Raw genomic sequence first — 222,491 nt, forward strand, 5'->3', positions numbered from 1 at the left:
GCGGCAACGGCGGCCTGCTGCAGCGTCGCGGCATAGAGCGGCAGCGCCAACGGGGCGCGCTCGCTCAGCGCCAGCAGCGTCTCGAACGCGGCGCGCGCGTCGCCCTGGCGCAGTTGCAGGTTGGCGATGTCGATGGCCGGGCGCGGTGCGTCGGGCGCCGTCGCGCTGGCCTGGCGCAGCAGCGCCTCGGCAGCCGAGGCGTCTCCCTTGCCGAGCTGTTCGGCCGCCTGCTCGCACAGATGGTGCGCACGTCGCGTCGCGTAGCTGGCCTGCTCGGCGTCGTCGAGCTTGCCCGCCACGTCGGCCGCCTGCGCCCATTCGCGCGAGCGTTCGTAGATGGCGAGCAGTGCCAGGCGCGCCTCGTTCTGGTAGCGCGTGCCCTCCAGCTTCTGCAGGGCGGCCTCGGCCCGGTCGAGCAGGCCTGCGCGCAGGAAGTCCTGCGCCAGCGCATGCTGCGCCCGCTCGCGGTCGACGCGCGACAGGTCGCCGCGTCCCAGCAGGTGTTCATGCACGCGGACGGCACGCTGGTATTCGCCGCGACGGCGGAACAGGTTGCCCAGCGCGAAGTGCAGTTCCTGCGTGTCGGGGTCGTTCTGCACGGCCTCGATGAACGCGTCGATGGCCTGGTCCTGCTGCTCGTTGAGCAGGAAGTTGAGGCCGCGGAAGTAGGCCTTCGGCGCCTGTCGGTTCTCCAGCTTCAATTGCCGGATGTCGAAGCGCGAGGCAAGCCAGCCCAGCACGAAGGCGACGGGCAGGCTCAGCAGCAGCCAGCTGAAATCAAAGTCCATGTTGACGCACGGCGGGGAGGTCGGTCGGCAGGGTGTTCGACACCGGCGGCGCCGTCGCGACCGGCATCATGGGCTGCGCTTCGGCCGGGCGCTGCTGTGCGGCGGCCCGGTGCTTCCACCAGCCTGGCAGCATGCCGAGCGCACCGACCACCAGTCCGCCCGCGAAGGCGGCCAGCACCACGATCACCAGGGGCGCGCGCCACGAGGTGCCGAAGAAGAAGTAGACGGTCGCGTCGTGCTGGTTGTTCAGCGCGAAGGCGAAGAGGGTAAAAAAAATGGCTGCCTTGAGCAGCCACAGGAGGTATTTCATCAGCGTCCCCTTGGGCTCGCCGATTCTACGGTTGCGCTCACGGCGCGGACGGCTTGCGTTCGGCCGCGTCCATTTCCGCGGTGCGCGCATCCACCGCTTCGCGCAGGGCCTTGCCTGGCTTGAAGTGCGGCACGCGCTTCTCCGGGATCTGCACGCTCTCGCCCGAACGCGGGTTGCGTCCGATGCGCGGCGGCCGGCGGTTGACCGAGAAACTGCCGAAGCCGCGGATCTCGATGCGGTGCCCGCGCACCAAGGCGTCGCTCATCGCGTCGAGGATCGTCTTGACGGCGTACTCGGCATCGCGGTGCGTCAGCTGCGAAAAGCGGGCCGCGAGTTCTTCAACAAGGTCTGAGCGTGTCATGGGCCGTACAAAACGGAGGCGAAAAAAAAGACAGAGCGACCTTGCGGTCGTCTCTGTCTTGCGGGCGCAGCTTACTTGCTGTCGTTGTTGTCGAGCTTGGCGCGCAGCAGGGCGCCCAGGCTCGTCGTGCCCGCGTTCTCGCGTGCAGACTGCTGGCTCAGGTTGGCCATGGCGCCTTGCTCGTCGACCATGTCCTTCTGCTTGATCGACAGCTGGATGTTGCGGGTCTTGCGATCCACGTTCACCACCACGGCCGTGACTTCGTCGCCTTCCTTGAGCACGTTGCGGGCATCTTCGACGCGGTCGCGCGAGATTTCCGAAGCACGCAGGTAGCCGATGATGTCTTCGCCGAGGTCGATTTCAGCACCGCGGGCGTCCACGGTCTTGACCTTGCCGGTCACGATCTGGCCCTTGTCGTTCACCGTGGTGAACGTCGTGAACGGATCGCTGTCGAGCTGCTTGATGCCCAGGCTGATGCGTTCGCGGTCGACGTCGACTGCCAGCACCAGCGCCTCGACTTCCTGGCCCTTCTTGAAGTTGCGCACGGCGGCTTCGCCGGTTTCGTTCCACGACAGGTCCGACAGGTGAACCAGGCCGTCGATGCCGGCAGCCAGACCCACGAACACGCCGAAGTCGGTGATCGACTTGATCGGGCCCTTGACGCGGTCGCCGCGCTTGGTGTTCTGCGCGAACTCTTGCCACGGGTTGGCCTTGCACTGCTTCATGCCCAGGCTGATGCGGCGCTTGTCTTCGTCGATTTCCAGAACCATGACTTCGACTTCGTCGCCGAGCGAAACGATCTTGTTCGGCGCGATGTTCTTGTTGGTCCAGTCCATTTCGGAGACGTGCACCAGGCCTTCGATGCCGGGTTCGAGTTCGACGAACGCGCCGTAGTCGGCGATGTTCGTGACCTTGCCGAACAGGCGGGTCGATTGCGGGTAGCGGCGCGACACGCCCATCCACGGATCGTCACCCATTTGCTTGAGACCCAGCGAGACACGGTTCTTTTCGGTGTCGAACTTGAGGATCTTGGCAGTGATTTCCTGGCCGGCCTGAACGACTTCGCTCGGGTGGCGAACACGGCGCCACGCCATGTCGGTGATGTGCAGCAGGCCGTCGATGCCGCCGAGGTCGACGAACGCACCGTATTCGGTGATGTTCTTGACCACGCCACGGACAACGGCGCCTTCCTTCAGGGTTTCCATCAGCTTGGCGCGTTCTTCGCCCATGCTGGCTTCGACCACGGCACGGCGCGACAGCACGACGTTGTTGCGCTTGCGGTCGAGCTTGATGACCTTGAATTCCAGGGTCTTGTTCTCGTACGGGGTCAGGTCCTTGATCGGACGCGTGTCGATCAGCGAACCCGGCAGGAAGGCGCGGATGCCGTTGACCAGGACGGTGAGACCGCCCTTGACCTTGCCGCTGGTGGTGCCGGTGACGAAGTCGCCGGATTCCAGGGCCTTCTCCAGGGCGAGCCACGAAGCCAGACGCTTGGCGGTGTCGCGCGAGAGGATGGTGTCGCCGTAGCCGTTTTCGACGGAGCCGATGGCCACGGAAACGAAATCGCCGGCCTGGACTTCGAGTTCGCCCTTGTCGTTCTTGAACTCCTCGATCGGCACGTACGCTTCGGACTTCAGTCCGGCGTTCACGACGACGTGGTTGTGTTCGACACGCACGACTTCAGCGGTGATGACTTCACCGGTGCGCATTTCGGAACGCTTCAGGGACTCTTCGAATAGGTCGGCAAAAGATTCGGACATTGATTTTTCCTTCCGTCACGCAGGGTTCGCAGCTGCACCATTGCAACTGGCTTGGATCTGGAGACGGCGGTTGTGGGCTTGGGGCCCGGTTGGGTTACGAAAACCGGCAAGCCGATGCGCTGTCGCGCGGCGGGGGCCTGCCGGACTGAAACACCGATCAAGAGGACTTGAAAGGCTGTGTTTCCTGCCACCAGCTCAACACCTGCTCGACCGATTGCGCGATCGAGAGTTGGGAGTTGTCCAGGCGGCGGGCGTCTTGCGCTGGTTTCAGAGGGGCGACGCTGCGGGATGAGTCCCGTGCGTCGCGAGCTTCCAGGTCGGCGCGAAGACTGTCGAGTGTAGTCGAAATCCCCTTTGAAATCAACTGCTTATGCCGCCGTTCGGCGCGCTGGGCGGCGCTGGCCGTCAGGAAGACCTTGAGCGAGGCCTCCGGGAAGATCACGGTGCCCATGTCCCGGCCGTCGGCGACCAGCCCCGGCAGGCGGCGGAAGCGCTTTTGCAGCGACAGCAGCGCCGCGCGCACGGCGGGCAGGGCGGACACGCGCGAGGCGTCCATGCCGGCGGCTTCGGTGCGGATCGCATCGCTCACGTCCTCGCCGTCGAGCAGCACCTTGCCCTTGACGAACTGCAGGGGCAGCGTCTCGGCCAGTATGGCGATCTCGGCCTCGTGTACCGCCTCGGGCTCGAGGCCCGCGCGGCGGGTGGCCAGGCCGGTCACGCGGTAGAGCGAGCCGGAATCGAGGTAGTGATAGCCCAATTCGTGAGCGATCTCGACCGCCAGCGTGCCCTTGCCGGACGCGGTCGGCCCATCGATGCAGATGACAGGCACGGCGGGCACGTCGATGACGGTGAACAGCGTCTCGAAGTAGTCAGGAAAGGTCTTGGCGACGCAGTGCGGCTCGAGGATGCGCACCGGCAGGCCGGCCGGGTTGAAGGCGGCGAGCGAGAAGCACATCGCCACGCGATGGTCGTCGTAGGTCTTGATGCGGGCGGCGCGCCAGTCGGCGGCGGCGAGCGGATGTACGCGTATGAAATCGGGCCCGTCCTCGACCGTGGCGCCGAGTTTGCGCAGCTCGGCGGCCATCGCATCGATGCGGTCGGTTTCCTTGACGCGCCAGCTGGCGATGTTGCGCAGCGTGCTGGGGCCGTCGGCATGGAGCGCCATCACGGCCAGCGTCATGGCTGCATCCGGGATGTGGTTGGCGTCGAGGTCGATGGCCTTCAGCGGCCAAGCGCCGCGCGCCACCTGCAGCCAGTTGGGGCCGCTCTCGACCGTCGCGCCCATCTGGCGCGCGGCCTCGATGAAGCGGATGTCGCCCTGGATCGACGCGGCCCCCACGCCCTCGATGCGCAGTGCGCTGCCAGTAGCTGCCAGCGCGCCGAGCGCGATGAAATAGCTGGCCGACGAGGCATCGGCTTCCACATGAATCTCGCCCGGCGAGCGGTAGCGGCTGCCCGCCGGAATCGTGAAGCGCTGCCAGCCGTCGCGCTGCACGACGATGCCGAAGCGCGCCAGCAGGTTGAGCGTGATCTCGATGTAAGGCTTGGAGATCAGTTCGCCAACGACGTCGATCGTGATGTCGCGCTCGGCCACCAGTGGCAGGGCCAGCAGCAGCGCGGTGAGGAACTGGCTCGACACGTCGCCGCGCACGCGGATCGGCGCGTCGAGCGTCAGGTTCGCGGGTGCGACCGGGTGGATGCGCAGCGGCGGATAGCCTGGGTTGCCAAGGTAGTCGATCTGGCAGCCGAGCTGCGTGAGTGCGTCGACCAGATCGCCGATCGGTCGCTCGTGCATGCGCGGCACGCCGCTGAGTTCGAAATCGCCACCCAGCAGCGACAGCGCCGCCGTCAGGGGGCGCATGGCGGTGCCCGCATTGCCCAGGAAGAGCGTGGCCTGCGGCGTGTGCAGCGTGCCGTTCAGCCCGTGGATGCGCACCGTGCTGCCCGACAGATCGACGCCGCAGCCCAGCGCGCGCAGCGCATCGAGCATGACGCGCGTGTCGTCGGAATCCAGCAGGTCGTGGACGGTGGTCGTGCCTTCGGCCAGCGCGGCCAGCAGCAGCACGCGGTTGGAAATGCTCTTGGAGCCCGGCAGGCGCACGGTACCGGCAGCGGCGACGAAAGGGGGGAGGTCGAGAAAGGCGGTCGAGAACATGGGGTCAGCCGCGCCACTGCGAGCGGGTGCGGCGCGCCGCGTCAATCGCTTCTTCGAGGGCCTGCGCATCGCCGGCGGCGAGCAGCGCCTCGAGTTGCATCAGCGTCTTGCGGAAGGCCTGCGATTGCAGCAGCACCTGCTCGCGGTTGGCCAGCAGGATGTCGCGCCACACGGCGGGATCGCTGGCGGCGATGCGGCTGAAGTCGCGAAAGCCGGAGCCACCGCGCTCGAGCATGCGTGTGCCGTCGGGCTGTTCGGCGATGCCGTTGATGAAGGCGAAGGCCAGCAGGTGTGGCAGGTGGCTCACGGCGGCGAAGGCGCTGTCGTGCTCCTGCGGCGTCATGGTGAGCACCTGGGCGCCGACGGCGGTCCAGAGTTGCGTGGCGCGCTGCACGTTGGAGCGCAGCGTGGTCTTGGTTGGCGTCAGGATCACCTGGCGGCCGTCGAACAGCGAGGCTTCGGCGTGCTCCACGCCCGCCACTTCCTTGCCGGCGATCGGATGCGCCGGCACGAAGCTGGCGAACTGCGTCTGCAGGCCGCGGCGGGCCGCTTCGATGACATCGCCCTTGGTCGAGCCCACGTCCATCACCAGCGTGTCGGCCGACACACCGTGGCGGATCGCCTTGAAGGTCGCTTCCGACGCGGCCACCGGCACGGCGACCAGCACCAGGTCAGCGCCCGACACCGCCAGCAGCGCCGAGGGCGCCGCCACGTCGATCACGCCCAGCTGGCGCGCGCGTTCCGTGGTGGAGGGGGACTTGCTGTAGCCGACGACGCGCTTGACCAGCTTGGCGCGCTTGAGCGCCAGCGCAAACGAACCGCCCATGAGGCCGCAGCCGATCAGACCGAGTTGCTCGAACATCCGCGAGCCTCAGGATGTGACCGGGTAGGCGCCCAGCACCTTGTAGAAGGCGCACAGGCCGCGCAGTTCCTCCAGGGCCGCGGCCACGTTGGGCTGCGAAGGGTGGCCGTCGAGGTCGATGTAGAAGTAGTACTCCCACTGGCCGGTGCGGGCCGGGCGCGATTCGAAGCGCGTCATCGACACCTTGTTGGCCTTCAGCGGCATCAGCAGGTCGTGCACCGCGCCCGGCCGGTTCGGCACCGACACGATGAGGCTGGTGCAGTCGCGGCCCGTGGCCGGCGGCATCGCCAGCGTTTGCGGCAGGCAGATGACGGCAAAACGTGTGCGGTTGTACGAATCGTCCTGGACCGCGTGCGCGACGATGTGCAATCCGAAACGGGTGGCGGCGCGCTCGCCCGCCAGCGCGGCCCAGGCGGGGTTTTCGGCGGCCAGGCGGGCGCCTTCGGCATTGCTCGAGACGGCGCGCCGTTCGGCGTGGGGCAGGTGCTTGGACAGCCAGGTCTGGCATTGGGCCAGCGCCTGCGGATGCGCCAGCACGGCCTCGATGCCGCCCAGCGCGTTCTCCTTGCGCAGCAGGTGGTGGCGAACCAGCAGGCTCACTTCGCCGACGACATGGGTGGGGGAATGCAGGAAGAGGTCGAGCGATCGCGTGACGACGCCTTCGGTCGAGTTCTCGACGCCCACTACGCCGTACTGGGCGCTGCCGGCGGCGGTGGCGTGGAAGACTTCGTCGAAGCTCGCGCAATAGACCAGGTCGGCGGCACCGCCGAAATACTCGACGGCTGCCGCCTCGCAGAAGGTGCCCTCAGGACCGAGCACGGCCACACGCTGGGGCGATTCGAGCGCCAGGCAGGCCGACATGATCTCGCGCCAGATGGCCGCAACGTGCAGGCTCTTGAGCGGGCCAGGGTTGCTGCCCTGCATCTTCTCGATCACCTGCGCCACGCGGTCGGGGCGGAAGAAGGGCGTGCCTTCGCGCTTCTTGACCTCGCCGACCTGTTCGGCGACATGGGCGCGCTGGTTCAGCAGGTCGAGCAGGCGCTGGTCGAGCGCGTCGATTCGCACGCGCAGATCGGCGAGGCTGGCAGAGTTGTCGGGTGCCGCGGGCGAGGAGGGGGTCTGGGACATCGTGCGAGAAGAAAACGGGCAGGCCTCAGGCCTGCGACCGCTCGAATTCTCGCATGTAGGCCACCAGCGCCTGAACCCCCTCGATCGGCATGGCGTTGTAGATGCTGGCACGCATACCGCCCACGGACTTGTGGCCCTTGAGTTGCAGCAGCCCGGCATCGCGTGCCCCGGTCAGGAAGGCCTCGTTGCGGCTCTCATCGCGCAGAAAGAACGGCACGTTCATCCGCGAACGGCAGGCCGGGTCGATGCGGTTCTCGTAGAAGGCCGAACTGTCGATGAAGCCATAGAGCAAGCCCGCCTTCGCGATGTTGCGTTGCTCCATCGCGGCCACCCCGGTCAGTTCGCCCTCGCGCTGCTGCAGCAGCCAGTCGAAGGTCAGGCCGGCCACGTAGATGCCCCAGGTCGGCGGCGTGTTGTACATCGACTGGTTGTCGGCGACCGTCTTGTAGTTGAAGGCGCTCGGGCAGATCTCGAGGGCGTGGCCCAGGAGGTCGTCGCGCACCACCACGATGGTCAGACCTGCGGGGCCGAGGTTCTTCTGCGCGCCGCCGAAGGCCAGGCCGACACGGCGCCAGTCCACGGACCGCGACGCGACGTGGGAGGAGAAGTCGATCACCAGCGGCGCATCGCTGCCCAGTGCCGCCAGATCGGGCAGTTCCTGGAACTCGATACCGTTGATCGTCTCGTTGGTGCACAGGTGCACGTACGAGGCGCCGTGTGTCAGCTGCCAGGTCGACGGATCCGGCAGCCGCGTGTGCTGGCCGTCCGCATTGCTCGCGACGATGCGCGCATCGCAATAGCGTTGCGCTTCCTTCTGCGACTTGATGCTCCAGCTGCCGGTGACGACGAAGTCCGCGACTGTGCCGCGCGACAGGTTCATCGGCACGATGGCGTTTTCGCCCAGGCCGCCACCCTGCATGAACAGGATGTGTAAATTGGCGGGAATGGCGAGCAGTGCGCGCAGGTCGGCTTCGGCCTTCGTCGCGATGGCACCGAACTCCTTGCCGCGGTGGCTCATCTCCATCACACCCATGCCGCTGCCATGCCAGTCGAGCATTTCGGCGGCCGCGCGCCGAAGCACGGCTTCGGGCATGGCGGCGGGGCCGGCGGAAAAGTTGTACGGGCGGGCGCCCACCGCCGCGTCCGTCACTTCTTGGCGGGCGCCTTGGCCGCGGGCTTGGCGGGCTGCTGCGCCGCCGGCTGGCCGTTGGTCGGTGCGCCAAGGGCCTTGGCCACGCTCACGTTGAGCGCCTGGAGCTTGGGGTCGATCGTGGGACGCACATCGGCCACCAGCTTTTGAGTGAGCGCATTGCCCAGTTGCGGGTTCAGGTCCGAGAACTTCTTGTTCAGCGGCGAACCAAGCCAGGCGACCAGCTGCTTGAGCTCGTCTTCGTTGAAGTTCTGTTCGAGCAGCGGGCCGACCGTGGTCGGTGCCAGCTGGACCGCCTTGTCGCGCACGATCGGGAAAGCTTCCTGGACGTATTTCTGCACTTCAGCTTCGGCAGCCTTGCCGAGCGCTTCGCGCTTTTCGGCCGGCACCTGGGTCTGCAGGTATTCGCTGCCGGCCTGGAGGATGGGGGCCACCGAGTCGTTCACCAGCAGGCGCGCCATGCCTTCGACGGCCGGACGCTGGACTTCGAGCAATTGCTTGATGAGCGTGGCCTTGTCTTGGGCCATTGCGATCGAACTGGTGGCCAGTGCGACCGTCAGGACCGCAAGCTTGTATTTGTTCACTGAGGATTCTCCGTTGAAGATGTGGAAGTGTCGTCGCTGCCGGCGTCGATCTCGACGTTGGCATCGTTCTCGACGATGCGCTGCAGTCCGCTGAGCTTGGCGCCTTCGTCGAGACCGATGAGCGTCACGCCTTGCGTGGCGCGGCCCAGCTCGCGAATTTCGGCGACCCGGGTGCGCACCAGCACGCCCTTGTCGGTGATCAGCATGATCTCGTCATCGGCATGCACCAGGGTCGCTGCGACGACCTTGCCGTTGCGCTCACTCTGTTGAATGGCAATCATGCCTTTGGTTCCCCGGCCGTGACGGGTGTACTCGGTAATGCTTGTGCGCTTTCCGTAACCGTTTTCTGTGGCGGTCAGGACGCTCTGTTGCTCGTCTTCGGCCACCAGCATGGCGATCACACCCTGACCGGGGTCGAGCGACATGCCGCGCACGCCGCGGGCGTTGCGGCCCAGCGGCCGCACGTCTTCTTCGTCGAAACGCACCGCCTTGCCGCCGTCGCTGAACAGCATCACGTCGTGCTTGCCGTCGGTCAGCGCCGCGCCGATGAGGTAGTCGCCGTCGTCGAGATTGACCGCGATGATGCCGCCCTTGCGCGGGTTGTTGAATTCGTCGAGCGCGGTCTTCTTGACCGTGCCCATGGACGTCGCCATGAAGATGTACTGGTCGGAAGGGAAGGTGCGCTTGTCACCGGTGAGCGCGAGCACGACGTTGATCTTTTCGCCTTCCTGCAGCGGGAACATGTTGACGATCGGCCGCCCGCGCGAACCGCGCGAACCGGCGGGTACTTCCCACACCTTGAGCCAGTAGAGCCGGCCACGGTTCGAGAAGCACAGGATGTAGTCGTGCGTGTTCGCGATGAAGAGCTGGTCGATCCAGTCGTCTTCCTTCGTGGCCGTGGCCTGCTTGCCCCGCCCGCCGCGCTTCTGCGCCCGGTATTCGCCCAGCGGCTGGCTCTTGATGTAGCCGCTGTGCGAGAGCGTCACCACCATGTCGGTCGGCGTGATCAGGTCTTCGGTCGACAGGTCGAAGGCGCTGTGCTCGACCTGGCTGCGGCGTGCGCCCAGCTTGGTCTGACCGAATTCCTGCTTGATGACGGTGAGTTCGTCACCGATGATGGTCGACACGCGCTCCGGTCGAGCCAGGATGTCGAGCAGGTCGTCGATCTCGGCCATCACTTCCTTGTACTCGGCGACGATCTTGTCCTGCTCGAGGCCCGTCAGGCGCTGCAAGCGCATCTGCAGGATTTCCTGGGCCTGCGTTTCCGACAGGCGATAGAGCCCGTCGCCGCCCATGCCGAAGTCCTTTTCCAGACCATCGGGCCGGTAGTCGTCGGCATTCACCACGCCGCCGTCGGCGCGAGTGCGGGTGAGCATTTCGCGCACCAGCTTGCTGTCCCAGGGCTTGCTCATCAGCTCGGCCTTGGCCACCGGCGGCGTCGGCGCATTGCGGATGATCGCGATGAAGTCGTCGATGTTGGCCAGTGCCACGGCCAGGCCTTCGAGCACGTGGCCGCGTTCGCGCGCCTTGCGCAGCGTGAACACGGTGCGGCGGGTGACGACTTCGCGCCGGTGTTGCAGGAAGACCTGGATCAGGTCCTTCAGGTTGCACAGTTTCGGTTGGCCGTCGATCAGCGCCACCATGTTGATGCCGAAGGTGTCCTGCAGCTGGGTCTGCTTGTACAGGTTGTTGAGCACCACCTCCGGCACTTCGCCGCGCTTGAGTTCGATCACGAGACGCATGCCCGACTTGTCGGACTCGTCCTGGATGTGGCTGATGCCCTCGATTTTCTTCTCGTGCACCAGCTCGGCCATCCGTTCCTGCAGCGTCTTCTTGTTGACCTGGTAGGGGAGCTCGTCGACGATGATCGCCTGGCGCTGGCCTCGGTCGATGTCCTCGAAGTGGCACTTGGCCCGCATCACGACCTTGCCGCGCCCGGTTCGGTAGCCGTCCTTGATACCGTTGATGCCGTAGATGATGCCAGCGGTGGGGAAGTCTGGCGCCGGGATGATCTCCATCAGCTCGTCGATGCTGGCGTCCGGGGTCCGCAGCAGGTGGAGACAGGCATCGACCACTTCGTTGAGGTTGTGCGGCGGGATGTTGGTGGCCATGCCGACGGCGATACCGCCCGAGCCATTGACCAGCAAATTGGGCAATTTGCTGGGCAGCACGGCGGGCTCTTTTTCGGAGCCGTCGTAATTGTCTTGAAAGTCGACGGTCTCCTTGTCGATATCGCCCAGCATTTCGTGCGCGATTTTCGACAGTCGAATTTCGGTATAGCGCATCGCCGCCGCCATATCGCCGTCGACCGAGCCGAAATTGCCCTGGCCGTCGACCAGCATGTGGCGCATCGAGAAGTTCTGCGCCAGCCGCACGATCGTGTCGTACACCGACTGGTCGCCGTGCGGGTGGTACTTGCCGATGACGTCGCCGACGATACGGGCAGACTTCTTGTACGGACGGTTCCAGTCGTTGTTGAGTTCGTGCATCGCGAACAGCACGCGGCGATGCACTGGCTTGAGGCCGTCTCGGGCGTCGGGGAGCGCGCGGCCGACGATCACGCTCATGGCGTAGTCGAGATAGCTGCGACGCATTTCCTCTTCGAGGCTGATGGGGAGGGTTTCTTTGGCGAACGAGGTCATGGGCAGCAGGCGGACGGCGAGAAGCGGAATTTTACGCCGCTGGCGGTGTCGTACCGCAGCAACACAAGCGCCGTATTCCGCCGCCGTCCTACGCTTCGTTCGCCTGCGCCGGACTGTTTGTCAAAGACCCTATGGCACAATCGCCTCAACGTTTTGGGTGGTGGTCACTTAAAGCGTCCTTGATTCGCAGCGCGGCTGCGGCTTTTTCCCCAAGAGGAGAACCATGAAGAAACTGAATAAAGTGGCGATGATGTTTGCAGTCGCTGCGCTCGCCACTGCCGCCGGCGCGCAGACCCGTGTCACCGCAGCAAATGGCGGTCCCGTCATTGACAACTGGCAGAACGGCACCGGCGAACTCGTCTGGAAGAACGGCACGAACGAACTGTGCTGGCGCGATGCCAACTGGACGCCCGCAACGGCTGCCAAGGGTTGCGACGGCGCCCTGGTGCCTGCTGCACCCGCCACCCCGGTCGCTACGCCTGGCGCCCCGGTCGCTCCGGTCGCACCGCCGGCACCGCCTGCTGCTTCGAAGGTCACCTTCGCCGCTGACGCTTTCTTCGACTTCGACAAGTCGGTTCTGAAGCCTGAAGGCCGCGCCAAGCTCGACGACCTCGTGTCGAAGATCCGTGGTGTGAACCTCGAAGTCATCATCGCCGTCGGTCACACCGACTCGGTGGGTTCGGATGCTTACAACCAGCGCCTGTCGGTTCGCCGTGCAGAAGCCGTCAAGGCTTACTTGGTGACCAAGGGTATCGAACGCAACCGCGTCTACACCGAAGGCAAGGGCGAGAAGCAACCTGTCGCGGACAACAAGACGGCTGAAGGCCGCGCCAAGAACCGCCGCGTGGAAATCGAAGTGGTCGGTACCCGCGCCAACCGCTGATTCGCAAGAATCTTCGATAAAACCCCGCCCCGGCGGGGTTTTTTCATGGCTCTCCCCGCTTCGGCGGGGTTTTTTTATGGGCTCTTTCATAATGACTTCCATGACAGAACACGTGAACGCGGATCCGGCGGAGCTCGCCAAGTTTTCGGAACTGGCCCATCGCTGGTGGGACCTCGACAGCGAATTCAGGCCGCTGCACGAGATCAATCCGCTTCGTCTGGAGTGGATCGACGGCTTGGCGCCGCTGACCGGCTTGCGTGCCCTCGATGTCGGGTGCGGCGGCGGCATCCTGGCAGATGCCATGGCGCGCAAGGGCGCCGACGTCCTGGGGATCGATCTGGCGGACAAGGCGCTGAAGGTGGCGCAATTGCACGCCCTCGAGGCGTCCACCCCGAACGTGACGTACCGCAAAGTCAGTGTCGAGGCGCTGGCGGCAGAGCAGCCAGCGAGTTTCGACGTCGTGACCTGCATGGAAATGCTCGAACACGTTCCCGCGCCTGCGTCGGTCGTCAAGGCCTGCGCCGACCTGGTCAAGCCGGGGGGGTGGGTGTTCTTCTCCACCATCAATCGAAATGCCAAGGCCTTCCTGCTGGCCATCGTCGGTGCGGAATACGTGCTCGGCCTGCTTCCCCGCGGGACGCACGAGTACCAGAAGCTGATCCGGCCCAGCGAACTCGCCGCCTACTGTCGTACCGCCGATCTCACGCTGCTCCACACGCGCGGTCTGGAGCACAACCCGTTGACCCGCCGCTACTGGCTGAGCGCCGACACCAGCGTCAACTACATGTTTGCGACCAGGAAGCCCGGCTGATGGCGGCCTCTTCCATTCACGCGGTGCTGTTCGATCTCGACGGCACCTTGGTCGACAGTGCGCCCGAGCTGGGCGCGGCGGCCGACAAGATGCGTGTCGATCGGGGCTTGCCCTCCTTGCCGTTGGCGCAGTACCGTCCGATGGCGGGCGCCGGTGCGCGCGGCATGCTCGGCATTGCTTTCGGCATCACGCCCGACATGCCTGACTTCGCCATGCTGCGCGAAGAGTTCTTTCGCAACTATGAAGCGCGCATGTTGCTGAACACGCATGTCTTCGAGGGTGTGGCCGACTTGATCGGATCCCTGCGGACCCAGCAGCTGGCGTGGGGCATCGTGACCAACAAGTCGAAGCGATTCACAGAGCCCCTGGTGCAGTCGATCGACGTTTTCTCAAGTGCCGGCGCGGTGGTCAGCGGCGACACCACGCCGTTTTCCAAGCCGCACCCCGAACCCTTGTTCGAAGCGGCCCGCCGCCTCGGCCTAGACCCTGCGCGTTGCATCTACGTCGGCGACGACGAGCGCGACATCGTCGCGGGCCGCGCCGCGGGCATGCGCACCATCGCAGCCACCTATGGCTACATGGGTGCACAGGCCGACGTGACCCTCTGGGAGGCCGATGGTGCGATTGATTCTCCGATGGCGCTCTTGCAATGGCTGAATGAGGCCTAAAATAGTCGGCTTGGGGCTGCACTGGTTTCGACGTGGGTTCGGAATCGCAGCGGTGCATGTCGAGCTGAATGCGCTCGTAAAACAGATTCAAACAAACTAACTGCAAACGACGAACGTTTCGCACTCGCTGCTTAATTGCCAGTGAGCCTTGCAACAGTTGGCCGATGGGCTGGGCAAGGGGGTGAAGGAGCAATCTGACACCTCCCGGCTGCAAGGATAATTACATGGGCTGGTTTCGATCCGGGTGCCTTGGATCGGGACGAGAAAATAGGGCACTGGCGTCCGGTTTAGCGTGCGACTGCGCGACTCCGGAAGCGAGATCCAAATCAGACCGCTAAACATGTAGATCTGTGCGACGAAGGCTTGCGGACGGGGGTTCAAATCCCCCCAGCTCCACCATCTGACCTGAAAAGGCCGGCCCCTGCGGGCTGGCCTTTTCCCTTTGGAGGCGGCACGGCTATAGTCCGGTCACAAGACTGATCAGGGAATGACATGCCGGACACGCTGACCTCTGCGTTGACCCGTTACTACGACGCGGTCCCCTACGACTCCCACCCCTTTCCGCAGACGGCGATGGAGCACCTGGAGGCGCTGGCCTTCTTGTTCGGCCTCGATGCGCCACTTCCGTCAACGGCACGCGTGCTGGAATTAGGATGCGCGTCCGGCGGCAATCTCATCCCCTTCGCTGCGCGCCACCCCCGGGCCCGTGCGTTGGGGTTGGACCTGTCGCCCGTGCAGATTGCGCAGGGTCATGCCCACATCGCACAGGTCGGGCTGGAAAACGTCGAGCTGCGTGCCTTCGACATCGCCTCGATCGACGCGTCGTTCGGCGAGTTCGACTACATCGTCTGCCACGGTGTCTACAGCTGGGTGCCGGGCGCCGTGCAGGATGCGATCCTGCGGGTTTGCTCGGAGCATCTTGCGCCGAACGGGGTGGCCTACGTGAGCTACAACACCTACCCGGGGTGGAAGGCGCGCGAGATCGTGCGGGACGCGATGATCCTGCGTGGCGGGCCACGCGATACGCCTGCAGAAAAGCTCGCTTATGCCCGCGGCATGCTCGAATTCCTGGACCAGTCGGCGCGCGCCGACAGCGTGCTCAAGAAGACGCTCGAAGAGACGCTGCCGATCGTGCGCGACGGCAACAGCGCCTACCTGCTGCACGAATTTCTCGAGCCGTGCAACGCGCCGTGCTACTTCAAGGAATTCGTGGAGCGTGCGCAAGCGCATGGTCTCGCTTACCTCGCCGATGCCGAGCCCGCCACCATGTTCGTCCAGAACTATGGCGACAAAGTGCGAGAGCCGCTGCTGCGCGAATGTGGCGGGAGTCAGGTGCTGATGGAGCAATACCTGGATTTCCTCGTGAACCGAACCTTTCGGCAGACGCTGTTGGTCAAGGCCGCGCGTGTTGCAGACATTCGCTATCGCCTCGACGCGTCGCGCCTGCGCGCGCTCGAATTCGCGGGCGTCTTCTCGCCCACGGACGGCGGTGCCATTCGTCTGGATGGCCCCGCCCAGCCGTGCACGGCGATGCGAGATCTGAAAGTGGTGTTGCAACACCGTTGGCAGCGTGCCGTGGCGCAGGTGCTCGACGCCCGTTACCCGGCGAGCGTGCCGTTCGACGACATGGTGGCCGCGGCGTCCGCCCATGCGGACGGCCTTCGCGATGGCATTGAAGCGAATGTGCTGGCCATGCTCGAGGAACTGCTCATCATGGGCGCTGTGCGCATCCGCCGCAGTCCGCCGGAGCTTGCGTCGCAGGTCTCCTCGGCGCCACGCGCTTCCGCTGCGCTGCGGCGCTCACCGGGCTTGGCGCTGGAGGCAGGACACGACGCCGCGGTCTGCAATGCCTGGCATGAACGCACCCCCCTGTCGGTGCTCGAACGCTGCCTGCTCCCATGGCTGGACGGCGAACATGACCACGATGCATTGCTGGCGCGCCTGTCGACGCTCGTGCGCGATGGAACCTTGCACTTGTTGAGGGACGGGGCGCCGTTGGCGCAAGACAGCCCCGACGCCGCGGCGATGTTGCGACAGCAGCTGCAGGACGCGTTGCGCGATCTCCAACGCAAGGGTTTGCTGATCGCTTGACCGACGCAGCAGTGTTTGACAACTCCACAAGGAACCGGACCATGGTGATCAATCGATGGGCGATGCGTTGGTCGTTCGCCTTGGGGGCGTTGGTGATGGCGGCATCGCCTGCCGTTCGCGCTGCGTCGCAGGCGCCCGTGGCCGCACAGAACGGGATGGTCGTCAGTGCGCAGCATCTGGCCACCCGGATTGGCGTCGACGTGCTCAAGCGCGGCGGCAATGCCGTCGATGCGGCGGTCGCGGTCGGCTACGCGCTCGCGGTGGTGTACCCGGCCGCGGGCAACCTGGGCGGCGGCGGCTTCATGACGGTGCAACTGGCCGATGGCCGCAAGACCTTTCTCGACTTCCGTGAGAAGGCCCCGCTGGCAGCCACGGCGAACATGTACCTCGACAAGGACGGCAACGTCATCAAGGGGCTCAGCACCAACGGCCACCTCGCCGTCGGCGTGCCGGGCACCGTGTCGGGCATGGAGTACGCGCGCACCAAGTACGGCACGATGCAGCGGGCGGCGCTCATCGCCCCGTCCATCGCGCTGGCCGAGCAAGGCTTCGCGCTGGCGCAGGGCGACGTCGACATGTTGCTCACGGCCACCAGCGACTTCAAGAAGGACGGCGTGTCGGGCGCCATCTTCCTCAACAAGGGCGAGCCGTTCGCGGTCGGTCAGAAGCTGGTGCAGAAGGACCTGGCCAAGACGCTGCGCGCCATCAGCCAGCACGGGGCCGACGGCTTCTACAAGGGCTGGGTCGGCCAGGCGATCGTCGCGTCCAGTCAGGCCGGCCAGGGCCTCATCACGCAGGCCGACCTCGACCAGTACAGTACGCGCGAACTGGCGCCGATCGAATGCGACTACCGCGGCTACCGCATCGTGTCCGCGCCACCGCCCAGCTCGGGCGGCGTGATCATCTGCGAGATGCTCAACATCCTGGAGGGCTACCCCCTGAAGGACCTGGGCTTCCGCTCCGCGCAGGCGGTGCACTACCAGATCGAGGCCATGCGCCATGCCTACGTCGACCGCAACAGCTACCTGGGCGACCCGGACTTCGTGAAGAACCCGCTCGACCGCCTGCTGGACAAGGGCTATGCCGAGAAGATCCGCGGCGTGATCGACCCGGCCAGGGCGGGCGTGTCGAAGGACATCAAGCCCGGCGTCGCGCCCCATGAGGGCAGCAACACCACGCACTACTCGATCACCGACCAGTGGGGCAACGCGGTGTCCGTCACCTACACCCTCAACGACTGGTTCGGCGCCAAGGTCACGGCGGCCAGGACGGGCGTGCTGCTCAATAACGAGATGGACGACTTCACCGCCAAGGTCGGCGTGCCCAACCTGTACGGCCTGGTGCAGGGCGAAGCCAACGCCATCGCCCCGGGTAAGCGACCGCTGAGTTCGATGAGCCCGACCATCGTCAGCAAGGACGGCAAGCCGGTCTTCGTGGTCGGCACGCCGGGCGGCAGCCGCATCATCACGGCGGTGCTGCACACCATCCTGAACGTGGTCGACTACGGCATGAACGTGCAGGAAGCCGTCGATGCGCCGCGCTTCCACCAGCAGTGGCTGCCGGACGTGACCAACGTCGAGGCCTACGCCATCTCTCCCGACACCCGCAAGCTGCTCATCGACATGGGCCACAACCTCGGCGTGCCGCAGCCGGCGAACCACATGGCGGCGATCATCGTCGGCGCGCCGTCGCTGGGTGGCAAGCCGGTGGGCAACAATCGCTTCTACGGCGCGAACGACCCGCGGCGCAACACCGGGCTCGCGCTCGGCTTTTGACCCACGCTTTACCCGCGGCTGGCGAGCCGGCCGCCGACCCCTTTCGATGCAACTCCAGGACATTCTCTACACCCAGGGCTTCGGCACGCGCCGCGTCTGCGCCGGGCTCTCGCAGCAGGGCTTCGTGACGATCGACGGCGTGGCCATGACGGACCCCGCCACCGACGTGCCGGTCGCCGACGGTCTGCGCTTCACCGTGCAAGGCACCGCGTGGGAGTACCACGACAAGGCTTACGTGCTGCTGCACAAGCCGGCGGGCACCGAGTGCTCCCAAAAGCCATCGACCTGGCCCAGTATCTACACGCTGTTGCCGTCGGCGCTGCGGCTGCGGCCCAACAAGGGCGCGGTGCAGGGCGTGCAGGCCATCGGCCGGCTGGACCAGGACACGACCGGGCTGCTGCTGCTCACCGACGACGGCCAGTTCATCCATCGCATGGGCTCGCCCAAGCACCACGTGCCCAAGGTGTACGAGGTGACGGTCAAGCATCCGCTGGACGACGCCCAGGTGCAGAAGCTTCTCGCGGGCGTGGTGCTGGACGACGACCCGAAGCCGGTGCGCGCGGCCGCGTGCGAGGCGGTCGCACCGCTGCACCTGCGGCTCACGCTGACCGAGGGCAAGTACCACCAGGTCAAGCGCATGGTGGCGGCGGTCGGCAACCGGGTCGAGGCGCTGCACCGGTCGCAGATCGGCACGCTGGTGCTGCCGGCCGAGCTGGCGCCCGGGCAGTGGCGCTGGCTTACCGCGTTGGAGGTGGAAGCGCTGCGCAGTGCGCGCTGACGTGTGGCTTTGCGGGCGAATTTGCACGCGTGGCACGCAGAAGGTCAGCCGCCGCTAAGGCTTGCACGTTAAGGTTCGACCTGCTCACCCGGAAGCCTCCCTTGCGATTTCTTGCCACCGCCCATGGCCGCCTCGCGGCCTTCTTCTTCGCCTGCGCCCTGCACGCGTTGCCCGCCCTGGCCGCTGAAGCGCCGCCGCTCTTCGTGCTCAATTCGCTCGACGCCACCGTCAGCGTGATCGACCCGACGACCTGGACGGAGAAGACGCGTATTCCGACCGGCAAGGAGCCGCACCACATCTACATGACGCCGGACGAGCGCTCGGTCATCGTGGCCAATTCGGCCGGCGATTCGCTGACCTTCCTGAATCCGCGCACGGGCGACGTGCAGCGCGTGGTCTACGGCATCATCGACCCGTACCAGCTGCAGTTCTCGCGCGACATGAAGTGGTTCGTGACCGCGGCCAACCGCCTGAACCACGTCGACATCTACCGCTGGGATGGCAAGGACCTGACGCTGGCCAAGCGCATCGCCACCGGCAAGACGCCCAGCCACATCTGGATCGACGCGACCAGCACCGTGGCCTACGTCACGATGCAGGACAGCGACGAACTCATCGCCGTCGACCTGGCCACCCAGACCATCCGCTGGCGCATCGCCACCGGTCCGATGCCGGCCGACGTCTTCGGCGTGCACGGCGACCGCACCCTGTTGGTCGGCCTGACCGGCAGCGACGGCGTGCAGGTGTTCGACGTGGCGGGCCCGCAGCCCAAGGCGGTCGGCAAGATCGTCACCGGCAAGGGCGCGCACGCGTTCCGTTCGGCAGGTGACGGGCAGAGCGTGTTCCTGAGCAACCGCGTGGCCAACACCATCAGCCGCATCGACCTCAAGACACTGCAGGTGATCGAGACCTACGCTGTGCCGGGCGGCCCCGACTGCATGGACCTGTCGGCCGACGGCAAGACCTTGTACGTGACCTCGCGCTGGGCCAAGAAGCTCAGCGTGATCGACCTGGCCAGCCGCAAGGTGGTGCGCCAGGTGAACGTCGGGCGCTCACCGCATGGCGTGTGGACCCTGGACCATGCCAAGCGCTGAACGGCCGGCGCGCCGCCGCCTCGTCGTCGGTCTGCTCGCTTTCTGCCTCGCGGGCAGCGCGATGGCGCAGGCGAAGTGCGAGAAGCCTCTGTACCTGACCTTCGACACCGGCCACATGGGTGTCGCGCCGCTGATCGCCGAGGTGCTCAAGCGCCAGGACGTGCGCGTGACCTTCTTCGGCGCGGCCGAGCGAACGTTGACCGACGGCGACAGCCTGGACAACCACTGGGCCCCGTGGTGGAAGGCGAGGGCGGCCGAGGGCCACGAGTTCGCCTCGCACACCTACGACCATGTCTACTGGCGCGGCGACGTGAAGGGCATCGAACCGCAGTTCCGCGTGCGGCCCTCGGCCGGCGGCCTGGCCGGCCGGGAGTTCACCTGGAGCGCGGCCAAGTACTGCGAGAACCTCCAGAAGGCCAGCGACCGCATCGGTCACGTCACCGGCAAGAAGCCGCTGCCGTTGTTCCGCGCGCCGGGCGGCAAGACCTCGCCCAAGCTGCTGGCGGCCGCCAAGGCCTGCGGCTTCGCGCATGTCGGCTGGGCGCCCGCGGGTTTCCTGGGCGACGAGCTGCCCAGCGAGACCTTCCCCAACGACAAGCTGCTGCAACAGGCACTCGACCGGATCCAACCGGGCGACATCCTGCTGGCTCATCTGGGCATCTGGTCACGCAAGGACCCCTGGGCACCGGCCGTGCTCGAGCCGCTGATCGTCGGGCTGAAGGCCAAGGGCTTCTGCTTCGAGACGCTGCGGGCGCACCCCGCCTACCGCGACTGGATCGCGGCGCACCCCTGAGCACCGAGGCGGCGCAGCGATGGAATGGTTCACCGATCTCTTCTCGAACTGCCAGCAGTGGCTGTTCGAGGCGGTCGTGCAACCGCTGGTCTATGGCATCGGCTTGGGGGGGTATGTCGAAGACGCTTTCAACGCCACCGGCTGGCTGCTGGTCGGCCTGATCCAGATCGCGGTGCTGCTGGCCGTGATCGGCCCGCTGCAGCGCTGGCGGCCGGCCGAGCCGGTGGTCGACCGGCGCGCGATCCGCACCGACGTTCTCTACACGCTGATCCACCGCCTGGGCCTGTTCCGCCTGGGCATGTTCTTTTTGCTGCAGCCTCTCTTCGACGACGGGCTCGGCCTGCTGCGCGGCGCCGGCTGGGGCACGCTGCACCTCGACGAGCTGTGGCCCGGCGTGACCGACGTGCCCTGGGTGGCCCTGGTGATGTATCTCATCGTGCTCGACTTCGTCGAGTACCTGATCCATCGCGGCCAGCACCGCTTCGACTGGTGGTGGGGCCTGCATTCGCTGCACCATTCGCAGCGCCAGATGACGATGTGGAGCGACAACCGCAACCACCTGCTCGACGACATCCTCCACGACACGATCATCGTGCTTGTCGCGCAGTTCATCGGCGTCGCGCCGGGGCAGTTCATCGCCATCGTCGCGTTCACGCAGCTCAGCGAAAGCCTGCAGCATGCGAACCTGCGCGTCGGCTTCGGCGCGATCGGCGAGCGGTTGTGGGTCAGCCCGCGCTTTCATCGGGTGCACCATGCCATCGGCATCGGGCATGAATCCGCCGGCCCATCGACCCTGGGTGGGCACAACTTCGGCGTGCTGCTGCCGTGGTGGGACATGATTTTCCGCACCGTGAATTTCGAGCCGCGTTACGCTGCCACCGGCATCCGCGACCAGGTAGAACCCGACGCGCAGGGCCGCGTGCGCGACTACGGGCGCGGCTTCTGGTCGCAGCAGTGGCGCGGGCTGCGCCGGATGGTCGGGCGCGGCTGAGGCTTTCGGCCACCTGCATCGCGGCGTCTTCACGGCGCGGCGTTATCCTCGGCACCCCATGCGCCTTCTTCTCGATTCCTTCTGGCGAGCCGCCGCCTACTGCATGCGCCCCCGGGTGATCGTGCTGTCGCTGGCGCCGTTGCTCGTGATCGCCGTGCTGGCGGCGGGCTTCGGCTATTTCTACTGGGCATCGAGCGTGGCCTGGATGCGCCAGACGCTCGACGCCTGGCCGCTGCTGTCGAGCTTCTGGAGCTGGATCGGCGGCCTGTTCTCCAGCGACGTGCCGTCGCTGCTCGCGCCGCTGGTGGTGGTGTTCGCCGCGACGCCGGTGATCGTGCTCGTGTCGCTGGTCGTGGTGGCCGGGCTGATGTCGCCGGCGCTCACGCGGCTCGTCGGCGAGCGGCGCTTTCCCGCGCTGGTGCAAAAGAAGGGTGCTTCCTTCGCGGGCAGCCTTCTGCGCTCGCTCGGGCTCACGCTGCTGGCGCTGGTCGCCATTCTGGTGTCGATGCCGCTCTGGCTGATCCCCCCACTGGTGCTGGTGTTGCCGCCGCTGATCTGGGGTTGGCTGACCTACCGCGTGATGAGCTTCGATGCGCTGGCTGAGCATGCCGACGCCGAGGAACGCGCCGCCGTGCTGCGCCAGCATCGCCTGCCGCTGCTGGCCATCGGCGTGCTGTGCGGCTACCTGGGCGCGGCGCCGAGCATCGTGTGGGCCTCGGGCCTGCTGTTCGCGGCGGCCTTCTTCGTGCTGGTGCCGCTGGCCATCTGGATCTACACGCTGGTCTTCGCCTTCTCGGCGCTCTGGTTCGCGCATTACTGCCTCGATGCGCTCGGGCAACTGCGTCTGCAGCGCGCAGAGGCGTCGGCGCCCCTCGTCATTTCTCCTCTGGAATCCCCATGACCCGTGCATTCGGCCTGATCATCGTCGGTGACGAAATCCTCTCCGGCAAGCGCCTCGACAAGCACATGCCCAAGGTCATCGAGCTGCTCGCGGCACGCGGGCTGCAGTTGGGCTGGGCCGAGTACGTCGGCGACGTGCCGACGCGCATCACGGCCGCACTGACCCGGGCCTTCGCGTCGGGCGACATCGTGTTCTCCACCGGCGGCATCGGCGCCACGCCCGACGACCACACGCGTCAGTGCGCGGCCAAGGCGCTGCGTCGCCCGCTGGTGCTGCATCCGGAGGCCGAGGTGCTCATTCGCGAGCGCATGCAGGACACCGCGCGCGAGCAGGGCGTCTCCTACGAACCCGACCGACCCGACAACATCCATCGGCTCAACATGGGCGTGTTCCCCGAAGGGGCGGAAATCATCCGCAACCCCTACAACAAGATCCCCGGGTTCAGCGTCGACCATGTGCATTTCGTGCCGGGCTTTCCGGTGATGGCCTGGCCGATGATCGAATCGGTGCTCGACAGCCGCTATACCGCGTTGTTCACCCAGGGTCAGTCCAGTGAGAAGTCGGTGATCGTCTTCGGTGCCATGGAAGCCACCCTCACCCCCTTGATGGAGGCCATCGAGGCGACGCATGCCGGCGTCAAGGTGTTCAGCCTCCCCAGCGTGGACCACCCCGAGTACGGGCGTCATATCGAGCTCGGCGTGAAGGGTGCGCCGGCGCTTCTGGATTCCGCGTACGCGCAGTTGCTGGCCGGGTTGCGCACCTTCAATGCGCGGTTGGGTCCCGAACTGGTGCGCTAGTTCGAGATGCACCAAAGTGGGCATTCGATGCCTTCCTTTGGTGATCTGGCAGGATGGCGGTGCCCGGGGGACGCCGACCTGCCAATGGCACAGAAACTGCATTCCCTCATCGTTGTATTTCCAACCACTCATCCAACCAGGAGAAATTGATGGCAAAGACCGTCGCCGATGTACTGAAGCTCGTCAAGGAAAACGAGGTCAAGTTCGTCGACTTCCGCTTCACCGACACCCGCGGTAAAGAACAGCACGTGACCGTGCCGGTGTCTGCTTTCGACGAAAGCAAGTTCACCGACGGCCATGCCTTCGACGGTTCTTCCATCGCTGGCTGGAAGGGCATCGAAGCCTCGGACATGCAGCTCATGCCCGACCCGAACACCGCCAACATCGACCCCTTCTTCGAAGAGACGACGCTGATCCTGACCTGCGACGTGATCGACCCGGCCGACGGCAAAGCCTACGAGCGCGACCCGCGTTCGCTGGCCAAGCGCGCCGAGGCGTACATGAAGGCCTCCGGCCTGGGCGACACCGCCTACTTCGGGCCGGAACCCGAATTCTTCGTGTTCGACAGCGTCCGCTGGAAGAACGACATGTCGGGTTGCTTCGTCAAGATCGACTCCGAAGAAGCCTCGTGGAACACCGACAAGGAATACGAGCACGGCAACACGGGCCACCGCCCGGCGGTCAAGGGCGGCTACTTCCCGGTGCCCCCGGTCGACAGCTTCCAGGACATGCGCTCGGAAATGTGCCTGGTGCTCGAAGCCCTGGGCATCCCGGTCGAAGTGCATCACCACGAAGTGGCCAACGCCGGCCAGATGGAACTGGGCACCAAGTTCAGCACGCTGATCCAGCGCGCCGACTGGGTCCAACTGCAGAAGTACGTGATCCACAACGTGGCCCACGCCTACGGCAAGACCGCCACCTTCATGCCCAAGCCCATCGTCGGCGACAACGGCTCCGGCATGCACGTGCACCAGTCGGTCTGGAAGGACGGCAAGAACCTGTTCGCCGGCGACGGCTACGCCGGTCTGTCGGAATTCGCGCTGCACTACATCGGCGGCATCATCAAGCACGCCCGGGCCCTGAACGCCATCACGAACCCCGGCACCAACAGCTACAAGCGCCTGGTGCCCGGCTTCGAAGCCCCGGTGAAGCTGGCTTACTCGGCCAAGAACCGCTCGGCCTCGATCCGCATCCCGTTCGTGGCCAACCCCAAGGGCCGTCGCGTCGAAGCGCGCTTCCCCGATCCGCTGATGAACCCGTACCTCGGTTTCGCCGCGCTGCTGATGGCCGGCCTCGACGGCGTCGAGAACAAGATCGATCCGGGCGAAGCCGCGACGAAGGACCTGTACCACCTCCCGCCGGAAGAAGACGCGCTGATCCCGACCGTGTGCCACAGCCTCGACCAGGCGCTGGAGCATCTGGACAAGGACCGCGCCTTCCTGACCAAGGGTGGCGTGTTCACCGATTCGTACATCGATGCGTACATCGAGCTGAAGATGCAGGAAGTCACGCGCATGCGCATGGCGGCGCACCCGGTCGAATTCGACATGTACTACTCGCTGTGATCGCAGGCCTTCGGGCCTTCGGCGCAGTGCGAAAAAGGACGGCTCCGGCCGTCCTTTTTCTTTGGCGGGGAACGGCGCGCCGGAACGCCGCTCGAATTGCATGAGAATCCGCTGTCTGCGTACATCTCCTCACAGGACCATGAAGACTTCATCCCTTGTCGTGTCCCTCATCGCCTCGTTGGCTTCGCTGGCCTCGCTGCCGGCGCATGCGCAAGAGCGCGTCTGGCGTTGTGGCAACGAATACACCAACAACGCGGCCGACGCGCAGAAGCGTGGCTGCAAGGTGATGGAGGGTGGCAATGTCACGGTGGTCCAGACGCCGCGCCCCGCGGGTTCAGGCGGTAGCGTGTCGAGCGGCGGCGGCAGTGGGGGTGGCAGCGCCGCGCGCGCGCCGGCTGGTAGCCCCCGCGTCGAGGGCGCCGACCAGCGCGCACGCGACGGCGAGGCGCGCTCAGTGCTGCAATCGGAACTTCGCAAGGCGGAAGCCCGCCAGGCCGAGCTGCTCAAGGACTACAACAACGGCGAGCCGGAGAAGCAGGGCGCCGAGTCGCGCAACTACCAGAAGTACCTCGACCGCGTGAGCGAGATGAAGGCGGAAATCGCTCGCAACGAAAGCGACATTGCCGGCATCCGCCGTGAGCTGGGTCGCCTGCCACCGTCGAATCCTTGACATGGCCTTCGGCAAGACCAATTCTTCCCCCAAGCGCTTCCAGCCCTTCGACCTTCTCGCCACGCTCATCGCGGTGGTCAAGTCCGACGGGGCCGTGCTGTTCGCCAACGCCGCCCTTGAAGACGTGCTCGGCACCTCGCGGCGCACGCTCGAGGGCTCGCAGTTCGGCGCCTGCTTCCATGAGCCGCACGTCTTGCGCACAGCCATCGACGGGGCGCGCAGCAACGACTTCGCCACGCTGCGCTACGAGGCGATGCTCCGGCGCGTCAACCACGACCTGATGCCGGTGCAGGTCACGCTTGCGCAGAGCGACAAGGTGGGCGAACTCATCGTCGAGATGTCGCCGCTCGAGCAGCAGGTGCGGCAGGATCGCGAAGAGCGCTTGCTCGACCAGGCGCAGGCCAACAAGGAACTGATCCGCAACCTCGCGCACGAGATCAAGAACCCGCTGGGTGGCATCCGCGGTGCGGCGCAGCTGCTGCAGATGGAGGTCGAGTCGCGCGATCTCATCGAGTACACCCAGGTCATCATCCACGAGGCCGACCGCTTGCAGACGCTGGTCGATCGCCTGCTGGCGCCGCACCGCCGCCCACATGTGGTGGGCGATGTGAACATCCACGAGGTCTGCGAGCGGGTGCGTTCGGTCATCCTCGCGGAGTTTCCACGCGACCTGCACATCGACCGCGACTTCGATCCGTCGATTCCCGAGTTCCGGGGCGACCGTGAACAGCTCATCCAGGCCACGCTCAACATCGCACACAACGCCGCGCAAGCCCTGGCCGAGCGCCGCGCAGCTGGCGATGCGCGCATCATCTTCAAGACGCGCATTGCCCGCCAGGTGATCTTCAACAAGCAGTGGTATCGACTGGCACTGGAATTGCATGTCATCGACAACGGACCGGGCGTGCCCGACACCATCAAGGACCGCATCTTCTACCCGCTCGTGTCGGGCAGAGATGGCGGGACCGGCCTGGGGCTGACGCTGGCGCAAACCTTCGTACAACAGCACCACGGCGTGATCGAGTGCGACAGCGTGCCGGGCCGGACCGATTTCAAGATACTGATACCGCTGCCATAGCAGCAAGGCGACAAGGAGCTGCATGAAGCCGATCTGGATAGTAGACGACGACCAATCCATCCGCTTCGTGCTGGAAAAGGCGTTGCTGCGTGAAGACCTGCCCACACGCAGCTTCACCAACACGCGCGAAGTCCTGGCGGCGCTGGAAGTCGCTGCCGACGACGACCAGCAAGGCCCGCAGGTGCTGGTCAGCGACATCCGCATGCCGGGCGGCTCCGGCCTCGACCTGCTCGACAAGATCAAGGCCAAGCACCCCGGCCTGCCCGTCATCATCATGACGGCCTTCTCCGACCTGGACAGCGCCGTGTCGGCCTTCCAGGGCGGTGCCTTCGAATACCTGCCCAAGCCCTTCGACCTGCCGCGCGCCGTCGAGCTCATCCGCCGCGCCGTGGACGAAAGCCAGCGCGAGGAAGTGGCCGAAGAACGCATGCAGGCGGCCCCCGAAATGCTCGGCCAGGCCCCGGCGATGCAGGACGTCTTCCGCGCCATCGGCCGGCTCTCGCAGAGCAACGTCACGGTGCTGATCACCGGCGAATCGGGCTCGGGCAAGGAACTGGTCGCGCGCGCGCTGCACAAGCATTCGCCGCGCGCCAACGGCCCCTTCGTGGCGATCAACACAGCGGCGATCCCCAAGGACCTGCTGGAGAGCGAACTCTTCGGCCACGAGCGCGGTGCCTTCACCGGCGCGCAGACCATGCGCCGCGGCCGCTTCGAACAGGCGGAAGCCGGCACGCTCTTCCTCGACGAGATTGGCGACATGCCGTTCGATCTGCAGACGCGCCTATTGCGGGTGCTGAGCGACGGCCATTTCTATCGCGTGGGCGGGCACAACTCGGTCAAGTCGAACGTGCGCGTCATCGCCGCCACCCACCAGGACCTGGAGCAGCGCGTCAAGGTCGGCGGCTTCCGCGAGGACTTGTTCCACCGCCTCAACGTGATCCGGCTGCGCCTGCCGGCGCTGCGCGAGCGCGGCGAAGACGTTCCCGCGCTCACGCGCCACTTCCTGCAGCAAAGCGCCAAGCAGCTGGGCGTCGAACCCAAGCGCATCTCCGACGCGGCGCTCACACAGCTGGCCACCTTCGCCTTCCCGGGCAACGTGCGTCAACTCGAGAACATCTGCCACTGGCTCACCGTGATGGCGCCGGCGCAGCTGATCGAAGCCAAGGACCTGCCGCCCGAGGTGATGGCCGCGCCGACGGGTGAGGTGTCCTCGCCCGTGGCACCCGCACCGGCACCGGCCGCAGTGCCCGTGACGCCGGCCCTGCAGGAGTCCGAGTCGCCCGCCGCCGCGTCCATGGCGGCGCCCGTGGCCGCCGCGCCCGCGACGACCGTCGAGGGCGTTGCTTCGTCGGCCTGGGAAAGCGGGCTCGAGCTCGAAGCGCAGAGCCTGCTGGCCGCCGGCCGCACCGACGTGTGGGACGCGCTGTCGCGCCGCTTTGAGTCGCGCCTCATCCTCACCGCCCTGGCCAACACGCGTGGTCGCCGCATCGAGGCGGCGCAGAAACTCGGCATTGGGCGCAACACCATCACCCGCAAGATCCAGGAACTCGGACTGGAGTGAGGGGCCGCGCGGTGGGCGACTACCGGCTGCGCTGGCCGAGCGTGCGCGAATCCAGCTGGAAGGTGCCGCTCTTGTCCCACAGCCACGTGTCGACATAGGTGTGCGCGCCCAGGCGCCCCGGGCTGGGCAGTGGCGATGCTTTTCGGATCAGCTCGGCGATCATGGGCGGCACCTCGGGCGCGTGGCTCGGCGTGCGGCTGAAGCCCACGTTCACCACCTTGCCGGTCGCGTCGATGTCAGTTTCGACCACCACCACGGCATACACCAGCGGCGGAATCTTCCCCTTGTGGATGCGGGTCGGGTAGGCCTTGTAGATCGCACCCGAGCCGGTCTTTCGATAGGCGCGCACTGCGGGTGTCTGCGCGGTGATCAGCCGGACTTCGGCCACGTCGCTGCGGGCGGGGGCTTCTTCGGCCGCCGTCTTCTCGTCGGAGGATGCTGCGGCCTCGGCCGGTGCGCCAGACCGGGTCGAGGTGCAGGCCGCCAGCGTGGCCAGCAGCGCCGAAAGCAGCAGCGCACGCGTTCTGGTCGATGCCATCATGCGCATGCCCTCAGGCCAACGCGGCCAGTTCGAGCGTGACGGGCGCATGGTCGCTGGGCTTTTCCCATTTGCGCGGCACGCGGTCGATGGTGCAGGCCACCGCACGCGGCACCAGCGGGTCGCTCACGAGGATGTGGTCGATGCGCAGGCCGCGGTTCTTCTGGTAGCCCAGCATGCGGTAGTCCCACCACGAGAAGCTCTTCTCGGGCTGATCGAAAAGCCGGAAGGCGTCCGTCAGACCCAGGCCCAGCAGCGCCTTGAAGTGCTCGCGCTCCTCGGTCGTGTGATGAATGGTGTCGCGCAGCCCTTCGGGGTCGAAACTGTCGCGGTCCTCGGGCGCGACGTTGAAGTCGCCTAGCAGCACGAGGTTCGGATGCGCCGCCTTCTCGGCTCGCAGCCAGTCGCGCAGGGCCTCGAGCCAGCGCATCTTGTAGGCGAACTTGTCGCTGCCCGGTGCCTGCCCATTGACGAAGTAACCGTTGACGATGCGCAGCGGCCCAGCGGCCGTGTCGACCGTCGCGCTGATCACGCGCGAATGCTCGTCGCTGAAACCGCCGATGTTCTTCGCCACGTCGCGCATCGGCGCACGGCTCAGAATCGCCACGCCGTTGTAGGTCTTCTGACCGAACACCGCGGCCTCGTAGCCGGCCGACTTGAGCACCTCGAGCGGGAACTTGTCGTCGCTCATCTTCAGCTCCTGAAGGCAGAGCACGTCGACCGGGTTGGTGGTGAGCCAGTCCAGCACATGCTGCAGACGGGCGGTGAGGGAGTTGACGTTCCAGGTGGTGATTTTCATAGGCAGACAGGGCAGGGCGTCGTCGGGGCCCGATCCCTCTTCACGATGAACGGCGGGCGATGGGGTCACGCCCGGCAATGTACCCAATCCGGGGTGCCCTCAGTCCGCCCAGAACTTCCACCAGGGCCGAACATGGCGCATCGGCACTGGCCGTGTGTCGAGGCTGGCGGGCGAGGTCTGCGCGAAGCTGCCTGCGCCGCGCCGACGCAGCTCGGTTTCCAACGCATGCGCCACGCCGCGCGCCGAGCGGTCGCCGCGAAGCGCCCGCTGGCGCCATTCCTGCGCGTGGTGCGTCAGGTCCTCATCACTCAAATCACCGATCGCTGTCATGGGGCGATTGTGCCGTTCTCGGGAACTTTTCCGGCAGGGATCGCCCTGATGCTGCCCCGATAATCTTTCACAACGCCTTCCCTCGAGGCTGCCTTCCGGCAGTGCTTTCGAGGGGTCCACCGGGCCCCTGGCCCGCACTGTTTCTGTTCCACGTTGCCATGACGCTTCGAGTCTTTCTGATCGAAGACAACCCCACCATTCGCGACTTGCTGGTGGGGCTGCTCGAAGATTCCACCACCTGCGAAGTCATCGCCATGGCCGAGTCCCAGGACGAGGCGCTGCGATGGCTCGCGCGCAACGGCGACGGATGGGATCTGGTGGTGGCCGACCTGTTTCTCGTCGAAGGCTCCGGCATGGAGGTCGTCAAGGCCTGCGCCCGCCGGCTGCCGCACCAGCGCGTCGTCGTGCTGACCAACTACGCCGATGCCGCCAACGACCGGGCCTTGTCGCAAGGGGCGGACATGGTCTTCGACAAGACCGGGCAGTTCGAGGATTTTCTCGCCTATGCCGGCGAGCGCGCCGAAGCCGTTGCGCCGCCGCGCCGGTAAGGGCGTCTCGTTGCGCATACGCCGGTTCAGGACACCTGCCGATTGAGCGGCACGCGGTTGTCGAAGGGCGGGCCCTCGTCATCGTCCTCTTCGTGCGCACCGAAGGCGCCGGCGATCAGGCCCGTCAGGTCGGACGTGCGGAAGGCGAGCGACAGCACCGTGGCCAGCGACAGCAGCTTCCAGGGCTTCACCACCATGAGCAATGCGCCGGTGCCGACGCCATAGGCCATCAGCCGGCCCGGTTGTCGTTCCGCCATGTTTTCGAGGAATGGACGCCCCAGGTCGACCGCGCTGTTGAGCGGATGCCGCGACCACCACCGGGCCAGCACGCCACGACGGGTGGTCGGCGCCGGCGCCGGCACGCCGCTGCGGGGTTCGCGGGCGGAGACCAGTTGCGGTGCGACCGCATCGCTCGGCGCGATGTCGTGGTAGCCCATGGCTTCGAGCAGTTCGGCGCGCGAGAGCGCGAGCTTCTGCTTGGGCGTCAACGGGAGCAACGTCTTATCCACGGCGGGCCTCCTTCACGGTACGCAGGACGGCGAAGTCCGCTTCGAGCTCATCCTTGACTTCTTGCAGGTCGTCGCGCACCGATGCCTTCATCGCGACCACGGCCCCGATCACCGTGAGCAACCAGGCGGCACCCGGTACGGCCACGAGTGCCCAGTGGTAGCCCTGCAGCGCGCCGAGCATCAGAGAGATGCCGGTGAGCCCCAGCGCCAGCAGCAACGCGACCAGCGCCACGATGGCACCCGCGGCCTTGTAGACGATGGAGCGCCCGGCATCGCCCAGCTCTTTCTTCACCAGCTCGACATGGTTGCGCAGGTGCGCCGCGACCAGATCGGGGCGCCGCAGCGCCGTCATGTAGATGGGATGGATCATCGGATCAGCTCCTGCGCCCGCGCACCGCCGACATCAGCAGGCCCGTGAGCAGTGCCCCGGTGGCAACCGCGATCAACGTGGACTTGACCGGCTCCTGCGCGATGTAGCGCGTGCAGCACTCCTGGGCGGCGGTCACCTTGTCTTGCCACACACCGAGCTTGCGGCCGGCCGCATCGACCGCGTCGCGCGCGTAGACCTTGCCCGTCGCGGACGCGTCGTGGGCGATGTCCCTGGCGTCCGCGGCGACGCCTTTGGCCGTGTCGAGGGCCTCGGCGGCCTGCCAGTGCATGGCTTGCGCCGCTTCTTGACCGCGCTGACGCGCCTCCGCGGCGATGTCGGAAGGGGTCTTTACGTATTCGTTCGCCATGGCAGCACCTTTATGGATTTCGAGGTGGCCCTGCGCCACCCGTGATCTAGTGTGCGCAGACCGGGCTTCGATGCGTGTCGGCGACGGAACGCCTTGCGCGTAGGCGAATTGCCGCGGCGATGCCCGCAGCTCAGCGCCGGGCTGTCGAGGCGGCGAGGTCGCGCGTGAGCTGCGCTGCCGGGATGGCGCGGCAGCCGGTGGCATTCTGGCCCGACCACAGTGTGGAGAAATCGTCGCGCCCCAGCGTCTCCGCAGCCGCCTTCAGCGGCGCCAGTGCAGCGGTTGCCAGCGGAAAGGCGGGCGGTGCGTCGCTCAGCGGACCGAGCTCGTCGAGCAGGCGGGTGCGCATGCCGCGTGCAGGGCGACCGGTGATCAGGTTGGTGAGCACCGTGTGCTCGGCACGCGGGCTGCTCAGCGCGGCGCGATGGAGCGGCGTGGTGGTCGCCTCCGGGCACAACAGGTAGCTGGTGCCGACCTGCACGCCGGCCGCGCCGAGCCCCATGGCGGCGGCGACGCCCTGCGCGTCGGCAATGCCGCCCGCGGCGATCACCGGCAGCCGCACCGCACGCACGAGCTGCGGCAGGAGGGCCATGGTGCCGACCTGCGTCGTGAGGTCGTCGCTCAGGAAGATGCCGCGGTGGCCACCGGCTTCGAGCCCCTGGGCGATGACCGCATCGGCGCCATGCGCTTCGAGCCAGCGAGCCTCTTCGACCGTGGTGGCCGACGCCAGCACCTTGGCACCCCAGCCCTTCACGCGCGCCAGCAGCGCGGGGGAGGGCAGGCCGAAATGGAAGCTCACCACCGGCGGTCTGAAGGCTTCGAGCAGATCGGCCGCCTCGGCGCTGAAGGGGGCGCGTCCTGCACCCGCTGCGACGCCGGTCGGGTCGATGCCGAACTCGGCGTAGTACGGCGCCAGCACAGCGCGCCATGCGGCCTCGCGCGCCGCGTCCGGCGCGGGCGGCGTGTGGCAGAAGAAATTGACGTTGTACGGGCGCGTGGTCTGCGCGGTGATGGCCTGCAACTCGCTGCGCAGCGCATCTGGCGTGAGCATGGCGCACGGCAACGAGCCCAGGCCGCCCGCGTTCGACACCGCGACAGCCATCGCGCTGCCTTGCACGCCGGCCATCGGCGCCTGGATGATCGGCAGGTCGATGCCGAAAAGTTCGCGGATGGTCATGGGGCCTCCCGTCGGACATAGGTGACGAAGTCGAAGGGCAGGCCGTCGGCGGCGACGTGCGTTGTGCGCGCCGTCTCTGCCCAGCCGGCGTCCAGCGACGGTGCGTAGGCATCGCCCTCGAAGTCGCGGCCGATCTCGGTGACGACGGCACGGTGCGCGAGCGGCGCCGCTTCGGCATAGATCTGTGCACCCCCGATGACCCAGACCTCGGCGGTATCGGCGCACAGGGCCATCGCCTCGGCCAGCCCGGCGGCGCGCTCGCCGCCTTCGGCCTGCCAGCTGGTCTGGCGCGTCACCACGATGTTGCGCCGGCCCGGCAGCGGCCGAAATTTCGGTGGCAGCGAATCCCAGGTCTTGCGGCCCATGACGACCGGGCAGCCCGCCGTCATGCGCTTGAAGTGCGCCATGTCTTCCGGCAGGTGCCAGGGCAAGGCGTCGTTCTTGCCGATCACGCCGTTGGCGGCGCGGGCGTAGATCAAATTCACACGCGGGGTCATGGGCGATCGGTCTTCATGGGGAATCCAGACTGTGGGGAGCGCCTGCAATTCTAGGGAGCTTGCCCACGGGCATCGGACAGCCGAGCGCCGAGGCCGCCTTCACCGCCGCATCGTGTCGCGCGCCGTCACCGCGGGCGCGTCGTTGCCCCAGGCGCTGCGCACGTAGGTCAGCACGTCGGCGATCTCGTTGTCGTCGAGCACATGGCCGAAGGGCGGCATGCCGAAGGGGCGCGGGTTGCCGGCGGTCGCGGGCAGGTAACCGCCGTGGCGCACCATCTGGATGAGGTTGACCGGCGTTTCCAGGTTCACCGCACGGTTGCCCGCGAGCGGTGGGTGGACGCCGGGCACGCCCTGGCCCGCGTCGCCATGGCAGTAGGCGCATCGCTGGTCGTAGATGCGGGCGCCGCGGTCCAAGCTACCGGCATCGCGGCGCTGCGGCGGCGTCTCCGTCGGGGCCGGTGTCCGATCGGGCAGCTTCTTCAGGTACACGGCCATCGCTGTCAGGTCAGCTTCGCTCAGGTGCTGCGTGCTGCGGAACACCACGTCGGCCATCGGGCCCGACACCGACGCGCCGGGGGCCGTGCCGTCTTTCAGCAGCGCGACGATGTGGCGTGTCTCCCAGTCGGCCATCGAGGCTTCGCGCTTCGACGTGAGCGAAGGGGCGTACCAGTTCTCGCTGGCGATCAGCCCGCCCGAGAGGCCGCGCTGGTCCAGCGTGGCGCCCAGCACGTTGCGCGCGCCGTGGCAGGCGATGCAGTGGCCGAGGCCTTCGACCAGGTACGCGCCGCGGTTCCACTCGCTCGACTGCGCGTCGTTGGCGACGAAGGTGGTGGGCGCGAACGAGAGGGCGCGCCACACGGCCAGTGCGGCTTGCGTGTCGTACGGGAAGCGCAGGCGATGCGGCGTGTTCGGCGTCGCCGCGGCCGGCACGCTGCGCAGGTAGGCGTAAAGCGCGTCGGAATCCTCGCGCGTGATGCGCGTGAAGCTGGGGTAGGGGAAGGCTGGGTAGAGCAGGCGGCCGTCCTTCGAACGGCCGTTGTGCATTGCACGCCAGAAGTGCGCGGCGCTCCAGCTGCCGATGCCGTGGGTGCGGTCCGGCGTGAGGTTGCCCGCGTAGACGGTGCCGAAGGGCGTGCCGATGCCCAGGCCGCCGGCATACGCTGCGCCGCCGCGCACGGTGTGGCAACCTGCGCAGTTGCCGGCCAGCGCGAGGTAGCGGCCACGTTCGATCTGCATCGGCGTGGCGGCAAAAGGCGCCTCCGTATCCGGCGGCAGCGGGGCTTCATCGCGCAGGTTGAGGGCGACCACCGTGGCGGCGCCGAGCAGCAGCGTGGCGATCAGGCCGATGAAGATGAAGCCAAGGCGTCGACGCATCGTCATGCTCACTTCACGGCCGTCGTCGGCATCGCGCTGCAGGGCATCGGCAGCGGGCCAGGCAGTGCGGCAACGGGCTTGGCGCGGTCGGGCACCGGCTGCACGGCCAGCCAGCTCGCGACGGCGTTCACGTCGTCGGTCGTGAGCCGGCGGCCCACGTCCGCCATGCAGTCGGGCGCCAGCGCGTGGCGGTCGTCGGTCAGCCAGGCGCCCAGTTGCGACGACAGGTACAGCCGCGGCAGCCCGACCAGCGGTGGAATGCCAGGCAGCACGCCGGTGAGCGCCGCGCCGTGGCATTGGGTACAGGCCGGAATGCCGCGTGCGGCGTCGCCCTGCAGCGCCAGCGCCTTGCCGCGCGCCAGCGTCTCGGCCGATGCATCGCTGATGGACGACACCGGTGGGTAGGGCAGGTCGAGCGCCGCGAAGTAGGTGGCCATCTCGCGCAGGTAGTCGTCCGACAGGTGCTGCACCAGATGGACCATGTCAGCGTTGAAGCGCCGGCCGTCGCGGAAGCTCAGGAGCTGGTTGTAGAGGTAGCCCGCCGGCTTGCCCGCCAGACGCGGGAAGAAGGCGGCGCTGCCGCTCGCGCCCTCGCGGCCATGGCAGGCGATGCAGGCGGCCACGCGTGGCGCAATGCCGCCCGGTGCAGCGGCGGGCGCGACCTCTGCTGCGCTCGCGAGCGACGACAGCGCGCAGAACGCCAGCATCCACACGCCGCACAGCAGGCGGCGGCCGATGAGGGCGGAGGGCAGGAGGCGGCGCAGAGGGCTCAAGACGGACAAGCTCGGTGGGGACATCTGCCGCCGTTCGTGTGCGGCGGTCGGGAGGCCATTGTCCGCTTCGCGCCTTCCCGGGGTACAGCATCAGTTGCGTCGCGTTCGACCCGAGCAGTTGGGTCGCGCGGAGACAATGCGGCGGGCAGGCCCCGCAGGGCCGCGGAAAGATCGAAACCGATGAAGCGTTACGAGGCCCTGGCGGCCGATGTCGAGGAGTCCATCCGAACCGGCGTGCTGCGCCCCGGCGACCGCGTGCCGTCGGTGCGCCACACCAGCGCCAGCCGCGGCGTCAGCGCGTCGACGGTCTTCCAGGCCTACTACCTGCTCGAGGCGCGCGGCCTGATCCGTGCCCGCGAGCGCTCGGGCTACTACGTGGCCGATCGCGGCGACGACGCGATCCGTCTGCCGCCAGAGCCCGACCTGAGTTCGCAGCCCGCCGATGCGTCGATCGCCGTTGACGTGAGCGACCGTGTGTTCGAGATCCTCGACGCCAGCAAGACGCGCGAGGTGGTGCCGCTCGGTTCGGCCTTTCCCAGCCCGCTGCTGTTTCCGCTGGCGCGGCTGGGTCAGTCGCTGGCGACGAGTGCGAAGTCGCTCGACCCCTGGAGCACGGTCGCCGACCTGACGCCCGGCAATGCGGAGCTGCGCCGGCAGATCGCGCAGCGCTACCTGGCCGACGGCCTGCAGGTGCACACCGACGACATCGTCATCACCGACGGCGCGCTGGAGGCGCTCAACCTCTGCCTGGGCGCGGTCACCCGGCCGGGCGACTCGGTCATCGTCGAATCACCGACGTTCTACGGGGCGCTGCAGGCTCTGGAGCGCCTGGGCCTGCAGGCCATCGAGGTGCCGACGCATCCGCGCGAGGGCGTCGACCTGGCGGCGCTGGCGCACGCGATCGAGCAGCATGCGCCGGCCGCCTGTTGGCTCATGACCACTTTTCAGAACCCGCTCGGCAGCCTGATGCCGGCGCCGAAGAAGCAGGCGCTGGTCGCCCTGCTGGCGCAGCACGGCATTCCACTGATCGAAGACGACGTCTATGCCGAGCTGTACTTCGGCGACAAGCGGCCATTGCCGGCCAAGGCCTTCGACACGCAAGGGCTCGTGATGCACTGCTCATCCTTTACGAAATGCCTGGCCCCGGGCTACCGCATCGGCTGGGCGGTGTCGGGCCGCTACGCCAAGGCCGTGGCGCGATCGAAGCTGACCAGCACGCTCGGCGCCTCGGCCCCGGTGCAGGCGGCCCTGGCGCACTACCTCGAGCGCGGCGGCTTCGACAAGCACCTGCGCCGGCTGCGGCTCACGCTGGCGGCGCAGCAGGCGCAGATGGTGCAGGCGGTGGCGCGGCATTTCCCGGCGGGCACGCGCGCCACGCGGCCGGAAGGCGGGTATTTCCTCTGGGTCGAGCTGCCCGGGCATGTCGATGCGCTCGCCTTGCACCGCACGGCGCTCGCCCACGGCATCAGCGTGGCGCCGGGCCCGATCTTCTCGGCGAGCCAGGCCTTCGCCAACTGCCTGCGCCTGAACTACGGCCACGCCTGGGACGCACGCACCGAAGCGGCCGTCGCCACGCTCGGGCGCCTGGCCGGCGGCGCGGGTTGAGGGCGGATCTACAGTCGGCCCATGCACAAATACCTGACGGAAGCCGCCGGCCTGCAGCGGCTCGGCTACGGCGCCATCGCCGGCGTAGCCTTCTGGTTCATGCCGTGGCCGCTCGGCGGCATCGCGCGCGGCCTGGCCGCCTGGAGCTTCGGCACGGCCGTGTACCTCGCGCTGGCGTGGTGGCTGGCCCAGACCTTCGACGCCCAGCGCACCCGGGCGCGTTCGCAGTCGCTCGATCAGCCGAACGTGCTGATCCTGGTCGTGATGCTCACGGCGGTCGGCGCCTGCGTGGCGGCGATCACGATGCTGCTCCAGCAGGTCAAGGGCCTGGCGGGCGCCGAGCGCGCCGGCCACATCGCGCTCGGGGTGCTGGCGCTCGCGACCTCGTGGCTGCTGATCCACACGATCTACGCCTTTCACTACGCGCACCGCTACTACCAGACCGAGATGCAGAAGACGGTGGCCGGGCCGGGCCTCGACTTCCCCGGCGCGCTCGACCCCGACTACTTCGACTTTCTCTATTTCTCCTTCGTGATCGGCATGACCTCGCAGGTGTCCGACGTGCAGGTCACCTCGCGCGACATGCGGCGCATCACGCTCGTGCACGGCGTGCTGGCCTTCGCCTTCAACATGCTCGTGCTGGCGCTGTCGATCAACGTGGTGGCCGGCGTCATGTGACCCGTCAGGCGCGGGCGTTCTTTCGCGCGCCCAAGGTCACGAGGCCCGTCGACAAGGCGACGCCGCAGACGATCACTGCCGCGCAGCCCAGCATCCACCCGGTCACCTGTTCGCCGAGGAACACGGTGCCGTAGAACACCGCGAAGACCGGCACCAGGAAGGTCACGGTCAGCGCACGCGCCGGGCCGGCGCGTGCAATCAGCCGGAAGAACAGGATGTAGGCCAGGCCGGTGCAGGCCACGCCCAGCACCAGCATCGCCAGCCACGCGCGCAGGCTCGGCATCTGCGCCGGCCAGAACCACAGCGCGGGCAACGCGAGAAAGAGCGTGGCCCCGAGCTGGCTGCCGGTGGCGGTGGCCAGCGGCGGCACACCGCCGAGGTGGCGTCGCGTCGCGCTGGCAGACACGCCGTAGCACAGGCACGCTGCCAGGCAGGCAAGCACCGCCCACAGCGCGGCGTGGTCGCCGGCGGTGCCGGTGTGCAGGCCGGTGCTTCGGCTCGCCAGCATCGCGACGCCGGCAAAGCCGATCACCAGGCCGGCCATGCGCGAGCCGCTGGGCCGTTCGCGAAACCACGCCCAGGCGATCAGCGCGCCGAACATCGGCACGGTGGCGTTGATCACGGCCGCCAGGCCGGTGTTGATGGTGAGCAGCGCGAAGCAGAAGAAGGCGAAGGGCAGGCCCGAGTTCAGCACGCCGATGAGCAGCGTCGGCTTCCAGTGCTGCGCCAGGGCCGCGCCGTGCCCGCGCAGCAGCATCAGCGGCAGCAGGAAGGCCGCGGCGATGCCCACGCGCAGGGCGGCTGCGGGCAGCGCGCCGAACTCCGGCGCGGCGATGCGCATGAAAAGGAAGGACCCTCCCCACAGCGCGCCGAGCAGGACCAGGTCCAGCAGCCAGGGTTTCGGCCGGCCGGCCGCGGCGCTTGCCGCGCCCGGCGGATGGTTCACGCTGCTCACAAAGCGCCTTCCAGCGTGAGCAGCGCGGTCTTGCGGTCGATGCCGCCCGCGTAGCCGGTGAGCGAGCCGTCGGCACCGAGCACGCGGTGGCAGGGCACGATGACACTGATCGGGTTGCGCCCGACCGCGGCGCCGACGGCGCGCACCGCCGCGGGCTTGCCCACGCGCTGGCTCAGCGCACCGTAGCTGGTGGTCGCGCCAGCAGGAATCGCGAGCAGCGCCTGCCACACGGCCTGCTGGAACGCGGTGCCGTGCGAAAGATCGAGCGGCAGCTCGAAGTGGTCGCGCCTGCCAGCGAAGTAGTCCTTCAGTTGTGCTGCGGCGGCGATCAGCACCGGGTGCGTGTCGTCGGCCTGCCAGCCGCGCATGTCGGGCAGGTGGCGTTGCAGATCGAACCACAGGCCGGCGAGGCCCTCGTCGGTGGCCGCGAGCGTGACGCCGCCGAGGGGGCTATCGCCGCGCAGCGTGCGGAGCACGGAGGTCTTGAATTTCATGGGGTGTTCCTGGTCTCCGGAATCTCGGTGTCGAGGGTCGGTGCCGCCACGGGCGGCGAGTGCCAGGCCCGCAGCACCGCGTAACTGCGCCAGGGGCGCCACGCCTGCGAGGCCTCGGCGGCGGCGCGGGCCGAACCCACGCCCAGCGCCTTCTGCAAGGCGATATCGCCCGAGGGAAAGGCGTCGGGCCAGCGCATGGCGCGCATCGCGATGTACTGCGCCGTCCAGTCGCCGATGCCGGGCAAGGCTTGCAGGGACGCGAGTGTCGACGGCACGTCGGCGCCCGCGTGCAGCGCCAGCCGGCCCGAGGCGACCTCGTGGGCCAGCGCGTGCAACGCGGCCTGACGTTGCCGCACGATGCCCAGCTGGCCGAGGGCGTCGCCGCTCGCTGCCGCGATGGCGGCCGGTGTCGGAAACAGGCGATCGAGGCCATCGACCGGCGTGTCGATCGCCTCGCCGAAAGCGGCCACCAGGCGCGAGCCCATCGTGCGCGCCGCGGCCACGGTGATCTGCTGCCCCAGCACCGCGCGCACCGCCAGCTCGAAGCCGTCGACCGTGCCCGGCACGCGCAGGCCGTCGCCCTGGGGGAAGGCGTCGTGCAGCAGCGCGTTGATCGCCATCGGCTCGGCGTCGAGGTCGAGCATCGCGCGCACCCGGCTGATGACGACCGGCAACACGGGGGCGAGCGAATCGCTCACCGACAGGTGCAGCCGCTCGCGCGCCAGGTCGAAGCGCATCTGCAGCCAGCCGGCGTGCGTGCTGCCCGCGTGCTGCACGCGGAGCGTGCGCGCGAAGCGCTGCCCACTGGCATCGAAAGCCTCGATGCCCTGCAGCGTGCGGCGTGCGAAGAAGGCCAGCACCGCCTCCACGTCATAAGGGGGGCGGAAGCCCAGGCGCACCTCGATCGCGCGGCCACCGCGTTCTTCATCCGCGCCACCCGCCCGCCGCAGCGCGCTGGGGTTCAGCCCGTAGTGCGCGACGAAAGCCGCGTTGAAGCGGCGCACGCTCGCGAAGCCGCTGGCCAGCGCGACCTGCGCCATCGGCAGCGTGGTGTCGGCGATGAGTTGCTTGGCCGCGAGCAGCCGCCGCGTCTGCAGGTATTGCAGGGGCGAGACGCCGAATTGCGCCTCGAAGATGCGGCGCAGGTGGCGGTCGCTCACGCCCAGCCGGGCGGCGATCTGCGCGGCGCCGGGGCCCTCGTCGTTCCACGCGTCCGGCTCGTCGATCAATCGCGCTGCTTGAAGCGCAAGGATGCGCGACGCGTCTTCCGTCGACCAGCTCGCCGCGCGCGGTGCCAGCTCCGGCCGGCAGCGCAGGCAGGGCCGGAAGCCTGCGGCCTCGGCTTGCGCGGCATGGCGGAAGAAGCGGCAGTTCTCGCGCCGCGGCAGCTTCACGCGGCAGACCGGGCGGCAGTAGATGCCGGTGGAGGTCACGGCGGTGAAGAAGCGGCCGTCGAAGCGGGCGTCGTGCGTCTTCATCGCGAGATAGCAGGCATCGCCCTCCAGCCCCGTCGCGGCGGGGCCGATGTCGAGCGGGCGATCGGGCGAATCCATGCGATCGATCATACGTTTCGGGGGGCTCCCAATTAGCCATTTCCGGACATCTGGGCGCCGGAGGCCATGCCTACAATGGCTCACCGTTTTTGAGAACTTTCAGGGCACAGCCATGCAACTCAGCGCATCGATCTTCAAGGCCTACGACATCCGGGGCATCGTGCCCAGCACGCTTGACGCGGCCGTGGCCGAAGCGCTCGGCAAGGCCTTCGGCAGCGCGGCGCGCGCAGCCGGTGAAAAATCCGTGGCCGTGGGCCGCGACGGGCGCCTGTCGGGCCCCTCGCTGGTCGAGGCGCTCGTCCGCGGCCTGGTGGCCACGGGCGTCGAAGTCATCGATGTCGGCGCGGTCACCACGCCCATGCTGTATTTCGCGGCCAACACGCTCGCCACCAGCGGCATCCAGGTCACGGGCAGCCACAACCCCAAGGACTACAACGGCTTCAAGATGGTGCTGGCCGGCCGTGCGATCTACGGCGACGAGATTCAAGGCCTGCGCCGCGTGATGGAAGCCGACAGCGCCACGCTCGCCTCCGGTGGCAGCGTGCGCCAGGTCGACGTGACCGAGGCTTACACGCAGCGCATCGTCGGCGACATCAAGCTCGCGCGCCCGATGAAGATCGTGGTCGATTCAGGCAACGGCATCGCCGGCGCCACCGCTCCGGCCATCCTGCGTGCCATCGGCTGCGAGGTGACCGAGCTGTTCAGTGAGGTCGACGGCAACTTCCCCAATCACCATCCCGACCCGAGCAAGCCCGAGAACCTGAAGGACCTGATCGCCGCACTGGCGGCCGGTGACGCCGAACTGGGCTTGGCCTTCGACGGCGACGGGGACCGCCTGGGCATCGTGACCAAGGAAGGCAACAACATCTACCCGGACCGCCAGATGATGCTGTTCGCGCAGGACGTGCTCTCGCGCGTGCCGGGCGGCACCATCGTCTACGACGTGAAGTGCTCGCAGCGCCTCGGCCCGGCCATCGAAGCCGCCGGTGGCGTGCCGATGATCTACAAGACCGGCCACTCGCTCATCAAGGCGAAGATGAAGGAAATCGACTCGCCGCTGGGTGGCGAGATGAGCGGCCACATCTTCTTCAAGGAACGCTGGTTCGGTTTCGACGACGGCACTTACGCCGGCTGCCGCCTGCTCGAGATCTTGAGCAAGAGCCCCAACGCCAGCGCCGTGCTCGACGGGCTGCCCACCAGCTTCTCCACGCCCGAACTCAACGTGAAGTGCGCCGAGGGCGAGCCGCATGTGCTGGTCGACCAGCTCATCAAGACGGCCAGGTTCGACGCGCCCGCGAAGATCTCCACCATCGACGGCGTGCGGGTGGACTGGCCCGACGGCTTCGGCCTGATCCGCGCGTCGAACACCACGCCGGTGCTGGTGATGCGCTTTGAAGGCCAGACCGAGGCTGCGCTGCACCGCATCCAGGACGCCATGCTGGCCTTGCTGAAGACCGTCAAGCCCGACGCGCAGCTCGCCGAAGCGTCGCACTGACCCGGTCGAGCGTGCGTTCCTTGTCGTTGCGCCTGTACGGCGCGTTCACGTTTCTCGCCCAGCCGCTGGTGCGGCGCAAGCTCAAGCGGCGCGCCGAGGCCGAGCCCGGCTATGCGGTCGCCGTCGAAGAGCGCTTCGGCCGCTACGACGAGGCGGCGGTCGGTGTCGGCTGGTGCTGGGTGCATGCGGTGTCGCTGGGCGAATCGCGCGCGGCCGGCATCCTGATTGCCGAGCTGCGGCGCCAGCATCCGGGCATCCCGATCCTGCTGACCCATGGCACGGCCACCGGCCGGGAAGAGGGCGCCAAGCTGCTCGAGCCGGGCGACCTGCAGGTCTGGCAGCCCTGGGACACGCCCTCGGCCGTGGCCCGCTTTCTCGACCGCTTCGCGCCGCGCATCGGCGTGCTGATGGAAACCGAGGTCTGGCCCGAGATGGTCGCCGCCTGCCGCGAGCGCCGCATCCCGCTGGTGCTGGCCAATGCGCGGCTCAACGAGAAATCGCTGGCCTCGGCCGAGCGGCTCAGCTGGCTCGCGCGGCCCGCGTATTCGGGGCTCACCGCCGTGTGGGCGCAGACCGAGGCCGACTCGCACCGGCTGGTATCGCTGGGCGGCAAGGTGGCCGGCGTCTACGGCAACCTCAAGTTCGACGCCACGCCCGACGCGCGACAGCTCGCGGTGGCCGCCAAGTTCAAGGGTCAGTTGCCGCGCCCGCTGGTCGTGCTGGCGAGTTCGCGCGAGGGCGAAGAGCAGATGCTGCTCGACGTGCTCAAGCGCTTCGGCGCCACCAGCCCGCTGCCGCCCGAGCAGCCCGGTGTCGATTCGATCGCGCGCCAGGTCGCGGCGGTGCAGTGGATGGTCGTGCCGCGCCACCCGCAGCGCTTCGACGAAGTGGCCGCGCTGATCGAATCCAACGGCTTCGGCGTGGCCCGCCGCAGCGCGGCCGGTGCACCGACCGCGGCTGAGATCTGGCTGGGCGACTCGCTCGGCGAGATGGCGCTGTATTACGGGCTGGCCGATGCGGCCCTGCTGGGCGGCAGCTTCGAGGCGCTGGGTGGCCAGAACCTGATCGAGGCCGCGGCCTGCGGTTGCCCGGTCGTGCTCGGTCCCTCGACCTTCAATTTCGCCGAGGTCGCGGACCTCGCGGTCGCGGCCGGTGCTGCGCTGCGTGTGCAGACCATGGAGCAGGCGGTACGCGCCGCGCTGTCGCTGGTCGGCGATGCGGTGCGGCGCGAGGCGATGGTGCAGTCGGCGCACGGCTTCGCGGCGTCGAACCGCGGGGCGGCCGAACGCACGGCGGCGGCGGTGCTGGCCATCGCGGAAGGTGCTTCGCCGATGCCCGTGCGTGCCGCGGCATCGCCCGCCGTTGCGCCCGAAGAGCGCGCCGAGCCGACCCTCGACTGATCAGCGCAGCGGTGGGGGCGTGGTGCTCAACGCGGCGTTGACCGGCTGCAGGTCGGTCGGCACCAGCGTGCCGTTGGCCTGGCGCAGCTTCAGGTTCCCCAGCAGCACGTTGTAGCGCGCCAGCGCCAGGTCGCGCCGGGTCTGGAACAGCTGGCTCTGCGCGTTGAGCACGTCGATGTTGATGCGCACGCCCACCTGGTAGCCAAGCTGGTTGGCCTCGAGCGCGCTCTGGCTCGACGCCTCGGCCGCTTCCAGCGCCTTCACCTGGCCCGCCCCCGAGATCAGCCCGAGGTAGGCCGCGCGCGTGGCCTGCGTCACGTTGCGGCGCGTCGATTCGAGCGTGGCGCGCGACTGCTCTTCGAGCGAGAGCGTCTCGCGGATGCGGTTCTCGGTGGCGAAGCCGGCGAACAGCGGCATGTTGAACACCACGCCGATGCTCGGGCCGCGGGCGTAGGTGCCGACGGTCGTCGTGGCGTTGCCCTGCGGATAACGCGTGAGGTTGTAGCCCACCTGAGCATCGATCGTCGGCTTGTGGCCGGCCTCGGCCTTCTGCACTTCGAGCCCCGCCACGTCGAGGCCCAGGCGGGCCTGGCGGATCGCCGGATGCACGGCTTCGGCCTGTGCCACCCAGGCGTTCATGTCGGTGGGCGACGGGGCGGGCAGCGTGGCGGCGGTGGCCAGCGGCAGCGGCGCGCTGCCGGTGCGGCCCACCACCTGGTCGAGCGCGAGGCGCTTGACCTGCAGGTCGTTCTCGGCGGCGATCTCCTGCGCCACGACCAGGTCGTAGCGCGCCTGCGCCTCGCGCGAATCGGTGATGGTCGATGTGCCGACCTCGAAGTTGCGCTTGGCGAAGGCGAGCTGTTCGTCCACGGCGGCCTTCTGCGCGCGCACCAGCCGGAGCGTGTCCTGCGCGGCGAGCACGTCGAAGTAGGCGTGGCTCACACGCACGATCAGGTCCTGCTCGGCGGTCGTGAGCACGGTTTCGGCGATCTCGGCCTGGCGCTTGCCCTGTTCGTAGGCGGCCCAGGCGGCCGGCCGGTACAGCGGCTGCGTGGCGTTCACGCCCACCGTTTGCGTGGTGTAGTCGCGCGGCGCCGAGCCTTGCGGCGCACCCGAGATCACGTCGATGTCGAGGTTGGTGCGCGCCACGTTGCCTTGCAACCCCACCTGCGGCAACACGCCTGCCTTGGCCTGGGCTGCCCGTGCCAGGCTCGCGTCGTACTGCGCGCGCGCGCCCTGGTAGGTGGCGTCGTAGCCGCGTGCCGATTCGTAGAGGGTGAGCAGGCTCTGGGCGCCCGCGGGGGCGGCGAACGCGGTGGCCAGCAAGGCTGCCGTCGCGGCTGCAGAGGGGAGAAGCCGGGGCAGGGGCATGCGGTCCTTGGGGACGTTCAGTAGCGCGGCACGCTGGCGTCGCGGGTGGCCGACCAGGCGTCGATGCCGCCAGCCACGTTCGCCACGTCGCCGAAGCCGTTCTGGCTCAGGAAGACCGCCACGCGCTGGCTGCGCGCACCGTGGTGGCACAGGCAGGCGATGCGCGCTGCGGGGTCGAGTTCGGCCAAGCGTGCGGGAATCTCGTTCATCGGGATGACCACCAGCGCGAAGCCCTGCGGCGCGACGCTGGCCGTCTGCAGTTCCCAGGGCTCGCGCACGTCGAGCAGCACGGGCACGGCGGCGGCGTCCTGGGCGAACCAGGCATCCAGATCGGTGGGGCGAAGCTGATCGACCATCAGAAATGGAACGGCGAAGGTTCGGGGAAGTTCAAGAGGCGCGGCGCGATGGTGTCCCACGGCTGCGTGGTTTCCCACTTGCCTTCGCTCACGCGGGTCACGAAATGGGCGCGCATCATGGGCTCGCCGCCGACGATGGCGACCAGCCGGCCACCGATGTTGAGCGAGCCCAGCAGGTTCTGCGGCACGCGGGCCACCGAGCCGCTGAGCACGATCACGTCGAAGGTCGGGCCGCTCGGCAGCGGCTTGGCACCGTCGGCGTGGCGCACTTCGACGTTGGTCACGCCGTTGCGGCGCAGCGTCTCGGTGGCGCGTGCGGCCAGCGTGGCGTCGATCTCCAGCGTCAGCACCTTGGCGGCGCAGTGGGCCAGCAGGGCGGCCATGAAGCCCGACCCCGTGCCGATCTCCAGCACCGACTCGTGCTTCTGCACGTGCAGGTCGTTCAGCATGCGCGCTTCGATCTTCGGCGCCAGCATCGTCTGGCCCGGCTCGGTGGCGTCGGCCAGCGGCAGTTCCATGTCGAAGAAGGCCATGGCGCGGTGCGCGGCCGGGACGTAGTCTTCGCGGCGGATCTCGGCCAGCAGCGCGAGGACTTGCGGGTCATGCACGTCCCAGGGGCGGATCTGCTGCTCGATCATGTTGAAGCGCAGGCGCTCCTGCGAGGCGGGGGTGTTCATGGGTTTTCTCGTTTCCTTGTGGGCTCGGGCCAGCCCACGATTTTAGGTGGCGTGCGGCGGTGTCGACGGTGGGACGGACAGCCCGCGGATGACGAGCTCGGTCTGCGTCGCGATGTAGGTCTGCGGATCGAGCGTGCGGGCTTCCTCGGCCCAGAGGGTGTTGTGCCGCACGAGGAACAGAAAGATCATCGGCGCGAGCACCGCATGGATGGCGTAGTCGACGTCGATCGGTGTGAATTCGCCGCGTGCGATGCCGCGCTGCAGAATGCGCCGGATCAGCGCCTGGCCAGGCACCACGACCTCACGCTGGTAGAAGGCTGCGAGCTCGGGAAAGTTATTGCCCTCGGCGAGCATCAGCTTGGTCAGGCCCGACACCGGCGTGGCCCCCACGCGGTCCCACCACACCTGTGTGCAGTGGCGCAGCATGTCCGCCGTGCTTCCCTCGAAAGCCTCGAATTCCTCGTTCCACGCCGGAAAGCGGCCGGCCAGGTTTTCGGTGATCACGGCGCGCAGCAGGTCGTCCTTGCTCTGGAAGTAGAGGAAGAGCGTGCCCTTGGACACGCCGGCCCGGGCCGCCACTTCTTCGGCGCGCGTGGCGGCGAAGCCTTTTTCGACGAACAGCTCGAGCGCGGCCTGGATCAGTTCGCCAGGACGTGCCTCTTTCCGGCGTTCGCGCTTGGCGCGGACCGGGCAGTGCTTGTCGTTGAGAAAGCGGGGCATCGGCGTTAATGACTGGCGGGTTAGTAATGTAGTGAGCCCCACCCGGTGCGTCAAGCCGCGACAATAGCGGGCTTCGCGTTTTGGAATCGACCATGACAACCACCCCCAGCCCCGCACCCACCACCGACACCATCGTGCTCGGCGGTGGCTGCTTCTGGTGCACCGAGGCCGTGTTCGACCGGGTGCGCGGCATCGTCGATGTGGAGTCGGGTTATTCCAACGGCGAGACGATCAACCCCAGCTACGAACAGGTCTGCACCGGCCGCACCGGGCACAACGAAGTCGTCAAGCTGGTGTTCGACCCGGCGCAGATCACGCTGCGCGAGATCCTCGAGATCTTCTTCGTCGTGCACGACCCGACCTCGCTCAACCGCCAGGGCAACGACGTCGGCACGCAGTACCGCAGCGGCATCTACTACCTGAACGACGACCAGAAGCAGGTGGCCGACGCCGTGATCCGCGAGATCGCCGACAGCGGCACCTACCGTGCGCCGGTGGTGACCGAGGTGCAGCCGTTGGTGAACTACTCGACGGCCGAGGCCTACCACCAGGACTACTTCCTGAACCACCCCAACCAGGGCTACTGCGCCTTCGTGGTGGGCCCGAAGGTCGAGAAGTTTCAGAAGACTTTCGCCGCGCGCGTCAAGAACTGAACCCTGCCCGATGCAACTTGCCCGCACCGCCGTGTACCGCGCGCCATTGCTGATCGCCCTGGCGGTCTCGCTGTGGCTCGCGTCCACGCTCGGGCTGATGCACCGGGTGGTGCACCAGCCGACCGTGCCGGCGATGGCGCACCTGCACGACGCACCCGCGCTGTCGGTCGCTTCGTCGCCGAGCATCAACCAGGGCCATGACCACGGCGGCCTGCTCGCCCTCTTCGGCGTGCACGCCGACGCGGACTGCCGGCTGTACGACCAGCTCGCCGGAGGCGCCGCGGCGCTGTCCGTGCCCCTCGTGGTGCTGCCCATCGCCTTGCCGATGGCGCGGTTTCACTACTTCCTGGGCGAAGCACTCGCCCGCTGGGTCTCGCTCTTCGATGCGCGCGGCCCCCCGCTGACTCGCTGAATCTCTCTGGTTTTTCGTCTGGCTGCGCCCTGTGAGGGGCGGCGGCTGGCCTTCCATTGCTTCAACGAGTCCGCATCCCATGATTTCCAATTTCAGCCGGCACGCCGTCGGCGCCGCCGTTTCCTCCTTGATCGCCCTGAGCGCGCATGCACAGACCGCTAACCCCGCCGGCACTGCCGCACCGGCCCCGAGCCTCAAGGAGGTCACCGTCACTGGCAACCCGCTCGGCGCGTCCGAGCTGATCGCCCCCACCGAGATGCTGCAGGGCGACACGCTGATGCTGCGCTCGCGCTCCACGCTGGGCGAGACGCTCGACGGCGTGCCGGGCGTGAGCAGCAGCTACTTCGGCCCCAACGCGAGCCGGCCGATCATCCGCGGCCAGGACGGCGACCGCATCCGCATCCTGCAGAACGGCGGCAGCGCGCCCGATGCGTCGGCGCTGAGCTACGACCACGCGGTGCCGGTCGACGCGCTCGTCACCGACCGCATCGAGGTGCTGCGCGGCCCGTCGGCGCTGCAGTACGGCGGCAGCGCCGTGGGCGGCGTGGTCAACGTGATCGACAACCGCATTCCGACCGAGCCGATCAACGGCTTCGGCGGGCGTGCCGACCTCGGCTACGCCACCGGCAGCCAGGAACGCAGTGGCGGCGTGGTGCTCGAAGGCGGCAACGACCGCTACGCGCTGCACGTCGATGCCTTCGACCGCAAGTCGGACGACGTGCGCGTGCCCATCGATCTCGCGTGCGAGAAGCCCGGCTCGCCAGGCTTGGCACGCCGCATCTGCAATTCGCAGAACAGCGCGCGCGGCGGCGCGGTCGGCGGCACGCTGTTCTTCGACCGCGGCTGGATCGGTGCGTCGGCCAGCAGCTACCGCAGCGACTACGGCACGGTGGCCGAGGACGAGGTGACGATCGGCATGAAGTCCGACCGCTACGCGCTGGAAGGCGAATGGCGGCCCGGTGGCTTCTTCACCAGCATCCGCACCAAGTTCGGCCACACCGACTACCGCCACACCGAGTTCGAGGGCAGCGAGGTCGGCACCACTTTCGCCAATAAGAGCAACGACCTGCGCGTCGAGGCGCGCCACCGGAAGATCGGCGGCGTCGAAGGCATGATCGGCTTCACCAGCGAAAGCGGTCGCTTCTCGGCCGACGGCGAGGAGGCCTTCGCACCGCACAGCCGCACGCGCGCCAATGCGCTGTTCCTGCACGAGGAACTGGCCACGTCGTGGGGACGCCTGAGTTTCGGCGCGCGCACCGAGCAGGTGAAGGTCGAGTCGCTCGGCTACCCCGACGACCTGTCGATCACGCGGTTCACGACGGGCGAACGCAGCTTCAACCCGCACAGCGCGGCCCTCGGCGCGCTGGTCAACCTCACGCCGCAATGGCAGCTCACCTCGAACCTCGCGTACACCGAGCGGGCACCGAAGGACTACGAGCTGTTCGCCAACGGCCCGCACGTCGCGACCGCGGCCTGGGAGGTGGGCGATGTGTCGCTCGAGAAGGAGCGCTCGATCGGCTTCGACCTGGGCGCGCAATGGAAGAACGGCCCGAACAACGCGCGCGTCAACGCTTACGTCACGCGCTTTCGCAACTACATCGGCCTGAACGCCACCGGCGTCCAGCGTGATGGCGAAGGCGAGGTCGTGACCGACCCGGCCGCCGAGGACACGCTGGCCGAGTACGCCTACGGCGGCGTGCGCGCCCGCTTCACCGGCATCGAAGCGAGCGGCAACCTGCGGCTGCTGGGCAACGAGGCCTTCGCCGCGATGGAACGCAGCGGCACGCTCGACCTGCAGTGGCGCGGCGACCTGGTGCGCGCCACCAACACCGACACCGGTGAGCCGCTGCCGCGCATCTCGCCGGTGCGTGTCGGCGCCGCGCTGGCCTACGGCGACGGCCCGTGGACCGCGCGCTTCGGCTTCGACCGCTATTCGGCGCAGCACCGCGTGCCGGCCGACGGCACGCGCGAGACCGCGGGGTACACGCTGTGGAACGCCGCGTTGGCCTATCGGATGAAAGTGACCGGCGCGACGCTGACCTGGTACGCACGGCTAGACAACATCACCAACAAGCTGGCCTACAGCGCGACGTCGATCCTGACCACGACGGTGTACCCGGCGGCACCGCTGCCAGGGCGCTCCCTCAAGGTCGGCCTGCGCGCAAGCTTCTAGCGCTCGACGGACCTCACCGCGGCGAGCCGCTATGCTCGCCGCGGTGAATTCGCCCGTCCTCTCCGCGCTGCTCCCCGTCGTTCTTCTCATCGCCGCGGGTTACTTCGCCGGGCGCCGCCGCTGGGTCGGTGCCCATGCGGTGAAGGACCTGTCGAACCTGGTGTTCCTGCTGCTGGCGCCGGCGCTGCTGTTCCGCGCCATGAGCACGGTCCATGTGGAAACGCTGAGCCTGCGGCCGGTCGCCGCCTACTTCATCGGGGCCGGCGTCATCTTCGTGGGCATGCTGGCCTTTCTCGGCCTCACCCGCAGCGCGGCGGTGCTGGCCATCGCTGCCACCTTCAGCAACACCGTGATCATCGGCGTGGCCCTGGTCGACCTGGCCTACGGGCCGGCCGGGCTGGTCGTGCTGCTGACGCTGGTGTCGCTGCACTCGCTGGTGCTGATCGGCGCCGCGACGCTGCTGATCGAACTCATCGTGGCGCGCGAGCATGCCGCGGCGAGCGGCGCTGTGCGGCAGCCGATCGTCCGGACCGTGGCGCGCGCCGTGCGCAACTCGGTGCTGCATCCGGTGCCGCTGCCGATCATTGTGGGCCTGCTGTTCGCACAGACCGGCCTGACGCTGCCCGCGGCCGTCGACAAACCGCTGATGCTGCTTGGCCAGGCCTTCAGCCCGGTGGCACTGGTGCTGGTCGGCATCACGCTGGCGCTCACGCGCGTCGGCACGCATCTGCGCGGCGCGCTCGCGCTGGCCGTGGTGAAGAACGTGGTGCACCCGCTGCTGGTGGCCGGCGTCGGCTGGCTGCTGGGCGTGCGCGGCCTGCCGCTCACGGTGATGGTGGTGGCCGCCGCGATGCCCATCGGCGCCAACGCCTTCCTGTTCTCGCAGCGCTACAAGGTGGTCGAAGAGCAGGTCACCGCGGCGGTGGTGGTGTCGACGGTGCTGGCACTGGCCACGCTGTCGGCCGCGATGGCGCTCGCTGCGAACCTCTAGGCGCGCGGGATTAAGCCGTGGCGGCCGGCGTGCACTGCCGGATCCAGTCGGGGATCTCGTCGCCCGCCATCGGCCGCCCGAACAGGTAGCCCTGCAGTTCATCGCAGTGCGCGGCCTGCAGCATCGCCGCTTCCTCGGCACTTTCGACGCCTTCAGCCACCACGCGCAGGCCCAGTGTGTGGCCCAGGCCGACGATGGCGCGCACGATCGCCAGGTCGGTCGGGTCGTCGAGCATGTCGTGCACGAAGGACCGGTCGATCTTCAGCTTGTCGATCGGGAAGCGGTTGAGGTAGTTCAGGCTCGAGTAGCCGGTGCCGAAGTCGTCGATCGACAGCTGCACGCCGAGCGCCTTCAGTGCACGCAACTGCGCGAGCGACTGTTCGGCCGAGTCCATCAGCGTCGACTCGGTGATCTCGATCTCGATGGACGACGGCAGCACGTCGTGCGACGACATCGCGTCGCGCAGCACGCCGGTGAGCTCGCCGTCGCGCAGCTGCAGGGCCGACACGTTGATCGACACGGGCAGCGTGCCCAGCCCCTGGTCGCGCCAGGCCGCCTGTTGCGCGCAGGCGCGTGCGATGACCCAGGCGCCGATGGCGACGATCTGCCCGCTCTCTTCGGCGATCGGAATGAATTCGGCGGGCGAGACGTCGCCCATCTCGTGGTTGCGCCAGCGCAGCAGTGCCTCCACCCCGAGCAAACTGCCGCTGAGCGCCTGCACGCGCGGTTGGAACAGCAGGCTCAGCTCGTTTCGCTCGATGGCGCGGCGCAGGTGCGATTCGAGCTGCAGCCGCTTCTGGGCGCGCTCGTCCATGTCGGGCATGAAGAAGTGCACCATGCTGCGGCCGCCGGACTTGCTCTGGTACATCGCGACGTCGGCCTGCCGCATGAGCGAGTCGATGTCCTGTGCATCGTCGGGGTACATCGCCATGCCGACGCTGCAGGTGACGTGCAACTCGGCGCTATGCAGCGTGTACGGCTCGCGGATCGCCGGCACCAGGCGCTTCTCGACGATGCGTTCGACCTCGTCCGCGTCGGACACATCCGCCAGCACGATCACGAACTCGTCGCCGCCCAGGCGACTGACGGTGTCGCCCGGTCGTACCGCGTCGACCATGCGCCGGGAGACCGTGCGCAACAGCGCATCGCCGACATGGTGGCCCAGCGAGTCGTTGATGTTCTTGAAGCGGTCGAGGTCGATGAACACCACGCCTACGCGCCGGCCGTCCTTGCGGGCCTGCTGCATGGCGGTACCCAACCGTTCGATGCACAGCGAGCGGTTCGGGAGTTCGGTCAGCACGTCGTGCAGCGCCAGGAAGCGGATGCGCTCCTCGCTGCGCTTCCGTTCGGTGATGTCGATGGACGTGAAGATGTAGTGCGAGATGCGCTCGGGCCCGTCGCGCACCACGCTGGCGACCAGCCATGCCGGGTAGTGGCTGCCGTTGCGGCGACGCACCAGCACCTCGCCCTGCCATGCGCCGCGCTGGTCGAGCTGCGGCCAGAAGTCGACGAAGGCATTGCCTTGGCCAAGCACCAGCCGTTCCGGCTGTTCGCCTTCGAGCTCGCGCGCGTCGTAGCCGGTGAACCGACCCAGCGCGCGGTTGAGCGTGATGATGCGGCGATCGGCATCGATGATCATGATGCCCTCGGTGGAGGCCTCGAACACCTTCGACCACAGCTCCAGCCGCTGCTCCATCACCTTGAGCTGGCTGATGGGTGTGAAGGCGGTGAGCAGGGCGTCCTGTCCCTGGTAGAGGATCCGCCGGGCCGACAGCACGGCCCACGACGAGACGCCCGTGCCGCCACCGCGCCAGCACACCTCGAACTCGTCGACATGGCCGCGGTCGGCCAGCCCCTGGAAGAACCGGCTGCGCACGCCCGGATCGAGCCCGACGGCCCAGGGGTCGACGGTGCGGCCGCCCAGCCACTCCTGCGCCGGCGGGTTCGCGCTGAGCACTTCGTGCCCTGGGATGGCCGTCACCATCAGCGGGATCGGGATGGCGGCGACCAGGTCGCGCTGTGCGTCCGACGCCCGTGCCGACGCGGCCAGCTCCTGCTGGGTGCGACGCTCGTGGTCGAGTTGCGCCAGCATGTCGTTGAAGCCCAGCACCAGCCGGCCGATCTCGTCGCCGGCGTCCCAGCGGGCCCGCAGGCTGTGGTCGCCGGTGCGGCGCACCGTGTCGACCACCAGTGAAAGCCCGCGCAGCGGCCGCGAGATCTGCCGCGCCACGTAGAACACCGCGCTCAGGATCAGCAGCAGCAGGAAGAGCGCCGTGCCCAGGTGCATCCACATGCGCTGGAAGAAGCCGCGCTCGCGCGCCTCCAGCAGCGCATCGAGCGCCACGATGGCGCTGCCCCAGGCACCGTCGAGGCTGGCGAACAGCGCCTGCTGCGCCGCGTCGAAGGTCGCGAGCGAGCCGCTGTCCTGGTTCATGGCGCTGCGGGCGGCAGAGCGGAAGCGGTCGATGCTCGCCAGCAGTCGGGTGCGAGAGCCGTCGAGTTGCGACTGCAGCGGGCCGGTCGCTGCGGCGAAGGCTTCGCCGTAGTCGGTAGTGATGGCGGCGGTGATGGCATCCACGCGGCCTTCCAGGATGAAGTATTTGGTGCGCGATTCGGTCGCGTCCAGTTCACCTGCACCGTGGGAGTGCAGCCGTGCGCGCATTTCCGAGCTCAGCTCGAGCAGCTCGGGAAAGCGCAGCAGGATCAGCGACATCGTGTAGTAGCTGTCGAGGTCCGGGTCGAGGATCAGGTTCGACTGGTTGCCCACGCGCGTGACCAGCGCGCGGCCCGCCTCGAGCGCCGCGCGTGCCGTGGTGTTGCCGGGCATCGCGGCCAGTGTCTCCAGGGCATGACGGAAGCGTTCGTTCGCCTGGCCACTCCGCATGCCGGCGCCCAGGGTCTGTTCGATGCCGGCCAGCATCTGCGGCGGGGCGACAGTGGCCTCGCGCCAGCCCGCCACTGCCATCAGCGTCGGGCGGATCTGTTCGATGTACGCCGCGCCGGTCTTCTCCTTGCGGCCGAAGTCGATGGCGATGAATTTCTCGTTGATGAGGATGCCGCTGATGAAGATGACGGCCGTCAGGTCCAGCAGGTAGATCAGGAGAAGCTTGCGGCCGACGCTCAGTCGGCCCAACCGTCGGGAGAGAAATTGCAGCATAGGTGTGTCAGTCTCATCCTACGCAATCTGCATGCCGTGACCACGACCCACGGCGAAAAATGAAGCGCGTCTCAGCTCGCGTGCGACGCGTGGCCCGCCGGCGCAACCCGCAGGCGTTGCCCGCGACGCCGTCGGGCGCCCGCATAGCGGTCGAGCGACAGGCCTTCGGTGTCGATCTCGGGGCGCTGCCCTAGCACCAGGTCGGCCAGCAGCTTGCCGGAGCCGCAGGCCATGGTCCAGCCCAGCGTGCCGTGGCCGGTGTTCAGGAACAGGTTCGGGAACTGGCGCGTCGCGCCGATGATGGGCGTGCCGTCGGGCGTCATCGGGCGCAGGCCGGTCCAGAAGGTGGCCGCTTCGAGGTCGCCGCCGGGGAACAGGTCGCGCGTGACCATCTCCAGCGTGGCACGTCGTTGCGGCTTCAGGCCGAGGTCGAAGCCCGACAGCTCTGCCATCCCGCCGATGCGGATGCGGTCGTCGAAGCGCGTGATGGCGATCTTGTAGGTCTCGTCGAGCACGGTCGACACCGGCGCCAGCGAGGCATCGACGATCGGCGCGGTGAGCGAGTAGCCCTTGACCGGATAGACCGGCAGGTCGAGGCCGAGCGGCAGCAGCAGGTCGCGCGAATAGCTGCCGAGTGCGAGCACGTAACGATCGGCCGTGACGGTCTCGCCGTCGACCTCGATGCCGCGGATGCGCTGGCCATCGTGCAGCACGCGCGTGGCCGTCGTGCCGAAGCGGAAGGTGGCGCCCGCCGCCTCGGCCAGCGCGACCAGCGCGGTCGTGAAGCGCTGGCAGTCACCGGTCTCGTCGCCCGGCAGGCGCAGGCCACCCGCGAGGCGGCCGCGGGCCTGCGCGAGCGCGGGCTCGGCTTCGACGATGCCGTCGACGTCGAGCAGTTCGTAGGCGACACCGCACTCTTCGAGCACGGCGGTGTCGCGCTTCACCGCTGCGAGCTGCTCGGCTTTGCGGAAGAGCTGCAGCGTGCCGCCGGTGCGGTGCTCGTAGGCGATGCCGGTGTCCGCGCGCAGCGTGCGCAGGCAGTCGCGGCTGTATTCCGCGATGCGCATCATGCGTTCCTTGTTCACCGTGTAGCGCGCGTCGGTGCAGTTCCTCAACATCGCGGCAATCCAGCGCAGCTGAAAGAGGGTGCCGTCGGGCTTCACCGCCAGCGGTGCATGCTTCTGGAACATCCACTTCAGCGCCTTGAGCGGAATGCCAGGCGCGGCCCAGGGCGTGGAATAGCCGGGCGACACCTGGCCGGCATTGCCGAAGCTCGTCTCCAGCGCCGCTCCGGGCTGGCGGTCGAGCACCGTCACGTCGGCGCCCGCGCGGGCCAGGTAGTACGCAGTGGTGGCGCCAACGACGCCCGAGCCCAGGACAACGACTTTCACGGTGGTTCCAGCGGAGAAAGAGAAAACACGAATTTAGGGGGTGTTCCGCCGCAGCTTTCACGGATGTGCCGGCGCATCGGCGTGAAAATCACTGTCTTCAAGTCGCCTGGCTCCGTGCCGCCGAAGAATGACCGACCTCGACCGAATCGACCGAAAAATCCTGGATTCGCTGCAGCGCAACGGCCGCATCTCCAATGCCGAACTGGCCGAGCAGATCGGCCTGTCGGCGTCGGCCTGCTCCGAGCGCGTGCGCCGCCTGGAGCGCGAGCGCGTCATCACCGGCTACCACGCCCGCGTGGCGCCGGCGGCAGTCGGCCGCACGCTGCTGGTCTTCGTCGAAATCAAGCTCTCGGCCAAGTCCGACGACCTGTTCGAGCAGACCCGCCGCGAACTGATCCACATGCCGGAGCTGATGGAGTACCACCTGGTGTCCGGCAGCTTCGACTACCTGCTCAAGTTCCGCATCAAGGGCATGGAGCAGTACCGGCAGTTGCTCGGCGGCATCCTGAAGCGGCTGCCGGTGTCGGCGCAGTCGAACAGCTATGTGGTGATGGAGGAGCTGAAGGAGGACACGTATTTGGTAGTCGATCCGTGAAACATAACGTGTCTCGAGAACTGACTGTGGTTGGTGAGGGCGCGAGCGAGTTCAATCTCACCAGGCAGTTCTTCAACCAGTCGAATTGCGATGTCACCTAGCCGCCAAATAGAGCCATGAAGCAAAACAACGTCATCTACGCGATTGGCGATGAGCCGTATTGCCTATGGGAGTCGGACATAGACGAAGCTAGGGCATCGTTCCTCAAGGCGATTGATCACGAGTACTTCGAGTGCGTGGTGAGGCGATCCGAACCCGACCTTGAAGATCCAGAGCTCAGCATGCGAGCGGCGGCAGGTATGCGGCTTGCGCTATTCCACGGCTCCGAGACCATGTTTCTTCTGATGGGTGCGTTGTTGCAAGGTGAGCGCTGCCCTCACGCATGGGTGGGATCTTGCTCGACTGGTGAACTTCGCCTTGTGCTGGATCGGATTGGCAGCGGAGGCGATCTTCTTTTGCTGAACCGCCGAATAAGAAGACTGTCATGGCTGGACATCTCGCGTGAGGTTCTTCCGTTTCGCGGACTGCCGGATGTCGATGCCGCCGTGAAATCGTTCGCAAAGCTGTGGGAACTGCTTGCGCTCAACCATACTGACCAGAACTACATCGATGAGTACAACAGTCTGAAGCACGGATTCCGTGTCGCGCATGGAGGCTTCCAGGTGGACATCGGCCAAACAGGCGGCAGCGGTCCATTTGCAAGCAACGGGATGGTCTCACTTGGTTCGAGCAAATGGGGGTCTGCGTTTCGTGTCATCCGGAAGTTTGATGCAGAGCAAAAGGGTGGGCGCAGTCGAAAATCCGTCGAGTCCGCAGTTAACTGGGATGCTAAAGCGGTCGCTGCATCGCTCAAGCTCGTCTCGGCTTCGATCGGGAACATCGTGTCGCGCCTGCAGACCTACGATGGCGTAAGGGCAAATTTCACCATCCCGGACGCCTGCGACTTCGAGCCGGCTTATGTTCGTATCTCTCTCCTGTCGATGGGCTTGCAGAGGACGCTCTACGCTGACGCAACGACAAAAGATCAACTGCTCAAGCAGCTTAAGAAGAACATGGCGAGAAGGCTGGCAGATTCGCTGAGGAGGATCATCCTTTCACGAGCTGTGCCTCTAAGCGAATAGCAGCCAGCGCCAAGTCAGCGCATAGTCTCATTGGCATTCGAGGGCTACCGACTCAGAGCGCGTATACGTTTTTAGTGTTTAGGTCGATCACTCAGTAGTCACCCTCTTCGAGTTGTAGTTCTGCTTGATCTGGAACCGACTCATTTGCCGGATGCGAGAAACGAAGCTGGGGTTCGTATGTTGTGTCGAGTATGCCCTGCAGAATTTCGCCTCTGCGCAAGCGGTTGCCCCGGTCGATAGCTGCTCGAATAGTCGACTTGTAGTACGTTGTAGCAAGGTTCGATGTCGGCACGCCAAGAGCGGCCGTCTCGACCTCATCGAAGAACTCTAGCAGGCGCTTGGAGACGTTTGCTGCATCGAGGGAGAGCTTTCTCTTGAACAGTGCGCGATGAATCTCGACGAGCAGGGAAAATAGGTCAGTCTTTCGAAATGCCCTTGAGGTGGCGGGCAAATGCATGTCGCTAACAAAAAGGAAACTCGCGTCGATCTCGGTGCGAAGCCGTTCGCCCTCCGCGAAGTCGTCGTTGTACTTTTCAAGGTACTCTTCAATGTTGTCGTCACGGTTTGCGTACGTGGATAGCATGGTTGTCACCAGTACGAGGCAGTACCTCAAGTCCTGCATCCGACGTATGTCAGTTCGCTTGAAAATCTTCCAGTCCCTGAACTCTTGACGATCCGCTACGGCTTCGCAGAACTTTTTGAAAGCGCCCGCGTAGCGCGCGTTCTTGATCTCAATAGTGTTTAGTGCGTAGTTGGCTGAGTTGATCAGCTCAAAAATCTCGCGGATCTGCTCAAGCGGCTGTTTGCCGAGGTCGCGCACGACAACCTCGTACTCCAAGAATGCAACCTTTTCTTCCGGGCTGAGATCGACATAAGGCTTGAACGACCCCAGTCGCAGGCTGCCGTGTCCCTTGAAGTATTGATGCAGCGTTGTGACGCGTTGCTGTCCGTCGACGAGGTACTCGGTTGCAGCGCCAGTTTCTGAATTTAAGCTACCTGCACACACGTAGATTTCAGGGAACGGCAGGCCCTTCAGTACGGTTCGTATGAACGAGACCTTGTCGTCGTTGGTCCATACGAGACGACGTTGAAAGTCTGGACGAGGGTTTAGCTTGTCCTCATTGATCGCAGTGAGCAGTTGATGGATACGCCGATTCGTAGCTGAAGTCTTCATCGCTGTACCTTAGAAAGTTCTTCGCGAAGGCTCGTGAGGGCAGATAGTTGGTATTGGCGTAGGAAGTATTCGTCGTAGTACAAACCGCCCGCGATCTGCATTCGCATGAAGTCTTCACGTCCTGATAGTTCTCGGAAGAAGTCCCACCATCCTTTGCACGTCTGGTACTCGCTCTTTTTGGGCATCTTGTCAGGGCGTATCCAGCCACGAAAGTGGTAGTGCTTGAACTTGTCAAAATCGAAGTACACCTGTGCCAGCTCCATCTGGTGTACTTCTTGCCAGATTTGGACAAACAGTTCTTTCGAGACGATCGCCACATCGATGTCTGAGTTGTCCGAAAAGGGCTTGAAGTACTGACCAGGCTTTGGGCTGAATCCAAGCTTCGCGGAGCCGACGATGTAGATCGACGCAGCGTCGACTTGAAAGTGGCGGCCTACTGCGGTGCGTACGCCTTGCTCCAAATCACGCCCAACTATTGAGCAATCGTGCTGCAAGATGTGGGTGGCGAGGGCGTGTTCAATGCCCTGGGTCATCACGCAAGCCTTGAAGACTTCAATCCGCTCCGTGATCTGCTCAGCGATGGTCATCGAGCGGAACCCTATTTCGAAAAGCCAAAGAAAAAGCCCCTACAAGAGGGGCTTTGTTCTACCTCAGAACAACCGCTGTCATCAAAAATGACATCAGCGAACTGAGGTTGGTGGGTACTTCTGTGAAATACCGCATCAATTGGTGCCGGAGAGATGAATCGAACACCCGACCTTCTCATTACGAATGAGCTGCTCTACCGACTGAGCTACACCGGCGAAGCCTGCGATTATAGCGGGTCGTGGTAGCGGGTCACGCGCTCGACCTCATTTTTTGATCCGAGGATCACACTGACGCGTTCGTGCAACTTGCCCGGCTCGATGTCGAGGATGCGTTCGCGGCCGGTGGTGGCCAGGCCGCCGGCCTGTTCGACCAGCCAGCCCATCGGGTTGGCTTCGTACATCAGGCGCAGCTTGCCGGGCTTGCCCGGCTCGCGCTTGTCCCAGGGGTACAGGAAGATGCCGCCGCGCATCAGGATGCGATGCACGTCGGTCACCATGCTGGCGATCCAGCGCATGTTGAAGTCCTTGCCGCGCGGGCCTTCGCTGCCGGCCAGGCATTCGTCGATGTAGCGCTTCACCGGCGCATCCCAGTGCCGCATGTTGCTCATGTTGATCGCGAATTCCTTGGTGTCGGCCGGGATCTGAATGTTCTCCTTGGTCAGCACGAACGAGCCCTGCTCGCGGTCGAGCGTGAACATCGCGACGCCGTCGCCCACGGTCAGCACCAGCGTGGTCTGCGGGCCGTAGATGCAATAGCCGGCGGCCACCTGCTTGGCGCCGGCCTGCAGGAAGTCGGATTCCTGCACCCCCGGGTGGCCTTCGGGCTTCTTCAGCACGCTGAAGATGGTGCCGATGCTCACGTTCACGTCGATGTTGCTGGAGCCGTCGAGCGGGTCGAACAGCAGCAGGTATTCGCCCTGGGGGTAACGGTTGGGCACCACGTAGATGCTGTCCATCTCCTCGCTGGCCATGGCGGCGAGGTGGCCGCCCCATTCGTTGGCTTCGATGAGCACTTCGTTGGCGATGATGTCCAGCTTCTTCTGGACTTCGCCCTGCACGTTCTCGCTGTCGGCGGTGCCGAGCACGCCGCCCAGGTCGCCCTTGTTGACAGCCTGGCTGATGCTCTTGCAGGCGCGTGCCACCACTTCGAGCAGCAGGCGCAATTGGCCGGGGATGTGGCCGTCGGCGCGTTGCTGCTCGACCAGGTAGCGGGTGAGTGAAATCTTTTGTTGAGCCATGGAGGTTCCTCGGTCAGTCGGCCAAAGCGCGGTTCACCACTTCCTGGGTGTCCTTGCTCAGATCGGGTTTGGCGGCGACGCGTGCGATGGCTTCGCGTGCGGCGCTGCGGTAGGGTTCGGCCAGTTTGCTCCAGCGGTCGAGCGAGCGGGCCAGGCGGGCCGCCACCTGCGGGTTGATGGCGTCGAGCTCGCACACGCGCTCGGACCAGAACACGTAGCCGGCGGCGTCCGGGCGGTGAAAGGCACCGGGGTTCGCGCTGCAGTAGCTGAAGATCACGCTGCGCGCGCGGTTCGGGTTCTTCAGCGAGAAGTCCGGATGCTTCATCAGCTGCTTGACCAATGGCAGCACGTCGCCGCCGCGGTCGGTCGAACCGGCCTGCAGCGAGAACCACTTGTCGATGACCAGCGCCTCGTCCTTGAAGATCGCGTGGAAGCGTGCCAGCGCGGGGGCGGCCAGCGAATGGCCCGACGACACCAGGGCCGACAGCGCGTTGAAGCGGTCGGTCATGTTGCCGGCGTCCTTGAAGCGCTGCAGCGTCTTGCCCGGCCACACGCTGTCGCCCGACGAACGCGCCGCCAGACACAGGTTCGTGAGCGCCATGCCCGCGAGGGCGCGGCGGCCGGCCGAGCGCGCGTCCGGTGTGTAGGCGCCGGTGTCGTGGTTCGCGTCGTACGCGGCTTCCCATTGGGAGAAGAGGGCGGTGGCCAGCTGTGCGCGCATGGCTTCGCGCACTGCGTGGATGCGCTGCGGGTCGACCACCGGCAACTGCTCGGCGATGTAGGTTTCCGACGGCAGCGTGAGCACCAGTTCCTTGAAGGCGGCGTCGAGTGCAGGGTCCTGCAGCACCGACGCCATGGCGTCGATGTACGCGGCGTCGAGCACGGGTGCGCCGGGCGTGGCGCCATCGTCGATGGCCTTGAGCGCGCTGCGCAGCGCCAGGCGCTGCCCGGCTTCCCAGCGGTTGAACGGATCGGGGTCGTTCGCCAGCAGCGTGAGCAGCTGGGTGTCGCTGTACTCGAAGTCGAGGATCACCGGCGCGCTGAAGCCGCGCAGGATCGACGGCACGGGCTCGGCATCGACACCGACGAAGGTGAACTGCTGGGCCGATTCCGTCAGCACCAGCGTGTGCGTGCCGCGCACCACGTCGGCCGCGCCGTCGAGCTGCAGCGGGAGTTCGCGGCCGCTGGCGTCGAGCAGGCCCACGTTCACCGGGATGACGAAGGGCAGCTTGAGCGGCTGGCCCGGTGTGGGCGCACAGGTCTGCTCGAAGCGCAGCGTGTAGGTGCGCGCGTCGGCGTCGTAGTGGCCGCGCGCCGCCAGGCGCGGCGTGCCGGCCTGGCTGTACCAGCGCTTGAACTGCGGCAGCAGGCGCGAGAGTTCGGAGTCGAGGTTGGCATCGGCAATCGCCTGCGCGAAGTCGTCGCAGGTCACCGCCTGGCCGTCGTGGCGCTTGAAGTACAGCGTGATGCCGGCCTCGAAGCCCTTGCGGCCGACCAGCGTCTGCATCATGCGCACCACCTCCGCACCCTTCTCGTAGATGGTGACGGTGTAGAAGTTGCTGATTTCGATGTAGCTGTCGGGCCGCACCGGGTGGGCCATCGGGCCGGCGTCCTCGGGGAACTGGGCGGTGCGCAGCACGCGCACGTCCTCGATGCGCTTGACCGCGCGCGCCGACGCATCGGCGCACAGGTCCATGCTGAACTCCTGGTCACGGAAGACGGTGAGGCCTTCCTTGAGCGAGAGCTGGAACCAGTCGCGGCAGGTCACGCGGTCGCCCGACCAGTTGTGAAAGTACTCGTGGCCGACCACGCTCTCGATGTTGCCGTAGTCGGCATCGGTGGCGGTCGCCTGGTTGGCCAGAACGTACTTCGTGTTGAAGATGTTCAGGCCCTTGTTCTCCATCGCGCCCATGTTGAAGTCGCTGGTGGCGACGATCATGAAGCGGTCCAGGTCCAGCGGCAGGCCGAAGCGCGCCTCGTCCCACAGCACCGAGTTGATCAGCGAGTTCATCGCATGCTCGGTCTTGTCGAGGTCACCGGCGCGCACGTACACCTGCAGCAGGTGGTCGCGGCCGGCGCGCGTGCGAATGCGCTGCTCGCGTGCCACCAGCTTGCCCGCGACCAGCGCGAACAGGTAGCTCGGCTTGCGGAAGGGGTCGACCCATTTCGCGAAGTGGCGGCCTTCGGGCAGGTCGCCGCTGTCCACCAGGTTGCCGTTCGACAGCAGCACCGGGTAGGCGGCCTTGTCGGCGCGCAGCGTGACGGTGTAGTTCGCCATCACGTCCGGGCGGTCCAGGAAGTAGGTGATTCGGCGGAAGCCCTCGGCCTCGCACTGCGTGAAGAAGGTGTTCTCGCTCACGAACAGGCCCATGAGCTTGGTGTTCTTCACCGGGCAGCAGGTGGTGAAGATCTCCAGCTCGAAACTCTCGGGCAGGTTGTCGATCACCAGCTGGCCCGCCTCCATGCGAAACGAGGCGCCCTGGCCGTCGACCAGCACGCGCGCCAGGTTCAGCTCGTCGCCGTCCAGGCGCAGCGGGCCGCCGACGCTGTCGGGGTTGCGACGCAGGCGCATGCGGTTGAGCACGCGGGTCTTGGCGGGGTCCAGGTCGAAGGTCAGCTCGACGGTGTCGATCCACCAGGCGGGCGCGACATAGTCTTCGCGGCGGATCGCCAGCGGCTGTTCTTGTCCATCACGCAGTTGCAGCATCGAGGGTCTCCAGAAAATTCGTGGGGGCGAGTTCGCCGTGGTCGCGCGCCATCAGACGCCTTGCTTCAGCGAGGCTTCGATGAAGGCATCCAGATCGCCGTCGAGCACCTTCTGCGTGGCCGAGATCTCGACGTTGGTGCGCAGGTCCTTGATGCGGCTGTTGTCCAGCACGTAGCTGCGGATCTGGTGGCCCCAGCCCACGTCGGTCTTGTTGTCTTCCAGCTTCTGCTGTGCTTCCTGCTGCTTGCGCAGCTCGAAGTCGTACAGGCGCGAGCGCAGCCGCTTCCACGCCACGTCGCGGTTGCTGTGCTGGCTGCGGCCGTCCTGGCACTGCACCACGATGCCGGTCGGGATGTGCGTGAGCCGCACGGCCGAGTCGGTCTTGTTGATGTGCTGGCCGCCGGCGCCGGATGCGCGGAAGGTGTCGGTGCGCACGTCCGACGGGTTGATGTTGATCTCGATCGAGTCGTCGATTTCCGGGTACACGAAGATCGAGGCGAAGCTGGTGTGGCGCCCGCCCGAGGAGTCGAAGGGCGACTTGCGCACCAGGCGGTGCACGCCGGTTTCGGTGCGCAGCAGGCCGAAGGCGTAGTCGCCCTCGACCTTGATGGTCGCGCCCTTGATGCCGGCGGTGTCGCCCGGCGTCTCGTCCTCGATCTGCGTCTTGAAGCCCTTGCGCTCGGCGTACTTCAGGTACTGGCGCAGCAGCATGCTGGCCCAGTCGCAGGCTTCGGTGCCGCCGGCGCCGGCCTGGATGTCGACGAAGGCGTTGAGCGGGTCGGCCGGGTTGTTGAACATCCGGCGGAACTCGAGCTGCTTGATGTCGGCTTCGAGCAGGGCAGCGTCATCGGCGATGGCCTTGAGGCCGTCCATGTCGCCGTCTGCCTTCGACATCTCGAAGAGCTCGGTGTTGTCCGACAGGCCGCTGGTGAGCCGGTCGAGGGTGACGACCACGTCGTCGAGCGACTTCTTCTCGCGACCCAGTTCCTGCGCCTTCTTCGGGTCGTTCCAGACGTTGGGGTCTTCGAGCGAGGCGTTGACTGTCCTCAGGCGTTCGGCTTTGGCATCGTAGTCAAAGATACCCCCGTAACTCGAGGGTGCGGGCGCTCAGGTCTGCCAGCAGTGCGCCGATTTGGTTGATTTGTTCTGCGTCCATGGGGAGATCCTCGAAAAGTAGGGTGGCCCGGCGCGGGCCGGGGAGCAACCGGTGATTTTCTCATGCCGGCCAAGACCCACGGCGTTCGAGGGCGGGAGCGGCTCAGGCCTCGTCCGGCGGCGCGTGCAACGGCAGCGCCACGCGGAAGAGGGCGCCTTCGCCGGGCGCGCTTTCCACGGTGATCTCGCCGCCATGCGCGCGCACGATTTCGCGGGTGATGTAGAGCCCCAGGCCCAGGCCAGCGGCATGCTTGCGGCTGTCGTCGGTGCGCTCGAACTGCTCGAAGATCCGGCCCTGGTCTTCCGGTGCGATGCCGATGCCCTGGTCGCGCACCGCCATCACCGCCTGATCGCCCACGCGCAACGCCACGACGGTCACCGGGCTGCCGCGGCCGTAGCGCAGCGCGTTGGTGATCAGATTGGTCAGCACCTGCTCGATGCGGAATTCGTCCCACACGCCGTCGATGGGTTGCGGCGCGTCGACGTCGAGCGTCGAACCGGTGGCTTCGGCCTGATTGACCAGACTTTCGACCACGCGCTTGGCCATGGCCGACAGGTCGAAGGGCTTGGGCCGGATCGACAGCGAGCCGCTGCGCAGGCGCGACACGTCGAGCATGTCGTCGATCAGCCGCACCATGTTCTGGATCTGGCGCTGGTCGCGCTCGATCATGGCTGGCAGCTTGTCGGGCGAGAAGGGCGACAGGTTGCCCTTGTTCAGGTGCAGCTTGCGCACCTGCGTTTCGAGGTAGAGCGTGTTGAGCGGCGTGCGCAGCTCGTGCGACACCATCGACATGAAGTCGTCGCGCATGCGCACCGCGCGCTCCAGGTCGGCCTGCGCCACCTGCAGCTTCTCGACCAGCGCGGCCTGCTCGCCGTGGGCGGCGGCCAGGGCCTCCATCTCGTGCTTGAGCGCCTTGCGGTGGCGGTGCAGGTCGACGAAGACGTTGACCTTGCTGGCGACCACGTGCGGGTCCAGCGGCTTCTGCAGGAAGTCGACCGCGCCGCTCTCGTAACCCTTGAAGGCGTAGTTCATCTCGCGGCCGGCGGCGCTTACGAAGATGATCGGGATGTGGCGTGTGCGTTCGGTGCCGCGCATCAGCTCGGCCAGCTCGAAGCCGTTCATGCCGGGCATCTGCACGTCGAGGATGGCGAGCGCGAACTCGTGCTCCAGCATCAGCGCCAGGGCCAGCTCGGCGGAGGTCGCCTGAAACACCGGGCGCGCAGGCCCGCGCAGGAGCGCCTGCAGGGCCAGCAGGTTCTCGGGAAGGTCATCGACGATGAGCAGCTTGCTTTCGACGTCAATCGGCATGGAGCGCATTCAAATCCATCAAAAGGGTACGCAGTGCACGCAGCGGCAGCACGCGGTCGGGGTGGTGAAGCGCCAGCGCGGCACGGGGCATGGTAGCGACCTGGGCCTCGGTCGGGTCCTGCACGGCGGTCAGGCCCCCGGCGTGGTGAATGTCGCACAGGCCCCGCGCACCGTCGGGGTTGGCCCCGGTGAGCAGCAGGCCGGCCACCAGCGGCCCGTAGGCGTCGGCGGCCGACGTCATCAGCAAGTCGATCGAGGGGCGCGACCACATCACTGGCGGCTCGCAGCTCAGCGAAAACTCACGGCTGCGCTCGATCGACAGGTGGTAGCTCGGCGGCGCGAAGTACAGCGTGCCGCCGCTCACTGGCGCCTTGTCCTCGGCTTCGCGCACGGGGATCGACAGGCGGTGGGCAAACACCTCGGTCAATCTGCTCTCGCGCCGCTCGGGCATGTGGATGACGGCGACCAGCGGCAGGCGCCAGGGCGTCGGCAGGTCGGCCAGCAACGTGGCGAGCGCATCGACCCCGCCCGCCGAGGTGCCGATGACGGCGGCCTCGACCCGATGCAGCGGAGTCAGCAGGGGCGGCGCGGCCGTCACGATGCCTTGCGGTAGATGCGATCGGCCCGCGCGATCGTGTCGAAACGGGTGGCGAAGGACGAGAAGTCGATGCTTTCCTTGGCGCCCAGGCCGAGAAAGCCGCGGTGGCACAGCGACTCGTGGAACAGGCCGAGCGCGCGGTCCTGCAGCGCGCGGTTGAAATAGATCAGCACGTTGCGGCACGACACCAGCTGGGTTTCGGCGAACACGGTGTCGGTGGCGAGGCTGTGGTCGGCGAACACCGCGTTGGCGCACAGCGACGGGTCGAAGCGCGCGGCATCGTAGGCGGCGGTGTAGTAGTCGGAAAAGGCGCGCTTGCCGCCGGCGCGCTGGTAGTTCGCGGTGTAGTTGCGCACGGCGTCCATCGGGAAGATGCCCTGGCGCGCCTTGTCGAGCGACGTCGGGTTGATGTCGGTCGCGTAGATCTGGGTGCGGTCGAGCAGGCCTTCCTCGCGCAGCAGGATGGCCAGCGACCAGGCTTCCTCGCCGGTGCTGCAACCGGCCACCCAGACCTTGACGGAAGGGTAAGTGTGCAACACGGGCACCACCTGCTGGCGCAGCGTGAGGAAGTAGCTCGGGTCGCGGAACATCTCGCTCACGGGGATCGTCAGGTACTGCAGCAGTTGCGCAAACACCGTGGGGTCGTGCAGCACGCGTTCCTGCAGCGCCGAGACGTTCGGCAGCCGCAGCTGCTCCAGCGCATAGCGAACGCGTCGCTTCTGCGAGGCGCCGGTGTAGTTGCGGAAGTCGTAGCTGTACTTCAGGAAGATCGCTTCCATCAGGAGCGTCAGCTCGATGTCGATGTCGCTCGGCGGCTCGATGGGGCTCAGCGACCCGGTGTCGTCATCGGTCACAGGCGCTCCATCTTGGGCATCCACACGCGCAACAGCGAGAACAGGCGGTCCAGGTCGACCGGCTTGGCGAGGTAGTCGCTGGCGCCGGCGGCCAGGCACTGTTCCTGGTCGTCCTTCGTGGCCTTGGCCGTGACGGTGATGACCGGGAGCTTCTCGAAGCGCGGGTCCTGGCGCAGACGGCGCGTGGCCTCCAGGCCGTCCATCTCCGGCATCATCACGTCCATCAGCACGAGGTCGATGTCGGCCACGCGGTCGAGCTTCTCGAGTGCCTCGCGGCCGTTGCGGCCGATCTCGACGATGGCGCCGCGCTGCTCCAGCGCGCTGGTGAGCGCGAAGATGTTGCGCACGTCGTCGTCCACCAGCAGGATGCGGCGGCCTTCGAAGACGCGGTCGCGCCCGCGCGCGGCCTTGAGCATGTTGCGGCGTTCGGTCGAGAGGTCGGCCTCGACCTTGTGCAGGAACAGCGTCACCTCGTCGAGCAGGCGCTCCGGCGAGCGCGCGCCCTTGATGATGATCGAGCGCGAGTAGCGCAGCAGTTCGGCTTCTTCATCGCGCGTCAGGTTGCGGCCGGTGTAGACGATGACCGGCGGGAACGAGCAGATCTCTTCCGTCGCCATCTTCTTGAGCAGCTCGCTGCCTTGCATGTCGGGCAGGCGCAGGTCGGTCACCATGCAGTCGAAGACGCGGGTGCGCAAGAGCTCCAGCGCTTCCTCGCCGGTGCCCACGGCCGTGATGGCCACGTCGTCGTCGCCGATCAACCTCACCACCGCGTCGCGCTGCACGGCGTCGTCTTCCACCAGCAGCACGGTCTTGACCTTTTGCGTGAGCTTGTCTTCCAGCTTCTGGAACACCTGCTTGAGCTGCTCGCGCGAGGCGGGCTTGAGCGCGTAGCCGATGGCGCCCATGTGCATGGCGGTTTCGGTGTGGTCCATGGCCGAGACGATGTGCACCGGGATGTGGCGCGTCTGCGGTTGGTCCTTGAGCTTCTGCAGCACGTTCAGGCCCGGTGCGTCGGGCAGCCGCATGTCGAGCAGGATCGCGTCGGGCAGCAGCTGGGTGGCCAGGTCGAAGCCGTCGCCGGCGCCGTGCGCCACGATGCACTGGTAACCCAGCTCATGAGCCAGGTCGTACAGGATGTGGGCGAACTGCGGTTCGTCCTCGATCACCAACACCCGCCGCGACGCATTGCGCGGCTGGGCGCGGTCATCGGCGAACTGCGGAATCACCGGCGCCGGAATGGTGGGCGAGGCGGTCGGCATCGCCACCGCGGGCGTCGAGTAGAGGCGGGCCGGTGTGGCGGCCGTCGCGGGCGCCTGCATGCGTGCCTGCAGCGGCGCCCGCGCCGGCATGGTGAGCGTGAAGGTGCTGCCCTGGCCCGGCGTGCTGTCGACCGTGAGCGTGCCGCCCAGCAGTTGGGTGAGGTCGCGCGAGATCGACAAGCCCAGCCCGGTGCCGCCGTAGCGCCGGCTGGTGGTGCCGTCGGCCTGACGGAAGGCCTCGAAGATCACTTCCTGCTGGTCGGGCGAGATGCCGATGCCCGAGTCGCGCACCGCGAATCGGGCGCCGCCATCGGGGCCGCCCGAGATGGTGAGGCCGACCCGGCCGCGGTCGGTGAACTTGAGCGCGTTCGACAGCAGGTTCTTGAGCACCTGCTCCAGGCGCTGGCGGTCGGTCACCAGCAGCGCCGGGGCATCGGGCTCGACGGCCACCCGGAAGTCCAGCTGCTTCTGGCCGGCCAGCGGCGTGAAGGTCATCGCCAGGCTGTCGGCCAGGCGGGCGAGCGGTACTTCTTCGGCCACCAGCTCGAGCTTGCCGGCCTCGACCTTCGCGATGTCGAGGATGTCGTTGATGAGCACCAGCAGGTCGTTGCCCGAGGAGTAGATCGACTCGGCGAACTTCACCTGCTCAGCCGTGAGGTTGCCCTGCGGGTTGTCGCCCAGCAGCTTGGCCAGGATGAGCGCGCTGTTGAGCGGCGTGCGCAGTTCGTGCGACATGTTCGCCAGGAACTCCGACTTGTAGCGGCTGGCGCGCTGCAACTCCTGCGCGCGGTCCTCCAGGTCAGCCTGCACCCGGCGCAGCGCTGCGTTGCGCAGGTCGAGCGCCTCGGTGCGTTCCGACAGCTGGCTGTTGGTCTGCTCAAGCTCGGCCTGCTGGTTCTCCAGCGTGGCTTGCGAGGCGCGCAGCGCGCGCGATTGCTCTTCCAGCTCTTCGTTGGCGGTGCGCAGCTCTTCCTGCTGCACCTGCAGCTCTTCGTTGAGCTGTTGCGTTTCGGCCAGCGCGTCCTGCAACTGCTCGCGGTAGCGCACAGCGGCCACCGAGCTGCCGATGTTGCCGGCGATGAGCTCGAACAGCTCCTTGGCGCGCTCGTCCGGCGCGTGCAGCAGGCCCAGTTCGATGACGCCGTTGACCCGGCCGTCGTGCATCACCGGCAGCAACACGGCCGCGCGTGGCGCCATGTCGCCCAGGCCGGTGTTGACGCGCAGGTAGTCCGCCGTGACCGGCTCGATCACCATCACCCGCTTCTCGTTCGCGGCCTGGGCGACCAGGCCTTGCGTCGGGGCCAGCACCTGCGGCGTGGCTTCGGCCTCGGCCGAGAAGCCATAGCTGGCCACGCGGCGCAACTGGCCCGAGCGCTCGCGCACGTACATCGCGCCCACGCTGCTGCCGACGTGGCTCGCGAAGAAGTCGAGCACCTTGCGGCCCATCTCCGGCGCGCTGAGTTCGCCGACGAGTTCGCCGGTCAGGTCGGTCTGGGCGCCGCGCAGCCAGGCCTGCCGCTGCAGCACTTCGCTGTGGGTCGCCTGGCGTTGCAGCACGGCGTCGTAGCCGGTCGACAGCGCCACCAGTTGACGGCGTCCGAAAAAAGCGAGCAGGCCGGCCAGCGAGAGTGTGAAGAAGAGGAAGAGGCCGACCACGGCAAGCGCCGTGTTGTTCGCTTCGTTGTTGCGCTGGAAGCGCAGCGTCTGCTCCACGTTGATGAAGTTGCCATAGCCGGTGCGCATGTCGTCGGACAGGCGCTTGCCGCGTCCGGACCGGATCACCTGCTGGTAGTCGCCGCCCGCGCGGCGCAGCGCGATCATCTCGGTGGCGAACTGGTTCCAGGCGGTCTGCAGCGTGGTGATGCGGTCGACTCGGTCGGCCTGCGACTGGTTGTCCGCCACCAGAACGCGCAGGCCCGCGAGGCCCGTCATGAGGCGGGGCTGCGCGCTTTCGTAAGGCTGCAGAAAAGCTTCGTCGCCCGTGATCAGGAAGCCGCGCATGCCGGTTTCGAGGTCGACGCTCAGCCGTTGCAGCTCGCTGGCCTCCCGGGTCACGCGGTCGGTGTGTTCGACCCACGAGATGACGGAGAGCAGATAGAAGATCAGGCCGACGAAAACCACCGCGCCGATCAACCCGCCGATCAGTGGCAGCTTGACATTGCGGCTGAGCACACGCTGAAACTCTTTGGGGTCGATGGCGTTGACGGCGGTATGGGGCATGGCTGCGCGCAGAGTGAGCAAAACCCGCCGAGTCTGCCCGTGATTTGTGTCTGTGTGTGTCGGAGAAGGCCGCGAACGGCCGGTCAGCCTCAGCGCAGGAAGTCTTCGATCTGCGCCGCCAGGCGTTCGGGCTGGTCGTGATGCAGCATGTGGCCGCAGTCCGGCAATCGCACGCTGCGAATGTCGCGCACGGCCTTCAGCCGCTCATGGAAGTCGGCCAGGGTGTAGTCCCCGGCCCAGCGCGCCAGGCTGTCGTCGCTGGCCTCCACCGACAGCACCGGTGCGGTGATGGCAGCGTAGAGGGCCAGTGCCTCGTCCAGGCGGTAGATGTGGGCGTTGACGACCTTGTGCGCCGCGTCCCCCAGGATGGTCCAGCGCGTCTCGCCGTCGGCCTGCGTCTGCTCGGCGGCCCAGTGCCGCGCCAGCCAGTCGGCCTTGTCCTGCGGCAGGCGTGGGTTGGTCTTCATCAGGCGGCGTGCCACGCCGTCGGGCGACGGGTAGCCCTGCATCGCCATCTCGCCGCGGTGCAGTTTCTTGAGCTGGTCGATCCACTGCCCGTAGCGCGCAGGCGCTTCTTCGGGCTGGCGCGCGGGCATGCCGAAGCCCTCGAGGTTGACCAGCCGCCGCACGCGCTGCGGCCGCACACCGGCGTACTGCATGGCGATGTTGCCGCCCATGCTGTGGCCGACCAGGTCGACCGGCGTGTCGAGCGCGACATGGTCGAGCAGCCCCTCGAGGTCGGCCAGGTAGTCGGGCAGCCAGTAGTTGTCGACCGCGCCGCCCTCGGTCAGGCCGAAGCCGCGCCAGTCGGGTGCGACGACGAAGCGGTCTTCGGTCATCGCATCGACCACGAACTGCCACGAGGCCGACACGTCCATCCAGCCGTGCAGCAGCATGAGGGGCGGGCGCACGGCCGAGGGCGTGCCCCAGGTGCGCAGGTGGTAGCGCAGGGTGCGCACCGGCACGTGCTCGCTGCGGGAGGGGCGTCGGGGAGCGTACATGGCGGTCGATCATACGAAGCCGCCTTGCGGCGGCCGTCGCGCATCGGACATGCGGCCGGCTGCGCTGCAGCATTGCGCGGCGCGCGGTAGAGTTTCGGGCTTTTCCTTCTCCGATCCGCGCGATCCACCCCATGCAACGCATCCGACTCGGGCAGAGTGATCTGCACGTCACCCCCATCTGCCTCGGCACCATGACCTTCGGCGAGCAGGTCGATTTGCCGACCGCCCATGCCATCCTCGATCGCTCGCTGGCGCGCGGCGTCGACTTCCTCGACACGGCCGAGATGTACGCCGTGCCGGCGCGGCGCGAAACCTTCGGCGCCACCGAGACCATCCTGGGCGACTGGTTCGCCAAGCGCCCCGGCGCGCGCCAGAAGGTCACGCTGGCCACCAAGGTCGCGGGCCCGTCGCGCGGCATGGACTGGGTACGCAAAGGGCAGGGCATGACGGCTGCGGACATCGTGGCGTCGTGCGATGCCAGCCTGAAGCGCCTGCAGACCGACGTGATCGACCTCTACCAGATCCACTGGCCGGAGCGCCATGTGCCGGCCTTCGGCCAGCTGTACTACGACCCGGCGAAGGAGACGTCGGAGACGTCCATCCACGACCAGCTCGCGGCACTCGGCAGCCTGGTCAAGGCCGGCAAGGTGCGCCACATCGGCCTGTCGAACGAGACGCCGTACGGCGTGCACGAGTTCGTGCGCCTGGCCGAGCAGCACGGGCTGCCACGTGTGGCCTCGGTGCAGAACGTGTACTGCCTCGTCGGCCGTGCGCTCGAGAACGGACTGGACGAGACGATGCATCGGCTGGACGTCTCCCTGCTGGCCTATTCGCCGCTGGGCTTCGGCCTGCTCACGGGCAAGTACGACCAAAGCGGCATCGAGGGCCCCGACGCGCCCCAGGGCGCCCGCATCGCCCGTTACGAGTCGGTGCGCAAACAGCGCTGGGGTCGCGCCGATGTGTTTCGTGCGGCGCGCCGCTACAACCAGCTCGCGCGCGACCACGGCATGACGCCCACGCGCATGGCGCTGGCCTTCTGCTACACCAAGTGGCAGGTGGCGAGCACCATCATCGGCGTGACCTCGGTGGCCCAGCTGGACGAGGACATCGACGCCTGGGGCACCCGGCTGTCGCCGGAGGTGCTGGCCGAGATCGACAAGATTCGCTGGGACATCCGCGACCCTGCGAACTGAGGTCGGCGCGTCATGGCGCGAAAGCCGCACGTCAGCGAAACGCCAGCGACACAGCTGCTGCGCGCTCGCGGCGTCGTCTTCACCGAGCATCCGTACGAGTACCTCGCGCACGGCGGCGCGCAGCACAGCGCGGCGGTGCTCGGCTTCGACCCGTTCACGGTGGTCAAGACGCTGGTCATGCAAGACCAGGACGCCAAACCGCTGCTGGTGCTGATGCACGGCAACCGCACCGTGTCGACCAAGAACCTGGCGCGGCAGATCGGCACCAAGTCGGTCGAGCCCTGCAAGCCAGAGGTCGCGAACCGGCACAGCGGCTACCTGGTGGGTGGCACCTCGCCCTTCGGCACCCGGCGTGACATGCCGGTCTACATCGAGTCGACCATCCTCGACCTGCCGAAGATCGCCATCAACGGCGGGCGCCGCGGCTACCTGGTCGGCATCGACCCGCAGGTGTGCGTGACGCTGCTCGGCGCGCAGCCGGTGCAGTGCGCGCTGGCAGAATAGCCAGCCCCACGGAGTCCCCCTTTGAGCTTTCATCTCCCCTCGTTCATCGCGATCGTCCTGTCATACCTGCTGGGCTCGCTCTCCTTCGCGGTGATCGTGAGCAAGTCGCTCGGCATGGCCGACCCGCGCAGCTACGGCAGCGGCAACCCGGGTGCCACCAACGTGCTGCGCTCGGGCAACAAGGGCGCGGCGCTGGCCACGCTCGTGCTCGACGCGCTCAAGGGCTGGCTGCCGGTGTTCGTCATCGGCCTGGTCGGGCCCGACCTCGGCATGGGGATGGGCACCGCGGCGCTGGCCGGGCTGGCCGCCTTCATCGGCCACCTGTACCCCGTGTTCTTCGGCTTCAAGGGTGGCAAGGGCGTGGCCACGGCGGCAGGCGTGCTGGTCGGCATCGACTGGATGCTGGGGCTCGCCACCGGCATGAGCTGGCTCATCATCGCCTTCTTCTTCCGCTATTCGTCGCTGGCGTCGCTGGTGGCGGCCTTCTTCGCGCCGTCGTTTTATCTCATCGGTGGCGGCATCGCCTGGCCGCTGAACCGGACGGTGCTCCTCACCCTCATCGCCATCAGCCTGTTGCTGGTCTGGCGGCATCGCGAAAACATCCGCCGACTGGCGGCCGGCACCGAGTCGAAGCTCGGTGCCAAGAAGAAAAAGGAATGACCATGGCAGAGATCGAACGCTTTCACGTGGGCGCGCGCCTGAGCGAGATGGCCGTGCACAACGGCACCGTCTACCTCGCAGGCCAAGTGCCCGACGACACCACGGCCGACATCCGCGGCCAGACCGCGCAGGTGCTCGCCATGATCGACAAGCTGCTGGCCGAGGCCGGCAGCGACAAGACCTGCATCCTGATGACGCAGATCTTCCTCACCGACATCGCCGAGATCGGCGCGATGAATGAGGTGTGGGACGCCTGGGTACCGCCCGGCCACACGCCGCCGCGCGCGACCGTGCAGGCGGCGCTGGCGAACAAGGGCTACAAGATCGAAGTCGTGATCACTGCGGCCCAGCGCTGAAGGCTGCGCAGCAACGGGCTCAGAAGCGGCGTTCGAGCACCATCTGCTCGGCGTCGCGCCGCATCGAGAAGCGGTTGATGAAGCTGTTGCCCAGCAGCACGAAGGGCATGGGCTGCTGCGAGACGATGGCGTCGATGTCGCGCACTTCGACGTCGCCCACCCGCACCGAATCGAGCCGCATCCGGTAGCCCTGGGCCACGCCGTTGGCGGTGTTCATGCGCACCGGCGTGCCCTTCTGGTAGTCGAGCCCGATGCGCGTCGCATCGGCCACCGACATGGCCACCGTGGTGGCGCCGGTGTCGAGCATGAAGCTCACGCCGCTGCGGCCGTTGATGGCGCCGCTGGCCATGAAGTGGCCGCGGCTGTCGGCATTGAGCACGATGCGCGAACCGCTTGCGGCGTTGCCACCGCCGCCACCGACACTCACCGGCGAATCCATCCGCAGCGTGATGCGCTGGCCGGCGGATTCGACGACCGCCTGGCCGTCCTGCAGCGACAACAGGCGCACGTTCTGCACCTTTTCACCGATGGCCACCGTCTTCGGTGCACCGCCGTTGACCACCAGGATCGCGCGGTTGCCGATGGTGCCGGTGAGCATCACCGAATCGGCGTGCGCACCGGCAGCGGCGAGGCCCAGCCACAGGGCGAGCAGCGGGGCTTTCATGGGGCGGGGCTCAGTCGCGGAAATTGTTGAAGGACAGCGGCATGTCCGGCAGATCCTTCTTGATGAGCGCCATGGCCGCCTGCAGGTCGTCGCGCTTGGCGCCGGTGACCCGCACCGCATCGCCCTGGATGGCGGCCTGCACCTTCATCTTGCTGTCCTTGAGCAGGCGGGTGATCTTCTTGGCGTCTTCGGTCTCGATGCCGCTCTTGACCTTGATGACCTGCTTGACCTTGTCGCCGCCGATCTTCTGGACGTCGCCCTTGTCGAGAAAGCGCACGTCGACGCTGCGCTTGGTCAGCTTGGCGCGCAGGATGTCTTCGACCTGCACGAGCTGGAACTCGGCGTCGCCGATCATGGTGATTTCCTTCTCCTTCAGCTCGACGGCGGCAGCCGTTCCCTTGAAGTCGAAGCGGGTCGCGATTTCCTTGGCCGTGTTTTCCACGGCGTTCTTGACTTCGGGAAGGTTGGGTTCGCAGACGGTGTCGAAAGACGGCATGAGGGCTCCTCTGTAGCGCAGCGTGAATGCGACAATTCTCCCATGATCGTCGAGTCCAACGTCGCGCTGCAGCCCTTCAACAGCTTCGGCATCGTCGCGCGCGCACAGCACCTGGCACGCATCGCGAGCGAGGCCGACGTGGCCGCGCTGCGGGCCGACGCCCAGTGGCGCGACGTGCCCAAGTTCGTGCTCGGCGGCGGCAGCAACATCGTGCTCACCGGCGACGTCAAACCGCTGGTGCTCAAGGTCGAGATCAAAGGCCTGCGCCTGGTCGAAGACGGCGCCCGCGCCTGGATCGTGGAGGCCGGTGCCGGCGAGAACTGGCACGACACCGTGCAGTGGACGGTGGAGAACGGGTTCCCCGGCCTGGAGAACCTGGCGATGATCCCCGGCACCGTCGGTGGTGCGCCGGTGCAGAACATCGGCGCCTACGGCATCGAACTGCAGGACCGCTTCGACTCGCTCGACGCGATCGATCTGGTCACCGGCCGCGCGTTTACGCTCGATGCCGCCCAATGCGCCTTCGGCTACCGCGATTCGGTGTTCAAGCACGCGGCGACCGGCGACAACGACTTCGGCCTGGCCGGCCGCGCGCTGATCACCCGGGTGCGCTTTCGCCTGCCCAAGCCGTGGAAAGCCGTGGTCGGCTACCTCGACCTCGAACGCAAGATGGAAGAGACCGGCAACTTCACGCCGGATGCGAAAGACATCTTCGACTGGGTCTGCGCTGTCCGCCGCGCCAAGCTGCCCGACTGGCGCGTGCTCGGCAACGCCGGCAGCTTCTTCAAGAACCCGACCGTGACGCCCGAGCAGTGCGCCGACATCATCGCGCGCGACCCGAAGATCGTGCACTACCCGATGGCCGACGGCAGCATCAAGCTGGCGGCCGGCTGGCTCATCGACGCCTGCGGCTGGAAAGGCAAGACCGTCGGCAACGCCGGCGTGTACGAGAAGCAGGCGCTGGTGCTCGTCAACCGCGGCGGCCGCGAAGACCCTGTCACCGGTGGCGAGGTCATGACGCTGGCCAAGGCGATCCAGACGAGTGTGTACGAGCGCTTCGGCATCCGGCTGGAGCCGGAACCGGTGGTGGTGTGACGGCGCTGTCGTCGCTCACCTTCCGCAAGCGCATCACGGCGCTGCAATGGGCGCGCCGGCTGGTCTGGTACGTGGCCATTGCGGCTGCGGCGGCCATGCAGAACGTCGGTGTGCTGGTGCTCGGTCTGGTGATCGCCGCAGTTTTGAACGGTGCGCTCAAGGCCTGGCAGGAGAGTGCGCGTCGGCAGTTCGTCCGCGAGGCGCGCCTGCCGCCCTTTCTGCTCGACAAGCTGCGCGACCTCTACCCGCAACTCCAGCCACGCGACACCGAGCTCGTCGTGCGCGGCCTGCGGCAGTTCTTCATGGCGCACCTGCGCAGCAAGCGGCAGTTTGTCGGCATGCCGTCCAAGGTGGTCGACTCCGCCTGGCATGAATTCATCCTCCACACCCAGGCCTACCAACAGTGGTGCCGCTACGCCTTCGGCGGCATGCTGCACCACACGCCGGCCGAGGTCCTCGGGCGCAGCGCCAAGCGCAACGACGGCCTGCGGCGCACCTGGTACTGGGCGTGCAAGGAGGAGAGCATCGACCCGCGCCAACCCAGCCGGGTGCCCTTGCTCTTCGCGCTCGACGCCAAGTTCGCCATCGCGGGTGGCTTCAGCTACGTGCCCGATTGCAGTGCCATCGACCGCGCCGCGGGTTCGGGAGCGCACTGCGGCAGCAGCTTCGGCGACACCAGCTCGGATTCCGGCTTGGGCGATTCAGGCGGCTTCGGTGGCAGCGAACCGAGCAGTGGCGACGGCGGATCGAGTGACAGCAGCAGCGGAAGCGATGGGGGATCGGGCTGCGGCGGTGGGGGGTGTGGCGGCGGTGGAGGTGGCGATTGAGCATGCCTCTCTATGCGACGCTCATGGGCGCTGCGTTCAGCGAACTGTCTCCGGCCGTGCACGAATTCCACAGCAGCATGGGGCGCGTCGCCTTTGACGGTTGGGCTGAAACCGCCGCGCCGCAGACACGCGCAGCACGTTGGATCGCGCGACGGCTGGGCACGCCGCAGCAACAGGGCCGACACGCGATTCGCTTCGAACTCGACGCGCGCCCGGACGCCGAAAGCTGGACCCGTTACTTTCCAGGCCGGACGATGCGCTCCCGCATGGGCTTGCATGGTGGCGATCTGGTGGAACAACTCGGTCCGCTGCGCCTGCACTTCACCCTGACCGCGGAAGCGGGCGCGTTGGTGATGCGGCTGCGGCGCGTTTGCTGCTTCGGCGTGCCGTGCCCGCGCTGGCTGATGCCGCGCGTGCATGCAGTCGAGACGGGCGTCGCGCATGAGCTGCATTTCGACGTGCGGGGCGGCCTGCCCGGTATCGGCACCGTGGCAGCCTATCGCGGCCACCTCGACCTGTCGACGGCGAGGCCCTGGTCGTGATCGTCGTGTTCGATGCGCAATGCCTGCTGTGCGATGGCTGGGTTCGATTCCTGCTGCGCCACGATCGCCGGCGCGTTCTGCGTTTCGCATCGATCCAGGGTGTGAATGGACAGGCGCTGCTGGCCCGTGCTGGATTGCAGGTTCAGGACCTGCAGACCCTGTTGCTCGTCGACGGCGATCGCAGCTGGCAGCACACAGCAGCCATCTTGCGGGTACTGCATGCGCTGGGCTGGCCTTGGCGCCTGGCGTGGGCTGCGTGGCTGGTTCCGGCACTGTTGCGCGATGCGCTCTATCGATGGCTTGCGCGCAACCGGTATCGATGGTTCGGCCGGAGCGAAACCTGTCTGATGCCGCCGACCGATCACGCGCAACGTTTTCTAGACTGAAAGGTCGCCCGAGGGCGCCACCGTCGGCAAACCCCGGCAGGCATTCTTTTGTTGGAACTTGTGCGCGTGCCGCAAAGCTGATCTGGATCAGGTTCTCGTCGCCGACACGGATGCCCAATGGCACCGAGGCAGATTTCGCCTCGCCACCAGGAGTCCGAGCATGACAAGAAACACGGGAACCGTCGACCGCGCACTGCGCATCGTCGTGGGGCTGGCACTGATTGCCCTGGCCGCAACTGGCACGGTGGGGTATTGGGGCTACATCGGTGTGGTGCCGCTGTTGACGGGGCTCTTCAGCTTCTGCCCGCTGTACACGTTGCTTGGTATCAACACCTGCGGCATCCCACGCTAGGCGCTGGGCGCCGAAACGAAAAAGGCCTGGGAGTCATCGACGCCCAGGCCTCAGAGAAGAAGCGCTCAGCCGCTCAGTTTTCGCCGTCGTTCGACAGGCGCGGCACGGAAGCGCCGTCGCCCAGCGACAGCAATCCAGTCTTCGTATAGATCGCCAGCTTGTCGCGCGTGTCGATGATGTCGAGGTTGCGCATCGTCAGCTGGCCGATGCGGTCCAGCGGCGTGAAGGCGCCTTCGACCTTTTCCATGCTCAGGCGCTCGGGCTTGTAGGTGAGGTTGGCCGACTCGGTGTTGAGCAGCGAGTAGTCGTTGCCGCGGCGCAGTTCGACCGTCACTTCGCCGGTGATGGCGCGCGCCACCCAGCGCTGGGCGGTCTCGCGCAGCATGATGGCTTGCGGGTCGAACCAGCGGCCCTGGTAGAGCAGGCGGCCGAGCTTGCGGCCGTTGTCGCGGTACTGCTCGATCGTGTCTTCGTTGTGGATGCCGGTCACCAGGCGCTCGTAGGCGATGAACAGCAGCGCCAGGCCGGGGGCCTCGTAGATGCCGCGGCTCTTGGCTTCGATGATGCGGTTCTCGATCTGGTCGCTCATGCCCAGGCCATGGCGGCCGCCGATGCGGTTGGCTTCCAGGATCAGTTCGACCAGGTCGGGGTATTCCTTGCCGTTGAGGGCGACCGGGCGGCCTTCCTCGAAGCGCACGGTGACTTCCTCACGCTTGACTTCGACCTCGTCCTTCCAGAACGCGACGCCCATGATCGGGTTCACGATCTTGATGCCGCTGTTGAGGTGCTCCAGGTCCTTCGCCTCATGCGTGGCGCCGAGCATGTTGGAGTCGGTGGAGTAGGCCTTCTCGGCCGACATCTTGTAGCCGAAGCCGGCGGCTGTCATGAAGGCCGACATCTCGGCGCGGCCACCGAGCTCGTCGATGAACAGCTGGTCGAGCCAGGGCTTGTAGATCTTCAGCGCCGGATTGGTGAGCAGGCCGTAGCGGTAGAAGCGCTCGATGTCGTTGCCCTTGTAGGTGCTGCCGTCGCCCCAGATGTGGACGTCGTCTTCCTTCATGGCGCTCACCAGCATCGTGCCGGTCACGGCACGGCCCAGCGGCGTGGTGTTGAAGTAGGTGACGCCGGCCGTGGTCACGTGGAAGGCACCGGCCTGCAGGGCAGCGAGGCCTTCGGCCGCGAGCTGGCTGCGGCAGTCGATCAGGCGGGCCTTCTCGGCGCCGTACTGCATCGCCTTGCGCGGGATCTCTTCGTAATCCGGCTCGTCGGGCTGGCCAAGGTTGGCGGTGTAGGCGTAGGGAATCGCGCCCTTCTGCTTCATCCAGTGCAAAGCGGCGCTGGTGTCGAGGCCGCCGGAGAAGGCGATGCCGACCTTCTGGCCGGCGGGAACGTTTTGGAGGATGGTCGACATGGCGTGGGCGTCCGGTTCAGCCGAAGTGGCAGATGTAGCTGTAGGGTTCGCCGCTCACGCGGATCTGGAAGCTCGAGTTGCCCGGCACGCTGAATTTTTCGCCAGCGCTCGACGACACCCATTCGCTGCTGCCCGTGAGCAGGTATTCGCAGCGGCCCGACACGCCTTCCATGATCTCCGGCGCGCCGGTGCTGAAGGTCAGCGTGGCCGGCAGGATCACGCCCACCGATTTCTTCGTGCCGTCGGCCAGCGTGAGGTTGTGGCTCACGCACTTGCCATCGAAATAGACATTGGCCTTGGTCGCGACCGCGGTGCAGGCGAGGGTTTCGTTGATCGTCATGGAAGGGGAAGGGCGCGGGTGCGCTGAAGAGAAAGCCGCAAAGCCCGCGATTTTAGGGCTTGCCGCCGCCCCCGTGCCGCCCTCAGCGCCAGTGGCCGCGATGACCGCCCCAACCGCGCGAGTAGCCCAGATTCAGCGACAGCCCGACGGGCGGGTAGGCGTAGGCCGGCGCATAGCCATACCCGTAGCCATAGGCCGGCGCGACGTAGACCGGTCGCGGCGCCATGTACACCGGCGCCGGATAGCTCGGCGCGGCGTAGTAGGCCGGGGCGGGCGGGCGGGCCGACGACACCACCACGCCCCGCTCGGGCACCACGCCTTCCCAGGGTGCACGGCCATTGCCGTTCTCGGCGATGGGTTCGCCGTTCAGCGACGACTGCGGCGCCACCGGGGCGGTGATCACGCCATAGGCGCTCACGTCGACCGGGATCGTGCTACCGGGGTGGTTGTCGGTGAAGGTGTTGTATTCGCGGCCTTGGTACTCGTAGGTCACGTTGTAGCCGGTGCGGCCGTTCGGCTCGGTGGCGTAGGTGGCCGAGACCACGCGGGCCTGGACCTGTTGCTGGGCCAGGGCGCTGCCGGTGGCCAGGGTGCCCAGCAGGGCGAAGCCGAGAGCGGCGGTGTACATCTTGTTGTGCATGTCGAACTCCTTGGTTTGAGCGGCGGGGGGCTCGTGTCAGGAAGATTGGATGCGATTCGGCGTGCCGGGTTCAACCGGACGGCTCAGATCCGCCCGGACCACTCGGCCACATCGAACCCTGTTGTAACGTCCGGGCGGCCGCTCCAGTGGACGACCGGGCGCTTGATCAGGCTGGGGTGGGCCAGCAGCACCGCGCGGGCGGCGCCGGCGTCGACCACGGTGGCGCGGGTCGCGTCGTCCAGCTTGCGCCAGGTGGCGCCACGCCGGTTGACCAGCGCCTCCCAGCCCGGCGCCTTCAGCCAGCGGTCCAGTTCGGCCTCGGGCACGCCTTCCTTCTTGAAATCGTGGAAGCGGTAGGCGATGCCGTGGTCATCGAGCCAGGCGCGGGCGCGCTTGACGGTGTCGCAGTTCGGGATGCCGTAAAGGGTTGTTGTCATCCGGGAATCATGCCGTCCTGGCCGGTCGGCGACAATGCCGGCCTCCATGAAAACCCTAGCCGACTGGCTCGCGCACGCCGAGCGACAGCATCCCAAGACCATCGAACTCGGCCTGGAGCGCACCCGCACCGTGGCCCAGCGCCTGGGCCTGGCCTTCGACTGTCCGGTGATCACGGTCGCCGGCACCAACGGCAAGGGCTCGACCTGCGCGATGCTGGAGTCGATCCTCGGGCACGCCGGCTATCGCACAGCCGTCTTCACGTCGCCCCACCTGGTGAATTTCGAGGAGCGATTGCGCCTGAAGGGCGAGGCGGTCGACGGCGCGCTGCTGGTGCCGCATTTCGAGGCCGTCGACGCGGCCCGTGCCGAGATCCCACTGACCTACTTCGAGCTCACCACGCTGGCCATCCTGCGCTGCATGGCCGAGGCGAAGCCCGACGTGGCGATCCTCGAGGTCGGCCTGGGCGGGCGGCTCGACGCGGTCAACATCATCGACGCCGACTGTTCGGTGATCACCAGCATCGACCTCGACCACATGGCCTTCCTCGGCCCGGACCGCGAGAGCATCGGCCGAGAAAAGGCCGGCATCCTGCGCACTGGCCGGGCGGCCATCGTGAGCGACCCGATGCCGCCACAAAGCGTGCTCGACCATGCCCGCGAGATCGGTGCCGACCTGTGGCGATTCGGGCACGACTTCAACGTGTCGGGCGACAAGCAGCAGTGGGGCTGGAGCGGACGCGGGCGGCGCTACAGCGGCCTGGCATATCCGGCGCTGCGCGGGGCGAACCAGTTGCTGAACGCCGCCGGCGTGCTGGCCGCCCTCGAGGCGCTGCGACAAACCCTGCCGATCACCGCACAGGCGATCCGCACCGGGCTCGCGATGGTCGAGTTGCCGGGTCGCTTCCAGATCCTCCCTGGCCAGCCCACGCTGGTGCTCGACGTCGCGCACAACGGCCATGCCGTGGCGGCACTGGCCGAGAACCTCGATGCGATGGGTTTCTACCCGACCACGCATGCCGTGTTCGGTGTGATGGCGGACAAGGACTTGACCCCCATCCTGTCGCGCATCGGGCCGCTGATCGACCGCTGGTACTTCACCGATCTGCCGACGCCGCGTGCGGCGACTGGTGCGGCCGTCCAGGCGCAGTGGGCGGCTCAGAACACACGCAAGGACGTGGCGTCGAGCATGCATGCCGACCCGATGTCGGCGCTCCGTGCGGCCATCGAGGCGGCGGACCCCGCTGATAGAATCGTTGTCTTCGGATCGTTCTTCACGGTGGGCGGCGTGCTCGCGCACGGAACGCCCCGTCTGCAGGGCAAACACCTGCTGTCAGGCGCCTGATCGGCGGGTGTCCGGCCCCTCGCAAACACACCGCGCTGCACTCAATCAGGGAAACGAATTCATGGCGTTCTTCAAGTTCCGCTCGCGTGGCCAGCCGGCCAATGAAAGCCGCAACACCCCGGTGTCGGCGGCCCCGGCGGAAAGCGTCGAAACCATGCGCCGGCGCGCACGCCATCGGCTACTCGGCGCGGCGGTGCTGGTGCTGGTCGGCGTGATCGGCTTCCCGCTGCTCTTCGACACCCAGCCGCGACCGGTGGCTGTCGACATCCCCATCGAGATCCCTGATCGCAACAAGGTCGCGCCCTTGCCGGCTCCGGTTGCCCAGACGCCCGCGCCGACACCGGCCGCGCCGCCCGCCGGGGACCGCCCGCGTGCGGGCGCCAGCGCGCCGGCGAACGGCGTCATCACCGAGACGGCCGACGGTCGGGAAGTGATGTCCGACCGACCCGTCGCGTCGGCGCCGCCAGCCGAGACGCCGCCCACGCCGAAGCCCGAGCCCAAGCCCGAGGCCAAGCCAGAACCCAAGCCCGAGCCGAAGCCAGACTCCAAACCCGCGACCGCCACGGCGGCCAAGCCGGCCGACGATGGCGCCCGTGCCCGAGCGCTGCTCGATGGCAAGACTGCGGCCGCCGCTGCCGCTGCGGCCACCAAGCCGGCGGCTGCGTCGGACGATGCCGGTCGCTTCGTGGTGCAGGTCGGTGCTTTCGCCGAAGCCGACAAGGCGCGCGAGGTGCGGCAGAAGCTCGAGAAATCCGGTCTGAAGACCTACACCAACGTGGCCAAGACGCCCGACGGTGATCGCACGCGTGTGCGTGTCGGCCCGTTCGCGTCGCGCGCCGAGGCGGACAAGGCGGCGGCCAAGGTCAAGGGCTTGTCTTTGCCCGCGGCCGTCCTCAGCTTGTAGGCATCGCGCATCCACGTGGCCCTGCTCGACTGGATCGCCGTCGTGCTGCTGGCGGTGTCGCTGGTGCTGGGGCTGGTGCGCGGCCTGGTGTTCGAGGTGATTTCGCTGGCCGGGTGGGTCGTGGCTTTTTTCAGTGCGCAGTGGTTCGCGGGCGATGTGGCGGCGTGGCTGCCCATCAGCGGCGACCCGGAGGCTTCGTGGCGCTATGCGCTGGCCTTCGTGCTGATCTTCATCGCCGTGGCCTTCGGCGTCGGGCTGATCGCCGCGCTGACGCGCAAGCTGATCGCCGCCGTCGGGCTGCGGCCGGTCGACCGGATGCTCGGTGCGGTGTTCGGCCTGGCGCGCGGCGCGGTCGCGCTGCTGGCCGTGGCGGTGGTTGTGCATTTGCTGTCGTTGAGCGAGAGCGCCTGGTGGCGCGAATCGCACAGCGCGCTTGTTCTGGATGCGGCATTGCAGGGCCTGAAGCCTGCATTGCCAGAGAAGTTGGCCAGTTACCTGCCCTGAGAGGAAAGTCCCATGTGTGGAATCGTCGGCGTTGTCAGCAGCGCGCCCGTCAATCAATTGCTCTACGACGCCTTGCTGCTCCTGCAGCACCGCGGTCAGGACGCCGCCGGCATCGTCACGCTGCTGGAACGCAAGTTCTTCATGCACAAGGCCAAGGGCATGGTGCGCGACGTGTTCCGCACCCGCAACATGCGCGCGCTGCCGGGTGACGTGGGCCTGGGCCAGGTGCGCTACCCGACCGCCGGCAATGCCTACAGCGAGGAAGAGGCGCAGCCCTTCTACGTGAACGCGCCCTACGGCATCGTGCTGGTGCACAACGGCAACCTGACCAACGCGCATGCGCTGCGTGCCGAGCTGTTCTCGACCGACCACCGTCACACCAACACCGAGAGCGATTCGGAAGTGCTGCTGAACGTGCTGGCGCACGAGATCGAGCGCTCGACCCGCGGCGGCATGCTCAACTCGACCACCGTGTTCGAAGCGGTGCGCGCCGTGCATCGCCGTCTGCGCGGCTCCTACGCGGTGGTAGCGCTGATCGCCGGCCACGGCCTGGTGGCCTTCCGCGACCCGTACGGCATCCGTCCGCTGGCCATGGGCCGCGGCGCCGACGGTACCGTGATGGTGGCGAGCGAGTCGGTCGCGCTCGAAGGCTCGGGCCATGTGTTCGAGCGCAACATCGCGCCGGGCGAAGCGGTCTTCATCGACCTGCAGGGCCAGGTGCATGCCGAGCAGTGCGCCGACGCGCCGACGCTCAACCCCTGCATGTTCGAGTTCGTCTACCTGGCGCGGCCCGATTCGGTGATGGACGGCATCTCGGTCTACCAGGCCCGCCTGAACCTGGGCGAGACGCTGGCCAAGCGCGTGGTGTCGACCGTACCGCCGAGCGAAATCGACGTGATCATCCCGATCCCCGAATCGAGCCGCCCAAGCGCGACGCAACTGGCGCACCTGCTGGGCATTCCATACCGCGAAGGCTTCGTGAAGAACCGCTACGTCGGCCGCACCTTCATCATGCCGGGGCAGGGCGTTCGCAAGAAGTCGGTCCGCCAAAAGCTCAACGTGATCGCGAGCGAGTTCAAGGGCCGCAACGTGCTGCTGGTGGACGACTCGATCGTGCGCGGCACCACCAGCCGCGAGATCGTGCAGATGGCGCGCGACGCCGGCGCGAACAAGGTGTACCTGGCGAGCGCTGCGCCGCCGGTGCGCTACCCCAACGTCTACGGCATCGACATGCCGACCAAGGGCGAACTGGTCGCGCACGACCGCACCATCGAAGAGATTCGCGAGCTGATCGGCTGCGACGCACTGATCTATCAGGACGTCGAAGGCATGAAGCGCGCCGTGATGAAGGCGTCGCCGACCACGCCCGGTGCCCCAAAGCTCGACGGCTTCGACTCGTCGTGCTTCGACGGCATCTACGTGACCGGCGACATCGACAGCGATGCCATCCTGCGCATGAACGGCAGCCGGCCGCGCATCGAGGAGACGGAAGAAGACTCGTCTCGCCTGGCGTTGCCCAACCACGCTGAATGAACCCGGAGACCCTGTGACCGAACGAACATTGCCGCCCGGCCTGCATCGCGACACGCTGGCCGTGCGCGCGGCCGGTGAGCGCAGCCAGTACGGCGAGAACTCCGAGGCGCTCTATCTGACCAGCGGCTTCGTGCAGCCCGACGCCGAAACATCGGCACGCCGCTTCGCCGGCACCGAGGAGGGCTTCACCTATTCGCGTACCGCCAACCCGACGGTGGCGAGCTTCGAGCAGCGGCTGGCCGCGCTCGAAGGCACCGAAGCGGCGATCGCCGCCTCGAGCGGCATGGGCGCCATCTTGATGATGTGCATGGGGCTGCTGAAGGCGGGTGACCATGTGATCTGCTCGCGTTCGGTCTTTGGCTCCACGCTCAACCTGTTCGGCAAGGAGTTCGCGAAATTCGGCGTCGAGACGACCTTCGTCTCGCAGACCGACGTGACCGAATGGCGCGCGGCGATGCGCCCGACCACCAAACTGTTGTTCGCCGAGACGCCGACCAATCCGCTGACCGAGGTGTGCGACATCCGCGCGCTGGCCGACCTGGCGCACGATGCGGGCGCCTTGCTGGCGGTCGACAACTGCTTCTGTTCGCCAGCGCTGCAACGGCCGACCGAGTTCGGTGCCGACCTCGTGATTCATTCGGGCACCAAGTACCTCGACGGGCAGGGCCGCGTGATGGCCGGCGCCATCTGCGGTCCGTCGCGCCTGATCGTCGACGTGTTCGGCACCGTCGTGCGCACCGCCGGCATGGTGCTCGCACCGTTCAATGCCTGGGTCGTGCTCAAGGGCATGGAAACGCTGGGCATCCGCATGCAGGCGCAGTCGGCCAACGCGCTGGCCGTGGCGCAGTGGCTCGAAGGCCACCCGATGGTGTCGCGCGTGCATTACCCGGGGCTCGCGTCGCATCCGCAGCATGAACTGGCGATGCGCCAGCAGTCGGGGCAGGGCGGGGCGGTGGTGTCCTTCGACGTGCGCGGCGACGACCCGGCCACGGCGCGCAAGAACGCTTTTCATGTGATCGACAGCACCCGCGTCGTGAGCATCGCGACCAACCTGGGCGACACCAAGACCATCATCACGCACCCGGGCACCACGTCGCACGGGCGCCTGACCGAAGCACAGCGGCAAGCAGCCGGCATCGGCCAGAGCCTGATCCGCCTCGCCGTCGGCCTGGACCATCTCGAAGATATCAAGACCGACCTGCTGCGCGGTCTGGACTCGCTCCCCCAATGACTCAACACGTAAGAACGCGCATCGCGCCATCGCCCACCGGCTTCCTGCACCTGGGCACCGCCCGCACGGCGCTCTATTCGTGGGCCTATGCGAAGCACCATGGCGGCCAGTTCGTGCTGCGCATCGAAGACACCGACGTCGCGCGCTCCACGCAGGACGCGGTTGACCAGATCCTCGCGTCGATGAAGTGGCTCGGCCTGGACTACGACGAAGGCCCGATCTACCAGATGCAGCGGCTCGACCGCTACCAAGCCGTGGTTGCGCAGATGCTCGAGGCCGGCACGGCGTACCACTGCTACTGCACGCCCGAAGAGCTCGAGGCGACGCGAGAGGCACAGCGTGCCCGCGGCGAGAAGACGCTGTACGACCGCCGCTGGCGCCCGGAACCCGGCAAGGTGCTGCCACCCGTGCCCGAGGGCGTGCCGCCGGTGGTGCGTTTCTGCAACCCGGTCGAGGGAGATGTGACCTGGAACGATCTGGTGAAGGGCGACATCACCATCAACAACCGCGAGATCGACGACCTGATCATCGTGCGGCCGGACGGTGTGCCGACCTACAACTTCGCGGTGGTGGTCGACGATTGGGACATGGCGATCACGCACGTTTTCCGTGGCGACGAGCACATCAACAACACGCCGTGGCAGATCAACATCTTCCGCGCACTGGGCGCACCGCTGCCGGCCTTCGGCCACCTGCCGGTGATCCTGGGCGACGACGGCCAGAAGCTGTCGAAACGCCGCGGCGCGGTGAGCGTCACGGCCTATGAAGAGAACGGCTACCTGCCCGAGGCGATGCTGAACTACCTGGCGCGCCTGGGCTGGAGCCATGGCGACGACGAACTCTTCACGCGCGAGCAGATGGTTGGCTGGTTCGACGGCTCGCACCTGTCGAAGAGCCCGGCGCAATGGGATGCGGCCAAGCTCGCGTGGGTCAACGGTCAGTACATCAAGGCCAAGGCCGACGATGAACTCGCGCCCCTGGTCGCAGCGCAACTGCACAAGCGCGGCATCAGAGCCGATGCACGCTTGACCGCCATCTGCGCGCTTTTCAAGGATCGCTGCGAAACCACGGTGGCGCTGGCCGACTGGGCTGCCGCCTTCTACGCCGACGTGATGCCGAGTGACGCGGACCGTGCACAGCATGTGACCGATGCCGTGCGCCCGGCCTTGGACACGCTGGCCGACAAGCTCGCCGCCATCGCCGTGTGGGACAAGCCGTCGATCGCTGCAGCGATCAAGGAAGTGCTCGCCGCACACGCCATGAAGATGCCCGCCCTGGCAATGCCGGTGCGCGTTCTGGTGATGGGCACACCGCAGACGCCGTCGCTCGATGCGGTGCTCGCGATCTTTTCTAAAGAAAAAGTGATCGAGCGTTTGAAGGGCTGATTTTTTCAGTCTATAATCTGAGGCTCGACACCCAAGGGGGTATAGCTCAGCTGGGAGAGCGCTTGCATGGCATGCAAGAGGTCATCGGTTCGATCCCGTTTACCTCCACCATTGGTTTGTCGAGTAGAAGAAACAAGCGCTGATCGCAGCGCGGTTCCAAGGTTTTGACCCTATCGTCTAGAGGCCTAGGACACCACCCTTTCACGGTGGCTACCGGGGTTCGAATCCCCGTAGGGTCGCCAGTTTCACGCAAGTGAAGCCGGCAACAAGTGGTCAACACTTGGCTTCGCAAGAAGCGAACGTTGTCTACCAGGAGTGGTAGTTCAGTTGGTTAGAATACCGGCCTGTCACGCCGGGGGTCGCGGGTTCGAGTCCCGTCCACTCCGCCAGTTTTTTCAGAGATAGGCAAGCCCCTGTCGCAGTTTCTGCGACAGGGGCTTTTCGTTTTGCGGGCCCCTCGGCCGAACGAGGCTTGGTCGTTGCCTTGCCTTCCTTTTGCGCTTTACGCCGCGTTTACGGTGCAAGCGGGTTGCCAGCTACGATGCCGGGCTCTACTCGCGGCTGACCTGAGCCGCCTCTCGATCCCATGGACCACCCCACCCCTGCCGCCCCGACCCCTGCCGAATCTCCGCGCACACCGGCGCCGCCCCCCTCGCGTCGGCGCCGCTGGATCGGGACCCTGATCGCACTGCTGGTCGTCGCGCTCCTGGCAGGAGGCAGTTGGTATCTGATCAAGCGACCCCCGGCCGCGGGGGCCGGTGGCTTCGGCGGACCGGGCGGTCCTGGTGCCTTCGGCGCTGGCATGGTCACAGTGGGCCACGCCGCCGCGCGCCAGGCCGAGTTGCCGATCACGCTGGACGCCCTCGGCACGGTGACGCCGCTGGCGACCATCACCCTCAAGGCGCAGGTCGGTGGCGTGCTGACCGACGTGCTGTTCACCGAAGGGCAGACGGTGAAGAAGGGGCAACTGCTCGCACGCATCGACGCGCGCCCGTATGAGCAGGCGTTGATGCAGGCGCAAGGCACGCGGGTGCGCGACGAGGCGCAGCTCGAGGCGGCGCGCGTCACGCTGTCGCGCTACCGCACGCTGCTGGGCCAGGACTCGATCGCCCGTCAGGATGTCGACACCCAGGCCGCTCTCGTCAAGCAGCTCGAAGGCACCGTCATCACCGACAAAGCCTCGGAAGCCGCGGCCCGCGTGAACGTCGAGTTCACCCGCATCACGGCGCCCATCACCGGCCGCATCGGGCTGCGCGGCGTCGATCAGGGCAACACGGTGACGGCCAATTCGACCACCGGCATCGCCGTCATCACGCAGATGAACCCCATCGACGTGCAGTTCTCGGTGCCGCAGGACCGCGTTCCGGAAATTCAGCAGCAGCTCGCGCAGGGCAAGCCGCTGGCGGTGGCCGCCTTCGACCGCACCCGCAGCACCACGCTCGACCTCGGCACCTTCTCCACGCTGGACAACGTGGTCGACACCACCACCGGCACGGTCCGGGCCAAGGCGCGTTTCGAGAATGTCGCTGCAACGCTCTTTCCTAACCAGTTCGTCAATGTGCGGCTCACGCTGCGCACGCTCGATTCGATCGTGGTGCCGGTGACGGCGGTGCGAACCGGCCCGAAGGGCCCCTATGTCTACGTGATCGGCGAAGACCGTACGGTGCAGATGCGCACGGTGAAGCGTGGTGAGTCAACGGTCGATGTGGTGGCCATCACCGAAGGACTGAAGGCCGGCGAGCTGGTCGTGACCGAGGGTGGCGACCGGCTGAGCGAAGGCTCGCGCGTGCAACTGCAGGGCGAGCGCCCGGCCGCTGGCCCACGCGCCGGAGCATCGGGCCCGCGTCGCGCCGGCTCCGGCCCGCAGGGCGAGCGCCGCCGCCGCGAAGGCGGCGGGCCGCCCCCCTGACCGGAGGCGCCACGCGTGAGCCCGTCCCGTCCCTTCATCGAGCGCCCGGTCGCCACCGGGCTGCTGATGCTCGCCATCGTGCTGGCCGGCCTGGTCGGCCTGCGCTTCCTGCCGCTGGCGGCACTGCCGCAGGTCGACTACCCGACCATCCAGGTCCAGACCCTCTATCCCGGTGCCAGCCCCGAGGTGATGAGCCGCACCGTCACCGCGCCGCTGGAGCGGCAGTTCGGCCAGATGTCAGGACTCGCCCGCATGAGTTCGACCAGCGCTGCCGGCGTGTCGCTCGTCACGCTGCAATTCGACCTGAGCGAAACGCTCGATGTCGCCGAGCAGCAGGTGCAGGCGGCCATCAACGCGGGCAGTTCGCTGCTGCCGGCCGATCTGCCGGCGCCGCCCGTGTACGCCAAGGTCAACCCGGCCGATTCACCCATCCTCACGCTGGCCGTCAGCTCCGAGACGATGCCGCTGACCGAGGTGCAGAACCTGGTCAACACCCGGCTCGCCCAGAAGATGAGCCAGGTCACCGGGGTCGGGCTGGTCACGCTTTCGGGCGGACAGCGGCCGGCCGTGCGCATCCAGGCCAACACCAATGCCCTGGCGTCGGTCGGCATCGGCCTGGACACGCTGCGCAGCGCCATCACCGCGGCCAATGCCAACAGCGCCAAGGGCAGCTTCGACGGCCCGAAGCGCTCGTACACCATCAATGCGAACGACCAGCTGGTCACCGCGGCCGACTACAAGAACCTGATCGTCGCCTGGAAGAACGGCGCGCCGGTGCGCATGACCGACGTGGCCCGCGTGGTCGACGGTGCCGAGAACACGCAGCTCGGCGCTTGGGCGGCGCTGAAGGGTGAAGAGGCTGGGGCGGAAGGCACGCTACGGCCTGCCGTCATCCTCAACGTGCAACGCCAGCCGGGCGCCAATGTGATCGCCACGGTCGACGCCATCCGCAAGCAGCTGCCCGAACTGCAGGCCTCGCTGCCCGGCGCCGTGCGCGTGGAGATCCTGTCCGACCGCACCACCGGCATCCGCGCGTCGGTGCACCACGTGCAGCTCGAGCTCATCCTGGCCGTGGTGCTGGTCGTGCTGGTGATCTTCTTCTTCCTGCACAACGTCCGTGCCACCATCATCGCCAGCATCGCCGTGCCGATCTCGCTCATCGGCAGCTGCGGCCTGATGTACCTGCTGGGCTATTCGCTCAACAACCTGAGCCTGATGGCGCTGACCATCGCGACCGGATTCGTCGTCGACGACGCGATCGTGATGATCGAGAACATCGCACGCTACCTGGAAGAAGGCGAGAAGCCCTTCGCCGCCGCGCTCAAGGGCGCGACGCAGATCGGCTTCACCATCATCTCGCTGACCGTCTCGCTCATCGCGGTGCTGATCCCGCTGCTCTTCATGAGCGACGTGGTGGGCCGGCTGTTCCGCGAATTCGCGGTCACCTTGTCGATCACCATCCTGATCTCCGCGGTGGTCTCGCTCACGCTGGTGCCGATGATGGCGGCGCGCTGGCTCAAGCCCGAGGCGGAGCAGAGCGGTCGCTTCGGCCACGCGGTGCAGCGCTTCTTCGACCGCGTGATCGCGCGCTACGACGTGTGGCTGCAATGGGTGCTGCGCCATCAGCCACTGACCATGGTCGTGGCCCTGGCCACGATGGTGCTGACGGTGCTGCTCTACATCGCCATCCCCAAGGGTCTCTTCCCGACGCAGGACACCGGCCAGCTCAAGGGCCGCGTCGAAGCGTCGCAGGACGTGTCGTACCTGCGCATGGCCGAGATCCAGCAGGCGGCGGCCAACGCCATCTTGCGCGACCCCGACGTGCGCAGCGTGAGTTCGGTGGTGGGCGTCGACGCGGCGAACAACACCACGCTCAACACGGGCAGCGTGCTGGTCAACCTGCGCGAAGACCGCGGCGACCAGCAGACCATCATGACGCGGCTGAGCGAGCGCGTCAGCCGCGACGTGGCCGGTGCCCGGCTCTACCTGCAGCCCACGCAGGACCTCACCATCGACGCCGAGACCGGCCCCACCGAGTTCCGCGTGTCGCTCGAAGGCGTCGACACGGCCGCGGTCAACGGCTGGGCGAAGAAGCTGGTCGATCGGCTCGCGAAAGAACCGCTGGTGCGCAACGCGACGACCGATGCCGGCGCACAGGGTCTGGCGGCGTACGTCGACATCGACCGCAGCACGGCCTCGCGCCTGTCGGTCACGGCCAGCTCGGTCGACGATGCCTTGTACAGCGCCTTCGGCCAGCGCATCGTCTCGACCATCTTCACCGAAACCAACCAGTACCGCGTGATCCTCGAGGCGCAGCGTGAAGGGCTCTCGTCGATCCAGGGCCTGGGCACGCTGCAGATGCGCACGGGCGCCGGCACGGCCACGCCGCTGTCGTCGTTCGCGACGGTGCGCGAGCAGCTCGCGCCACTGCAGGTCACGCGCGTGGCGCAGTACCCGGCCGCCACCGTCGGCTTCGACACCGCCCCCGGCGTGGCGCTGGGCAAGTCGGTGTCAGCCATCCGCGCTGCGGCGCTGGAGATCGGCCTGCCGTCGAGCATCACGATGAACTTCCTCGGCGCCGCGGGCGCCTACGAGAAGTCGCTGTCGAACCAGCTGTGGCTCATCCTGGCGGCGGTGATCTGCGTGTACATCGTGCTGGGCGTGCTGTACGAGAGCTACGTGCACCCGCTCACGATCCTGTCGACGCTGCCGTCGGCCGGCGTCGGCGCGCTGCTGGCGCTGATGGTCACCGGCAACGACCTGGGCGTGATCGGCATCATCGGCATCATCCTGCTGATCGGCATCGTCAAGAAGAACGCGATCATGATGATCGACTTCGCGATCGACGCCGAGCGGCGGCAGGGCAAGTCGCCGCAGGAGGCGATCCACCAGGCCGCGCTGCTGCGCTTCCGCCCGATCCTGATGACCACGCTGGCCGCGCTCTTCGCCGCCGTGCCGCTGATGCTGGGCTGGGGCGAAGGCGCCGAGCTGCGCCGGCCGCTGGGCCTGGCGATCTTCGGCGGGCTGGTGCTCAGCCAGATGCTCACGCTGTTCACCACGCCGGTGATCTACCTGGCCTTCGACCGCGTGGGGCGCCGCTTCTCGCGCCGGCGCGAAGGCGATGAGCCCGAGGTGGCGACGCCCGCGCCATGAACCTGTCGAAGCTCTTCGTCGAGCGCCCGATCGCGACCGTGCTGCTGACGATCGGCATCGCGCTGGCCGGCATCATGGCCTTCTTCGTGCTGCCGGTGTCGCCGTTGCCGCAGGTCGACTTCCCGACCATCTCGGTGTCGGCCAGCCTGCCGGGCGCGAGCCCCAGCACCATGGCCTCGAGCGTGGCGACGCCGCTGGAGCGGCGGCTTGGCGTGATACCGGGCGTCAACGAACTCACGTCGAACAGCTCCAACGGGTCGACGCGGGTCACGCTGCAGTTCGACCTGAGCCGCAACATCGACGCAGCGGCCCGCGAGGTGCAGGCTGCCATCAACGCGGCGCGCGCCGATTTGCCGTCCACGCTGCGCAGCAACCCGACCTACCGCAAGGCGAATCCGACGGCCGCGCCGATCATGATCCTGACGCTGACCTCGAAGACGCGGACACCGGGCCAGATCTACGACGCGGTGTCGAACATCGTGAGCCAGCGCCTGTCGCAGGTCGAGGGCGTGGGCGACGTGGAGATCGGTGGTGGCTCGCTGCCGGCGGTGCGCGTCGAGCTGGAGCCGTTTTCACTCAACCGCCTGGGCATCAGCACCGAAGACGTACGCGCCGCCATTCAGGCCAACAACGCCAACCGCCCCAAGGGCACGATCGAGGGCGAGGGCCGGCGGCTGCAGGTCTACACGCCGGCGCCCGGCCTGCGCGCAGCGGACTACCGCGACCTGGTGATCGCCTGGCGCAACAATGCCGCCGTGCGCCTGCGCGACGTGGCCGAGGTCATCGACAGCGTGGAGAACACGCGCACTGTGGGCCTGTTCAACGGCCAGCCGGCGGTGATCGTGCTGGTCACGCAGCAGCCGGGCGCGAACATCATCGAGACGGTCGACGGGGTGCGCCAGCTCATCCCCGAACTGCGCGCGCAACTGCCGACCGACATCGAGGTGCAGGTCGCGTCCGACCGCACCAACTCCATCCGCTCGTCGCTGCACGAGGTCGAGCTGACGCTGGTGATCTCGGTGGTGCTCGTGGTGCTGGTGGTCGGTGTGTTCTTGCGCCGAGCGCGCGCCACCATCATCCCGGCGGTGGCGACCGTGGTGTCGCTGCTCGGCACCTTCGGCGTGATGCACCTGCTGGGCTTCTCGCTCAACAACCTGAGCCTGATGGCGCTGACCGTCGCCACCGGCTTCGTGGTCGACGACGCCATCGTGGTGCTGGAAAACACGCAGCGCCACATCGAGAACGGCATGGACCGCGTGTCGGCCGCGCTGCGCGGTGCGCGCGAGGTCGGTTTCACGGTGCTGTCGATCAGTCTGTCGCTGGTGGCGGTGTTCATCCCGCTGCTGTTCATGGGCGGCCAGGTGGGGCGGCTGTTCCGCGAATTCGCGGTCACGCTGTCGGCGGCGGTGCTGATCTCGCTGGTGATCTCGCTCACCACCACGCCGATGATGTGCGCGATGCTGCTGCGCGCCGAGAGTTACTACGCGCGCAAGCCGCCAGGCCGCATCAGCGGGCCCTTCATGCGCTGGACCGAACGCCTGTGGCAGTGGAGCCTGCGCGTGTACGGCCACAGCCTCGACTGGGCGTTGTCGGCCAAGCTCGTGGTGATGGCGGTGCTGCTGGCCGTCATCGCGCTCAACGTGTATCTCTTCATGGCCGTGCCCAAGGGCTACTTTCCGCAGCAGGACAACGGGCAGCTCAACGCCGGCCTGCGGGCCGACCAGAGCATTTCGTCGGTGGCGCTCACCGCCAAGCTGAAGCAGGCGGTGGACATCATCCATGCCGACCCGGCGGTCGACACGGTGGTGGGCTTCGCGGGCGGCTCGCGCGCGGGGGGCGGCTTCATGTTCGTCAACCTCAAGCCGCTGGCCGAGCGCCAGGTGAAGACCCAGGTGGTGATCGACCGCCTGCGCCCCCAGCTCAATCAGCTGACCGGGCTGCGCGTGTTCCTCGGCCCGGTGCAGGACCTGCGCATGGGCGGACGGCAGAGCAATTCGACCTACCAGTACACGCTCAAGAGCGACAGCCTGAGCGACCTGCGCATCTGGTCGAACAAACTGGCCGAACGGCTCAAGGAGCTGCCGCAGCTCACCGACGTCGACGGCGAATCGTCGGACAACGGCGTCGAGACCTTCGTCGAGGTCGACCGCGACGCGGCGACGCGCCTGGGCGTGACCTCGAGCGCGGTCGACAACGCGCTCTACAACGCCTATGGCCAGCGTTCGGTGGCCACGATCTACAACGACCTGAACCAGTACTCGGTGATCATGGAGTGGGCGCCGCGCTTCCAGCCCGCACCGGTCGTGCTGAAGGACCTGTACGTGCCCTCGACGCTCAACACCGCCACCACCGCGAGCGGCGCCACCACGGTGAGCTCGGTGCAGAACACCACCGACGCGGCCACCGGCACGTCCACCACCACCTCGGCCAACCCCGGTGCGCGCAACTCGTCGGCCGGCCAGGCCCTGGCCTCGACCACGACCAACATGGTGCCGCTCGCGGCCTTCGCCAAGCTGAGCGAGCGTGCGGTGCCCAGCTCCATCAGCCATGAAGACACCGAGCTCGCGAGCACCGTGTCGTTCAGCCTGGCCGACGGCGTGACGCTCGCCGAGGGCCAGCGTCTGGTGAAGCAGGCCGAGAACGACATCGCGATGCCGGTCAACGTGCGCGGCAGCTTCTCTGGCACGGCACGGGCGGCGGAGCAGTCCAACGCGCAGCAGATGCTGCTGATCATCGCGGCCATCGTCGTGATCTACATCGTGCTGGGCATCCTGTATGAAAGCCTGATCCATCCGATCACGGTGCTGACCACGCTGCCTTCGGCCGGCGTGGGCGCGGTGCTGGCGCTGCTGCTGTTCCGCATGGAGCTGTCGATCATTGCGTTGATCGGGCTCTTCCTCTTGATCGGCATCGTGAAGAAGAACGCCATCATGATCATCGACTTCGCGCTGGAGGCCGAGCGCTCGCGCGGGCTGTCGGCCACCGACGCCGTGCGCGAGGCCTGCATGCTGCGCTTCCGCCCGATCCTGATGACCACGCTGGCGGCCATCCTCGGCGCACTGCCGCTGGCCATCGGCTTCGGCCAGGGTGCGGAGTTGCGCCAGCCGCTGGGCGTGGCCATCGTCGGCGGGCTGATCGCGAGCCAGTTGCTCACGCTGCTGACGACGCCGGTGGTCTATGTGCTGATGGACAAGCTGCGCCGCCGCGCGCCCAACGAGAAACATCTCGCGCGCAGCGACGACGCCGAAGGCGGCGTCGCTGCCGCCTGAACCCGAGAGAAGAAGACCAGCCATGCGTTCCCGATCGTCCTTCCTGCCTACGTTGATGGCGCTGGCCGCTGCCGCCTCGCTCACCGCCTGCGCGGTCGGGCCGACCTATGAGCGACCGGCAATGGTGTCGCCCAGCGCCTGGAAGGAGGCGCCCGCTGCTGAAGGCTGGCTGCCGGCCGCCCCGGCCGATGCCTTCGAGCGGGGTCCGTGGTGGCAGCTCTTCGGCGACGCGGGGCTCGACGCGCTGGCCGAACGCGTGCAAGTGTCCAACCAGAACATCGCCATCGCCGTGGCGAACTACGCGCAGGCCCAGGCGCTGGTGCGCGAGGCGCGGGCGTCGCTGTTCCCGACGGTGTCGTTGTCGGGCAGTGCGGCGCGCAGCGGAACGCGGGGCGCCGGCGATGCGCGCGGCAGCGCCAGTGCGACGCTGGGTGCCGACTGGGCGCCCGACCTGTGGGGCCGGCTGCGCGAGAACGTCGGCAGTGCGCAGGCCCAGGCCCAGGCGAGCGAGGCCGATCTGGCCGCAGCGCGCCTGTCGGCGCAGGGCGCGCTTGCGTCGAACTACTTCTCGCTGCGCGAGGCCGATGCGGAACTCGCGCTGCTGGCCGAGACGCTCGAAGGCTACGAGCGCGCTTACGCCATCACGCGCAACCGCTACGAAGCCGGCATCGCCGCACAAAGCGACGTGCTGCAGGCGCAGACGCAGCTGGTCAACACGCGCGCCGACCGCGTCGCGCTGCAGCGCACGCGCGACACCTACGAGCACGCCATCGCCGTGCTCATCGGCGTCGCACCGGCCGACTTCCAACTGCCGGTCGAGACGGCGTGGACGCCCGTGGTGCCCGCAGTGCCGCTGGGTGTGCCGTCGACGCTGCTGCAGCGCCGGCCCGACATCGCGTCGGCCGAGCGCGCGGTGGCCCAGGCCAACGCGCAGATCGGCATCGCGCGCTCGGCGTATTACCCGAGCTTCAGCCTGAGCGCCTCGCTCGGGCGCTCGTCCAGCCGCGTGTCGGACCTGTTCAGTGCCTCGAACACGCTGTGGTCGCTCGGCCTTTCTGCGGCCCAGGTGCTGTTCGACGCGGGCGCCATCGGCGCGCAGGTGGATGCAGCCAAGGCTTCGTACGACGCCCGGGTGGCCAGCTATCGGCAGACGGTGCTGACGGCCTTCCAGGGTGTCGAAGACCAGCTCACCGCCACCGCCAGCCTGGCCGCGCAGGAGGCCTTGCGCCGCGAGGCCTCGGCCGCGGCGGACCGCACCGAGCAGCAGATCCTCAACCGTTACCGTGCGGGCCAAGTGAGCTACACCGAAGTGGTTACCGCGCAAGCCTCGGCGCTGAGCGCGCGTCGCACGGTGCTGCAGCTGCTGGTCAACCGGCAGATCGCAGCGGTGGGATTGATCCAGGGCCTGGGCGGCGGCTGGCAGGTGCCGAACTAGGGATTGGCCCGAGCGCGCTGTCGCACACCGCTGTCCATAATGTAGATAGTCATCCACATTATGGACAAGTCAAATGCCCATCGACGCCAACGATCCTGATCCGAAGACCCCGTACCAGTACCCGAACCCGCCGGACGCGCTGCCGGAAATCGTGGTGCAGCACGCCATCCCGACCGACGAGCGCCTGTGGGTGCCACAGGCCGAGAACGTGTGGTTCCGGCCGCTCTGCCTCAACGCCAGCCAGGGCTACTGGATGAACCTGCTGCGCGTGCGCAAGTCGGGTGTGCTGAGTCGCCACCGCCACCCGCAGGCGGTGCACGGCTTCGTGTTGAAGGGCCGCTGGCGCTACCTCGAGCACGACTGGGAAGCGACCGAGGGCAGCTACGTCTTCGAGCCGCCGGGCGAGACGCACACGCTCTACGTGCCTGAAGACGTCGAGGAAATGATCACGTACTTCCAGGTCAACGGTGTCATGTACTACACCGACCCGTACGGCAAGGGCATGGGCTACGAAGACGTGTTCACCAAGATCGACATGTGCCGCAAGCACTTCGAGGCGGTGGGCCTGGGCGCGGACTACACGAAGCAGTTCATCCGATGAGCGCCTCGGGTTACGCGACGGCGCGCTACGACTTCACGGGCAGCGTCGCGATCGTCACCGGCGGGGCCAGCGGCATCGGTGCCGAGGTGGCCCGCCAGCTGCACGAGAGCGGCGCCCGCGTCGCGATCTGGGACGCGGCCGAGCAGGCTGCGAGCGACGATGCGTGGCAGGTCGACGTGACCGACCTCGCCGCCGTCGAGCTGGCCGCGCAGGAAGTGGTGGCGCGTTACGGCCGCATCGACTTCGTGGTGAACAGCGCCGGCTTCGCCGGGCCGACGACGCCGCTCGACCAGTACGACCCCGCGATCTGGCGGCGCATCGTCGACGTCAACCTCGTCGGCACCTTCAACGTCTGCCGCGCCGTGGTGCCGCACCTGCGCGCCGCGGGCAGCGGCCGCATCGTCAACATCGCGTCGCTCGCGGGCAAGGAAGGCACGCCCAACGCATCGGCCTACAGCGCGGCCAAGGCCGGCGTGCTGGCGCTGACCAAGTCGCTCGGCAAGGAACTCGCGACCACCGGCATCCTGGTCAACGCCATCGCGCCGGCGGCCGTGCGCACGCCCATCCTCGCGCAGATGTCCATCGCGCATGTGCAGAACATGATCGACAAGAGCCCGATGAAGCGACTCGGCGAGACCGCCGAGGTGGCCGAGATGGTGGCCTGGCTGTGCTCGGGCTCCTGCACTTTCAACACCGGCTCGGTGTTCGACCTGTCCGGTGGTCGTGCGAGCTATTGACGCCACAAGACCCATGACCTACCAGCCAGATCTTTTCAAGGGCAAGCGTGCGCTCGTGTCGGGCGCGACGCAGGGCATCGGCGCCGTCATCGCCAACCACCTGGCCGCGCTGGGCGCGCAGGTCACGGCCATCGGCCTGGGCGGCGGCGACGGCACGCTCGACGCGGCCGTCGAGGTGAAGCAGGCCGACGTGACCTCGGCCGAGAGCATCGACGCGGCGCTCGCACCCATCGACCGGCTCGACATCGTCTTCAACTGCGCAGGCATCATCCAGCGCGGCGCGGAGCACGACCTGGACGTCTTCGAGAAGGTGCTGGCGGTCAACCTCACGGGCACGATGCGTGTGTGCGGCGCGACGCGCGAGCGGCTCAAGGCCAGCGGCGGTTGCATCGTCAACACCGCCTCGATGCTGAGCTTCTTCGGCGGCGGCCTGGTGCCGGGCTACGCGGCCAGCAAGGGCGGCGTGGCGCAGCTCACCAAGTCGCTCGCCATCGCCTATGCGGCCGACGGCATCCGCGTCAACGCGGTGGCGCCGGGCTGGATCGCCACGCCGCTGACGAAGGCGCTGCAGGACGACCCGGCCCGCGCCGGCCCGATCCTCGCGCGCACGCCGCTCGGCCGCTGGGGCACGCCCGACGACGTGGCGCGCGCCGCGATGTTCCTGTGCACGCCGGCGGCGTCGTTCATGACGGGCGTGATCCTGCCGGTCGACGGCGGCTACCTGGTGGCCTGAATGGCAGCGCCCGGGCCCTCCGCCGCGGCTGCGCAGGTCGCCGGCACCGCATCGTTTTCGAAGTTCATGCATGTGCTGCAACTGGTGGCCGATGCCGAGGCACCGATGAACATCGGCGCGCTGATGCGCGCGAGCGGCTACCCGCGCCCGACGGTGCACCGCATCGTCGCCGCGCTCATCGCCGAGCGGTTGCTGGTGGAAGGCGCGCACGGCGCCACGCTGGCGCTCGGCCCGCGGCTCATTCAGCTGGCGAGCCGCAGCTGGGGCCGCTCGGAACTGCGGCTGGCCGCCGTCGACGAACTCAAGCGCCTGCGCGACCTCACCGGCGAAACGGTGCACCTGGCCGTGCCCAACGGCGACAGCATGGTCTACATCGAGAAGCTCGAGAGCCCGAGCGCCGTGCGCATGGCCTCGCGCATCGGCACCCGCGTGTCGCTGCATGCCACGGCGGTGGGCAAGGCCTACCTGGCGGCGCTGGACGAGACGGCGCTCGCTGCTTTGCTCGAGAGCCTGCCGATGCCGCGCTACACCGTCAACACGACCGCCGACATCGGTGCGCTGCAAGCGCAGATCGCGCAGACGCGTGCGCGCGGCTGGTCGGTCGACAACGAAGAGAACGAGCCGGGCATCCATTGCTTCGGCGCCGTGATCCGCGGCATCGAGGGCGTGCCGGTGGCGGCGATCAGCGTGAGCACGCTGGTGTTCCGTCAGAAAGACCATCCCGAGCAGGCCTACGTCGCGCCGCTGCTGGCGGCCTGCCGCGAGATCGCCGCGCGCATCGCGCAGACGCCCGCGCTGTCGATGGCCGACATCCTTTGATCCATCATTCGCCATGACCCGCATCGCCCTGATCCACGCACTCGCCCATTCCGTCGACCCGATCAACACCGCCTTCGTGCGCGACTGGCCGCAAGCCCAGCGCATGAACCTGCTCGACGACAGCCTGTCGGCCGACCTGGCCCGCAACGGTCAGGGCCTGGACGCAGCGATGCACGAGCGCTTTCAGCGGCTGGCGCAGTACGCCGTCGATGCCGGTGCACAAGGCATCCTCTTCACCTGCTCGGCCTTCGGGCCGTGCATCGAAGCGGTGGCGCGGCGGCATGCGTCGATGCCGGTGTTGAAGCCCAACGAGGCGATGCTCGCCGAGGCAGCGGCCGGCCGCGGCACGCTGGGGCTGATCTCGACCTTCGCGCCGACGCTGGTGTCGATGCCGCCGGAATTTCCGGAAGGCATCGTGCTGCAGACCGCGCTCGCCGAAGGTGCGCTCGACGCGTTGAACCGCGGCGATGGCGCCACGCACGATGCGCTGATCGCCGAACAGGCGTTGGCTTTGAAGGCGCGTGGCTGCGAGCGCATCGCGCTGGCGCAGTTCAGCATGGCGCGCGCACGCACCGCCTGCGAGGCCGCGACCGGGCTGACGGTGCTGACGACGGTCGACAGTGCCGTGCGCGCGTTGCGTGCCCGGCTCGCTTAGCCCTGCCAGCGCGCGCAGTCTGAACGGGAGCTGACGCACGCGCTCGCGATAATCCAGGCTCTTTCAAGGAGCACGCGTGGATATCGTTTTGTTGGCCAAGGCCGCGATCATGGGCATCGTCGAGGGCCTGACCGAATTTCTGCCGATCTCGTCGACCGGCCACCTCATCCTCGCCGGGTCGCTGCTGGGCGGCTTCGGGGGCGAACGCGGGACCGTCTTCAAGATCGCGATCCAGACCGGCGCCATCTTCGCGGTGATCCTGGTGTACTGGCAGAAGATCCATTCGACCGTCGTTGCGCTGCCCCGCCAGGCCAAGGCGCGGCGCCTCGCGCTGAACGTGCTGATCGGTTTCTTCCCGGCGGTGCTGCTGGGCCTGCTTTTCGGCAAGGCGATCGAAGCGCGCCTTTTCACGCCGGTCGTCGTCGCCACCACCTTCATCATCGGCGGCTTCATCATCCTGTGGGCCGAGAAGCGGCCGCCGGGCTCGATCCGCGTCGAGAACGTCGACGACATGACCCCGTGGGACGCGCTCAAGGTCGGCCTGGTGCAGTGCTTCGCCATGGTGCCCGGCACCAGCCGCAGCGGCTCCACCATCATCGGCGGCATGCTGCTCGGCCTGAGCCGCAAGGCCGCCACCGACTTCTCCTTCTTCCTCGCCATCCCGACGCTGATCGGTGCCGGTGTGTACAGCCTCTACAAGGCGCGCGCGCTGCTGTCGGTGGCCGACATCCCGCTCTTCGCGGTCGGTCTGCTGTTCTCGTTCCTGAGCGCCTGGCTCTGCGTGCGCTGGCTGCTGAAGTACATCAGCACGCACACCTTCGTGCCTTTCGCCTACTACCGCATCGTGTTCGGCATCGTGGTGCTGGTGACGGCGTGGACGGGCACGGTGGTCTGGGCCGAGTGATGGTCCGGGCCGTAGGGCCGGTGAACAGGCCCTAATCCTCGAAGATCGAGAAGGCCGCCGGCACGTCGAGCACGACATCCGTCAGCGGCTCGGCGACGCAGGGAAGGATCCAGCCTTCGGTTTTCTCCTCGGCGCTGAGGCCGGGCCACTCGATGGTGTGGCTCACTTCGCCCGCACGCAGGCGGCACAGGCAGGTGCGGCAGGTGCCGTTGCGGCAGGAACTCGGCAGTTCGATGCCGGCCGCGTCCGCGGCGCGCAGCAGGGTCTGGCCGGGGGCGGTGTCGAACTCGAAACCGCGGGGGTCGACGCGCACCCGCATCGGGTCAGCGCGGGGCGGCGCCCTGCGACTGGCGCCGCTGGTCGCGCAGCATGAAGAGGTACAGGCTCTCGACCTTCTCGCGCGCCCAGGGCGTCTTGCGCAGGAATTTCAAGGTCGAACCCACGCTCGGGTCCTGCCCGAAGCAGCGCAGGGGAATGCGCTCGTTCAGGCCTGCCCAGCCGTATTCCGCCTCCAGTGCGCGCACGATGGCTTCCAGCGTCAACCCATGCAGCGGGTTGCGCGGCTGGGCGGCCGAGGGCGGTGCCGAAGGGGCGGGGGGCGCGGCGTCGGCCGTCACTTGTTCTTGAGCTTGCCGCGCGGGATCACCGCCGTGGTCATGGTGCGGATCGGCTCGTCGACGGCCGCTCCGGGTGCCTTGGGAGGCGAGGTGTCCTTCTTGGGCTTCTTGACCTCTTTGTTGGCGCGTTGCTGACCTTTGGCCATGGTGACTCTCCGACGATGAATGGTGAATGTGGCGGCGAGTTTAGCGGGCGGCGACAATACGCGGTTCCATCGAAGAACTCCCGAATTCATGTCCCACTACGAAGTCCGTCCCGCCACGATGCGCGACGCCAAAGTCATCGCCGAAATCCATGCCGCCGCCGTCCAGGCGGCCTACCGGGACATCCTGCCCGAAGAAGAACTGCGCGCCCTGGCGCCGGCCAGCCGTGAAGCCAAGTGGCGCGAGGCCATCGAGTTCAGCGAGCCGCAGGTGCAGGTGGCGGAGCTCGGCGGCGAGGTCGTCGGCTTCGTCGGCTACGACCGCTCGCGCGACCCCAAGACCCCCTCGACCACCGGCGAGATCTGGTCCATCTACGTCAAGCCGGAGCACTGGGACAAGGGCGCCGGCGTGGCGCTGTGGGACGCCGCGCGCGACGGCCTGGAGGAAGAGGGCTGCACCACCGTCACCGTGTGGGTGCCGCTGCGCAACGAGCGCGCCATGCGCTTCCACGAACTCGCCGGCTTCAAGCGCGAGATGAAGACCGCCAAGACGACGGCCGTCGGCAGCGTGAAGATCGAGGAGATTCGCCTCAAGCGCAGCGTGGCCTGAGCGTTCCGGTTCTGCACCTGCTTGCGCCGGCGTAGGACGGCCACGGGATTTTCATGAACCACGCTTGACCAGCGGCTAAGCTGCGCGGCTTCATCACTCCGACGCCCCGCACCATGGCCGCCAGCCTTTTCCTCCTGCTCGACGACATCGCGACCGTCCTCGACGACGTGTCGATCCTCACCAAGGTCGCGGCCAAGAAGACCGCAGGCGTGCTGGGCGACGACCTCGCGCTCAATGCCCAGCAGGTTTCGGGCGTCAAGGCCGACCGCGAGCTGCCGGTGGTCTGGGCGGTGTGCAAGGGCTCCTTCCTCAACAAGCTGATCCTGGTGCCGGCGGCCTTGCTCATCGGCAGCTTTCTGCCTTGGGCGATCACGCCGCTGCTGATGATCGGCGGCGCCTTCCTGTGCTTCGAAGGGGTCGAGAAGCTGGCCCACAAATTCCTCCACAAGGAACAGCACGACGCCGAGGTGGCGCACCACGTGCAGGCCGTGGCCGACCCGGCGGTCGATGTCGTCGCTGCCGAGAAGGCCAAGATCAAGGGCGCGGTGCGCACCGACTTCATCCTCTCGGCCGAGATCATCGTCATCACGCTCGGCACGGTCGGTGGGCAGCCCTTCGGCACACAGGTCGCCGTGCTCTCGGGCATCGCGCTCATCATGACCATCGGCGTCTACGGGCTCGTGGCTGGCATCGTGAAGCTGGACGACGCGGGCCTCTGGCTCACCCGCCGCGCCAGCGCCGCGCAGCAGGCCTTCGGCCGCGGCATCCTGGCGACGGCGCCCTGGCTCATGAAGGCGCTGTCGGTGGCCGGCACGGCCGCCATGTTCCTGGTGGGCGGCGGCATTCTGGTGCACGGCGTGCCGGCCTTCGGCCATGCGGTCGAAGCCTGGGCCACCGGCGCGGGCGCCTTGGGCACGGTCGGGTCGATGCTCGTCAACGCGGGCGTTGGCATCGTCGCCGGCGCGATCGTGCTCGGCGTGGTGGAGCTGGTGAAGAAGGCGCTCGGGAAGCGCTGAGAAAGCTTGGGAACAGGCTAAGGTCGCTTGCGCTTGGCGCGCTGCACCAGGTCGACCACGATCAGTGCAGCGCCCAACACCAGGGCGAACCAGCCGACCGTCGCGGCGCCCGCGAGCATGTCCTGCCAGCGCGGCGACTGCAGAAAGTACGGGCCTGCCAGCACCGCGGTGCCGATCAGCAGACAGAGGATGCCGCGTTCGGCCATGCGCAGCGTGCGTGAAGGTTTGGATGGCATCCGGCGAGTGTAGAGGCGGCCCCCGCGCGTCATAGGAGAATCCGAACCCATGACCTCCGCCCAGCCAACCCCGCGCGCCGTCCTTCGTTTCCTGGCGCTGGCCGCCTTTGTCACCTTGTCTGCCGGCACTGCCGCCGCCCAGGACGTGGCGCAGTTCCCTTCGGCCGCCGTGCGTTTCCTCGACGGCGAACTGCCGCGCATGGAAAACGCCGTGAAGGAGCGCGACCGCGACTACTTCGAGGAGGCGATGGGTCGCACCATCATGTTCTCGGAAGACTGGGGCTTCAAGACGCGCGCCAACCCTGCGCTGGCACCGTACCGTGCCTGCACCGAGGCCGTGTCCGATTTCGTCATCGTCGGCCTGTGCCGCCTCATGCCCAACGGCAGCGAGTGCGACGCGCAACTCGCCCCCCGCTTCGATGGCAATCTGCGCGCGTGCCGGCAGGCTGCGGGCCGCTGAGCGCCGCGCGAGGACGCAGTCGCGCGCTCAGCGACGACCGCGCAGGCGGTCGGCCACGGCCTGGACGTCCGCCGTGCCACCGACGGCCGCCAGTTGCAATGGGCCGTCGCCCGTCGCGGCGGCCACGGCGGTCGCTTTCTTCGGGCACAGACCGAGGCAGGACGTTTGAACAATGCGAAAGCGCGGGCGCTCGGCGCCCAGCGCCTTCTTGAAGTCGCCCGGCAGCTTCTTCGCCTTGCGCTTGGACGGACCACTGCTGCGCTCGACGCATCGGCTGCAGACCATCAGCAAGGCGTCGAACTTGGGCTTGACGAAAGGGGTGGCCGTCTGCCCTAGCGTCGGCGTGCCGGCAGCGTGCGGGGCCTCAGATGGGTCGATGGGGGTGGGGTTCATGCGGTTCCTCGAGACATGCGAACAGGGTAGTCGCCTGCCGTGCGCTATCGTGTCGGTCTGTCGCCCGTCACCCCACTCATCCCCGCTGCCATGTCCCTGCTGCCCACCCTCGAGATCGAAACCGCGCCCAACCCCACCGCCTGCGTCATCGTGATGCACGGCCTGGGCGCCGACGGCAACGACTTCGTGCCCATTGCCAAGGAGCTGGAGTTGGGCGACGTCGGCCCGGTGCGCTTCGTGTTCCCCAGTGCGCCGTCGATGCCGGTGAGCATCAACGGCGGCTACCCGATGCCCGCCTGGTACGACATCTTCGCGCCCGACCTGGTGCGCCGAGAAGACGAATCCGGCCTGCGCCGCTCGCGCGATGCGATCGAGGCCCTGATCGCCAAGGAAAAGGCGCGCGGCATCCCGGCCGAACGCATCGTGCTGGCCGGCTTTTCGCAGGGCTGCGCCATGGCCCTCATGACGGGGCTGCGCCACGCGGAGCGCCTGGCCGGCATCGTCGGCCTCTCGGGTTACCTGCCATTGGCCGCCACGACCGAGGCCGAACGCCATCCGGCGAATCAGTCCACGCCGGTGTTCCTGGCCCACGGCACGCAGGACGGCGTGGTGGTGCTGCCGCGCGCCCTCGACACGCGCGCCGCGCTGGAGCGGCTCGGCTATGCGGTGGAATGGCACGACTACCCGATGGCGCATTCGGTCTGTCTGGAGGAAATTGCCGACCTGGGTGCGTTCTTGCAGCGCGTGCTGGGCTGATCGTCGCCAGACGCCGGGCAGTTTCCCCGCGCCAGCAGCCGTCTGCCGAAAGTGCTACCTTCCAGCCCCACCAAGACGGACAACCGACAAGAACATGAGCACATTGCAGGAGCGGCTCGCCGCGCTCTCGCCCGCACGCTTGAGGGGCGTGCGGCGGGGCATCGAGAAGGAAAGCCTGCGCGCGCGGCCTGACGGGCAGCTCGCGCTGACGCCGCACCCGGCGGCGCTGGGCTCGGCGCTCACGCATCCCCACATCACCACCGATTTCAGCGAATCGCAGTTGGAGCTCATCACTGGCGTGCACGGCGGCGTCGAAGCCGCGCTCGACGAGCTGACCCAGGTGCACCAGTTCACTTACCGCGTGCTCAACGAACTGGGCGACGAACGCATGTGGGTGTCGAGCATGCCCTGCGGCCTGCCGACCGACGAGACGATTCCGATCGCGCGCTACGGCGGCTCGAATGTGGGCCGTGCCAAGAGCGTCTACCGCATGGGGCTGAGCCACCGCTATGGCCGCCGCATGCAGACCATTTCGGGCATCCACTACAACTGGTCGCTGCCCGAGGTGTCGAGCGAGCAGTACTTCGCGCTGATCCGCAACTTCCGCCGGCACGCCTTCCTGTTGCTGTACCTGTTCGGCGCGTCGCCGGCGCTGTGCTCGAGCTTCGTGGCCGGCCGGCCGCACGAGCTGCGCCCGATCGGCGACGGCAGCATGCACATGCCTTTCGGCACCTCGCTGCGCATGGGCCGACTGGGCTACCAGAGCGAAGCACAGTCGTCGCTGCAGGTGAGCTACAACAGCCTCGAAGGCTACGGCGCGTCGCTGCAGGACGCGCTGACGCGGCCCTGGCCGGCCTACGAGAGCATCGGCATCCAGAACCCCGGCGGCGACTACAACCAGCTGGGCACCACGCTGCTGCAGATCGAGAACGAGTTCTACGGCACCATCCGCCCCAAGCGCGTGATCTACCCTGGCGAGCGCCCGCTGCATGCGCTGCGCGAGCGCGGCGTGGAGTACGTCGAGGTGCGCCTGATGGACCTCGACCCCTTCGTGCCGATCGGCATCACGGCGCAGACCATCCGTTTCCTCGACGTCTTCCTGCTGCACTGCCTGCTCAGCGACAGCCCGAACGACACGCCGCAGGAGATCGCCGAGCTGGCCCACAACCAGCACCTGACGGCGGCGCGCGGCCGCGAGCCCGGCCTGCAGCTGTTGCGCGGGGGCCAGGAGATCGCGCTGACCGAGTGGGGCGCAGACTTGGTCGCGCAGTGCCGGCCGATCGCTCAGTCGCTCGATGCGGTGCATGGCGGCAGCGCCTACATGCAGTCGCTGGACGCGGCGGTGACGGGCCTGCGCGACGCGCACAGCCTGCCGTCGGCGCGCGTGCTGGCGGCCATGGCGGCCGACCATGGCCATTCCTTCACGGACTTCGCACGCGCGCGTTCCGAGGCGGCCCGGCAGGCGCTGTTGACGCAACCCTTTGCGCCCGAGGACCAGGCCCGCTTCGTCCAGGCCACCGCCGAGTCGATCGAGGCGCAGAAGGCCATCGAGGCGGCTGACACCATGCCCTTCGAAATCTATCGCCAGCAGTACGTGTCGCCGGCCCGTCTGGGCTTGGGCGCGCGAGCGCGCAGCGCGGTCGCGGTCTGAGCGAAGTCTGAGCGCGGCGGAGGCGCGCGCAGCGGGCCGGGCACGCACCGGCGCACGCACCCGGTAGGCGCCCGCCTACCCGGATTGGCCGGCATGGCTCACCGCGGGCCGCGAGATGGCGACCATGATGCTGATCAAACAAGCACATCGGATAGATCGCTGCCGTGACCAGCCCCGCCAAACCCTACAAGACCTACCTGGTCGAAGACAACCCTGTGATTCGAGAGAACCTCGTCGGGTTTCTCGAGGACGTGGCCGACACCACGGTCGTGGCGCACGCCAGCGGCCAACGGGAAGCCGTGCAGTGGCTCGACGGCCATCCGGACGGGTGGGACATGGCCATCGTCGACCTGTTCCTGCAGGAGGGCAATGGCTTCGGTGTGGTCGACGCCTGCCGCAACCGTGCCGCGCATCAGAAGGTCGTCGTGCTGAGCAACTACGCCACGGTCGACATGCGTGAACGCTCCCGGGCGCTGGGCGCCGATGCCTTCTTCGACAAGTCCGCCGAGATCGACCAGCTGCTCGAATACTTCGAGCACGCGCACCGATAGGCTCGGTGGGCGCACGCGCTGTCTCGCGCGTGCCCGGCGTTGGACGGCCGCTGCGGTACAACCGCAGCCGTCGCAACCAAGAATTTCAACGAGATGAATGCACCGATCGATTTCAAGGGCCGTGTCGCGATCGTCACGGGCGCCGGTGGCGGGTTGGGCCGGCAGCACGCCTTGGCCCTCGCGGCGCGTGGTGCCCGCGTGGTGGTGAACGACCTGGGCGGTGCGCGTGACGGCTCCGGCGGCTCGGTGAGCGCCGCCGAAGCGGTCGTCGCCGAAATCCGTGCGGCCGGCGGCGAAGCGATCGCCAACGGCGCATCCGTCACCGACGTCGCGGCAGTTCAAGCCATGGTGCAGCAGGCCATCGACACCTGGGGCCGCGTCGACGTGCTGGTCAACAACGCGGGCATCCTGCGCGACAAGAGCTTCGCCAAAATGGATCTGGCGGACTTCCGGCTCGTGATGGACGTGCATCTGATGGGCGCGGTGCATTGCAGCAAGGCCGTGTGGCCGTTCATGACCGCGCAGAAGTACGGCCGCATCGTGATGACCACCTCGTCGTCGGGCCTGTACGGCAACTTCGGACAGAGCAATTACGGCGCGGCCAAGATGGCGCTGGTCGGCCTGATGCAGACGCTGAGCCTCGAAGGCGCCAAGCACGACATCCGCGTCAACTGCCTGGCGCCCACGGCCGCCACCCGCATGACCGAAGACCTGATGCCGCAGGCCGTGCTCGACGCGCTCAAGCCCGAGGCGGTGGTGCCCGCCATGCTGGTGCTGGCTTCGCAGGATGCGCCGAATCGCACCATCCTGTGCGCCGGTGCCGGTGGGTTCGAGGCCGCCCATGTCACCCTGACGCAGGGCGTGTTCGTGGGCCTGGGTGCGGATGCGCCCGAGCAACTCGCTGCGCGCCTGGCCGAGGTCATTGACCGCCAGGGCGAGCAGGTGCCGCAAAGTGGCGCCGCCCAGGGGTCCGTCGAGGTCGCCAAAGCGACCCAGGCCGCGGCACGCTAGGCCGGCGGCGCCAAGACCGCAGGCGGCGTGCGCTGCAGGGCCGCCGGTAACTGCGCGTCGATCCAGCCCATGCGCCAGGCCAGCACCCCCAGTGCCGCCACGAAGACCAGGCCAGCGATGAGCGTGGCCGTGCCGTGCGTCTCTGCGAAGGGATCGCGCAACGCGCGGTGCGCGTGCGCCGGCAGCCGCGCGGTCTGCGACAGCGAGCCGCCCAGCCGCACGTTCACCCGCATCCGGCCGTTGATGGCCCAGCCGCTGGCATCGAGGATCGTCCCGAGGCTGCGTTGGCGCAGCTTCAGCCAGGCGATCAGCATGCTCGGCCCGGAGATGGCCATGACGATGCCGAGGATCGCGATCGGGATCCACACGCCCAGGTCGACGAACTTGCTGAACACCGCCACCAGCACGGCGCTGATGCTGCCGAGTGCCACGCCGATCGCCGCGACCGTGCCCACGTCGACCCGGCCCGGCAGCTTGAGCGGCGCTGCGGGCTTCGCGCCTGCTATGGCCGTCTTGTCTGCGCTGGTGATCGAACTGGCCAGTGTGCCGAGTGAACCCTGCGCCAGGCTGTCGCTGGCCGCGGCCCGTTTGGCCACCTGCTCCTCGATGAGCCGCAGGAATTTCTTGTAGGGAGAGAGAAAGGCCTGGGCCACGCTGGTCGGGTTCTCGATGACCTTGGTGATGGTTGCGTCCCAGTCCTGGCCCTGGCGGTCGTAGAAGACGCCGTTGCGGCCGACGAAGAGGAAGTCGGTGTCGCCGGCGGTGAAGGCCGACACCACCGTCATCGTTTTTCCCTGGCGCGTGCACAGGCAGTAGGCGAGGTAGGCCTTGGCCAGACCGGCCAGCGCCGCGTGCTTGGCGGCGTCGGTCACTGCCACGCTGAGGTCGCAGCTGCGCCCATCGAGGTAGAGCCGACCGGCCTGGAAGATCGCGCCCTCTCGTCGGTAGAAGTCCTTGAAGGCCACGAAGTTGTTCACCAGCGTCAGCAGGTCGCGCTTGAAGCGCAGCAGTTTCTCCAGGTCGGCGATGCGCGCGTTGTGCGGTTCCACGCGCTCGTCTTCGTCGATCAGCGCCATCACCGCGCCCTGCAGATCGAGCGCCTCCTGAACCTGCGCGGCCGACAGCGCGCCGAGCTTCGTGACCGGCTTGGCCGCGAGCCAGCGCCGGCACGGGGCCACGCGCGCCTGCAGGGCATGCCAGTCGTCTTCGGTGAGCGCGTCGGTGGCGTGCCCGGTGCGCCCGAGCATCGGCGCGACCGCTTCGCGGCGCAGCGCGTCCAGCGCATCGGCCCAGGCTGGATTCACGCCCAGCCGCAGCGGCAGCGTGCGGCCTGCAGCGATCGGCGCAAGCGGCAACTGCGCGATGCTCTCGTCGCCGAGTGCGAGGCTGCCCTGCGCCGCCAGTGCTTCGTAGGTTTCTTTCGAGGGATTGAGTGCCGCGATCGACCGCGGGTCGTACGCGGCCACGCGACAGCGCGCGAAGAAGTCGTCGACCTTCTCCCGCACGGCGCCCACGGCCTGGGCCGCCGCCAACGTCGCGATATCGGCCGCCGCATCGCTGCCAGCGCCGGCCTGCCAGTCGTGCAGCGCGTGCGCCTCGGCGAAGAAGGCTTCGGCCTGCCGGCGCTGAATGCCTTCGAGCCCGGCGCGGTCCTTCGTGGCGCCGTGCGCCTGCATGATCTGCCGGATCAGGCTGCGCACCGCCTCGTCGTCCGCGCTTTCCGGCGGGATCACGCCGTCGCCGTTGAAGCGCATCGCGGCCAGGAGGTCGCTGCGGTCGGTCACGTCGGCCAGGGTCAGCGTGTCGACGCCTTCCTTACCGCGCAATTGCAGGATGCGGCGCGCCTCGTCGACCAGCGGGGTCTCGCTGCCGTCGCCCGAGGTGATCGCCGCGAGCGGCAGGCTGTCGCCGCCTTCGAGCAGCAGGTCGGGGTCGTTGAGATGGCGACACGCCCAGGCGCAGGCCGCGATGAGCTCCGGGGGGCGAATGCGCCCGTCGCGGTCGGTATCGATCAGGTCGAGCGTGCGCGCGTCGAGCTCGGTGCCGCGGGTCGGGCAGGCCAGCGCGACCCACAGTTTCTGGTCGAGCTCGCCGAGGTGCGCGAGGTCGGCGCCGCTTCGGATCAGCACCTGGTCCACGCCACCGGCGCGGAAGAATTGCCATGCGTGGGCTTCGACGGACATCGATCGAGACACTTTCTTCGGAGGGAATCGAGACGTCGAGTCTTTCGCATCTCGCGGACCGCACGCGTAGGCGGTCGGGCCAAAAAGGGGTGCGTGGCGGTCGAGCCGTCATCGCGGGGGGCAGGGCGGGGGAGAATCGGGGCCTCATTTCTTTCGGCGTCCGCATGTCCGCTCTTCCCGACTCCCTTTGCTACCTCAACGGCGACTACACGCCGCTGGCCGAGGCCAAGATTTCCGTGCTCGACCGCGGTTTCATCTTCGGTGACGGCATCTACGAGGTGGTGCCCGTCTACGGGCGCAAGTTCTTCCGCTTCTCGCAGCACCTCGCACGCTTGAACCGAAGTCTGGCGAGCCTGCGCATCGCCAATCCGTTCGACGAAGCCGGCTGGCTCGAACGCGCGCGGCGCCTGGTGGCCGACTTCCCGGCCGACGACCAGATGCTCTACATCCAGGTCACCCGCGGTGTAGCACCGCGCGACCACGTGATGCCGCAGGATGTCGTGCCCACGGTCTTCATGATGACCAATGCGATGAAGCCGCCCTCGGCCGCGTTGCTGGCCAAGGGGGTGGCCTGCGTCAGCGCGCGCGACTTCCGCTGGGAGCGCGCGGACATCAAGAGCACCTCGCTGCTGGGCAACGTGCTGGCACGCCAGATCTCGGCGGACGTCGGGGCGGTCGAGACCATCCTGTTCCGGAACGGCCTGCTGACCGAGGCGTCGTCGTCCAACGTGTGGGTGGTGCAGGGCGGCGCGCTGTTCGGGGCGCCCAAGAGCGAGCATGTGCTCGAAGGCATCCGCTACGACCTGATCCGCGAACTGTGCGAGGCCGAAGGCATTCCCTACGACCTGCGCCCCCTCGCCGAAGCCGAGGTGCGTGGCGCCGACGAGCTGCTGCTGAGTTCGGCCAGCAAGGAGGTCATGCCGGTGACGTTGCTCGACGGGCGGCCGATCGGCACCGGCACGCCCGGCCCCGTCTTCGCGCGGCTGCACGCCGCCTACCAGCGTGCGAAGAACGCTCAATCGATCTAGGCAGTAGGCGGGAGAGCCACGCCAGGGATACCGTGGAACCGGCTTTGCCGGGCCACTGGTATCGCCCCCTTGAGGGGGAGGCGCCGCAGGCGCTTCGGGGGTGGGTCCGTCTCTAGCTCTGGATGTAAGTCGTCAGCTGCTCGATCGTCTTTTCATGATCGGCAATGATGTCGTCCATCAGGTCGCGGATCGACAGCATGCCGACCACCTTGCCGCCGTCGACCACCGGCAAGTGGCGGATGCGCTTCTGGCTCATGAGGGTCATGCACTCGTGCGTGGGGGTGTTCGGTGTGACGGTGATGACGTGCGCCGTCATGATCTCGGCCACCTGCATGGCCTTCGAGTTCTTGCCCAGCAGGGCCACCTTGCGGGTGTAGTCGCGCTCGGAGAACACACCCACCAGCCGGTCGTCTTCCATCACCACCAGCGCACCGACCTCGTGCTCGGCCAGTACATGCAAGGCATCGAAGACCGTGGCGTCGGGGCTGGTGTGCCAGAGGCCGGCATTTCGTCGTTGGGCGAGCAGGGCGGATACAGGTTTCATCAGGTTTCTCCGGACAGTGGGCGAACGGTGCGCGGGTGCGCCGGATTCATCATAGGGGCGGCCTGGGGTCGGTGGCGAGGTCGACAGAGGGGCGAAGGGCTTCTGTGCCCTTGATCACCGTCAAGCGCCGAGGCCGCCGGTCTCTCTACAGTCGGGCCTCCGTCCATTCGACCTTCCAGGGCAGTCCGTGCCGATCGAGCTCTACCGCGACCCGCAGCATGCCTGCCTGATGTTCACCGACCTGGTCGGCGCGGATGGCCAGGCGGTGCAGGCGAACCAGTTCCTCATCGTCGACCACGGCACCGGCGCGGTCATCGACCCGGGCGGCAACCTCGCCTTCAACGAGCTGTACCTGGGCATGACGCGCCACTTCAGCCCGCACAAGCTGTCGTACATCGTCGCCTCGCATGCCGACCCAGACATCATCGCGTCGCTCGACCGCTGGCTGACCTCGACCCGCGCGCAGCTCGTGATCTCGCGCGTGTGGGAGCGCTTCGTGCCGCACTTCACCAAGGTCGGCAAGACCGAGGAGCGGATCATCGGGGTGCCCGACCTCGGTGGCCGCCTGCCGCTGGGCGCCAGCGAGTTGTGGCTGCTGCCGGCGCACTTCCTGCACGCCGAGGGCAATTTCCATTTCTACGATCCGGTCAGCCGCATCCTCTTCACCGGCGACCTCGGCGTGTCGATGACCACCGGCCGCGAGGCCCGGACACCGGTGCGTGAACTGGCGCCCCACATCCCGCGGATGGAAGCCTTCCACCGCCGCTACATGGTGTCGAACAAGATCCTGCGGTTGTGGGCACGCATGGCACGCACGCTCGACATCGCGATGCTGGTGCCGCAGCACGGCGCCCCGATCGAGGGCCGTGCCGCCATCTCGGACTTTTTCGACTGGGTGGAATCGTTGATGTGCGGCATCGACCTGTTCGACGACCGCGCCTACCAGGTGCCGACGGCGCGGATCGACCCGCGCATCCACCGCACCGACATGACCTGAGCGCCGCCCGGCGTGCGCAATTCCCGCGTTTGCGGTTCTTTGCGCGATGCCCGGGCTCGCCGCGCGGTGGCGTCGGCTATGGTCCGCGCCGCCAGCGGCGCTTTGGCCGCGGCTTCACTCAGGGAGAACAACAATGTTTGATGAACTCATCCGGGATATCGCCGGGCGCTTCGCGTTGGGGTCCAAGGCCGGCGACATCGTGCGGATGCTGCTCGTGGCCATGACCGACCCGCAGACCGATGGGTTGAACGGCTTCGCCGAGCGCTTCACGCACAACGGCTTCGGCGATGTCGTGCAGGCATGGCTGAAGCCGCCGGCCGGCGCCGCCGCGCCGATCCTCAACGCGACGCAGGTGAACGCGGTGCTGGGCGGGCCGGACGGCCTGCTGGCACGCATCGCGGGACGGCTGGGTATCGATGCGGCGACCGTGGCCTCCGTGATCGCGCTCGCTGCGCCAGTGATCATGCGGCGGTTGGCCGTCCGCGACGGCTGGCCCACCCTGGCGGCGGCCGAGATCGAAGCGACGCTGGCCGGCCCGACCCGCGCCGCCCATGCGGCCCACGGCGCGATCCGTTCGGCGCCCGTACGCGGGGGCGGTCTTTGGAAGTGGCTTCCTTGGCTGTTGCTGCTGCTGGCCGCCTTGTTCTTCGTGACCCAGTGTCGCCAGCCGGCACCGGATGCCATGGCACCGGGGTCGACCGTGGTGCCGGCCATCTCCGGCGCTGCGCAGCCGCCGGCGGCCGATCCCATTCCGTCCGGGGCGGGCGCCCTCGCATCGTGGATCGAGGGCCAGCCGGCGCTCAAGGTGTACTTCGATAGCGGCAAGGCCGACATTTCGCCGGCCTTTGCCGAGCGGGCGAAGGCGCTGGTCGACCACCTGCGCAGCCATGCCGAGGCCAAGGCGGTGATCTCGGGCTACAGCGACCCGACCGGCAGCGCGGCGGCCAACGCCGCCATGTCGCAACAACGCGCGCAGGCGGTGGCCACCGCCCTCGAGGCTGCCGGCGTGGCCGCGGCGCGCATCGTGCTGGAGAAGCCGGCCGACATCACCGGCACCGGCGACAGCAATGCCGAATCGCGCCGCGTCGAGGTGAGCATCCGCAAATAGGTCGCCCTGGCCATCCAAGAAAGGGGCTGCGGCCCCTTTGCTCGTTTTGGGGGCTGCCGCGAGCGTCACGCACAATGCAGTCCCTTCCGGACGAACGAGAGAAAGAGATACACCGATGGCGATCCAGTGGTTCCCCGGTCACATGCACCTGACCAAGAAGGCCATCGGCGAGCGCATCAAGGACATCGACGTGGTGATCGAACTGCTCGACGCCCGCCTGCCGGCCTCCAGCGCGAACCCGATGCTGGCCGAGCTCACCGGCCACAAGCCAGGCCTGAAGGTGCTCAACAAGCAGGACCTGGCCGACCCCGCGCGCACACCGGCCTGGCTCGCGCACTACAACGCGCTGCCCGACACGCGGGCCATCGGCCTGGACGCCAGCCAGACTACGCCGGCCCGGCAACTCGTCGAGGCCTGCCACGCGCTGGCGCCCAACCGCGGCGGCATGGCCAAGCCGATGCGGGTGCTGATCTGCGGCATCCCCAACGTGGGCAAGTCGACGCTGATCAACACGCTGGCCGGCGGGCGCAAGGCCAAGACCGGCGACGAGGCCGGCATCACCAAGCTCGAGCAGCGCATCACGCTGGCCGACGACTTCTACCTGTGGGACACGCCCGGCATGCTGTGGCCGCGCATCATCGTCGCGAAGAGCGGCTACAACCTGGCCGCCAGCGGCGCCGTGGGCCGCAATGCCTTCGACGAGGAAGAGGTGGCGCTGGAATTGCTGGCCTACGTGAAGCAGCATTACGCCGCGATGCTGGCCGCGCGCTTCAAGCTCGATCTCGATGCCGCCGCGGTGGCGGGCATGACCGACGAGGACCTGCTGGAAACCATCGGCCGCAAGCGCGGTGCGCTGCTGGGCAAGGGGCGGGTCAACCTGCAGAAGGCGGCGGAGATCGTGATGCATGCCTTCCGCGACGGCAGCCTCGGGCGCATCACGCTCGAGACGCCGGAGGAGTTCGCGGCCTGGCTGGCCGAAGGGGAATTGCTCGATGCCGAACGTCGGGCCAAGAAGGAGGCCCGGGGCGGCAAAGGCAGGCGCGCGCCGGCCGACAAGGCTTAACCGCAGGTTAAGGACGCCACACAAATCGGCAAGCCGTGGGGTCCGTTCTGGCGCAGTCGTTGCGTCCTTGCAAGTCGATGCCGTCGCTGCTTCGCGACGGTGCACTTTGCCGCTCTCGCCAGCAATGCGCGGCGGCGCACATCGCAAGGACTCCTCGTGAAGACACCGCTCGTTCTCGCCACTGCACTGTTCATTTCCCTGGGCGCGCAGGCCCAGGAGAAGGTCCGCTTCCAGACCGATTGGGTCGCTTCGGGCGAGCATGCCGCCTACTACGGCGCATGGAGCAAGGGCATCTGGGCGCAGGAAGGCCTCGACATCACCATCACGCGCGGCTACGGCAGCGGTGACACGGCGGCCAAGGTGGGCGCGGGCGCAGCCGACTTCGGCGTGTCGGACATGGGCGCGGTGCTGACCGCGCGTGCCCGCGCCAACCTGCCGGTGAAGACCATCGCCACCGTCTACACCTACTCGCCGCATTCGCTGTTCGTGCTCAAGAGCTCGGGCATCGCCAGCTTCAAGGGGCTCGAAGGCAAGAAGATCGGCATCACGCCGGGCAACAGCCACAAGCTGTACTTCCCCAAGGTGGCGGCACGTTCGGGCACCGACGCCAGCAAGATCGTCTGGGTCAACATGGACGGCGGGGCCATGGGCACGCAGCTGTTCACGAAGAACATCGACGCCGCCCCCTTCTATTCGATCCACCACTACTACCAGAACAAGGCAGCGCAGAAGGCCGGCCAGGAGATCGTGGTGCTGCCTTTCGTCAAGACAGGCTTCGCGATCTACACCGCGTCGCTCATCACCTCCGACAAGATGCTGCAGGAGCGGCCCGAGACGGTGAAGAAGTTCCTGCGCGGTGCCCGCCGGTCCTTCGAGTGGGCACGCGACAACCCCGTCGAGGCCTGCAAGATGCACGTGCAGCGCATCCCCGAGGTCGACCTCGACGACTGCCTCAACAGCCTGAAGGCCACGCTCGAATTCGTCTTCAACGACTACCAGCAGAAGAACGGCTTCGGCGCGGTCACCACCGAACGTCTGGACGAGACCTGGAAGGTCGTGGCCGACGCGCAGGAACTCGACCCGAAGTGGAACCCCGCGCAGGCCATCGACACCCGCTTCCTGGCCGCGAAGTGATGGGCGCGCCCATGGACGCGATGGTTCGCGTCGACACGGTGTCGCGCTACTTCGACGCCTCCGATGGCGAACGGATGATCGCGCTCGATGCCGTGTCGCTCGACATCCGCCGCAACGAATTCGTCGCGCTGGTCGGGCCTTCGGGCTGCGGCAAGTCGACCTTGCTGCGCATCCTGGCGGGGCTCATCAAGCCCTCGGCCGGCAACGTGCAGGTGGCAGGCAAGCCGCTGACCCAGCCACGCGAGCGGACCGGCATCGTGTTCCAGGCCGCGACGCTGCTGCCGTGGGCCAATGTGCTCGACAACATCCTGTTTCCCGTGCGCGTGTCAGGGCAGTCGGTGACGCCGGCGCACCTCGCCAGCGCCCACGACCTCATCAAGGTGGCGGGGCTGCAAGGGTTCGAGAAGCGCTCGCCGCGCGAGCTCTCCGGCGGCATGCAACAGCGCGTGGCGATCTGCCGTGCGCTGCTCAACGACCCGGACCTGCTGCTGATGGACGAGCCCTTCGGCGCCCTCGACGCACTCACGCGCGAAGAGATGACGCTCGAACTGCTGCGCATCTGGGCCGCACGCCCGAAGACCGTGGTGTTCGTCACGCACTCGATCTCCGAGGCGGTACTGCTGGCCGACCGGGTGGTGGTGATGTCGGCGCGACCGGGGCGCATCGCCGACCTGATCGACATCACGTTGCCACGCCCGCGGGCCTTCGCGATGTCGGGCATGCCGGCCTTCACGGAAGCCTCGGAACGCATCCGTGAACAGATCTTCCGACGCGCAGGAGCACCGCACCATGGCTGAAGCAAGACGCCGCCGACCGTCGGCGCTGAAGCGTGAAGTGGCCATCCCCGCGCTTGCTGTGCTCGTGCTGGTGGTGATGTGGGAAGTGCTGGTGCGCGCCTTCAAGGTGCCCGAGTTCCTGCTGCCCGCGCCCAGCGTCATCGCCGAGGAATCGTGGAAGGTGGCGGGCAACATGGGCATGCACAGCGTCGCCACGCTGCGCACGGTGCTGCTCGGCTTCGCGCTGTCGGTGGCCGTCAGCCTGCCGATGGCGCTGGCCATCACCTCGTCGCCGGCGGTGGGCAATGCGATCTACCCGCTGCTGGTGCTGACGCAATCGATCCCGAAGGTGGCGCTGGCGCCGCTGCTGGTGGTGATCCTCGGCGCCAACGAACTGCCGCGCGTGGTCGTGACCTTTCTGGTGGCCTTCTTCCCGCTGGTGGTCTCGATCTCGACCGGCCTGCTGGCGGTGCCGCCCGAGCTGCTCGAGCTGGGCCGCGCCTGCAAGGCGAGCTGGCGCCAGGAGCTGGTGCGCATCCGCCTGCCATACGCCGTGCCCTTCATCTTCAGCGGCTTCAAGGTCGCCATCACGCTGTGCGTGGTGGGCGCGGTGGTCGCGGAGTTCGTCAACGCCGACGTCGGCCTCGGCTACCTGATCGTCACGTCGACCGCCTTCTTCAAGGTGCCGCTGGCCTTCGGCGCAGTCATCATGCTGTCGCTGATGGGCATCGTGCTGTTCCAACTGGTCGTGATGCTCGAGCGCTGGCTCTTCCCATGGAGCGCCGCGGGCAACGTGCGCGACGCGCACTGAGGCCTCGGCCTCGTCTCATTCAAGGACTTCTCGCATGTCGAACGACAACTCCCACGCAGCGACCTGGACCGTGATCCGCAATGGCCGCCTCGTGCAGCCCAGGCAGCCGATGCCGCGCCCCGCCGACATCCTCATCCAAGGCGACACCATCCACGAGATCGGCGCGCCCGGCATGCCGGTGCCCGAAGGCGCACGCGTGATCGACGCGACAGGCAAGCTGCTGCATCCGGGCTTGGTCAACGCGCACACCCACGGCCACGGCAACCTGGCGCGCGGCATCGGCGACCGCTGGACGCTCGAACTGCTGCTGACCGCCGGCCCGTGGATCAGCGGCAACCGCTCGGCCGAAGACAAGCACCTCACGACGCTGATCGGCGCGTCGGAGATGCTGCTCAAGGGCTGCACCGCCTGCTACGACCTCACGCTGGAACTGCCGATCCCGACGCTCGAAGGCATGCAGTCGGCCGCGGCCGCGTACCGCCAGGTCGGCATGCGCGCGGTGATCGCGCCGATGGTGGCCGACATCAGCTTCTTCGAGGCCATTCCGGGCCTGCTCGCCTCATTGCCGCCGCGGTTGCAGAAGGACGTCGAGCGGCTGCGTGCGGCGCCGACCGCCGGCATCCTGGCGGCGATGGGCAACGTGGTGAAGCAATGGCAAGGGCAGGTCGCGCCCGACAGCGACTACGTGCGCCTGGCCATCGCGCCGACCATTCCGCACCACTGCTCGGACGACTTCCTCATCGGCTGCCGCCACCTGGCGCACGACCACGGCCTGCCCATGCATTCGCACGTGTCCGAATCGAAGGTGCAGGCGATCGCGGGCATGCGCACCTACGGCACCACGCTGACGGCGCACATGGCGAAGATGGGCATCGTCGACGAGAACTTCACCGTGGCGCACGGCGTGTGGCTGGACGACGACGACATGCGGCTCCTGGGCGACAAGGGCGCGTCGGTGGCGCACAACCCGGGCAGCAACATGCGCCTGGGCAATGGCCTGGCGCGCATGCGCAAGATGCTCGAGAGCGGGGTGAACGTGGGGATCGGCACCGACGGATCGAACTGCTCCGACAACCAGAACATGTACGAGTCGATGCGGCTGGCGTCGATGGTGTCGAAGGTGCAGGGGCCCGACTGGCAGAACTGGATCACCACCGACGAGGTGCTGCACGCGGCCACCGTCGGCAGCGCCAAGGCGCTGGGCTTCGGCGACAAGATCGGCGTGCTGGCGCCGGGTTACAAGGCCGACGTGGTCTTCCTCGACAGCCGGCACATCACGATGATCCCGCTCATCAACATCACCAACTCGCTGGTGCATTCGGAAGACGGCGGCGCCGTGCATTCGGTGATGGTCGGCGGCCGCATGGTGGTGGTCGACCACCAGCTGCTCAACGTCGACATGGACAAGCTCGCGGGCGATGCGGAAAACGCAGTCGAGCGCCTGGAGCGGCTCAACCACGACAACCACCGGCTTTTCGACGAACTGGAGCCGCTGGTCGGCAGCTTCTGCCCGGGCCTCGCAGCGGAGCCGTTCCATGTCCATCGTTTCGGCGCCTGCCAGCACGGTGGCTGACGACGTCGCCGGCGGTCGGGCCGTGAAGTCAGGCCTTCTCGATCAGGCCTTCTCGGCGATCTTCCCGGCTTCGACGTATTCGTCGTACTGCATCCGCGGAATGGCGGTGAGGCCGACCACGCCCTTCTCGGCTTCCCAGCTGAGCGTCGCGCTGTCGGGTGCGAGCACCACTTCGACAACCGTGCCGACCGGGATGACCAGCGGCACGCCGTCGCCCGGCGAATAGCTCACATGGCCCTGGATGGTGGCGAATTGGCTCATTCTTGGATCCTCCTTCATGGTGAAGCATTGATTGGAATCGATCCGACCGACCGCGCCTGTCGGAGAAATGGCCGCTTCGTCATGCGACGCCTGCACTTGTAGCAAACTTCGAAGGCGCCCCAATGCTCGTCCGCCAAAAACCTTTACTTCCCCTCTCCATGACGCAAGCCCCTCCTGCCCTCGAAGTCCTGCCGCGCGACATCAGCGCCTACCGTGAGGGCAATGTCGGCATCGACTACGTCCACCGCTTCGAGTCCGGCAAGCCCGGCCCGCACGTGCTGATCAACGCGCTGACCCACGGCAACGAGATCTGCGGCATGGTCGCGGCCACGCACCTGCTCGACACCGGCGTGCGCCCGAAGATCGGCACGCTGACCGTGAGCTTCTCGCACATCGAGGCCTACAACGCCTTCGATGCCGACAAGCCCTTCGACAACCGGCAGATCGTGCACAACCTCAACCGCATCTGGTCGGCCGAGATGCTCGACGGCACCGAAGACAGCCCCGAGCTGCGCCGCGCACGCGTGTTGCGCCCGGTGATCGATGCGGCCGACTACATCCTCGACATCCACTCCACCAGCCAGGACGTGGTGCCCTTCTGGGTCTACCCGGCCTATGAGCGCAATGCCGAGGTCGCGCTGGCCGTCGGCCTGCCGGCGGTGCACCTGGTCATGCCCAACGGCCTGGGCTCCGGCACGCCGCTGATCCAGTACGGCCATCACGGCGAGACCGACGGCAAGGGCGCGGCCATGGTGGTCGAGTGCGGCCAGCACTTCAAGCAGTCGGCCGCCGACCTGGCGACCGCGGTGACGCTGCGCTTCCTCGCCCACTTCGGCCTGATCGATCAGGACCCGGCGGCACCGGCGCCCGGCCCGCAACGCCGCTTCGAGCTGCTGCAAACGCACATGGTCAAGGACGCCGGCTTCCACTTCGTGCGCCCGCTGATCGGCTTCGAAACCTTCGCCGAGGGCGAGCTCATCGCGACCAATGGCGACGAGGAAATCCGCTCGCCCTGCGACGACTGCACCATCTTCATGCCGGCGCAGCGCGCCATCGTCGGGCGCGAGGCGGTCTACCTCACACGGCCGCTCTGAAGGGCTGCGCCCGCGCGCGTGTCGAGCGGGTTATCACGGGGGCATGGCGCCGGGGCCCGCGCCTATCCTGATCGAGCGGGCCCTGCGAAGTGGTGCGCTTCTTGCATGCTCCTCCGCAACGCGCCGAGGCGCTTTTTTTATGACCCTGCCCAGGAGAAACACCCCCATGCGAGGCCTTGCTTCAACCACTTCCTTTCGGCCGCACGCGCGCCGCTTGCTGGTCGCTGCCGTCGTGGCTGGTGCCGCGTTCTCCGGTGCTGCGTTCGCGCGCGACCTGGTCGTCGCGCTGAAGACCGAGCCCACGTCGATGGACCCGCAGTACCACGCGCTCACGCCGAACATCCAGCTGTCGCAGACGCTGTTCGACCCGCTGGTCTGCGGCGACGCCGAGCTCAAGATCGAGCCCTGCCTGGCCGAGTCGTGGAAGGCCGAGGGCAACGTGTGGACCTTCAAGCTGCGGCCGAACGTCAAGTTCTCCGACGGTTCGCCCATGACCTCGGCCGATGTCGTCTTCACCTTCGATCGCGTGCCCAAGGTGCCGAACAGCCCGTCGTCGTTCAAGGTGTACCTGCAGAAGGTCCAGAAGGTCGAGGCCGTCGATCCGCTGACGGTGCGCATCACCACGTCCGAGCCGTACCCGCTGCTGGCAATCAACATGGTCGGCCTGCCGATCATGTCGGCCAAGGCGGCGTCGGGCTCGGCCCCCGAAGGCAAGACCACGACCGAGCTGAACGCCGGCACCGGGCTGGTGGGCGCCGGCCCGTACCGCTTCGTGTCGTGGAAGCGTGGCTCCGAGATCATCTTCGAGCGCAACCCGCACTACTGGGGCAAGGCACCGGCCTGGGACCGCGTGATCTACCGGCCCATCAGCAACCCGGCCGCGCGCGTGGCCGCGCTGCTGGCGGGCGACGTCGACCTGGTGGAAGACCCGCCGACCGACGACCTCGAGCGCCTGAAGAAGGACCCCAAGCTCACGGTCGAGACCAAGGCCTCGAACCGCGTCATCTACGTGGCGCTCGACCAGAACGGCGAGACCACGCCGGGCATCACCGACACCAACGGCAAGAACCCGATGCTCGACAAGCGCGTGCGCGAGGCGCTGTCGCTGGCCATCGACCGCCAGGCGCTGGTGTCACGCATCATGGGTGGGGTCGCGACGCCGGCCGCGCAACTGTTGCCGTATCCGATGTCCGGTGCGAGCAAGAAGCTCACGACCGCAGCCAAGCCGAATCCCGAACGGGCCAAGGCGCTGCTCAAGGAGGCCGGCTACCCGAACGGCTTCACGCTGGTGCTGGGCACGCCCAACGGCCGCTACATCAACGACAGCAAGGTCGCGCAGACGCTGGCCGCGATGTGGACGCGCATCGGCGTGAAGACCTCGATCGACGCCAACGCGCCGGCCGTGTTCTTCAAGAACCGCGACAGCTACGCCTACAGCGCGTACCTGGCAGGCTGGGGCACCTCGACCGGCGAGATGTCGAACACGCTGAACTCACTGCTGGTCACGCCCAACAAGGACAAGGGCGTGGGCACCACCAACCGCAGCCGCTACTCCAACCCCGCGATGGATCAGCTGGTCGCCGACTCCGCCACGCAGATGGACGACACGGCGCGCGGCGAGACGCTGGCCAAGGCGAGCGAGCTGGCCATGGCCGACTTCGCGATGCTGCCGATCCACTTCGAGCATTCGGTGTGGGCGATGAAGAAGGACGTGAGCTTCAAGGGCCGTGCCGACCAGCAGACGATGGTCCAGTACGCGGTGCCCGCCAAGAAGTAGCAGGGTGCTGGCCTTCATCATCCGCCGCCTGCTGCAGGCGGTGCTCGTCATGGCCGTCATGTCGGGTTTGGTCTTCGTCGGCCTCTACGTCGTCGGCGACCCGGTGTCGATGATGGCGAGCGCCGAGGCCACCGACCTCGAGCGCGACGAGATCCGCGCCAACTTCGGGCTCGACAAGCCGCTGTGGCAGCAGTACGGCATCTTCATGTCGCATGCGCTGCAGCTGGACTTCGGCAAGAGCTTTCTCACCGGCCAGTCGGCGATGGGGCTCATTCTGGAGCGCATGCCCGCCACGCTCGAATTGGCCATCGTGTCGATGGGCCTGTCGATGCTCCTTGGCGTGCCGCTGGGCATCTGGGCCGGCTTGCGTCCGAACGCGATCAGCACGCGCGGCATCATGACCGGCTCGATCCTCGGCTTCTCGCTGCCGAACTTCTGGGTCGGCCTGATGCTGATCATGGTGTTCGCCGTGTACCTGGGCTGGCTGCCGGCCAGCGGGCGCGGCGCCACCGTGCAGGTCGGGCCGCTCGACCTGAGCGTGCTCACGCTCGACGGCTGGTCGCGCCTGGTGCTGCCCGCCATCACCATCGCGCTGGCCAAGGGGGCGCTCATCATCCGCGTCACGCGGGCCGCCACGCGCGAGGCGCTGCCGACGGACTACATCAAGTTCGCGCGCGCCAAGGGCCTGGGCTGGAGCCGCATCCTGCGGGTGCACCTGCTCAAGATCATCATGATTCCGATCGTCACGGTCGGCGGGCTGGAGTTCGGCCAGGTGGTCGCCTTCGCGGTGGTCACCGAAACCATCTTCGCGTGGCCCGGCATGGGCAAGCTGCTGCTCGATTCCATCATCACGCTCGACCGCCCGGTGGTCGTGGCGTACCTGATCCTCATCGTGTTCTTCCTCGTGATGCTCAATCTCGCGGTGGACATCCTCTATTCGGTGCTCGACCCGCGCGTGCGGCTGCAGGGAGCCAAGGCATGAACGACACGACCCTTCCCGTTGCCGTGCCTGCCATCGTGGCCGAAGGCCCGGTGGTGGCGCTGCCGCCACCCGAGACGCCATGGCAGCGCTTCCGCCGCGAGTTCATGGCCAACAAGCTGGCGGTGTTCGGCCTGGTGCTGCTAGCGCTGGCGGTGTTCGTGGCGGTGTTCGCGCCATGGATCTCGCCGCAGAACCCCTACGACATCGGCAAGCTCGACATCTTCGATTCCAAGCTGCCGCCGGGCAGCCGGGACGCGGCCGACACCATGACCTACTGGCTGGGCACCGACGGCCAGGCGCGCGACCTGCTCTCGGCCATCTTCTACGGCCTGCGCACCAGCCTGATGGTGGGCGGCATCTCGGTGGCGGCGGCGCTCGCCATCGGCAGCGTGGTCGGCCTGGCCGCCGCCTACTTCGGTGGCTGGATCGATGCGCTGCTGATGCGCATCGTCGACATCCAGCTGTCGTTTCCGGCCATCCTCGTCGCCCTGATCCTGCTGGCCATCCTGGGCAAGGGCGTCGACAAGGTGATCATCGCGCTCGTTATCGTGCAGTGGGCCTACTTCGCGCGGGCCGCGCGCGGTGCCGCACTGGTGGAGCGCGCCAAGGAATACGTCGAGGCCGCGCAGTGCATGTCGCTCGGCTGGCCGCGCGTGTTGCTGCGCCACATGCTGCCCAACTGCATGCCGCCGCTGATCGTGATCGCGACCATCGACCTGGCGCATGCCATCGCGCTCGAATCGACGCTGTCGTTTCTCGGTGTGGGCGTGCCAGTGACCGAGCCGTCGCTCGGCATGCTGATCGCCAACGGCTTCGAGTTTTTGCTCTCGGGCAACTACTGGATCTCGTTCTTCCCGGGCATCGCGTTGGCACTGTCGATCGTCGGCATCAACCTGGTGGGCGACCACCTGCGTGACATCCTCAACCCGCACAACGCCAAATGAAGCCCGACCCTTCGACGCCCGTGCTCGACGTGCAGGGCCTGCAGACGCATTTCTTCACCCACGGCGGCGTGGTCAAGGCGGTCGACGGGGTCGACCTGCGCGTGCACGCTGGCGAGATCCTCGGGCTGGTCGGCGAGTCGGGCTCGGGCAAGAGCATCACCGGCTTCTCGGTCATCGGTCTGATCGATGCACCGGGCCGCGTCGCAGGCGGTTCCATCCGCTATCTCGGCGAGGAATTGGTGGGTGCGTCTGAAGCGCGGCTGCAGAAGCTGCGCGGCAAGGAGATCGCGATGATCTTCCAGGACCCGATGATGACGCTCAACCCGGTGCTGCGCGTCGACACGCAGATGGTCGAGGCGATCCATGCGCACGAGAAGGTCAGCCCCAAGGCCGCGCTGGCGCGGGCGCGCGACGCTCTCGCGATGGTGGGCATCCCGTCGCCCGAAGAGCGGCTGCAGACCTATCCGCACCAGCTCTCGGGCGGCATGCGCCAGCGCGTGGCGATCGCCATCGCGCTGCTCAACGGCCCCAAGCTCATCATCGCGGACGAACCGACCACGGCGCTCGACGTGACCATCCAGGCGCAGATCCTGTACGAAGTGCAGAAGCTGTGTCGCGAGACCGGCACCGCGATGATCTGGATCACGCACGACCTGGCGGTGGTGTCGGGCCTGGCCGACCGCATCGCCGTGATGTATGCCGGGCGCATCGTCGAGAGCGGCGCGACCGCCGACGTGATCCGCGCGCCGTCACACCCCTACACGCGCGGGCTGATCGATTCGATTCCCACGCGCGCCACGCACGGCACGCTGCTGCGGCAGATCCCGGGCATGACGCCTTCCCTGCTGCACCTGCCGCAGGGCTGCGCCTTCCGCCCGCGCTGCAGCCACGCGACCGACACCTGCCTGGCGGTCCCGCAACCTGAGCCCGCACCCGCCGGCAAGACGGTGCGCTGCTGGCACATGCTGACCCCCGAGACGGCCTGAACACGCATGGACACCCTTCTCGAACCCACGCCGCTGAGCCCTGTCGGCACCGGCACGCCGCTGCTGCAACTCCAGGGCATCTCCAAGCGCTTCGTCCAGAACATCGACCTGGCCGGGCGCATCGCGAACCTGATGGGTGCGGACAACCGCGCGTCCGTCGTGCATGCGGTGGCGGATGTCGACCTGGAGATCCGGCCCGGCGAAGTGATCGGCGTGGTCGGCGAGTCCGGCTGCGGCAAGTCGACGCTGGGCCGCGTCATTGCCGGCATCAACCCACCCACCGAAGGCACCGTGCGTTACCTCGGCAAGCCGATCGGCGACATGGACGCGACCGAGCGCCGCGCCTGGGGCCTGGGCGTGCAGATGATCTTTCAGAACCCGATGGCCTCGCTCAACCCGCGCATGCGGGTGATGGACATCGTGGGCGAAGCGCCGGTGGTGCATGGCCTGGTGAAGGCCAGGGACAAGGCCGACTATGTCGGCGCGCTAATGCGCCAGGTCGGCCTCGACCCCGACTATGCGCAGCGCTACCCGCACCAGTTCTCGGGCGGGCAGCGGCAGCGCATCGGCATCGCGCGCGCGCTGGCTTTGAAGCCGCGGCTGATCGTCTGCGACGAGGCGGTGGCCGCGCTCGACGTGTCGATCCAGGCGCAGGTGCTCAATCTGTTCCTCGCGCTGCGCCGCGAGTTCGACCTGACCTATCTCTTCATCAGCCACAACCTCGGCGTGGTGGGACACATTTCGGACCGCGTGGTCATCATGTACCTCGGTCGCATCGTCGAGGTGGCGCCGACCGAGACCATCTTCAGCGTGCCGAACCATCCGTACACCCAGGCGCTGCTGTCCGAGCTGCCGACGCTCGAGACCACGCGCCGCGCCTACCAGCCCATCAAGGGCGAACTGCCATCCCCGCTGGCGCCGCCGCCGGGCTGCGCCTTCCATCCGCGCTGCCCGCACGCGATGCCGCGCTGCAAGGTCGAAGCGCCCTTGCTGCGCGCGCTGCAGACCGGCCACATCAGCGCGTGCCACCTCAACGACATGCCGTCATGACCTCCACCGTTCTTCCGAGCGTCCCCACGCCGTTCCCACCCTTCACGCTGCGCCTGCCCGAAGCGGACGCGATCCCGCTCATCTGCGATTCGCCGCACAGCGGCACGAAGTACCCCGACGACTTCAACTACGCCGTGCCCTTCGACCTGCTGCGCGCCGGCGAAGACACCGACGTGCACGTGCTGTGGGACGCATTGCCTTCCGTCGGTGCCACGTTGCTGGCGGCCGAGTTCCCGCGCGCCTACATCGACCCGAACCGCGACGTCGAGGACATCGACGCTGGCATGCTGGCCGGCCCGTGGCCCACGCCGCTGAGCCCCAGCGAGAAGACGCGCCTGGGCATCGGCCTGATCTGGCGCGACGCGAAGAAGAACGGCAACGGCGCCATCTACGATCGCCAGTTGCCCGTGGCCGAAGTGCAGAACCGCATCGCCACCTACCACGCGCCGTACCACGCGGCCATGCGCGACCACATCGAGGCCGCCTATGCGCGCTTCGGCGCCGTGTGGCACCTGAACCTGCATTCGATGCCCGCCGATTCGTACGAGGGCCTGCAGATTCAGAGCGACCATCCGCTGGCCGACTTCGTTTTGGGCGACCGCGACGGCAGCACGGCCGCGCCCGAGTTCACCGCCCTGGTCGCCGAGGCGCTCAGGAAGCGCGGCTTCAGCGTGGCCATCAACGACCCCTTCAAGGGCGTGGCGCTGATCGCCCGCCTGGGCCGGCCGGCCGAGCGCCGCCACAGCATTCAGATCGAGGTGCACCGCGGCCTCTACATGAACGAAATCACCCGCGAGCGCAGTGCAGGTTTCAATGCCTTGCAAGATGCGCTGGCAGGCGTCTCCCAGGACATCGCCACCTACGTGAAGGACCACCTGAAATGACCGTCATTGCCGACATCGAAGACAAGCACGCGGAATTCACCGCGCTGCGCCGCGACATCCATGCGCACCCCGAACTCGCGTTCAAGGAAACCCGCACCTCCGACCTGGTGGCCGAGCGCCTTGCGGCCTGGGGCATCGAGGTGCACCGCGGCCTGGGCACCACCGGTGTCGTCGGCGTGCTGCATGGCACGCGCGGCGCCGGCGAGCGCGCCATCGGCCTGCGTGCCGACATGGATGCGCTGCCCATGCCCGAACACAACCGCTTCCTGCATGCCTCGAAGAACGCCGGCCGCATGCACGGCTGCGGCCACGACGGCCACACGGCGATGCTGCTGGGCGCGGCGCACTACCTGTCGACGCACCGCGACTTCGAAGGCACCGTCAACTTCATCTTCCAGCCCGCGGAAGAGGGCGGCAACGCCGGCGCCAAGGCCATGATGGACGACGGCCTGTTCGACCGCTTTCCCTGCGAAGAGATCTACGGCATCCACAACATGCCCGGCTTCGAGACCGGCCACTTCGCCTTCCGCAAGGGCCCGACGATGGCGTCGAGCAACCGCTTCGACATCATCGTGCGCGGCACCGGTGGCCACGCGGCGCAACCGCACAAGTCGGTCGACACCATCGTCATCGCCGCGCAGATGGTCGGTGCGCTGCAGACGCTGATCTCGCGCCACAAGAACCCGATCGACGTCGCGGTGGTGAGCGTCACGCAGATCCACGCGGGCGATGCCTACAACGTGCTGCCCGGCGAAGCCGTGATCAAGGGCACGGTGCGCACCTTCAGCACCGAGGTGCTGGACGACATCGAGGCCAACATGCGCCGCATCGCCGAGATGCTGCCGCAGGCGCACGGCGGCACGGGCGAGCTGAAGTTCCACCGCGCCTACCCGCCGCTCGTCAACTGGGACGCGCAGACCGACTTCGCCATGCAGGTCGCCAAGGACACCTTCGGTGCCGACAAGGTCGACGGCAACACGCCGCAGCACGGCGGCGCCGAGGACTTCTCGTTCTATCTGCAGAAGGTGCCGGGCTGCTACCTGTTCGTCGGCAACGGCGGCGGCGGCCACCGCGAAGAGACCTACCACGGCATGGGCCCGTGCGAGCTGCACAACCCGAACTACGACTTCAACGACGCGCTGCTGCCGGTGGGCTCGACCTACTGGGTCCGGCTGGTCGAAGCCTTCTTCGCGCGCGGCTGAGCGCGGGGCCGGCGGGCGGCGTGCCTTGCAGGCGGCGCCTGCCCGCGTTGGTCTGCCGAAGGGCATCTTCGTTCCCTTCAGTGCTGCAGTCTTGATTCGCATCAAGGGCCGAGGCGCTTCCGGCGCGCATCGTGGTGCGTGCGAGTGCCGTCCCGGGTGCTCGAAAGGAAAAACCATGAAGCTCATCGGTATCCTGGCCGCGTCCGCCGTGGTCGCGCTCGCCGGCTGTTCCTCCTTCCCCAACGCGGGGCGGGGCCATGCGCACGAGGCGCATCATCCGGATGAGACCGCGTCGAAGGTCGAGCCGGCCGCCTTCGACCAACAGATGGAGACGATGCGGGAGATGCATCGAAAGATGATGGCCGCCACCACCCCCGCAGAGCGCGCGGCCCTGAGGAAGGAGCACATGCAGGCCATGCAGGGCGGCATGGCGATGATGGGGCGGATGGGGGGTGGCCGGCCGATGATGGGCCGCGGCAGCGGCGCAGGCATGCCGATGCAGTGCAGCGGCACGCCCTCGGCCTGCGGTGGCCCACCCACGCAGAAGGACATGGCGCAGCGCATGGACATGATGGAAATGATGATGCAGATGATGCTGGACCGCGAGGCGGCGACGCCGCCTGCGGCCAGGTAGCGGCATCTGCCGGGGCGCCTGAGTAGGCGCCCGCCTGCCCATCGCAAGCGCGCGGAGACTGCCGCCGCGCGCGCTTCTTCTCTTCAGCCGCCCTGCAGCAGCCCGATGGTCACGGCGCCGGGCACCGACTCGCGCATCGCCTCGACGAAGCGCCGCAGCTTCGCCGGATAGTGCCGCGCATACGGGTACACCAGGTGCATCGGCAGCGGGTCGGCGCGCCATTGCGGCGTCAGGTGCACCAGCCGACCGGCGGCCAGGTCGTCGGCCACCGCCCAGGCCGACACCACGCTCACGCCCAGGCCCAGCAGCGTGGCGTTGCAGGTCGCGTACAGGCTGTCGGTGCTCAGGCGCGGGCTGATCGGCACACTGTGGCGTTCGCCGCTCTGCACATGGGTCAGGGCGATGTCGGTCCGGTAGAAACTGCGCAGGGCCAGCCAGGGCAGCGCCGCCAGCTCCTTCGCATGCGATGGCGCGTGCCCATCGCCGAGCACCGACGGGGCCGCCACCACGATGCGCGGCACCTCGGCCAGCTTGATCGCGACCAGTTGAGGGTCGGTCACGTCGCCGACGTGGATCGCGCAGTCCACCGCGTCGGCGATGAAGTCGGGTGCGCGGTCGTGCAGCAGCCAGTCGACCGACACGCGCGGGTAGCGGTGCAGGTAATCGGCCAGCGGGCCGACCAGCACGTTCTGGCCGAAGGCGTGCGGCGCCACCACGCGCAGCGTGCCTTCGGGCTCCGCACCCGCACCGCGCAGGTCGGACTCGAAGCTGTCCCAGGCGGCGATCAGTTCCTTGGCCCGTGCAAAGCAGCGCTCGCCGTCTTCGGTGAGCTTCATGGCATGGGTCGAGCGGCTCAAGAGGCGCGTGCCCAGCGAACGCTCGAGCGCCTGCAGGCGGCGGCTCACCGTGGGCTGGGTGGCGCCCAGTTGCGCCGCAGCGGCCGACAGGCTGCCGGCCTCGACGATCCGGACGAAGGTCTGCATCAGCTGGATGCGGTCGACGGCCATGCCGGGCGGGACGGGCGGTGACGAAGGGGCGGAAACGGTGGGTGTGGGCATGTGCGTCCTCGTATGCGTGGGCCGTATAAACATTTTGCGTTGCAGGCCCCTACCGCACCAGAGGCATCTTGCGCACACTCCCACCCAATCTCTCGAAATCAAGGGTTTACCAGCATGTCTCCCATTCAAGCTACGCATACACCCGCTGCAGCTCCGGCTGCGGCGCCAGTGCTGCCTGCCTCGCTCGTCCTGCTGCTCGCCACCGGCGCCGGCCTGGCGGTGGCGGCGCTCTACTACGCGCAGCCGATGCTCGGCGTGCTGGGCGCCGACATCGGCGCCTCGGCCCGCGCCGTCGGCTTCGTGCCGACGCTCACGCAGCTCGGCTATGCGCTGGGCATCCTGCTGCTCGCGCCGCTGGGCGACCGCTACGACCGCCGCCGCATCATCCTGATGAAGGCCGCGGTGCTGTGCGTCGCGCTGCTGCTGGCCGGTGCCGCGCCGTCGATCGCGGTGCTGCTGGTCGCCAGCCTGGTGATCGGCCTGTCGGCCACGCTGGCGCAGGACATCGTGCCGGCCGCCGCCACGCTGGCGCCGGAGGCGAGCCGCGGCAAGATCGTCGGCACCGTCATGACCGGGCTGCTGCTGGGCATCCTGCTGTCGCGGGTGGTCAGCGGCTTCGTCGCGGAGCACTTCGGCTGGCGCACGATGTTCATCGCAGCCGCACTGAGCATCGCGTTGATCGGCGCCGCCGCCTGGCGCGGCCTGCCGCGCTTCAGGCCGACCACCCATCTGAGCTATGGCGCGTTGATGGGCTCGCTGGTCAAGCTGTGGAAGCACCATGGCGCCCTGCGCCGCGCCACCTTTGCGCAGGCCCTGCTGTCGATCGGGTTCAGCGCCTTCTGGTCGACCCTGGCCGTCATGTTGCATGGCGAGCCCTTCCATCTGGGCGCCGCGGCGGCCGGCGCCTTCGGCCTGGCCGGTGCGGCCGGTGCGCTGGCCGCACCGATCGCCGGGCGCATCGCCGACAAGCGCGGTCCTGAACTGGTCACCCGTCTCGGTGCCTCGCTGGTGTTGGCGTCCTTCGTGGTGATGGCGCTCGCGCCGTGGATGCAGCCGCATGCGCAACTGGCGCTGCTGGTGGTCGGTGCCATCGGCTTCGACCTGGGCATCCAGGCCACGCTGATCGCGCACCAGACCATCGTCTACAGCATCGAGCCGGCCGCCCGCAGCCGCCTCAACGCCGTGCTCTTCGTCGGCATGTTCCTGGGCATGGCGCTGGGCTCGGCCCTCGGTGCGCTGCTGCTGGCGCAGTGGGGCTGGATGGCGGTGGTCGGCCTGGCCGCGGCCTCGGCGGCCGGTGCGCTCGCCGTGCGTCTCTGGCCGGGCGCGGCGCAGGCGCACTGAAAGCAGGTCGGCCGAGCCCGCCGGGGCGTCGGCCGACGGCGTCGTCATCCTTCTTCGACGAAGGCCTCTTCGCGCTTCGAACGCACCGAAGGCAGCAGCACGATCGTCAGCAGGATGACCGCCCCGACGAGCAGCGTGGCGGAGATCGGCCGCGTCACCAGGACGCTCCAGTCGCCGCGTGACAGCAACAGTGCACGTCGCAAGTTCTCTTCCATCATCGGCCCGAGGATCAGCCCGAGCAGCAGCGGTGCCGGCTCGCAGCCCAGCTTGATGAAGGCATAGCCCACGATGCCGAAGAAGCCGACCATCCAGACGTCGAAAGTGTTGTTGTTGGTCGAGTACACGCCGATCGCGCAGAACAGCACGATGGCCGGGAACAGCCAGCGGTAGGGGATCGACAGCAGCTTGATCCAGATGCCGATGAGCGGCAGGTTCAGCACGATCAGCATCAGGTTGCCGATCCACATCGAAGCGATCAGGCCCCAGAAGAGTTCCGGGTTGCTGGTCATGACCTGCGGCCCCGGCTGGATGTTGTGGATCGTCATGGCGCCCACCATCAGCGCCATCACGGGGTTGCCGGGGATGCCGAGCGTCAGCAGCGGGATGAACGACGTCTGCGCACCGGCGTTGTTGGCCGACTCGGGGCCCGCCACGCCGCGGATGTTGCCCTGGCCGAACGGGACTTCGCCGGGTCTGAGGCGGAGCTTCTTCTCCAGCGTGTAGGAGGCAAAGGCCGAGAGCAACGAGCCGCCCCCGGGCAGGATGCCCAGCGAGCATCCCAGCGCGGTACCGCGCAGCACGGCGGGCACCATGTGCTTGAAGTCCTGCTTTGTCGGCATCAGGCCCTGGAGCTTGGCCGTGAACACCTGCCGGTCTTCTTCGGGTTGCGAGAGGTTCGCGATGATCTCGCCGTAGCCGAAGATGCCCATCGCGATCGCGATGAAGCTGATGCCGTCGGTGAGCTCCGGAATGTCGAAGCTGTAGCGCGCGACGCCCGAGTTCACGTCGGTGCCCACCAGGCCGAGCAGCAGGCCCAGCATGATCATGCAGATGGCCTTGAGCAGCGAGCCCGAAGCCAGCACCACCGCGCCGATGAGCCCCAGCACCATGAGCGAGAAGTACTCGGCCGGGCCGAACTTGAAGGCGAGTTCGGTCAGCGGTGGCGCGAACGCCGCCAGGATGAGCGTCCCCACGCAGCCCGCGAAGAACGAGCCCAGGCCGGCCGCGGCCAGCGCCGGTCCGCCGCGCCCCTGCTTGGCCATCTGGTGCCCGTCGATCACGGTCACCACCGACGATGACTCACCAGGCAGATTCACCAGGATGGCGGTGGTCGAACCCCCGTACTGCGAGCCGTAGTAGATGCCGGCCAGCATGATGAGCGCAGCCACCGGCGGCAACGCGTAGGTCGCCGGCAGCAGCATCGCGATGGTCGCGACCGGGCCGATGCCCGGCAGCACGCCGATCAGCGTGCCCAACAGGCAGCCGACGAAAGCGTAGATCAGGTTCTGCAGCGTGAACGCTGCCTCGAAGCCGATCGAGAGGTTGTTGATCAGGTCCATGGTGTGTGTCTCAGCCCGAAATGAAGGTGGGCCAGACCTGGAACTGCAGGCTCAGGCCGAGGATGAAGGTGAGGTAGCTGCCGATCGCCAGCAGGGTCGCGAGGATCAGCGCCGTCTTCAGCGAGAACCGCGGGCCGGCGATGCTCGCCACGATGACCAGCGCATAGATCGCGACCATCAGGCCCATCGCTGGCACCCCGAGCGTCGGCAGGCCGCCCAGGAGCAGGCCGAACACCACGTTCGCGCTGATGACCAGTACCAGGGGTTTCCAGGCGATACGCCCGACCGGGTCGCCGCCTTTGACCGCGCCGCGTCGGAGTGCCGTCAGCATCACGATGCCGCCGCCGATGGCCAGCATGATTCCGAGCAGGAGCGGAAAGTAGCCGGGGCCCATGCGTGCGCCAGTGCCGATGTTGTAGTTCGTCGCACCGATGGCAAAGGCCGCGCCCACCACGGTGAACATGACGCCGGACAAGAAGTCTTTCTGGCTTTGGATCTTCATCATTTCTTGGGTTGAAAGCACCCTGTTGTGCAGAGACAGAAGGGCGCAGGAAAAAACGGCTTCGATGGCGCGGGGCACGCGCAAGCCGCAAGTCAGGGGGAGGTCAGACATATCATGTTATGAGTTTTATTATGTCATGTCGTGAGTAAATACCCGATCCACCAAACCTGCAGCGCTGCTACATTCGCCCGGCAACCACCCGTGCCACATGTCCCAGTCCCACTCCTCACACGACAAGCAGCGTTTCGAAGCGCTCTCGGAGTTCCGCTACAGGCTCAGAAGCTTTCTCCGCTTCAGCGAAGACGCAGCGCGCGCCGAAGGCATCACGGTCCTGCAGTACCAGCTGATGCTGCATACGCAGGGCTTCGCGGGCCGTGACTGGGCCACGGTGGGAGAGATTGCGGAGCGCCTTCAGGCGCAACCGCACGGCGCCGTGGCACTGATCACACGGTGCGAGGAAGCCGGTCTGGTGACCCGCAAGACGAGCAAGGTCGATCGGCGGCAGGTCGAGGTCCATCTGCTGGCCGCCGGCCGCAGGGTGCTTGCGCGTCTGGCCGTCCAGCACGCGGACCAGCTGCAAGAGCTGTCCGAAGCCGTGAAGCTCGCCAGCCGGATCCAGCCATAGCGAACGCCACCGGGCCGGTGCGCGATCGGTCCGCCGACGCTCAGGCGTCGATGAACAGCGCCGGGTCCACCATCGTTCGGTTGAGCATCACGCCCCAGTGCAGGTGCGGCCCGGTCACGCGGCCGGTGGCGCCCACGGCGCAGAAGCGGTCGCCGGTCTGCAACACGTCGCCGACCTTCACGTCGATGGCGCTCAGGTGGCAGTACATGCTCAGCAGGCCGCGGCCGTGGTCGAGCCACACCGTGCCGCCGTTGAAGAAGTAGTCGCCCGTGTCGATCACGCGGCTCGGCAGCGGCGCACGGATCGGCGTGCCGGTGCCGGCCGCGATGTCCATGCCGCTGTGCGGATTGCGCGACTGGCCGTTGAACACGCGGCGCAGGCCAAAGGAGCTGGACCGCCGGCCAGGCACCGGCACCGCCATCTTCAGGTCGGCGGGCAGCGCGTCGGTGAAGGTCGCCATCACGCCAGCCTGGTGGTCGCGCTCGCGCTCGTAGCGCGCCTGGTCGGCCGCCGACAGGTCGACCGTGCCCGGTGCCACCTTCAGGCGCTGCTCGCTGTAGCGCTTGGGGCCGATGGCGTAGGCGATGGACCTTTCGCCGCCGGCCTCGCCGCGCACCACGATGCGCGCCGTGCCGACCGGCGCCGCCAGCGGAATGCCGACCAGCGCCGTCCATTCGATCGGGTCGCCGAACACCAGCAGCGGCACGCCGGCCTCGGTGTGCGCCGTCGGGCGGACTGCTCCGGGGCCGAGCGACAGCCGCGCCACGCCGCCGGGCACGGCGGAGGCCTGCGGCCAGACGGCGGATGCGGCCTCGGCGGGCCGCGCTTGCAGCGTCAGCGCACCGAGGGTGCCGAGCATTGCCGTACGGCGGGTGAGCGTGATCGGTGTGAGAGAAGGGCAAGGTGAAGGCATCGGTCGAGTCTAGCGACGGGGCTGCTTCACAATCGCGGGCCGCGCACTGAACGCGGCTAACTCAGGGAGAACTTTTTTGATGCATCGCATGAATACGGCCAAGGTGACACGCCTTGCCGCGCTGCTGGGCACGGCCAGCCTCATGGCCGCCTGCGGCACGCGCCAGCCCGGCGTCGAATCGCCGGAGCCGCCACCACCCGCTGCCACCGCGCAGAACAGCCTGGTCATGCCGCCCGTGACCTACGGCACCACGAGCAAGGGACTGCGCCTGTCGAAGTCCGACGACAACTGCGACGTGCCCGCGCTGCTGCGTCAGGCGGTCGAAGACCAGCTCGAAGAGCCTTTGCTGTACCTGCTCGCCGCACCCACGCCAGGCGCGGCGTCCGCGCCGGTGCTCAAGGTTGAAGTGACCGACCTGCTGGCCAATGCCGGCGGCCTCTATGGCGGGCCGAAGATCGTCGAACTGCGCGGCACGCTGGAGCGGCCCGGCACCGCGCCGGTCCACTTCACGGCACAGCGGCAGATGTTCCTGTATTTCGGCCTGCCGCGCAGCACCTGCAGCATGGTGGGCACGGTGGCGTACAAGCTCGGCGGCGACATCCAAGGGTGGTTGAAGAAGCCGGTCGACGGCGCCTTCCTCGGCGAGCGCTAAGCCTTCAGGCGGTCCACGTCCCCGGTGCCAGCCCTTCCAGCGTGTACGGCCCGATGGCCGCGCGGATCAGCCGCAGCGTCGGGTGCCCGACGGCCGCCGTCATGCGCCGCACCTGCCGGTTGCGGCCTTCCTTGATCGCCAGCTCGATCCAGGTCGTCGGGATGGCCTGCCGCACGCGGATGGGCGGGTCGCGCTCCCACAGGCCGTGCGGCGGGTCGATGCGCTGCGCGCGCGCCGGGCGTGTCGGGCCGTCGTTGAGCGTCACACCATCGCGCAGAGCGGCCAGCGCCGTGTCGTCGGGCACGCCTTCCACCTGCACCCAGTACACCTTCTCCATCTTGAAGCGCGGGTCGGCAATGCGTGCCTGCAATTGGCCGTCGTCGGTGAGCAAGAGCAGGCCTTCGCTGTCGGCGTCGAGCCGGCCGGCGACGTACACGCCGGGCAGGTCGATGAAGTCCTTCAGCCCGCGCCAGCGGCCTTCGGGGGTGAACTGGCTGAGCACGCCGTAGGGCTTGTTGAAGCGGATGAGGCGCGGGGTCTGTGGTGTGCTCATGGCCTTGTAGCCAGTTGCGGGAGGTAGTCCTGAACCAGAGCTTCCACCGTCTCGGCCTGCAGCGTGTCGCGCCGTGCCTTCAGCGGATCGCGGTCTGGGCGCTCGGCCAGCCATCGCTTGAAGCGCGCGAATGCCAGCGGATGCACCGTGTTCATCCGCGCCATGTGGCCCGTAACCCCCACCGTCACGGCCGAGAAGCGCGGCGCGCTCACCAACTGCTCGGCATTGCGTGCCTGCACGACCCAGAAGTCTTCGGGTTCGTCGCTCAGCTGTGCCGGATGCGGATCTTGTTCCTGCACTTCGCGCCGCAGGATGTCGACCTCGAAGCCCTGGCTGTTGACGGCGGTGTAGCGCTGCGTCTCGATCAGCGAAAAGCTCTTGTCCACCTTGCGCAGCAAGGCCAGCATCGATGCGTCGAGACGCTTGAGTTGCGTGGCCAGCTTGAAGCGCTTGCGCGTGTCCCACAGCAGGTCCACATCGCGCGTCGCCACGGCCGCGCTCTGCACACGCACGCCCGCGGCGGCTTCGTAGGCATAGAGGGCATGCGTGCCGACCACGGTGAAGTGCTCGGCGATATCGGCGCGCGCCAGCATGTCGAGGATGTCGATGATGATGGTGGGCACACGGCCCACGAAGAGCGCTCGGTTCATGCGTTGATGGCGGGCGAGGGCTTCTGAGAGGTCCTTGACGCGTGCCTGCGCCTCGTTCTTTCGAGCGAAGAAACCGGCATGGATCGCTTCGGTCTCCGGACTGCGCGGCCCGAGGCTTTTTTGAGCGTTCCGCGTGCTGGTGCGGACCAGGTAGTCGACACCTTTGACCGTCTTCCAGTACATGCCGCCGCGCACCGTGGCCACCTGGCCCGTGGCCGCTTCGAGCGCCTCGAAGGTGGCGCGCGCGTCGATGTACTGGCGACGCGCGTCGTCACCGATGTCCTGAAACTCCATGGTTTCCGTTAAGAAATGAAAATCTAGAAGTTACATGGAAAAGTGTTATTTCTCAAACACTTAATCGAGCTTTTTGTCCTCGCGCTTCGCGTCTTCCATCGCCTCCGGCTCCAGTTCCTCCGCCGAGCGGTTCAGGTGAATGAAGACGCCCCAGCCGGCTAGCATCACGCCGACGGCGCAGAACACGGCCGCGGCATACAGCATCAGCTCGGGCTTCTCGCGCGACTTGAAGGTCGCGACCAGCGCCTCGACCGCGATGGCCACCACGATGACCACCAGGAAGCGCGAGAGAAAGCGCCGCACGCGGGTGGGCGCGCTGATGTGGGCGTCGCGGATGACTTCTTCTTCGGCGATGGTCTGCGAGATCTGCAGTGCCACCACCGCTGCGGCCAGCAGGCCCATCGCCTCGATGATCGCTTCGCCCGCGGCCGTATCGACGTGGCCGGTGATGGCCATCCACCCGTTATGCGCCGCGACCACCAGCAGCGCAATGCCGGCCCCCGCGAAGAGCAGCGCCATCAGGGCGTGGACGACGGCGTAGAGACGGAGGAAGAACTTCATACAGGAGGGGCAGTGGACGCGATGCGGGATTCTCCCGCCTGCCGCGCGCAACCGTTGTCAGCGGTCGGCGCGAAGTCCGCTCGCGGCGCCGCTCAAGCCGCCCCGCGGAAGCACGACAGCCCCCAGGGCGTGAGCTTGACCGGCAGGTGGTAGTGCTGCGAGAGGTCGGCGATGCCGAAGCGGAACACCTGCACATCCATGAAGGCTGGCTCGGGCAGCACCGTGCCGCGGGCGCGGTAGTAGTCGCCGACATGCAGGCGCAGTTCGTACACGCCGATGTCGAAGAGCCGCTCGCGGCCCTCGATGCCCTCGACCACGCCGTTGCGGCCCACCTGGCCAGAGACCACCGGCGTCCACGTGGGCGCGCCCGCGGCGCCGTCCTGGCGCGCGATGTCGATGCGCATGCCGGTGGCGACCACGCCGTTGGCGACGTCGACGATGTGGATGGAAACGGCTTGCATGCGAGGGCTCCTGGTGGGGTGTGGTGGCGGGAGGATAGCGGTCGTGAGCGCGTCGCCTAAACGGTGCTCGAGCGCGCCTTCGGAATCGCCCGCCCGCGGCACCCGGGATAGTTCGCGCACCCCCAGAACGGCCGCGCGAACTTGCCCGAGTTGCGCTCGACCATCTTGGTGCCGCAGCTGGCGCAGGTCGGCCGCCAGTACTCGCCCTCGTAGGCCACGGCGAGCAGGGCGGCCTGCTGTTCTGGCGCGCGCTGGCCGATCAGCTTGAGCAGTGCCGCGCCGTCCTGCGCCTGGATACCGTTGTCGGCCGCGAAGGCCAGCGCATCGGCCGTGAAGGTCGAGCTCGTCACGAAGGTGCCGTTGCGCAGCTTGTTCGCCGTCATCACGCCCAGGAATTCGCGCATCTCCTTCACGCCCACCGGCTTGCCCTGCCAGTGCTTGCACTGGACGACGCGCGGCTGATCCATGTGCTTCGATGCCAGCCAGATGTCCACGCCGCCATCCGCCCCGTGCGATTGGCTGTGCGTCGTGAGCCCCGCCTGCGCATAGAAGGCTTCGCACACGGCCTCGAAGCGGCGCCATTCGATGTCGGCGAGCACGACCGCGCTCCAGCTCGCCTGCTGCTTCACGCCGATCGGCGCAGGCGGCGCCACCGGCGCAGCGGACGGCTTGCGCGCGGCCAGCTTCTTCGACAGCGGCGCGGTGCTCGGCATGACGGCGCGCGCCGGCTCGTCGACGACCGGCGCCGGGTTCGCGCGCTGGAGGAAGTAGTTGAGCACCAGCAGCACCGCGCCCAGCATCAGCGCCACCCAGCCCGCCGGCCGCAGCACCTGGGCGATGGTCGGGCCGAGCTGGCTGCGCATCATGTTGGGGATGACGGTGAGGAGCAGGACGCCGATAACGAGCGCGGCCAGGCCTTTGCCGGCGAGGCCTGCACTTGCTTTCACGCGACGAGGAGCGTTTCCGCCTGATTTGGACATGTCGGTCCCGTGTGCATGGCGCTCAGACTACTTGCTCCAACTGTCCCGCATCCCTGCTGCACGGTTGAACACGTGTTCGCCCGCGTCGGCGGCCTTCGCATCTGTCACGAAGTAGCCATGCCGCTCGAACTGGAAGCTGGCACAGCCCGCAGCGGTTGCCAATGATGGCTCCACAAACGCCGAACACTTCACCAGACTGTTCTTGTTCAGTTCGTCCAGCAACTCCCCGCTGCCCGGCTGCGCCTCGGCAAACAGCCGCTCATACAACCGCACCTCCGCCGCCACCGCATCCGCTGCGGCCACCCAGGTGATGTTCCCCTTCACCTTGATCGCGTCCGCGCCCGGCGTGCCGCTCTTCGTGTCGGGCACCAGCGTGGCCTGCACTTCGAGCAGCTTGCCGTCGGCGTCGCGCGTGGCGCCAGTGCATTCGATGGTGTGGCCGTACTTAAGGCGCACCTTGCTGGCGGCGATGGCCTGGCCGCTGGCATTGGTGTAAGCCGGGAACAGGCGGTTGAAGCCTTTGGGCGGGACGTCTTCGTAGTCGGTGCGCTCGATCCAGATTTCGCGGCCGATCTTGAAGTGGCGCAGGCCGGCCTCGGGAGCGTGGGGATTCGTGGGCGCGGTGCAGTCGTCAAGCACCTCGTCACCGCCCATCAGTTCTCCCCAGTTCGTGATGACGAGCTTCACCGGGTCGAGCACGGCCATGGCGCGGGGGGCGATGGGGTCGAGGGTCTCGCGCAGCGCGGCTTCGAGGGCGGCGTAGTCGGTCCAGCCGCCGGCGGACTTGGTGGTGCCGCTGCGTTCGCAGAAGAGCTTGAGCGCCTCGGGCGTGTAGCCGCGGCGGCGCAGGCCGGCCAGTGTGGGCATGCGCGGGTCGTCCCAGCCGTCGACGTGGCCTTCTTCGACCAGCTGGCGCAGCTTGCGCTTGCTGGTGAGCACATGGGTCACGTTCAGGCGCGCGAACTCGTACTGGCGCGGGTGCGGGCTGGCGATGAGGCCGCCTTCGGCCAAGCGGTCGAGCAGCCAGTCGTAGAAGGGGCGCTGGTCTTCAAACTCCAGCGTGCAGAGCGAGTGCGTGATCTGCTCCAGCGCGTCTTCGATCGGGTGCGCGAAGGTGTACATCGGGTAGATGCACCACTGGTCGCCGGTGTTGTGGTGCGTGGCCCGGCGGATGCGGTAGAGCGCCGGGTCGCGCAGGTTGATGTTGGGGCTGGCCATGTCGATCTTGGCGCGCAGGATGGCGGCGCCGTCGTCGAGCTTGCCGTCGCGCATCTCCCGAAAGCGTGCGAGGTTCTCCTGAACCGTGCGCGTGCGGAAGGGGCTGTCGGTGCCGGGCTTGCCGAAGTCGCCGCGGTTGGCGCGCATCTCTTCGGGCGTCTGCTCGTCGACGTAGGCCAGGTTGTTCTCGATCAGGTACTCGGCGGCGCGGTACATGAAGTCGAAGTAGTCGCTGGCGAAGTACTCGTGCGGCTGCAGCGTGCCGGGGGCATTCGGGCGGTCGGCCAGGTCGGTTTTGTAGCCCAGCCACTTCACGGCGTCGCGGATGCTGTCGACGTATTCCTGCTCTTCCTTCTCCGGATTGGTGTCGTCGAAGCGCAGGTGGCACACGCCGCCGTATTCTTTGGCCAGCTCGAAGTTCAGCCAGATGCTCTTGGCGTGGCCGATGTGCAGGTAGCCGTTGGGCTCGGGCGGGAAGCGCATGCGGACCTTGGCCGGGTCGGGCATGCCGTTGGCATGGTGCTGGGCGTCGCCGGGTGAGCCGCCCCACTGGCGGCCGGAATAGGTGTTCTGCGCGAGGTCGTTTTCGATGACGTGGCGCAGGAAATTGCTGGGTGCGGCGCCGGCTTTGGCGGTGTCTTTGTCGGCTGGGGAAGTCATTGGTTCATTCTAGAGGCGGGGGTGTATGCGTTACCTTTGGCAACGAACTTCACGGCCCAGCGTGAACCTGATTAACACCTGACGCGTTCAATGCATGCATGGGCGTCGGTCGCCCGACCCGGTGGTCTCAATCACGAGTCCGCCAAAGTTTTACAGGAGTCCCGTCATGAGCCTCACCCGTTCGACCTTCTTCAAATGGATTGCCGGCAGCGCCGTCGCAGCGGCCGCGTTGCTGGGCGCATCGGCCGCCAGCGCTCGCGGCGACGTGAGCTGGTCCGTCGGTGTCAATCTGCCGGGCGTCGCCCTCGGCGTTGCCGCCCCGACGTACTACGCACCACCGCCGGTGTACTACGCACCGCCCCCGGTCTATTACCGTCCGCCGCCGCCGGTGTACTACCGCCCGGCGCCCGTGTACTACGCACCGCCCCCGGCCTACTACCGTCCGGCGCCCGGCTACTACCGCGGCCACGGCGATCGGCATGGTCGGGGTCACGGGCATCGCCACGGCGGCCACTACCGCTGAGCACGGCCGGCCTCACGGGCCGGCTTGAAGACAGACAAAAGCGCGCGCTCCGGCTCACAGCCGGGCGCGCGCTTCGTCGTTGGGAGGGTGCTGAGCGCTTCGTTCGGAGCGGCCGTTGTTTCCAGCGAGCTTGGCTTCCGCACGCGCGATGCGTGCCGTGTTTCTCAGACCGTGGGCGCAGAAGAGGGCGCGGCGTCCGCCTCGGCGGGCGCAAGCGGTTCGAGCGCTCGCAAGGCGGCGAAGGTCGCGTCCATCTCGACGAGGAAGGCGTTCTTGCGGTCGTCCCAGACCTGGCGCTGTTCGACCGTGGTGCCGCCCGCACGGTAGATCTCGTGATTGGCCGCATTGATCAGCGTGCTGAGCGCGGCCAGCTTGGTCTCGAGGAAGGCCGGGCGGGCGCGCCGCTCCGCGTCTTGCCGGAGCGTGTCGGCGTCGCGGCGGGCATCCGCGGCGGCGTTGAGCTGCATCAGCAGCGTCATGGCCAACGCGATCACCGTCAGAAAGCCCAGCGCCGGCCCGACGATCCCGCCCATCAAAAAGCCGAACTGTCCCCAGAAGCCGTTGGCGAGCGCGCCGGTGCCTGCGCTGGACGCCGCCTCGGCATAGCGCAGCGAGATGTAGGCGGCAAAGCCGAAGAGCACCAGCGCGCAGGCCAGGAGCACCCACGGAAACGCGGCCACCGCCCGGTGGCGCCGGGTTGGCCGTGGGGGAGCGAGGCTGTCGGGCGTGTTCGACATGCGTGTCGGGCGATCGGGCTCAGCCGACGGCGATGTGCCCGCGCGAGGCCGACGTGGGCTTGCGAACGCCGTCGCGGCCGTAGAAGAGTTCGGTGCTCGCCTGCAGGAAGTGCAGGGCGCGCTGGGTGAAGTCGAGGTGGCTGTAGACCATGCTGCCGTTGCGCCGGTTGGCGTTGCGGGCTTCTTCGGCCAGCTGCATCAGCGTCTTCCAGGCCAGCTCGGTGGCTTCGCCGGCGGCGTGGGCGGCAGCGCCAGCCCCTTCGCTGCCTGGCAGGTGGCCGAGCGCGCACTGGGTGGCTTCGCGGACCAGGTCGAGTTCGGCCATGCGGTCCATCAGCCGGGTCTTCTCCTCGGTGATGGCCGCCAGGTCATGGAAGCGGCCGTCCAGCATCGCCTTTTCCTCGCGGTTGAGCGCCGCCAGAAAGTCTTTCAGGCAGGAGATTTCGGCACAGAGGTCGGCGAGCAGGGTGTTCACGGCTTGGGCTTCGAGTCGATCAGGTCGCGCACGCTGGCCAGCAGGCCATCGGCGATGCCTTCGGGGTTGATCTGGTAGCGGCCGGCGCGAATTTCTTCGCGAATGGCCGAGACGCGTTCGGCGTTGAACTCACCGCTCGCGCCCATGTTCGGCAGGGTGCGCACCTTCGCGGCCTCTTTGCTTCGCTCGGCGGCGTCGATGCCCGCCGCCGCGGCGGTAGCAGCAGCGGCCGGTGCCTTGGGCGCACCGGCGTGGGGCGTGGTCGGGGGGGCAGGTGGGTTGATCTTCACGATGGTTCCTTAGCAGGTTGACCCTGATATCGGCAGCATGGACAGGAACTTGAGGCTTGGGTGTGAATTTTTTCGCACAGGCTACTGCGACAGGACGATTTGTCCGTCTTCGTCGGCCACGCCCGTCACCATCCGTCCGTCGAGTGTCTTGGCCCGCACCACCCCGCCGATGGCGGCATGCGCCAGCGCGCGGGCTTCGGTGCTGATCGTGAAGCCGGCGCCCTGCGCCACCACCTGCACCGACTGGCCCTGCTGGATGACGGTGGGTGCGCGCAGCAGTTCGCGGCGCAGGGGCGCGCCGGCGGCGATGCGGCCGGTGGCGCGCACGCCGACCAGGTCGCTGTCGCTGGTGACGATCGAGCGGGGCAGGGCGGCGAGGTCGCCGGTCTGCGGGGTCAGGTCGGCCAGGCCGAACGCGTCGCCGGGTTCGATGGTGCGGGTGGCCACGTAATAGGTGCCCATAACCGTCACATAGGCCGGAACGAAGCGTGTCCAGGTGCCGCCCGCGCGGCAGCGCAAGCCCACCGACAGCCGTCCGCGTGCGGCGGCGCCGCTCGGCAGAAAGGCGTCGAAGCTGTCGCAGGCCGGCAGCACCGCGGTACCGGGCAGGGTGGCCGTGACCGTCGCCTTGCCGGGCAGGCCGGTCGTCTGGCGCTCGATCAGCCGTTCGATCGCGGCCATCGCCGGGGCGGGCAGCGCCTGCGCAGCGCACGCGGCACCCGCGCCGAGCACGGTGGCCAGGGCCGCCAGGGTGGCGGGCAGCGAGCGGCGGAGAAGGTGGCGTGGCGTCATGGCGTTGGGGCGGAGCACGGTGCGCATACAGGGGCGCGGTGTGTCCTCGATGCGAGCAATTCTAGGGAGCCGACCCCGCCCGCGAAGTGAGGAAGTGACGCCGGAAACACCCTTTGTTCGAGCCATTGCAAAAGCGGCTCGTGCCTAGACTCGCTTTCCATCAGTCGCCACGCCTTGTGCCGAAGCGAAGCCCCTCCACCCCATGGAAGCACATGATGGACAAGCTCAATGCAGCCTTGAACTTCAACCGCGAAGCCCTCAACCTGCGCGCCCAGCGCCAGGAAGTTCTGGCCTCGAACATCGCCCACGCGGACACGCCCAACTACAAGGCGCGCGACATCGATTTCAGCAGCCGCCTCACCGAGGCGGTCGAGCGTGGCCGGGCCTCGCAGTCGATGAACATGTCCGTCACCTCGTCGCGCCACATCCGCGCCGAAGCGCAGGCCATGCCCGACCAGAACCTGCTCTACCGCGTGCCCAACCAGTCCAGCATCGACGGCAACACCGTCGAGATGGACGTGGAACGCATCAACTTCGCCGACAACGCGCTTCGCTACGAATCGAACCTCACGGTGCTGAGTTCGAAGATCAAGACGCTGATGTCGGCGGTCCAGCAATAACGCGGTGACCACCGTCGGAGAGAACGCATGCCCTTCCCCAGCAACTCGATGAACATCTTTAACGTGGCGGGCTCCGCCATGACCGCGCAGTCGCAGCGCATGAACGTCACGGCGAGCAACCTGGCCAACGCCGAGAGCGTGGCCGGCCCCGACGGCCAGCCCTACCGTGCCAAGCAGGTGATGTTCGAGGTTGCAGGCTCCGGTCGCAACGACGTCGGTGGCGTCAAGGTGGCGAACATCGTCGAAGACCCGTCGCCCCCCCGCATGGTCTTCGACCCCAAGAACCCGCATGCGAACCCCCAAGGCTACGTGGCCATGGCGAACGTGAACGTGGTCGAGGAGATGACCAACATGATCTCCGCATCGCGCAGCTACCAGGCCAACGTCGAGGTGCTCAACACCGCCAAGACGCTGATGGTCAAGACGCTCACCGTCGGTCAGTAACGCTTCCTTTTCACTCCCAACTGCACACCATGGCCATCACCTCGACTTCCGCCCTGAGCGGCACGGACGCCGCCGCCACCGCTTCCGCGACCACCGGCACGTCCAACGCCGACAGCGAACAGCGCTTCCTGAAGCTGCTCGTCACCCAGCTCGCCAACCAGGACCCGCTCAACCCGATGGAGAACGCCGAGCTCACCTCGCAGCTCGCGCAGATGAGCACGGTCAGCGGCATCGAGCAGCTCAACGCCACGCTCAAGGGTCTGGTGAGCCAGAGCGACGCCAGCCAGGTGCTGCAGGCCGCATCGCTGATCGGTTACGCCGTGCTGTCGCCGGGCAACGCCCTGTCGGTCGAGATGGTTGAAGACAAGGCCACCGGCGTGCAGACGGTGAAGGAAGTGCCCTTCGCGGTCGAGCTGCCGGCCAAGGGCGCCACTGACGTGACCGTGACCATCACCGACGCCAAGGGCAACAAGGTTCGCACCATGGAACTCGGCGCACTCCCCGAAGGTGCCAACGGCGCCAAGTGGGACGGCAAGAACGACGCCGGCGAAGTGGTCGCCGAAGGCAACTACCAGTTCAGCGTGACGGCCGTCGGCGCAGGCGCGGCCGTCAAGGCGGAAGCGCTCACCTTCACGCAGGTCGCGGCTGTCAAGCAGGGCGCCAACGGCGTGACGCTCGACCTCTCGACCGGCAAGAGCATCGCCCTGTCCGACGTGCGCATGTTCCTCTGAACACAGCGCCTTCACTCATTTACTTCTTCATTGCACTGAAACAAGGACCTTCATCATGGCTTTTTCCCAAGGCATCAGCGGTCTGGCCGCAGCCGCTTCGAACCTCGACGTCATCGGCAACAACATTGCCAACTCCAACACGATCGGCTTCAAGTCGGCCGCTGCCACCTTCCAGGACGTGTACGCCGGTTCGCGCGTCGGCCTGGGCGCCTCGGTGTCGGGCGTGGTGCAGAACTTCACCCAGGGTGTCACACAGAGCAGCAGCCGACCGCTCGACGTGGCCATCCTCAACGGTGACGGTTTCTATCGGCTGGCCAGCGAGAGCGGCGAAGTCGTTTACTCGCGCAACGGACAGTTCACCAAGGACAACAGCGGTTTTCTCGTCAACGCCGCGGGCCTGCAGCTGACGGGCTACGGCGTGTCGGCCAACGGCACCATCAACGGCGGCACGCCGGCGCCGATCCAGATCCCGAGCGCCTCCATGACGCCGAAGGCCACGACCACGATCAGCGCCGAGTTCAACCTCGACTCTCGCGTCGCGACCCCGACGCAGACGCCGTTCGATCCCAACAACTCGGACACCTTCAACTACTCGAACGCCCTCGGCCCGATCTACGACTCGCTGGGCAACCCGCACGAGCTGGGCGCCTACTTCGTCAAGAGCGGCGCCAATGCGTGGGACGTGTACGGCACCATCGACGGTGCCCCGATCTCGGTCGCAGTACCGCCTGTTCCGATGGGCCAGTACACCTTCGACACGGCCGGCAAGATGGTCCTGCCCGCGAATGGCACCTTCACCGTGCCGGCGCTGACTTTCACCAACGGGGCGGCGGCGATCAACACGACGGTCAACTTCTCGGGCACCACCCAGTTCGGAAATGCCAACGCGATCAACGACCTGCGACAGGACGGCTACACCTCCGGCCAGCTGACGGCCTTCTCGATCAATCCCGACGGCACGATCACCGGTACGTATTCGAATGAGAAGACCCAGCTGCTCGGCCAGGTCGTGCTGAGTTCCTTCGCCAATCCGAACGGCCTGGAGCCGATGGGCGAGAACGTGTGGAAAGAGACCGGGGCCTCCGGCCAGGCCCTCACCGGCACGCCGGGCCCGGGCACCAAGCTGGGCTCGCTCTCCGCCGGCGCACTGGAGTCGTCGAACGTCGACCTGACCTCCGAGCTGGTCAACCTGATCGTCGCGCAGCGCAGCTACCAGGCCAACGCGCAGACCGTGAAGACGCAGGACCAGATCATGCAGACGCTGATGCAGATCCGCTAACGCGCCGCGCTCTTCCTTCTTCACCCGCTTTCAGGAGAACCCAGTGGATCGAATGCTCTATGTCGCGATGAGTGGCGCCAAGCAGGCCATGGAACAGCAGGCCTCGGTCGCCAACAACATGGCGAATGTGTCGACGCCCGGGTTCCGCGCCCAGGTCAATGCGTTCCGCGCCGTGCCGGTGGTCGGCGAAGAGGCGCAGACGCGCTCCTTCGTGGTCGCCACCACGCCGGGCGCGGACTTCACCCACGGCCCGATGACCGAGACCGGTCGCGAGCTCGACGTGGCCGTCAAGGGCGACGGCTGGCTGGTGGTGCAGACCGCCACCGGCGAGGCCTACACCCGCGTGGGCAACCTGCAGGTCGCTGCCGACGGCCAGCTCACGACCATGGGCGGCCGCCCGGTCGTCGGCGAGAACGGCGGCTTGGTGATTCCGCCCGGCGCGACCGCCACGGTGGGCCTCAACGGCGTGATCGCGGCACGTGGCGCGGGCGACCCGGCCGTGGGCATCGCCGAGGTCGGCCGTCTCAAGCTGGTCAACCCGCCGGCCACCGACCTCGTGCGCGGCGACGACGGCCTGTTCCGCATGCGCGAGGGCCTGCAAGCTGCGGAGGCCGACCCGGCCGTCACCGTGATGAGCGGCGTGGTCGAGGGCAGCAACGTGAACCCGGTCGAGGCCATGGTGGCCATGATCGCCAACGCCCGGAGCTTCGAGATGCAGATGAAGTCCATCAGCACCGCCGACACCAACGCGCAATCCGCCAACAAGTTGCTGGCCTACGGCTAAGTCGGCGAGCCCGATCCCGTGCCCGACGCCGTTCCACAGGAGTATTTCCCATGATCCGTTCCCTCTATATCGCCAAGACCGGCCTCGATGCGCAACAGACGCAGCTCGATGTCGTCTCCAACAACCTGGCCAACGTCGGCACCACGGGCTTCAAGCGCAGCCGCGCCGTGTTCGAAGACCTGATGTACCAGAACATGCGCCAGGTCGGCGGCCAGACCTCCGACCAGACGCGCCTGCCCTCGGGCCTGCAGCTGGGCACCGGCGTGCGCGTGGTCGCCACCGAGCGCCTGCATTCGCAAGGCAACCTGACCAAGACCGACAACCCGAAGGACGTGGCCATCAACGGCGGCGGTTTCTTCCAGGTGCTGATGCCCGACGGCACCACCTCGTACACCCGCGATGGCTCGTTCCAGACCGACGCCGAAGGCCAGCTCGTGACCGCCAGCGGCTTCCAGATCCAGCCGCAGATCACGATTCCGGCGGACGCCACCAGCATCACCGTCGCCCGCGACGGCACGGTGTCGGTGACCCAGGCCGGCGCCACGGCCACCGTGCAGGTCGGCCAGCTGCAGCTCGCGACCTTTCTCAACCCGACCGGCCTGCAGAGCGTGGGCGAGAACCTCTACAGCGAGACCGACGCATCGGGCGCCGCCAACGTGGTGGTGCCCGGCCTCGAAGGCGCCGGCATCCTGACGCAGGGTTACGTCGAGGCCTCGAACGTGAACGTGGTCGAAGAGCTGGTGAACATGATCGCCACGCAGCGCGCCTACGAAATCAACAGCAAGGCCGTCCAGACCTCGGACCAGATGCTGGCCAAGCTCGCCCAGCTGTGATGACCATGCGCAGCCCCGTTCTCTCCGCACGCCCTGTCGCTGCACCCGCAGCGCGCACCCTGGCGCTGCTCGCGGCCGTGGTGGGAGCGGGCTGCGCTCAGATCCCGCGCGAGCCGCTGGTGCACCAGCCGATGACGGCACGCGCCGAAAGCTATGCGGCCGCGCCGGTCCGCCGACCCACCGGCGCCATCTTCCGCGACGGCCCCAGTGCCAATGCGCTGTTCGAGGACCGCCGGCCACGCAACGTCGGCGACATCCTCACCGTCGTCATCAGCGAACGTGTCAACGCCAGCAAGAACTCGGCCGCCAACGCCAGCCGTGCCGGCAGCACCACCGGCACCTTCGCAGGCGGCATTCCGAAGCTGCTCGGCTCGCTGCTCAACGGCCAGGACACCAACCTGTCGGGCGACAACGTGCTCAACGCCAAGGGCGGCGCCAACGCCAACAACACCTTCAACGGCGTGATCACCGTGACGGTGACCGACGTGATGCCCAACGGCAATCTCCTGGTGAGCGGCGAGAAGCAGATGGGCATCAACCAGGGCACCGAGTTCATCCGCTTCTCGGGCGTGGTCAACCCGCGCACCGTGTCCGGCAGCAACACCGTGCCGTCGACCCTGGTGGCCGACGCGCGCATCGAATACACGGCCAAGGGCTACATCGACGAAGCCCAGCACATGGGCTGGATGCAGCGCTTCTTCCTCAACGTGATGCCCTTCTGAATATGACTCACCCCCAGGCTTCGCGCACTTCGTGTCGCTTCTCCCCCCCCCTCGCCGGGGGCAACACCAGCGGTCCGGCGAAGCCGGTTCCGCGGTGTTCCACGAACACTCCTCGCGGCTGGCGCCCGCGTGTCGTCTTCATCGCTCTGGCGTTGATGACCTTCGCAGGCGTCGTCATGCCTGCCCACGCCGAACGTCTGAAGGAACTCGCGAGCATCCAGGGCGTGCGCGACAACCAGCTGATCGGCTACGGCCTGATGGTCGGCCTGGACGGCACCGGCGACCAGACCACGCAGACGCCGTTCACGGTGCAGAGCCTGAACAACATGCTGCAGCAGCTGGGCATCACGATCCCGCAGGGCGTGAACATGCAGCTCAAGAACGTGGCGGCGGTGATGGTCACGGCCACGCTGCCGGCCTTCGCGCGGCCTGGCCAGGCCATCGACGTGACCGTGTCCTCGATGGGCAACGCCAAGAGCCTGCGCGGCGGCACGCTGCTGCTGACGCCGCTCAAGGGCGTCGACGGCCAGACCTACGCGCTGGCGCAGGGCAACATGGTGGTGGGCGGCGCGGGCGCGTCGGCCAACGGCAGCAAGGTGCAGATCAACCAGCTCGGCTCCGGCCGCATTCCGGCCGGTGGCCTGGTCGAACGCGGCGTCGAGGCGCCGCTCGGCGGCGACAGCACCCTGTCGGTGGAACTCAACCGCTCCGACTTCGGCACCGCCAAGGCCGCGGTCGATGCCATCAACCGCGAGTTCGGCGCTGGCACGGCCGACGCGCAGGACGCGCGCGTGATCGTGGTGCGTGCGCCGCCGCCCGAGGCCCGCGTGGGCTTCCTCGCGCGGCTCGAAGGCATCGATGTCACGCCGTCGCAGGCCGCGGCCCGCGTGGTCGTGAACGCCCGCACCGGCTCGGTGGTGATGAACCAGAACGTGCGGGTGCAGGACTGCGCCGTGGCACACGGCAACCTGTCGGTCGTGATCAACACCGAGCCGGTGGTGAGCCAGCCGGGTGCCTTCTCGGGTGGCCAGACAGTCGCCGCGCAGACCTCGCAGATCTCGGTCAACCAGGGTGGCGGCGCACTGCAGATGGTCAAGGGCGGCGCGTCGCTGGCCGACGTGGTCAAGGGCCTCAACAGCCTGGGCGCGAACCCGCAGGACCTGGTCTCCATCCTCCAGGCCATGAAATCGGCCGGTGCCCTGCGCGCCGAGCTCGAGATCATCTGAGGACGCGCGATGACCGTCACGGCAGCCAATTCCTGGGGCGGCGGCGACGTCGCCCGCAGCGGCGCGCTCGACCAGCGCTTCGCCCTCGACGTGCAGGGCGTCGACGCCCTGCGCCGCACCGTGCGCAGCTCGCCGGAAGAAGGCCTCAAACAGGTCTCGCGCCAGTTCGAGGCGATGTTCATGAACATGGTGCTCAAGAGCATGCGCGAGGCCTCGCCCTCGAGCGGCCTGATGGACGGGCAGAACGAGAAGATCTACCGCTCCATGCTCGACCAGCAGCTGTCGCAGAACCTGTCGGGCCGCGGGCTGGGCCTGGCCGAAGCGATGCTGGCGCAGCTGGGCCGCAGCGCCGGCGCGGCGAGCGGGCAGGGCGCCGCCGACGCCGACGGGCCCAGCGGCTTCGCGCTCGACCGCCTGGTGGCGTTCCCGCTCAAGGAAAACGCGGGCATCCCGATCGGCTCTGCGCCGTCGCCGACGCGCGCGGGCACGGCCGACCTGAACCTCTACCGCGTCAACGGCGACCGTGCCGCCGGTGGCACGGACAACCCCTCGCTGCAGGGCAAGGTCGACGACTTCGTCGCGCGCATGGGGTCATCCGCGCAGTCGGCCAGCGCCGCGAGCGGCGTGCCCGCACCGCTGATCCTGGCGCAGGCCGCGCTCGAATCCGGCTGGGGCAAGCGCGAGATCCGCGGCGACGACGGGACGCAGAGCTTCAACCTGTTCGGCATCAAGGCCGACCGCAGCTGGAAGGGCCCGGTCGTCGAGACATGGACCACCGAGTTCGTCGACGGCGAGCCCCAGAAGGTGCGCGCCAAGTTCCGCGCCTACGGCTCCTACGACGAAGCCTTCACCGACTACGCCCGGTTCATGACGCGCAACCCGCGCTACGCCGACGTGCTCAGCACCGACGACCCGGCCGCCGCGGCGCACGGGCTGCAGCGCGCGGGCTACGCCACCGACCCGGACTACGGCAAGAAGCTCGTCCGGATCATGCAGAAGTTCAGCTGAGCGCCCCGCGCCGGCGGCCTTCCACCTCCACCCGCATCTCACGCGCGACGCGCATCGAAAGACACCCATGGCAGACGTACTGCACCGATCGAACCGGTCGTCCTCAGCCCCTGCGGACGGACGACTGGAAGTCGTGACCTTCACGCTCGGCGAAGAGGAATACGGCATCGACATCCAGCGCGTGCAGGAACTGCGCGGCTACGACCCGGTGACCTGCATCGCCAACGCGCCGGCCCACATCAAGGGCATCGTGAATCTGCGCGGGATTCTCGTGCCGATCATCGACATGCGCATCAAGTTCAACCTGGGCGAACCGCGCTACGACGAGTTCACCGTGGTGATCGTGCTGAACATCAGCGGCCGCGTGGTCGGCATGGTGGTCGACAGCGTCTCGGACGTGATCACGCTGAGCCCGGAACAGATCAAGCCCGCGCCGGAGATGGGCTCGGCCCTGGACACCGACTACCTGATCGGGCTGGGCACGCTGGACGACCGGATGCTGATCCTGGTGGACATCGACCGCCTCATGTCCGGCGAAGAGCTGGGCCTCGTCGACGCCTTGCCCGCCTGAGCCGAACCCCACCCACGAGAAAAGAGAGAGACGTATGAAGAACTGGAAAATCGGTACCCGCCTGGGCATGGGCTTCGCACTGGTGCTCGCGCTGGCCGGGGTGATCGCCGCGATCGGCGTGATCGGCCTGCAGCGCGTGGGCGAAGGCACGGACCACATGGCGCAGCGCTCGCTCGCCAAGGAACGCCTGGCCGCCACCTGGCTGCGTGCCACCAGCAACAACAGCGTGCGAACCTTCGCCCTGGTCAAAAGCAACGACCCCGCGGTGCAGGCCTACCTGCAGCAGAACATCGCGACCACCAGCAAGCTGATCTCCGAAACGCAGAAACAGCTCGAGACGACGCTGGAAACGCCGGAAGAGCTGGCGCTGAGCGCGGACATCAAGCGCCGACGCACCGAGTACATCGACCTGCGCAACGCCATCATCAAGCTCAAGGCCGAGGGCAAGGAGGCTGAGGCCGGCCAGATCACCGATGCCCGCCTGGTGCCGATGCTGTCGGGCTACGACGGCAGCATCCAGGCCATGCTGACCCACCAGCAGCGCGAGATCGACCGCACGGCGGCCGGTATCGACTCGCTCTACCGTTCGGGCCGCATCGGGCTCATCAGCCTCACCGTGGCCGCGCTGGCCCTCGGTGGCGCACTGGCCTGGTGGCTGACCCGGGGCATCACCCGGCCGCTGGGGCGCGCCCTGAACGTCGCGCAGGCCGTGGCCGCCGGCGACCTCACCCAGGAAGCGGAGGTCCACTCGACCGACGAGGTCGGCCAGCTGCTGCAGGCCCTCAACGAGATGAACCGCAACCTCGCGAAGATCGTCGGCGACGTTCGCCACGGCACCGACACCATCGCCACTGCTTCGAGCGAGATCGCCTCGGGCAACCAGGACCTCTCCTCGCGCACCGAAGAGCAGGCCAGCTCGCTCGAGCAGACGGCGGCCTCGATGGAAGAGCTCACCTCGACGGTCAAGCAGAACGCCGACAACGCGCGTCAGGCCAACCAGCTGGCAGCTTCGGCGTCCGAAGTCGCCGTGCGCGGCGGCGCAGCCGTGAGCCAGGTGGTGGACACCATGAGCGCGATCAACGCGTCGAGCAAGAAGATCGTCGACATCATCGCGGTCATCGACGGCATCGCCTTCCAGACCAACATCCTGGCGCTGAATGCCGCCGTGGAAGCGGCACGCGCCGGCGAGCAGGGCCGCGGTTTTGCGGTGGTGGCGTCGGAAGTGCGCAGCCTGGCGCAGCGCTCGGCCGCAGCCGCGAAGGAAATCAAGGGCCTGATCGACGACTCGGTGGGCAAGGTGGGCGCAGGCAGCGCGCAGGTGGCCGAAGCCGGCCGCACCATGGAAGAGATCGTGGCGAGCGTTCGCCGGGTGACCGACATCATGGGCGAGATCGCTTCGGCGAGCCACGAGCAGACGCAGGGCATCGAGCAGATCAACCAGGCCATCACGCAGATGGACCAGGTCACGCAGCAGAACGCCGCGCTGGTCGAGCAAGCGGCTGCGGCGGCCTCGTCGCTTCAGGAGCAGGCCGGTGGCCTGTCCCACGCCGTCGGGGTATTTCGCCTGGCGCCCGCTGCGGCCTGAATATCTGGCCGTCATGGCTTCAAGTTTCGCTTCTCCTGCCGATAACCGGAGGTGGCCGAGGCCCGCTGCGACACCTCTGACGGTGTCGGGCAGGTGCCGACAGGCTTGTCCTCACGTTTTTTCTGCAAGGTAGAGCGTCATGAATCTGCGAGATCTGAAAATCGGCGCCCGTCTGGGTGGTGGCTTCGCCGTCATGCTCCTGCTGATGGTGCTGATCGCAGGCGTGGGCACGCTCCGGCTGAATGCGGTGGCGGATTCCACCGCCAAGATGGTCGATCAGGCGCTGGTCAAGGAACGCCTGGCCAACGAGTGGGCCAACCTCCTGGGGCCGAGCATCGTCCACTCCTTCGGCATGGCCAAGGCCACCGATCCCGAGAACGAAGCCTATTTCAAGAAGAGCCTCACGGCGGGCGTGGCGTCCATCAACCCGGTGCAGCAGCAGATGGAAAAGCTGCTCACGGCGCCGGAAGAACGCCAGCTCTTTCTGGCCGTCGCCGACGCGCGAAAACGCGTGCTCGAACACCTGGCCAGCATCAATCAGCTGAAGGCCGCGGGTGACCGCGAAGGCGCCTCCAAGCTCGCAGACACCCAGTACCAGGCGGCGTTGGACGTCTACAAGAAGGCAGTGCACGCGATCGCCGACGCTCAGCGTACGCAGATCGACCAGAGCGCTGCCGAGATCCAGCGCGAGCATCGCAGCGGCGTCCTGCTGTTGGGCGTGCTGGCGGCCTTTGCCGTGCTGTTCGGCGCCCTGTGCGCCTGGCGGCTGACCGTCGGCATCGTGCGACCGATGCGCGGCGCGGTCGACCTGGCCGAGAAGGTGGCCTCGGGCGACCTGAGCAGCCATCTGGCCGCCGGTTCGCGCGATGAGGTGGGCCAGCTGATGACCGCCCTCAAGGGCATGAACGACAGCCTGGCGAAGGTGGTGGGCGAAGTGCGCCACGGCACCGACACCATCGCGACGGCCTCCAGCGAGATCGCTTCGGGCAACCAGGACCTCTCCTCGCGCACCGAAGAGCAGGCCAGTTCGCTGGAGCAGACGGCGGCCTCGATGGAAGAGCTCACCTCGACGGTCAAGCAGAACGCCGACAACGCCCGTCAGGCCAACCAGCTCGCGGCCTCGGCGTCCGAAGTCGCGGTGCGCGGCGGCGCAGCCGTGAGCCAGGTGGTCGACACCATGAGCGCGATCAACACCTCGAGCAAGAAGATCGTCGACATCATCGCGGTCATCGACGGTATCGCCTTCCAGACCAACATCCTGGCGCTGAACGCTGCCGTGGAAGCGGCGCGTGCCGGTGAACAAGGCCGCGGCTTCGCGGTCGTCGCATCGGAAGTGCGCAGCCTGGCGCAGCGCTCGGCGGCAGCGGCCAAGGAAATCAAGGGCCTCATCGACGACTCCGTGAGCAAGGTCGAGGCGGGCAGCCACCAGGTGGCCGAAGCCGGCCGAACCATGGAAGAGATCGTGGCGAGCGTTCGCCGGGTGACCGACATCATGGGTGAGATCTCCTCGGCGAGCCACGAGCAGACGCAAGGCATCGAGCAGATCAATCAGGCCATCACGCAGATGGACCAGGTCACGCAGCAGAACGCCGCGCTGGTGGAAGAGGCCGCTGCGGCTGCCGCCTCGCTGCAGGAGCAGGCCGGCAGCCTGTCGCAGGTCGTGGGCGTGTTCCACCTTGCCGGCGCACGCGCCTGACACTCGACAACGAACGCGGTCCAACGAATCCGCGAAGACCACAGGCACACATCATGCGCATCAACCTCCCCACGACCGCCACCGAATACCTGCTGGCCGAAGGCACGGCACTGGTTTCCCGTACCGACCTGAAGGGTCGCATCACCTACGTGAACCCCGCCTTTGTCGAGGCCAGTGGCTTCACGGTCGAGGCCCTGATGGGCAAGGCCCACAACATCGTGCGGCACCCCGACATGCCGCCGGAGGCCTTCGGCGACATGTGGCGCACGCTCGACGAAGGTCTGCCTTGGACCGGCGTGATCAAGAACCGGCGTGCCAATGGCGACTTCTACTGGGTGCACGCCAGCGTGACCCCGATCAGCCGCAACGGCACGACGGTGGGCTATATGTCGGTTCGCAGCCGACCGGAGCGTGCCCAGGTCGAATCCGCCGAAGTGCTGTATCGCAAGATCCGCGAAGGCGCCGGTCAGAAACTGGTGCTGCGCCACGGCGAGGTGGTGCGGCCGATCTGGGTCCAGCCGCTGGCCGCGCTGCGCCGGGTGCCGGTGCGTCATCGCCTGTGGACGGCCACCGCGCTGGCGGCCCTTTCGACGCTGGCGTTCGGTGCGGCAGGCTGGTGGTCGCTGCCGGCCGGGTCGGCGGGCGCGGGGGCCTGGCCGGCGATCATCGCGGCATTCTCCGTCGCGTCGGCGCTGGGGTGGGCGGGTCTGGGGCTGTTCCTGGACCGCACGGTCTTCAGGCCGCTCGACGACGCCGTCGAGGTGGCCCGCAGCATTGCCAGCGGGGTCCTGGTGAAGTTCACGATCCATCCCGAGGACGAGACCAAAGACCTGCTTCTAGCGCTCAACCAGATGAGCGCCAACCTGTACGGCATCGTTGCCGATGTCAGCGCCAGTGCCTACGGCGTGACGTCCGCGTCGAGCCAGATCGCCTCGGGCAACCAGGATCTCTCCTCGCGCACCGAAGAGCAGGCGAGCTCTCTGGAGCAAACGGCCGCCTCGATGGAAGAACTGACCTCGACCGTCAAACAGAACGCCGACAACGCGCGCCAGGCCAACCAGCTCGCAGCCTCGGCCTCGGAAGTGGCCGTGCGCGGCGGCAACGTGGTGAGCCAGGTGGTGCACACCATGGGCTCGATCAATGCGTCGAGCAAGAAGATCGTCGACATCATCGCGGTCATCGACGGCATCGCGTTCCAGACGAACATCCTGGCGCTGAACGCCGCGGTGGAAGCGGCGCGCGCCGGTGAACAAGGTCGTGGCTTCGCGGTCGTGGCGTCGGAAGTGCGCAGCCTGGCGCAGCGATCGGCGGCAGCCGCCAAGGAAATCAAGGGCCTCATCGATGACTCGGTGCACAAGGTCGAGGCCGGCAGCGCGCTGGTCGGCCAGGCCGGCCAGACGATGCAGGAGATCGTCGAGAGCGTGCGGCGCGTGACCGACATCATGGGCGAGATCACGGTGGCCAGCCAGGAACAGACCCAGGGCATCGAACAGATCAACCAAGCCATCACGCAGATGGACCAGGTGACACAGCAGAACGCGGCCCTGGTCGAAGAAGCAGCGGCGTCGGCGACGGCCCTGAACGAACAGGCCGGCGGGCTCGTGGAGGCGGTGTACGTCTTCAATGTCCAGGCGCCGGCAGCGAAGAAGTCGTCTGCGCGCGCCGGTGGCCGCGCAGCCCCTGCGGCCAGCGTTCCACGCATCGCGTCCGACGCCCGGCGTCGTACGGCCATCGCCGATTGACCCCTCCTTCCGAACGACCTGATTTTTTACAGAGGCGCACGCCATGAACACGACATCGACCCCCACTTCCAAGCCGGCCGACATGGCGGGCGCCATCCGCGCGGCAGACAAGCCGCTCGAATTTCTCTCGTTCACCCTGGGTGACGAGGAATACGGCATCGACATCCAGAAGGTGCAGGAGCTGCGCGGCTACGACGCCGTGACCCGCATCGCCAACGCGCCGGCCTACATCAAGGGCGTCGTGAATCTGCGCGGCATCATCGTGCCGATCATCGACATGCGCATCAAGTTCGACCTGGGCGAGCCGAGCTACGACCAGTTCACCGTGGTGATCGTGCTGAACATCGGCGGCCGTGTGGTCGGCATGGTGGTCGACAGCGTGTCGGACGTGATCACGCTGAGCGCCGAGCAGATCAAGCCCGCGCCCGAGATGGGCTCGACCCTGGACACCGATTACCTGATCGGCCTGGGCACGCTGGAAGAGCGGATGCTGATCCTCGTGGACATCGATCGCCTCATGTCCAGCGAAGAAATGGGCCTCGTGGAGGCCGTCCCCGCCTGACGGCTGCGGACGCCGCTTCGCGCCAACACCACCCCCTCCATACCGGACCTCACCATGACCTCCCTTCGCAATCTCCGCATCGGTACGCGGCTCGCTCTCGGCTTCGCGATCGTGCTCGGCTTGACCGTCGTCGCGGCAGCCTTCTCGCTGGTCAGCGCCGTTCGCAACGCGGAAGCCACGCGGGTCATGATGCAGAGCCCGCTCGCCAAGGAGCGCCTGATCTCCGACTGGTACGTGCTGACCTACTCGGCCATCGCACGAACCGCGATGATCTCGCGCACCACGGACGAGACGCTGCCGGTGGTCTTCAAGGACGTCATCGCCGACAGCGTGAAGAAGGGCAGCGAGACCATCAAGAAGGTCGAAGCGCTGCTGGTCACCGACGAGGAGAAGGCGGTGTTCAAGGAGATCGTGGCCAAGCGCGTCAAGTACCAGGCCGCCAAGGACATGGTCGCCAAGGTCAAGGCCGAAGGCGGCGCGGAAGCTGCGCGTGCTTTCGACGAGGTCTTCACGCCCGCGGCCAAAGCCTACGAGAGCGACGTGCTCGCGCTGCTGGCGATGGAGCGCCGGGCGATCGACGAGATGAGCCAGGCCATCGACGAGGCCAATTCGCGCAGCCTGCAACTCGGCGTGCTGCTGACCGTGCTGACGCTGCTGGCGGGGGCCTGCTTCGCCTTCTTCACCTCGCGCAGCATCACGCGCCCCCTTCGCCGCGCGGTGGAAGTGGCCGAGACGGTGGCCGCCGGTGACTTGCGCTCGCACATCGAGGTGCAGTCGACCGACGAAACCGGCCAGCTGATGCAGGCCCTGAAGAAGATGAACGAGAGCCTGGCCAAGGTGGTCGGAGAAGTGCGCCAGGGCACCGACACCATCGCCACCGCATCGAGCCAGATCGCTTCGGGCAACCAGGACCTGTCGTCCCGCACCGAAGAGCAGGCCAGCTCGCTGGAGCAGACGGCGGCCTCGATGGAAGAACTCACCTCGACGGTCAAGCAGAACGCCGACAACGCGCGCCAGGCCAACCAGCTGGCTGCGTCCGCCTCGGAAGTGGCCGTGCGCGGCGGCAGCGTGGTCGGCCAGGTGGTCGACACCATGAGCGCGATCAACACCTCGAGCAAGAAGATCGTCGACATCATCGCGGTCATCGACGGCATCGCCTTCCAGACGAACATCCTGGCGCTGAACGCCGCGGTGGAAGCGGCACGCGCCGGTGAACAGGGCCGTGGCTTCGCGGTCGTTGCATCGGAAGTGCGCAGCCTGGCGCAGCGCTCGGCCGCAGCGGCCAAGGAAATCAAGGGCCTGATCGACGACTCGGTGAGCAAGGTCGCCGCCGGCAGCCACCAGGTGGCCGAAGCGGGCCAGACGATGGACGAGATCGTGGCGAGTGTTCGCCGGGTGACCGACATCATGGGCGAGATCTCCTCGGCGAGCCACGAGCAGACCCAGGGCATCGAGCAGATCAACCAGGCCATCACGCAGATGGACCAGGTCACGCAGCAGAACGCGGCGCTGGTGGAGGAGGCCGCTGCAGCTGCCGCCTCGCTGCAGGAGCAGGCCGGCACGCTGTCGCAGGTGGTCGATGTGTTCAAGCTCGACGGCGAGTCGATGGCCGATGCGCGCCGGACTGGCAGCCGCGCGGTCGTTGCGTCCTCCAAGCCCGCCAAGCCTGTCAAGTCCGCCCGGGTATTGCCCGCAGCGCGCGCCGCGGCAGCGCCCCGTGAACTGGCCACCGCCGCCGCTGGCGACGGATGGGAAACCTTCTGATTTTCGACACCCCATTCGCACCGAGTTCTCTTCCGGAGTCATGAGCATGTTTTTGAGCAACGTTTCCATCGGCAAGCGCCTGACCCTCGTGGTCGGCCTCATTCTTGCCCTGTCTCTCACCAGCACCGTGCTGGCGGTTCTGAAGCTCCGCCAACTGGGCGAGGAGAGTCGCCTGATGGTGGAGCAGAACATCAAGACGGAGCGCGCCGGCTCCGACTGGCTGCGCCACACGACCGCGGGCGTGCAGCGCGCCGCGGCCATCGCCAAGAGCAGCGACCCCAGCCTGATCGCGTACTTCGCGCCGGCGACGGCCAAGGCGATCACCGAGACCAACGAACTGCAGAAGTTCATCGAGTCGCGCATGGACACGCCGGAGAAAAAGGCGCTCTTCGACAAGATCGGCGCTCTGCGCAAGAGCTACCTGGCCGCCCGTGAGGAGGTCAGCAAGGCCAAGATCGCCGGCGACCTGGAAGGCGCAAACAAGATCTTCGATCAGCGTTTCGAACCCACGTCGCGCGACTATGTGACCGGGGTGCAGCAGATGGTGGAAGCCGAGCGCACCGCCCTCGACGAATCCTCTGCGCGGACCGACGAGATTCGCGCCAACCTGACGACGTTGCTGATCGTGTGCGGCGCGCTGTCGCTGATGCTGGGCGTGGGTCTGGCGTGGTCGCTGGTGCGAAGCATCACGCACCCGCTGCGCCGCGCGGTGGCCGTGGCCGAGGCCGTGGCCGCCGGTGACCTTACCACCCGCATCGACGTGACGAGCACCGACGAAACCGGCCAGCTGATGCAGGCCCTGAAGATGATGAACGAGAGCCTGGCCAAGGTGGTCGGCGAAGTGCGCCAGGGCACCGACACCATCGCCACGGCCTCCAGCGAAATCGCTTCGGGCAACCAGGACCTCTCCTCGCGCACCGAAGAGCAGGCCAGTTCGCTGGAGCAGACGGCCGCCTCGATGGAAGAACTCACCTCGACCGTCAAGCAAAACGCCGACAACGCGCGCCAGGCCAACCAGCTGGCGGCCTCGGCCTCGGAAGTCGCCGTGCGCGGCGGCAGCGTGGTCGGCCAGGTGGTCGACACCATGAGCGCGATCAACACCTCGAGCAAGAAGATCGTCGACATCATCGCGGTCATCGACGGCATCGCCTTCCAGACCAACATCCTGGCGCTGAACGCCGCGGTGGAAGCCGCACGCGCCGGCGAGCAGGGCCGCGGTTTCGCGGTCGTCGCGTCGGAAGTGCGCAGCCTCGCGCAACGCTCGGCGGCAGCGGCCAAGGAAATCAAGGGCCTCATCGACGACTCGGTGAGCAAGGTCGAGGCGGGCAGCCACCAGGTGGCCGAAGCGGGCCAGACGATGGACGAGATCGTGGCGAGCGTGCGCCGGGTGACCGACATCATGGGCGAGATCAGTGCGGCCAGCCACGAGCAGACGCAGGGCATCGAGCAGATCAACCAGGCCATCACGCAGATGGACCAGGTCACGCAGCAGAACGCGGCGCTGGTGGAAGAGGCCGCTGCGGCTGCCGCCTCGCTGCAAGAGCAGGCGGGCAGTCTGTCGCAGGTCGTGAGCGTCTTCACCCTGCACGGTGGCCCTGCCGAGGCCGCACCGCGCGTGCTTCGCCGCGTGGCGCCGACCGCTGCGCCGGCTGCACGCCGCATGCAAGCCACGACACCGAAGTCGCTGCCACCCAAGAGCAAGAGCGCCCCGCCGAAGCTGGCGATGGCTGCGGCCGAAGGCGACTGGACCGAGTTCTGAGTCTCTTCGAGACAAGAAAGAGACGAGGCGACGTCGTCGCCCCGCGCTGAGAGATCCCCCACGGGCGGACCCCTGTTCGCCCCATGGCTTTGCGGGCGCTGGCCTGCCATTGAAAGGAAAAGTAATGCAGTGGTTTCAACAGCTCCGTGTCACGGCCCGGCTGATCCTGAGTTTCCTGGTCGTCGCGGCCATTGGCGCGGCGGTCAGTGCCTTCGGTATCGTCCAGATGGGACGCATCAACAACGCCACCGAGCAGCTCTACAACGAGGAACTGAAAACCCTGCAGGAGACGCAGCAGGCCAACATCCATCTGCTCTACGCCAGCCGGGCCCAGACCGGGCTGCTGTCGGCCTCCACGCGCGGCGAACGCGCCGCAGGTGCCAAGGAGCTGACGTCGTCGCTGACCGCTCTCGATGCGCGCGTGCAGGTGGTGAAGCCTTTCTTCCAGAAGTCGCCCGAAGGCGAAGCGCTGCTCAAGTCGTACGACGCGCTGGCGCCGGCGCTCAAGAAGCGCCTCACCGACTTCGTCGCGCTCATCAACAAGCAGCCGCTGGACATCTCGCAGTTCGACGGCCTGGTGGTCGACGAAAACACCAAGCTGCTGGCCGAGTCCCGCGGGCTCGAAGGCGTCCTCCACAAGATGGTCGACTACGCCGACGCCCGGGCCGAGAGCAGTGCCGCACTGGCCTCGGGCACGTACACGGAGTCCCGTCTCTGGATGGTCGGCCTGGCGCTGGCCGGCATCCTGGTCAGCCTGGGGCTGGGCAGCCTGGTAGCGCGCGGGCTCGCGCGCCAGCTCGGTGGCGAGCCGGCCTATGCGGCCGACATGGTGAGCCGCATCGCCGACGGCGACCTCACGACCTCCATCGACACGCGCCGCTCGGCCCCCGGCAGCCTGCTGCTGTCGATCCAGCAGATGCAGGGGCAGCTCGTCGAGGTGGTGGGGCGCATCAAGGTGTCGACCGACACCATCGCCACCGCCTCCAGCGAAATCGCCTCAGGCAACCAGGACCTGTCGTCGCGCACCGAAGAGCAGGCGAGTTCGCTGGAGCAGACGGCGGCGTCGATGGAAGAGCTCACCTCGACGGTCAAGCAGAACGCCGACAACGCCCGCCAGGCCAACCAGCTGGCTGCATCCGCATCGGAAGTCGCCGTGCGCGGCGGCAGCGTGGTCGGCCAGGTGGTCGACACCATGAGCGCGATCAACACGTCGAGCAAGAAGATCGTCGACATCATCGCGGTCATCGACGGCATCGCGTTCCAGACGAACATCCTCGCGCTGAACGCCGCGGTGGAAGCGGCACGCGCCGGTGAACAGGGTCGCGGCTTCGCGGTCGTTGCATCGGAAGTGCGCAGCCTGGCGCAGCGCTCGGCCGCAGCGGCCAAGGAAATCAAGGGCCTCATCGACGACTCGGTGAGCAAGGTCGCCGCCGGCAGCCACCAGGTGGCCGAAGCAGGCCAGACGATGGACGAGATCGTGGCGAGTGTTCGCCGGGTGACCGACATCATGGGCGAGATCTCCTCGGCGAGCCACGAGCAGACGCAGGGCATCGAGCAGATCAACCAGGCCATCACGCAGATGGACCAGGTCACGCAGCAGAACGCCGCGCTGGTGGAAGAGGCCGCTGCGGCTGCCGCCTCGCTGCAGGAGCAGGCCGGCAGCCTGGTCGAGGCGGTGAGCATCTTCCGTACCGCGGAAGGCGCCGGGCCGATCGAACCGCGCTTCACGCCGGGGGTCGCCAAGCCCGTCGCGCGCAGCGTGCCGGCCCCGCGCGCCAAGGCGGCCGAGCGGACCGCGACCCTGCCGGCCAAGAAGCCGGCGCCCAAGGCCCTGCCTGCCGGCGACGACGCCGACTGGGCCGAGTTCTGACACCAAGCGACCCTCGACAGGAGCAGCCATGACAATGCCTACCCCTTCCCCTGCGTTCGTCTCGCTCGTGCGCACCCTGAGCGTGCGGGCCACGCTGGCGATCTTGGCGGTGACGGGGTTGATCCTGGGCGTGTTCTACATGCTGGCATCGACCCAGCATCGGGAGAGCGCCGCGCACTATGCCCACGCCAAGGCCGAGGCGATCGCCAAGTCGCTCGACATCTTCGATCAGACGATGCAGCTGAATGCCGAGAACGCGTTCGGTGTGTTCCGGGGGCAATTCGCGTCCGATTTCGTGCTGGACGACGCGGCGCAGGGTGCGCTCAGCATGGGTGGCGTGCCCATCGATGCCGGGTCGACGCAGGCGGTCGACCAGTTCGCCGGCACCTTCGCCGGTGCGAACGCGACGGTGTTCGTGGCGACCGGCGAAGACTTCCGCCGCGTCACCACGTCGGTGAAGAAGGAGAACGGCGAGCGTGCCGTCGGGACGCTGCTCGACCGCAAGAGCGCGGCGTACCCGGTGCTGCGCAGCGGCAAGCGCTTCATGGGTCGTGTCACGCTGTTCGGGCGACCCTACATGACCGTGTACGACCCGGTGCGCGATGCGGCGGGCCGGTTGGTCGCGGTGCTGTACATCGGCCTGGACATTTCCAAGCAGCAGGCGGCCTTCGCGGAGGCCGTCCGGCAAACGCGGATCTTCGAACACGGCGGCCTCTACATTCTCGATCCGGCCGGCGATGGGCGGCTGGTGTTCCATCCCACGGCCGCGGGCAAGCCGCTCGCGGACGTGCTGGGCGCCGGTGCCAGCGCCTGGGTGAGCCGCCTCGCCTCACCCGGTGCCCTGTGGATCGACGACGCCCGGCCCGTGCTGGCGCAGGGGGCCGACGGCGACCGCTACGCGTCGGTCGCCACGAGCCAGATGACCGGCTGGCGGGTCGTGGCCGAGGTGCCGGCCGCCGAGGTGCTGAACCCGCTCTATCGGCAGATGGCAGGTCTCGGCCTGTTCATCGCGGCGGCGGCGGCGTTGCTGGGCGTGGCGCTGGTGGTCTACATCCGTCGCACCGTGGGACCGCTGACGGTGCTGAGCCGGCATGTGCAGCGCATGGGCGACGGGGACCTGTCGCAGTCGCTGGCATCGCCGCGTCGCGACGAGATCGGCGCCATCACCCGTGCCGTGGAGACCATGCGCGCGGCCCTGGTGCAGGTAGTGAGCCAGGTGCGCCAGGGCACCGACACCATCGCCACCGCATCGAGCCAGATCGCTTCGGGCAACCAGGATCTCTCATCGCGCACCGAGGAGCAGGCCAGCTCGCTGGAGCAGACGGCAGCCTCGATGGAGGAGCTGACTTCGACCGTCAAGCAAAACGCCGACAACGCGCGCCAGGCCAACCAGCTGGCGGCCTCGGCCTCGGAAGTCGCCGTGCGCGGCGGCAGCGTGGTCGGCCAGGTGGTCGACACCATGAGCGCGATCAACACCTCGAGCAAGAAGATCGTCGACATCATCGCGGTCATCGACGGCATCGCCTTCCAGACCAACATCCTGGCGCTGAACGCCGCGGTGGAAGCCGCACGCGCCGGCGAGCAGGGCCGCGGTTTCGCGGTCGTCGCGTCGGAAGTGCGCAGCCTCGCGCAACGCTCGGCGGCGGCGGCCAAGGAAATCAAGGCGCTCATCGACGACTCGGTGGGCAAGGTGGGCGCAGGCAGCGCGCAGGTGGCCGAGGCCGGCCGCACCATGGACGAGATCGTGGCCAGCGTTCGCCGGGTGACCGACATCATGGGCGAGATCAGTGCGGCCAGCCACGAGCAGACGCAGGGCATCGAGCAGATCAACCAGGCCATCACGCAGATGGACCAGGTCACGCAGCAGAACGCGGCGCTGGTGGAAGAGGCCGCCGCCGCGGCGTCGTCCCTGCAGGCACAGGCCGGCCAGCTGGTACAGGCCGTCGGCGTGTTCCGCGTGGGTGGCGAAGGCTGAACCGCCGGGCGAACGGCAAGCAGAGGCCGGAAAGCCTCGCTGTTCGCGCCATTGAAAGCTCTTCAGTTTCGCCGAGCATTGCCGATAAACAGTGCATGGCACCAGACGGTGCGCCTCACACCCTCTCCAACAGGTATCCAAGCATATGGCCGGCAACATGTTCCTGACGGGCCTCAGTGGCCTCAACGTAGCGCGCAGCTCGTTGGTCACCACCGCCCACAACACCGCCAACGTCTACACGGCAGGCTACAGCCGTCAGACGGCGCAGATCTCCACCAGCGGCGCCATCGCCATGGGTTCCGGCTTCGTCGGCATGGGCGCGCTCGTGACCACGACCAGCCGCAGCTATGACGGCTACCTCACGGCGCAGCTCAACACGGCGCAGTCGGTGGCCGCGGGCCTGAGCAGCTACGGCACGCAGATCGACCGCATCGACTCGCTGCTCGCCGACAAGACCTCCGGCATCAGCCCGCTGATGCAGAGCTTCTTCACCGCGACGCAAGGCGTGGCCAACACCCCGGCCGACCCGGCCGCACGCCAGCAACTCATCAGCTCGGCGCAGGCGCTGGCCACCAAGTTCCGCTCGACTGACCAGTACCTGACGGACCTGAACGGTTCGATCAACGACCAGATCAAGGGCAGCGTCGAGCAGATCAACACCTATGCCACGCAGATCGCCAGCCTGAACCAGCAGATCAGCCAGCTCACCGCCACCTCGGGCGGCCAGCCGCCGAACGACCTGCTCGACCAGCGCGACCAATTGGTGAGCCAGCTCAGCACCGTCGCCGACATCAAGGTGCTCGAGCAGGACAGCGGCAAGTACAACGTCTTCATCGCCACCGGCCAGTCGCTGGTGGTGGGCGACCGCGCGGCGACCATGATGGCCGTGCCCTCGTCGGCCGACCCGACGCGCACGGCGGTCGCCTTGGTCGGCTTGGCGGGCAACGTGATGGAACTCGGCTCGAACGCCATCACCGGCGGCGCGCTCGGCGGGCTCCTGTCGTTTCGCACCGAGACGCTGATCCCCACGCAGAACGCCATCGGCCGCCTGTCGATGACCCTCGCCGGCGCCTTCAACGACCAGCATGCGCTGGGCGTCGACCTCACGGGTGCCGCGGGTGGCGACTTCTTCTCGATCGGCGCGCCGGCCGTGCTCGCGAACGCGAAGAACACCGGCAATGCGGCGATCTCGGCCAGCGTGAGCGACACCTCCGCGCTCACCACGAGCGACTATTCCGTCGAGTACAAGAACGTCGCGGGCACGCCCACCTACGTGGTCACGCGCCTGTCCGACAAGGCGCCGATGGGCGGCTTCGTCGCCGCAGACCTGCCTGCCACCTTCGATGGTGTGACCGTGTCGCTCGACAGCGGCGCGCCGCAGCTGGGCGACACCTTCGTGGTCCAGCCCACCCGCACCGGCGCACGTGACATGACGGTGCAGGTGCTCGACCCGGCCAAGGTGGCCGCGGCGTCCCCGGTGATCACCGGCAAGACCGCCGGCAACCAGGGCTCCGGCCTGATCAGCCCGGCTACCGTCAGCGCGGGCTACCTCGCCACGCCGCTGGCCGCCAACGTCACCTTGACCTACGCGCCGACGAACGGCGGCGAGCTCACGGGCTTTCCGGCGACCTCGGCGGTCACGGTCACGCTGGCCGACGGCACCTCGAACACCTACGCCGCCGGCGCGCCGGTGCCCTACACCAGCGGCGCCACGGTCAGCTTCGACGGCCTGTCGGTCAAGCTCTCGGGCGCACCGGCGAGCGGCGACACCTTCACCATCGGCAAGAACGTGGGCGGCGTGTCGGACGGCAGCAATGCGCTGCTGCTCGCGGGCATCCAGCGCCAGACGCTCATCGGCGGTGGCACCACCACGCTCAACGGCGCCTACGCGCAACTGGTGAGCAGCGTGGGCAACCGCGCCATGGAGATCGGCGTTGCCGAGATCACGCAGGTCAGCGTCGCCGCCCAGATCAAGATGAGCCAGCAGTCGGTCTCCGGCGTCAACCAGGACGAGGAAACCGCCAACCTGCTGATGTTCCAGCAGATGTACCAGGCGAACGCCAAGGTGATCCAGACCGCATCGACCATGTTCGACGCGATCCTCGGCATCTCCAACTAAGCGCTTCGCCCACCCACCCACCCATTTCAGGAGTCGTGATGCGCATCAGCACCAGCACCTTCTACGAGCGCAACCTTTCGGCGCTCAACGGTCAGCAGCAGCAACTGTTCCGCACGCAGCAGATGCTGTCGGCCGGCACCAAGTACCTGACGGCCGCGGACGATCCGGTCGCTGCCTCGCGCGCACTCGGCGTGCGCCAGACGCTGTCGGAATCGGCGCAGTTCGCCACCAGCCGCGACCGCGCGATGCTGACGCTGACGCACGAAGACACCGCGCTCGACAGCGCCACCCTGATCCTCCAGGACATCAAGACACTGACGGTCGCCGCCGGCAACGGCACGCTGTCGGACGCCGACCGTGCGTCGATGGCGACCACGCTGCAGAGCAAGCTCGACCAACTCGTGGCCGTGGCGAACTCGGACGACGGCAACGGCCAGTTCCTGTTCGCCGGCTACAAGAGCGGCACCGCCCCGTTCGCTGCCGCGGCCGGCGGCGGCATCCAGTACATGGGCGACCAGGGCCAGCGCATGATCCAGGTCGACGTGGCGCGCCAGATGTCGAGCTCGGACGACGGCCGCTCGGTGTTCCAGTCGGTGCAGGGCGGCGCGGGCTACGTCACCACCGGCGGCACGGCGAACACCGGCACCGGCGTGTTCGGCGCGGTCAGCATCAACGATGCGACCGCACCGAACTACGGCAAGGACTTCAGCATCAGCTTCGCGGGTGGCAACTACACGGTGCAAACCAACGACACGCCACCGGTCGTCGCGGGCACCGGCCCCTACGTGGTCGGCACACCGATCACCTTCGGTGGCGTGCAGCTGGCCATCTCCGGCACGCCGGCCGATGGCGACACCTTCGCGGTGACCACCGCCCAGAACGCCGGCACCGACATCTTCAAGAGCGTCGGCGAACTGGTGACGGCCCTGCGTCAGCCCCTCGCCGGTGGCGGCGCAGCAGCGCAGGCCAAGCTGCAGAACGCCCTGAGCACCGCGAATGTGAAGGTGACGAACGCGCACGACAACGTGCTGACCATCCGCTCGTCGGTGGGGTCGCGCCTGAACGAGCTCGACGCCCTCGACAGCGGTGGCGCGGCTGGCGACCTGACCGAGAAGAGCTACCTCTCGGGCATCGAGGACCTCGACGTCACCAGCGCCATCGCCGACTTCTACCAGCGCGAGACCTCGCTCAAGGCCACGCAACTGACCTTCGCGCGCCTGTCGAACATCGCACTGTTCAACTACATCTGACCGGTCGACCGGGCCAGCCACTCGGTCATGGCGTCGCGCGGCAGCGGCCGCGCGAACAGATAGCCCTGGCCCTTGTCGCACTGCAGGCGCGTCAGGGCATCCGCCTGTGCGTCGGTCTCGATGCCTTCGGCGACCGTGCGCATCTTCAGGCTGCGCGCCACCAGGATCACGGCCTCGATCAGCACCCCATGGTGGTCGCTGTGCTCGACTTGCCGGACGAACGACTGGTCGATCTTCAGCACGTCGATGGGCAGGAGATGCAGGGTGGCCAGCGACGAATAACCGGTGCCGAAGTCGTCCAGCGCGACCGTGATGCCCAGCGCCTTGAGTTCGTGCAGGCTGCGGCGAACGCGGTCGTCCTGTGCCGCCAGGCTCTCGGTCACTTCGACCTGCAACGCCGCGGCGTTCAGCCCGCTCGCAGCCAGGGCGTCGTGGACGTGCGCGATGTGGTCCGAGCCCAGCAGCTGCGCGCGCGAGACGTTCACCGACACGCTGTGCGGTGCCCGCGCACCGAACTGCTGCTGCCAGGCCGCACAGGCCCTGCAGGCCTCGTTCATGACGAAGCGGCCGAGCTCGGAGATCAGGCCGATCTCCTCGGCGACCTCGACGAACTCCAGCGGCGGCACATTGCCCAGCGACGGATGCTGCCAGCGCACCAGGGCTTCCATGCCCACGCACCGGCGGCTCGCCAGCGACACGATCGGCTGGTAGGCCACGGTGAGCGCGCCGCGGTCGATGGCGTCGCGCAGGTCGGTTTCGATGGTGGCGCGTCGCGCGGCCCGCGCCCGCATGCCCGGCTCGAACAGGCTGAAGCGTGCGCCGCCCGCTCGCTTCGCTTCGCCCATGGCGAGGCTGGCGTCGAGCATCAGGGAGTCGGTGTTGCCCGCATCGCGTTGGCCGAGAACGACGCCCACGCTCGCGCTCACGTGCTCGGGCTGGTGGTCGATCGCATACGGTTCGCCCAGCGCGTCGACCACCGCCTTGGCCAGCTGTGCGGCCACGTCACGGTGCGTCACCTCGTGCGCCACGACGACGAACTCGTCCGCCCCCAGGCGCGCGGCGAGCAGCCCGCGGCCGCCGAGCGTCTCGATCTCGCCGCCCGGCGCGACGAGCCGCGCCAGCCGATCTGCCACCAGCCGCAGCAAGCGGTCGCCCGCCGACTGGCCGCGCGTGGTGTTGATGCGGTGAAAGCGATCGAGGTCGATGAAGGCGATCGCGAAAAAGCCGTCGTGCGACGCCGCCGTCTGCGCGCGTGCGGACTCGATGTGCTCGGAGGCGACCGTGCGGTTGGGCAGGCCGGTGAGCCCGTCGCTGCGCGACAGGTCGTGCAGGCGCTTCTGCACCTGCTGCTCCTCGTCGTGCACGGCTTGCGTGATGTCGCTGATCGTGGCCATCCACGTCTGGGCGTCGAGCCGCACCAGCCGCAGGCCCAGGGTCGCCGGAGGGCGGCCGGGGCGATATCGTTCGTCGACCGGAATGGGCAGTGTCCGATCGCCTACGGCCTCGCCATGCTCGGCGTGGGCGGCGGCCTGCGCGCGGAGCTCGGGGGCGAACGGTTCCAGCACGTCGAACAGATTGCTCAGGTCACCGGCGCGCGTCAGCGGCATCAGCAGCGACGCCGCCATCGGGTTGATCATCGTGATCTCGCCGTCGAGCTCGGTCTGCAGAAGCCCGATCGGGGCCTGGTAGAGGAACTGGATGAGCGCGTCGTAGGCGACGCTGTCGTTGCTCATCGAGACGCCCGGGCCGGCGAGGCCCGGCCGTTCTGTTCGAGCGTGTCGTCCCAGACCGCCACCCGGTTGCGTCCGGCGGCCTTCGCGGCGTAGAGCGCGATGTCGGCCCGTCGCAGGAGTTCGTCGACACCCGACAGCCCGTCGGTGCAGCTGGCGATCCCGGCACTCACCGTGCAAGGCACCTGGACGCCGTCGACCGTGACCGGCTTGGCTGCGACGTGCGAGCGAAAGCGTTCGGCCGTGACCCGGGCCTCGGCGGCACTGCTGCCGGTCAGCAGCACCACGAACTCTTCGCCGCCGAAGCGCGCGACGACGTCCGTCGGCTTAAAGGTGGCCAACAGCCCCGCCGCGAGATGCCGCAGCACCGCGTCGCCGGCAGGGTGGCCATGCGTGTCGTTCACCGCCTTGAAATGGTCGGCATCGAACAGCACGATGGTGATCGGCTGGCCGGTGTGCGTGCAGCGTTGCGCCGCGGCCGAGGCGGCGTCGAAGAACGCACGGCGGTTGGCCAGGCCTGTCAGGTGATCGGACCACACCGATCGCCGCAGCGCCTCGTCGGCTTCGCGGCGCTCGCTGATGTCGCGGATGACCAGGCTGTATGTGCGTTCCGCCTCGGGCACCTCGGTGGCTGCTTCGACCGGGGCGATCAGGCCGCTCCCCCAATAGCGCTCGCCGTTGCTGCGCCGCAGCCAGCCTTCTTCGAGGCTCCAGCCGGTCTGGTCGGCTTCCCGCAGGCGCTCGACCACCCGATGGCCGAGCATGTCGCCTTCCGGATAGAAGTTCGCGTAGGACCGTCCAACGGTCGCCTCAGCCTCGAACCCTGTCAGATTCCGGATGCCGACGTTCCAGCCCCGCACGATGCCCCGGCTGTCGAGCGACATCAACGCGTAGCTCACGTCGAAGATGCCGGATGAGATGCTGTGGATCCAGGCCTGGCTGTGGCGCAGCTCGCGGTCGCGCTTCACCGAGAGCGTCACGTCGTCCAGCACCGCCATGAACCGGTCGGCGTCCAGCTTGAGCAGGGTGAGCGACAGGATCTGCGGCTCGTGACCCGGTTTGCCGGCGTGGGCCTGGATGTGCATGGCGTCGCACACCTTGCCGTGCAGGGGTGCGAAGGCACGGGCACGGTGAGCCAGGTCGGGTGCGACGCTCTCCAGCACGGTGAAGAGGTTGGCGAGATCTCCCCGCTTCGCGAGTGGCATCAGCAGCTGGGCACACAACGGATTGATCAGCACGATCTCGCCGTCGCGGTCCAGCTGCGCGAGACCGACGGGCGCCATGTAGAGAAACTGCAGCAGCGCTTCGTAGTCTTGCTCCACGGTCGCCGGAGCCGCTTCACGCGGGATCAACGCTGCCTCTGCACGAAGAGATGCCGCAGCGCGATCGCGGGGTCGGCCAGCAGGCGCAGCTTGACCTTGGCCGGCCGCATGCGCAGGGTGAGCACATAGTCGATCGTTTCGTCGAGTGTGCCGCCGTCACGGGCCGTGTCCTCGAAGCGCTGGGCCACCATGAAATTGTTCATGCAGGGCGCGACCACGGTGAAGAACGGATGGCCCACCACGCGATCGAGGGAGAGGCCGGCCATGCGGGATTCATGCGTGTTGTAGCGCCGGACGACGCCGTCGGCGTCGAAGCCGATCACGCCGAACTCGAGGGCGTCGATGTCGGCCGCAGAGGCGCTGTGAAGGAAGGCGGAGATTTCGGCGGGGGCCGCGTCGAACGGGATCGAGACGGTCTGGGTCATCGGGGGCTTTCGAAAAGGAAATCTGTCGGTCGACAACCTCGCGGTGTTGTCGTGCGGTCAGGCCGGATTCGGCCAGTCACGAGCGGTCGAGTCTTATGGCCTCGGGCGCGCTGTCGTGTAGGAAGACGCGCCATCCCGGACACCCAAAGGCGATGGAGAAGGCGCGCGTGTGGCATGCGCTCAGCGCCCGCGCAGCGCCTGCGTGAAACGCAGCACCCCGGCAACGCTTTCTGCGAAGCGCGGCTCGAGAAAGGCGCCGAGGTTCGGGATCAGCAGCAGCAGCATGGCGATGCCCGCCAGCAGCGTGAGCGGGAAGCCCACCGCGAAGATGCTGAACTGGGGCGACGCGCGATTCAGGATGCCCATCGCCAGGTTCAGCGTGAGCAGCGCGGTCACCAGCGGCAGCGACAGCATCAGGCCACTGGCGAAGATCTGCGAGGCGCTGTCGACCAGGAACAGCCAGCCGCCGCCCGACCAGGCGGCGTCCGAGATCGGCAGCGTCTGAAAGCTCTCGGCCAGCACGCTCACCAGCAGCAGGTGCACGTCGAAGGCCAGGAAAAGCAGCATTGCGAGCATGTTGAGCAGCCGGCCGACCACCATGGTGGTGCCGCCGGCCATCGGGTCGAAGAAGGACGCGAAGGACAGGCCCATCTGCAGGCTGATGTACTCGCCCGCGGCCTGCACCGCGACGAACACCAGCCGCATGGTGAATCCCATGGCCGCGCCCACGAGCACCTGCTGCACGATGATCCAGATGCCGCCCGGCGAGACGATCGGCACCGGGGGCACCGGGCCGATGGTCGGGACCAGCACCAGGGCCAGCATCGCGGCGATGCCCACCTTCACCTGACGCGGCACCGATTTCTCGCTGAACACCGGCGCGGTACTCATCAGCGCGAGCATGCGCACGAAGGGGTAGAGGAAGGTGGTCAGCCAGGCGGTCATCTCCGCCGACGTGACCGAGAAGACGGCCGGCATCCGCGTCTCAGCCGACGAGCGTGGGGATGCTGCCGAACAGCTGGCGCATGTAGTCGACCATCTGGCCGAGCATCCAGGGGCCGGCGATCACCATGGTCGCGAAGATGGCGATGAGCTTCGGGATGAAGGACAGCGTCGCCTCGTTGATCTGCGTGGCCGCTTGGAAGATGCTGATCACCAGGCCGATGACGAGCGCGACCAGCAACATCGGCGCACCGAGCATCAGCGCCACGTGGATGGCCTGGTTGCCCATGGTCATGATGGTTTCGGGGGTCATGGCCGGTCCGCTAGGTGAAGAAGCTCTGCGCCAGCGCGCCGATGAGCAGTTGCCAGCCGTCGGCCAGCACGAAGAGCATCAGCTTGAAGGGCAGCGCGATGCTCGCGGGCGGCACCATCATCATGCCCATCGACATCAGCACGCTGGCCACCACCATGTCGATGATCAGGAAGGGAATGAAGATCGTGAAGCCGATCTGGAAGGCCGTCTTGAGTTCGCTGATGACGAAGGCCGGCAGCAGGATGCGCAGCGGCACGTCTTCCGGGCCCTGCATCTCGGGCACCTTGGCCAGCTTGGCGAACAGGGCCAGGTCGTTCTCGCGCGTCTGGCGCAGCATGAAGGTCTTGAAGGGCTCGATGCCGCGGGCGAGGGCGGTCTCGACCGGGATCTTGTTCTCGGAAAAGGGCTTGTAGGCGTCGGCGTAGACCTTGTCGAAGACCGGCGACATGACGAAGAAGGTGAGGAACAGCGACAGACCGACCAGCACCTGGTTGGGTGGCGACGACTGCGTGCCGATGGCCGTGCGCAGCAGGCCCAGCACGATCAGGATGCGGGTGAAGCTGGTCATGCCCAGCATCAGCGCCGGCAGGAAGGTCAGCGACGTGAGCATCACCAGCGTCTGCACGCTGAGCGACCAGGTCTGGCTGCCGCCCGGGCCGGGGGTGCTGGTCACGCCCGGCAGGCCTTGCGTCCAGGCCGCCAGCGGCAGCGTGGCCGCCAGCAGCGCCAGCGCGATGCGCAGGCTGCGGAAAAAGGTGCGCGGGCTCATGCGGTCGGCCGGCTCTTGACGCCCAGCGATTCGCGGAACTTCTGCGCGAAGAGGTCGAGCGGTCGCTGCATCGATGCGGGTGCGGCGAAGCCTTCGGCCGCGTGCGCGGTGCCCGGCTTGGCGGGCAGGGTGTGGAGGGTGTGGATCTGGCTCGTGGTCACGCCGAGCACCAGCCACGTGCCGTCGACCTCGACCACCACCACGCGCTCGCGCTGCCCGAGCGATGCGCTCGACACCACCTTCACGACGCTGCCGGTGCCGAAGCGCTGCAGCCCGAATCGGCGGGCCGCCCAGGCGCACAAGAAGATGAGCCCGAGCACCATGGCCATGCCGAAGACGGCCTGCAGCATGCCGCCGGCGCCGATCGCCGCGGGGGCGGCTTCGGCCACGGGGGAGGGCACGGTCGGCAAGGCCGCCTGTGCGCCCGCGGCCAGCAGCCAGCCGCACACGAAGGCGGTGTGCGAACGCCAGCGCAGCAGGTTCATGAACGTGCGAGCTTCTGCATGCGTTCCGACGGCGTGATGATGTCCGTCAGGCGAATGCCGTACTTGTCGTTGACCACCACCACTTCGCCCTGGGCGATGAGGTAGCCGTTGATCAGCACGTCCAGCGGCTGGCCGGCCAGGCCGTCGAGCTCGACCACCGAGCCCTGCGACAGCTGCAGCAGGCTCTTGATGGTGATGCGGGTGCGGCCGATCTCGGCGGTGAGTTGCACCGGCACGTCGAGCACGCGGGCCAGGTCGAGCCCGGCGACGCTGCTCGCGGCCGTGGGTCCGTCCATCGGCTGGAACACCTGCGCGGTGGCAGGCGTGGCAGCGGGCGCCGGTGCCGGTGCCGGCGCAGGCGCCGGTGCGGACGCGGTCTGTTCGGCCATCGCAGCCGCCCAGTCGTCCATGTCGTCGGAAGCAGGGGTGTTGTCAGTCATGGTCGCTCTTCGAGTCGGTGTCTTGGTGGGTGATCATGTGCTGCACGCGCAGCGCGTAGCGGTCGTTCGAGGTGCCGAAGGTGCAGTCCATCACCGGGATGTTGTCGACGCTGGCGGTTACGGTGGTGGGGAGCTCGATGGGCAGCACGTCGCCGACTTCGAGCGCCAGCACCTTGCCGATGGTCGAGGTCATCTGCACGAAGTTGGCGACCAGTTCGACGTCGGCCGACTGCATCTGGCGCGACATCTGGTTGACCCAGCGCTTGTCGACCTCGACCTCGTCCTGGATCGGGTTGGACAGCTGGTTGCGGATCGGCTCGATCATCGAGTAGGGGATGCACACGTGCAGGAAGCCGCCCACCGGGCCGAACTCGATCTGCAGCGTGGTGTTCACCACCACCTCGTTGGCCGCCACGATGTTCGCCAGCTTGCCGTGCATCTCGGCACGCACGTAGTCGAAGTCGAGCGGGAAGACCGGCTTCCACGCGTCGCCATAGCACTGCAGCGACAGGTCGAGCAGCCGTTTGATGATGCGTTGCTCGGTGCGCGTGAAGTCGCGGCCTTCCACGCGGACGTGGTAGCGGCCGTCGCTGCCGAACAGGTTGTCGACCACCAGGAAGACCAGCTTCGGGTCGAACACGAACAGCGCGGTGCCGCGCAGCGGCTTCATGTGCAGCATGTTGATGTTCGCCGGCACCGGCAGGTGGCGCACGAATTCGCCGTACTGCTGGATCTGGATCGGCCCGACCGAGATGTCCGGGCTGCGCCGCATGAAGTTCAGCAGGGCGCCGCGCAGGCCACGTGCGAAGCGCTCGTTGATGACCTCCAGCGTGTGCATACGGCTTCGCACGACACGGTCGGGGGCACCCAGGTCGTAGGCGGGCAGGCCGTCCTTGGGCTTGGTGTCGGGTGCGGAGGTCTGGTCGACCGAGCCGCCGGTGACACCCCGCAGCAGGTCGTCGACCTCGTCCTGCGAGAGGACTTGTTCATAGGCCATGGGTCGGTCGCCTGAAAGTGGTCACTGCACCACGAAGGTGTTGAAGGAGACGCTGGTCACGCCCTGCGGCGGCAGGTCGGCCGACAGCGGCGCGTTGATCGCCGTGCGGATCTCCTCGGCCAGCTTGGACTTGTCGTCGGTCGTCATCAGGGTGTCGGGCTGGCGGTTCGACAGCAGCAGCAGCACGCGGCTGCGCAGCTCGGGCATGAACTCGACCAGCTGCGCCTTGGCCTTCTCGTCCTTCACCTTGAGGGCGACGCCCACGTGCAGGAAGCGCGCGCGCCCTTCGGACTGCAGGTTGACGGTGAAGGGCTCGAGCGCGAGGAAGATCGGCTTCTCGGCGACCTTGGGCGCCGGCTCCGCCGATTCGGCCTTCTTGGTACTCGCGAGGTAGAAGTAACCACCGCCGGCGAGTGCGCAGACGGTGACCACGGCGAGAACGATGATCAACAGTTTCGGCGAGCGTGCGGGCGGTGCGGCAGAGACGGGGGCGGTGCTGGTGGCCATGGGATGAAGCTGGTTGCGGTGTGGATCTATTCTTGGCGAAGGGGGCGCTGGAGCAACGGGGGATCAAGCGGGCAAAAGCGCGTCAGATCCCGGCATTGCGGCGGCCGTGCGTTCAGGCGAAGGTGTCGACGGCGCCCTCGGCGGGGGCACGGCGCACCGGGGCGGCAGGCACCGCGTTCGCGGCCACTGCGCCGCTGCGTGCGGCTCCGGCGTAGGCATTGCCCCCGTTGCCGCTGGAGCGGCCCGACGGGTTGTCGCCGGCGAAGCCGCTTTGACCACCCGGCTGGCGCGTGTCCTCGCCCACGGCGGTCTGGCCCAGGCTGATGCCGTGCTCGGCCAGCGTGGTGCGCAGTTGCGGCAACGCGGCCTCGACCGCCTTGCGAACGCTTTCATGGGCCGAGACGAACATGGCCTGCGCCTGGTCTTCGCCGAGCTTCAGCGTGATCTGCAGCGGCCCCAGGTTCTCGGGGTTGATGCTGAGCTGGGCGGTGTGCATGCCGCTGGCGCTCATGCGCAGCATCTGCTGGCCGAGGGCGGGGGTCCAGGCGTCGCTGTCCAGCGGCGGGGCCAGCGTCAGAACGGGCGTCCGGCTGTCGGTGGCGGCCGTGCCGCTGGCGTTGCCGGCGTTGCCTGGCTGGGCCGCCATCCAGGCGAGCGGTGCGTTCGGGGTGCTGTCGTCGGCCACGCCGGCGTCGCTGCCCGCCGTGGTTTCGATGCGGGCGGCCAGCAGGTCCAAGGGGTCGGCCTCGGTGGCTTCGGCCGTCGCGGTGGTGCCGTTGACCGTGGGGGCGGCCGCGTCGCGGCCGGCCACGTCGGCGCGGCCGGCGCGTGCGGTCGGTGTCGACGGCGTCGGCACGGTGCTGGCCATGGCTGCGTTGAGCAGCGGCGTGGCGGCGGGCGTGGCCGGCAGTGCCGCGTCGGCCTTCGCGGTGGCCGCGGCGGCGTCGGCCTGCGCCGCGGTGGTCGATGCCTTGCCGGCGGCAGCGCGCAGCGTGTCGGCTGCCATGGCGTCGGCGGGGTGGCCTTCGGCGCGCGCTCCCTCCGCCGACGCATCGATCGCTGCCGAATCGAGGGCCGCCGCGCCCTTGGCGGCCTCGACCGCAGCGTCGGTGGTCGTCGACGCGGCTTGCGCATCGGTGCGTTCGGTGGCGGTGGCCGCGGCGCGCAGCGCGGCGGCGGTGACGGCTTCGGCACCGGCGCGCGCGGCAGCCGCCGTGACAGGGACCGACACCGCCGGCACGAAGAAGTCGAGGTTCGGAATCTCGGGGGCGGCCTCGTCCTTGGTGCCGGCGGCGCCGCGGCGCGGCGTGCCGGGGCGCAGGCTCGCGCTGTCGGCGTCGGCTTGCGCGTCGGCCTGCGACGCCCGCGAGCGGTCGAGCGCCGCATGGAAGCTGCGGCCTTGCGGCTCGTCGGCGTTGCGGGCACGTGCGGGCGACGCGGTGGACGAGAGGGCGGGCGAAACGAGTGCGGGGGAGACGATGGCGGACATGGGGGCTCCTGGGGTCAGAGGGTCGGGTTGGCGGCGCGGTCGAAGAACTTGCGCGTGGCGCGTTCGTCGCTTTCGCGCTGTTCGCGCTTGGACTGGGCAAGCATTTCCTGCTGGCGCACGCGCTCGGCCAGCGTGTCGAAGGAGCTCTGGCGGCGCTTCTGGTGCTGCCAGTCGGTGCGGCCGGCGTCGAGGCGGGTGTCGGCCTGGGCGACGATGGCGCGCTGCTGCGCGATCGCACCGTCGAGCGTCACGAGGAAGTTCTGGTAGTTGCGCAGCTTGGCCGCGGGCATGCCGTTGACCATCAGGGCATTGAGCTGGTCCACGTAGTCCTGCCGGTACTGGAGCAGCAGCTGCAGTTTCTGCGTGCTGGTGATGCGCGCGGTCTGAAGGGCGCCCAGGCGGATCGCGGCCTTGTCGGTCGCCGTGCGCGCCAGTTCGCTGAGCATGTCGAGGGGGAGCTTGTTGGCCATAAGACGCCTTCGGTTCAGGGTGCGTGGAAGGGGTTCAGGCCGGGCGGCCTGGCTCGAAGAGGTGCTGCATGCGCGCAATGGACGCGTCGTAGTCGGTGCGCTCGTCCATCGGCTGCTGCAGGAAGGCCTCGATCTTTGGGTACATCGCGATGGCCTGGTCGAGCTGCGCGTCGTGCCCCGGCGCATAGGCGCCGACACTGATCAGGTCGCGGTTGCGCTGGTAGCGCGACAGCATCTGCTTGAAGCGGCGCACGGTCTCGAACTGCACCGGCGTGATCAGCGCCGTCATGGCGCGGCTGATCGAGGCCTCGATGTCGATGGCCGGGTAGTGGCCGGCTTCGGCCAGCGAGCGCGACAGCACGACGTGGCCGTCCAGGATGGCGCGGGCCGAGTCGGCGATCGGGTCCTGCTGGTCGTCGCCCTCGGACAGCACCGTGTAGAAGGCCGTGATGGAGCCGCCGTTGCCGTCGGCGTCGCGCGCGCCGTTGCCGGCGCGTTCGACCAGTGCGGGCAGCTTGGCGAAGACCGAGGGCGGGTAGCCCTTGGTAGCGGGCGGCTCGCCCACGGCGAGTGCGATCTCGCGCTGCGCCATCGCGTAGCGGGTGAGCGAATCCATGATCAGCAGCACGCTCTTGCCCATGTCGCGGAAGTACTCGGCCAGGCAGGTGGCGTAGGCCGCGCCCTGCAGGCGCAGCAGCGGCGAGTTGTCGGCCGGCGCGGCCACCACGACCGCGCGGGCCAGGCCTTCTTCGCCCAGCGTGTTCTCGATGAAATCCTTCACCTCGCGGCCGCGTTCGCCGATCAGGCCGACCACGATCACGTCGGCGCTGGTGTAGCGGGCCATCATGCCCAGCAGCACGCTCTTGCCCACGCCCGAGCCGGCGAACAGGCCCATGCGCTGGCCGCGGCCGACGGTGAGCATGCCGTTGATGGCGCGCACGCCGACGTCGAGCACCGAATCGATCGGCGCGCGCGACAGCGGGTTCACCGGCGGGCTCGACAGTGGCACGCGCTTGGCGACCACCAGCGGGCCGAGGCCGTCGAGCGGCCGGCCGGCGGCGTCGACCACGCGGCCGAGCATGCCTTCGCCCACCGGCAGCCGCTTGGTGTGGTTGTCGCCGCCGGCGCCGCCCGCGGCGATGCGCGGGAACACGCGCGCGCCGGGCAGCAGGCCCGCGACTTCGCTCTGCGGCATCAGGAAGATGCGGTCGCCCGCGAAGCCGACGACTTCGGCCTCGGCGTGGCGCACGGGGTAGCCGGGCGGCAGCTCGATCAGGCAGTCGCTGCCCACGGGCAGTTGCAGGCCGGTGGCTTCGAGCACCAGGCCCACGGCGCGCGTGAGCCGGCCTGAGGCGACGGTGGTGGTGCAGCGGGCGATGTCGCTGCGCGCCTGCGTCAGCGCGTCGACCCAGTGCTGGACGTGGGGGTTGGAGGCGGCCGTGGGGCTCATCGTGTTCATTCCTGCGCGTCGGCGTCGCGGTGGAGCGCCGCGGTCACGCTCTTCCAGCGGGTCTCGAGCGTCGCGTCGATCTCGCCGATGGGCGACTGAACGCGGCAACCGCCGCGCTGGATGCTGTCGTCGGGCCGCACCTGCCAGCCGGCCTGCTGTAGCTCGTTGCCCAGGCTGTCCTTGACCAGTGCGACATCGGCCGGGTTCAGCAGCAGGCGGGGTTCGCCTTGCAGGGTGGGTTCGGCGTGGATCAGGTCCTGCACCAGCGGCAGCAGCCACTCGGGTTCGGCGCGCAGGGTGCGGTGCACCACCTGGCGTGCGATGTCGAGGGCCAGCGTCAGCAGCACGTCGGTGATCGCGCTTTCGGCACCGCGCAGCGCGGCGGGCAGCGAGGTGCTGAGTGCGCGCAGTTGTTCGGCATGGGCGGTGGCCGCGGCCAGCCCGGTGGCGAGCCCGGCGATGTGGCCTTCGGCGTGGCCCGCGGCCCAGCCTTCGGCATGGCCGGTGGCCTTGCCCTCGGCCTCGGCTTCGTTGCGCAGGCGGCGCAGTTCGGTCTGCGCCACGCCGGCAGGCACGGTCGGCGGGGGCGGTGCGGGCGGCAAGGTGGCGCGTGCGGCGGCCATCCGGCCGGCCGCGGTGGTGCGGCTCGGGTCGCCGCCGACGCTGCCCATTTCCCACCGTTCCCAGGCCGACAGCACCGGTTTGGCCGGCGCTGCGTCGGCCTGCCGGGCGGCAGCGCCACCGGCACGCGTCGACGCGTACAGCGACGCCAGCCGCGCCGCGGTCGCGGGGTTGGGCTTAGACGAATTCATCGGCACCTGGCGAAGAGATCACGATCTCGCCTGCTTCGGCCAGGCGGCGGGCCGCCTGCAGAATGGTCTTCTGCTCGGCCTCGACCTGCGACACCCGGACCGGGCCGCGCAATTCGATGTCCTCGCGCAGCGTTTCGGCGGCACGGTTGGACATGTTCTTGAGGAACTTGTCGCGCAGCTCGATCGGTGCACCCTTGAGCGCGATGATGAGCGAGTCGGACTCCACTTCCTTGAGCAGGCGCTGGATGCTGCGGTCTTCCAGACCCAGCAGGTTCTCGAAGACGAACATCTCGTCGACGATGCGCTGGGCCAGCGTGTCGTCGAGCTCGCGGACGTGGGCGATGGTGGCCTCTTCGTTGGAGCTGTTCATCAGGTTGACCATTTCCGCGGCGGTGCGCACGCCACCCAGGCGGCTGCGCTTCAAGCCTTCGCCCGACAGCATCTCGGTCAGCACGTCGGTCAGCTCCTTGAGCGCCGCCGGCTGCACGCCGCCGAAGGTGGCCACCCGCACGACCACGTCGTTGCGCAGGCGCACCGGCAGCTTCTCCAGCACTTCCGCCGCCTTGGCACGGTCGAGGTGCACCAGCAGCGTGGCCAGGATCTGCGGGTGCTCGTCGCGGATGAGCTCGGCCACCTCGCTGGCTTCAAGCTGGTTGAGACGGGCGATGCCGCCATCGGGCTCTTCGGCCTTGAGGATGTCTTCGAGCAGGTCGCTCGCACGGTCTTCGCCCAGCGCTTTCTTGAGCACGGCGCGGATGTAGTCGCTCGAGCCCAGGTGCAGGGCCGACAGCTGTTCGGTTTCTTCGCGGAATTCGCGCAGCACCGAGGCCAGCTCGGCACGCGAGACCTGCTGCAGCTTCGACATCGCGAGGCCGAGCTCTTGCACCATCGCGGTGGGCAGCAGGTTCAGGGCCGCGGCAGCGCGGTCCTCGCCCACAGCCATCAGCAGGATGGCGCTCTTACGGGTTCCGGCTTCATTGCTCATCGGTCGTCATCCAGTGTTGGATCATGATGGCCACCAGCTTGGGGTCCTGGGTGGCGGCCTCGAGGGCGAAGTCGAGGTCGGCCTTGTGGCGCTCGGCCTCGCGTTGGCGCAGGGCCTCGTCGGGGCTCGGGCCTTCGTCGGCGGTCGCCAGCTTGGCGAAGACGTCGTTGTCGTCGGCAGCCGCCACGGGTGGGGGTGGCGGCGGCGCCAGGTGCTTGCGCAGCAGCGGACGGGCCACCGCGAACCAGGCGAACAGGGCCAGCAGGGCGAGCAGCAGGTACAGGCCGCCCGTCGTGGCCAGCGGGATGTTCGCTGGGTCGCGCCAGAAGTCCAGGACCGGGGCAGGCTTCTCACGTTCGTCGGCGAAGGCGCTGTTGACCACGTTGAGCGAGTCGCCGCGGTCCTGGCTGAAGCCCACGGCTTCCTTGGCCAGGTTGCGGATCTGGTCGAGCTCGGCGGTCGTCAGCGCGCGGCTGGCACCCTTGTCGTCGCCCGTGCGGTTGTTCACCACCACAGCCACCGACAGGCGGCGCACGCCGCCGGCGCCCTGCTGCACATGGCGGATCGAGCGGTCGAGTTCGTAGTTGGTGGTCGTGTCCTTGCGGCTGCTCGACGGGCCGGTGGCCGCGGCCGTCGTGGTCGTGGTGGCGGTGCCGGCACGCTGGGCGGCCTGCGCGGCTGCGAGCTGCGCCGGCGTTTGCGGTGCACCCGGTGGCGCGTTCGGCGGCGTGGTGACTGGTGCGTTCGGTGCGAGGGGCGGTTGGTTCGACAGCGCGCCGGGCACGCCGCCGGGCGGGGTGCCGCCGAGCTGGTTCGACTCGCTCGACTGCTGGCTGCGCATGGCCGCGTTCGCCGGGTCGGTGTTGGGGCGGTATTTCTCGTCGGTGTGTTCCACCACCGAGAAGTCGATGTCGGCCGCCACCTGGGCGCGCACGTTGCCGGTGCCCAGGATCGGCTGCAGGATGGCTTCGATGCGGCGGATGTAGCCCTGCTCGATCTCCTGCGTGTACTTCAATTGGCTGACATCCAGCCCGCGCGCGCCGGCATTGGCCGCCGACAGCAGGTTGCCGCGCTGGTCCACCACCGTCACGCTCTTGGGGTCGAGCTCGGGCACGCTGCTCGACACCATGTGCACGATGGCGCTCACGGCGCCTTCGTCGATGCTGCGGCCGCGGTGCAGGGTCAGAACGACCGATGCCGAAGGCTTCTTCTGTTCGCGCACGAACAGCGAAGGCTTCGGCATGGCCAGGTGCACCCGGGCGGACTCGATGGTGCCGATGGATTCGATGGAGCGCGCCAGCTCGCCTTCGAGCGCACGCTGGAAGTTCACCTGCTCGGCGAACTGGCTGGTGCCGAACTTCTGGTTGTCCATCAGTTCGAAGCCCACGCCGCCCGACTTGGGCAGGCCCTGCGAGGCCAGCTTGAGCCGGATCTCGGGGACCCGTTCGGCCGGCACGAGGATGGCGCTGCCGCCCTCGGCGAACTTGTAGGGCACGTTCATCTGCGCGAGCGACGCGATGATCGCGCCGCCGTCGCGGTCCGACACATTGGTATAGAGCACCTTGTAGTCGGGTGCGCGGCTGTACAGGGCGAAGGCCATGGCGATCGCCACCAGCGCCGCGCCGCCGACGATCAGCGGGAGCTTGGGCTGGGCGCGCAGCTTGTCGAGCAGGGACGGCGATGCGGCGCCAGGCGCGGCAGCGGGCGTCGCAGCGCCGAGGGTGGCTGCCGTGCTCATGGGCGGGCCCCCGTGGTGCCTGCTGGATCCAGATGGTCCATGTTCATGTTCAAGAGGATGAGTCGTCGATGTTCAGTGGCCATGCCGGGCGCCGACAAAGGAGGCCGGCAGGCTTGGGGTACGGCGTTCATTGTCTGGATCGGTGCCGAAATCGATTGGCCGAACAGCCGGGGTTTTCGCCGTCAGTTGCGCCCATGTGAATCGGGGCTTCGCGGATACGCTGACCAGGCGACGAGGCACGTGGGTGCTTCCTTATCCGCCCCCAAGTTCAACCGAGAGAAAGGCCGACACCATGTCGATATCCGCCATCGAATCCGTCCTGCAGCAGATGCGGGCCACCGCCGTGCAGTCCGGCATCCCCTCGCCCATCGGCTCTGCCGGCCCCGCCGTGGAGCACGGTGGCTTCGCCGCCGAGCTCAAGCGCTCCATCGACAACATCAGCGGCGCCCAGACCCAGGCCTACGGCCAGGCCGAGGACTTCGAGCTCGGCAAGCCCGGCGTGGCGCTCAACGACGTGATGGTCGACCTGCAGAAGGCCAACATCGCTTTCCAGACCGGAATCCAGGTGCGCAACAAGCTGGTGTCCGCCTACCAGGAAATGATGGGCATGACCGCCTGAGGGTGGCTGAACGCTGTGGATCGACCCGCCGCAACTTTCTGGGACACCCCCCTAAATCTTTGCAAGGCCCTGCCGATAACTAATCCAACGATGGCTTGAGTCCAGCGTTACGGCCCACCGGGTCGGAGTCCACAACCTTTAGTCAACCCAGGAGTCTTTCATGGCGCAAGTCATCAATACCAACAGCCTCTCGCTGCTCACGCAAAACAACCTGAACAAGTCGCAATCGGCCTTGAACACCGCCATTGAGCGCCTGTCTTCGGGCATGCGCATCAACAGCGCCAAGGACGACGCTGCTGGTCAGGCCATCGCCAACCGCTTCACCGCCAACATCAAGGGCCTGACGCAAGCCACCCGCAACGCCAACGACGGCATCTCGATCGCTCAAACGACCGAAGGCGCGCTGACGGAAGTCAACAACAACCTGCAACGCGTCCGTGAACTGTCGGTGCAAGCTGCCAACGGCACGAACTCGGCCAGCGACCTGGACTCGATCCAGTCGGAAATCACCCAGCGCCTGGACGAAATCAACCGCGTGTCGGAACAGACCCAGTTCAACGGCGTGAAGGTTCTGTCGGCTGACGCCGGCAAGCTGACCGTGCAAGTCGGCGCGAACGATGGCGAAACCATCGACATCGACCTGCAAGAAATCAGCGCCAAGACCCTGGGTCTGGACGGCTTTAACGTGAACAACACCGGTTCGAAGAACAAGGCTGCCGCTGCATCCGACCTGCTGGTTGCAGGCTTCACCGCTGGCACCCCTGCCAATGGCGCGACTCCCTACACCCGCACGCTGACCGCTGCTGCAAACGGCGCCACCTCTGCCGACGTGCTCGCCAACATGAAAAACGGCGGCACCGTGACCCAAGGCACCGCAGTGTCCACGTACAGCTCGGCAACGAAGAGCTACACGGTCGCAGAAACGGGTCGTACCGAAGCCGCCACGCTCGCTTCGCTGACGCCGGCTGCCGGCACGACCACGACCGCGACGGTCAAGCTCGGCACCCACTCGATGGACGTGAAGATCGACAGCAACGGCGCCCTCACGGATGCTGCTGACGGCTCCGCGCTCTACCTCGATGCATCCAAGAATCTGACCAAGACCGGTGGTGGTGTCACGACCGCAGCGACGTTGGCGTCTGTGCTCGCATTTGACACCGGCATGGCAACTGTGGGTGACTCGATCAAGTTTGCCGACGGTTCCTCGTACACCACCACCGCGGTAGCAACGGCAGGCGCCAACGTCTTCACCGTTGCCGGCGAGAAAGCAACTGCAGGTGCGGTCGCCGCGAAGATCGGTCTGACTGCGGGCAGCATCGACGTCGACGGTGCCGGTGGTGCGGCTGCTCAAGCCATTGCGGCCAACGGTGTTGCAACCGGCGCCTTCATGGGCGTCAGCGGCCTGACCACGACCGCATTGGAAACCGTCAACCTGTACGACAACGGCAACATCACAGCCGCCAACGGCAACGTCGTGTATGCGGATTCCGCCAAGCCCGGCAAGCTGACGACGAACGCCGTCAGCAACGGCAAGGCCACGGTCGACCCGCTCGCCGCCATCGACGCCGCCCTGTCGAAGGTCGACAAGCTGCGCTCTTCGCTGGGTGCTGTTCAGAACCGTTTCGACTCGACGATCGCCAACCTCGGCACCACGGTGACCAACCTGTCCTCGTCGCGTTCGCGCATCGAAGACGCGGACTACGCGGTCGAAGTGTCGAACATGACGCGCGCTCAGATCCTGCAGCAAGCCGGTACCTCGGTGCTGTCGCAGGCCAACCAGACCACGCAAGGCGTGCTGTCCCTCCTGCGTTAAGTCGAACCGACGAAAAGCAGAGCCAAGTCAGGTTCCGTCCCGAAAGGGATGGGCCTGGCCACCGCAGGCGCCGGGTCTCGACCCGGTCTCCCTGCGCTTTCCTCTGCGGCCTGGCGCCGCCAGACCGCAGAGGAAAGCGAAACCCGCAACCAAGGTGAATGCCATGTCGAACCCCGTGCCTGTCAGCGCCGCCCCGGAAAGCCCGTGGATGCAATGGGTCGTCGCCCGTGCTACGCCAGTGGCAGGCAACGCCGCGCCGGCGGCCGACGAGGCCGAGCCGGAAGCTACGCCGGTGCAGGTCGAGACGGCAGTCCGGCAGGTCAACGCGGCGCTGGAGATCCGATCGATCGGCATCCAGTTCGAGATCGACAAGGACACCGACAAGGTCATCGTGAAGGTGATCGACCGCAACAGTGGCGAGGTGATCCGGCAGGTTCCCAACGAGGAAGTGGTGCGCATCGCCAAGGTCATGGGCGAGATGTCCGGCCTGCTGGTCGACAGCGCCGCCTGAGCGCCCACCGTCTCCACCGTCCCCAATCAGAAAGCATTCAGATGGCAACCATCAGCAGCATCGGCGTCGGCTCCAACCTCGATTTGGCGGGCCTGCTCACCAATCTCGAAAAGGCGGAGAGCCAGCCCCTGGTGGCGCTCGAGGCCAAGGCCAAGAGCTACACGAGCAAGCTGTCGGCGTATGGGTCGGTGCAGAGTGCCTTGAGCGCGTTGCAGACTGCGGCACTCAAGCTGTCGGACCCGACGCTGTTCCAGAGCGTGACCGGCACTCCGACAGTCAGCGGCATCCTGGCCGCCTCGGCCACGGACACCAGCGCTGCTGGCAACTACAGCATCACGGTCTCGCAGCTCGCGCAGTCGCAATCGCTGGTCACGACGGGGCAGGCCAACACCACCACCGCGATCGGCAACGGCAAGTTCACGATCGACTTCGGCACGGTCACCGGTGGCACGCTCGACCCGGTGACCGGCAAGTACACCGGCGCAGGCTTCACCGCGGACAGCACGCGCGCCGCCAAGACCATCACCATCGATCCGACGAACAACACGCTCGGCGGCATTCGCGATGCAATCAATGCGGCGGACGCCGGCGTGACCGCGACCATCGTCAACGACGGCAGCGGCACGCCCAACCGTCTGGTGCTGACCTCGACGCAGACTGGCGAGGCCTCGAGCATGCGCATCAGCGTCGACGGGGCGGCCGACACGGCCCTCAAGAACCTGTTGAACAACGACCCGGCCGGCACGCAGAACCTGCAGCAGACCGCGGCCGCGCAGAGCGCCAAGCTCAATGTCAACGGCATTGCCATCACGAGCCCGACGAACACCGTCAAGGAAGCCATCCAGGGCGCGACGCTGACCCTGGTGCAGACCGGCACCACCGGCTTGTCGATGAAGGCGAACACCGCCTCGGCAAAGACGGCGATCAACGACTTCGTCAAGGCCTACAACGCGCTGCAGAGCACCGCCAAGTCGCTCACGACCTACGACGCCGACACCAAGACGGCGGCGCCGCTGGTCGGCGATTCGACGCTGCGCAGCCTGCAGACCCGCATCCGTCAGGCCCTGACGACGCCGCAGAGCGGCGGCGCCGACGACATGAAGGTGCTCAACGAGATCGGCGTGACGTTCCAGAAGGACGGCATGCTCGCGGTGGATTCGGCCAAGCTCGACAAGGCACTGGACACCGACCTCGCTGGCGTCTCCAAGCTCTTTGCGAGTGCGAGCGGCAGCACCGCGGGCTACGGCAAGCAGATTGATGCGCTGGTGACCGACCTGAACAAGACCGGCGGTTCGCTGAAGGTGGCGCAGGACGGCGTGACCTCGACCATCAAGGCACTGGACGAACAGTACGACCAGGTGCAGGCACGCGTGGACGCCACGGTGGCGCGCTACCGCGCGCAATTCACGCAGCTCGATGTGCTGGTCAGCAGCATGAACAACACCAAGGCCTACCTCACGCAGCAGTTCGAAGCGATGAACGCGAACGCCGGCCAGTGAACGACCAGCCCCACCTACAAGGCACGTGATGTACACCCCTCACAACTTCCGCAGCGGCGCTGGCGCCTATGCCCGCGTCGGCATCGAGACGCTGGCCATGAGCGCGTCGCCGCACCAGCTCATCGCGATGCTGTTCGACGGCGCCAAGACGGCGATCGGCATGGCGCGCCACCACATGCGTGCGGGCGAGATCGAAGCCAAGGGCAACGCCATCTCGAAGGCCATGGGCATCGTCGAAAACGGCCTGAAGGCCAGCCTGGACGCAAAGGCGGCCGGCACCGAGGGCACCACGCTGGTGAGCAACCTGTCGGCCCTGTACGACTACGTCATCCGCCGCCTGCTCCACGCGAACCTGCACAACGACGCTGCCGCGCTCGACGAGGTCGACGCGCTGCTGGACAGCCTGGCCTCAGCCTGGCGTGAGATCGAGCCGGGCCATGGTGGCTTCTGACAACGACATGACATCGAACGACGCTCCCATGGCCCACCCGCGCGACATCCTGCATTGCTACGGCCAGATGGCCGCGGCCACGGCACACATGGTCGTGCTGGCACAGAGCAAGAACTGGGGCGCGCTGCCGGCGGCAGAAGCGCAATGCGCCGCGATCGTGGAGCGCCTGCGCACCCTGGCGCCGACCGTGAGCCTCGCGCCGGCAGATGCGGCCGAAGCCCAACGCTTGATCCTCTGCATCCAGGCCGACCAGGCCATCGTGAATGGCCTCGTGAAGCCGCAGCTCGACGCGCTGGTCGAGAACATGAGCGCGCTGCAGCAACGCAAGAGCCTCGACAAGGCCTACGGCCAGGCCCACTGAGCGCGACCCCACCATGACCGGCCTCGTACGCATCCTCGACTCCCTGCTGACGGCGAAGGTTTCGCCGCCGCTGGACGCGGGCGCCGTGGACGCCAACGCGGCGGTCAAGGCGCCGGGTGCGGCATCGGCGGTGCAGAAGGCGGCCAACGATGTGCGGCTGCTGTCCAACGCGGGGCTCGATCGCGAGCTCGGCGGTGTCGAGTCGGCGTCGGCGCGCGGCGCGGGCCTGGGCGCGGCGGCGGGGGCCGGGCTGCCGGCCTCGGCGGTGGCGCGGCTGTCCTTCGCAGCGAAGATCATCAGTGGCGTGCTGGCCGACCTGGAGGTCGATGTCGGCCCGGTGCGCGGGCGCGGCCCGGTGTGGACGCCGTCGGCGCAGCCCGGCGGCCCGGTGCTGGCCGGCTCGCTGGCGCACACTGTGTCGACCAGCGGCCTGTTCTACGAATCGCACCTTGCCCAGTTCGTGCAAGGGCAGCGCACGCTGGCGCAGATGGCGCAGGAACCGCAGGCCGCCTGGCCGGCGCCCGGCGTGGTGCCGGGTGGACGGGGTGCCACGGCGCTCCAGGCGGTGATGGCGGTGGTCGCGGATGCCAGCGCCGCATCCGCCAAGGTCGAGCTGTCGCAGCCGACGGTCACGTCGTCGTCGGCATCCGCAGCCGCAGCCGCGACGGCCGCGGCCGTCGCGCAAGCCGCGCCTGCCGCCCTGGCGGCAGCGCCCGGTAGCGCGCCTGGCGGATCGGCCGCGCAGGCACCGGTCGCCCCGGAGGCATCGAGTGCGTCCGAGCCGTCGCCGGCCGAAGCCACGCCCGATGCGCTCAAGATGCAGGCAGCGTACCGCTGGGGCGACAGCCCCCAGACGGCCGCTGCGATGGCGGAGCGCGCCGCGATGCGCGCCGTCGACAACAAGACCGGCGAGGGCGAGAAAACCGCCGTCGCACGCAGTGCCGCGACCTCGCAGAGCGGTGGCGAGGTGGTGCACCCGCAACTCTTGACCACGGTGCACCAGCAGCTCGACCTGCTGGCGACCGCGGCCTTTCGCTGGGCCGGCGAGGCTTGGCCCGGCGTGCCGATGGAGTGGCGCATCGAGGAAGAGGACGACCGCACGGCCGCGGGCGATGAATCCCTCGACGATGCGCCGCGCCGGTGGTCGACCCAGCTGTCGTTGCAACTGCCCCTGCTGGGGACGGTCGATGTGCGCCTGAGCGTGGCCGGCAACGACGTGCGGGCCACCGTGGTCTCGTCCAGCGAAAGCAGCCGTGCGCGGCTGGCGGGCGACGGCCGGGCACTCGCCGCGCGCTTCGATGCCGCCAACCTGCGGCTCGAGCAGTTCCAGGTGGCGCAAGGGGAGGGTGCATGAACGCCGCCGCTCCATCGCTCGACGATCGCCAGAGCGCGGTCGCTCTGTCGTACGACGACAAGACCCGCGCGCCCATCGTGGTGGCCAAGGGCTACGGCGTGGTGGCGGAGTCGATCCTGCGCGAGGCGCGGGAGAACGGGTTGTACGTGCACGCCTCGGGCGACCTGGTCAAGCTGCTCATGCAGGTCGACCTGGACCAGCAGATCCCGCCGCAGCTCTATGTGGCGGTGGCCGAGGTCATGGCCTGGCTGCACGGCGTGGAAAAAGCCGCAGAGGCTGCGCGATGACTACTTTGGCGCTATTTCTTGCAGGCGTGCCGTTGCAGCGCAGATTCGAAATGAATACTTTGCAATTCATTCCTGCTTTGACATTCAAATGCGCAGGCAATGAATACTTTTCTCTAGCTATTCCATTTTTTGCGTCTGAATTGTTGCTGACCGCATCGCCGCGGTGTGGCTTTCAACGCGAACGATTTTCACGCCGCGTAGGTGGCGTCCCACGTCTCGTGCGAAAAGTCGCGTTTCGGACTTGGGTGGTTCCGGGCTTGTTAACACTTGTTAACAGACTGTTTTAAGATGCTACAAAGCTATCCAATGGAGCCCAGCGTGAATATCGACGGTGTAGAAGTTTCGGTTAACAGTGAGATTTTTCGTGAAATCGGAGACATCAATCTGGCTTACATGCTGCTGGCCCAGAAGCTGGTCAAGCAGGACCGGGCCGCGGCGATGTTCCGGCTGGGCATCGGCGACGAGCTCGCCGACCTGCTGGCCAGCATGAGCCTGGCGCAGATCGTGAAGCTGGCCTCCTCGAACCTGCTGCTGTGCAGCTTCCGCCTCGAAGATAACCCCATGTTCGCCGTGATGGGGCAGCAGAAGGACGGTGCCTTGCAGCAGGCGCACATGGCGATCCTGATGGCGGCTCGCCAGCAGTCGGCGGTTCGTACGGCGGAGGTCGCATGAGCGCCAAAACCGTTCTCGGCGAAGTCAAGGAAGTCAAACTCGCGATCGAATTGATCGCGCTGGGCGCACGTCTGCAATTCCTCGAAGCAGAAGTCGGATTAAGCCGTGAGCGGCTGATCAAGCTCTATAAAGAATTGAAGGGCGTTTCGCCGCCAAAAGGATTGCTGCCTTTTTCGACCGATTGGTATATGACCTGGCTGGCGAATATTCATTCGTCGATGTTTTATAACATTTACCGATTCATGCTGGACCAGGCCAAAGAATCGAAACTCCAGGCGCTGATTAAAAGCTATCGGCTTTATCAGGAACAAAGCGAATACCAGGGCGGTGAAGTGGTGCTCGATTTCACCCGCGCCTACACCATGGTCCGGTTTTTCGACAGCGACATGCTGCAGTTGACGTCTTGCAGCCGTTGCGGCGGGCAATTCGTGGCGCATGCGCACGACCACAAGACGGGCTATGTCTGCGTGCTCTGCCGCCCCCCGTCGCGCGCCGGGAAGGCGCGCCCGGCCAAGCGTGGCGCGGCGGACGCGGTGGTGTCGGCGCCCCATGCCCTCGACAGCAGCGGTTTCGGTTTGCCTTTGAACAGCGGCGGCGTGCACTGACCATGGTCCGCACCGCCGTTCCCATTAATTGATCTAGTTGCCTCAGGGCGAAAGGGGGCGCGTGTGCTCGTTCTTCTCGGTTATCTCGTTGTCATGGGCACCGTGTTCGGTGGTTATGCGCTCATGGGCGGCAGTTTCGGCGTGCTGTTTCAGCCGATCGAAGTGCTGATGATCGGCGGCTCCGCGCTGGGCGCTTTCATTGCCGGCAACAACGGCAAGACGATCAAGGCCACGATGCGCGAATTGCCGCGGCTGCTGCGTTCGTCCAAGCACAACCGCCAGCTCTACATGGACCTGTTGGCCCTCATGTACGAATTGCTCGCCAAGGCGCGCAAGGAAGGCATGATGAAACTGGAATCGGATGTGGAAGACCCGAAGGGCAGTGAGATCTTCGGCCGTTATCCCAAGATCCTGGCCGACGCCGAGCTGATGGAATTCATCTGCGACTACCTGCGTCTCGCCATCAGCGGCAACACCGACCCCTTCGAGATCGAGGCCCTGATGGACCACGAGATCGAGACCATCCGCCACGAGGCCGAAGTGCCTTCGCATGCCCTGTCCCGCGTGGGTGACGCACTGCCCGCGCTCGGCATCGTGGCCGCCGTGCTCGGTGTGGTGCATGCGCTGGCTTCGGCCGACCTGCCGCCTGCCGAGATGGGCGCGCTCATCGCCCACGCCATGGTGGGCACCTTCCTGGGCGTGCTGCTGGCCTATGGCTTCGTCTCGCCGCTGGCCTCGCTCATCGACCAGCAGGTCGAAGAGAACATGAAGACCTACCAGTGCGCCAAGGTCACGCTGCTGGCAAGCATGCATGGCTACACGCCGCAATTGGCGGTGGAGTTCGGCCGCAAGGTGCTGTTCTCGACCGAGCGCCCGTCCTTCACCGAACTCGACTCGCATGTTCGCGACGTCAAGACGCGCTGACCGGAAAGGCCACGGAGTTTCATCATGAGCGCCGCCAAGGAAAGCCGCATCGTCGTCAAGAAGGTCATCAATGTGGCCGCGGGGCACCATGGTGGCGGCTGGAAGATCGCCTATGCCGACTTCATGACGGCCATGTTCGCCTTCTTCCTGGTGATGTGGCTGCTCTCGGTGGCGACGCCCAAGCAGCGCGAAGGCATCGCCGAGCATTTCAAGATGCCGCTCAAGGTGGCGCTGACTGGCGGTGACCGCAGCGGCATCAGCGACAGCGTGATTCCCGGCGGCGGTGACGACCCGACGCGCGTGAAGGGCGAGGTCAACAACGCCGAGGCGGCGAGCGAGGACGAGGTCGACGCCCAGCGCCTGGCCGACATGAAGGAGCGTCTGGACAAGATGCTCGAGAGCAGCCCTGTCTTCAAACAGTTCCGCTCGCAGATCCTGATCGACATCACCAACGAAGGCCTGCGCCTGCAGATCGTCGACAACGAACGCAGCCCGATGTTCGACCTGGCCAGCGCCAAGGTGGTGCCGCACATGCGGGCCGTCTTGCGCGAGATCGGCCCGATGCTCAACGACCTGCCCAACAAGATCACGCTGTCAGGGCACACCGATGCCTTCAACTACACCAACGGCGATCGGGCCTATGGCAACTGGGAGCTGTCGGCCGACCGCGCCAATGCCTCCCGTCGTGAACTCATGACCGGCGGCCTCACGGACGGCAAGGTGATGCGTGTGATCGGCGTCGCCGACACGATGCACCTGGACAAGGCCGACCCGCGCAACCCGATCAACCGCCGCATCAGCGTCATCCTGCTGAACCACCGCACGCAGACGCAGATCGAGCGCGAGAACGCCGGCAGCGTGAACCCGCTGAACCTCAAGAAGACTCCGCCGACAGCCGCCCCTGCGCAGCTGCCGGAGGGTGTCAAGACCGTGTCATTGCAACCCGCCTCTCCAACGAAATAGACCACAGCGAGCCTCGGTGTCGTTGGCATGGGCCGGCGACGAAGGGAAAAAAATGGACCTCAGTCAATTCACGCAAGCATTCTTCGTCGAAGCCATCGAACTCCTCGCGCAGATGGAGCAGTTGCTGCTCGAACTGGATGTCGACCAACCCGACAGCGAACACCTGAATGCCATCTTCCGCGCGGCGCACTCGATCAAGGGTGGCGCTGCCACCTTCGGCTTCACGGGCCTGACGGAAACCACCCATCTTCTTGAAACCCTCCTGGACCGGGCGCGACACGGGCAGTTGCGCCTGAGCGGTCCCATGATCGATGCCTTTCTGGAAACGAAGGACGCTTTGCAAGACCAACTCACCGCCTATCAGGCCGATCGGGAACCCGATGCCGACCGCGTCGCACACATCTGTGGCGTGCTTCAACAACTGGCCCGCGAGAACAGCGACGCCGCGGCCGCCTCGGCTGCAGCGGCAGCAGCGCCCGCACCGGCACCCGCTCCCGCACCTGCGGTGGTGGTTGCCGCGCCAGCACCGGTCGAACCGGCCGCCGCGGCGGTGGGCGACGGTGCCTTGCGCATCCGCTTCTCGGCCTTGCCCGACGACGAGTGCGAGCTGCTGGTCGGCGAGCTGACGAACCTCGGCACGGTGCTGTCGAAGACCCGCAGCGGCACCGACCTGACCGTGGTGCTCGAGACCACCTGCGACCCCGATGCGATCGTCGCCGTGTGCTGCTTCGTCATCGACGATTCGCAGATCACGATCGACCGCCCCGGCGCCGAGCCGGCACCGGTCGACGCGCCCGTGGCGGCGGCGCCCGCTGAACCGGTGGCCGTGGCTGTGGCCGTGGCACCGGCGCCTGCCCCCGTGGCTGCAGCGCCGGCATCGGCCGCGCCGGCGGCCGCTGCGGCCGGTGGCGCCGCCACGAAGGAGTCGAGTTCGATCCGCGTCGACGTGGAGAAGGTCGACCAGCTGATCAACCTGGTGGGCGAACTGGTCATCACGCAGTCGATGCTCACGCAGGCCGCGACCATGCTCGACCCGGTGGCCTACGAGCGCTTCCTCAGCGGCCTGGGCCACCTGGAGCGCAACGCACGCGACTTGCAGGAATCGGTGATGTCCATCCGCATGATGCCGATGGACTACGTCTTCAGCCGCTTCCCGCGCGTGATCCGCGACGTGAGCGCCAAGCTGGGCAAGCAGATTCGCCTGGACACCGTCGGCAAGGAAACCGAGCTGGACAAGGGCCTGATCGAACGCATCATCGACCCGCTGACGCACCTGGTGCGCAACAGCCTCGACCACGGCATCGAGACGCCCGACGTGCGGGTGAAGAACGGCAAGGACGCGACCGGCCAGCTGCTGCTGTCGGCGCAGCACCACGGCGGCAACATCGTGATCGAGGTGAGCGACGACGGCGCCGGCCTCAACCGCGAACGCATCCTGGCGAAGGCCCTGCAGCAGGGCATGCCGGTGAGCGAGGCGATGACGGACGACGAGGTGTGGCAGCTGATCTTTGCGCCGGGCTTCTCGACCGCCGAGCAGATCACCGACATCTCCGGGCGCGGCGTCGGCATGGACGTGGTCAAGCGCAACATCCAGGAGATGGGCGGCCATGTGGAGATCCAGTCGCGCGGCGGCCGGGGCACCACCACCCGCATCGTGCTGCCGCTGACGCTGGCCATCTTGAACGGCATGTCCGTCAAGGTCGGCAGCGAGGCCTACATCCTGCCGCTGAGCTACGTCATCGAATCGCTGCAGCCGCTCGAAGAGCACCTGCACTCGATCACGGCCGACGGCCACGTGATCAAGGTGCGCGGCGAGTACCTGCCGCTGATCGAGCTGCACCGCGTGTTCGACGTGTCCGGCGCCCAGACCAAGCCGACCCAGGGCATCCTGGTGATCGTGCAGGCCGACGATTCGCGCTTCGCGCTGATGGTCGACGAGCTGCTGGGCCAGCACCAGGTGGTGGTGAAGAACCTCGAGACCAACTACCGCAAGGTGCCAGGCATCTCGGCCGCGACGATCCTGGGCGACGGCAGCGTGGCTTTCATCATCGACGTGGCCGCCATGCCCCGCATCCAGCGCGCACAGGCCGCCAGCCACTCGGCGCTGGCAACCGCTGCGCGCACGTCGGCCACGGCCTGAGCCGGGCCCACCACGCAGCCAGTCACAGCACACAGGGATCACAGGGAACTGCCATGCGTTTCGATTTTTTCAGGCGTTCCGAGCCGGACACGGAGGCGGCCGAGCCGCAGCCTCTGGAACAGCCCGCGCCCGTGGTGCGCGCGATGCCCGAGCTGGCGGCACGGGCGGTAGCGCCGGACGAGGTGCCCGGCCACGTCGTCCATGCCATGCTGCTCGACACCCGCAAGCGCACCGTCGGGTATCGCCTGGCGTGGCGCCCCGTGGGCGCCGCTTTGGGGCAGGGCGGAACGGCCGGCTTCAGGCAGTTGCTGAAGACGATCACGCAGTACCTCAATGGCGGCGGCCTCGCCTGGGCGCTCGACGAGATGGAGGTGTTCGTGGACGCGACCATCGAGTCGCTCTTCGCGAGTGAGCTCCAGGAGCTGCCGGCAGAACACATGGTGCTGTGCATGTCGCTGCAGGACATGTCGGATGCGGATGCCCGCCCGATGCTTCTGTATCTGCGCGAGCAGGGCTTCGGCTTCATGCTGTGCGGCGCGGCCGAGTTCCCGGAAGACCCGGAGCTGCGGCGCATCGTCACCCACATGGACGTCGGCGCCGTCAGCCCGCTGGCACTGGCGCGGATGAACGACGGCCCCGACCCGCTGCGGGTGCAATGGATCGCCACCCGCATGCACGACCTCGGCGACCTCGACGCCAGCGCGAACTTCCACATGAAGGCCTTCGTCGACGGTGGCTTCCCGCTGCTGCCGCCGGGCCGACTGGTCGATGCGCTGCAGCCCGACGCCCAGCTGATCGTGCAGCTCATGCGCATGATCCACCGCAACGAGGACACGCGCGAAATCGAGGCCGTGCTCAAGCTCGACGCACGACTGACCTACCGCCTGCTGCGTCACATCAACTCGCCGGCCATCGGCGGCGGCGTCGAGGTCCATTCGCTGCGGCACGCAGTGTCGATGCTCGGCTACACGCCGATGTTCCGCTGGCTGACCATGCTGCTCGCCAGCAGCCACAGCACGGCCGGCACCCCGTACATGACGAAGAAGGCCGTCATCCGCGGCCGCTTCGTCGAGCTGCTCGGCCAGGGCCTGCTGCCGCCGGCCGAGGCAGACAACCTCTTCGTGGTGGGCATGCTGTCGCTCATCGACCAGCTGCTCGGCGTGCCGATGGAAGAGATCCTCGGCCATGTGCATCTGCCCATGCCGGTGCAGGACGCGATCCTGCGTCGCAGCGGCGTGTACGGCGCGTTCCTGGCGCTGGCCGAGAGCTGCGAGTCGGACGGTGCGCTCGCCGCCGAACTGTCGGAAGAACTCTTCCTGAGCCAGGAGCAGGTGAACGGCGCGCATCTCGCGGCGCTGGCCTGGGCGCAAGACGTAGGGACCGGATCGGACGTGGCGTGAGCCCGTCTCTGGATGAAATGCGCGGCTTTGACCTCTCTGATCGGGCGCTCGAATCCGGCGATCGCTGAGACCATTGAATCCACCACAAGAGGCACCCTTGAGCACCGAATTCACCTTCACCGACAGCGATTTCGCCAAGGTCCGCACGCTGATCCATCGGCGTGCGGGCATCTCGCTGGGCGACCAGAAGCGGCAGATGGTGTACAGCCGTCTTTCGCGTCGGCTGCGCGAGCTCGGCATCGCGGAGTTCGCCGCCTACCTCGCGATGCTGGAGTCCGGCAACGACGAGAGCGAGTGGCAGGCCTTCATCAATTCGCTGACGACGAACCTCACGTCCTTCTTCCGTGAGGCGCACCATTTCCCGGTGCTCGCCGAGCATGTGCGCAAGGCGAAGGAGCCGGTGACGATCTGGTGCGCCGCCGCGTCCACGGGCGAGGAGCCGTACTCGCTCGCGATCACGCTGATTGAGGCGCTGGGCGAACAGAAGGCCGCATCGGCGCGCATCATCGCCACCGACATCGACACGGCCGTGCTCGAGAAGGCCGCCGCCGGGGTGTTCACGCTCGAGCAGGTCGAACGCATGTCGCCCGAGCGCCTGCGCCGCTTCTTCAACAAGGGCACCGGCGGCAACGCCGGGCGCGTGCGTATCAAGCCCGAGGTGGCGCAGCTCGTGAAGTTCTCGCGGCTGAACCTGCTCGACACGTCGTGGGCCGTCAAGGAGCCTGTCGATGCGATCTTCTGCCGCAACGTCATGATCTATTTCGACAAGCCGACGCAGAACAAGATCCTCGAACGCTTCCTGCCGCTGATCAAGCAGGGCGGGCTGCTGTTCGCGGGGCATTCGGAGAATGCGTCGCTGGTCAACCAGAGCTTCAAGCCGCTGGGCCACACGGTGTATTCGGTGGTGCGCACGAAGACTGCGGTGCCAGCATGAGCCCATCGGCGTCGAGTGCGCTCGCCAGCCACCACTACTTCGACCGCGATCTGAACCAGATGGCGGTGAAGTTGTTGCCGGCGGAGTACTACGTCACGACCACCAACACCGTGCTGAGCACGGTGCTCGGCTCGTGCGTGGCGGCCTGCCTGCACGACGTCGACACCGGCATCGCCGGCATGAACCACTTCATGCTGCCCGAGGACAGCGACCGCACCGCACGCGATGCGCGCGAGTCGATGCGCTACGGCACCTATGCGATGGACGTGCTGATCGCCGAGATGATGCGTGCGGGCGCGCGCCGCGAACGCATCCAGGCCAAGGTCTTCGGCGGCGGCGCGGTGCTGGCCAACATGACGACGCTGAACATCGGTGACCGCAACTCCGACTTCGTCCTGCGCTACCTGGCCGAGCAGCGCATCGTGGTCGCGGCGCAGGACCTGCGCGGCCCCCACGCGCGCCGCGTGTGTTTCGTGCCCGCGACGGGCAAGGCCAGCGTGCGCAAGCTGCGTGCACAGACGGATGTGCAGCTGGTCCAGCGCGAGGAGGTCGACTTGCTGCGGCAGATCGTGCCGCCGCGCGCGTGGGGCATCGACAAGGCCATGACCACGACCCCGACCCCGGTGACCGCGGCCATGGCCAGGAACAAAGGAAGACTGTGAGCACGAACAAGATCAAGGTCCTGTGTGTCGACGACTCGGCGCTGATACGCAGCGTCATGACCGAGATCATCAACAGCCAGCCCGACATGACCGTGGTCGGCACGGCGGCCGACCCGCTGGTGGCACGCGACCTCATCAAGGTGACCCACCCCGACGTGCTCACGCTCGATGTCGAGATGCCGCGCATGGACGGGCTCGAGTTTCTCGAGAAGCTGATGCGTCTGCGGCCGATGCCGGTGGTGATGGTCTCGTCGCTGACCGAGCGCGGCTCGGAGATCGCACTGCGCGCGCTCGAACTGGGCGCGATCGATTTCGTCACCAAGCCCCGGCTGGGCGTGCGCGACGGCCTGCTCAACTACACCGAACTGATCGCCGGGAAGATCCGCGTCGCGGCGAGTGCGCGCGTGGCCGCGGCCCGGCCGAGCGCGGCGCGCCCGGCCGACGCGCCGCAGGAATCGCTGCTGCGCAGCCCGCTGCTGAGCACCGAGAAGCTGATCATCATCGGCGCTTCCACCGGGGGCACCGAGGCCATCCGCGAAGTGCTGCAGCCGCTGCCGCCCGACTCGCCGGCGGTGCTCATCGCGCAGCACATGCCGGCCGGCTTCACGAAGTCCTTCGCGCAGCGGCTCGACTCGCTCTGCCGCATCCACGTGAAGGAGGCCGAGCACGGCGAGCGTGTGTTGCCCGGCTACGCCTACATCGCCCCGGGCGGCTTTCATCTGTCGCTCGCCCGCAGCGGCGCCAATTACGTGGCGCACCTGGACCAGGAGCCGCCGGTGAACCGACACCGCCCCTCGATCGACGTGCTGTTCGACTCGGCCGCCAAGCATGCCGGCAAGAACGCCATCGGAATGATCCTCACGGGCATGGGCAAGGACGGGGCCGAAGGCCTGCTGCGCATGCACAAGGCCGGTGCCCACACCCTGGCGCAGGACGAGGCGAGCTGTGTGGTCTTCGGCATGCCGCGCGAGGCGATCGCGATCGGCGCTGCCGACGAAGTGGCGCCCCTGGGAGAAATGTGCCGACGTGTGCTGAACCATTTGCGCACCTTCGGCGAGCGGACCAACCGTGTTTGATGAACGACTTTGTGGAGTGAAATATCGTGATTGACAAGAGCATCAAGATCCTGGTCGTGGATGACTTCCCGACCATGCGGCGCATCGTGCGCAACCTGCTGAAAGAGCTGGAGTTTCTCAACGTCGACGAAGCCGAAGACGGCGCCGCCGGCCTCGAGAAGCTCAAGGGCGGCGGCTTCGGCTTCGTCGTGTCCGACTGGAACATGCCCAACATGGACGGTCTCACGATGCTGCAGACCATCCGCGCCGATCCCGCGCTGTGCAAGCTGCCGGTGCTGATGGTGACGGCCGAGGCCAAGAAGGAGAATATCGTCGCGGCGGCCCAGGCCGGCGCGAACGGTTACGTGGTGAAGCCCTTCACGGCGGCAACGCTGGAAGACAAGCTCACCAAGATCTTCGAGAAGCTCGCCAAAGAGGCCTGACCATGTCCACCCAAGCGCTGGATACAGCAGACCATCACAACACGGCCGAAGAACTGCTCGGTCGCATCGGCCACCTCACCCGTCAGCTGCGCGAGGGCATGCGCGAGCTGGGCCTCGACAAGCAGGTGGAGAAGGCGGCGCAGGCCATTCCCGATGCGCGCGACCGGCTCAAGTACGTCGTCGACATGACCGAGCGCGCGGCCCACCGGGCGCTCAACGCGGTCGACGCGGCGCAGCCCTTGCAGGAAGACCTGGCCCGCTCGGCCAAGGGCCTGACCGCACGCTGGGACGCCTGGTTCGCCAACCCGATCGAGCTCGACCAGGCCCGCGGTCTGGTCGAGGACACACGGAGCTACCTCGGCGTCGTGCCCGAGAAGGCCAGCGCGATCAACTCGCAGCTCATGGAGATCCTGATGGCCCAGGACTTCCAGGATCTGACCGGGCAGGTGATCAAGAAGATGATGGAAGTCGTCAACGAAATGGAGACGCAGCTGCTCCAGGTGTTGATCGACAACGTGCCGGCAGACCGCCGGCCGGCCGAGCCGTCCACGCAGAGCCTGCAGAACGGTCCGCAGGTCGTGGCAAGCGCGGACGCGGTCAGCGACCAGTCGCAGGTCGACGACCTGCTGGCGAGCCTGGGTTTCTAGGCGGAGAAAGGGGTCGCCGTCCCGCTTTCCGGACGGCTCATTGTGCGAGAAGCGGGGGGTTCGGGGGCTTGATCGACCGATTGTTTCGGACGACTGAATTCAATAATTCAGTCAGGTGCAAAGCGCGATTCGCGCATGCCGATCCGGAGCAAGAATGTCTGAGGAAAGCGATCTCGAGAAGACAGAAGCCGCCTCCCCGCGGCGCCTGGAGAAGGCGCGTGAGGACGGCGATGTCGCCCGCTCCCGCGAACTGGTGACCCTGGTGATCCTGGGCGCTGGCATCGCCGGCATCTGGCTCACGTCCGGCTCGCTGGGCACCACCTTCGGCGGCGCCCTGCAGCACGGCCTGCAGTTCGACCGCCACAGCGCCTTCGACCCGGCGCACATGCTCAACCAGGCCGGCTCGATGGTGCTGGAGGCGCTGATGGCCATCGCCCCCTTCCTCGGCATGATGATGCTGGCGGCCCTGGTGGGCCCGCTCATGCTGGGCGGCTGGATGTTCTCGACCAAGGCCATCGGCCCGAAGTTCAGCAAGCTCGATCCCCTGGCCGGCATCGGCCGCATGTTTTCGGCCCAGTCCCTGGCGGAACTGATCAAGGCCGTGGCGAAGTCGCTGCTTGTGGGCATCGTGGCCTGGTGGGTCATCTCGGGCCACATCGGCGACATGGTGTCATTGATGGGCGAGCCGGCGCATCGCGCACTGCCGCACGCCATCCGCATGGTCGTGGTGGACTGCGCCGTGATCGCGGCCACGCTGGTCATCGTGGCGATGATCGACGTGCCCTACCAGCTCTGGAGCCATGCCAAGAAGCTGCGCATGTCGCGCGAGGACGTGCGCCAGGAGCACAAGGAAAGCGAAGGCGACCCGCATGTGAAGGCGAACATCCGCCGCATGCAGCAGCAGGCCGCCAAGCGCCGGATGATGTCCGAAGTGCCCAAGGCCGACATCGTCGTCACCAACCCCACGCACTTCGCCGTGGCGCTCAAGTACCGCGACGGCGACATGCGGGCACCGATCGTGGTGGCCAAGGGCAGCGATCTGGTGGCGCAGCGCATCCGCGAGCTCGCCAAGGAACACAACGTGGCCGTGCTCGAGGCACCGCCACTCACCCGCGCGCTTTTCAAGCACACCCGCCTGGGTGACGAGATCCCGGCCGGCCTGTACACGGCGGTCGCCGAAGTGCTCGCCTGGGTCTACCAGCTCAAGCGCTGGAAGGACGAGGGCGGTGACGCACCGCGCACGCCCAGCGACCTGCCCGTTCCTTCCGAGCTTCAATACAACGTGAGCGCCGCATGAATTCACTCGCCGGACTGATGCGCATGCCCAAGGGCATGCTCGATGGCAAACAGTTCAAGGGCTTGATCGGCCCGGTGCTGATCATGCTGATCCTGAGCATGATGGTGCTGCCGCTGCCGCCGTTCCTGCTGGACCTGCTGTTCACCTTCAACATCGCGGTCTCGATCATGGTGCTGCTGGTGAGCATGTACACCATGAAGGCGCTCGACTTCGCCGCCTTCCCGGCCGTGCTGCTGTTTTCGACGCTGCTGCGCCTGTCGCTCAACGTGGCGTCCACGCGCGTCGTGCTGCTCGAAGGGCACACCGGCCCCGCGGCGGCCGGCAAGGTGATCGAGGCCTTCGGCCACTTCCTGGTGGGCGGCAACTTCGCCGTCGGCGTGATGGTCTTCATCATCCTGGTGCTGATCAACTTCATGGTGATCACCAAGGGCGCCGGCCGCATCGCGGAAGTCGGCGCACGTTTCGCGCTGGACGCCATGCCCGGCAAGCAGATGGCGATCGACGCCGACCTCAACGCCGGGCTGATCGGCGAAGACGTGGCGCGCAAGCGCCGCGCCGAAGTGGCGCAGGAAGCCGATTTCTACGGCTCGATGGACGGTGCCAGCAAGTTCGTGCGCGGCGACGCCATCGCCGGCCTGCTGATCATGATCATCAACATCATCGGCGGCCTGATCGTCGGCATGCTGCAGCACGGCCTGGACTTTCAGACGGCCTCGACCACCTACACCTTGCTGGCCATCGGCGACGGCCTGGTGGCGCAGATCCCGGCACTGATCATCTCGACCGCGGCCGGCGTGATCGTCTCGCGTGTGGCGACCGACGAAGACGTCGGCAGCCAGCTGACCGGACAGTTGTTCTCGAACCCGAACGTCATGTTCCTCACCGCCGGCATCGTCGGCCTGCTGGGCATGATCCCGGGCATGCCGAACCTCGCCTTCCTGCTGATCGCGGGCGGGCTGGTGTGGATGGGGCGCAAGGGCCTGCAGCGCAAGGCGGCCCTTCCCTCGCCCGAGCAGGTGGCTGCCGAGCAGGCCGCCGTGCAGACCCAGAACCCCGAAACCGCCGAGGCCACGTGGGACGACGTCGCGCTGGTCGACCCGCTCGGCATGGAAGTCGGCTACCGCCTGATCCCGCTCGTCGACCAGTCGCAGAAGGGCGAGCTGCTCGGGCGCATCAAGAGCATTCGCAAGAAGATCGCGCAGGACATCGGCTTCCTGGTGCCGGTGGTGCACATCCGCGACAACCTCGAGATCAAGCCCAACACCTATGTGGTGAGCCTCAAGGGCGTGGAGATCGGTCGCGGCGAAGCCTTCCCGAACCAGTGGATGGCCATCAACCCGGGCCAGGTCTCGGGCACGCTGGCCGGCACGCCCACGCAGGACCCGGCCTTCGGTCTGCCCGCGGTGTGGATCGACGGCAGCCTGCGCCAGCAGGCGCAGATCCTCGGCTACACGGTGGTCGATGCGTGCACCGTGATGGCCACGCACCTGAACCACCTGATCCAGACGCACGCGGCCGACCTGCTCGGCCGCCAGGAAGTGCAGCAACTGCTCGACCAGATCAGCAAGACCGAGCCGAAGCTCACCGAAGACCTCGTGCCCAAGGTGCTGTCGCTCAGCACGCTGCACAAGGTGCTGCAGAACCTGCTGGAAGAGGAAGTCTCGATCCGCGACATGCGCACCATCCTCGACGTGATGGCCGAGCACGCGCCGACCGTGAAGGACGCGACCGAGCTCACCTCGCTGGTCCGCCTGGCCCTGGGCCGCGCGATCGTGCAGCAGCTCTTCCCGGGCGATTCGGAAGTGCAGGTCATCGGCCTGGACGGCTCGCTCGACGGCGTGCTGCAGCAGGCCATGAACAGCAACAGCGGCATCGAGCCCGGTCTGGCCGACAACCTCCTGCGCCAGGCGCAGGCCGCCATCGCGCGCCAGGAGCAGATGGGGCTGGCCCCGGTGCTCGTGGTGCAACACAGCCTGCGCGTGCTGCTCGCCCGCTTCCTGCGGCGCAGCCTGCCCCAGCTCAAGGTGCTCTCCCATTCGGAGATCCCTGACAGCCGCAACATCAAGATCACCGCCACCCTCGGAGGAAGAGTTTGACCATGAACAACGACGTGCGTACCACTGCCCGGAAATTTGTCGCCGCGACCAGCCGCGAGGCCCTGCGACTCGTGCGCGAGGCGCTCGGCGCCGAGGCCATCGTGCTGACCAACCGCGCCTCCGCCGATGGCGTGGAGATCGTCGCGATGGCGGAGGGCGACGTGAACGCCGCCGTCGCCCAGGTGGCCAGCCCGGTGCCCGCGCCTGTCATGGCGGCGCCGGTGATCGCGACGGCGGCCGCGCCTTCGGCACCGATGGCATCGATCGCATCGATGGAACCGACGAGACCGGCTGCCCCGCGCATCAGCTTCGCGCCGACGCCGCTGGCGGCCATGCCCGCCGCACCGCGCATGGCGCCGGCACCGGCCGCGCCGATGGTGCAGGTCGCGCAGGCCGCCGCGCTTGTCGCCGCACCGGCCGTGGCGGCGCCGACCGCCGACGAGTCGGTGCTGAACGAACTGCACTCGATGCGCGGCATGCTCGAAGAGCAGCTCGCCAGCGTGGTCTGGAACGACAAGCAGCGCCGCGACCCGGTGCGTGGCCGCGTGCTGCGCACACTGGTCGGCGCCGGCTTCTCGGCGCGTCTGTCGCGCGCCATGCTCGAGAAGATGCCCGCCGGCAACAGCTATGCCGAAGGCATGGCCTACGCCCGCAGCGAGCTGATCCGCGCGGTGCCCGTGCATGAAGACGAAGACGCGCTGTTCCGCCAGGGCGGCGTGTACGCGCTGATGGGCCCGACCGGCGTCGGCAAGACGACGACCACCGCCAAGCTGGCCTCGCGCTGCGTCATGCGCTTCGGCGCCGACAAGGTCGCGCTGGTCACCACCGACAGCTACCGGATCGGCGCCTACGAGCAGCTGCGCATCTACGGCCAGATCCTCGACGTGCCGGTGTACGGCGTGAAGGACAGTGCCGACCTCCACCTGGTGCTGCAGGACCTGCGCGACAAGCACCTGGTGCTGATCGACACCGTCGGCATGAGCCAGCGCGACCGCGCCGTGTCCGACCAGATCGCGATGCTCTGCACCAGCCACCGGCCGGTGAAACGGCTGCTGCTGCTCAACGCCACCAGCCATGGCGACACGCTCAACGAGGTGGTGCACGCCTACCGCAACGGCAACGGCGGCAGCGAGCTGGCCGGCTGCATCTTCACCAAGGTCGACGAAGCCACCCACCCCGGCGCGCTGATCGACACCGTCATTCGCCACCGCCTGCCGGTGCACTACATCTCCTGCGGCCAGAAGGTGCCGGAGAACCTGATGCCGGCCGACCGCGCGCAGCTCATCGACAGCGTTTTCCAGCCGCGCCGCCACAGCCCGCTGTTCGTGCCGCCGGAGATCGAAGGCAACGAGGAATCGGGTGCGCCGTCGGCGCAGACGATGCAGGCCCAGGCCGAGGCCGACCGCCTGCGCTCGCAGTACCACAACCTCATCCGCGCCATGGCGCACGATGCGCAGGAGCTCGCGACCGCCGCCGGTGCGCTGGCCGGCGCGCAGATCGGCTTCGAACGGGCTCGCGGCCTGTGGCGCCAGGCCGGCGACGAGTCCGCCATCCAGCGCCTTGTGATGGACGACCTGCTGGCGCACGCCCGCAGCGAAGTCGCCGCCGGCTGTCAGACCCACGTGCTGGCGCTGAGCAGCCAGGTCGGCCTGCGCTCCGAAGGCGACGATGCCTACGAATGCCACACCAGCCTGCTGCTGTCCGACCGCACCGGCCAGCCGCTGGCCGCGCCCAACGGCTGGCTGTCGACCGCCGGTGCCGACGCCATTCGCCGGCCCGGCCTGCGCCAGGTGCAATGGCTGCGTCAGCAGGACTTTGGCAAGGCGATGGTGCATGTGCTGACCAAGCTGCCCACCGCCGAGACGATGCTGCAGTGGCAGGCGCAGGGCCAGCGCTGGGTGGCACGTGCGGTGGCTTCCACCGCCGTGACCGACACCGCCTCGGGTGCCGGCCGCACCCTCGCGCGGCTCGACCATTCCTTCTCCGAGCCCCGCCCGGCGCAGTTCGCCGGCCGTCCGGCGCTGCAGTCCGTGGCCGAGTGCGACGTGCTGTTGCGCTTCAACGCCGCAGCGGCGGCGTCGGGCCTCACGCGCGCCGACATGCCCACGCTGCGCTGCGTGGTCACCCGCATCGTCGACGCCCGCAGCGGCAAGCTGCTGCAGCAGAGCTATGCGCTGTCGAACATCGGCAGCGACGTGAGCGGCCTGCAGTTGTCGCAGTGGCAGGCGTGGGCCATCGAGAACGAACCCAGCTTCCGCCTCATCCGCCAGGGCGTCCAGCTCGTCGGCGGCCTGGGCGAGCTGGGTGACCCGCACATGATGAAGCGGGTGCTCATCGCCGGCCAGATGACCACGACCGTGTGGCGCCTGCTGCGTGCCGAGGGCGAATGGGCCGACCGCACGCGCCTGCTGCTCAACCAGTTGAGCGGCCGTCCTGCGCGCGGGAGCCGGCCGCTGACGGGCAACGCGCTCTACGCCGGCATGGGCAAGTTGTTCCTGCTGCTCGAGGCGCTGGGGACGGAATCCACGGCGCCGGCGTACGCGTCCAAGCCGATGGAACAGCTGTGATGACTCGGATGAGGACATGGGCATGACCAAGCGGGTCGCAGACCAGGCCGACGGATTGCGGCGCCTGCTGGCGCCGGCGCCGACCCGGGTGATCGCCGTGGCCGGCATGGCGCGCGGCGCCGGGGCGACGATGACCACGATGAACATCGCCGCAGCGCTCGTGCTGCAGGGCAAGAACGTGCTGGTGCTCGACCAGCACGCGGCCCGCGCGGGCTCGGTGTGCGCGCAATGGGCGATCGACGCGCTGGGCACCTGGACCGACGTGGCGCAGCACCGCCTGCGCTGCGCCGGCGCCGCCGTGATGACGGGCTGCGGCGTGCAGGTGCTGCCGGCGCCACCCGACCCGGCCGTGGCCACGTCGGACCCGCGCGAGTTCTACCCGAGCGGCGCGATCCTGATCGACGCGGCGATCGACGACGAAGGCCGCCTGCTGCCGCTGGCGCAGATGGCCGACGAACTGGTGCTGGTGCTCCAGCCCACGCCGAGCGCCGTGACTGCGGCCTACGCGGGCATCAAGCGCTTGCACTACGCCCATGCGCTGAAGCAGGCGCGGCTGATCTTCAACGGCGTGCGCGATGCCGATTCGGCCCAGCAGATGCTGACCAACCTCGTCAATACCGGCAGCCGGCACCTGGCCGTGTCGTTGCAGGACGGCGGGCTGGTGCGTGCCGATCCGCACCAGGCCGACGCGCGGCGCCTGTACCAGACGGTGGTCGAAGCGTACGGGACCAGTCCCGCTGCCGTCGACTTCCGCCGCATTGCCGACGAGCTCTGGCGTTCGCCGTGGCGCTCCAAGGTGCTGCGCTCGCGCGCAGCCGAACAGGGCCATCGCATCGTCGATGGCGCCATCGATGCGGCGCATGCCGCGTCCCATCCCGCCGCTGCCTTCCAGGGCAGCGGTTTCTGAACCCCCACCGAAAGGGAACGCGTGTACACCGCACAGGGCACCATTGAAAAGTCCCACCTGCTGGCGCAGCACCAGCCGCTGGTGAGGCGCATCGCGCTGCAGATGCTGGCCAAGTTGCCGGCCAGCGTCGAGCTCGACGACCTGATCCAGGCCGGCATGATCGGCCTGCTCGATGCATCGAGCCGCTACGAGGACGGCAAGGGCGCGCAGTTCGAAACCTTCGTGAGCCAGCGCATCCGTGGCGCGATGCTCGACGAGCTGCGTGCCAGCGACTGGGGCTCTCGCGGGCTGCGCCAGTCGGCGCGCGCCGTCGAGAAGGCGATCCACAAGCTGGAGCACGTGCTCGGACGCCCACCGACCGAAGGCGAAATCGCCAAGGAAATGAAGATGGACCTGCACGACTACCAGTCGCTGCTGCAGGAAGTGCAGGGCTGCCAGCTGCTCTACGTCGAGGACTTCGCCAAGGGCGAGGCCGAGAACCCGTTCATCGACATGCACGCGCAATCGGCGACGCGCGATCGCGGGGGCAGCACCGATCCGCTCGCACAGTTGCTCGAAAACGGCTTTCGCCACCAGCTGATCGACGCCATCTCCACGCTGCCGGAGCGCGACCAGCTGCTGCTGAATCTGTACTACGAGGAAGAGCTGAACCTGCGCGAGATCGGCGCCATCCTCGAAGTGAGCCAGTCACGCGTGTGCCAGCTGCACAGCCAGGCCATCAGCCGGCTGCGCGCACGCCTCAAAGACGAGCTGAAGGACGACTGAGCTCGGGCCTCAGGCGACGTGCCAGTCGATGACCGGCAGCGCCTCGACCTGCGGGCGAGCGAACAGGTAGCCCTGGAACAGCTCGACGCCGAAGTCGCGCAGCACCTGCAGTTCCTCGCGCGTTTCCACGCCTTCGGCCACGATGCGGATGCCGAGTTCGCGGCAGATGCCGACCAGACCGCGCACGATGGTGCGACGCACGCGATCGGTGTGGATGTTGCGCACCAGGTGCATGTCGATCTTCACCACATCGGGCTGGAACATCGCGAGCAGCTCGATGCCGGCGAAGCCCGCGCCGAAGTCGTCGATGGCCGACGTGAGGCCGCGCGGCTTGTAGGCGCGCAACACGTCGTTGAGGTGCGGCACGTTCGTGATCTGTTCGCCTTCGGTCACCTCGAGCATCAGGCGATCGATGGGGAAGTTGCTGCGCTCGGCGGCCAGCACCGTCTGCGACGCATAGTCCTCCGGGCGCGCCAGGGCGTTGGGCAGCATGTTGAGGCTCAGGCGCGACTCCATCCCGAGCGAGCCGGCGAGCGCGATCGCCTTGCCGCGGCAGGCCTGGTCGAAGGCGTAGCGCTGCGCGGGCTGCAGTTCGCCGAACAGCTGCGCCACGCTGGCGGTGCCGGGCGAGCGCATCAGCGCCTCGTGGGCGAAGACCTCGCGACGCACGACGTCCACGATCGGCTGGAAGGCCATCGTGAAAGGGGTGAAAGCGGCCTCGCCGCTACCGAACATCTTGTCTGTTTGCATCACATCGATACCTGCATGGCTGCATTGAAGAACCGTCCCACGGTGCCATGGCGGCGTGCGAGCGCTACCGTTGCCGAAGGGCTCATCAGGCTTATCGGCGCAAGGTTCGGAAACTGAAGGGCATGCGGCCCCGCGCGCTCACATGGCGCGGAACAGGTGGGCGTAGAGCCGGCTGACAGGGATCGCCTCGCGGCGCCCGCGCAGCGTGAGCGACAGGCGACCGGCGTCGTCGCGGTGGACCGATTCGACCGCGCCGCTGCGTACCACGACCGCGCGATGCACCTGCCAGAACACGCTGGCGTCGAGTTGCGGCAACAACGCTTTCAGGGGGGTGCGGATGAGGTATTCGTCGGTGGCGGTGAGCACGCGCACATATTTGTCGGCCGCCTCGGAATACTGGACGTCGTCGATCGACACCATGTGCACCGTGGCGCCGGAGGTGCCGGCCTGGCTCGCGGCGATGAAGCGCAGCGGGACGCTGGTCTCGGTGGCGCCGGTCGTGCCACCGGCCACGCTCAACAGCTTGCGCCACTGCGCCAGCGTGCTCGCGAGGATGTCTTCAGGGGGCAGCGCGGCCGAGCGGCGCAGCGCCAGCGCCTTCTGCAGCCGTGTCACCGTGCGCTTCAAGCGATCGGGCTGCACCGGCTTGAGCACGTAGTCGATGGCCTGGGCGTCGAAGGCGCGCGCCGCGTATTCGTCGTACGCGGTGACGAACACGAGTTGCGGCAGAGGCGCCTGTTCGGTCGGCCAGGCATCGGCGAGTTCGGCGGCGGCGCCCAGGCCGTCGAGGCCGGGCATGCGCACGTCGAAAAACAGTACCTGTGGCAGCAGGCGCAGGCTCTCTCGCACGGCGCTGCGGCCATCGCCGACGGTGGCGACCACCTGCAGCTCGGGCCAGGCGAGGGCGAGTTCTCCCTGCAGCGCTTGCGCCAGCAGCGGTTCGTCCTCGGCGATGAGAGCAGTGGGCTTCATGGGGGCACGGGAAAGAAAATGCTCGCGCAGGTGCCGCCCCCGCGCAAGGGGGTCAACCGCAGGGCGCCGCTGTCGCCGTGGACCGTTTTCAGCCGTTCTTTGACCTGCATCAAGCCGAAGCCGCCGTCGGCCGAGGGGGTGGCCTCGGGGTCGAGCCCGGCCCCGGTGTCGCAGACCTCGAGCGTCACCCGGTCGGCCATGCGGCGTGCGCGCACCATGATCTCGCCCCCCTCGACCTTCGGCTCGAGCCCGTGGCGAATGCTGTTCTCCACCAGCGGTTGAAGCAGCAGCGGGGGCACGGGAATGTCGCGCAGGGCGTCGGGCAGGTCCAGCGTGTAGCGCAGGCGCGGGCCCATCCGCACCGCCATCAGTTCGAGGTAGTCCGACAGGCGGGCGAACTCGGCCGACAGCGGGTGCGACACCGCCCGCGAGCCCGCGAGCGTCACGCGCAGGTAGCTGTTGAGCCGGTCGAGCATGGCCACGGCACGCGGCGGGTCGAGCGTGATCAGCGCACGCAGGTTGGCCAGCGTGTTGAAGAGCATGTGCGGCTCGAGCTGCGCCTCGAGCAGCTTGAGCTTGGCTTCGCTCGCATCGCGCTCGGCTGCGCTGATCTTGGCGGCCATGGTCGCGGCCTTGCCGCGCGCGTGGAAGTAGAAGCTGCCGATGATCCCCGCCAGGATCGTAATGGCCAGGCTCAGCCTGTTATCGCGCGGCGTGTTCACCAAGCCGGGGGTCAGGAAGAGGTCGCCGAGGCGATCGCCGACCACAAAGCCGCAACCGATACCGAGGCCGGTCAGCAGCAGCCCGCGCCAGCCCTTCGGCCAGCCATGGCCTCCGGAACTGTCACTGTGGCAATGGCGCTCGTCGAAGAAATAGCGGCCGAACTCGATCACGCCCCAGGTGACGGTGCCGACAGACACCGAGTAACCCAACTGCGTGAAGTAACTCTTGGCCGGCCAGATCAACGTGGTCAACACCGCGATCGCGCAACAGAACGCCAGTACCTGCAGGTAGTGGCGGGCTGCGTCGATCCAGCGGATGTTCATGGCGCCAGATTCTGGACGAAGAAGCGTGTGATGGCCGCGTTGGCCAGGGGCACCGCAGTGCGGTCGAAGCCGGGCGGGTCGCTCAGCAGGCGCGCGGCCTTGGGCGGAAGGTCGGGGATCTGCGGCGAAAGGATCGAGCCATGTCCGCCGCCAGGCATGTCGGCCAACAGGGTGCAGGTCTTGCAGACGGCACGCACCGCGTCGATGTGCCACTGCGGCGCGAGCCACGCATCCTTGCCGGCGCGCACCAGGCCGAGCGGAACGCGGGGCTGCGCCAGCGAGGCCATGTCGATCGGCGCCGCCATCGGCACCGCGGCCACCACGGCGGCGATGCGCGGTTCGTTCCAGCCCTGCGGCGCGGTCTCGTCGCCGAACTTCCAGTCGACCACCCACCGGCCGACAGCCAGCTTCAGCCGATCGAAAGCGCCACCGGTGAGCTCGGTCGCCAGGCCGACGCAGGTCGGAAAGTCGTCGGCGATGTGGGCGTCGCAGTGCGCCGCGAGCCGGGACGGCGACCATTGCGCGCCGGCCAGCGTCAGCGCGGTGAGGCCGCCGGCAGACATGCCGTAGTGGCCCACGCGCTGGAAGTCGAGCAGGGGCGCGAAGCGCGCATCGGCGGCCATCGCATCGATGGCCTGCGACACCTCGCGCGGACGATGTTGCCAGGAGCGCGGCCCGACGGCGCTCATGTCGCGATGGTTGTCGCCGGCGTGCTCGGGCATCGCCACGGTGAAGCCGGCTTGCACCAGCGCGATGGCCAGGTCGGCCTGCGGCCAGGGCGAGCCACCAGAGCCATGCGACATCACGACGAGCCGGCCATTGCCGCGCTGCGGTGCCGCGTCGAGTGCCGCCTCGACGACGAAGGGCCCGCGCTGCAGCCGTGCGGTGGGCGCGGCCGTGGGATAGAAGACAGTGATCGGGCCGCTCTCGGGCGGCGCGGCCAGCGTCGTGAGGCCGGTGGCGGCGACCACTGCGGCGCTCGCGAGGCCGAGCGCCGCGGCGGCCAGCAGCCGCCGCAGGCCCGCGGCTACCACGGCTCCCCCCGGCTGCTCGCTGGGAGCTTCGCGCGTTCGCGCCGCACCATGCGTTCCATCAGGTCGCTGCCGGGCGCGAACACCCAGACCGAGAGCCCATGGAAGAGCAGGCCGATGCCCCAGCCGAGCAGCGGGAAGATCGCCCAGGCCCGGCTGTTGTAGAGCGACAGCGCGATCAGCCCGAAGTTCACCGCGACATAGACGCTCGCGTGGAAGAAGAAGCCCAGCTTCGCCCTGGCGCGGCGGCGTGCCAGTCGGTCGAGTTGAATGTCGGTGTGTTGTTGCATGGAGGATTTCGGTGGTTTCAGGCGCACTGGGTGGGGGTGACGAGGGCGGCGTCGCGCCGCAACGCCAGCTTCCACAGCCGCAGGCCGCGCGCCATGAAGATGCCGCTGAACGCACCGTACAGCACGCCCAGGCAGAGGGCGAAGGTCAGGTCGTCCGCCATCGCAGGGTGCATCGTCAGCTGCACGCCCACCGCGTACTTGGTGAAGAAGATGCCCATCATCAACACCAGCGGCACGGCGCTGCCGCCCACGTGGAAGCGGCGCGTGGCGGCGTTGTAACGGGTGCTGTCCGGCAGCGGCCGCTGCTGCACGATGAAGCCGGCCACCAGCGCGGCCGCGGCCCAGCCGAGCCCGGCGATCGGCTGGTGGCTGAAGACCGACAGCACCCCGTAGATCGACAGGGCGGTCATGGCGAGGGGCATCGCGGTGGCGCGCAGGAGACTCAGGCGATGCGACAGCAACTGGCGGCCTCCCAGCCACAGCAGCAGGGCGAAGAGGGCGAACACCCAGCGGGGTGTGCCGGCGAGGATCTGGGTCAGCATGAGGGCTCCTGGACGCAGGGGTGGATGAAAAGGTAGAGGAGGTGGCAACGGACGCGACTGTGCCCGGGCCGCGAAGACCGCGACAGCGCGATGCGACGAAATGCGCACTGGCGGTGCAGGATGTCGGCGGCAGGGGTGAACCGCACGGACCGCGCTGGCCTGGGGCGCACCGCGCCTGTGCCACGCCCTTGATCTGCGTCAAGGGAAGGGCGCCCTGCGCCCGCAAGATCGGTGCTGTCACGCGTCCGCCCCAGGGCGCGGCACCGCAAGGGCGTTCATGAACTACCCCACCATGCTTGTCCACCTGGACCGCTCCCCGCGCAGCGCCACGCGCGCAACGCTGGCGGCGGGCTGGGCCCGGGCCTTCGGAAGCCATCTCGTCGGGCTCGTGCCGACGGGCCTGTACGACGGGGTGATCCCCGCCGATGAGATCGACGGCAGCGCGGACGATTCCGTGGCCGCATCGGCGGGCCACCTCAAGCGCCGTTCGGACGCCATTGCCCGCGCCTTCCACGACAGCATCGCTGGCGACGGTCCCCTGTCCTGCGAGGTGCGACTGAGCGACGAGCCCACGGTCCAGGCGCTGGTGCGGCATGGGCGCACCAGCGACCTGGTGGTGCTGGGCCAGGACGGCGTCGGCGAGCCTCGGGACATCACGGCACACCGGCTGGTCGACCCGGTTCTGCTGGCGCTGGGCCGTCCGGTGCTGGTGCTGCCTGGCGTCGGCACGGTGAGCGGCTTGCCCCGCCAGGTGCTGGTGGGGTGGGACGGCTCGCGCGCAGCGGCGGTCGCGCTGGGCGCGGCCGTTCCCGTGCTGCGCCGTGCCGCACGGGTCACCCTGGTCTCCCTGCGCCACCCGGGCGACATGGCGGCTCCGCCCGATTGGCAGATCCCCGAGGTTCTGGCTTTCCTGCACCGGCACGGCGTGCGGGCCACCGCCGAGTCGGACGTGGTCGAGAGCGGTCTGGCCGATGCACTGCTGTCGCGGGTGTCCGACCACGGCGCCGACTTGCTCGTGGTGGGCGCCTACGGCCATGGGCGCCTGCGGGAGCGCGCGCTGGGCGGCGTGACGCGGCAACTCCTCGCAGAGATGACCGTGCCACTCCTGCTGGGGCATTGAACATGTCGGCCCCGATCGCCCCGGGGCCCCCTGCCATGCCCGACGCTTTCTCGACCGGCCTTGCGCAGGCCTGGTGGAACGGCAGCGTCGCCGCCGATGTGGCGATGGCGCCCCTGGGCGGTGCGGACGCCGTCGCGCAGCGCGCCCGGCAGCGCCTGGCCGATCTGCTGGCGCATGCGGCACGCCACTCGCCGCTCTATCGGAAGGTGCTCGGCGGGCGCCCGGCGTCGGCGCTGCGGCTGGCCGACCTGCCGGTGATGCGCAAGGCCGACCTGATGCAGCGCTTCGACCAATGGGTGACGGACCCGGCGCTCACGCTGGACGCGCTGCGCGCCTTCATGGCGGACCGCTCACGCATTGGCGAAGCCTTCGGCGGGCGGTACATCGTCTGGGAGAGTTCCGGCAGCAGCGGCGCGCCGGGCATCTTCGTGCAGGACCCGTTCGCCATGGCCGTCAACGACGCGCTGGAGGCCCTGCGGCGACCGGTCCTCGATCCGATGCGGGCCTGGGTCGATCCCCTGGGGCTGACCCAGCGCATCGCGTTCGTCGGCGCCATCGACGGGCACTTCGCCAGCACCGTCTCGATCGAACGCCTGCGCCGGCTCAACCCGTACCTGGCGCCCCGGTTGCACGGCATCTCCTTCCTGCAGCCCATCGCGGCGCTCGCGGCCGAGATCGATGCCATGGCACCGACCGTGATCGCCACCTACCCCAGCGTGGCGCTGCTGCTCGCCGAAGCGCATCGCCGTGGCCAGCTGCGCACGCGGCCACGCGAGATCTGGACAGGCGGCGAGGACCTGTCCGGTGCTCAGCGCCTGCGCATCCGGGAGGCCTTCGATTGCGACGTGGTCAACAGCTACGGCGCGTCGGAATTTCTTTCGCTCGCCTCGGAATGCCGCCATGGCCGGCTGCACCTGAACAGCGACTGGTGCATCCTCGAGTCGGTCGATGCGCAGGGCGCTGCGGTGGCCCCGGGGCACCGGGGCGCGACGACCTTGCTGACCAACCTGGCCAACCGGGTCCAGCCGCTGCTGCGCTACGACCTGGGCGACCGGGTCGTGTACGCGGCCGAGCCCTGCGCCTGCGGCTCCTGCCTGCCCGTGATCGAGATCCATGGCCGCTGCGACGACACGCTGCGGCTGGGCCGCGCCGGCACATCGCGGGTGCAGGTCACGCCGCTCGCCCTCACCACCGTGCTCGAGGAAGACGCGGGCCTGGTCGACTTCCAGCTGGTGCAGGAGGGGCCCAGCGAGCTCATGCTGTGCACCGGCCTGCAGGGGCCGGCCGCCATCGCGGCACTGCGGCATGCGCGCCCGGTGCTGGCGGCGTTCCTCGCAGCGCAGGGCGCGGCGGGGGTGCGCATCCGTTGCCGCTCGGGCGAGCCGGCGCAGCGCGGGCGCAGCGGGAAGATCCAGCGGGTGCTGCGCGCGCCGGGCGCCGCCTGAGCGGCCGAACCGTCGGCGTCAGCCGCCGGCCGGCGGGCCCGAGCGCTGCCGTTGCTTGGCCGCCTCGACGGTACGGCGGGCGGTGTCGCGGGCGGTACGCGCCGCGCTGCGAAGGGCCGCGTCGGCCTTCTGCAGGGCCTCGCGCGTGGCCTGCGCGGCCTGTTCGGCATCTTCCCGGCTCGCCTCGGTGGCGCGCTGCACGGCCTCGTCGGCCGCGCGCAGGGCTTCTCTGGCCGCCTGCGCGGCGTTGCGGCTTTCTGTCTCGACGGCCCGGGCCGCTTCCCGCGTTTCATCCGCCGCACGGGCGGCCGACACGGCGGCTTTCTCCTCGAAGCGCGTGGCCGATTCCGCCGCCTTGCGGGCCGCGCGACGGATGGCTTCGGCCAACTGGCGCGAGACCCGGCCTGCCGCCGCCACGCTTCGGTCGGCGGCGGCCTTGGCGTTCTTGGCGGCGGCGGCGGCCGCGCGCTCGGCCGCCTGGGCGGCATCGGCATCGGCGGTGTCGCGCGCGGCCGGGGCGCGATGGGGCGGCGGGCTGAGCTGACCGGGCAGCACCGGGTCCGCGGCGAAGGCGGCGGTGCCGAGCGTGGACGCCAACAGCAACAGGACGGGAGCGAGTTTCATGCGAGTCTCCGTGGTGGAAGAGGGGCAGGATCCCTCAGCGCGAAGGCGCCGGTATTGCGCTCGCGCAAGCGAGCACGCTTGACGCAGCGCAAGCGGCCCGCCCCCCGGCGCGCTACGCTGGGCCGATGGCAGCGGGTCCACCGCGTGGGCGACGGACAGGCGGCCTGCCAACGAGGAGTGCGGTCCATGCTTCATGAAGACGGTGACGAGATGACCGGCACGCCGGCCGCGCAGATCGAACTGGCCCGCGTCGACGCCTGGTGGCGTGCGGCGAACTACCTGTCGGTGGGGCAGATCTACCTGCTGGACAACCCGCTGCTGCAGGAGCCGCTCGCGCTGTCCCACATCAAGCCGCGGTTGCTGGGCCATTGGGGCACGACCCCCGGGCTGAACTTCATCTACGCACACATGAACCGCGCGATCAGGGCGCGCGACCTCGATGCGATCTTCATCGCCGGGCCCGGGCATGGCGGCCCGGGCGTGCTTGCCAACAGCTGGCTCGAAGGCACGTACAGCGAGGTCTATGCGGGGGTCGGACGCGACATCGACGGGATGCGCCGGCTGTTCAGGCAGTTTTCGTTTCCGGGCGGCGTGTCGAGCCATGTGGGGGCGGAGACGCCCGGTTCGATCCACGAAGGCGGCGAGCTCGGCTATTCGCTGCTGCACGCCTACGGAGCCGTGTTCGACAACCCGGGGCTCATCGCCTGCTGCGTGATCGGCGACGGCGAGGCCGAGACGGCGGCACTCGCCGCGAGCTGGCACTCGAACAAGTTCCTGAACCCGGCGTGCGACGGCGCGGTGCTGCCGATCCTGCACCTCAACGGCTACAAGATCGCCGGGCCGACCGTGCTCGCGCGCATCGGCGACGAGGAGCTCACCCAGCTCATGCGCGGCCTCGGCCACGAGCCGTACTTCGTCTCCGGCGACGACCCCGCGGCCATGCACCGCGACATGGCCGCGGCGATGGACCGCGCCCTCGATGCGATCCGTGCGATCCAGGTGGAAGCGTGCGAGGACGGCTTCGACCGCCGCCGGCACTGGCCGATGATCGTGCTGCGCTCGCCCAAGGGCTGGACCGGGCCGAAGACGGTGGACGGTCGTGCGATCGAGGGCACCCAGCGCGCGCACCAGGTGCCGCTGTCGGGCTTCGCCGGTCAGCCGGCGCACATCGAACTGCTCGAGGCCTGGCTGCGCAGCTACCGGCCGGAGACGCTGTTCGACGCCAGCGGCGCGCTGGACCCGGAGATCGCCGCACTGGCACCGCGCGGGCCGCGGCGCATGAGCGCGAACCCGCATGCCAACGGCGGCCTGCTGCTGCGCGATCTGCGCATGCCGGACTTTCGCCGTTACGCGGTGGCCGTGCCGCAGCCGGGCGCGGCGAAGGCCGAGGCCACGCGCGTGACCGGTGCCTTCGTGCGCGACGTGATGGCCCTCAACGAGCATCAGCGCAACTTCCGGCTGATGGCGCCCGACGAAACCACCTCGAACCGGCTGGACGCGGTCTTCGAGGTGACCAAACGCATGTCGGCGTCCGAGATCCGTCCGGGCGACGACCACATCGCGCCGAACGGCCGCGTGATGGAGGTCCTGAGCGAGCACCTGTGCCAGGGCTGGCTCGAGGGGTATCTGCTCACCGGGCGCCATGGCCTGTTCACCTGCTACGAGGCGTTCATCCCCATCATCGACTCGATGTTCAACCAGCATGCGAAGTGGCTGAAGGTGGCGGCCGGCGTGCCGTGGCGCCGGCCCATCGCGTCGCTGAACTACCTGCTCACCAGCCACGTCTGGCAGCAGGACCACAACGGCTTCAGCCATCAGGACCCGGGCTTCATCGACCATGTCGCCAGCAAGAAGGCCTCGGTCGCGCGCATCTACCTGCCGCCCGACGCGAACACGCTGCTGTCGGTGATGGACCACTGCCTGCGCAGCCGCGATCTGGTGAACGTGATCGTTGTCGGCAAGCAGCCCGCGGCGCAGTGGCTGGACATGGCCGCCGCCGAGCGGCACTGCAGCGACGGCCTGGGCATCTGGCGATGGGCGAGCAGCGACGCCGGCGAGACCCCCGACGTGGTGATGGCGTGCGCGGGGGACGTGCCGACGCTGGAGACGCTGGCGGCCGTGGACCTGCTGCGCGAACTCCTGCCGGCACTGCGGGTGCGCGTGGTCAATGTGGTCGACCTGATGGCCCTGCAGCCGCCCTCGGCCCATCCTCACGGGATCTCGGACGCCGACTTCGATTCGATCTTCACCCGCGACAGCCCCGTCGTCTTCGCCTTCCACGGCTACCCGTGGGTGGTCCACCGCCTTGTCTACCGCCGCGCGGGGCACGCCAATTTTCATGTGCATGGCTACCAGGAAGAGGGCTCGACCACCACGCCCTTCGACATGACGGTGCTCAACCGCCTGGACCGCTTCCACCTGGCCGCCGATGCAATCGACCAGGTGCCGCGCCTGCGCGACGCGGCCGGCCATGTCCGGCAGATCCTGCGCGATCGCCTGCTCATGCATCGTGCGTGGATCGAGGCGCACGGCGAGGACATGCCGGAGATCCTGAACTGGCGCTGGGGCGGCTGAGAGGCTGCGCCCGCGGGCCGCGTCGCGTCAGCGGCCGTGCCCCGTCACGGGGACGCTTGACCTGGCGGCGCCGGCGACCAGGGCGGGCGCCCGGTGCGCTCGGTCTCGACGACGATGACCCAGCGTCCCGCATCCGCCAGGGGCATGCGGTCGGGCGCGAGCACCCACGAGGCAGCGCCCTCGGTCACGTTCAGGTAGTCCGCATCGAGCACGCCGAAGCGGTCGAGCAGCCGGTTGAGGCTGGCGGGGATCCGGATGCATCCCTTGGATTGCGGGCTGCCCAACCGTGGCTCCAGCCGGTCGGGGTCGGTCGCATGCATCTGCAGGCGCATCGTGCTGATGCCGCCCGCGCCCCAGAGTCGCCGCGCCTGCTGCCAACCGAGATCGAACACGCGCAGCCCCTTGGCGCCATAGCCGCGGATGCCGTTCGAATTGCGCGTTCCCTCCGCGCGGAAGTCCGGATTGGCGGTGCTGTGCTCGAACACGCCGAGGGGCGTCTCGAAATGGTCGAAGGCGCCGCCGCGCCCGGTCGAGACCGGCGAGGCGCCCACCAGCCATGCCGGAAAGCCCGGCGACAGCCAGTAGAGGAAGAGGGCCTGCACGTGCGGGCTGCGGTCGATCACGACCACGTATTCCGCCGAGCTCAGCGAGATGCCCGCCGCCGCCAGGGCGCCACGCGCGAGTTCGCCGTAGCGAAGCGCCTCGTCGGCCGGCAGTTCCAGGCGGCGATCCACCTCGTTGCGGTAGCTCTGGCTCAACGCGGCCGGGTCCGCCAGGGTGCCGGCGGCGGCCGCGCACAGCGCGCCGAGCAGCAGCGCCGCCCTAAGGAAAAGCAGGCGACGGCAGCCCATCAGGCGGGGCGGCGATCGATCGTCCGACGGGTGGGGTGATGCGGGGTCATGCGGCCTCCTGGGGCAAAGCCCATCATCGCCAGCGGCGCGGCAGGGCGGGTTGATCCAGCGCAATGCATTTTCCGCAGGTGGCGCCATGCACCGCAGCGTGCGTTGACGCCGGTCAAGCCGTCGATCGCCCGCCGTGGGAAGCTGGCCTTCTTGCGAAGGACACGCGATGCAGATCGATTTTTTTGGCGGCACCGGGACCGTCACCGGCTCCAAGTACCTGCTGACGCACGAGGGCCGCCGGCTGCTGGTCGACTGCGGCCTGTTCCAGGGTCTTAAGCAATTGCGCCTGCGGAACTGGGAGCCTCTGCCCTTCGACCCGGCGTCGGTCGACGCGGTGCTGCTCACCCACGCACACATGGACCACAGCGGCTTCCTGCCGCGCTTCATGACGCTGGGCTTCCGGGGGGCGGTGTATGCCACGGCCGCCACGCGCGACCTGTGCGGGCTGCTGCTGCCCGATTCCGGCCGCCTGCAGGAAGAAGAGGCCGAGTTCGCCAACCGGCACGGCCACAGCAAGCACGCCCCGGCGCTGCCGCTCTACACGGAGGACGACGCGCGCGCCGCGCTCAAGCGCTTCGAGGTCGTGGCCTTCGACGAGGGATGGTCGCCCTGGCCCGGGTGGACGGTGCGCCTGCGACGCGCGGGCCACATCCTGGGCGCCGCGAGCGTGCATGTCGCGTGGCCGGGCAGCAGCATCCTGTTCTCGGGCGACCTCGGCCGCAGCGACGACCTCGTCATGCGCGCGCCTCAGGCGCCCGAGCCGGCCGACTATGTCGTGATCGAGTCGACCTACGGCAACCGGCTGCACCCCGAGGTCGACACGCTGCGGGCGCTGGCCGAGGTGGTCAACCGCACGGCCGCGCGCGGCGGCATGCTCGTGATCCCGGCCTTCGCCGTGGGGCGGGCACAGACGATGCTGCACGCCTTGCACCTGCTCAAGCAGGCGCGGCGCATTCCCGACATGCCGGTGTTCCTCAACAGCCCGATGGCCGCCGACGCGACGCGCATCTACCGTCGGCATCTCGACGAGCACCGGTTGAGCGCTGAGCAGTGTGCCGCGATGAGCCACGAGGCGACCATCGTCAACACCGTG

General features: G+C 67.8%; 218 protein-coding genes, 4 tRNA genes and 1 other RNA gene (2 of these 223 running past the window's edge). 131 read left to right on the forward strand and 92 right to left on the reverse strand.

The annotated features are described in order from the left end of the window. From lapB to gyrA, 10 genes are all read right to left on the reverse strand, one after another. On the reverse strand, positions 1-788 hold the 5' portion of the coding sequence (gene lapB, locus ACSFA0_RS07345; RefSeq protein WP_435449550.1) for a lipopolysaccharide assembly protein LapB. Its footprint begins 394 nt before the window's first position; 788 of the gene's 1,182 nt are visible here — the first part of the coding sequence; it begins with the start codon at positions 786-788; its stop codon lies beyond the left edge, outside the window. Continuing rightward, positions 778-1,098, reverse strand: coding sequence for a LapA family protein (locus tag ACSFA0_RS07350; RefSeq protein ID WP_435449551.1), 321 nt, complete (start codon positions 1,096-1,098; stop codon positions 778-780). Before ACSFA0_RS07350 ends, lapB begins: the two co-directional genes overlap by 11 nt. Positions 1,099-1,135: 37 nt before the next feature. Continuing rightward, on the reverse strand, positions 1,136-1,459 hold the full coding sequence (locus ACSFA0_RS07355) for an integration host factor subunit beta (RefSeq protein ID WP_435449552.1): 324 nt from the start codon (positions 1,457-1,459) through the stop codon (positions 1,136-1,138). 71 nt (positions 1,460-1,530) lie between these two features. Beyond that, entirely contained in the window at positions 1,531-3,219 is a 1,689-nt protein-coding gene (gene rpsA, locus ACSFA0_RS07360; protein ID WP_286648683.1) for a 30S ribosomal protein S1, read from the reverse strand. A gap of 157 nt (positions 3,220-3,376) precedes the next feature. Beyond that, positions 3,377-5,374 (reverse strand): bifunctional 3-phosphoshikimate 1-carboxyvinyltransferase/cytidylate kinase, encoded by a 1,998-nt coding sequence (locus tag ACSFA0_RS07365; protein WP_435449553.1) that lies wholly within the window; start codon positions 5,372-5,374, stop codon positions 3,377-3,379. A 4-nt stretch (positions 5,375-5,378) separates the two neighbouring features. Then, positions 5,379-6,236, reverse strand: a complete 858-nt coding sequence (locus tag ACSFA0_RS07370; RefSeq protein WP_435449554.1) for a prephenate dehydrogenase — start codon at positions 6,234-6,236, stop codon at positions 5,379-5,381. A gap of 9 nt (positions 6,237-6,245) precedes the next feature. Further along, positions 6,246-7,364, reverse strand: a complete 1,119-nt coding sequence (gene pheA, locus ACSFA0_RS07375) for a prephenate dehydratase (protein ID WP_435449555.1) — start codon at positions 7,362-7,364, stop codon at positions 6,246-6,248. A 25-nt stretch (positions 7,365-7,389) separates the two neighbouring features. Then, the gene (gene serC / locus ACSFA0_RS07380; RefSeq protein ID WP_435450918.1) at positions 7,390-8,457 is read right to left on the reverse strand and encodes a 3-phosphoserine/phosphohydroxythreonine transaminase; all 1,068 of its coding nucleotides are present in this window, start codon (positions 8,455-8,457) and stop codon (positions 7,390-7,392) included. A 53-nt stretch (positions 8,458-8,510) separates the two neighbouring features. Continuing rightward, positions 8,511-9,098, reverse strand: a complete 588-nt coding sequence (locus ACSFA0_RS07385) for a DUF2059 domain-containing protein (protein WP_435449556.1) — start codon at positions 9,096-9,098, stop codon at positions 8,511-8,513. Next, positions 9,095-11,740 (reverse strand): DNA gyrase subunit A, encoded by a 2,646-nt coding sequence (gyrA, locus tag ACSFA0_RS07390; RefSeq protein ID WP_435449557.1) that lies wholly within the window; start codon positions 11,738-11,740, stop codon positions 9,095-9,097. The genes ACSFA0_RS07385 and gyrA overlap by 4 nt, the downstream gene beginning before the upstream one ends. A gap of 223 nt (positions 11,741-11,963) precedes the next feature. On the opposite strand from gyrA, the gene ompA reads away from it, so the two are divergent. The 16 genes from ompA (at position 11,964) to ntrC (ending at position 28,196) form a co-directional block, all read left to right on the forward strand. Next, positions 11,964-12,623, forward strand: a complete 660-nt coding sequence (gene ompA, locus ACSFA0_RS07395; RefSeq protein ID WP_435449558.1) for an outer membrane protein OmpA — start codon at positions 11,964-11,966, stop codon at positions 12,621-12,623. A gap of 100 nt (positions 12,624-12,723) precedes the next feature. After that, entirely contained in the window at positions 12,724-13,434 is a 711-nt protein-coding gene (gene ubiG / locus ACSFA0_RS07400) for a bifunctional 2-polyprenyl-6-hydroxyphenol methylase/3-demethylubiquinol 3-O-methyltransferase UbiG (protein ID WP_435449559.1), read from the forward strand. Beyond that, positions 13,434-14,102 carry a phosphoglycolate phosphatase gene (gph, locus tag ACSFA0_RS07405; RefSeq protein WP_435449560.1) on the forward strand — a complete coding sequence of 223 codons (669 nt, stop codon included), beginning with the start codon at positions 13,434-13,436 and terminating at the stop codon, positions 14,100-14,102. Before ubiG ends, gph begins: the two co-directional genes overlap by 1 nt. 12 nt (positions 14,103-14,114) lie before the next feature. After that, positions 14,115-14,501, forward strand: a transfer-messenger RNA (tmRNA) gene (gene ssrA, locus ACSFA0_RS07410). Positions 14,502-14,594: 93 nt separating this feature from the next. Continuing rightward, on the forward strand, positions 14,595-16,193 hold the full coding sequence (locus ACSFA0_RS07415; RefSeq protein WP_435449561.1) for a methyltransferase regulatory domain-containing protein: 1,599 nt from the start codon (positions 14,595-14,597) through the stop codon (positions 16,191-16,193). Positions 16,194-16,255: 62 nt separating this feature from the next. Continuing rightward, positions 16,256-17,968, forward strand: coding sequence for a gamma-glutamyltransferase (gene ggt, locus ACSFA0_RS07420; RefSeq protein ID WP_435450919.1), 1,713 nt, complete (start codon positions 16,256-16,258; stop codon positions 17,966-17,968). Positions 17,969-18,014: 46 nt separating this feature from the next. After that, positions 18,015-18,746, forward strand: a complete 732-nt coding sequence (locus tag ACSFA0_RS07425) for a pseudouridine synthase (protein ID WP_435449562.1) — start codon at positions 18,015-18,017, stop codon at positions 18,744-18,746. Positions 18,747-18,847: 101 nt separating this feature from the next. Beyond that, complete coding sequence (locus ACSFA0_RS07430; RefSeq protein ID WP_435449563.1) at positions 18,848-19,840, forward strand: YVTN family beta-propeller repeat protein; 993 nt, start codon at positions 18,848-18,850, stop codon at positions 19,838-19,840. Beyond that, positions 19,827-20,633 (forward strand): polysaccharide deacetylase family protein, encoded by an 807-nt coding sequence (locus tag ACSFA0_RS07435; protein WP_435449564.1) that lies wholly within the window; start codon positions 19,827-19,829, stop codon positions 20,631-20,633. The genes ACSFA0_RS07430 and ACSFA0_RS07435 overlap by 14 nt, the downstream gene beginning before the upstream one ends. A gap of 19 nt (positions 20,634-20,652) precedes the next feature. Next, positions 20,653-21,624 carry a sterol desaturase family protein gene (locus tag ACSFA0_RS07440; RefSeq protein WP_435449565.1) on the forward strand — a complete coding sequence of 324 codons (972 nt, stop codon included), beginning with the start codon at positions 20,653-20,655 and terminating at the stop codon, positions 21,622-21,624. A 58-nt stretch (positions 21,625-21,682) separates the two neighbouring features. Then, on the forward strand, positions 21,683-22,525 hold the full coding sequence (locus tag ACSFA0_RS07445; RefSeq protein ID WP_435449566.1) for an EI24 domain-containing protein: 843 nt from the start codon (positions 21,683-21,685) through the stop codon (positions 22,523-22,525). Beyond that, positions 22,522-23,322 (forward strand): competence/damage-inducible protein A, encoded by an 801-nt coding sequence (locus tag ACSFA0_RS07450; protein ID WP_435449567.1) that lies wholly within the window; start codon positions 22,522-22,524, stop codon positions 23,320-23,322. Before ACSFA0_RS07445 ends, ACSFA0_RS07450 begins: the two co-directional genes overlap by 4 nt. A gap of 149 nt (positions 23,323-23,471) precedes the next feature. Then, on the forward strand, positions 23,472-24,887 hold the full coding sequence (glnA, locus tag ACSFA0_RS07455) for a type I glutamate--ammonia ligase (RefSeq protein WP_435449568.1): 1,416 nt from the start codon (positions 23,472-23,474) through the stop codon (positions 24,885-24,887). A 139-nt stretch (positions 24,888-25,026) separates the two neighbouring features. Then, positions 25,027-25,557 carry a hypothetical protein gene (locus ACSFA0_RS07460; protein ID WP_435449569.1) on the forward strand — a complete coding sequence of 177 codons (531 nt, stop codon included), beginning with the start codon at positions 25,027-25,029 and terminating at the stop codon, positions 25,555-25,557. 1 nt (position 25,558) lies between these two features. Beyond that, on the forward strand, positions 25,559-26,635 hold the full coding sequence (glnL, locus tag ACSFA0_RS07465; protein WP_435449570.1) for a nitrogen regulation protein NR(II): 1,077 nt from the start codon (positions 25,559-25,561) through the stop codon (positions 26,633-26,635). 22 nt (positions 26,636-26,657) lie between these two features. Then, positions 26,658-28,196, forward strand: a complete 1,539-nt coding sequence (gene ntrC, locus ACSFA0_RS07470) for a nitrogen regulation protein NR(I) (RefSeq protein WP_435449571.1) — start codon at positions 26,658-26,660, stop codon at positions 28,194-28,196. A 19-nt stretch (positions 28,197-28,215) separates the two neighbouring features. Here the strand turns inward: ntrC and ACSFA0_RS07475 are convergent, their stop codons facing one another. The 3 genes from ACSFA0_RS07475 to ACSFA0_RS07485 all read right to left on the reverse strand — a co-directional run bounded on the left by ACSFA0_RS07475 (position 28,216) and on the right by ACSFA0_RS07485 (position 29,863). After that, entirely contained in the window at positions 28,216-28,737 is a 522-nt protein-coding gene (locus ACSFA0_RS07475; RefSeq protein ID WP_435449572.1) for a hypothetical protein, read from the reverse strand. A 10-nt stretch (positions 28,738-28,747) separates the two neighbouring features. Next, positions 28,748-29,533: an exodeoxyribonuclease III gene (gene xth, locus ACSFA0_RS07480; protein WP_435449573.1), complete on the reverse strand. Its 786-nt coding sequence runs from the start codon at positions 29,531-29,533 to the stop codon at positions 28,748-28,750. 99 nt (positions 29,534-29,632) lie between these two features. After that, on the reverse strand, positions 29,633-29,863 hold the full coding sequence (locus ACSFA0_RS07485; protein WP_435449574.1) for a hypothetical protein: 231 nt from the start codon (positions 29,861-29,863) through the stop codon (positions 29,633-29,635). A gap of 158 nt (positions 29,864-30,021) precedes the next feature. On the opposite strand from ACSFA0_RS07485, the gene ACSFA0_RS07490 reads away from it, so the two are divergent. Beyond that, positions 30,022-30,411 carry a response regulator gene (locus ACSFA0_RS07490; protein ID WP_435449575.1) on the forward strand — a complete coding sequence of 130 codons (390 nt, stop codon included), beginning with the start codon at positions 30,022-30,024 and terminating at the stop codon, positions 30,409-30,411. A 26-nt stretch (positions 30,412-30,437) separates the two neighbouring features. Here ACSFA0_RS07490 and ACSFA0_RS07495 read toward each other — a convergent pair whose 3' ends face one another. The 7 genes from ACSFA0_RS07495 to ACSFA0_RS07525 all read right to left on the reverse strand — a co-directional run bounded on the left by ACSFA0_RS07495 (position 30,438) and on the right by ACSFA0_RS07525 (position 35,412). Further along, positions 30,438-30,920 carry a hypothetical protein gene (locus tag ACSFA0_RS07495; RefSeq protein WP_435449576.1) on the reverse strand — a complete coding sequence of 161 codons (483 nt, stop codon included), beginning with the start codon at positions 30,918-30,920 and terminating at the stop codon, positions 30,438-30,440. Beyond that, the gene (locus tag ACSFA0_RS07500; protein WP_435449577.1) at positions 30,913-31,290 is read right to left on the reverse strand and encodes a phage holin family protein; all 378 of its coding nucleotides are present in this window, start codon (positions 31,288-31,290) and stop codon (positions 30,913-30,915) included. Before ACSFA0_RS07500 ends, ACSFA0_RS07495 begins: the two co-directional genes overlap by 8 nt. Before the next feature lie 4 nt (positions 31,291-31,294). Beyond that, positions 31,295-31,657 carry a hypothetical protein gene (locus ACSFA0_RS07505; protein ID WP_435449578.1) on the reverse strand — a complete coding sequence of 121 codons (363 nt, stop codon included), beginning with the start codon at positions 31,655-31,657 and terminating at the stop codon, positions 31,295-31,297. A 130-nt stretch (positions 31,658-31,787) separates the two neighbouring features. Beyond that, the gene (locus ACSFA0_RS07510) at positions 31,788-32,834 is read right to left on the reverse strand and encodes an NAD(P)H-dependent flavin oxidoreductase (protein WP_435449579.1); all 1,047 of its coding nucleotides are present in this window, start codon (positions 32,832-32,834) and stop codon (positions 31,788-31,790) included. Then, positions 32,831-33,331 (reverse strand): dihydrofolate reductase, encoded by a 501-nt coding sequence (locus ACSFA0_RS07515; RefSeq protein WP_435449580.1) that lies wholly within the window; start codon positions 33,329-33,331, stop codon positions 32,831-32,833. The genes ACSFA0_RS07510 and ACSFA0_RS07515 overlap by 4 nt, the downstream gene beginning before the upstream one ends. Positions 33,332-33,430: 99 nt before the next feature. Next, positions 33,431-34,705 carry a c-type cytochrome gene (locus ACSFA0_RS07520; RefSeq protein ID WP_435449581.1) on the reverse strand — a complete coding sequence of 425 codons (1,275 nt, stop codon included), beginning with the start codon at positions 34,703-34,705 and terminating at the stop codon, positions 33,431-33,433. Between the two features lie 8 nt (positions 34,706-34,713). After that, positions 34,714-35,412, reverse strand: coding sequence for a c-type cytochrome (locus tag ACSFA0_RS07525; protein WP_435450920.1), 699 nt, complete (start codon positions 35,410-35,412; stop codon positions 34,714-34,716). Positions 35,413-35,658: 246 nt separating this feature from the next. On the opposite strand from ACSFA0_RS07525, the gene ACSFA0_RS07530 reads away from it, so the two are divergent. Together ACSFA0_RS07530 and ACSFA0_RS07535 are read left to right on the forward strand one after the other, a co-directional pair. Further along, on the forward strand, positions 35,659-37,083 hold the full coding sequence (locus ACSFA0_RS07530; RefSeq protein ID WP_435449582.1) for an aminotransferase-like domain-containing protein: 1,425 nt from the start codon (positions 35,659-35,661) through the stop codon (positions 37,081-37,083). 21 nt (positions 37,084-37,104) lie between these two features. After that, a complete protein-coding gene (locus ACSFA0_RS07535) occupies positions 37,105-37,761 on the forward strand; it encodes a DUF1345 domain-containing protein (protein WP_435449583.1) in 657 nt (218 codons plus the stop codon). Positions 37,762-37,765: 4 nt separating this feature from the next. Here ACSFA0_RS07535 and ACSFA0_RS07540 read toward each other — a convergent pair whose 3' ends face one another. From ACSFA0_RS07540 to ACSFA0_RS07550, 3 genes are read right to left on the reverse strand one after another with little or no spacing between them, the layout of a single operon-like run. Beyond that, positions 37,766-38,707, reverse strand: a complete 942-nt coding sequence (locus ACSFA0_RS07540) for a DMT family transporter (protein WP_435450921.1) — start codon at positions 38,705-38,707, stop codon at positions 37,766-37,768. 5 nt (positions 38,708-38,712) lie between these two features. After that, positions 38,713-39,210 carry a methylated-DNA--[protein]-cysteine S-methyltransferase gene (locus tag ACSFA0_RS07545; RefSeq protein ID WP_435449584.1) on the reverse strand — a complete coding sequence of 166 codons (498 nt, stop codon included), beginning with the start codon at positions 39,208-39,210 and terminating at the stop codon, positions 38,713-38,715. Further along, positions 39,207-40,763, reverse strand: a complete 1,557-nt coding sequence (locus ACSFA0_RS07550) for an AlkA N-terminal domain-containing protein (protein WP_435449585.1) — start codon at positions 40,761-40,763, stop codon at positions 39,207-39,209. The genes ACSFA0_RS07545 and ACSFA0_RS07550 overlap by 4 nt, the downstream gene beginning before the upstream one ends. Positions 40,764-40,875: 112 nt before the next feature. Here ACSFA0_RS07550 and ACSFA0_RS07555 point away from each other — a divergent pair, with 112 nt between their 5' ends. Further along, positions 40,876-42,258 (forward strand): phosphomannomutase/phosphoglucomutase, encoded by a 1,383-nt coding sequence (locus ACSFA0_RS07555; protein WP_435449586.1) that lies wholly within the window; start codon positions 40,876-40,878, stop codon positions 42,256-42,258. 11 nt (positions 42,259-42,269) lie between these two features. Next, positions 42,270-43,658, forward strand: coding sequence for a 3-deoxy-D-manno-octulosonic acid transferase (locus ACSFA0_RS07560; protein ID WP_435449587.1), 1,389 nt, complete (start codon positions 42,270-42,272; stop codon positions 43,656-43,658). Here ACSFA0_RS07560 and ACSFA0_RS07565 read toward each other — a convergent pair whose 3' ends face one another. Genes ACSFA0_RS07565 through ACSFA0_RS07580 form a run of 4 tightly spaced genes read right to left on the reverse strand, consistent with a single transcriptional unit; the run spans position 43,659 to position 46,782 of the window. Beyond that, positions 43,659-45,029, reverse strand: a complete 1,371-nt coding sequence (locus tag ACSFA0_RS07565) for a TolC family outer membrane protein (protein WP_435449588.1) — start codon at positions 45,027-45,029, stop codon at positions 43,659-43,661. 17 nt (positions 45,030-45,046) lie between these two features. Next, a complete protein-coding gene (locus tag ACSFA0_RS07570; protein WP_435449589.1) occupies positions 45,047-45,385 on the reverse strand; it encodes a rhodanese-like domain-containing protein in 339 nt (112 codons plus the stop codon). Further along, the gene (locus ACSFA0_RS07575; protein WP_435449590.1) at positions 45,385-46,062 is read right to left on the reverse strand and encodes a protein-L-isoaspartate O-methyltransferase family protein; all 678 of its coding nucleotides are present in this window, start codon (positions 46,060-46,062) and stop codon (positions 45,385-45,387) included. The genes ACSFA0_RS07570 and ACSFA0_RS07575 overlap by 1 nt, the downstream gene beginning before the upstream one ends. Positions 46,063-46,104: 42 nt before the next feature. Next, positions 46,105-46,782, reverse strand: a complete 678-nt coding sequence (locus ACSFA0_RS07580) for a TetR/AcrR family transcriptional regulator (protein ID WP_435449591.1) — start codon at positions 46,780-46,782, stop codon at positions 46,105-46,107. A gap of 92 nt (positions 46,783-46,874) precedes the next feature. Between ACSFA0_RS07580 and msrA the strand changes: the two genes are divergently transcribed. From msrA to ACSFA0_RS07600, 4 genes are all read left to right on the forward strand, one after another. After that, positions 46,875-47,435 carry a peptide-methionine (S)-S-oxide reductase MsrA gene (gene msrA, locus ACSFA0_RS07585; protein WP_435449592.1) on the forward strand — a complete coding sequence of 187 codons (561 nt, stop codon included), beginning with the start codon at positions 46,875-46,877 and terminating at the stop codon, positions 47,433-47,435. A 10-nt stretch (positions 47,436-47,445) separates the two neighbouring features. Then, on the forward strand, positions 47,446-47,847 hold the full coding sequence (locus ACSFA0_RS07590; protein ID WP_435449593.1) for a hypothetical protein: 402 nt from the start codon (positions 47,446-47,448) through the stop codon (positions 47,845-47,847). Between the two features lie 79 nt (positions 47,848-47,926). Next, positions 47,927-50,020 carry a TonB-dependent receptor gene (locus ACSFA0_RS07595; protein WP_435449594.1) on the forward strand — a complete coding sequence of 698 codons (2,094 nt, stop codon included), beginning with the start codon at positions 47,927-47,929 and terminating at the stop codon, positions 50,018-50,020. 43 nt (positions 50,021-50,063) lie between these two features. Next, positions 50,064-51,011 (forward strand): AEC family transporter, encoded by a 948-nt coding sequence (locus tag ACSFA0_RS07600; RefSeq protein WP_435449595.1) that lies wholly within the window; start codon positions 50,064-50,066, stop codon positions 51,009-51,011. A 10-nt stretch (positions 51,012-51,021) separates the two neighbouring features. Here the strand turns inward: ACSFA0_RS07600 and ACSFA0_RS07605 are convergent, their stop codons facing one another. Beyond that, on the reverse strand, positions 51,022-54,168 hold the full coding sequence (locus ACSFA0_RS07605) for an EAL domain-containing protein (RefSeq protein WP_435449596.1): 3,147 nt from the start codon (positions 54,166-54,168) through the stop codon (positions 51,022-51,024). Positions 54,169-54,239: 71 nt separating this feature from the next. Then, entirely contained in the window at positions 54,240-55,559 is a 1,320-nt protein-coding gene (locus tag ACSFA0_RS07610) for a D-amino acid dehydrogenase (protein WP_435449597.1), read from the reverse strand. A gap of 127 nt (positions 55,560-55,686) precedes the next feature. Here ACSFA0_RS07610 and ACSFA0_RS07615 point away from each other — a divergent pair, with 127 nt between their 5' ends. Both ACSFA0_RS07615 and ACSFA0_RS07620 read left to right on the forward strand, forming a co-directional pair. Next, complete coding sequence (locus tag ACSFA0_RS07615; RefSeq protein ID WP_435449598.1) at positions 55,687-56,154, forward strand: winged helix-turn-helix transcriptional regulator; 468 nt, start codon at positions 55,687-55,689, stop codon at positions 56,152-56,154. A gap of 116 nt (positions 56,155-56,270) precedes the next feature. Further along, complete coding sequence (locus tag ACSFA0_RS07620; protein ID WP_435449599.1) at positions 56,271-57,275, forward strand: hypothetical protein; 1,005 nt, start codon at positions 56,271-56,273, stop codon at positions 57,273-57,275. Between the two features lie 91 nt (positions 57,276-57,366). Here the strand turns inward: ACSFA0_RS07620 and ACSFA0_RS07625 are convergent, their stop codons facing one another. The 11 genes from ACSFA0_RS07625 to ACSFA0_RS07675 all read right to left on the reverse strand — a co-directional run bounded on the left by ACSFA0_RS07625 (position 57,367) and on the right by ACSFA0_RS07675 (position 71,377). Beyond that, positions 57,367-58,449 carry a DUF262 domain-containing protein gene (locus ACSFA0_RS07625; protein WP_435449600.1) on the reverse strand — a complete coding sequence of 361 codons (1,083 nt, stop codon included), beginning with the start codon at positions 58,447-58,449 and terminating at the stop codon, positions 57,367-57,369. After that, positions 58,446-59,036 carry a hypothetical protein gene (locus ACSFA0_RS07630; protein WP_435449601.1) on the reverse strand — a complete coding sequence of 197 codons (591 nt, stop codon included), beginning with the start codon at positions 59,034-59,036 and terminating at the stop codon, positions 58,446-58,448. The genes ACSFA0_RS07625 and ACSFA0_RS07630 overlap by 4 nt, the downstream gene beginning before the upstream one ends. Before the next feature lie 140 nt (positions 59,037-59,176). Continuing rightward, positions 59,177-59,252: transfer RNA gene (locus ACSFA0_RS07635), tRNA-Thr, on the reverse strand. An 11-nt stretch (positions 59,253-59,263) separates the two neighbouring features. Continuing rightward, the gene (locus ACSFA0_RS07640; RefSeq protein WP_435449602.1) at positions 59,264-60,274 is read right to left on the reverse strand and encodes a class 1 fructose-bisphosphatase; all 1,011 of its coding nucleotides are present in this window, start codon (positions 60,272-60,274) and stop codon (positions 59,264-59,266) included. Positions 60,275-60,287: 13 nt separating this feature from the next. Beyond that, entirely contained in the window at positions 60,288-62,981 is a 2,694-nt protein-coding gene (pepN, locus tag ACSFA0_RS07645; RefSeq protein WP_435449603.1) for an aminopeptidase N, read from the reverse strand. A gap of 51 nt (positions 62,982-63,032) precedes the next feature. Then, positions 63,033-64,137 (reverse strand): peptide chain release factor 2 gene (prfB, locus tag ACSFA0_RS07650; protein ID WP_435449604.1). Its coding sequence is split into 2 segments (ribosomal slippage): positions 63,033-64,055 and positions 64,057-64,137, totalling 1,104 coding nucleotides; the frame shifts between segments, so codons are not numbered across the junction. A gap of 102 nt (positions 64,138-64,239) precedes the next feature. Further along, positions 64,240-65,445 carry a hybrid sensor histidine kinase/response regulator gene (locus tag ACSFA0_RS07655; protein WP_435449605.1) on the reverse strand — a complete coding sequence of 402 codons (1,206 nt, stop codon included), beginning with the start codon at positions 65,443-65,445 and terminating at the stop codon, positions 64,240-64,242. Then, complete coding sequence (locus ACSFA0_RS07660) at positions 65,435-66,043, reverse strand: chemotaxis protein CheB (RefSeq protein ID WP_435449606.1); 609 nt, start codon at positions 66,041-66,043, stop codon at positions 65,435-65,437. Before ACSFA0_RS07660 ends, ACSFA0_RS07655 begins: the two co-directional genes overlap by 11 nt. Beyond that, complete coding sequence (locus ACSFA0_RS07665; protein WP_435450922.1) at positions 66,040-66,822, reverse strand: CheR family methyltransferase; 783 nt, start codon at positions 66,820-66,822, stop codon at positions 66,040-66,042. Before ACSFA0_RS07665 ends, ACSFA0_RS07660 begins: the two co-directional genes overlap by 4 nt. A 71-nt stretch (positions 66,823-66,893) precedes the next feature. Continuing rightward, the gene (locus ACSFA0_RS07670) at positions 66,894-70,376 is read right to left on the reverse strand and encodes a response regulator (protein ID WP_435449607.1); all 3,483 of its coding nucleotides are present in this window, start codon (positions 70,374-70,376) and stop codon (positions 66,894-66,896) included. An 89-nt stretch (positions 70,377-70,465) separates the two neighbouring features. Then, a complete protein-coding gene (locus ACSFA0_RS07675; RefSeq protein ID WP_435449608.1) occupies positions 70,466-71,377 on the reverse strand; it encodes an alpha/beta fold hydrolase in 912 nt (303 codons plus the stop codon). 131 nt (positions 71,378-71,508) lie between these two features. Here ACSFA0_RS07675 and ACSFA0_RS07680 point away from each other — a divergent pair, with 131 nt between their 5' ends. Genes ACSFA0_RS07680 through ACSFA0_RS07695 form a run of 4 tightly spaced genes read left to right on the forward strand, consistent with a single transcriptional unit; the run spans position 71,509 to position 74,090 of the window. Beyond that, positions 71,509-72,570, forward strand: a complete 1,062-nt coding sequence (locus ACSFA0_RS07680) for an aldo/keto reductase (protein ID WP_435449609.1) — start codon at positions 71,509-71,511, stop codon at positions 72,568-72,570. Between the two features lie 12 nt (positions 72,571-72,582). Beyond that, positions 72,583-73,074 (forward strand): aminoacyl-tRNA deacylase, encoded by a 492-nt coding sequence (locus ACSFA0_RS07685; protein WP_435449610.1) that lies wholly within the window; start codon positions 72,583-72,585, stop codon positions 73,072-73,074. 21 nt (positions 73,075-73,095) lie between these two features. Continuing rightward, positions 73,096-73,734 (forward strand): glycerol-3-phosphate 1-O-acyltransferase PlsY, encoded by a 639-nt coding sequence (plsY, locus tag ACSFA0_RS07690; protein ID WP_435449611.1) that lies wholly within the window; start codon positions 73,096-73,098, stop codon positions 73,732-73,734. 2 nt (positions 73,735-73,736) lie between these two features. Then, on the forward strand, positions 73,737-74,090 hold the full coding sequence (locus ACSFA0_RS07695) for a RidA family protein (protein WP_435449612.1): 354 nt from the start codon (positions 73,737-73,739) through the stop codon (positions 74,088-74,090). A 19-nt stretch (positions 74,091-74,109) separates the two neighbouring features. Here ACSFA0_RS07695 and ACSFA0_RS07700 read toward each other — a convergent pair whose 3' ends face one another. After that, positions 74,110-74,754, reverse strand: a complete 645-nt coding sequence (locus ACSFA0_RS07700; RefSeq protein WP_435449613.1) for a retropepsin-like aspartic protease family protein — start codon at positions 74,752-74,754, stop codon at positions 74,110-74,112. Between the two features lie 10 nt (positions 74,755-74,764). Continuing rightward, on the reverse strand, positions 74,765-75,250 hold the full coding sequence (locus ACSFA0_RS07705) for a YajQ family cyclic di-GMP-binding protein (protein ID WP_435449614.1): 486 nt from the start codon (positions 75,248-75,250) through the stop codon (positions 74,765-74,767). A 42-nt stretch (positions 75,251-75,292) separates the two neighbouring features. On the opposite strand from ACSFA0_RS07705, the gene murB reads away from it, so the two are divergent. From murB to ACSFA0_RS07730, 5 genes are all read left to right on the forward strand, one after another. After that, complete coding sequence (gene murB / locus ACSFA0_RS07710) at positions 75,293-76,345, forward strand: UDP-N-acetylmuramate dehydrogenase (protein WP_435449615.1); 1,053 nt, start codon at positions 75,293-75,295, stop codon at positions 76,343-76,345. Positions 76,346-76,350: 5 nt separating this feature from the next. Then, on the forward strand, positions 76,351-77,172 hold the full coding sequence (locus ACSFA0_RS07715) for a glycine-rich domain-containing protein (RefSeq protein ID WP_435450923.1): 822 nt from the start codon (positions 76,351-76,353) through the stop codon (positions 77,170-77,172). A gap of 2 nt (positions 77,173-77,174) precedes the next feature. Further along, positions 77,175-77,714 carry a DUF4166 domain-containing protein gene (locus tag ACSFA0_RS07720; RefSeq protein ID WP_435450924.1) on the forward strand — a complete coding sequence of 180 codons (540 nt, stop codon included), beginning with the start codon at positions 77,175-77,177 and terminating at the stop codon, positions 77,712-77,714. Further along, positions 77,711-78,100 carry a thiol-disulfide oxidoreductase DCC family protein gene (locus ACSFA0_RS07725; protein ID WP_435449616.1) on the forward strand — a complete coding sequence of 130 codons (390 nt, stop codon included), beginning with the start codon at positions 77,711-77,713 and terminating at the stop codon, positions 78,098-78,100. The genes ACSFA0_RS07720 and ACSFA0_RS07725 overlap by 4 nt, the downstream gene beginning before the upstream one ends. A gap of 160 nt (positions 78,101-78,260) precedes the next feature. Continuing rightward, positions 78,261-78,452, forward strand: coding sequence for a YgaP family membrane protein (locus tag ACSFA0_RS07730; RefSeq protein ID WP_435449617.1), 192 nt, complete (start codon positions 78,261-78,263; stop codon positions 78,450-78,452). A 73-nt stretch (positions 78,453-78,525) separates the two neighbouring features. Here ACSFA0_RS07730 and argG read toward each other — a convergent pair whose 3' ends face one another. The 4 genes from argG to ACSFA0_RS07750 all read right to left on the reverse strand — a co-directional run bounded on the left by argG (position 78,526) and on the right by ACSFA0_RS07750 (position 81,280). Further along, complete coding sequence (argG, locus tag ACSFA0_RS07735; protein ID WP_435449618.1) at positions 78,526-79,863, reverse strand: argininosuccinate synthase; 1,338 nt, start codon at positions 79,861-79,863, stop codon at positions 78,526-78,528. Positions 79,864-79,879: 16 nt separating this feature from the next. Continuing rightward, positions 79,880-80,203, reverse strand: a complete 324-nt coding sequence (gene ppnP / locus ACSFA0_RS07740) for a pyrimidine/purine nucleoside phosphorylase (RefSeq protein ID WP_435449619.1) — start codon at positions 80,201-80,203, stop codon at positions 79,880-79,882. 82 nt (positions 80,204-80,285) lie between these two features. Continuing rightward, a complete protein-coding gene (locus tag ACSFA0_RS07745; protein ID WP_435449620.1) occupies positions 80,286-80,843 on the reverse strand; it encodes a hypothetical protein in 558 nt (185 codons plus the stop codon). 83 nt (positions 80,844-80,926) lie between these two features. Next, the gene (locus ACSFA0_RS07750; protein WP_435449621.1) at positions 80,927-81,280 is read right to left on the reverse strand and encodes an ArsC family reductase; all 354 of its coding nucleotides are present in this window, start codon (positions 81,278-81,280) and stop codon (positions 80,927-80,929) included. Positions 81,281-81,314: 34 nt separating this feature from the next. On the opposite strand from ACSFA0_RS07750, the gene folC reads away from it, so the two are divergent. The 19 genes from folC to ACSFA0_RS07845 all read left to right on the forward strand — a co-directional run bounded on the left by folC (position 81,315) and on the right by ACSFA0_RS07845 (position 102,394). Beyond that, positions 81,315-82,622: a bifunctional tetrahydrofolate synthase/dihydrofolate synthase gene (folC, locus tag ACSFA0_RS07755; RefSeq protein WP_435449622.1), complete on the forward strand. Its 1,308-nt coding sequence runs from the start codon at positions 81,315-81,317 to the stop codon at positions 82,620-82,622. Positions 82,623-82,683: 61 nt separating this feature from the next. Further along, on the forward strand, positions 82,684-83,526 hold the full coding sequence (locus tag ACSFA0_RS07760) for an SPOR domain-containing protein (protein ID WP_435449623.1): 843 nt from the start codon (positions 82,684-82,686) through the stop codon (positions 83,524-83,526). A gap of 15 nt (positions 83,527-83,541) precedes the next feature. Continuing rightward, positions 83,542-84,030, forward strand: a complete 489-nt coding sequence (locus ACSFA0_RS07765) for a CvpA family protein (protein ID WP_435449624.1) — start codon at positions 83,542-83,544, stop codon at positions 84,028-84,030. A 12-nt stretch (positions 84,031-84,042) separates the two neighbouring features. Then, positions 84,043-85,563 carry an amidophosphoribosyltransferase gene (gene purF / locus ACSFA0_RS07770; RefSeq protein WP_435449625.1) on the forward strand — a complete coding sequence of 507 codons (1,521 nt, stop codon included), beginning with the start codon at positions 84,043-84,045 and terminating at the stop codon, positions 85,561-85,563. A 13-nt stretch (positions 85,564-85,576) separates the two neighbouring features. Further along, complete coding sequence (locus ACSFA0_RS07775; RefSeq protein ID WP_435449626.1) at positions 85,577-86,794, forward strand: O-succinylhomoserine sulfhydrylase; 1,218 nt, start codon at positions 85,577-85,579, stop codon at positions 86,792-86,794. Next, complete coding sequence (gene gltX, locus ACSFA0_RS07780; protein ID WP_435449627.1) at positions 86,791-88,179, forward strand: glutamate--tRNA ligase; 1,389 nt, start codon at positions 86,791-86,793, stop codon at positions 88,177-88,179. Before ACSFA0_RS07775 ends, gltX begins: the two co-directional genes overlap by 4 nt. A 35-nt stretch (positions 88,180-88,214) precedes the next feature. Then, a tRNA-Ala gene (locus ACSFA0_RS07785) sits at positions 88,215-88,290 on the forward strand. A 55-nt stretch (positions 88,291-88,345) separates the two neighbouring features. After that, positions 88,346-88,421 (forward strand) — tRNA-Glu (locus ACSFA0_RS07790). A 70-nt stretch (positions 88,422-88,491) separates the two neighbouring features. Beyond that, positions 88,492-88,568: transfer RNA gene (locus ACSFA0_RS07795), tRNA-Asp, on the forward strand. Between the two features lie 197 nt (positions 88,569-88,765). Next, entirely contained in the window at positions 88,766-90,088 is a 1,323-nt protein-coding gene (locus ACSFA0_RS07800) for an efflux RND transporter periplasmic adaptor subunit (protein ID WP_435449628.1), read from the forward strand. A gap of 15 nt (positions 90,089-90,103) precedes the next feature. Beyond that, positions 90,104-93,241 carry an efflux RND transporter permease subunit gene (locus tag ACSFA0_RS07805; RefSeq protein WP_435449629.1) on the forward strand — a complete coding sequence of 1,046 codons (3,138 nt, stop codon included), beginning with the start codon at positions 90,104-90,106 and terminating at the stop codon, positions 93,239-93,241. Next, positions 93,238-96,510, forward strand: coding sequence for an efflux RND transporter permease subunit (locus ACSFA0_RS07810; protein WP_435449630.1), 3,273 nt, complete (start codon positions 93,238-93,240; stop codon positions 96,508-96,510). Before ACSFA0_RS07805 ends, ACSFA0_RS07810 begins: the two co-directional genes overlap by 4 nt. Positions 96,511-96,532: 22 nt before the next feature. Then, a complete protein-coding gene (locus ACSFA0_RS07815) occupies positions 96,533-97,945 on the forward strand; it encodes an efflux transporter outer membrane subunit (RefSeq protein ID WP_435449631.1) in 1,413 nt (470 codons plus the stop codon). Between the two features lie 73 nt (positions 97,946-98,018). Further along, entirely contained in the window at positions 98,019-98,546 is a 528-nt protein-coding gene (locus ACSFA0_RS07820; protein WP_435449632.1) for a 2,4'-dihydroxyacetophenone dioxygenase family protein, read from the forward strand. Next, positions 98,543-99,283 (forward strand): SDR family NAD(P)-dependent oxidoreductase, encoded by a 741-nt coding sequence (locus tag ACSFA0_RS07825; RefSeq protein ID WP_435449633.1) that lies wholly within the window; start codon positions 98,543-98,545, stop codon positions 99,281-99,283. Before ACSFA0_RS07820 ends, ACSFA0_RS07825 begins: the two co-directional genes overlap by 4 nt. A gap of 13 nt (positions 99,284-99,296) precedes the next feature. Continuing rightward, positions 99,297-100,016, forward strand: coding sequence for an SDR family NAD(P)-dependent oxidoreductase (locus ACSFA0_RS07830; RefSeq protein ID WP_435449634.1), 720 nt, complete (start codon positions 99,297-99,299; stop codon positions 100,014-100,016). Next, entirely contained in the window at positions 100,017-100,835 is an 819-nt protein-coding gene (locus tag ACSFA0_RS07835) for an IclR family transcriptional regulator (protein WP_435449635.1), read from the forward strand. Between the two features lie 13 nt (positions 100,836-100,848). Then, entirely contained in the window at positions 100,849-101,490 is a 642-nt protein-coding gene (locus tag ACSFA0_RS07840; protein WP_435449636.1) for an aspartate/glutamate racemase family protein, read from the forward strand. A 76-nt stretch (positions 101,491-101,566) separates the two neighbouring features. After that, a complete protein-coding gene (locus ACSFA0_RS07845; RefSeq protein WP_435449637.1) occupies positions 101,567-102,394 on the forward strand; it encodes an undecaprenyl-diphosphate phosphatase in 828 nt (275 codons plus the stop codon). 31 nt (positions 102,395-102,425) lie between these two features. On the opposite strand, the gene ACSFA0_RS07850 is transcribed toward ACSFA0_RS07845, so the two are convergent. Genes ACSFA0_RS07850 through ACSFA0_RS07860 form a run of 3 tightly spaced genes read right to left on the reverse strand, consistent with a single transcriptional unit; the run spans position 102,426 to position 103,157 of the window. Further along, positions 102,426-102,713, reverse strand: coding sequence for a 2Fe-2S iron-sulfur cluster-binding protein (locus tag ACSFA0_RS07850; protein WP_435449638.1), 288 nt, complete (start codon positions 102,711-102,713; stop codon positions 102,426-102,428). Between the two features lie 4 nt (positions 102,714-102,717). After that, positions 102,718-103,011, reverse strand: a complete 294-nt coding sequence (locus ACSFA0_RS07855) for a VF530 family protein (protein WP_435449639.1) — start codon at positions 103,009-103,011, stop codon at positions 102,718-102,720. Then, positions 103,008-103,157, reverse strand: a complete 150-nt coding sequence (locus ACSFA0_RS07860; protein ID WP_435449640.1) for a hypothetical protein — start codon at positions 103,155-103,157, stop codon at positions 103,008-103,010. The genes ACSFA0_RS07855 and ACSFA0_RS07860 overlap by 4 nt, the downstream gene beginning before the upstream one ends. An 88-nt stretch (positions 103,158-103,245) precedes the next feature. Here ACSFA0_RS07860 and ACSFA0_RS07865 point away from each other — a divergent pair, with 88 nt between their 5' ends. Both ACSFA0_RS07865 and ACSFA0_RS07870 read left to right on the forward strand, forming a co-directional pair. Further along, positions 103,246-103,764 (forward strand): GNAT family N-acetyltransferase, encoded by a 519-nt coding sequence (locus tag ACSFA0_RS07865; RefSeq protein ID WP_435449641.1) that lies wholly within the window; start codon positions 103,246-103,248, stop codon positions 103,762-103,764. Positions 103,765-103,877: 113 nt separating this feature from the next. Continuing rightward, the gene (locus ACSFA0_RS07870; RefSeq protein WP_435449642.1) at positions 103,878-104,780 is read left to right on the forward strand and encodes a DUF808 domain-containing protein; all 903 of its coding nucleotides are present in this window, start codon (positions 103,878-103,880) and stop codon (positions 104,778-104,780) included. 17 nt (positions 104,781-104,797) lie between these two features. On the opposite strand, the gene ACSFA0_RS07875 is transcribed toward ACSFA0_RS07870, so the two are convergent. Further along, positions 104,798-105,016, reverse strand: a complete 219-nt coding sequence (locus ACSFA0_RS07875; protein ID WP_435449643.1) for a hypothetical protein — start codon at positions 105,014-105,016, stop codon at positions 104,798-104,800. Between the two features lie 49 nt (positions 105,017-105,065). On the opposite strand from ACSFA0_RS07875, the gene ACSFA0_RS07880 reads away from it, so the two are divergent. Then, complete coding sequence (locus ACSFA0_RS07880) at positions 105,066-105,476, forward strand: hypothetical protein (protein WP_435449644.1); 411 nt, start codon at positions 105,066-105,068, stop codon at positions 105,474-105,476. A 27-nt stretch (positions 105,477-105,503) separates the two neighbouring features. On the opposite strand, the gene ACSFA0_RS07885 is transcribed toward ACSFA0_RS07880, so the two are convergent. After that, positions 105,504-105,869 carry a hypothetical protein gene (locus tag ACSFA0_RS07885; protein WP_435449645.1) on the reverse strand — a complete coding sequence of 122 codons (366 nt, stop codon included), beginning with the start codon at positions 105,867-105,869 and terminating at the stop codon, positions 105,504-105,506. Positions 105,870-105,959: 90 nt separating this feature from the next. Here ACSFA0_RS07885 and ACSFA0_RS07890 point away from each other — a divergent pair, with 90 nt between their 5' ends. The 4 genes from ACSFA0_RS07890 to ACSFA0_RS07905 all read left to right on the forward strand — a co-directional run bounded on the left by ACSFA0_RS07890 (position 105,960) and on the right by ACSFA0_RS07905 (position 109,838). Further along, positions 105,960-106,625, forward strand: a complete 666-nt coding sequence (locus tag ACSFA0_RS07890; RefSeq protein WP_435449646.1) for an alpha/beta hydrolase — start codon at positions 105,960-105,962, stop codon at positions 106,623-106,625. 94 nt (positions 106,626-106,719) lie between these two features. Then, positions 106,720-108,276: a glutamate--cysteine ligase gene (gene gshA, locus ACSFA0_RS07895; protein WP_435449647.1), complete on the forward strand. Its 1,557-nt coding sequence runs from the start codon at positions 106,720-106,722 to the stop codon at positions 108,274-108,276. Positions 108,277-108,440: 164 nt separating this feature from the next. Next, the gene (locus tag ACSFA0_RS07900; RefSeq protein WP_435449648.1) at positions 108,441-108,827 is read left to right on the forward strand and encodes a response regulator; all 387 of its coding nucleotides are present in this window, start codon (positions 108,441-108,443) and stop codon (positions 108,825-108,827) included. A 93-nt stretch (positions 108,828-108,920) separates the two neighbouring features. Further along, a complete protein-coding gene (locus ACSFA0_RS07905) occupies positions 108,921-109,838 on the forward strand; it encodes an SDR family NAD(P)-dependent oxidoreductase (protein WP_435449649.1) in 918 nt (305 codons plus the stop codon). Here ACSFA0_RS07905 and ACSFA0_RS07910 read toward each other — a convergent pair. Further along, positions 109,835-112,021, reverse strand: coding sequence for a hypothetical protein (locus ACSFA0_RS07910; protein ID WP_435449650.1), 2,187 nt, complete (start codon positions 112,019-112,021; stop codon positions 109,835-109,837). The genes ACSFA0_RS07905 and ACSFA0_RS07910 overlap by 4 nt on opposite strands. A gap of 164 nt (positions 112,022-112,185) precedes the next feature. Between ACSFA0_RS07910 and ACSFA0_RS07915 the strand changes: the two genes are divergently transcribed. Then, a complete protein-coding gene (locus ACSFA0_RS07915) occupies positions 112,186-113,049 on the forward strand; it encodes a D-amino acid aminotransferase (protein WP_435449651.1) in 864 nt (287 codons plus the stop codon). Positions 113,050-113,161: 112 nt separating this feature from the next. Here the strand turns inward: ACSFA0_RS07915 and ACSFA0_RS07920 are convergent, their stop codons facing one another. Then, positions 113,162-113,593: a CBS domain-containing protein gene (locus ACSFA0_RS07920; RefSeq protein ID WP_435449652.1), complete on the reverse strand. Its 432-nt coding sequence runs from the start codon at positions 113,591-113,593 to the stop codon at positions 113,162-113,164. A 187-nt stretch (positions 113,594-113,780) separates the two neighbouring features. Here ACSFA0_RS07920 and ACSFA0_RS07925 point away from each other — a divergent pair, with 187 nt between their 5' ends. The 7 genes from ACSFA0_RS07925 (at position 113,781) to ACSFA0_RS07955 (ending at position 121,055) form a co-directional block, all read left to right on the forward strand. Further along, complete coding sequence (locus ACSFA0_RS07925; protein WP_435449653.1) at positions 113,781-114,590, forward strand: oxygen-binding di-iron domain-containing protein; 810 nt, start codon at positions 113,781-113,783, stop codon at positions 114,588-114,590. A gap of 133 nt (positions 114,591-114,723) precedes the next feature. After that, positions 114,724-115,698, forward strand: coding sequence for an OmpA family protein (locus tag ACSFA0_RS07930; protein WP_435449654.1), 975 nt, complete (start codon positions 114,724-114,726; stop codon positions 115,696-115,698). A 115-nt stretch (positions 115,699-115,813) separates the two neighbouring features. Beyond that, complete coding sequence (ylqF, locus tag ACSFA0_RS07935; protein WP_435449655.1) at positions 115,814-116,761, forward strand: ribosome biogenesis GTPase YlqF; 948 nt, start codon at positions 115,814-115,816, stop codon at positions 116,759-116,761. Between the two features lie 156 nt (positions 116,762-116,917). Further along, complete coding sequence (locus ACSFA0_RS07940) at positions 116,918-117,895, forward strand: ABC transporter substrate-binding protein (protein WP_435449656.1); 978 nt, start codon at positions 116,918-116,920, stop codon at positions 117,893-117,895. 11 nt (positions 117,896-117,906) lie between these two features. Beyond that, positions 117,907-118,692: an ABC transporter ATP-binding protein gene (locus tag ACSFA0_RS07945; RefSeq protein WP_435449657.1), complete on the forward strand. Its 786-nt coding sequence runs from the start codon at positions 117,907-117,909 to the stop codon at positions 118,690-118,692. Beyond that, a complete protein-coding gene (locus ACSFA0_RS07950) occupies positions 118,685-119,482 on the forward strand; it encodes an ABC transporter permease (RefSeq protein ID WP_435449658.1) in 798 nt (265 codons plus the stop codon). The genes ACSFA0_RS07945 and ACSFA0_RS07950 overlap by 8 nt, the downstream gene beginning before the upstream one ends. A 34-nt stretch (positions 119,483-119,516) precedes the next feature. Next, positions 119,517-121,055, forward strand: coding sequence for an amidohydrolase family protein (locus ACSFA0_RS07955; RefSeq protein WP_435449659.1), 1,539 nt, complete (start codon positions 119,517-119,519; stop codon positions 121,053-121,055). Between the two features lie 42 nt (positions 121,056-121,097). Here ACSFA0_RS07955 and ACSFA0_RS07960 read toward each other — a convergent pair whose 3' ends face one another. Next, a complete protein-coding gene (locus tag ACSFA0_RS07960; protein WP_435449660.1) occupies positions 121,098-121,316 on the reverse strand; it encodes a hypothetical protein in 219 nt (72 codons plus the stop codon). Between the two features lie 158 nt (positions 121,317-121,474). Between ACSFA0_RS07960 and ACSFA0_RS07965 the strand changes: the two genes are divergently transcribed. From ACSFA0_RS07965 to ACSFA0_RS08005, 9 genes are all read left to right on the forward strand, one after another. Then, positions 121,475-122,410: a M14 family metallopeptidase gene (locus ACSFA0_RS07965; RefSeq protein WP_435449661.1), complete on the forward strand. Its 936-nt coding sequence runs from the start codon at positions 121,475-121,477 to the stop codon at positions 122,408-122,410. Between the two features lie 166 nt (positions 122,411-122,576). Beyond that, positions 122,577-124,187 (forward strand): ABC transporter substrate-binding protein, encoded by a 1,611-nt coding sequence (locus tag ACSFA0_RS07970; RefSeq protein WP_435449662.1) that lies wholly within the window; start codon positions 122,577-122,579, stop codon positions 124,185-124,187. 4 nt (positions 124,188-124,191) lie between these two features. Then, positions 124,192-125,169: an ABC transporter permease gene (locus tag ACSFA0_RS07975; RefSeq protein ID WP_435449663.1), complete on the forward strand. Its 978-nt coding sequence runs from the start codon at positions 124,192-124,194 to the stop codon at positions 125,167-125,169. Beyond that, on the forward strand, positions 125,166-126,113 hold the full coding sequence (locus tag ACSFA0_RS07980; protein WP_435449664.1) for an ABC transporter permease: 948 nt from the start codon (positions 125,166-125,168) through the stop codon (positions 126,111-126,113). Before ACSFA0_RS07975 ends, ACSFA0_RS07980 begins: the two co-directional genes overlap by 4 nt. Next, positions 126,110-127,099 carry an ABC transporter ATP-binding protein gene (locus ACSFA0_RS07985; protein WP_435449665.1) on the forward strand — a complete coding sequence of 330 codons (990 nt, stop codon included), beginning with the start codon at positions 126,110-126,112 and terminating at the stop codon, positions 127,097-127,099. Before ACSFA0_RS07980 ends, ACSFA0_RS07985 begins: the two co-directional genes overlap by 4 nt. 6 nt (positions 127,100-127,105) lie before the next feature. Beyond that, a complete protein-coding gene (locus ACSFA0_RS07990) occupies positions 127,106-128,149 on the forward strand; it encodes an ABC transporter ATP-binding protein (RefSeq protein ID WP_435449666.1) in 1,044 nt (347 codons plus the stop codon). Then, positions 128,146-129,033: an N-formylglutamate amidohydrolase gene (locus ACSFA0_RS07995; protein WP_435449667.1), complete on the forward strand. Its 888-nt coding sequence runs from the start codon at positions 128,146-128,148 to the stop codon at positions 129,031-129,033. Before ACSFA0_RS07990 ends, ACSFA0_RS07995 begins: the two co-directional genes overlap by 4 nt. Next, positions 129,030-130,235 (forward strand): M20 aminoacylase family protein, encoded by a 1,206-nt coding sequence (locus tag ACSFA0_RS08000; RefSeq protein WP_435449668.1) that lies wholly within the window; start codon positions 129,030-129,032, stop codon positions 130,233-130,235. Before ACSFA0_RS07995 ends, ACSFA0_RS08000 begins: the two co-directional genes overlap by 4 nt. A 175-nt stretch (positions 130,236-130,410) precedes the next feature. Beyond that, positions 130,411-130,869 carry a hypothetical protein gene (locus ACSFA0_RS08005; RefSeq protein ID WP_435449669.1) on the forward strand — a complete coding sequence of 153 codons (459 nt, stop codon included), beginning with the start codon at positions 130,411-130,413 and terminating at the stop codon, positions 130,867-130,869. Between the two features lie 83 nt (positions 130,870-130,952). Here ACSFA0_RS08005 and ACSFA0_RS08010 read toward each other — a convergent pair whose 3' ends face one another. Beyond that, on the reverse strand, positions 130,953-131,927 hold the full coding sequence (locus ACSFA0_RS08010) for a LysR family transcriptional regulator (RefSeq protein ID WP_435449670.1): 975 nt from the start codon (positions 131,925-131,927) through the stop codon (positions 130,953-130,955). Positions 131,928-132,041: 114 nt separating this feature from the next. On the opposite strand from ACSFA0_RS08010, the gene ACSFA0_RS08015 reads away from it, so the two are divergent. Then, positions 132,042-133,271, forward strand: a complete 1,230-nt coding sequence (locus ACSFA0_RS08015) for an MFS transporter (protein WP_435449671.1) — start codon at positions 132,042-132,044, stop codon at positions 133,269-133,271. Positions 133,272-133,315: 44 nt separating this feature from the next. On the opposite strand, the gene ACSFA0_RS08020 is transcribed toward ACSFA0_RS08015, so the two are convergent. After that, positions 133,316-134,830 carry a tripartite tricarboxylate transporter permease gene (locus ACSFA0_RS08020; RefSeq protein WP_435449672.1) on the reverse strand — a complete coding sequence of 505 codons (1,515 nt, stop codon included), beginning with the start codon at positions 134,828-134,830 and terminating at the stop codon, positions 133,316-133,318. A 10-nt stretch (positions 134,831-134,840) separates the two neighbouring features. Next, complete coding sequence (locus tag ACSFA0_RS08025; RefSeq protein WP_435449673.1) at positions 134,841-135,332, reverse strand: tripartite tricarboxylate transporter TctB family protein; 492 nt, start codon at positions 135,330-135,332, stop codon at positions 134,841-134,843. Positions 135,333-135,540: 208 nt separating this feature from the next. On the opposite strand from ACSFA0_RS08025, the gene ACSFA0_RS08030 reads away from it, so the two are divergent. After that, on the forward strand, positions 135,541-135,957 hold the full coding sequence (locus ACSFA0_RS08030; RefSeq protein WP_435449674.1) for a MarR family winged helix-turn-helix transcriptional regulator: 417 nt from the start codon (positions 135,541-135,543) through the stop codon (positions 135,955-135,957). 40 nt (positions 135,958-135,997) lie between these two features. Here the strand turns inward: ACSFA0_RS08030 and ACSFA0_RS08035 are convergent, their stop codons facing one another. Beyond that, entirely contained in the window at positions 135,998-136,870 is an 873-nt protein-coding gene (locus ACSFA0_RS08035; protein ID WP_435449675.1) for a peptidoglycan DD-metalloendopeptidase family protein, read from the reverse strand. A gap of 88 nt (positions 136,871-136,958) precedes the next feature. Between ACSFA0_RS08035 and ACSFA0_RS08040 the strand changes: the two genes are divergently transcribed. Continuing rightward, positions 136,959-137,522: a hypothetical protein gene (locus ACSFA0_RS08040; RefSeq protein WP_435449676.1), complete on the forward strand. Its 564-nt coding sequence runs from the start codon at positions 136,959-136,961 to the stop codon at positions 137,520-137,522. Between the two features lie 4 nt (positions 137,523-137,526). Here ACSFA0_RS08040 and ACSFA0_RS08045 read toward each other — a convergent pair whose 3' ends face one another. The 6 genes from ACSFA0_RS08045 to ACSFA0_RS08070 all read right to left on the reverse strand — a co-directional run bounded on the left by ACSFA0_RS08045 (position 137,527) and on the right by ACSFA0_RS08070 (position 142,899). Continuing rightward, on the reverse strand, positions 137,527-138,075 hold the full coding sequence (locus tag ACSFA0_RS08045; protein ID WP_435449677.1) for a pseudouridine synthase: 549 nt from the start codon (positions 138,073-138,075) through the stop codon (positions 137,527-137,529). Then, the gene (locus ACSFA0_RS08050) at positions 138,072-139,019 is read right to left on the reverse strand and encodes a GSU2403 family nucleotidyltransferase fold protein (RefSeq protein ID WP_435449678.1); all 948 of its coding nucleotides are present in this window, start codon (positions 139,017-139,019) and stop codon (positions 138,072-138,074) included. Before ACSFA0_RS08050 ends, ACSFA0_RS08045 begins: the two co-directional genes overlap by 4 nt. Before the next feature lie 60 nt (positions 139,020-139,079). Next, positions 139,080-139,580 (reverse strand): hypothetical protein, encoded by a 501-nt coding sequence (locus tag ACSFA0_RS08055; protein ID WP_435449679.1) that lies wholly within the window; start codon positions 139,578-139,580, stop codon positions 139,080-139,082. A 92-nt stretch (positions 139,581-139,672) separates the two neighbouring features. After that, the gene (locus tag ACSFA0_RS08060) at positions 139,673-140,041 is read right to left on the reverse strand and encodes a hydroxyisourate hydrolase (protein ID WP_435449680.1); all 369 of its coding nucleotides are present in this window, start codon (positions 140,039-140,041) and stop codon (positions 139,673-139,675) included. 56 nt (positions 140,042-140,097) lie between these two features. Next, complete coding sequence (locus ACSFA0_RS08065) at positions 140,098-140,988, reverse strand: restriction endonuclease (RefSeq protein WP_435449681.1); 891 nt, start codon at positions 140,986-140,988, stop codon at positions 140,098-140,100. Positions 140,989-141,048: 60 nt separating this feature from the next. Then, positions 141,049-142,899 carry a glutamine--tRNA ligase/YqeY domain fusion protein gene (locus ACSFA0_RS08070; RefSeq protein ID WP_435449682.1) on the reverse strand — a complete coding sequence of 617 codons (1,851 nt, stop codon included), beginning with the start codon at positions 142,897-142,899 and terminating at the stop codon, positions 141,049-141,051. A 166-nt stretch (positions 142,900-143,065) separates the two neighbouring features. On the opposite strand from ACSFA0_RS08070, the gene ACSFA0_RS08075 reads away from it, so the two are divergent. Beyond that, positions 143,066-143,422 carry a hypothetical protein gene (locus ACSFA0_RS08075; protein WP_435449683.1) on the forward strand — a complete coding sequence of 119 codons (357 nt, stop codon included), beginning with the start codon at positions 143,066-143,068 and terminating at the stop codon, positions 143,420-143,422. A 164-nt stretch (positions 143,423-143,586) separates the two neighbouring features. Here ACSFA0_RS08075 and ACSFA0_RS08080 read toward each other — a convergent pair whose 3' ends face one another. From ACSFA0_RS08080 to flgA, 4 genes are all read right to left on the reverse strand, one after another. After that, a complete protein-coding gene (locus ACSFA0_RS08080) occupies positions 143,587-144,159 on the reverse strand; it encodes a hypothetical protein (protein ID WP_435449684.1) in 573 nt (190 codons plus the stop codon). A 19-nt stretch (positions 144,160-144,178) separates the two neighbouring features. Continuing rightward, positions 144,179-144,634, reverse strand: a complete 456-nt coding sequence (locus ACSFA0_RS08085) for a flagella synthesis protein FlgN (RefSeq protein WP_435449685.1) — start codon at positions 144,632-144,634, stop codon at positions 144,179-144,181. Beyond that, positions 144,631-144,924, reverse strand: a complete 294-nt coding sequence (flgM, locus tag ACSFA0_RS08090; protein WP_435449686.1) for a flagellar biosynthesis anti-sigma factor FlgM — start codon at positions 144,922-144,924, stop codon at positions 144,631-144,633. The genes ACSFA0_RS08085 and flgM overlap by 4 nt, the downstream gene beginning before the upstream one ends. 81 nt (positions 144,925-145,005) lie before the next feature. Next, on the reverse strand, positions 145,006-145,743 hold the full coding sequence (gene flgA / locus ACSFA0_RS08095) for a flagellar basal body P-ring formation chaperone FlgA (RefSeq protein ID WP_435449687.1): 738 nt from the start codon (positions 145,741-145,743) through the stop codon (positions 145,006-145,008). Between the two features lie 185 nt (positions 145,744-145,928). Here flgA and flgB point away from each other — a divergent pair, with 185 nt between their 5' ends. The 20 genes from flgB (at position 145,929) to flgL (ending at position 170,256) form a co-directional block, all read left to right on the forward strand. Further along, a complete protein-coding gene (gene flgB / locus ACSFA0_RS08100) occupies positions 145,929-146,336 on the forward strand; it encodes a flagellar basal body rod protein FlgB (protein ID WP_435449688.1) in 408 nt (135 codons plus the stop codon). Positions 146,337-146,384: 48 nt separating this feature from the next. Next, positions 146,385-146,780, forward strand: a complete 396-nt coding sequence (gene flgC / locus ACSFA0_RS08105) for a flagellar basal body rod protein FlgC (protein ID WP_435449689.1) — start codon at positions 146,385-146,387, stop codon at positions 146,778-146,780. Positions 146,781-146,809: 29 nt separating this feature from the next. Further along, positions 146,810-147,511, forward strand: a complete 702-nt coding sequence (locus ACSFA0_RS08110; protein ID WP_435449690.1) for a flagellar hook assembly protein FlgD — start codon at positions 146,810-146,812, stop codon at positions 147,509-147,511. 55 nt (positions 147,512-147,566) lie between these two features. Beyond that, the gene (gene flgE, locus ACSFA0_RS08115; protein WP_435449691.1) at positions 147,567-148,790 is read left to right on the forward strand and encodes a flagellar hook protein FlgE; all 1,224 of its coding nucleotides are present in this window, start codon (positions 147,567-147,569) and stop codon (positions 148,788-148,790) included. 43 nt (positions 148,791-148,833) lie between these two features. After that, on the forward strand, positions 148,834-149,574 hold the full coding sequence (gene flgF, locus ACSFA0_RS08120) for a flagellar basal-body rod protein FlgF (RefSeq protein WP_435449692.1): 741 nt from the start codon (positions 148,834-148,836) through the stop codon (positions 149,572-149,574). Between the two features lie 50 nt (positions 149,575-149,624). Then, on the forward strand, positions 149,625-150,407 hold the full coding sequence (gene flgG / locus ACSFA0_RS08125) for a flagellar basal-body rod protein FlgG (protein WP_435449693.1): 783 nt from the start codon (positions 149,625-149,627) through the stop codon (positions 150,405-150,407). Positions 150,408-150,412: 5 nt separating this feature from the next. After that, complete coding sequence (locus tag ACSFA0_RS08130; protein ID WP_435449694.1) at positions 150,413-151,129, forward strand: flagellar basal body L-ring protein FlgH; 717 nt, start codon at positions 150,413-150,415, stop codon at positions 151,127-151,129. Positions 151,130-151,284: 155 nt separating this feature from the next. Beyond that, a complete protein-coding gene (locus ACSFA0_RS08135) occupies positions 151,285-152,355 on the forward strand; it encodes a flagellar basal body P-ring protein FlgI (RefSeq protein WP_435449695.1) in 1,071 nt (356 codons plus the stop codon). Between the two features lie 9 nt (positions 152,356-152,364). Next, positions 152,365-153,363, forward strand: a complete 999-nt coding sequence (flgJ, locus tag ACSFA0_RS08140) for a flagellar assembly peptidoglycan hydrolase FlgJ (protein WP_435449696.1) — start codon at positions 152,365-152,367, stop codon at positions 153,361-153,363. Positions 153,364-153,430: 67 nt separating this feature from the next. Further along, positions 153,431-153,934 carry a chemotaxis protein CheW gene (locus ACSFA0_RS08145; RefSeq protein ID WP_435449697.1) on the forward strand — a complete coding sequence of 168 codons (504 nt, stop codon included), beginning with the start codon at positions 153,431-153,433 and terminating at the stop codon, positions 153,932-153,934. 34 nt (positions 153,935-153,968) lie between these two features. Beyond that, on the forward strand, positions 153,969-155,519 hold the full coding sequence (locus tag ACSFA0_RS08150; protein ID WP_435449698.1) for a methyl-accepting chemotaxis protein: 1,551 nt from the start codon (positions 153,969-153,971) through the stop codon (positions 155,517-155,519). Between the two features lie 139 nt (positions 155,520-155,658). Next, positions 155,659-157,215, forward strand: a complete 1,557-nt coding sequence (locus ACSFA0_RS08155) for a methyl-accepting chemotaxis protein (RefSeq protein ID WP_435449699.1) — start codon at positions 155,659-155,661, stop codon at positions 157,213-157,215. A gap of 53 nt (positions 157,216-157,268) precedes the next feature. Then, positions 157,269-158,957: a methyl-accepting chemotaxis protein gene (locus tag ACSFA0_RS08160; RefSeq protein WP_435449700.1), complete on the forward strand. Its 1,689-nt coding sequence runs from the start codon at positions 157,269-157,271 to the stop codon at positions 158,955-158,957. 82 nt (positions 158,958-159,039) lie between these two features. Beyond that, positions 159,040-159,519 carry a chemotaxis protein CheW gene (locus tag ACSFA0_RS08165; protein ID WP_435450925.1) on the forward strand — a complete coding sequence of 160 codons (480 nt, stop codon included), beginning with the start codon at positions 159,040-159,042 and terminating at the stop codon, positions 159,517-159,519. Between the two features lie 54 nt (positions 159,520-159,573). Continuing rightward, positions 159,574-161,283 carry a methyl-accepting chemotaxis protein gene (locus tag ACSFA0_RS08170; RefSeq protein WP_435449701.1) on the forward strand — a complete coding sequence of 570 codons (1,710 nt, stop codon included), beginning with the start codon at positions 159,574-159,576 and terminating at the stop codon, positions 161,281-161,283. 46 nt (positions 161,284-161,329) lie between these two features. Beyond that, positions 161,330-163,042, forward strand: a complete 1,713-nt coding sequence (locus ACSFA0_RS08175; protein ID WP_435449702.1) for a methyl-accepting chemotaxis protein — start codon at positions 161,330-161,332, stop codon at positions 163,040-163,042. A 124-nt stretch (positions 163,043-163,166) separates the two neighbouring features. Beyond that, positions 163,167-164,912 (forward strand): methyl-accepting chemotaxis protein, encoded by a 1,746-nt coding sequence (locus ACSFA0_RS08180; RefSeq protein WP_435449703.1) that lies wholly within the window; start codon positions 163,167-163,169, stop codon positions 164,910-164,912. 28 nt (positions 164,913-164,940) lie between these two features. Then, entirely contained in the window at positions 164,941-166,887 is a 1,947-nt protein-coding gene (locus ACSFA0_RS08185; protein ID WP_435449704.1) for a methyl-accepting chemotaxis protein, read from the forward strand. Between the two features lie 145 nt (positions 166,888-167,032). Continuing rightward, positions 167,033-169,006 carry a flagellar hook-associated protein FlgK gene (gene flgK / locus ACSFA0_RS08190; protein ID WP_435449705.1) on the forward strand — a complete coding sequence of 658 codons (1,974 nt, stop codon included), beginning with the start codon at positions 167,033-167,035 and terminating at the stop codon, positions 169,004-169,006. A 38-nt stretch (positions 169,007-169,044) separates the two neighbouring features. Then, complete coding sequence (gene flgL, locus ACSFA0_RS08195; protein WP_435449706.1) at positions 169,045-170,256, forward strand: flagellar hook-associated protein FlgL; 1,212 nt, start codon at positions 169,045-169,047, stop codon at positions 170,254-170,256. On the opposite strand, the gene ACSFA0_RS08200 is transcribed toward flgL, so the two are convergent. From ACSFA0_RS08200 to fliF, 16 genes are all read right to left on the reverse strand, one after another. Next, positions 170,247-171,989, reverse strand: a complete 1,743-nt coding sequence (locus ACSFA0_RS08200; RefSeq protein WP_435449707.1) for a putative bifunctional diguanylate cyclase/phosphodiesterase — start codon at positions 171,987-171,989, stop codon at positions 170,247-170,249. The two genes, flgL and ACSFA0_RS08200, sit on opposite strands and share 10 nt — an antisense overlap. Beyond that, positions 171,986-173,308: a sensor domain-containing diguanylate cyclase gene (locus tag ACSFA0_RS08205; RefSeq protein ID WP_435449708.1), complete on the reverse strand. Its 1,323-nt coding sequence runs from the start codon at positions 173,306-173,308 to the stop codon at positions 171,986-171,988. Before ACSFA0_RS08205 ends, ACSFA0_RS08200 begins: the two co-directional genes overlap by 4 nt. A 26-nt stretch (positions 173,309-173,334) precedes the next feature. Further along, complete coding sequence (locus ACSFA0_RS08210) at positions 173,335-173,733, reverse strand: PAS domain-containing protein (RefSeq protein ID WP_435449709.1); 399 nt, start codon at positions 173,731-173,733, stop codon at positions 173,335-173,337. A gap of 180 nt (positions 173,734-173,913) precedes the next feature. After that, a complete protein-coding gene (fliR, locus tag ACSFA0_RS08215) occupies positions 173,914-174,711 on the reverse strand; it encodes a flagellar biosynthetic protein FliR (RefSeq protein ID WP_435449710.1) in 798 nt (265 codons plus the stop codon). Positions 174,712-174,718: 7 nt separating this feature from the next. Further along, positions 174,719-174,988 (reverse strand): flagellar biosynthesis protein FliQ, encoded by a 270-nt coding sequence (gene fliQ / locus ACSFA0_RS08220; RefSeq protein WP_435449711.1) that lies wholly within the window; start codon positions 174,986-174,988, stop codon positions 174,719-174,721. Positions 174,989-174,998: 10 nt separating this feature from the next. Then, positions 174,999-175,757 (reverse strand): flagellar type III secretion system pore protein FliP, encoded by a 759-nt coding sequence (gene fliP / locus ACSFA0_RS08225; RefSeq protein ID WP_435449712.1) that lies wholly within the window; start codon positions 175,755-175,757, stop codon positions 174,999-175,001. Then, positions 175,754-176,242 (reverse strand): flagellar biosynthetic protein FliO, encoded by a 489-nt coding sequence (gene fliO / locus ACSFA0_RS08230; RefSeq protein WP_435449713.1) that lies wholly within the window; start codon positions 176,240-176,242, stop codon positions 175,754-175,756. The genes fliP and fliO overlap by 4 nt, the downstream gene beginning before the upstream one ends. Beyond that, the gene (gene fliN, locus ACSFA0_RS08235) at positions 176,239-176,682 is read right to left on the reverse strand and encodes a flagellar motor switch protein FliN (protein WP_435449714.1); all 444 of its coding nucleotides are present in this window, start codon (positions 176,680-176,682) and stop codon (positions 176,239-176,241) included. Before fliN ends, fliO begins: the two co-directional genes overlap by 4 nt. Further along, a complete protein-coding gene (gene fliM, locus ACSFA0_RS08240) occupies positions 176,675-177,679 on the reverse strand; it encodes a flagellar motor switch protein FliM (protein WP_435449715.1) in 1,005 nt (334 codons plus the stop codon). The genes fliN and fliM overlap by 8 nt, the downstream gene beginning before the upstream one ends. A gap of 21 nt (positions 177,680-177,700) precedes the next feature. Further along, positions 177,701-178,186 carry a flagellar basal body-associated protein FliL gene (gene fliL, locus ACSFA0_RS08245; protein WP_435449716.1) on the reverse strand — a complete coding sequence of 162 codons (486 nt, stop codon included), beginning with the start codon at positions 178,184-178,186 and terminating at the stop codon, positions 177,701-177,703. A 112-nt stretch (positions 178,187-178,298) separates the two neighbouring features. After that, positions 178,299-179,675 carry a flagellar hook-length control protein FliK gene (locus tag ACSFA0_RS08250; protein ID WP_435449717.1) on the reverse strand — a complete coding sequence of 459 codons (1,377 nt, stop codon included), beginning with the start codon at positions 179,673-179,675 and terminating at the stop codon, positions 178,299-178,301. 14 nt (positions 179,676-179,689) lie between these two features. Further along, positions 179,690-180,145: a flagellar export protein FliJ gene (gene fliJ / locus ACSFA0_RS08255; protein WP_435449718.1), complete on the reverse strand. Its 456-nt coding sequence runs from the start codon at positions 180,143-180,145 to the stop codon at positions 179,690-179,692. Between the two features lie 34 nt (positions 180,146-180,179). After that, positions 180,180-181,604: a flagellar protein export ATPase FliI gene (gene fliI / locus ACSFA0_RS08260; protein ID WP_435449719.1), complete on the reverse strand. Its 1,425-nt coding sequence runs from the start codon at positions 181,602-181,604 to the stop codon at positions 180,180-180,182. Next, positions 181,601-182,407, reverse strand: coding sequence for a flagellar assembly protein FliH (gene fliH / locus ACSFA0_RS08265; RefSeq protein ID WP_435449720.1), 807 nt, complete (start codon positions 182,405-182,407; stop codon positions 181,601-181,603). Before fliH ends, fliI begins: the two co-directional genes overlap by 4 nt. Further along, entirely contained in the window at positions 182,394-183,392 is a 999-nt protein-coding gene (gene fliG / locus ACSFA0_RS08270; protein WP_435449721.1) for a flagellar motor switch protein FliG, read from the reverse strand. Before fliG ends, fliH begins: the two co-directional genes overlap by 14 nt. Further along, positions 183,382-185,130, reverse strand: coding sequence for a flagellar basal-body MS-ring/collar protein FliF (fliF, locus tag ACSFA0_RS08275; RefSeq protein ID WP_435449722.1), 1,749 nt, complete (start codon positions 185,128-185,130; stop codon positions 183,382-183,384). Before fliF ends, fliG begins: the two co-directional genes overlap by 11 nt. A 292-nt stretch (positions 185,131-185,422) precedes the next feature. Here fliF and fliE point away from each other — a divergent pair, with 292 nt between their 5' ends. From fliE to ACSFA0_RS08395, 24 genes are all read left to right on the forward strand, one after another. After that, a complete protein-coding gene (fliE, locus tag ACSFA0_RS08280) occupies positions 185,423-185,749 on the forward strand; it encodes a flagellar hook-basal body complex protein FliE (protein WP_435449723.1) in 327 nt (108 codons plus the stop codon). A gap of 160 nt (positions 185,750-185,909) precedes the next feature. Continuing rightward, entirely contained in the window at positions 185,910-187,562 is a 1,653-nt protein-coding gene (locus ACSFA0_RS08285; RefSeq protein WP_435449724.1) for a flagellin N-terminal helical domain-containing protein, read from the forward strand. A 163-nt stretch (positions 187,563-187,725) separates the two neighbouring features. Beyond that, positions 187,726-188,073 (forward strand): flagellar protein FlaG, encoded by a 348-nt coding sequence (locus ACSFA0_RS08290; protein ID WP_435449725.1) that lies wholly within the window; start codon positions 187,726-187,728, stop codon positions 188,071-188,073. A 41-nt stretch (positions 188,074-188,114) separates the two neighbouring features. Then, positions 188,115-189,572 carry a flagellar filament capping protein FliD gene (fliD, locus tag ACSFA0_RS08295; protein WP_435449726.1) on the forward strand — a complete coding sequence of 486 codons (1,458 nt, stop codon included), beginning with the start codon at positions 188,115-188,117 and terminating at the stop codon, positions 189,570-189,572. Positions 189,573-189,600: 28 nt separating this feature from the next. After that, complete coding sequence (fliS, locus tag ACSFA0_RS08300) at positions 189,601-190,023, forward strand: flagellar export chaperone FliS (RefSeq protein WP_435449727.1); 423 nt, start codon at positions 189,601-189,603, stop codon at positions 190,021-190,023. A 7-nt stretch (positions 190,024-190,030) separates the two neighbouring features. Further along, positions 190,031-190,384: a flagellar protein FliT gene (locus ACSFA0_RS08305; protein ID WP_435449728.1), complete on the forward strand. Its 354-nt coding sequence runs from the start codon at positions 190,031-190,033 to the stop codon at positions 190,382-190,384. A gap of 13 nt (positions 190,385-190,397) precedes the next feature. Beyond that, the gene (gene fliK / locus ACSFA0_RS08310) at positions 190,398-191,738 is read left to right on the forward strand and encodes a flagellar hook-length control protein FliK (RefSeq protein WP_435449729.1); all 1,341 of its coding nucleotides are present in this window, start codon (positions 190,398-190,400) and stop codon (positions 191,736-191,738) included. After that, positions 191,735-192,025 carry an EscU/YscU/HrcU family type III secretion system export apparatus switch protein gene (locus ACSFA0_RS08315; RefSeq protein WP_435449730.1) on the forward strand — a complete coding sequence of 97 codons (291 nt, stop codon included), beginning with the start codon at positions 191,735-191,737 and terminating at the stop codon, positions 192,023-192,025. Before fliK ends, ACSFA0_RS08315 begins: the two co-directional genes overlap by 4 nt. A gap of 318 nt (positions 192,026-192,343) precedes the next feature. Then, positions 192,344-192,697: a flagellar transcriptional regulator FlhD gene (gene flhD, locus ACSFA0_RS08320; RefSeq protein ID WP_435449731.1), complete on the forward strand. Its 354-nt coding sequence runs from the start codon at positions 192,344-192,346 to the stop codon at positions 192,695-192,697. Further along, a complete protein-coding gene (gene flhC, locus ACSFA0_RS08325) occupies positions 192,694-193,302 on the forward strand; it encodes a flagellar transcriptional regulator FlhC (protein WP_435449732.1) in 609 nt (202 codons plus the stop codon). The genes flhD and flhC overlap by 4 nt, the downstream gene beginning before the upstream one ends. Positions 193,303-193,365: 63 nt before the next feature. After that, entirely contained in the window at positions 193,366-194,226 is an 861-nt protein-coding gene (gene motA / locus ACSFA0_RS08330) for a flagellar motor stator protein MotA (protein WP_435449733.1), read from the forward strand. A 24-nt stretch (positions 194,227-194,250) separates the two neighbouring features. Continuing rightward, positions 194,251-195,189 (forward strand): flagellar motor protein MotB, encoded by a 939-nt coding sequence (gene motB / locus ACSFA0_RS08335; RefSeq protein ID WP_435449734.1) that lies wholly within the window; start codon positions 194,251-194,253, stop codon positions 195,187-195,189. 52 nt (positions 195,190-195,241) lie between these two features. Then, positions 195,242-197,329, forward strand: a complete 2,088-nt coding sequence (cheA, locus tag ACSFA0_RS08340) for a chemotaxis protein CheA (RefSeq protein ID WP_435449735.1) — start codon at positions 195,242-195,244, stop codon at positions 197,327-197,329. A gap of 53 nt (positions 197,330-197,382) precedes the next feature. After that, positions 197,383-198,729: an EAL and HDOD domain-containing protein gene (locus ACSFA0_RS08345; RefSeq protein WP_435449736.1), complete on the forward strand. Its 1,347-nt coding sequence runs from the start codon at positions 197,383-197,385 to the stop codon at positions 198,727-198,729. Positions 198,730-198,826: 97 nt separating this feature from the next. Further along, positions 198,827-199,663, forward strand: coding sequence for a CheR family methyltransferase (locus tag ACSFA0_RS08350; RefSeq protein ID WP_435449737.1), 837 nt, complete (start codon positions 198,827-198,829; stop codon positions 199,661-199,663). Further along, positions 199,660-200,325, forward strand: a complete 666-nt coding sequence (gene cheD, locus ACSFA0_RS08355) for a chemoreceptor glutamine deamidase CheD (RefSeq protein WP_435449738.1) — start codon at positions 199,660-199,662, stop codon at positions 200,323-200,325. The genes ACSFA0_RS08350 and cheD overlap by 4 nt, the downstream gene beginning before the upstream one ends. Next, positions 200,322-201,401 (forward strand): protein-glutamate methylesterase/protein-glutamine glutaminase, encoded by a 1,080-nt coding sequence (locus tag ACSFA0_RS08360; protein WP_435449739.1) that lies wholly within the window; start codon positions 200,322-200,324, stop codon positions 201,399-201,401. Before cheD ends, ACSFA0_RS08360 begins: the two co-directional genes overlap by 4 nt. A 26-nt stretch (positions 201,402-201,427) precedes the next feature. Beyond that, positions 201,428-201,823, forward strand: a complete 396-nt coding sequence (cheY, locus tag ACSFA0_RS08365; protein ID WP_262076485.1) for a chemotaxis response regulator CheY — start codon at positions 201,428-201,430, stop codon at positions 201,821-201,823. Between the two features lie 2 nt (positions 201,824-201,825). Beyond that, complete coding sequence (gene cheZ / locus ACSFA0_RS08370) at positions 201,826-202,470, forward strand: protein phosphatase CheZ (RefSeq protein ID WP_435449740.1); 645 nt, start codon at positions 201,826-201,828, stop codon at positions 202,468-202,470. A 154-nt stretch (positions 202,471-202,624) separates the two neighbouring features. Next, positions 202,625-203,767, forward strand: coding sequence for a flagellar biosynthesis protein FlhB (flhB, locus tag ACSFA0_RS08375; protein ID WP_435449741.1), 1,143 nt, complete (start codon positions 202,625-202,627; stop codon positions 203,765-203,767). Beyond that, positions 203,764-205,863, forward strand: coding sequence for a flagellar biosynthesis protein FlhA (gene flhA, locus ACSFA0_RS08380; RefSeq protein WP_435449742.1), 2,100 nt, complete (start codon positions 203,764-203,766; stop codon positions 205,861-205,863). The genes flhB and flhA overlap by 4 nt, the downstream gene beginning before the upstream one ends. 2 nt (positions 205,864-205,865) lie before the next feature. After that, a complete protein-coding gene (gene flhF, locus ACSFA0_RS08385) occupies positions 205,866-208,430 on the forward strand; it encodes a flagellar biosynthesis GTPase FlhF (protein ID WP_435449743.1) in 2,565 nt (854 codons plus the stop codon). Positions 208,431-208,452: 22 nt separating this feature from the next. Then, positions 208,453-209,337 carry a MinD/ParA family ATP-binding protein gene (locus tag ACSFA0_RS08390; protein WP_435449744.1) on the forward strand — a complete coding sequence of 295 codons (885 nt, stop codon included), beginning with the start codon at positions 208,453-208,455 and terminating at the stop codon, positions 209,335-209,337. A gap of 21 nt (positions 209,338-209,358) precedes the next feature. Then, complete coding sequence (locus ACSFA0_RS08395) at positions 209,359-210,102, forward strand: RNA polymerase sigma factor FliA (RefSeq protein ID WP_435449745.1); 744 nt, start codon at positions 209,359-209,361, stop codon at positions 210,100-210,102. A 9-nt stretch (positions 210,103-210,111) separates the two neighbouring features. On the opposite strand, the gene ACSFA0_RS08400 is transcribed toward ACSFA0_RS08395, so the two are convergent. From ACSFA0_RS08400 to ACSFA0_RS08425, 6 genes are all read right to left on the reverse strand, one after another. After that, positions 210,112-210,852: an EAL domain-containing protein gene (locus ACSFA0_RS08400; protein WP_435449746.1), complete on the reverse strand. Its 741-nt coding sequence runs from the start codon at positions 210,850-210,852 to the stop codon at positions 210,112-210,114. 138 nt (positions 210,853-210,990) lie between these two features. Then, on the reverse strand, positions 210,991-211,824 hold the full coding sequence (locus tag ACSFA0_RS08405) for a LytR/AlgR family response regulator transcription factor (protein WP_435449747.1): 834 nt from the start codon (positions 211,822-211,824) through the stop codon (positions 210,991-210,993). Further along, a complete protein-coding gene (locus ACSFA0_RS08410; RefSeq protein WP_435449748.1) occupies positions 211,821-212,870 on the reverse strand; it encodes a sensor histidine kinase in 1,050 nt (349 codons plus the stop codon). The genes ACSFA0_RS08405 and ACSFA0_RS08410 overlap by 4 nt, the downstream gene beginning before the upstream one ends. Beyond that, positions 212,867-213,904 (reverse strand): alpha/beta hydrolase family protein, encoded by a 1,038-nt coding sequence (locus ACSFA0_RS08415; protein ID WP_435449749.1) that lies wholly within the window; start codon positions 213,902-213,904, stop codon positions 212,867-212,869. The genes ACSFA0_RS08410 and ACSFA0_RS08415 overlap by 4 nt, the downstream gene beginning before the upstream one ends. Next, positions 213,898-214,191 (reverse strand): 2TM domain-containing protein, encoded by a 294-nt coding sequence (locus tag ACSFA0_RS08420; RefSeq protein ID WP_435449750.1) that lies wholly within the window; start codon positions 214,189-214,191, stop codon positions 213,898-213,900. The genes ACSFA0_RS08415 and ACSFA0_RS08420 overlap by 7 nt, the downstream gene beginning before the upstream one ends. A gap of 17 nt (positions 214,192-214,208) precedes the next feature. Beyond that, the gene (locus ACSFA0_RS08425) at positions 214,209-214,733 is read right to left on the reverse strand and encodes a DUF6622 family protein (RefSeq protein ID WP_435449751.1); all 525 of its coding nucleotides are present in this window, start codon (positions 214,731-214,733) and stop codon (positions 214,209-214,211) included. 277 nt (positions 214,734-215,010) lie between these two features. Here ACSFA0_RS08425 and ACSFA0_RS08430 point away from each other — a divergent pair, with 277 nt between their 5' ends. Both ACSFA0_RS08430 and ACSFA0_RS08435 read left to right on the forward strand, forming a co-directional pair. Continuing rightward, on the forward strand, positions 215,011-215,853 hold the full coding sequence (locus ACSFA0_RS08430; protein ID WP_435449752.1) for a universal stress protein: 843 nt from the start codon (positions 215,011-215,013) through the stop codon (positions 215,851-215,853). A 35-nt stretch (positions 215,854-215,888) separates the two neighbouring features. After that, a complete protein-coding gene (locus tag ACSFA0_RS08435; RefSeq protein WP_435449753.1) occupies positions 215,889-217,298 on the forward strand; it encodes a phenylacetate--CoA ligase family protein in 1,410 nt (469 codons plus the stop codon). 18 nt (positions 217,299-217,316) lie between these two features. Here ACSFA0_RS08435 and ACSFA0_RS08440 read toward each other — a convergent pair whose 3' ends face one another. After that, positions 217,317-217,922 carry a hypothetical protein gene (locus tag ACSFA0_RS08440; RefSeq protein WP_435449754.1) on the reverse strand — a complete coding sequence of 202 codons (606 nt, stop codon included), beginning with the start codon at positions 217,920-217,922 and terminating at the stop codon, positions 217,317-217,319. 186 nt (positions 217,923-218,108) lie between these two features. Here ACSFA0_RS08440 and ACSFA0_RS08445 point away from each other — a divergent pair, with 186 nt between their 5' ends. After that, on the forward strand, positions 218,109-220,496 hold the full coding sequence (locus ACSFA0_RS08445) for a phosphoketolase family protein (RefSeq protein ID WP_435449755.1): 2,388 nt from the start codon (positions 218,109-218,111) through the stop codon (positions 220,494-220,496). A gap of 44 nt (positions 220,497-220,540) precedes the next feature. Here ACSFA0_RS08445 and ACSFA0_RS08450 read toward each other — a convergent pair whose 3' ends face one another. Beyond that, positions 220,541-221,347 carry a L,D-transpeptidase family protein gene (locus ACSFA0_RS08450; RefSeq protein ID WP_435449756.1) on the reverse strand — a complete coding sequence of 269 codons (807 nt, stop codon included), beginning with the start codon at positions 221,345-221,347 and terminating at the stop codon, positions 220,541-220,543. 217 nt (positions 221,348-221,564) lie between these two features. On the opposite strand from ACSFA0_RS08450, the gene ACSFA0_RS08455 reads away from it, so the two are divergent. Continuing rightward, a protein-coding gene (locus ACSFA0_RS08455; protein WP_435449757.1) for an MBL fold metallo-hydrolase RNA specificity domain-containing protein crosses the window boundary here: on the forward strand, positions 221,565-222,491 show its 5' portion. The gene runs 426 nt beyond the window's last position; the window shows 927 of its 1,353 coding nt (coding positions 1-927); the start codon lies at positions 221,565-221,567; its stop codon lies off the right edge, out of view.

Source organism: Variovorax restrictus (assembly GCF_051216715.1).
Lineage (GTDB): Bacteria > Pseudomonadota > Gammaproteobacteria > Burkholderiales > Burkholderiaceae_C > Variovorax.

What these genes read in the sequence shown, in the direction of transcription:
- ACSFA0_RS07350 (WP_435449551.1), bottom strand. Translation starts at nt 1,098, where the DNA reads ATGAAATACCTCCTGTGGCTGCTCAAGGCAGCCATTTTTTTTACCCTC.
- ACSFA0_RS07355 (WP_435449552.1), bottom strand. Translation starts at nt 1,459, where the DNA reads ATGACACGCTCAGACCTTGTTGAAGAACTCGCGGCCCGCTTTTCGCAG.
- rpsA (WP_286648683.1), bottom strand. Translation starts at nt 3,219, where the DNA reads ATGTCCGAATCTTTTGCCGACCTATTCGAAGAGTCCCTGAAGCGTTCC.
- ACSFA0_RS07365 (WP_435449553.1), bottom strand. Translation starts at nt 5,374, where the DNA reads ATGTTCTCGACCGCCTTTCTCGACCTCCCCCCTTTCGTCGCCGCTGCC.
- ACSFA0_RS07370 (WP_435449554.1), bottom strand. Translation starts at nt 6,236, where the DNA reads ATGTTCGAGCAACTCGGTCTGATCGGCTGCGGCCTCATGGGCGGTTCG.
- pheA (WP_435449555.1), bottom strand. Translation starts at nt 7,364, where the DNA reads ATGTCCCAGACCCCCTCCTCGCCCGCGGCACCCGACAACTCTGCCAGC.
- serC (WP_435450918.1), bottom strand. Translation starts at nt 8,457, where the DNA reads ATGCCCGAAGCCGTGCTTCGGCGCGCGGCCGCCGAAATGCTCGACTGG.
- gyrA (WP_435449557.1), bottom strand. Translation starts at nt 11,740, where the DNA reads ATGACCTCGTTCGCCAAAGAAACCCTCCCCATCAGCCTCGAAGAGGAA.
- ompA (WP_435449558.1), top strand. Translation starts at nt 11,964, where the DNA reads ATGAAGAAACTGAATAAAGTGGCGATGATGTTTGCAGTCGCTGCGCTC.
- ubiG (WP_435449559.1), top strand. Translation starts at nt 12,724, where the DNA reads ATGACAGAACACGTGAACGCGGATCCGGCGGAGCTCGCCAAGTTTTCG.
- gph (WP_435449560.1), top strand. Translation starts at nt 13,434, where the DNA reads ATGGCGGCCTCTTCCATTCACGCGGTGCTGTTCGATCTCGACGGCACC.
- ACSFA0_RS07415 (WP_435449561.1), top strand. Translation starts at nt 14,595, where the DNA reads ATGCCGGACACGCTGACCTCTGCGTTGACCCGTTACTACGACGCGGTC.
- ggt (WP_435450919.1), top strand. Translation starts at nt 16,256, where the DNA reads ATGCGTTGGTCGTTCGCCTTGGGGGCGTTGGTGATGGCGGCATCGCCT.
- ACSFA0_RS07425 (WP_435449562.1), top strand. Translation starts at nt 18,015, where the DNA reads ATGCAACTCCAGGACATTCTCTACACCCAGGGCTTCGGCACGCGCCGC.
- ACSFA0_RS07435 (WP_435449564.1), top strand. Translation starts at nt 19,827, where the DNA reads ATGCCAAGCGCTGAACGGCCGGCGCGCCGCCGCCTCGTCGTCGGTCTG.
- ACSFA0_RS07440 (WP_435449565.1), top strand. Translation starts at nt 20,653, where the DNA reads ATGGAATGGTTCACCGATCTCTTCTCGAACTGCCAGCAGTGGCTGTTC.
- ACSFA0_RS07445 (WP_435449566.1), top strand. Translation starts at nt 21,683, where the DNA reads ATGCGCCTTCTTCTCGATTCCTTCTGGCGAGCCGCCGCCTACTGCATG.
- ACSFA0_RS07450 (WP_435449567.1), top strand. Translation starts at nt 22,522, where the DNA reads ATGACCCGTGCATTCGGCCTGATCATCGTCGGTGACGAAATCCTCTCC.
- glnA (WP_435449568.1), top strand. Translation starts at nt 23,472, where the DNA reads ATGGCAAAGACCGTCGCCGATGTACTGAAGCTCGTCAAGGAAAACGAG.
- ACSFA0_RS07460 (WP_435449569.1), top strand. Translation starts at nt 25,027, where the DNA reads ATGAAGACTTCATCCCTTGTCGTGTCCCTCATCGCCTCGTTGGCTTCG.
- glnL (WP_435449570.1), top strand. Translation starts at nt 25,559, where the DNA reads ATGGCCTTCGGCAAGACCAATTCTTCCCCCAAGCGCTTCCAGCCCTTC.
- ntrC (WP_435449571.1), top strand. Translation starts at nt 26,658, where the DNA reads ATGAAGCCGATCTGGATAGTAGACGACGACCAATCCATCCGCTTCGTG.
- ACSFA0_RS07475 (WP_435449572.1), bottom strand. Translation starts at nt 28,737, where the DNA reads ATGATGGCATCGACCAGAACGCGTGCGCTGCTGCTTTCGGCGCTGCTG.
- xth (WP_435449573.1), bottom strand. Translation starts at nt 29,533, where the DNA reads ATGAAAATCACCACCTGGAACGTCAACTCCCTCACCGCCCGTCTGCAG.
- ACSFA0_RS07485 (WP_435449574.1), bottom strand. Translation starts at nt 29,863, where the DNA reads ATGACAGCGATCGGTGATTTGAGTGATGAGGACCTGACGCACCACGCG.
- ACSFA0_RS07490 (WP_435449575.1), top strand. Translation starts at nt 30,022, where the DNA reads ATGACGCTTCGAGTCTTTCTGATCGAAGACAACCCCACCATTCGCGAC.
- ACSFA0_RS07500 (WP_435449577.1), bottom strand. Translation starts at nt 31,290, where the DNA reads ATGATCCATCCCATCTACATGACGGCGCTGCGGCGCCCCGATCTGGTC.
- ACSFA0_RS07505 (WP_435449578.1), bottom strand. Translation starts at nt 31,657, where the DNA reads ATGGCGAACGAATACGTAAAGACCCCTTCCGACATCGCCGCGGAGGCG.
- ACSFA0_RS07510 (WP_435449579.1), bottom strand. Translation starts at nt 32,834, where the DNA reads ATGACCATCCGCGAACTTTTCGGCATCGACCTGCCGATCATCCAGGCG.
- ACSFA0_RS07515 (WP_435449580.1), bottom strand. Translation starts at nt 33,331, where the DNA reads ATGACCCCGCGTGTGAATTTGATCTACGCCCGCGCCGCCAACGGCGTG.
- ACSFA0_RS07520 (WP_435449581.1), bottom strand. Translation starts at nt 34,705, where the DNA reads ATGCGTCGACGCCTTGGCTTCATCTTCATCGGCCTGATCGCCACGCTG.
- ACSFA0_RS07525 (WP_435450920.1), bottom strand. Translation starts at nt 35,412, where the DNA reads ATGCTGGCGTTCTGCGCGCTGTCGTCGCTCGCGAGCGCAGCAGAGGTC.
- ACSFA0_RS07530 (WP_435449582.1), top strand. Translation starts at nt 35,659, where the DNA reads ATGAAGCGTTACGAGGCCCTGGCGGCCGATGTCGAGGAGTCCATCCGA.
- ACSFA0_RS07535 (WP_435449583.1), top strand. Translation starts at nt 37,105, where the DNA reads ATGCACAAATACCTGACGGAAGCCGCCGGCCTGCAGCGGCTCGGCTAC.
- ACSFA0_RS07545 (WP_435449584.1), bottom strand. Translation starts at nt 39,210, where the DNA reads ATGAAATTCAAGACCTCCGTGCTCCGCACGCTGCGCGGCGATAGCCCC.
- ACSFA0_RS07550 (WP_435449585.1), bottom strand. Translation starts at nt 40,763, where the DNA reads ATGGATTCGCCCGATCGCCCGCTCGACATCGGCCCCGCCGCGACGGGG.
- ACSFA0_RS07555 (WP_435449586.1), top strand. Translation starts at nt 40,876, where the DNA reads ATGCAACTCAGCGCATCGATCTTCAAGGCCTACGACATCCGGGGCATC.
- ACSFA0_RS07565 (WP_435449588.1), bottom strand. Translation starts at nt 45,029, where the DNA reads ATGCCCCTGCCCCGGCTTCTCCCCTCTGCAGCCGCGACGGCAGCCTTG.
- ACSFA0_RS07570 (WP_435449589.1), bottom strand. Translation starts at nt 45,385, where the DNA reads ATGGTCGATCAGCTTCGCCCCACCGATCTGGATGCCTGGTTCGCCCAG.
- ACSFA0_RS07575 (WP_435449590.1), bottom strand. Translation starts at nt 46,062, where the DNA reads ATGAACACCCCCGCCTCGCAGGAGCGCCTGCGCTTCAACATGATCGAG.
- ACSFA0_RS07580 (WP_435449591.1), bottom strand. Translation starts at nt 46,782, where the DNA reads ATGCCCCGCTTTCTCAACGACAAGCACTGCCCGGTCCGCGCCAAGCGC.
- msrA (WP_435449592.1), top strand. Translation starts at nt 46,875, where the DNA reads ATGACAACCACCCCCAGCCCCGCACCCACCACCGACACCATCGTGCTC.
- ACSFA0_RS07590 (WP_435449593.1), top strand. Translation starts at nt 47,446, where the DNA reads ATGCAACTTGCCCGCACCGCCGTGTACCGCGCGCCATTGCTGATCGCC.
- ACSFA0_RS07595 (WP_435449594.1), top strand. Translation starts at nt 47,927, where the DNA reads ATGATTTCCAATTTCAGCCGGCACGCCGTCGGCGCCGCCGTTTCCTCC.
- ACSFA0_RS07605 (WP_435449596.1), bottom strand. Translation starts at nt 54,168, where the DNA reads ATGCTGCAATTTCTCTCCCGACGGTTGGGCCGACTGAGCGTCGGCCGC.
- ACSFA0_RS07615 (WP_435449598.1), top strand. Translation starts at nt 55,687, where the DNA reads ATGACCGACCTCGACCGAATCGACCGAAAAATCCTGGATTCGCTGCAG.
- ACSFA0_RS07620 (WP_435449599.1), top strand. Translation starts at nt 56,271, where the DNA reads ATGAAGCAAAACAACGTCATCTACGCGATTGGCGATGAGCCGTATTGC.
- ACSFA0_RS07625 (WP_435449600.1), bottom strand. Translation starts at nt 58,449, where the DNA reads ATGAAGACTTCAGCTACGAATCGGCGTATCCATCAACTGCTCACTGCG.
- ACSFA0_RS07630 (WP_435449601.1), bottom strand. Translation starts at nt 59,036, where the DNA reads ATGACCATCGCTGAGCAGATCACGGAGCGGATTGAAGTCTTCAAGGCT.
- ACSFA0_RS07640 (WP_435449602.1), bottom strand. Translation starts at nt 60,274, where the DNA reads ATGGCTCAACAAAAGATTTCACTCACCCGCTACCTGGTCGAGCAGCAA.
- pepN (WP_435449603.1), bottom strand. Translation starts at nt 62,981, where the DNA reads ATGCTGCAACTGCGTGATGGACAAGAACAGCCGCTGGCGATCCGCCGC.
- ACSFA0_RS07655 (WP_435449605.1), bottom strand. Translation starts at nt 65,445, where the DNA reads ATGCCGATTGACGTCGAAAGCAAGCTGCTCATCGTCGATGACCTTCCC.
- ACSFA0_RS07665 (WP_435450922.1), bottom strand. Translation starts at nt 66,822, where the DNA reads ATGGAAGCGATCTTCCTGAAGTACAGCTACGACTTCCGCAACTACACC.
- ACSFA0_RS07670 (WP_435449607.1), bottom strand. Translation starts at nt 70,376, where the DNA reads ATGCCCCATACCGCCGTCAACGCCATCGACCCCAAAGAGTTTCAGCGT.
- ACSFA0_RS07675 (WP_435449608.1), bottom strand. Translation starts at nt 71,377, where the DNA reads ATGTACGCTCCCCGACGCCCCTCCCGCAGCGAGCACGTGCCGGTGCGC.
- ACSFA0_RS07680 (WP_435449609.1), top strand. Translation starts at nt 71,509, where the DNA reads ATGCAACGCATCCGACTCGGGCAGAGTGATCTGCACGTCACCCCCATC.
- ACSFA0_RS07685 (WP_435449610.1), top strand. Translation starts at nt 72,583, where the DNA reads ATGGCGCGAAAGCCGCACGTCAGCGAAACGCCAGCGACACAGCTGCTG.
- ACSFA0_RS07695 (WP_435449612.1), top strand. Translation starts at nt 73,737, where the DNA reads ATGGCAGAGATCGAACGCTTTCACGTGGGCGCGCGCCTGAGCGAGATG.
- ACSFA0_RS07700 (WP_435449613.1), bottom strand. Translation starts at nt 74,754, where the DNA reads ATGAAAGCCCCGCTGCTCGCCCTGTGGCTGGGCCTCGCCGCTGCCGGT.
- ACSFA0_RS07705 (WP_435449614.1), bottom strand. Translation starts at nt 75,250, where the DNA reads ATGCCGTCTTTCGACACCGTCTGCGAACCCAACCTTCCCGAAGTCAAG.
- murB (WP_435449615.1), top strand. Translation starts at nt 75,293, where the DNA reads ATGATCGTCGAGTCCAACGTCGCGCTGCAGCCCTTCAACAGCTTCGGC.
- ACSFA0_RS07720 (WP_435450924.1), top strand. Translation starts at nt 77,175, where the DNA reads ATGCCTCTCTATGCGACGCTCATGGGCGCTGCGTTCAGCGAACTGTCT.
- ACSFA0_RS07730 (WP_435449617.1), top strand. Translation starts at nt 78,261, where the DNA reads ATGACAAGAAACACGGGAACCGTCGACCGCGCACTGCGCATCGTCGTG.
- argG (WP_435449618.1), bottom strand. Translation starts at nt 79,863, where the DNA reads ATGTCGACCATCCTCCAAAACGTTCCCGCCGGCCAGAAGGTCGGCATC.
- ppnP (WP_435449619.1), bottom strand. Translation starts at nt 80,203, where the DNA reads ATGACGATCAACGAAACCCTCGCCTGCACCGCGGTCGCGACCAAGGCC.
- ACSFA0_RS07745 (WP_435449620.1), bottom strand. Translation starts at nt 80,843, where the DNA reads ATGCACAACAAGATGTACACCGCCGCTCTCGGCTTCGCCCTGCTGGGC.
- ACSFA0_RS07750 (WP_435449621.1), bottom strand. Translation starts at nt 81,280, where the DNA reads ATGACAACAACCCTTTACGGCATCCCGAACTGCGACACCGTCAAGCGC.
- folC (WP_435449622.1), top strand. Translation starts at nt 81,315, where the DNA reads ATGCCGGCCTCCATGAAAACCCTAGCCGACTGGCTCGCGCACGCCGAG.
- ACSFA0_RS07760 (WP_435449623.1), top strand. Translation starts at nt 82,684, where the DNA reads ATGGCGTTCTTCAAGTTCCGCTCGCGTGGCCAGCCGGCCAATGAAAGC.
- purF (WP_435449625.1), top strand. Translation starts at nt 84,043, where the DNA reads ATGTGTGGAATCGTCGGCGTTGTCAGCAGCGCGCCCGTCAATCAATTG.
- gltX (WP_435449627.1), top strand. Translation starts at nt 86,791, where the DNA reads ATGACTCAACACGTAAGAACGCGCATCGCGCCATCGCCCACCGGCTTC.
- ACSFA0_RS07800 (WP_435449628.1), top strand. Translation starts at nt 88,766, where the DNA reads ATGGACCACCCCACCCCTGCCGCCCCGACCCCTGCCGAATCTCCGCGC.
- ACSFA0_RS07810 (WP_435449630.1), top strand. Translation starts at nt 93,238, where the DNA reads ATGAACCTGTCGAAGCTCTTCGTCGAGCGCCCGATCGCGACCGTGCTG.
- ACSFA0_RS07815 (WP_435449631.1), top strand. Translation starts at nt 96,533, where the DNA reads ATGCGTTCCCGATCGTCCTTCCTGCCTACGTTGATGGCGCTGGCCGCT.
- ACSFA0_RS07820 (WP_435449632.1), top strand. Translation starts at nt 98,019, where the DNA reads ATGCCCATCGACGCCAACGATCCTGATCCGAAGACCCCGTACCAGTAC.
- ACSFA0_RS07825 (WP_435449633.1), top strand. Translation starts at nt 98,543, where the DNA reads ATGAGCGCCTCGGGTTACGCGACGGCGCGCTACGACTTCACGGGCAGC.
- ACSFA0_RS07830 (WP_435449634.1), top strand. Translation starts at nt 99,297, where the DNA reads ATGACCTACCAGCCAGATCTTTTCAAGGGCAAGCGTGCGCTCGTGTCG.
- ACSFA0_RS07835 (WP_435449635.1), top strand. Translation starts at nt 100,017, where the DNA reads ATGGCAGCGCCCGGGCCCTCCGCCGCGGCTGCGCAGGTCGCCGGCACC.
- ACSFA0_RS07840 (WP_435449636.1), top strand. Translation starts at nt 100,849, where the DNA reads ATGACCCGCATCGCCCTGATCCACGCACTCGCCCATTCCGTCGACCCG.
- ACSFA0_RS07850 (WP_435449638.1), bottom strand. Translation starts at nt 102,713, where the DNA reads ATGCGGGTGCGCGTCGACCCCCGCGGTTTCGAGTTCGACACCGCCCCC.
- ACSFA0_RS07860 (WP_435449640.1), bottom strand. Translation starts at nt 103,157, where the DNA reads ATGGCCAAAGGTCAGCAACGCGCCAACAAAGAGGTCAAGAAGCCCAAG.
- ACSFA0_RS07865 (WP_435449641.1), top strand. Translation starts at nt 103,246, where the DNA reads ATGTCCCACTACGAAGTCCGTCCCGCCACGATGCGCGACGCCAAAGTC.
- ACSFA0_RS07870 (WP_435449642.1), top strand. Translation starts at nt 103,878, where the DNA reads ATGGCCGCCAGCCTTTTCCTCCTGCTCGACGACATCGCGACCGTCCTC.
- ACSFA0_RS07875 (WP_435449643.1), bottom strand. Translation starts at nt 105,016, where the DNA reads ATGCCATCCAAACCTTCACGCACGCTGCGCATGGCCGAACGCGGCATC.
- ACSFA0_RS07880 (WP_435449644.1), top strand. Translation starts at nt 105,066, where the DNA reads ATGACCTCCGCCCAGCCAACCCCGCGCGCCGTCCTTCGTTTCCTGGCG.
- ACSFA0_RS07885 (WP_435449645.1), bottom strand. Translation starts at nt 105,869, where the DNA reads ATGAACCCCACCCCCATCGACCCATCTGAGGCCCCGCACGCTGCCGGC.
- ACSFA0_RS07890 (WP_435449646.1), top strand. Translation starts at nt 105,960, where the DNA reads ATGTCCCTGCTGCCCACCCTCGAGATCGAAACCGCGCCCAACCCCACC.
- gshA (WP_435449647.1), top strand. Translation starts at nt 106,720, where the DNA reads ATGAGCACATTGCAGGAGCGGCTCGCCGCGCTCTCGCCCGCACGCTTG.
- ACSFA0_RS07905 (WP_435449649.1), top strand. Translation starts at nt 108,921, where the DNA reads ATGAATGCACCGATCGATTTCAAGGGCCGTGTCGCGATCGTCACGGGC.
- ACSFA0_RS07910 (WP_435449650.1), bottom strand. Translation starts at nt 112,021, where the DNA reads ATGTCCGTCGAAGCCCACGCATGGCAATTCTTCCGCGCCGGTGGCGTG.
- ACSFA0_RS07915 (WP_435449651.1), top strand. Translation starts at nt 112,186, where the DNA reads ATGTCCGCTCTTCCCGACTCCCTTTGCTACCTCAACGGCGACTACACG.
- ACSFA0_RS07920 (WP_435449652.1), bottom strand. Translation starts at nt 113,593, where the DNA reads ATGAAACCTGTATCCGCCCTGCTCGCCCAACGACGAAATGCCGGCCTC.
- ACSFA0_RS07930 (WP_435449654.1), top strand. Translation starts at nt 114,724, where the DNA reads ATGTTTGATGAACTCATCCGGGATATCGCCGGGCGCTTCGCGTTGGGG.
- ylqF (WP_435449655.1), top strand. Translation starts at nt 115,814, where the DNA reads ATGGCGATCCAGTGGTTCCCCGGTCACATGCACCTGACCAAGAAGGCC.
- ACSFA0_RS07945 (WP_435449657.1), top strand. Translation starts at nt 117,907, where the DNA reads ATGGACGCGATGGTTCGCGTCGACACGGTGTCGCGCTACTTCGACGCC.
- ACSFA0_RS07950 (WP_435449658.1), top strand. Translation starts at nt 118,685, where the DNA reads ATGGCTGAAGCAAGACGCCGCCGACCGTCGGCGCTGAAGCGTGAAGTG.
- ACSFA0_RS07955 (WP_435449659.1), top strand. Translation starts at nt 119,517, where the DNA reads ATGTCGAACGACAACTCCCACGCAGCGACCTGGACCGTGATCCGCAAT.
- ACSFA0_RS07960 (WP_435449660.1), bottom strand. Translation starts at nt 121,316, where the DNA reads ATGAGCCAATTCGCCACCATCCAGGGCCATGTGAGCTATTCGCCGGGC.
- ACSFA0_RS07965 (WP_435449661.1), top strand. Translation starts at nt 121,475, where the DNA reads ATGACGCAAGCCCCTCCTGCCCTCGAAGTCCTGCCGCGCGACATCAGC.
- ACSFA0_RS07970 (WP_435449662.1), top strand. Translation starts at nt 122,577, where the DNA reads ATGCGAGGCCTTGCTTCAACCACTTCCTTTCGGCCGCACGCGCGCCGC.
- ACSFA0_RS07980 (WP_435449664.1), top strand. Translation starts at nt 125,166, where the DNA reads ATGAACGACACGACCCTTCCCGTTGCCGTGCCTGCCATCGTGGCCGAA.
- ACSFA0_RS07985 (WP_435449665.1), top strand. Translation starts at nt 126,110, where the DNA reads ATGAAGCCCGACCCTTCGACGCCCGTGCTCGACGTGCAGGGCCTGCAG.
- ACSFA0_RS07990 (WP_435449666.1), top strand. Translation starts at nt 127,106, where the DNA reads ATGGACACCCTTCTCGAACCCACGCCGCTGAGCCCTGTCGGCACCGGC.
- ACSFA0_RS07995 (WP_435449667.1), top strand. Translation starts at nt 128,146, where the DNA reads ATGACCTCCACCGTTCTTCCGAGCGTCCCCACGCCGTTCCCACCCTTC.
- ACSFA0_RS08000 (WP_435449668.1), top strand. Translation starts at nt 129,030, where the DNA reads ATGACCGTCATTGCCGACATCGAAGACAAGCACGCGGAATTCACCGCG.
- ACSFA0_RS08005 (WP_435449669.1), top strand. Translation starts at nt 130,411, where the DNA reads ATGAAGCTCATCGGTATCCTGGCCGCGTCCGCCGTGGTCGCGCTCGCC.
- ACSFA0_RS08010 (WP_435449670.1), bottom strand. Translation starts at nt 131,927, where the DNA reads ATGCCCACACCCACCGTTTCCGCCCCTTCGTCACCGCCCGTCCCGCCC.
- ACSFA0_RS08015 (WP_435449671.1), top strand. Translation starts at nt 132,042, where the DNA reads ATGTCTCCCATTCAAGCTACGCATACACCCGCTGCAGCTCCGGCTGCG.
- ACSFA0_RS08020 (WP_435449672.1), bottom strand. Translation starts at nt 134,830, where the DNA reads ATGGACCTGATCAACAACCTCTCGATCGGCTTCGAGGCAGCGTTCACG.
- ACSFA0_RS08025 (WP_435449673.1), bottom strand. Translation starts at nt 135,332, where the DNA reads ATGAAGATCCAAAGCCAGAAAGACTTCTTGTCCGGCGTCATGTTCACC.
- ACSFA0_RS08030 (WP_435449674.1), top strand. Translation starts at nt 135,541, where the DNA reads ATGTCCCAGTCCCACTCCTCACACGACAAGCAGCGTTTCGAAGCGCTC.
- ACSFA0_RS08035 (WP_435449675.1), bottom strand. Translation starts at nt 136,870, where the DNA reads ATGCCTTCACCTTGCCCTTCTCTCACACCGATCACGCTCACCCGCCGT.
- ACSFA0_RS08040 (WP_435449676.1), top strand. Translation starts at nt 136,959, where the DNA reads ATGAATACGGCCAAGGTGACACGCCTTGCCGCGCTGCTGGGCACGGCC.
- ACSFA0_RS08045 (WP_435449677.1), bottom strand. Translation starts at nt 138,075, where the DNA reads ATGAGCACACCACAGACCCCGCGCCTCATCCGCTTCAACAAGCCCTAC.
- ACSFA0_RS08050 (WP_435449678.1), bottom strand. Translation starts at nt 139,019, where the DNA reads ATGGAGTTTCAGGACATCGGTGACGACGCGCGTCGCCAGTACATCGAC.
- ACSFA0_RS08055 (WP_435449679.1), bottom strand. Translation starts at nt 139,580, where the DNA reads ATGAAGTTCTTCCTCCGTCTCTACGCCGTCGTCCACGCCCTGATGGCG.
- ACSFA0_RS08060 (WP_435449680.1), bottom strand. Translation starts at nt 140,041, where the DNA reads ATGCAAGCCGTTTCCATCCACATCGTCGACGTCGCCAACGGCGTGGTC.
- ACSFA0_RS08070 (WP_435449682.1), bottom strand. Translation starts at nt 142,899, where the DNA reads ATGACTTCCCCAGCCGACAAAGACACCGCCAAAGCCGGCGCCGCACCC.
- ACSFA0_RS08075 (WP_435449683.1), top strand. Translation starts at nt 143,066, where the DNA reads ATGAGCCTCACCCGTTCGACCTTCTTCAAATGGATTGCCGGCAGCGCC.
- ACSFA0_RS08080 (WP_435449684.1), bottom strand. Translation starts at nt 144,159, where the DNA reads ATGTCGAACACGCCCGACAGCCTCGCTCCCCCACGGCCAACCCGGCGC.
- flgA (WP_435449687.1), bottom strand. Translation starts at nt 145,743, where the DNA reads ATGCGCACCGTGCTCCGCCCCAACGCCATGACGCCACGCCACCTTCTC.
- flgB (WP_435449688.1), top strand. Translation starts at nt 145,929, where the DNA reads ATGATGGACAAGCTCAATGCAGCCTTGAACTTCAACCGCGAAGCCCTC.
- flgC (WP_435449689.1), top strand. Translation starts at nt 146,385, where the DNA reads ATGAACATCTTTAACGTGGCGGGCTCCGCCATGACCGCGCAGTCGCAG.
- ACSFA0_RS08110 (WP_435449690.1), top strand. Translation starts at nt 146,810, where the DNA reads ATGGCCATCACCTCGACTTCCGCCCTGAGCGGCACGGACGCCGCCGCC.
- flgE (WP_435449691.1), top strand. Translation starts at nt 147,567, where the DNA reads ATGGCTTTTTCCCAAGGCATCAGCGGTCTGGCCGCAGCCGCTTCGAAC.
- flgG (WP_435449693.1), top strand. Translation starts at nt 149,625, where the DNA reads ATGATCCGTTCCCTCTATATCGCCAAGACCGGCCTCGATGCGCAACAG.
- ACSFA0_RS08130 (WP_435449694.1), top strand. Translation starts at nt 150,413, where the DNA reads ATGCGCAGCCCCGTTCTCTCCGCACGCCCTGTCGCTGCACCCGCAGCG.
- ACSFA0_RS08135 (WP_435449695.1), top strand. Translation starts at nt 151,285, where the DNA reads ATGACCTTCGCAGGCGTCGTCATGCCTGCCCACGCCGAACGTCTGAAG.
- flgJ (WP_435449696.1), top strand. Translation starts at nt 152,365, where the DNA reads ATGACCGTCACGGCAGCCAATTCCTGGGGCGGCGGCGACGTCGCCCGC.
- ACSFA0_RS08145 (WP_435449697.1), top strand. Translation starts at nt 153,431, where the DNA reads ATGGCAGACGTACTGCACCGATCGAACCGGTCGTCCTCAGCCCCTGCG.
- ACSFA0_RS08150 (WP_435449698.1), top strand. Translation starts at nt 153,969, where the DNA reads ATGAAGAACTGGAAAATCGGTACCCGCCTGGGCATGGGCTTCGCACTG.
- ACSFA0_RS08155 (WP_435449699.1), top strand. Translation starts at nt 155,659, where the DNA reads ATGAATCTGCGAGATCTGAAAATCGGCGCCCGTCTGGGTGGTGGCTTC.
- ACSFA0_RS08160 (WP_435449700.1), top strand. Translation starts at nt 157,269, where the DNA reads ATGCGCATCAACCTCCCCACGACCGCCACCGAATACCTGCTGGCCGAA.
- ACSFA0_RS08165 (WP_435450925.1), top strand. Translation starts at nt 159,040, where the DNA reads ATGGCGGGCGCCATCCGCGCGGCAGACAAGCCGCTCGAATTTCTCTCG.
- ACSFA0_RS08170 (WP_435449701.1), top strand. Translation starts at nt 159,574, where the DNA reads ATGACCTCCCTTCGCAATCTCCGCATCGGTACGCGGCTCGCTCTCGGC.
- ACSFA0_RS08175 (WP_435449702.1), top strand. Translation starts at nt 161,330, where the DNA reads ATGTTTTTGAGCAACGTTTCCATCGGCAAGCGCCTGACCCTCGTGGTC.
- ACSFA0_RS08180 (WP_435449703.1), top strand. Translation starts at nt 163,167, where the DNA reads ATGCAGTGGTTTCAACAGCTCCGTGTCACGGCCCGGCTGATCCTGAGT.
- ACSFA0_RS08185 (WP_435449704.1), top strand. Translation starts at nt 164,941, where the DNA reads ATGACAATGCCTACCCCTTCCCCTGCGTTCGTCTCGCTCGTGCGCACC.
- flgK (WP_435449705.1), top strand. Translation starts at nt 167,033, where the DNA reads ATGGCCGGCAACATGTTCCTGACGGGCCTCAGTGGCCTCAACGTAGCG.
- flgL (WP_435449706.1), top strand. Translation starts at nt 169,045, where the DNA reads ATGCGCATCAGCACCAGCACCTTCTACGAGCGCAACCTTTCGGCGCTC.
- ACSFA0_RS08200 (WP_435449707.1), bottom strand. Translation starts at nt 171,989, where the DNA reads ATGAGCAACGACAGCGTCGCCTACGACGCGCTCATCCAGTTCCTCTAC.
- ACSFA0_RS08210 (WP_435449709.1), bottom strand. Translation starts at nt 173,733, where the DNA reads ATGACCCAGACCGTCTCGATCCCGTTCGACGCGGCCCCCGCCGAAATC.
- fliR (WP_435449710.1), bottom strand. Translation starts at nt 174,711, where the DNA reads ATGCCGGCCGTCTTCTCGGTCACGTCGGCGGAGATGACCGCCTGGCTG.
- fliQ (WP_435449711.1), bottom strand. Translation starts at nt 174,988, where the DNA reads ATGACCCCCGAAACCATCATGACCATGGGCAACCAGGCCATCCACGTG.
- fliP (WP_435449712.1), bottom strand. Translation starts at nt 175,757, where the DNA reads ATGAGCCCGCGCACCTTTTTCCGCAGCCTGCGCATCGCGCTGGCGCTG.
- fliO (WP_435449713.1), bottom strand. Translation starts at nt 176,242, where the DNA reads ATGAACCTGCTGCGCTGGCGTTCGCACACCGCCTTCGTGTGCGGCTGG.
- fliN (WP_435449714.1), bottom strand. Translation starts at nt 176,682, where the DNA reads ATGACTGACAACACCCCTGCTTCCGACGACATGGACGACTGGGCGGCT.
- fliM (WP_435449715.1), bottom strand. Translation starts at nt 177,679, where the DNA reads ATGGCCTATGAACAAGTCCTCTCGCAGGACGAGGTCGACGACCTGCTG.
- fliL (WP_435449716.1), bottom strand. Translation starts at nt 178,186, where the DNA reads ATGGCCACCAGCACCGCCCCCGTCTCTGCCGCACCGCCCGCACGCTCG.
- ACSFA0_RS08250 (WP_435449717.1), bottom strand. Translation starts at nt 179,675, where the DNA reads ATGTCCGCCATCGTCTCCCCCGCACTCGTTTCGCCCGCCCTCTCGTCC.
- fliJ (WP_435449718.1), bottom strand. Translation starts at nt 180,145, where the DNA reads ATGGCCAACAAGCTCCCCCTCGACATGCTCAGCGAACTGGCGCGCACG.
- fliI (WP_435449719.1), bottom strand. Translation starts at nt 181,604, where the DNA reads ATGAACACGATGAGCCCCACGGCCGCCTCCAACCCCCACGTCCAGCAC.
- fliH (WP_435449720.1), bottom strand. Translation starts at nt 182,407, where the DNA reads ATGAATTCGTCTAAGCCCAACCCCGCGACCGCGGCGCGGCTGGCGTCG.
- fliG (WP_435449721.1), bottom strand. Translation starts at nt 183,392, where the DNA reads ATGAGCAATGAAGCCGGAACCCGTAAGAGCGCCATCCTGCTGATGGCT.
- fliF (WP_435449722.1), bottom strand. Translation starts at nt 185,130, where the DNA reads ATGAGCACGGCAGCCACCCTCGGCGCTGCGACGCCCGCTGCCGCGCCT.
- fliE (WP_435449723.1), top strand. Translation starts at nt 185,423, where the DNA reads ATGTCGATATCCGCCATCGAATCCGTCCTGCAGCAGATGCGGGCCACC.
- ACSFA0_RS08285 (WP_435449724.1), top strand. Translation starts at nt 185,910, where the DNA reads ATGGCGCAAGTCATCAATACCAACAGCCTCTCGCTGCTCACGCAAAAC.
- ACSFA0_RS08290 (WP_435449725.1), top strand. Translation starts at nt 187,726, where the DNA reads ATGTCGAACCCCGTGCCTGTCAGCGCCGCCCCGGAAAGCCCGTGGATG.
- fliD (WP_435449726.1), top strand. Translation starts at nt 188,115, where the DNA reads ATGGCAACCATCAGCAGCATCGGCGTCGGCTCCAACCTCGATTTGGCG.
- fliS (WP_435449727.1), top strand. Translation starts at nt 189,601, where the DNA reads ATGTACACCCCTCACAACTTCCGCAGCGGCGCTGGCGCCTATGCCCGC.
- ACSFA0_RS08305 (WP_435449728.1), top strand. Translation starts at nt 190,031, where the DNA reads ATGACATCGAACGACGCTCCCATGGCCCACCCGCGCGACATCCTGCAT.
- fliK (WP_435449729.1), top strand. Translation starts at nt 190,398, where the DNA reads ATGACCGGCCTCGTACGCATCCTCGACTCCCTGCTGACGGCGAAGGTT.
- ACSFA0_RS08315 (WP_435449730.1), top strand. Translation starts at nt 191,735, where the DNA reads ATGAACGCCGCCGCTCCATCGCTCGACGATCGCCAGAGCGCGGTCGCT.
- flhC (WP_435449732.1), top strand. Translation starts at nt 192,694, where the DNA reads ATGAGCGCCAAAACCGTTCTCGGCGAAGTCAAGGAAGTCAAACTCGCG.
- motB (WP_435449734.1), top strand. Translation starts at nt 194,251, where the DNA reads ATGAGCGCCGCCAAGGAAAGCCGCATCGTCGTCAAGAAGGTCATCAAT.
- cheA (WP_435449735.1), top strand. Translation starts at nt 195,242, where the DNA reads ATGGACCTCAGTCAATTCACGCAAGCATTCTTCGTCGAAGCCATCGAA.
- ACSFA0_RS08345 (WP_435449736.1), top strand. Translation starts at nt 197,383, where the DNA reads ATGCGTTTCGATTTTTTCAGGCGTTCCGAGCCGGACACGGAGGCGGCC.
- cheD (WP_435449738.1), top strand. Translation starts at nt 199,660, where the DNA reads ATGAGCCCATCGGCGTCGAGTGCGCTCGCCAGCCACCACTACTTCGAC.
- cheZ (WP_435449740.1), top strand. Translation starts at nt 201,826, where the DNA reads ATGTCCACCCAAGCGCTGGATACAGCAGACCATCACAACACGGCCGAA.
- flhB (WP_435449741.1), top strand. Translation starts at nt 202,625, where the DNA reads ATGTCTGAGGAAAGCGATCTCGAGAAGACAGAAGCCGCCTCCCCGCGG.
- flhA (WP_435449742.1), top strand. Translation starts at nt 203,764, where the DNA reads ATGAATTCACTCGCCGGACTGATGCGCATGCCCAAGGGCATGCTCGAT.
- flhF (WP_435449743.1), top strand. Translation starts at nt 205,866, where the DNA reads ATGAACAACGACGTGCGTACCACTGCCCGGAAATTTGTCGCCGCGACC.
- ACSFA0_RS08390 (WP_435449744.1), top strand. Translation starts at nt 208,453, where the DNA reads ATGACCAAGCGGGTCGCAGACCAGGCCGACGGATTGCGGCGCCTGCTG.
- ACSFA0_RS08400 (WP_435449746.1), bottom strand. Translation starts at nt 210,852, where the DNA reads ATGCAAACAGACAAGATGTTCGGTAGCGGCGAGGCCGCTTTCACCCCT.
- ACSFA0_RS08405 (WP_435449747.1), bottom strand. Translation starts at nt 211,824, where the DNA reads ATGAAGCCCACTGCTCTCATCGCCGAGGACGAACCGCTGCTGGCGCAA.
- ACSFA0_RS08410 (WP_435449748.1), bottom strand. Translation starts at nt 212,870, where the DNA reads ATGAACATCCGCTGGATCGACGCAGCCCGCCACTACCTGCAGGTACTG.
- ACSFA0_RS08420 (WP_435449750.1), bottom strand. Translation starts at nt 214,191, where the DNA reads ATGCAACAACACACCGACATTCAACTCGACCGACTGGCACGCCGCCGC.
- ACSFA0_RS08425 (WP_435449751.1), bottom strand. Translation starts at nt 214,733, where the DNA reads ATGCTGACCCAGATCCTCGCCGGCACACCCCGCTGGGTGTTCGCCCTC.
- ACSFA0_RS08430 (WP_435449752.1), top strand. Translation starts at nt 215,011, where the DNA reads ATGAACTACCCCACCATGCTTGTCCACCTGGACCGCTCCCCGCGCAGC.
- ACSFA0_RS08435 (WP_435449753.1), top strand. Translation starts at nt 215,889, where the DNA reads ATGCCCGACGCTTTCTCGACCGGCCTTGCGCAGGCCTGGTGGAACGGC.
- ACSFA0_RS08440 (WP_435449754.1), bottom strand. Translation starts at nt 217,922, where the DNA reads ATGAAACTCGCTCCCGTCCTGTTGCTGTTGGCGTCCACGCTCGGCACC.
- ACSFA0_RS08445 (WP_435449755.1), top strand. Translation starts at nt 218,109, where the DNA reads ATGCTTCATGAAGACGGTGACGAGATGACCGGCACGCCGGCCGCGCAG.
- ACSFA0_RS08450 (WP_435449756.1), bottom strand. Translation starts at nt 221,347, where the DNA reads ATGGGCTGCCGTCGCCTGCTTTTCCTTAGGGCGGCGCTGCTGCTCGGC.